223 protein-coding genes, 7 tRNA genes and 1 other RNA gene (1 of these 231 running past the window's edge) are annotated in these 227,572 nt (G+C 64.1%); 94 read left to right on the top strand and 137 right to left on the bottom strand.

From position 1 onward, the window contains the following. Positions 1-343: 343 nt before the first annotated feature. The 5 genes from QQM37_RS02890 to QQM37_RS02910 form a co-directional block, all read right to left on the bottom strand. The gene (locus QQM37_RS02890; RefSeq protein ID WP_285724839.1) at positions 344-820 is read right to left on the bottom strand and encodes a hypothetical protein; all 477 of its coding nucleotides are present in this window, start codon (positions 818-820) and stop codon (positions 344-346) included. Positions 821-886: 66 nt separating this feature from the next. Next, a complete protein-coding gene (locus QQM37_RS02895; RefSeq protein ID WP_285724841.1) occupies positions 887-1,135 on the bottom strand; it encodes a hypothetical protein in 249 nt (82 codons plus the stop codon). A gap of 46 nt (positions 1,136-1,181) precedes the next feature. Further along, complete coding sequence (locus tag QQM37_RS02900; RefSeq protein WP_285724843.1) at positions 1,182-1,997, bottom strand: TrmH family RNA methyltransferase; 816 nt, start codon at positions 1,995-1,997, stop codon at positions 1,182-1,184. 28 nt (positions 1,998-2,025) lie between these two features. Next, positions 2,026-2,814, bottom strand: a complete 789-nt coding sequence (locus tag QQM37_RS02905) for a sulfite exporter TauE/SafE family protein (protein ID WP_285724844.1) — start codon at positions 2,812-2,814, stop codon at positions 2,026-2,028. A gap of 28 nt (positions 2,815-2,842) precedes the next feature. Continuing rightward, a complete protein-coding gene (locus tag QQM37_RS02910; protein ID WP_285724846.1) occupies positions 2,843-3,628 on the bottom strand; it encodes an ABC transporter ATP-binding protein in 786 nt (261 codons plus the stop codon). Between the two features lie 66 nt (positions 3,629-3,694). On the opposite strand from QQM37_RS02910, the gene serB reads away from it, so the two are divergent. Next, a complete protein-coding gene (gene serB, locus QQM37_RS02915) occupies positions 3,695-4,597 on the top strand; it encodes a phosphoserine phosphatase SerB (RefSeq protein ID WP_285724847.1) in 903 nt (300 codons plus the stop codon). Between the two features lie 22 nt (positions 4,598-4,619). Here the strand turns inward: serB and QQM37_RS02920 are convergent, their stop codons facing one another. After that, entirely contained in the window at positions 4,620-5,399 is a 780-nt protein-coding gene (locus tag QQM37_RS02920; RefSeq protein WP_285724849.1) for an SDR family oxidoreductase, read from the bottom strand. 83 nt (positions 5,400-5,482) lie between these two features. After that, positions 5,483-6,205, bottom strand: a complete 723-nt coding sequence (locus QQM37_RS02925) for a beta-ketoacyl-ACP reductase (protein ID WP_285724851.1) — start codon at positions 6,203-6,205, stop codon at positions 5,483-5,485. A 307-nt stretch (positions 6,206-6,512) separates the two neighbouring features. Between QQM37_RS02925 and QQM37_RS02930 the strand changes: the two genes are divergently transcribed. The 3 genes from QQM37_RS02930 to QQM37_RS02940 are packed head-to-tail and all read left to right on the top strand — an operon-like array spanning position 6,513 to position 8,133. Continuing rightward, complete coding sequence (locus QQM37_RS02930; protein ID WP_285724853.1) at positions 6,513-6,941, top strand: DUF3099 domain-containing protein; 429 nt, start codon at positions 6,513-6,515, stop codon at positions 6,939-6,941. Continuing rightward, positions 6,938-7,222, top strand: a complete 285-nt coding sequence (locus QQM37_RS02935) for a hypothetical protein (protein WP_285724855.1) — start codon at positions 6,938-6,940, stop codon at positions 7,220-7,222. Before QQM37_RS02930 ends, QQM37_RS02935 begins: the two co-directional genes overlap by 4 nt. After that, positions 7,219-8,133, top strand: coding sequence for an SURF1 family cytochrome oxidase biogenesis protein (locus tag QQM37_RS02940; RefSeq protein WP_285724856.1), 915 nt, complete (start codon positions 7,219-7,221; stop codon positions 8,131-8,133). Before QQM37_RS02935 ends, QQM37_RS02940 begins: the two co-directional genes overlap by 4 nt. Here QQM37_RS02940 and QQM37_RS02945 read toward each other — a convergent pair. Further along, positions 8,106-9,707: an ABC-F family ATP-binding cassette domain-containing protein gene (locus tag QQM37_RS02945; protein WP_285724858.1), complete on the bottom strand. Its 1,602-nt coding sequence runs from the start codon at positions 9,705-9,707 to the stop codon at positions 8,106-8,108. The two genes, QQM37_RS02940 and QQM37_RS02945, sit on opposite strands and share 28 nt — an antisense overlap. Positions 9,708-9,947: 240 nt before the next feature. On the opposite strand from QQM37_RS02945, the gene QQM37_RS02950 reads away from it, so the two are divergent. Genes QQM37_RS02950 through QQM37_RS02960 form a run of 3 tightly spaced genes read left to right on the top strand, consistent with a single transcriptional unit; the run spans position 9,948 to position 12,056 of the window. Beyond that, complete coding sequence (locus QQM37_RS02950; RefSeq protein WP_285724861.1) at positions 9,948-10,604, top strand: biotin transporter BioY; 657 nt, start codon at positions 9,948-9,950, stop codon at positions 10,602-10,604. A gap of 16 nt (positions 10,605-10,620) precedes the next feature. After that, complete coding sequence (locus tag QQM37_RS02955; RefSeq protein ID WP_420030113.1) at positions 10,621-11,391, top strand: energy-coupling factor ABC transporter ATP-binding protein; 771 nt, start codon at positions 10,621-10,623, stop codon at positions 11,389-11,391. After that, positions 11,391-12,056 carry an energy-coupling factor transporter transmembrane component T family protein gene (locus QQM37_RS02960; RefSeq protein ID WP_285724863.1) on the top strand — a complete coding sequence of 222 codons (666 nt, stop codon included), beginning with the start codon at positions 11,391-11,393 and terminating at the stop codon, positions 12,054-12,056. The genes QQM37_RS02955 and QQM37_RS02960 overlap by 1 nt, the downstream gene beginning before the upstream one ends. Positions 12,057-12,088: 32 nt before the next feature. On the opposite strand, the gene QQM37_RS02965 is transcribed toward QQM37_RS02960, so the two are convergent. Together QQM37_RS02965 and QQM37_RS02970 are read right to left on the bottom strand one after the other, a co-directional pair. Continuing rightward, positions 12,089-13,255, bottom strand: a complete 1,167-nt coding sequence (locus QQM37_RS02965; RefSeq protein WP_285724865.1) for a thiolase family protein — start codon at positions 13,253-13,255, stop codon at positions 12,089-12,091. Continuing rightward, complete coding sequence (locus tag QQM37_RS02970) at positions 13,230-14,690, bottom strand: AMP-binding protein (protein WP_285724867.1); 1,461 nt, start codon at positions 14,688-14,690, stop codon at positions 13,230-13,232. Before QQM37_RS02970 ends, QQM37_RS02965 begins: the two co-directional genes overlap by 26 nt. 74 nt (positions 14,691-14,764) lie before the next feature. Here QQM37_RS02970 and ypfJ point away from each other — a divergent pair, with 74 nt between their 5' ends. The 5 genes from ypfJ to QQM37_RS02995 all read left to right on the top strand — a co-directional run bounded on the left by ypfJ (position 14,765) and on the right by QQM37_RS02995 (position 17,653). After that, positions 14,765-15,682, top strand: coding sequence for a KPN_02809 family neutral zinc metallopeptidase (gene ypfJ / locus QQM37_RS02975; RefSeq protein WP_285724869.1), 918 nt, complete (start codon positions 14,765-14,767; stop codon positions 15,680-15,682). A gap of 670 nt (positions 15,683-16,352) precedes the next feature. Continuing rightward, positions 16,353-16,685 (top strand): ArsR/SmtB family transcription factor, encoded by a 333-nt coding sequence (locus QQM37_RS02980; RefSeq protein WP_285724871.1) that lies wholly within the window; start codon positions 16,353-16,355, stop codon positions 16,683-16,685. After that, positions 16,685-17,140 (top strand): SRPBCC family protein, encoded by a 456-nt coding sequence (locus QQM37_RS02985; protein ID WP_285724873.1) that lies wholly within the window; start codon positions 16,685-16,687, stop codon positions 17,138-17,140. Before QQM37_RS02980 ends, QQM37_RS02985 begins: the two co-directional genes overlap by 1 nt. Positions 17,141-17,142: 2 nt before the next feature. Next, on the top strand, positions 17,143-17,499 hold the full coding sequence (locus QQM37_RS02990) for a VOC family protein (RefSeq protein ID WP_285724875.1): 357 nt from the start codon (positions 17,143-17,145) through the stop codon (positions 17,497-17,499). A 31-nt stretch (positions 17,500-17,530) separates the two neighbouring features. Next, complete coding sequence (locus QQM37_RS02995; protein ID WP_285724876.1) at positions 17,531-17,653, top strand: hypothetical protein; 123 nt, start codon at positions 17,531-17,533, stop codon at positions 17,651-17,653. Between the two features lie 39 nt (positions 17,654-17,692). On the opposite strand, the gene QQM37_RS14495 is transcribed toward QQM37_RS02995, so the two are convergent. After that, positions 17,693-18,214 (bottom strand): DUF5946 family protein, encoded by a 522-nt coding sequence (locus QQM37_RS14495; RefSeq protein ID WP_420030114.1) that lies wholly within the window; start codon positions 18,212-18,214, stop codon positions 17,693-17,695. An 11-nt stretch (positions 18,215-18,225) separates the two neighbouring features. Here QQM37_RS14495 and QQM37_RS03000 point away from each other — a divergent pair, with 11 nt between their 5' ends. Beyond that, complete coding sequence (locus tag QQM37_RS03000; protein ID WP_285724878.1) at positions 18,226-18,723, top strand: 2'-5' RNA ligase family protein; 498 nt, start codon at positions 18,226-18,228, stop codon at positions 18,721-18,723. 54 nt (positions 18,724-18,777) lie between these two features. On the opposite strand, the gene QQM37_RS03005 is transcribed toward QQM37_RS03000, so the two are convergent. The 3 genes from QQM37_RS03005 to QQM37_RS03015 are packed head-to-tail and all read right to left on the bottom strand — an operon-like array spanning position 18,778 to position 21,433. Continuing rightward, a complete protein-coding gene (locus QQM37_RS03005) occupies positions 18,778-18,915 on the bottom strand; it encodes a hypothetical protein (protein ID WP_285724880.1) in 138 nt (45 codons plus the stop codon). Then, positions 18,912-19,784 carry an SDR family NAD(P)-dependent oxidoreductase gene (locus QQM37_RS03010; protein ID WP_285724882.1) on the bottom strand — a complete coding sequence of 291 codons (873 nt, stop codon included), beginning with the start codon at positions 19,782-19,784 and terminating at the stop codon, positions 18,912-18,914. The genes QQM37_RS03005 and QQM37_RS03010 overlap by 4 nt, the downstream gene beginning before the upstream one ends. Positions 19,785-19,807: 23 nt before the next feature. Next, positions 19,808-21,433, bottom strand: a complete 1,626-nt coding sequence (locus QQM37_RS03015; protein ID WP_285724883.1) for an MFS transporter — start codon at positions 21,431-21,433, stop codon at positions 19,808-19,810. A gap of 21 nt (positions 21,434-21,454) precedes the next feature. Here QQM37_RS03015 and QQM37_RS03020 point away from each other — a divergent pair, with 21 nt between their 5' ends. Further along, positions 21,455-21,916 carry a MarR family winged helix-turn-helix transcriptional regulator gene (locus tag QQM37_RS03020; protein ID WP_285724884.1) on the top strand — a complete coding sequence of 154 codons (462 nt, stop codon included), beginning with the start codon at positions 21,455-21,457 and terminating at the stop codon, positions 21,914-21,916. Here the strand turns inward: QQM37_RS03020 and QQM37_RS03025 are convergent. The 5 genes from QQM37_RS03025 to QQM37_RS03045 all read right to left on the bottom strand — a co-directional run bounded on the left by QQM37_RS03025 (position 21,899) and on the right by QQM37_RS03045 (position 25,353). Next, positions 21,899-23,209, bottom strand: coding sequence for an RNA polymerase sigma factor (locus QQM37_RS03025; protein WP_285724886.1), 1,311 nt, complete (start codon positions 23,207-23,209; stop codon positions 21,899-21,901). The two genes, QQM37_RS03020 and QQM37_RS03025, sit on opposite strands and share 18 nt — an antisense overlap. Continuing rightward, the gene (locus QQM37_RS03030; RefSeq protein WP_285724887.1) at positions 23,146-23,517 is read right to left on the bottom strand and encodes a YciI family protein; all 372 of its coding nucleotides are present in this window, start codon (positions 23,515-23,517) and stop codon (positions 23,146-23,148) included. Before QQM37_RS03030 ends, QQM37_RS03025 begins: the two co-directional genes overlap by 64 nt. A gap of 40 nt (positions 23,518-23,557) precedes the next feature. Next, the gene (locus QQM37_RS03035; RefSeq protein ID WP_285724888.1) at positions 23,558-24,139 is read right to left on the bottom strand and encodes a dihydrofolate reductase family protein; all 582 of its coding nucleotides are present in this window, start codon (positions 24,137-24,139) and stop codon (positions 23,558-23,560) included. A 99-nt stretch (positions 24,140-24,238) separates the two neighbouring features. Beyond that, positions 24,239-24,640, bottom strand: a complete 402-nt coding sequence (locus QQM37_RS03040) for an SDR family NAD(P)-dependent oxidoreductase (protein ID WP_337250236.1) — start codon at positions 24,638-24,640, stop codon at positions 24,239-24,241. Positions 24,641-24,762: 122 nt separating this feature from the next. After that, positions 24,763-25,353: a MarR family winged helix-turn-helix transcriptional regulator gene (locus QQM37_RS03045; protein WP_285724890.1), complete on the bottom strand. Its 591-nt coding sequence runs from the start codon at positions 25,351-25,353 to the stop codon at positions 24,763-24,765. Between the two features lie 215 nt (positions 25,354-25,568). Here QQM37_RS03045 and QQM37_RS03050 point away from each other — a divergent pair, with 215 nt between their 5' ends. After that, entirely contained in the window at positions 25,569-25,850 is a 282-nt protein-coding gene (locus tag QQM37_RS03050) for a DoxX family protein (protein WP_285725407.1), read from the top strand. A gap of 117 nt (positions 25,851-25,967) precedes the next feature. On the opposite strand, the gene QQM37_RS03055 is transcribed toward QQM37_RS03050, so the two are convergent. From QQM37_RS03055 to QQM37_RS03080, 6 genes are all read right to left on the bottom strand, one after another. Beyond that, positions 25,968-26,285 (bottom strand): metal-sulfur cluster assembly factor, encoded by a 318-nt coding sequence (locus QQM37_RS03055; protein WP_285724892.1) that lies wholly within the window; start codon positions 26,283-26,285, stop codon positions 25,968-25,970. An 18-nt stretch (positions 26,286-26,303) separates the two neighbouring features. Further along, positions 26,304-27,080 carry a Fe-S cluster assembly ATPase SufC gene (gene sufC / locus QQM37_RS03060; protein WP_285724894.1) on the bottom strand — a complete coding sequence of 259 codons (777 nt, stop codon included), beginning with the start codon at positions 27,078-27,080 and terminating at the stop codon, positions 26,304-26,306. Positions 27,081-27,154: 74 nt separating this feature from the next. Beyond that, the gene (locus tag QQM37_RS03065; protein WP_285724896.1) at positions 27,155-27,493 is read right to left on the bottom strand and encodes a non-heme iron oxygenase ferredoxin subunit; all 339 of its coding nucleotides are present in this window, start codon (positions 27,491-27,493) and stop codon (positions 27,155-27,157) included. Next, positions 27,494-28,699 carry a Fe-S cluster assembly protein SufD gene (gene sufD / locus QQM37_RS03070; protein ID WP_285725408.1) on the bottom strand — a complete coding sequence of 402 codons (1,206 nt, stop codon included), beginning with the start codon at positions 28,697-28,699 and terminating at the stop codon, positions 27,494-27,496. It lies immediately after the preceding gene. 60 nt (positions 28,700-28,759) lie between these two features. Further along, a complete protein-coding gene (gene sufB, locus QQM37_RS03075; protein WP_285724898.1) occupies positions 28,760-30,223 on the bottom strand; it encodes a Fe-S cluster assembly protein SufB in 1,464 nt (487 codons plus the stop codon). Next, entirely contained in the window at positions 30,220-30,906 is a 687-nt protein-coding gene (locus tag QQM37_RS03080) for a helix-turn-helix transcriptional regulator (protein ID WP_337250234.1), read from the bottom strand. Before QQM37_RS03080 ends, sufB begins: the two co-directional genes overlap by 4 nt. A gap of 6 nt (positions 30,907-30,912) precedes the next feature. On the opposite strand from QQM37_RS03080, the gene QQM37_RS03085 reads away from it, so the two are divergent. Further along, positions 30,913-31,092: a hypothetical protein gene (locus tag QQM37_RS03085; RefSeq protein ID WP_285725423.1), complete on the top strand. Its 180-nt coding sequence runs from the start codon at positions 30,913-30,915 to the stop codon at positions 31,090-31,092. Positions 31,093-31,151: 59 nt separating this feature from the next. Here QQM37_RS03085 and QQM37_RS03090 read toward each other — a convergent pair whose 3' ends face one another. Beyond that, positions 31,152-33,179, bottom strand: a complete 2,028-nt coding sequence (locus QQM37_RS03090; protein WP_285724900.1) for a penicillin-binding transpeptidase domain-containing protein — start codon at positions 33,177-33,179, stop codon at positions 31,152-31,154. Between the two features lie 61 nt (positions 33,180-33,240). Here QQM37_RS03090 and QQM37_RS03095 point away from each other — a divergent pair, with 61 nt between their 5' ends. From QQM37_RS03095 to QQM37_RS03105, 3 genes are read left to right on the top strand one after another with little or no spacing between them, the layout of a single operon-like run. Further along, positions 33,241-34,257, top strand: coding sequence for an ABC transporter ATP-binding protein (locus QQM37_RS03095; protein ID WP_285724902.1), 1,017 nt, complete (start codon positions 33,241-33,243; stop codon positions 34,255-34,257). Further along, a complete protein-coding gene (locus tag QQM37_RS03100) occupies positions 34,257-35,033 on the top strand; it encodes an ABC transporter permease (protein WP_285725409.1) in 777 nt (258 codons plus the stop codon). The genes QQM37_RS03095 and QQM37_RS03100 overlap by 1 nt, the downstream gene beginning before the upstream one ends. A 13-nt stretch (positions 35,034-35,046) precedes the next feature. Further along, positions 35,047-35,994: a COX15/CtaA family protein gene (locus QQM37_RS03105; RefSeq protein ID WP_285724904.1), complete on the top strand. Its 948-nt coding sequence runs from the start codon at positions 35,047-35,049 to the stop codon at positions 35,992-35,994. A 169-nt stretch (positions 35,995-36,163) separates the two neighbouring features. Here the strand turns inward: QQM37_RS03105 and QQM37_RS03110 are convergent, their stop codons facing one another. Then, positions 36,164-37,075 carry a heme o synthase gene (locus QQM37_RS03110; protein ID WP_285725410.1) on the bottom strand — a complete coding sequence of 304 codons (912 nt, stop codon included), beginning with the start codon at positions 37,073-37,075 and terminating at the stop codon, positions 36,164-36,166. 571 nt (positions 37,076-37,646) lie between these two features. Here QQM37_RS03110 and QQM37_RS03115 point away from each other — a divergent pair. Then, a complete protein-coding gene (locus QQM37_RS03115; protein WP_285724906.1) occupies positions 37,647-38,648 on the top strand; it encodes a hypothetical protein in 1,002 nt (333 codons plus the stop codon). Between the two features lie 444 nt (positions 38,649-39,092). Here the strand turns inward: QQM37_RS03115 and QQM37_RS03120 are convergent, their stop codons facing one another. Next, the gene (locus QQM37_RS03120) at positions 39,093-40,109 is read right to left on the bottom strand and encodes a phosphotransferase (RefSeq protein ID WP_285724908.1); all 1,017 of its coding nucleotides are present in this window, start codon (positions 40,107-40,109) and stop codon (positions 39,093-39,095) included. A gap of 144 nt (positions 40,110-40,253) precedes the next feature. Between QQM37_RS03120 and tkt the strand changes: the two genes are divergently transcribed. From tkt to pgl, 6 genes are all read left to right on the top strand, one after another. After that, positions 40,254-42,371, top strand: coding sequence for a transketolase (gene tkt, locus QQM37_RS03125; RefSeq protein ID WP_285724910.1), 2,118 nt, complete (start codon positions 40,254-40,256; stop codon positions 42,369-42,371). A 75-nt stretch (positions 42,372-42,446) separates the two neighbouring features. Next, on the top strand, positions 42,447-43,571 hold the full coding sequence (tal, locus tag QQM37_RS03130; protein ID WP_285724911.1) for a transaldolase: 1,125 nt from the start codon (positions 42,447-42,449) through the stop codon (positions 43,569-43,571). 5 nt (positions 43,572-43,576) lie between these two features. Beyond that, positions 43,577-45,208 carry a glucose-6-phosphate isomerase gene (locus tag QQM37_RS03135; protein WP_285724913.1) on the top strand — a complete coding sequence of 544 codons (1,632 nt, stop codon included), beginning with the start codon at positions 43,577-43,579 and terminating at the stop codon, positions 45,206-45,208. 4 nt (positions 45,209-45,212) lie between these two features. Further along, positions 45,213-46,763, top strand: a complete 1,551-nt coding sequence (zwf, locus tag QQM37_RS03140; RefSeq protein WP_285724915.1) for a glucose-6-phosphate dehydrogenase — start codon at positions 45,213-45,215, stop codon at positions 46,761-46,763. Then, positions 46,760-47,725, top strand: coding sequence for a glucose-6-phosphate dehydrogenase assembly protein OpcA (locus QQM37_RS03145; RefSeq protein ID WP_285724917.1), 966 nt, complete (start codon positions 46,760-46,762; stop codon positions 47,723-47,725). Before zwf ends, QQM37_RS03145 begins: the two co-directional genes overlap by 4 nt. 3 nt (positions 47,726-47,728) lie before the next feature. Continuing rightward, a complete protein-coding gene (pgl, locus tag QQM37_RS03150; protein ID WP_285724919.1) occupies positions 47,729-48,547 on the top strand; it encodes a 6-phosphogluconolactonase in 819 nt (272 codons plus the stop codon). A 106-nt stretch (positions 48,548-48,653) separates the two neighbouring features. On the opposite strand, the gene secG is transcribed toward pgl, so the two are convergent. The 15 genes from secG to QQM37_RS03225 form a co-directional block, all read right to left on the bottom strand. Further along, complete coding sequence (gene secG / locus QQM37_RS03155) at positions 48,654-48,905, bottom strand: preprotein translocase subunit SecG (protein ID WP_285724921.1); 252 nt, start codon at positions 48,903-48,905, stop codon at positions 48,654-48,656. 69 nt (positions 48,906-48,974) lie between these two features. Further along, a complete protein-coding gene (tpiA, locus tag QQM37_RS03160) occupies positions 48,975-49,790 on the bottom strand; it encodes a triose-phosphate isomerase (protein WP_285724923.1) in 816 nt (271 codons plus the stop codon). A 158-nt stretch (positions 49,791-49,948) separates the two neighbouring features. After that, on the bottom strand, positions 49,949-51,187 hold the full coding sequence (locus QQM37_RS03165; protein ID WP_285724925.1) for a phosphoglycerate kinase: 1,239 nt from the start codon (positions 51,185-51,187) through the stop codon (positions 49,949-49,951). 8 nt (positions 51,188-51,195) lie between these two features. Continuing rightward, the gene (gene gap / locus QQM37_RS03170; RefSeq protein ID WP_285724927.1) at positions 51,196-52,206 is read right to left on the bottom strand and encodes a type I glyceraldehyde-3-phosphate dehydrogenase; all 1,011 of its coding nucleotides are present in this window, start codon (positions 52,204-52,206) and stop codon (positions 51,196-51,198) included. Positions 52,207-52,520: 314 nt separating this feature from the next. Beyond that, a complete protein-coding gene (locus QQM37_RS03175) occupies positions 52,521-53,150 on the bottom strand; it encodes a superoxide dismutase (protein ID WP_285724929.1) in 630 nt (209 codons plus the stop codon). 161 nt (positions 53,151-53,311) lie between these two features. Continuing rightward, positions 53,312-54,292 (bottom strand): DNA-binding protein WhiA, encoded by a 981-nt coding sequence (whiA, locus tag QQM37_RS03180; protein ID WP_285724931.1) that lies wholly within the window; start codon positions 54,290-54,292, stop codon positions 53,312-53,314. Positions 54,293-54,451: 159 nt separating this feature from the next. Further along, positions 54,452-55,456 carry a gluconeogenesis factor YvcK family protein gene (locus QQM37_RS03185; protein WP_285724933.1) on the bottom strand — a complete coding sequence of 335 codons (1,005 nt, stop codon included), beginning with the start codon at positions 55,454-55,456 and terminating at the stop codon, positions 54,452-54,454. Continuing rightward, a complete protein-coding gene (rapZ, locus tag QQM37_RS03190; protein ID WP_285724935.1) occupies positions 55,457-56,377 on the bottom strand; it encodes an RNase adapter RapZ in 921 nt (306 codons plus the stop codon). A 45-nt stretch (positions 56,378-56,422) separates the two neighbouring features. Further along, positions 56,423-58,396: an excinuclease ABC subunit UvrC gene (gene uvrC, locus QQM37_RS03195; RefSeq protein WP_285724937.1), complete on the bottom strand. Its 1,974-nt coding sequence runs from the start codon at positions 58,394-58,396 to the stop codon at positions 56,423-56,425. 71 nt (positions 58,397-58,467) lie between these two features. After that, complete coding sequence (locus tag QQM37_RS03200; protein ID WP_285724940.1) at positions 58,468-59,130, bottom strand: lysophospholipid acyltransferase family protein; 663 nt, start codon at positions 59,128-59,130, stop codon at positions 58,468-58,470. Further along, positions 59,120-59,857 carry an HAD hydrolase-like protein gene (locus QQM37_RS03205; RefSeq protein ID WP_285725412.1) on the bottom strand — a complete coding sequence of 246 codons (738 nt, stop codon included), beginning with the start codon at positions 59,855-59,857 and terminating at the stop codon, positions 59,120-59,122. The genes QQM37_RS03200 and QQM37_RS03205 overlap by 11 nt, the downstream gene beginning before the upstream one ends. A gap of 73 nt (positions 59,858-59,930) precedes the next feature. Beyond that, complete coding sequence (gene uvrA, locus QQM37_RS03210; RefSeq protein WP_285724942.1) at positions 59,931-62,804, bottom strand: excinuclease ABC subunit UvrA; 2,874 nt, start codon at positions 62,802-62,804, stop codon at positions 59,931-59,933. A 165-nt stretch (positions 62,805-62,969) separates the two neighbouring features. Then, a complete protein-coding gene (locus QQM37_RS03215) occupies positions 62,970-63,356 on the bottom strand; it encodes a GntR family transcriptional regulator (RefSeq protein WP_285724944.1) in 387 nt (128 codons plus the stop codon). Further along, positions 63,353-63,832: a MarR family winged helix-turn-helix transcriptional regulator gene (locus tag QQM37_RS03220; RefSeq protein ID WP_285724946.1), complete on the bottom strand. Its 480-nt coding sequence runs from the start codon at positions 63,830-63,832 to the stop codon at positions 63,353-63,355. Before QQM37_RS03220 ends, QQM37_RS03215 begins: the two co-directional genes overlap by 4 nt. A gap of 75 nt (positions 63,833-63,907) precedes the next feature. Then, entirely contained in the window at positions 63,908-64,720 is an 813-nt protein-coding gene (locus QQM37_RS03225; RefSeq protein ID WP_285724947.1) for a trans-aconitate 2-methyltransferase, read from the bottom strand. A 133-nt stretch (positions 64,721-64,853) separates the two neighbouring features. On the opposite strand from QQM37_RS03225, the gene QQM37_RS03230 reads away from it, so the two are divergent. Further along, positions 64,854-67,475 carry a DEAD/DEAH box helicase gene (locus tag QQM37_RS03230; RefSeq protein ID WP_285724949.1) on the top strand — a complete coding sequence of 874 codons (2,622 nt, stop codon included), beginning with the start codon at positions 64,854-64,856 and terminating at the stop codon, positions 67,473-67,475. A 100-nt stretch (positions 67,476-67,575) separates the two neighbouring features. Beyond that, a complete protein-coding gene (locus QQM37_RS03235; RefSeq protein WP_285724951.1) occupies positions 67,576-68,052 on the top strand; it encodes a GNAT family N-acetyltransferase in 477 nt (158 codons plus the stop codon). Between the two features lie 6 nt (positions 68,053-68,058). Here QQM37_RS03235 and QQM37_RS03240 read toward each other — a convergent pair whose 3' ends face one another. After that, positions 68,059-69,114, bottom strand: a complete 1,056-nt coding sequence (locus tag QQM37_RS03240; RefSeq protein ID WP_285724952.1) for a TerC family protein — start codon at positions 69,112-69,114, stop codon at positions 68,059-68,061. A 183-nt stretch (positions 69,115-69,297) separates the two neighbouring features. After that, positions 69,298-71,385: an excinuclease ABC subunit UvrB gene (uvrB, locus tag QQM37_RS03245; protein WP_285724953.1), complete on the bottom strand. Its 2,088-nt coding sequence runs from the start codon at positions 71,383-71,385 to the stop codon at positions 69,298-69,300. Positions 71,386-71,562: 177 nt separating this feature from the next. On the opposite strand from uvrB, the gene QQM37_RS03250 reads away from it, so the two are divergent. Continuing rightward, complete coding sequence (locus QQM37_RS03250) at positions 71,563-71,922, top strand: ECF transporter S component family protein (RefSeq protein ID WP_285724954.1); 360 nt, start codon at positions 71,563-71,565, stop codon at positions 71,920-71,922. A gap of 24 nt (positions 71,923-71,946) precedes the next feature. On the opposite strand, the gene coaE is transcribed toward QQM37_RS03250, so the two are convergent. Beyond that, complete coding sequence (coaE, locus tag QQM37_RS03255) at positions 71,947-73,155, bottom strand: dephospho-CoA kinase (RefSeq protein ID WP_285724956.1); 1,209 nt, start codon at positions 73,153-73,155, stop codon at positions 71,947-71,949. A 22-nt stretch (positions 73,156-73,177) separates the two neighbouring features. On the opposite strand from coaE, the gene QQM37_RS03260 reads away from it, so the two are divergent. Beyond that, the gene (locus QQM37_RS03260; protein ID WP_285724958.1) at positions 73,178-73,891 is read left to right on the top strand and encodes an IMPACT family protein; all 714 of its coding nucleotides are present in this window, start codon (positions 73,178-73,180) and stop codon (positions 73,889-73,891) included. Between the two features lie 9 nt (positions 73,892-73,900). On the opposite strand, the gene QQM37_RS03265 is transcribed toward QQM37_RS03260, so the two are convergent. The 4 genes from QQM37_RS03265 to QQM37_RS03280 form a co-directional block, all read right to left on the bottom strand. Further along, positions 73,901-74,296: a hypothetical protein gene (locus QQM37_RS03265; protein WP_285724960.1), complete on the bottom strand. Its 396-nt coding sequence runs from the start codon at positions 74,294-74,296 to the stop codon at positions 73,901-73,903. Positions 74,297-74,389: 93 nt separating this feature from the next. Beyond that, positions 74,390-75,856 (bottom strand): 30S ribosomal protein S1, encoded by a 1,467-nt coding sequence (gene rpsA, locus QQM37_RS03270; RefSeq protein ID WP_285724961.1) that lies wholly within the window; start codon positions 75,854-75,856, stop codon positions 74,390-74,392. A gap of 275 nt (positions 75,857-76,131) precedes the next feature. Next, positions 76,132-79,590, bottom strand: a complete 3,459-nt coding sequence (locus tag QQM37_RS03275; protein ID WP_285724963.1) for a DEAD/DEAH box helicase — start codon at positions 79,588-79,590, stop codon at positions 76,132-76,134. 72 nt (positions 79,591-79,662) lie between these two features. Then, positions 79,663-80,967 carry a GNAT family N-acetyltransferase gene (locus QQM37_RS03280; RefSeq protein ID WP_285724965.1) on the bottom strand — a complete coding sequence of 435 codons (1,305 nt, stop codon included), beginning with the start codon at positions 80,965-80,967 and terminating at the stop codon, positions 79,663-79,665. Between the two features lie 98 nt (positions 80,968-81,065). Between QQM37_RS03280 and QQM37_RS03285 the strand changes: the two genes are divergently transcribed. After that, positions 81,066-81,872, top strand: coding sequence for an ABC transporter permease (locus QQM37_RS03285; protein ID WP_285724968.1), 807 nt, complete (start codon positions 81,066-81,068; stop codon positions 81,870-81,872). On the opposite strand, the gene polA is transcribed toward QQM37_RS03285, so the two are convergent. Continuing rightward, entirely contained in the window at positions 81,811-84,519 is a 2,709-nt protein-coding gene (polA, locus tag QQM37_RS03290; protein WP_285724970.1) for a DNA polymerase I, read from the bottom strand. The two genes, QQM37_RS03285 and polA, sit on opposite strands and share 62 nt — an antisense overlap. Positions 84,520-84,709: 190 nt before the next feature. On the opposite strand from polA, the gene QQM37_RS03295 reads away from it, so the two are divergent. The 3 genes from QQM37_RS03295 (at position 84,710) to QQM37_RS03305 (ending at position 86,858) form a co-directional block, all read left to right on the top strand. Beyond that, positions 84,710-85,114: a hotdog fold thioesterase gene (locus tag QQM37_RS03295; protein WP_285725413.1), complete on the top strand. Its 405-nt coding sequence runs from the start codon at positions 84,710-84,712 to the stop codon at positions 85,112-85,114. After that, positions 85,111-85,719 carry a P-loop NTPase family protein gene (locus tag QQM37_RS03300; RefSeq protein WP_285724971.1) on the top strand — a complete coding sequence of 203 codons (609 nt, stop codon included), beginning with the start codon at positions 85,111-85,113 and terminating at the stop codon, positions 85,717-85,719. Before QQM37_RS03295 ends, QQM37_RS03300 begins: the two co-directional genes overlap by 4 nt. 71 nt (positions 85,720-85,790) lie before the next feature. Next, entirely contained in the window at positions 85,791-86,858 is a 1,068-nt protein-coding gene (locus QQM37_RS03305) for a hypothetical protein (RefSeq protein WP_285724973.1), read from the top strand. A gap of 28 nt (positions 86,859-86,886) precedes the next feature. Here QQM37_RS03305 and QQM37_RS03310 read toward each other — a convergent pair whose 3' ends face one another. The 4 genes from QQM37_RS03310 to mptB (QQM37_RS03325) form a co-directional block, all read right to left on the bottom strand. Beyond that, positions 86,887-87,465 (bottom strand): YbhB/YbcL family Raf kinase inhibitor-like protein, encoded by a 579-nt coding sequence (locus QQM37_RS03310; RefSeq protein WP_285724975.1) that lies wholly within the window; start codon positions 87,463-87,465, stop codon positions 86,887-86,889. 61 nt (positions 87,466-87,526) lie between these two features. Further along, positions 87,527-87,985, bottom strand: a complete 459-nt coding sequence (locus QQM37_RS03315) for a phage tail protein (protein ID WP_285724977.1) — start codon at positions 87,983-87,985, stop codon at positions 87,527-87,529. Between the two features lie 157 nt (positions 87,986-88,142). Continuing rightward, positions 88,143-88,215: transfer RNA gene (locus tag QQM37_RS03320), tRNA-Arg, on the bottom strand. Between the two features lie 36 nt (positions 88,216-88,251). Next, on the bottom strand, positions 88,252-89,862 hold the full coding sequence (gene mptB / locus QQM37_RS03325) for a polyprenol phosphomannose-dependent alpha 1,6 mannosyltransferase MptB (protein ID WP_285724979.1): 1,611 nt from the start codon (positions 89,860-89,862) through the stop codon (positions 88,252-88,254). Positions 89,863-90,105: 243 nt separating this feature from the next. Here mptB (QQM37_RS03325) and QQM37_RS03330 point away from each other — a divergent pair, with 243 nt between their 5' ends. Further along, positions 90,106-91,407: a glycosyltransferase family 87 protein gene (locus QQM37_RS03330; protein WP_285724981.1), complete on the top strand. Its 1,302-nt coding sequence runs from the start codon at positions 90,106-90,108 to the stop codon at positions 91,405-91,407. Between the two features lie 80 nt (positions 91,408-91,487). Next, positions 91,488-91,868, top strand: a complete 381-nt coding sequence (locus QQM37_RS03335) for a VOC family protein (RefSeq protein ID WP_285724983.1) — start codon at positions 91,488-91,490, stop codon at positions 91,866-91,868. 19 nt (positions 91,869-91,887) lie between these two features. Here the strand turns inward: QQM37_RS03335 and mptB (QQM37_RS03340) are convergent, their stop codons facing one another. Next, positions 91,888-93,465, bottom strand: coding sequence for a polyprenol phosphomannose-dependent alpha 1,6 mannosyltransferase MptB (mptB, locus tag QQM37_RS03340; RefSeq protein ID WP_285724985.1), 1,578 nt, complete (start codon positions 93,463-93,465; stop codon positions 91,888-91,890). A 201-nt stretch (positions 93,466-93,666) separates the two neighbouring features. Between mptB (QQM37_RS03340) and orn the strand changes: the two genes are divergently transcribed. The 6 genes from orn (at position 93,667) to QQM37_RS03370 (ending at position 98,713) form a co-directional block, all read left to right on the top strand. Next, positions 93,667-94,311 (top strand): oligoribonuclease, encoded by a 645-nt coding sequence (gene orn, locus QQM37_RS03345; RefSeq protein ID WP_285724987.1) that lies wholly within the window; start codon positions 93,667-93,669, stop codon positions 94,309-94,311. A gap of 108 nt (positions 94,312-94,419) precedes the next feature. Next, positions 94,420-94,495 (top strand) — tRNA-His (locus QQM37_RS03350). 763 nt (positions 94,496-95,258) lie between these two features. Beyond that, complete coding sequence (locus QQM37_RS03355) at positions 95,259-95,993, top strand: NYN domain-containing protein (RefSeq protein ID WP_285724989.1); 735 nt, start codon at positions 95,259-95,261, stop codon at positions 95,991-95,993. Positions 95,994-96,041: 48 nt separating this feature from the next. Next, on the top strand, positions 96,042-97,286 hold the full coding sequence (locus QQM37_RS03360) for an IS256 family transposase (protein ID WP_285724991.1): 1,245 nt from the start codon (positions 96,042-96,044) through the stop codon (positions 97,284-97,286). A gap of 201 nt (positions 97,287-97,487) precedes the next feature. Then, entirely contained in the window at positions 97,488-98,126 is a 639-nt protein-coding gene (locus QQM37_RS03365) for a DUF5343 domain-containing protein (RefSeq protein ID WP_285724993.1), read from the top strand. Then, positions 98,126-98,713 carry a Swt1 family HEPN domain-containing protein gene (locus QQM37_RS03370; protein ID WP_285724995.1) on the top strand — a complete coding sequence of 196 codons (588 nt, stop codon included), beginning with the start codon at positions 98,126-98,128 and terminating at the stop codon, positions 98,711-98,713. The genes QQM37_RS03365 and QQM37_RS03370 overlap by 1 nt, the downstream gene beginning before the upstream one ends. Positions 98,714-98,740: 27 nt before the next feature. Here QQM37_RS03370 and QQM37_RS03375 read toward each other — a convergent pair whose 3' ends face one another. Next, on the bottom strand, positions 98,741-99,055 hold the full coding sequence (locus QQM37_RS03375; protein ID WP_285724997.1) for a helix-turn-helix domain-containing protein: 315 nt from the start codon (positions 99,053-99,055) through the stop codon (positions 98,741-98,743). 268 nt (positions 99,056-99,323) lie between these two features. Between QQM37_RS03375 and QQM37_RS03380 the strand changes: the two genes are divergently transcribed. Genes QQM37_RS03380 through QQM37_RS03390 form a run of 3 tightly spaced genes read left to right on the top strand, consistent with a single transcriptional unit; the run spans position 99,324 to position 101,958 of the window. Further along, positions 99,324-100,520 (top strand): acyl-CoA dehydrogenase family protein, encoded by a 1,197-nt coding sequence (locus tag QQM37_RS03380; protein WP_285724999.1) that lies wholly within the window; start codon positions 99,324-99,326, stop codon positions 100,518-100,520. Next, complete coding sequence (gene def / locus QQM37_RS03385; protein ID WP_285725001.1) at positions 100,520-101,092, top strand: peptide deformylase; 573 nt, start codon at positions 100,520-100,522, stop codon at positions 101,090-101,092. The genes QQM37_RS03380 and def overlap by 1 nt, the downstream gene beginning before the upstream one ends. 2 nt (positions 101,093-101,094) lie before the next feature. Then, positions 101,095-101,958, top strand: a complete 864-nt coding sequence (locus tag QQM37_RS03390; protein WP_285725003.1) for an acyltransferase domain-containing protein — start codon at positions 101,095-101,097, stop codon at positions 101,956-101,958. A 23-nt stretch (positions 101,959-101,981) separates the two neighbouring features. Here the strand turns inward: QQM37_RS03390 and QQM37_RS03395 are convergent, their stop codons facing one another. After that, positions 101,982-102,803: an HNH endonuclease family protein gene (locus QQM37_RS03395; protein ID WP_285725005.1), complete on the bottom strand. Its 822-nt coding sequence runs from the start codon at positions 102,801-102,803 to the stop codon at positions 101,982-101,984. 107 nt (positions 102,804-102,910) lie between these two features. After that, positions 102,911-103,286: RNase P RNA component class A (gene rnpB, locus QQM37_RS03400), an RNA gene on the bottom strand. 52 nt (positions 103,287-103,338) lie between these two features. Between rnpB and QQM37_RS03405 the strand changes: the two genes are divergently transcribed. Continuing rightward, positions 103,339-104,112, top strand: a complete 774-nt coding sequence (locus tag QQM37_RS03405; RefSeq protein ID WP_285725008.1) for a YaaA family protein — start codon at positions 103,339-103,341, stop codon at positions 104,110-104,112. Positions 104,113-104,124: 12 nt separating this feature from the next. Here QQM37_RS03405 and QQM37_RS03410 read toward each other — a convergent pair whose 3' ends face one another. The 3 genes from QQM37_RS03410 to QQM37_RS03420 form a co-directional block, all read right to left on the bottom strand. Further along, the gene (locus tag QQM37_RS03410) at positions 104,125-104,544 is read right to left on the bottom strand and encodes a VOC family protein (protein WP_285725010.1); all 420 of its coding nucleotides are present in this window, start codon (positions 104,542-104,544) and stop codon (positions 104,125-104,127) included. Continuing rightward, on the bottom strand, positions 104,535-105,269 hold the full coding sequence (locus QQM37_RS03415) for a zinc ribbon domain-containing protein (protein ID WP_285725012.1): 735 nt from the start codon (positions 105,267-105,269) through the stop codon (positions 104,535-104,537). Before QQM37_RS03415 ends, QQM37_RS03410 begins: the two co-directional genes overlap by 10 nt. 100 nt (positions 105,270-105,369) lie before the next feature. Next, positions 105,370-106,290: a Nif3-like dinuclear metal center hexameric protein gene (locus QQM37_RS03420; RefSeq protein WP_285725014.1), complete on the bottom strand. Its 921-nt coding sequence runs from the start codon at positions 106,288-106,290 to the stop codon at positions 105,370-105,372. Positions 106,291-106,411: 121 nt separating this feature from the next. Between QQM37_RS03420 and msrA the strand changes: the two genes are divergently transcribed. The 4 genes from msrA (at position 106,412) to QQM37_RS03440 (ending at position 110,312) form a co-directional block, all read left to right on the top strand. Then, positions 106,412-106,936 carry a peptide-methionine (S)-S-oxide reductase MsrA gene (gene msrA, locus QQM37_RS03425; protein WP_285725016.1) on the top strand — a complete coding sequence of 175 codons (525 nt, stop codon included), beginning with the start codon at positions 106,412-106,414 and terminating at the stop codon, positions 106,934-106,936. A gap of 100 nt (positions 106,937-107,036) precedes the next feature. Then, positions 107,037-107,972: a cysteine synthase A gene (gene cysK, locus QQM37_RS03430; RefSeq protein ID WP_285725018.1), complete on the top strand. Its 936-nt coding sequence runs from the start codon at positions 107,037-107,039 to the stop codon at positions 107,970-107,972. Positions 107,973-108,004: 32 nt separating this feature from the next. Then, positions 108,005-108,592 carry a serine O-acetyltransferase EpsC gene (epsC, locus tag QQM37_RS03435; RefSeq protein WP_285725020.1) on the top strand — a complete coding sequence of 196 codons (588 nt, stop codon included), beginning with the start codon at positions 108,005-108,007 and terminating at the stop codon, positions 108,590-108,592. Positions 108,593-108,707: 115 nt separating this feature from the next. Further along, positions 108,708-110,312, top strand: a complete 1,605-nt coding sequence (locus QQM37_RS03440; protein ID WP_285725022.1) for a purple acid phosphatase family protein — start codon at positions 108,708-108,710, stop codon at positions 110,310-110,312. A 79-nt stretch (positions 110,313-110,391) separates the two neighbouring features. Here QQM37_RS03440 and gndA read toward each other — a convergent pair whose 3' ends face one another. The 8 genes from gndA to QQM37_RS03480 all read right to left on the bottom strand — a co-directional run bounded on the left by gndA (position 110,392) and on the right by QQM37_RS03480 (position 116,315). Continuing rightward, the gene (gene gndA / locus QQM37_RS03445; protein WP_285725025.1) at positions 110,392-111,828 is read right to left on the bottom strand and encodes an NADP-dependent phosphogluconate dehydrogenase; all 1,437 of its coding nucleotides are present in this window, start codon (positions 111,826-111,828) and stop codon (positions 110,392-110,394) included. Positions 111,829-112,116: 288 nt separating this feature from the next. After that, entirely contained in the window at positions 112,117-112,428 is a 312-nt protein-coding gene (locus QQM37_RS03450) for a hypothetical protein (protein WP_285725027.1), read from the bottom strand. A 107-nt stretch (positions 112,429-112,535) separates the two neighbouring features. Further along, positions 112,536-113,132: a DinB family protein gene (locus QQM37_RS03455; RefSeq protein WP_285725029.1), complete on the bottom strand. Its 597-nt coding sequence runs from the start codon at positions 113,130-113,132 to the stop codon at positions 112,536-112,538. 21 nt (positions 113,133-113,153) lie between these two features. Further along, entirely contained in the window at positions 113,154-114,155 is a 1,002-nt protein-coding gene (locus tag QQM37_RS03460; protein WP_285725031.1) for an alpha/beta hydrolase, read from the bottom strand. 451 nt (positions 114,156-114,606) lie between these two features. Beyond that, positions 114,607-114,792 carry a hypothetical protein gene (locus tag QQM37_RS03465; RefSeq protein ID WP_285725033.1) on the bottom strand — a complete coding sequence of 62 codons (186 nt, stop codon included), beginning with the start codon at positions 114,790-114,792 and terminating at the stop codon, positions 114,607-114,609. A gap of 512 nt (positions 114,793-115,304) precedes the next feature. After that, positions 115,305-115,377: transfer RNA gene (locus QQM37_RS03470), tRNA-Val, on the bottom strand. A gap of 75 nt (positions 115,378-115,452) precedes the next feature. Beyond that, positions 115,453-115,908 (bottom strand): redoxin domain-containing protein, encoded by a 456-nt coding sequence (locus tag QQM37_RS03475; RefSeq protein WP_285725034.1) that lies wholly within the window; start codon positions 115,906-115,908, stop codon positions 115,453-115,455. Further along, positions 115,905-116,315 (bottom strand): DUF3052 domain-containing protein, encoded by a 411-nt coding sequence (locus tag QQM37_RS03480; protein ID WP_285725035.1) that lies wholly within the window; start codon positions 116,313-116,315, stop codon positions 115,905-115,907. Before QQM37_RS03480 ends, QQM37_RS03475 begins: the two co-directional genes overlap by 4 nt. A gap of 336 nt (positions 116,316-116,651) precedes the next feature. On the opposite strand from QQM37_RS03480, the gene aceE reads away from it, so the two are divergent. From aceE to QQM37_RS03510, 6 genes are all read left to right on the top strand, one after another. Then, a complete protein-coding gene (gene aceE / locus QQM37_RS03485; RefSeq protein WP_285725037.1) occupies positions 116,652-119,405 on the top strand; it encodes a pyruvate dehydrogenase (acetyl-transferring), homodimeric type in 2,754 nt (917 codons plus the stop codon). Positions 119,406-119,654: 249 nt separating this feature from the next. Next, positions 119,655-120,902: a PucR family transcriptional regulator gene (locus QQM37_RS03490; protein ID WP_285725039.1), complete on the top strand. Its 1,248-nt coding sequence runs from the start codon at positions 119,655-119,657 to the stop codon at positions 120,900-120,902. Positions 120,903-121,004: 102 nt separating this feature from the next. Then, positions 121,005-121,955: an ACP S-malonyltransferase gene (locus tag QQM37_RS03495; RefSeq protein ID WP_285725041.1), complete on the top strand. Its 951-nt coding sequence runs from the start codon at positions 121,005-121,007 to the stop codon at positions 121,953-121,955. Further along, positions 121,952-123,010: a beta-ketoacyl-ACP synthase III gene (locus QQM37_RS03500; protein WP_285725043.1), complete on the top strand. Its 1,059-nt coding sequence runs from the start codon at positions 121,952-121,954 to the stop codon at positions 123,008-123,010. Before QQM37_RS03495 ends, QQM37_RS03500 begins: the two co-directional genes overlap by 4 nt. A 151-nt stretch (positions 123,011-123,161) precedes the next feature. After that, the gene (locus QQM37_RS03505; RefSeq protein ID WP_285725044.1) at positions 123,162-123,407 is read left to right on the top strand and encodes an acyl carrier protein; all 246 of its coding nucleotides are present in this window, start codon (positions 123,162-123,164) and stop codon (positions 123,405-123,407) included. 96 nt (positions 123,408-123,503) lie between these two features. Then, entirely contained in the window at positions 123,504-124,739 is a 1,236-nt protein-coding gene (locus QQM37_RS03510; protein ID WP_285725046.1) for a beta-ketoacyl-[acyl-carrier-protein] synthase family protein, read from the top strand. Positions 124,740-124,837: 98 nt separating this feature from the next. On the opposite strand, the gene QQM37_RS03515 is transcribed toward QQM37_RS03510, so the two are convergent. The 17 genes from QQM37_RS03515 to ffh form a co-directional block, all read right to left on the bottom strand. Continuing rightward, complete coding sequence (locus tag QQM37_RS03515) at positions 124,838-125,341, bottom strand: DUF3145 domain-containing protein (RefSeq protein ID WP_285725048.1); 504 nt, start codon at positions 125,339-125,341, stop codon at positions 124,838-124,840. A gap of 196 nt (positions 125,342-125,537) precedes the next feature. Next, positions 125,538-126,533: a tyrosine recombinase XerC gene (locus QQM37_RS03520; protein WP_285725050.1), complete on the bottom strand. Its 996-nt coding sequence runs from the start codon at positions 126,531-126,533 to the stop codon at positions 125,538-125,540. Between the two features lie 123 nt (positions 126,534-126,656). After that, entirely contained in the window at positions 126,657-128,039 is a 1,383-nt protein-coding gene (locus QQM37_RS03525) for a DNA-processing protein DprA (RefSeq protein ID WP_285725052.1), read from the bottom strand. Continuing rightward, on the bottom strand, positions 128,036-129,571 hold the full coding sequence (locus QQM37_RS03530) for a YifB family Mg chelatase-like AAA ATPase (protein WP_285725055.1): 1,536 nt from the start codon (positions 129,569-129,571) through the stop codon (positions 128,036-128,038). The genes QQM37_RS03525 and QQM37_RS03530 overlap by 4 nt, the downstream gene beginning before the upstream one ends. After that, on the bottom strand, positions 129,568-129,927 hold the full coding sequence (locus tag QQM37_RS03535) for a YraN family protein (protein WP_285725056.1): 360 nt from the start codon (positions 129,925-129,927) through the stop codon (positions 129,568-129,570). Before QQM37_RS03535 ends, QQM37_RS03530 begins: the two co-directional genes overlap by 4 nt. 135 nt (positions 129,928-130,062) lie before the next feature. Next, positions 130,063-130,389: a DUF2469 domain-containing protein gene (locus tag QQM37_RS03540; RefSeq protein WP_285725058.1), complete on the bottom strand. Its 327-nt coding sequence runs from the start codon at positions 130,387-130,389 to the stop codon at positions 130,063-130,065. 74 nt (positions 130,390-130,463) lie between these two features. Beyond that, complete coding sequence (locus QQM37_RS03545; RefSeq protein WP_285725060.1) at positions 130,464-131,195, bottom strand: ribonuclease HII; 732 nt, start codon at positions 131,193-131,195, stop codon at positions 130,464-130,466. Continuing rightward, the gene (gene lepB / locus QQM37_RS03550; protein WP_285725062.1) at positions 131,195-131,884 is read right to left on the bottom strand and encodes a signal peptidase I; all 690 of its coding nucleotides are present in this window, start codon (positions 131,882-131,884) and stop codon (positions 131,195-131,197) included. The genes QQM37_RS03545 and lepB overlap by 1 nt, the downstream gene beginning before the upstream one ends. A 23-nt stretch (positions 131,885-131,907) precedes the next feature. After that, the gene (gene rplS / locus QQM37_RS03555) at positions 131,908-132,282 is read right to left on the bottom strand and encodes a 50S ribosomal protein L19 (protein WP_285725064.1); all 375 of its coding nucleotides are present in this window, start codon (positions 132,280-132,282) and stop codon (positions 131,908-131,910) included. Between the two features lie 200 nt (positions 132,283-132,482). Continuing rightward, the gene (gene trmD, locus QQM37_RS03560) at positions 132,483-133,286 is read right to left on the bottom strand and encodes a tRNA (guanosine(37)-N1)-methyltransferase TrmD (RefSeq protein ID WP_285725066.1); all 804 of its coding nucleotides are present in this window, start codon (positions 133,284-133,286) and stop codon (positions 132,483-132,485) included. Between the two features lie 3 nt (positions 133,287-133,289). Further along, the gene (gene rimM, locus QQM37_RS03565; protein ID WP_285725068.1) at positions 133,290-133,871 is read right to left on the bottom strand and encodes a ribosome maturation factor RimM; all 582 of its coding nucleotides are present in this window, start codon (positions 133,869-133,871) and stop codon (positions 133,290-133,292) included. A gap of 106 nt (positions 133,872-133,977) precedes the next feature. Next, positions 133,978-134,220 (bottom strand): RNA-binding protein, encoded by a 243-nt coding sequence (locus QQM37_RS03570; protein WP_285725070.1) that lies wholly within the window; start codon positions 134,218-134,220, stop codon positions 133,978-133,980. Between the two features lies 1 nt (position 134,221). Next, positions 134,222-134,647, bottom strand: coding sequence for a 30S ribosomal protein S16 (gene rpsP / locus QQM37_RS03575; RefSeq protein WP_285725414.1), 426 nt, complete (start codon positions 134,645-134,647; stop codon positions 134,222-134,224). 158 nt (positions 134,648-134,805) lie between these two features. Continuing rightward, positions 134,806-135,234 carry a hypothetical protein gene (locus QQM37_RS03580; RefSeq protein ID WP_285725072.1) on the bottom strand — a complete coding sequence of 143 codons (429 nt, stop codon included), beginning with the start codon at positions 135,232-135,234 and terminating at the stop codon, positions 134,806-134,808. 76 nt (positions 135,235-135,310) lie between these two features. Next, entirely contained in the window at positions 135,311-135,811 is a 501-nt protein-coding gene (locus tag QQM37_RS03585) for a GNAT family N-acetyltransferase (RefSeq protein ID WP_285725073.1), read from the bottom strand. Positions 135,812-135,882: 71 nt separating this feature from the next. Continuing rightward, positions 135,883-136,611, bottom strand: coding sequence for an alpha/beta fold hydrolase (locus tag QQM37_RS03590; RefSeq protein ID WP_285725075.1), 729 nt, complete (start codon positions 136,609-136,611; stop codon positions 135,883-135,885). A 4-nt stretch (positions 136,612-136,615) separates the two neighbouring features. Then, positions 136,616-138,208, bottom strand: coding sequence for a signal recognition particle protein (ffh, locus tag QQM37_RS03595; protein WP_285725077.1), 1,593 nt, complete (start codon positions 138,206-138,208; stop codon positions 136,616-136,618). A gap of 107 nt (positions 138,209-138,315) precedes the next feature. Here ffh and QQM37_RS03600 point away from each other — a divergent pair, with 107 nt between their 5' ends. Next, the gene (locus QQM37_RS03600; RefSeq protein WP_285725079.1) at positions 138,316-139,731 is read left to right on the top strand and encodes a glucose-6-phosphate dehydrogenase; all 1,416 of its coding nucleotides are present in this window, start codon (positions 138,316-138,318) and stop codon (positions 139,729-139,731) included. A 119-nt stretch (positions 139,732-139,850) separates the two neighbouring features. On the opposite strand, the gene QQM37_RS03605 is transcribed toward QQM37_RS03600, so the two are convergent. The 5 genes from QQM37_RS03605 to QQM37_RS03625 all read right to left on the bottom strand — a co-directional run bounded on the left by QQM37_RS03605 (position 139,851) and on the right by QQM37_RS03625 (position 147,213). Beyond that, the gene (locus QQM37_RS03605) at positions 139,851-140,189 is read right to left on the bottom strand and encodes a P-II family nitrogen regulator (RefSeq protein WP_285725081.1); all 339 of its coding nucleotides are present in this window, start codon (positions 140,187-140,189) and stop codon (positions 139,851-139,853) included. Continuing rightward, positions 140,186-141,565, bottom strand: a complete 1,380-nt coding sequence (locus QQM37_RS03610; protein ID WP_285725083.1) for an ammonium transporter — start codon at positions 141,563-141,565, stop codon at positions 140,186-140,188. Before QQM37_RS03610 ends, QQM37_RS03605 begins: the two co-directional genes overlap by 4 nt. A gap of 254 nt (positions 141,566-141,819) precedes the next feature. Beyond that, positions 141,820-143,031 (bottom strand): signal recognition particle-docking protein FtsY, encoded by a 1,212-nt coding sequence (ftsY, locus tag QQM37_RS03615; RefSeq protein WP_285725085.1) that lies wholly within the window; start codon positions 143,029-143,031, stop codon positions 141,820-141,822. A gap of 54 nt (positions 143,032-143,085) precedes the next feature. Continuing rightward, the gene (gene smc / locus QQM37_RS03620; protein WP_285725088.1) at positions 143,086-146,808 is read right to left on the bottom strand and encodes a chromosome segregation protein SMC; all 3,723 of its coding nucleotides are present in this window, start codon (positions 146,806-146,808) and stop codon (positions 143,086-143,088) included. A gap of 93 nt (positions 146,809-146,901) precedes the next feature. Then, positions 146,902-147,213, bottom strand: coding sequence for a hypothetical protein (locus QQM37_RS03625; RefSeq protein ID WP_285725090.1), 312 nt, complete (start codon positions 147,211-147,213; stop codon positions 146,902-146,904). Between the two features lie 47 nt (positions 147,214-147,260). Between QQM37_RS03625 and QQM37_RS03630 the strand changes: the two genes are divergently transcribed. Next, positions 147,261-147,557, top strand: a complete 297-nt coding sequence (locus QQM37_RS03630; protein WP_285725092.1) for a hypothetical protein — start codon at positions 147,261-147,263, stop codon at positions 147,555-147,557. A gap of 54 nt (positions 147,558-147,611) precedes the next feature. On the opposite strand, the gene QQM37_RS03635 is transcribed toward QQM37_RS03630, so the two are convergent. Next, positions 147,612-147,971, bottom strand: coding sequence for a DoxX family protein (locus tag QQM37_RS03635; protein WP_285725094.1), 360 nt, complete (start codon positions 147,969-147,971; stop codon positions 147,612-147,614). Positions 147,972-147,987: 16 nt separating this feature from the next. Beyond that, positions 147,988-148,584, bottom strand: coding sequence for a TetR/AcrR family transcriptional regulator (locus QQM37_RS03640; protein ID WP_285725096.1), 597 nt, complete (start codon positions 148,582-148,584; stop codon positions 147,988-147,990). A gap of 181 nt (positions 148,585-148,765) precedes the next feature. Between QQM37_RS03640 and QQM37_RS03645 the strand changes: the two genes are divergently transcribed. Next, a complete protein-coding gene (locus tag QQM37_RS03645; RefSeq protein WP_285725098.1) occupies positions 148,766-149,431 on the top strand; it encodes an aspartate/glutamate racemase family protein in 666 nt (221 codons plus the stop codon). Positions 149,432-149,496: 65 nt separating this feature from the next. Here QQM37_RS03645 and QQM37_RS03650 read toward each other — a convergent pair whose 3' ends face one another. Beyond that, a complete protein-coding gene (locus QQM37_RS03650) occupies positions 149,497-150,297 on the bottom strand; it encodes a hypothetical protein (RefSeq protein WP_285725100.1) in 801 nt (266 codons plus the stop codon). Positions 150,298-150,434: 137 nt separating this feature from the next. Here QQM37_RS03650 and QQM37_RS03655 point away from each other — a divergent pair, with 137 nt between their 5' ends. Continuing rightward, positions 150,435-151,571, top strand: coding sequence for a hypothetical protein (locus QQM37_RS03655; RefSeq protein ID WP_285725102.1), 1,137 nt, complete (start codon positions 150,435-150,437; stop codon positions 151,569-151,571). 533 nt (positions 151,572-152,104) lie between these two features. On the opposite strand, the gene QQM37_RS03660 is transcribed toward QQM37_RS03655, so the two are convergent. The 6 genes from QQM37_RS03660 to QQM37_RS03685 all read right to left on the bottom strand — a co-directional run bounded on the left by QQM37_RS03660 (position 152,105) and on the right by QQM37_RS03685 (position 157,247). Then, the gene (locus tag QQM37_RS03660) at positions 152,105-153,565 is read right to left on the bottom strand and encodes a hypothetical protein (RefSeq protein WP_285725104.1); all 1,461 of its coding nucleotides are present in this window, start codon (positions 153,563-153,565) and stop codon (positions 152,105-152,107) included. Then, positions 153,558-154,553 (bottom strand): hypothetical protein, encoded by a 996-nt coding sequence (locus tag QQM37_RS03665; RefSeq protein ID WP_285725105.1) that lies wholly within the window; start codon positions 154,551-154,553, stop codon positions 153,558-153,560. The genes QQM37_RS03660 and QQM37_RS03665 overlap by 8 nt, the downstream gene beginning before the upstream one ends. A gap of 174 nt (positions 154,554-154,727) precedes the next feature. Continuing rightward, a complete protein-coding gene (locus tag QQM37_RS03670; RefSeq protein ID WP_285725107.1) occupies positions 154,728-155,540 on the bottom strand; it encodes a GIY-YIG nuclease family protein in 813 nt (270 codons plus the stop codon). Between the two features lie 111 nt (positions 155,541-155,651). Beyond that, positions 155,652-156,488, bottom strand: coding sequence for a restriction system modified-DNA reader domain-containing protein (locus tag QQM37_RS03675; protein WP_285725109.1), 837 nt, complete (start codon positions 156,486-156,488; stop codon positions 155,652-155,654). Between the two features lie 243 nt (positions 156,489-156,731). Continuing rightward, on the bottom strand, positions 156,732-156,986 hold the full coding sequence (locus tag QQM37_RS03680; protein ID WP_285725111.1) for a Txe/YoeB family addiction module toxin: 255 nt from the start codon (positions 156,984-156,986) through the stop codon (positions 156,732-156,734). Further along, positions 156,987-157,247 carry a type II toxin-antitoxin system Phd/YefM family antitoxin gene (locus QQM37_RS03685; protein ID WP_285725113.1) on the bottom strand — a complete coding sequence of 87 codons (261 nt, stop codon included), beginning with the start codon at positions 157,245-157,247 and terminating at the stop codon, positions 156,987-156,989. Between the two features lie 138 nt (positions 157,248-157,385). On the opposite strand from QQM37_RS03685, the gene QQM37_RS03690 reads away from it, so the two are divergent. Continuing rightward, positions 157,386-157,868: a hypothetical protein gene (locus tag QQM37_RS03690; protein WP_285725115.1), complete on the top strand. Its 483-nt coding sequence runs from the start codon at positions 157,386-157,388 to the stop codon at positions 157,866-157,868. Here the strand turns inward: QQM37_RS03690 and mutM are convergent. The 5 genes from mutM to coaD all read right to left on the bottom strand — a co-directional run bounded on the left by mutM (position 157,858) and on the right by coaD (position 161,065). Next, entirely contained in the window at positions 157,858-158,895 is a 1,038-nt protein-coding gene (gene mutM, locus QQM37_RS03695) for a bifunctional DNA-formamidopyrimidine glycosylase/DNA-(apurinic or apyrimidinic site) lyase (protein WP_285725116.1), read from the bottom strand. The two genes, QQM37_RS03690 and mutM, sit on opposite strands and share 11 nt — an antisense overlap. A 21-nt stretch (positions 158,896-158,916) precedes the next feature. After that, positions 158,917-159,651 (bottom strand): ribonuclease III, encoded by a 735-nt coding sequence (rnc, locus tag QQM37_RS03700; RefSeq protein ID WP_285725118.1) that lies wholly within the window; start codon positions 159,649-159,651, stop codon positions 158,917-158,919. A gap of 12 nt (positions 159,652-159,663) precedes the next feature. Then, positions 159,664-159,867 (bottom strand): 50S ribosomal protein L32, encoded by a 204-nt coding sequence (gene rpmF, locus QQM37_RS03705; RefSeq protein WP_285725120.1) that lies wholly within the window; start codon positions 159,865-159,867, stop codon positions 159,664-159,666. A gap of 64 nt (positions 159,868-159,931) precedes the next feature. Beyond that, positions 159,932-160,438, bottom strand: coding sequence for a YceD family protein (locus QQM37_RS03710; protein WP_285725122.1), 507 nt, complete (start codon positions 160,436-160,438; stop codon positions 159,932-159,934). 156 nt (positions 160,439-160,594) lie between these two features. Next, on the bottom strand, positions 160,595-161,065 hold the full coding sequence (gene coaD, locus QQM37_RS03715) for a pantetheine-phosphate adenylyltransferase (protein ID WP_285725124.1): 471 nt from the start codon (positions 161,063-161,065) through the stop codon (positions 160,595-160,597). A gap of 75 nt (positions 161,066-161,140) precedes the next feature. Between coaD and QQM37_RS03720 the strand changes: the two genes are divergently transcribed. Together QQM37_RS03720 and QQM37_RS03725 are read left to right on the top strand one after the other, a co-directional pair. After that, a complete protein-coding gene (locus QQM37_RS03720; protein WP_285725127.1) occupies positions 161,141-162,466 on the top strand; it encodes an aminotransferase class I/II-fold pyridoxal phosphate-dependent enzyme in 1,326 nt (441 codons plus the stop codon). After that, a complete protein-coding gene (locus tag QQM37_RS03725; protein WP_285725128.1) occupies positions 162,463-163,332 on the top strand; it encodes a spermidine synthase in 870 nt (289 codons plus the stop codon). The genes QQM37_RS03720 and QQM37_RS03725 overlap by 4 nt, the downstream gene beginning before the upstream one ends. Positions 163,333-163,369: 37 nt before the next feature. Here the strand turns inward: QQM37_RS03725 and rsmD are convergent, their stop codons facing one another. The 4 genes from rsmD to thiL are packed head-to-tail and all read right to left on the bottom strand — an operon-like array spanning position 163,370 to position 168,282. Beyond that, positions 163,370-163,954: a 16S rRNA (guanine(966)-N(2))-methyltransferase RsmD gene (rsmD, locus tag QQM37_RS03730; protein WP_285725130.1), complete on the bottom strand. Its 585-nt coding sequence runs from the start codon at positions 163,952-163,954 to the stop codon at positions 163,370-163,372. 30 nt (positions 163,955-163,984) lie between these two features. Further along, complete coding sequence (locus tag QQM37_RS03735; RefSeq protein WP_285725132.1) at positions 163,985-166,234, bottom strand: ATP-dependent DNA helicase RecG; 2,250 nt, start codon at positions 166,232-166,234, stop codon at positions 163,985-163,987. Then, complete coding sequence (locus QQM37_RS03740) at positions 166,215-167,222, bottom strand: DAK2 domain-containing protein (RefSeq protein WP_285725134.1); 1,008 nt, start codon at positions 167,220-167,222, stop codon at positions 166,215-166,217. Before QQM37_RS03740 ends, QQM37_RS03735 begins: the two co-directional genes overlap by 20 nt. Beyond that, entirely contained in the window at positions 167,212-168,282 is a 1,071-nt protein-coding gene (gene thiL, locus QQM37_RS03745) for a thiamine-phosphate kinase (RefSeq protein WP_285725136.1), read from the bottom strand. The genes QQM37_RS03740 and thiL overlap by 11 nt, the downstream gene beginning before the upstream one ends. Before the next feature lie 100 nt (positions 168,283-168,382). On the opposite strand from thiL, the gene QQM37_RS03750 reads away from it, so the two are divergent. After that, positions 168,383-168,892: a DUF3515 family protein gene (locus QQM37_RS03750; protein WP_285725138.1), complete on the top strand. Its 510-nt coding sequence runs from the start codon at positions 168,383-168,385 to the stop codon at positions 168,890-168,892. A 46-nt stretch (positions 168,893-168,938) separates the two neighbouring features. Here the strand turns inward: QQM37_RS03750 and QQM37_RS03755 are convergent, their stop codons facing one another. The 5 genes from QQM37_RS03755 to leuC all read right to left on the bottom strand — a co-directional run bounded on the left by QQM37_RS03755 (position 168,939) and on the right by leuC (position 174,160). Next, complete coding sequence (locus tag QQM37_RS03755; RefSeq protein ID WP_420030115.1) at positions 168,939-170,108, bottom strand: D-alanine--D-alanine ligase family protein; 1,170 nt, start codon at positions 170,106-170,108, stop codon at positions 168,939-168,941. Then, the gene (locus tag QQM37_RS03760) at positions 170,105-171,133 is read right to left on the bottom strand and encodes an NAD(P)H-dependent glycerol-3-phosphate dehydrogenase (RefSeq protein ID WP_285725140.1); all 1,029 of its coding nucleotides are present in this window, start codon (positions 171,131-171,133) and stop codon (positions 170,105-170,107) included. Before QQM37_RS03760 ends, QQM37_RS03755 begins: the two co-directional genes overlap by 4 nt. Beyond that, entirely contained in the window at positions 171,130-171,960 is an 831-nt protein-coding gene (locus QQM37_RS03765; RefSeq protein ID WP_285725141.1) for a lysophospholipid acyltransferase family protein, read from the bottom strand. The genes QQM37_RS03760 and QQM37_RS03765 overlap by 4 nt, the downstream gene beginning before the upstream one ends. A gap of 149 nt (positions 171,961-172,109) precedes the next feature. Beyond that, positions 172,110-172,709: a 3-isopropylmalate dehydratase small subunit gene (gene leuD, locus QQM37_RS03770; protein ID WP_285725143.1), complete on the bottom strand. Its 600-nt coding sequence runs from the start codon at positions 172,707-172,709 to the stop codon at positions 172,110-172,112. 14 nt (positions 172,710-172,723) lie between these two features. Beyond that, the gene (gene leuC / locus QQM37_RS03775) at positions 172,724-174,160 is read right to left on the bottom strand and encodes a 3-isopropylmalate dehydratase large subunit (protein ID WP_285725144.1); all 1,437 of its coding nucleotides are present in this window, start codon (positions 174,158-174,160) and stop codon (positions 172,724-172,726) included. A gap of 133 nt (positions 174,161-174,293) precedes the next feature. Here leuC and QQM37_RS03780 point away from each other — a divergent pair, with 133 nt between their 5' ends. Further along, a complete protein-coding gene (locus tag QQM37_RS03780) occupies positions 174,294-175,013 on the top strand; it encodes an IclR family transcriptional regulator (protein WP_285725145.1) in 720 nt (239 codons plus the stop codon). A gap of 98 nt (positions 175,014-175,111) precedes the next feature. Here QQM37_RS03780 and QQM37_RS03785 read toward each other — a convergent pair whose 3' ends face one another. Continuing rightward, positions 175,112-175,759, bottom strand: a complete 648-nt coding sequence (locus QQM37_RS03785) for a dihydrofolate reductase family protein (RefSeq protein ID WP_285725147.1) — start codon at positions 175,757-175,759, stop codon at positions 175,112-175,114. A gap of 45 nt (positions 175,760-175,804) precedes the next feature. On the opposite strand from QQM37_RS03785, the gene QQM37_RS03790 reads away from it, so the two are divergent. Beyond that, positions 175,805-176,347, top strand: coding sequence for a DUF1697 domain-containing protein (locus QQM37_RS03790; protein ID WP_285725149.1), 543 nt, complete (start codon positions 175,805-175,807; stop codon positions 176,345-176,347). Between the two features lie 214 nt (positions 176,348-176,561). Here QQM37_RS03790 and QQM37_RS03795 read toward each other — a convergent pair. The 7 genes from QQM37_RS03795 to QQM37_RS03825 all read right to left on the bottom strand — a co-directional run bounded on the left by QQM37_RS03795 (position 176,562) and on the right by QQM37_RS03825 (position 182,487). After that, a tRNA-Glu gene (locus QQM37_RS03795) sits at positions 176,562-176,634 on the bottom strand. A gap of 84 nt (positions 176,635-176,718) precedes the next feature. Further along, a tRNA-Gln gene (locus QQM37_RS03800) sits at positions 176,719-176,790 on the bottom strand. A gap of 97 nt (positions 176,791-176,887) precedes the next feature. Next, complete coding sequence (locus tag QQM37_RS03805) at positions 176,888-177,649, bottom strand: HAD family hydrolase (RefSeq protein WP_285725151.1); 762 nt, start codon at positions 177,647-177,649, stop codon at positions 176,888-176,890. Next, positions 177,646-179,193, bottom strand: a complete 1,548-nt coding sequence (gene gltX / locus QQM37_RS03810; RefSeq protein WP_285725153.1) for a glutamate--tRNA ligase — start codon at positions 179,191-179,193, stop codon at positions 177,646-177,648. Before gltX ends, QQM37_RS03805 begins: the two co-directional genes overlap by 4 nt. Before the next feature lie 62 nt (positions 179,194-179,255). After that, positions 179,256-180,026, bottom strand: coding sequence for a fumarylacetoacetate hydrolase family protein (locus tag QQM37_RS03815; protein WP_285725155.1), 771 nt, complete (start codon positions 180,024-180,026; stop codon positions 179,256-179,258). 54 nt (positions 180,027-180,080) lie between these two features. Further along, complete coding sequence (locus tag QQM37_RS03820) at positions 180,081-181,181, bottom strand: branched-chain amino acid aminotransferase (protein WP_285725158.1); 1,101 nt, start codon at positions 181,179-181,181, stop codon at positions 180,081-180,083. Between the two features lie 250 nt (positions 181,182-181,431). Further along, positions 181,432-182,487: a 3-isopropylmalate dehydrogenase gene (locus tag QQM37_RS03825; protein ID WP_285725160.1), complete on the bottom strand. Its 1,056-nt coding sequence runs from the start codon at positions 182,485-182,487 to the stop codon at positions 181,432-181,434. Positions 182,488-182,644: 157 nt separating this feature from the next. On the opposite strand from QQM37_RS03825, the gene QQM37_RS03830 reads away from it, so the two are divergent. From QQM37_RS03830 to QQM37_RS03845, 4 genes are all read left to right on the top strand, one after another. Continuing rightward, entirely contained in the window at positions 182,645-183,841 is a 1,197-nt protein-coding gene (locus tag QQM37_RS03830) for a sensor histidine kinase (RefSeq protein ID WP_285725416.1), read from the top strand. A gap of 2 nt (positions 183,842-183,843) precedes the next feature. Further along, on the top strand, positions 183,844-184,590 hold the full coding sequence (locus QQM37_RS03835) for a response regulator (protein WP_285725162.1): 747 nt from the start codon (positions 183,844-183,846) through the stop codon (positions 184,588-184,590). A 112-nt stretch (positions 184,591-184,702) separates the two neighbouring features. Then, on the top strand, positions 184,703-185,512 hold the full coding sequence (locus tag QQM37_RS03840; RefSeq protein ID WP_285725164.1) for an ABC transporter ATP-binding protein: 810 nt from the start codon (positions 184,703-184,705) through the stop codon (positions 185,510-185,512). Next, positions 185,505-187,943 (top strand): FtsX-like permease family protein, encoded by a 2,439-nt coding sequence (locus QQM37_RS03845; RefSeq protein WP_285725166.1) that lies wholly within the window; start codon positions 185,505-185,507, stop codon positions 187,941-187,943. The genes QQM37_RS03840 and QQM37_RS03845 overlap by 8 nt, the downstream gene beginning before the upstream one ends. A 93-nt stretch (positions 187,944-188,036) precedes the next feature. On the opposite strand, the gene metG is transcribed toward QQM37_RS03845, so the two are convergent. The 7 genes from metG to ilvD form a co-directional block, all read right to left on the bottom strand. Then, positions 188,037-189,581 carry a methionine--tRNA ligase gene (gene metG / locus QQM37_RS03850; RefSeq protein ID WP_285725168.1) on the bottom strand — a complete coding sequence of 515 codons (1,545 nt, stop codon included), beginning with the start codon at positions 189,579-189,581 and terminating at the stop codon, positions 188,037-188,039. A gap of 10 nt (positions 189,582-189,591) precedes the next feature. Further along, entirely contained in the window at positions 189,592-191,193 is a 1,602-nt protein-coding gene (serA, locus tag QQM37_RS03855) for a phosphoglycerate dehydrogenase (RefSeq protein ID WP_285725170.1), read from the bottom strand. Between the two features lie 315 nt (positions 191,194-191,508). Further along, positions 191,509-192,534 (bottom strand): ketol-acid reductoisomerase, encoded by a 1,026-nt coding sequence (gene ilvC, locus QQM37_RS03860; protein WP_285725172.1) that lies wholly within the window; start codon positions 192,532-192,534, stop codon positions 191,509-191,511. A 46-nt stretch (positions 192,535-192,580) separates the two neighbouring features. Further along, on the bottom strand, positions 192,581-193,093 hold the full coding sequence (ilvN, locus tag QQM37_RS03865; RefSeq protein ID WP_285725174.1) for an acetolactate synthase small subunit: 513 nt from the start codon (positions 193,091-193,093) through the stop codon (positions 192,581-192,583). Between the two features lie 2 nt (positions 193,094-193,095). Beyond that, positions 193,096-195,045, bottom strand: a complete 1,950-nt coding sequence (locus QQM37_RS03870; RefSeq protein WP_285725176.1) for an acetolactate synthase large subunit — start codon at positions 195,043-195,045, stop codon at positions 193,096-193,098. A gap of 400 nt (positions 195,046-195,445) precedes the next feature. Next, positions 195,446-196,420, bottom strand: a complete 975-nt coding sequence (locus tag QQM37_RS03875) for a phosphotransferase (RefSeq protein WP_285725177.1) — start codon at positions 196,418-196,420, stop codon at positions 195,446-195,448. A 23-nt stretch (positions 196,421-196,443) separates the two neighbouring features. Continuing rightward, entirely contained in the window at positions 196,444-198,177 is a 1,734-nt protein-coding gene (gene ilvD, locus QQM37_RS03880) for a dihydroxy-acid dehydratase (protein ID WP_285725179.1), read from the bottom strand. Between the two features lie 203 nt (positions 198,178-198,380). On the opposite strand from ilvD, the gene QQM37_RS03885 reads away from it, so the two are divergent. The 8 genes from QQM37_RS03885 to QQM37_RS03920 all read left to right on the top strand — a co-directional run bounded on the left by QQM37_RS03885 (position 198,381) and on the right by QQM37_RS03920 (position 204,319). Then, positions 198,381-198,453, top strand: a tRNA-Lys gene (locus QQM37_RS03885). A gap of 139 nt (positions 198,454-198,592) precedes the next feature. Further along, entirely contained in the window at positions 198,593-199,384 is a 792-nt protein-coding gene (locus QQM37_RS03890) for a potassium channel family protein (RefSeq protein ID WP_285725182.1), read from the top strand. A 169-nt stretch (positions 199,385-199,553) separates the two neighbouring features. Further along, the gene (locus tag QQM37_RS03895) at positions 199,554-200,147 is read left to right on the top strand and encodes a hypothetical protein (protein WP_285725183.1); all 594 of its coding nucleotides are present in this window, start codon (positions 199,554-199,556) and stop codon (positions 200,145-200,147) included. Positions 200,148-200,180: 33 nt separating this feature from the next. Next, entirely contained in the window at positions 200,181-201,857 is a 1,677-nt protein-coding gene (locus QQM37_RS03900; protein ID WP_285725185.1) for an FAD-binding dehydrogenase, read from the top strand. A gap of 176 nt (positions 201,858-202,033) precedes the next feature. Next, positions 202,034-202,390: a PadR family transcriptional regulator gene (locus QQM37_RS03905; protein ID WP_285725186.1), complete on the top strand. Its 357-nt coding sequence runs from the start codon at positions 202,034-202,036 to the stop codon at positions 202,388-202,390. Continuing rightward, a complete protein-coding gene (locus tag QQM37_RS03910; RefSeq protein ID WP_285725187.1) occupies positions 202,387-202,770 on the top strand; it encodes a DUF1048 domain-containing protein in 384 nt (127 codons plus the stop codon). Before QQM37_RS03905 ends, QQM37_RS03910 begins: the two co-directional genes overlap by 4 nt. After that, entirely contained in the window at positions 202,767-203,549 is a 783-nt protein-coding gene (locus tag QQM37_RS03915; RefSeq protein WP_285725188.1) for an ABC transporter ATP-binding protein, read from the top strand. The genes QQM37_RS03910 and QQM37_RS03915 overlap by 4 nt, the downstream gene beginning before the upstream one ends. Further along, complete coding sequence (locus tag QQM37_RS03920; protein ID WP_285725190.1) at positions 203,546-204,319, top strand: ABC transporter permease; 774 nt, start codon at positions 203,546-203,548, stop codon at positions 204,317-204,319. The genes QQM37_RS03915 and QQM37_RS03920 overlap by 4 nt, the downstream gene beginning before the upstream one ends. A gap of 1 nt (position 204,320) precedes the next feature. Here QQM37_RS03920 and QQM37_RS03925 read toward each other — a convergent pair whose 3' ends face one another. From QQM37_RS03925 to QQM37_RS03935, 3 genes are all read right to left on the bottom strand, one after another. Beyond that, on the bottom strand, positions 204,321-205,661 hold the full coding sequence (locus tag QQM37_RS03925; RefSeq protein WP_285725191.1) for a Dyp-type peroxidase: 1,341 nt from the start codon (positions 205,659-205,661) through the stop codon (positions 204,321-204,323). Positions 205,662-205,697: 36 nt separating this feature from the next. Further along, the gene (locus tag QQM37_RS03930; protein ID WP_285725193.1) at positions 205,698-206,486 is read right to left on the bottom strand and encodes an EfeM/EfeO family lipoprotein; all 789 of its coding nucleotides are present in this window, start codon (positions 206,484-206,486) and stop codon (positions 205,698-205,700) included. A 133-nt stretch (positions 206,487-206,619) separates the two neighbouring features. Further along, a complete protein-coding gene (locus QQM37_RS03935; protein ID WP_285725194.1) occupies positions 206,620-207,984 on the bottom strand; it encodes an LCP family protein in 1,365 nt (454 codons plus the stop codon). A 266-nt stretch (positions 207,985-208,250) separates the two neighbouring features. Here QQM37_RS03935 and bcp point away from each other — a divergent pair, with 266 nt between their 5' ends. The 5 genes from bcp (at position 208,251) to QQM37_RS03960 (ending at position 211,320) form a co-directional block, all read left to right on the top strand. Then, entirely contained in the window at positions 208,251-208,724 is a 474-nt protein-coding gene (bcp, locus tag QQM37_RS03940; RefSeq protein ID WP_285725195.1) for a thioredoxin-dependent thiol peroxidase, read from the top strand. Between the two features lie 23 nt (positions 208,725-208,747). Beyond that, positions 208,748-208,829: transfer RNA gene (locus tag QQM37_RS03945), tRNA-Leu, on the top strand. 263 nt (positions 208,830-209,092) lie between these two features. Next, a complete protein-coding gene (locus tag QQM37_RS03950; protein ID WP_285725196.1) occupies positions 209,093-209,467 on the top strand; it encodes an ArsR/SmtB family transcription factor in 375 nt (124 codons plus the stop codon). Continuing rightward, positions 209,442-210,413 carry an SRPBCC family protein gene (locus QQM37_RS03955; RefSeq protein ID WP_285725197.1) on the top strand — a complete coding sequence of 324 codons (972 nt, stop codon included), beginning with the start codon at positions 209,442-209,444 and terminating at the stop codon, positions 210,411-210,413. Before QQM37_RS03950 ends, QQM37_RS03955 begins: the two co-directional genes overlap by 26 nt. A 49-nt stretch (positions 210,414-210,462) precedes the next feature. Continuing rightward, positions 210,463-211,320, top strand: coding sequence for an alpha/beta fold hydrolase (locus QQM37_RS03960; RefSeq protein WP_285725198.1), 858 nt, complete (start codon positions 210,463-210,465; stop codon positions 211,318-211,320). A gap of 22 nt (positions 211,321-211,342) precedes the next feature. Here the strand turns inward: QQM37_RS03960 and QQM37_RS03965 are convergent, their stop codons facing one another. Continuing rightward, entirely contained in the window at positions 211,343-212,209 is an 867-nt protein-coding gene (locus QQM37_RS03965) for an SGNH/GDSL hydrolase family protein (RefSeq protein WP_285725199.1), read from the bottom strand. A 200-nt stretch (positions 212,210-212,409) separates the two neighbouring features. Here QQM37_RS03965 and QQM37_RS03970 point away from each other — a divergent pair, with 200 nt between their 5' ends. From QQM37_RS03970 to QQM37_RS03980, 3 genes are all read left to right on the top strand, one after another. Continuing rightward, entirely contained in the window at positions 212,410-214,050 is a 1,641-nt protein-coding gene (locus QQM37_RS03970) for an ABC transporter substrate-binding protein (RefSeq protein ID WP_285725201.1), read from the top strand. A gap of 141 nt (positions 214,051-214,191) precedes the next feature. Beyond that, positions 214,192-215,679: a malate:quinone oxidoreductase gene (locus tag QQM37_RS03975; RefSeq protein WP_285725203.1), complete on the top strand. Its 1,488-nt coding sequence runs from the start codon at positions 214,192-214,194 to the stop codon at positions 215,677-215,679. A 124-nt stretch (positions 215,680-215,803) separates the two neighbouring features. Then, positions 215,804-219,025, top strand: coding sequence for an efflux RND transporter permease subunit (locus QQM37_RS03980; protein WP_285725204.1), 3,222 nt, complete (start codon positions 215,804-215,806; stop codon positions 219,023-219,025). Here QQM37_RS03980 and QQM37_RS03985 read toward each other — a convergent pair. Further along, on the bottom strand, positions 218,985-220,466 hold the full coding sequence (locus tag QQM37_RS03985) for an MFS transporter (protein ID WP_285725206.1): 1,482 nt from the start codon (positions 220,464-220,466) through the stop codon (positions 218,985-218,987). The two genes, QQM37_RS03980 and QQM37_RS03985, sit on opposite strands and share 41 nt — an antisense overlap. Between QQM37_RS03985 and QQM37_RS03990 the strand changes: the two genes are divergently transcribed. Further along, positions 220,450-220,602 carry a hypothetical protein gene (locus QQM37_RS03990; RefSeq protein WP_285725207.1) on the top strand — a complete coding sequence of 51 codons (153 nt, stop codon included), beginning with the start codon at positions 220,450-220,452 and terminating at the stop codon, positions 220,600-220,602. The genes QQM37_RS03985 and QQM37_RS03990 overlap by 17 nt on opposite strands. 68 nt (positions 220,603-220,670) lie before the next feature. Beyond that, positions 220,671-221,189, top strand: a complete 519-nt coding sequence (locus tag QQM37_RS03995; RefSeq protein WP_285725209.1) for a MarR family winged helix-turn-helix transcriptional regulator — start codon at positions 220,671-220,673, stop codon at positions 221,187-221,189. A gap of 38 nt (positions 221,190-221,227) precedes the next feature. Here QQM37_RS03995 and QQM37_RS04000 read toward each other — a convergent pair whose 3' ends face one another. Continuing rightward, a complete protein-coding gene (locus tag QQM37_RS04000) occupies positions 221,228-222,031 on the bottom strand; it encodes a transglutaminase-like domain-containing protein (protein WP_285725211.1) in 804 nt (267 codons plus the stop codon). Between the two features lie 83 nt (positions 222,032-222,114). Beyond that, the gene (locus QQM37_RS04005; protein ID WP_285725213.1) at positions 222,115-222,924 is read right to left on the bottom strand and encodes a hypothetical protein; all 810 of its coding nucleotides are present in this window, start codon (positions 222,922-222,924) and stop codon (positions 222,115-222,117) included. 159 nt (positions 222,925-223,083) lie between these two features. Between QQM37_RS04005 and QQM37_RS04010 the strand changes: the two genes are divergently transcribed. The 6 genes from QQM37_RS04010 to QQM37_RS04035 all read left to right on the top strand — a co-directional run. Next, entirely contained in the window at positions 223,084-223,812 is a 729-nt protein-coding gene (locus tag QQM37_RS04010) for an HAD family hydrolase (RefSeq protein ID WP_285725215.1), read from the top strand. Between the two features lie 61 nt (positions 223,813-223,873). Further along, complete coding sequence (gene phnD, locus QQM37_RS04015) at positions 223,874-224,884, top strand: phosphate/phosphite/phosphonate ABC transporter substrate-binding protein (protein WP_285725217.1); 1,011 nt, start codon at positions 223,874-223,876, stop codon at positions 224,882-224,884. Further along, positions 224,884-225,702, top strand: a complete 819-nt coding sequence (gene phnC / locus QQM37_RS04020) for a phosphonate ABC transporter ATP-binding protein (RefSeq protein ID WP_285725219.1) — start codon at positions 224,884-224,886, stop codon at positions 225,700-225,702. Before phnD ends, phnC begins: the two co-directional genes overlap by 1 nt. Positions 225,703-225,755: 53 nt before the next feature. Further along, positions 225,756-226,520: a phosphonate ABC transporter, permease protein PhnE gene (gene phnE, locus QQM37_RS04025; RefSeq protein ID WP_285725221.1), complete on the top strand. Its 765-nt coding sequence runs from the start codon at positions 225,756-225,758 to the stop codon at positions 226,518-226,520. Continuing rightward, on the top strand, positions 226,520-227,395 hold the full coding sequence (gene phnE, locus QQM37_RS04030; RefSeq protein WP_285725223.1) for a phosphonate ABC transporter, permease protein PhnE: 876 nt from the start codon (positions 226,520-226,522) through the stop codon (positions 227,393-227,395). Before phnE (QQM37_RS04025) ends, phnE (QQM37_RS04030) begins: the two co-directional genes overlap by 1 nt. 35 nt (positions 227,396-227,430) lie before the next feature. Continuing rightward, positions 227,431-227,572 carry the 5' end (the start) of a metallophosphoesterase gene (locus QQM37_RS04035; protein WP_285725225.1) on the top strand. It continues 794 nt past the right edge of the window, so the window shows 142 of its 936 coding nt (coding positions 1-142); the start codon lies at positions 227,431-227,433; its stop codon lies off the right edge, out of view.

Here is a 227,572-nt window from a genome sequence, read left to right on the forward strand (position 1 = left end):
GCCGGCGAGCAACGATGTTGCCGACCATGACGGGTTGCAACGTTGATGGATCGATTCACCAACATCGTTTAAAAAATGTCAGTTCTTGGTTTCATTTTGCCGAATCGATTCACCAACTGACTCTAATAATGAGACCACGTGACTGTCGTCACGTCAAGTGTTGTCGCATAGTTCCCCGCCGAAGCTCACTCGCAGGACCGCCATCATCCGGGTCTCACGATCCTCTGACAGCCGCAGACCCGTCCTGCTCGGCGCGCTCGCGAAGCACCCGCGTAAGATCCAGAAGCCACCTCCACATGTCCGGATCATGCAAGGGGAGCATCTTGTGGTGCGCCGGGAGCACTCAAGCCCGGCCCTCCTCCACCCTCAGCACCACAGCTCGCTTCTCGAGGAGATCAATCAATTCAGTGGTGACGAAGTCCCGGGCACGTTCGGTATTGTTCGAGTGACTGGTCAGCGTCGCGAGAGTGAAGGCGGTCCCGGAGCTGGACTCGCGAACCTGCGACTCGGGCAGCCCAGACGGGGCCGACGATGACGGTTGAACCTCCTTCGAGGGATTCCCACCTGCACGGATCCTGAAGGTAGGAGCCCGGTCCGGGAGAGAAATCAGCGCATACCCATAGTCCGACCCGACAGTCACGCCCTTCGTGTAGCGGCCAGCCCAGGCGCTGCATCCCACCTCCAGCCCGTCCTCGGGCCAGCGGAGGACGGTCTTCAGGACGCGGTCCGAGGCGTTAGGTCCCTCAACCGCCGTGATATTTTCCTGGTCCTTGTCGATCAACAGGTAGCTCAGACCGTTCGCCTCGGCGAAGCGCGCCACCCGGTAACGCTGCGCGGACGCCGTGACGCACGACTCTCACACAGAGCGGCAAGGCACCGATCAGGATCAGCCCGCCGACAAGCGGCCCCCCCACACGGACGGGTTGGCGAGCGTTCCCACGCCGAACGCCGCCCCGAACAACAGGCCACAGGTAAGAATCATCAGCACCAAGCAGCCAATGTTGAGCCCCGGCATCGGCCGCCCAAGACCGAACTCGCAGGCGAGCTGCCGATCGTGCTCGCGCGCGAGCCTTGGATCGACGGGCTCGGTCAGTGGGCGGTAGTCGATCTCACGGCTGGGGGCGGCATCGGGCATTTCTCAAGCATAGGATGACGGACCAGCCGGACCCGGCCTGCGTCCCTTAGCGCGTCGCGTAGAACGCCACCGCGGACGCGGCTGCGACATTGAGCGAGTCGACTCCCCCGCTCATCGGAATCAGCACGTGATGATCGACGGCGGCCAGCGTCTCCGCGCTCAACCCGGCACCCTCGGTACCCAGGATCAGCGCCAGCCGCTCCGGCTTCTGCGCAGCGAACTCCTCCAGGGACACAGCCTGCGGACTCAGCGCCATCGCCGTCGTGACAAAGCCCTGCTCACGCAAGGTCGCCACGCCCTCAGGCCAGGCATCGATCCTCGCCCACGGCACCTGAAAAACCGTCCCCATCGACACCCGGATACTCCGCCGGTACAAGGGGTCTGCACATCTCGGGGTGACCAGCACGGCATCGACGTCCAGTGCCGCCGCGCTGCGGAAAATCGCCCCGAGATTAGTGTGGTCCACTATGTCCTCCAGAACCGCCACACGCCGGGCGTTCTGCAGCAGCGATTCCCAGTCCGTCGCCTCGGGGCGCTGCATCGCTGCAATGGCCCCCCGGTGCAGGTGGAAGCCGGTCACGCCCTCCAGCACCTCATCGGGACCGGTGTACACCGGCACCTCGGGAAAGCGGGCAAACACCTCCGCAAAACCCGCCAGCCACTTCTCCGCCATGAAGAAGGACCGCGGCTGGTGACCGGCATCGAGCGCACGGTTCAGCACCAGCGAGCTTTCCGCCAGGTAGAGACCGCGCTCCACGTCCAGGCTGCGCCGCAATTGGGTATCGGTCAGCCGGGTGTAGTCCAGCAGTCGCTGATCGGCCCGGGCTTCCTCAACACTGCCGAGGCGGATGATCTGGGTCATGGGTGATTTTCCTCAGGAGGCCGGGGGGTCAGGAGGCCACGAGCTTGGCGACCATGAAATACAGCGCCATCAGGCCCAGAACAACGATGACGGTGCGCAGCACGGCGGGGTGTAGGCGGCGGCCAACTTTGGAGCCGAACCAGCCGCCCACCAGCGATGACACCGCAATCACCAGTACGACGGACCAGTTGATCCGGTCAAAGGCAAACAGCAGATAGGACAGTGCCGCCACCAGATTGACACCCAGCACCAGCACGTTCTTCATGGCATTGGCCACCTGCATGCTGCCGCCAAGCAGCACACCGAAGACACCGACCAGCAGAATCCCCTGAGCCGCCACAAAATAGCCGCCATAGATGCCGATCAGGAACACCAGAACGGTCAGTACCACCGTGTGCCGGGTGCTGCTGCCATCGCTGCCGGCAGCAGCCCGCCGGGCGGCGATCCAACGCTGCAGCCTGGGCTGGAAGATCACCAGCAGCAGCGCCAGCACAATCAGAATCGGCGCCACGACACCGAAGACGCTGGCCGGAAGGTGCAGCAATAGCCAGGCGCCTACGATGCCGCCCAGGATCGAGGCGGGCAGCAACCGCAGGACTTGGCGGCCCTGGCCCTTGAGCTCGGCCCGGTAACCCCAGGCACCGGAGGCGTTCCCCGCAATCAGACCGGTGGCGTTGGAAATCGAGGAGGTGATCGGAGCGTATCCCAGGGCAACCAGCACGGGAAAAGTGATCAGCGTCCCGGAGCCGACCACCGAGTTGATCGTCCCGGCCCAGAGACCGGCGAGGCCGATCACGATGACGTGTAAAAAATCCATATCCTGCGTGCGGCGCGAGCCTCAGCGATCAGGCGCGCGCCATGGCGCTGAACCGCTCATTGGTCCGGGTGACCGTCAGCGGCAGGCCAAAGGTATCGGAGAGATGCTCTTCGGTCAGCACCTCGTCGAGCGGGCCCTGGGCCACCACGCCACCGTCGCGCAACAGCAGCGCATGGGTGAAGCCCGGCGGCACTTCCTCCAGATGGTGGGTGACCAGCACGATGGCGGGCGCCGTCTCGTCGCGGGCGAGCGCGCTCAATCGCGACACCAGATCCTCGCGTCCACCCAGATCCAGGCCTGCAGCCGGCTCGTCCAGCAGCAGCAACTCCGGATCCGTCATCAGCGCACGGGCGATCTGCACTCGTTTGCGTTCGCCATCGCTCAGCGAGGCAAAGGGGCGGTTCAGGAAGGTTGACATGCCCCAGTCCGCGAGCAGCCGGAAGGCTCTGCGCTCGTCATCGCGCTCATAGGCTTCCCGCCAGCGGCCGGTCACCCCATAGGCGGCTGTAACCACGACGTTGAGCACGTTCTCATCTTCCGGGATGTTCCGGGCCACCGACGCCGAGGCGAGGCCGATGCGCGGGCGCAGCTCGAACACATCCACCGCACCCATCACCTCATCCAGGATGCCCACCACTCCGGACGAGGGGTGCATCTGGGCGCCGGCCAGCTGCAGCAGCGTGGTCTTTCCTGCGCCATTGGGGCCAAGAACCACCCAGCGTTCGCCTTCTTTGACCTGCCATGACACCTCGTCCAGCAGCGTCGTCGTGCCGCGCTTGACGCGCACGGAGGAAAGCTCAAGAACATCACCCATAATGTCGTACTTTATGTCACCGGCTTGGCGATGTGCGAACCGGGAACCTGCCGCTAGGCTGGCTCTGTGATCCCCACCGTCTCAGTCTTCCGTTATGCCCCCGATCTCCGCGATGAGGACCGGGCTGCCCTCCGCCAGACCGTGCTCAGCACTGGTGTCACGCTTGCCGAAGAGTTCGCTGAGACTCTGGGCGGCCTCGAGTTCTGTGGTCTGCGTGTTGAGGTTCCTGAGACCAACGATTCCGCAGCACTGCTGACGGCGCTTGCGGCGGCCTTTCCGGTCGAGGACCCGCGGCGGGGCCTCTGGGCTGTGGTGCCGGAGAGTCTGCGGGCAGCAGAGCGCACACTGGTAGTGCTCGATGTCGACTCCACCCTGATCCAGCAGGAGGTCATTGAGCTGCTCGCCGCGTATGCCGGGCGGGAAGCAGAAGTGCGTGAGGTCACCGAGGCTGCGATGCGTGGAGAGCTCGACTTCGCCCAGAGCCTGCACGCCCGGGTGGCCACCCTGGCGGGCCTTCCCGCCTCGGTCCTCGAGGAGGTACGCCGCGCCCTGGTACTCTCCCCCGGCGCCCGGGAACTCATTGACGGTGTGCACCGCAGCGGTGGGCTGGTGGCAGCCGTCTCGGGTGGTTTCTCGCAGATCCTGGATCCGCTTGCCGACGAGCTGGGGCTGGATCATGCGCAGGCCAATGACCTGGAGATCGTGGATGGCAGGCTGACCGGCCGCGTGCTGGGCGCGGTCGTGGACCGCGCGGCCAAGGCTGCTGCGCTGCAGCGCTGGGCAGCGCACGATCACATCCCGCTCGTGGCAACGGTCGCCATCGGCGATGGTGCCAATGATCTGGATATGATGGCGGCGGCCGGGCTCAGCGTCGCCTTCAACGCCAAGCCGGCCGTGCGCCGGGTTGCTGCGGCCCGGGTGGACCGCCTGGATTCCGTGCTGGTGCTCGCCGGGATGACCCAGCGCTGACCCTCCGGAGCGCCAGGAATTTTCAGGGGTTGAGGAACGACTCCGCGCCACCGACCAGCTCGGTGTGACCCGTGGGTACCTCGGCGGTGACCATGGCGGATACCTCGGCCGCGAATTCCGCCACGGAGTACAGTTTGCCGGCCTCCGCGCGACGCGCCTCGATGGCACCCGGCTGTGCCCGGTCCAGCAGGGTGGCGGTGATGGTTCCTTCAATCATGTCCCCGGAGACCACGACGAAACTGATGCCCTTGGCCTCCAGCTCGGGGATGAATTCGCGCAGGGCGTCTTCACCGGCCCGCTTGCTGCGGGCAACCGGCTCATAGGCATCCATGGTGGCCACCTGGTTGATGAAGTGTGCCTGGTGGCTCGTGACGAAGACCACTCGGGAACCCGCGGGCATCACCGCGGTGGCCGTTTTGAGCATCGAGACCTGGGCGTCACGGTTCAGTCGGAGTGCGTAGTCCTCCCCCATGGAGGACTCCATTCCACCGGAGGCGTTGAGTACCAGAATGTCCAGGCCACCGAAGTTCGACACTGCAGCATCGACCAGGGCCTGAACGTCCGCTTCCTGGGTCAGATCTCCGGCAACAGCGGCAGCGCGGCCACCGGCGGCCTCGATCTCGGAGACGACCTTATTGGCCCGCGGCGCCTTCTGCCGGTAGTTCACCACAACAGCGGCGCCCTCGGCGGCGAGGTTCTTGGCGACATCGGCGCCGATTCCGCGGGATGATCCGGTGACGAGGGCGGTTTTTCCGGCCAGTACTTTTCCTGCCGGTACGCCGGCGGTGTTGTGATCAGTCATGATGTCCTGTGCTTCTTCTCGAATCGACTGTGAATTTCAAACGGCAATGCAGTCGGGACTACACTCCCAGTGCTGCGCTGGTGTCAGTGGCCCATGCCCAGGCCGCCATCGACCGGGATCACGGCCCCGGAGATGTAGGCAGCTTCATCGCTAGCCAGCCAGCGAACCACGTTGGCCACCTCGGAGGCCTCGGCAAAGCGCCCAGCCGGCACGTTGGCCAGGTATTGCTTCTGGGTTTCCTCCGGCAGCTCGGCCGTCATATCGGTGCTGATGAAGCCGGGAGCCACCACATTGGCGGTGATATTGCGGGAGCCGAGCTCGCGGGTCAGCGAGCGGGCGATGCCAACCATGCCGGCCTTCGAAGCGGCGTAGTTGATCTGCCCCGGGGATCCGTACAGACCGACCACCGAGGAAATCAGGATGACGCGGCCCTTGCGCAGCCGGATCATGCCCTTCGCGGCCCGCTTGATCACGCGGAAGGCACCGGTCAGATTGGTGTCCAGGACCGAGGTGAAATCGTCCTCGCTCATCCGCAGCAGCAGAGTGTCCTTGGTCACGCCGGCATTGGCCACCAGCACCTCCACCGGACCATGGGCAGCTTCAACGTCGGTGAACGCCGCGTCGATGCTCGCCTGGTCACGGACGTCCGCCTGCACGCCCAGAATCCCCTCGGGCAACTCGGTGGGGCTGCGGTAGGTCACCGCCACTTTGTCGCCATTGGCCAGAAAGGCCCGGGCGATGGCCAGGCCGATTCCTCGATTCCCTCCGGTGATCAGAACACTGCGACCCGTGACGGAATCTGCCATGATGAGGACTCGTTTCTCCCGATGTCTGCTGACTGGTGGTGCCGTGTACTTGGCGCTCGTCTTGCATCTTATCCGGCTCCGGTTTGCTCTCCTACTTGAGCCTTCAGATGACCGACCCACCGGGCACGACCCACGGTGTTTGTGGGCACCGGGAGGCGGTGGGAGAATGAATAGGGCCAACTTCTACAGAGTTGAGAATTTTCGCCGGTCAGCCTTGACGCACACCATCGGCCAGATTCAGCCCCTTGCACCTGCACGCGCCAGTGCCTGCACTGAACCATGCACCGTCCATCAGAACCCAGGAAACGTGAGCAGAGACGACCGGCGCCGCGAGGCCGTTCAGAACATAACGAACGCTCCTACCGCGCATAGCGATGAGATGCGCTCACGCATGATCAAATACGGCCTGGCCATGTTCATCCGTCTGGTCTGCTTCGCCCTGCTCTTCGTGGTGGACGGCTGGTGGAAGCTGGTTCCCATTCTGGGAGCCGTCCTGCTGCCGTGGTTCGCCGTCGTGATCGCCAATGGTGGTGGCGACACGGAGCGCCCGGCGGAGAACGCGCTGATTGACCACGTACCCCAGGCTGAGCTGGGCCAAGGCAGCACCACAGCGCACGATGGCGATGCGCAGGATGCTGCCGGGCCGGTGGTGATGCGCGGTGAGGTCGTGGACGATGCCGAATCCGAGGCCGGCCCAGGCACGAGCAGCCCAGCCGCGGACGGCGGCGCAGCATGAGTTTCCTCGACTCTCTTTCACAGTCGGACCCTCTGGGGCACCCGCACCGTGCCATCGTGCCGGAGAACCGGTGCTCCCGCAAGGGCTGCCGGGAACTGGCGCACTGGCAGGTCCGCTGGAACAACCCGAAGGTTCACACACCGGAACGCCTCAAGGTCTGGTTGGCCTGTGAGGAACACCGCGCCTGGCTGGAGGATTATCTTCACCTGCGCGATTTCTGGCGCGACACTGTTCCGCTGGACGCCTCTACCCCCGCCCACTCCGAGGAGGATCAGGGATGAACTTCCGTTTCCTGCTCACCAGCCGGTGGCTCGGCTATCTGGCGCTGACCGCCTTCTTTGCAGCAGTCTGCGCTGGCCTGGGCGTCTGGCAGCTGGGACGCCATGACGAGGTGGTGCGCAGCATCGCCCGGGTGAACGCCAACTACACGGCCACCCCGGTCGATTTCGCGACGGCAAAACCCTGGCTGTCCAGATTCGACCCGGCCAGGGAATGGACGCCGATCACCCTCACCGGGCACTATCTGACGGACGGGCAGCGAGTGGTCCGCAACCGGCCAAATAACGGCCAGCCGGGCTACGAAGTGGTGGTTCCGTTCCGGCTCACTACCGGGGAGACCGTCATCGTGGATCGGGGCTGGCTGCCGATCGGAGACCGCGAGGCCGGTCACCCGGATACTGTGCCGCAGCCCGCCTCAGGAGAACTGACGGTCGTCGGCCGGCTCAAAGCTGGCGAACCCACCGTGGCACGGGGCGCACCTGCAGGTCAGATCGCCTCGATCAACCTCCCCGACTACTCCCAGGAGTTGGGTTACCCGCTGATGAGCGGCTCGTATCTGCAGATCGCTTCCGAGTCCCCGGCGGCTGCGCAAATGCCCGTCGGATTCACTGCGCCGAGCATCGATGAGGGCACCAACCTCTCCTACGCCATGCAGTGGTTCGCCTTCGGCGTCCTGTTCTTCATCGGCTACGGCTATGTCGCCTACCAGCAGGCCAAGATCGAGCGCGACGAAGCAGACGACGAGGCGGAAGCAGCCCTGGAATCGGGCTCAGTCTTCGGCGCCGCGATCGCACAGACGAAGGCCCGACGCGCGCGCACCGTAGAGGTCGAGGACGAGCTCCTGGATGCCCAGGGGTTCCAGGGTGGAACCGTCCCGATGACCGATCAGGCCAAAGTGATGAGGTCCAGGTAGTCGGCGCTCCAGTGATCCTCGACGCCGTCCGGTAGCAGCACGACGCGCTCCGGGTTGAGCGCCTCCACAGCCCCCTCGTCGTGACTGACCATCACCACGGCACCCGAGTAGTTGCGCAGCGCGCCCAGGATTTCCTTGCGGCTGGCCGGGTCAAGGTTGTTGGTCGGTTCATCCAGGAGCAACACGTTGGCGCTCGAGGCGACGATGGTGGCCAGTGCCAGGCGGGTCTTCTCCCCACCGGAGAGCACACCGGCCGGCTTGTTGACGTCATCTCCCACAAAGAGGAACGAGCCCAGAATGCCACGGACATCCGCATCGCCCAGGTGATCCGGGGCAGCGGAACGCATGTTCTCCAGCACGGTCCGTGAGACATCCAGCGTGTCGTGTTCCTGGGCGTAGTAGCCGACCTTGAGGCCGTGGCCCGGGAGCACCGTTCCGGTATCCGGCTTGTCGACGCCCGCCAGCATGCGCAGCAGCGTGGTCTTGCCGGCACCGTTGAGACCCAGGATTACCACCCTGGAACCGCGGTCGATCGCCAGGTCAACGTCGGTGAAGATTTCCAGCGAACCGTAGGATTTGCTCAGCCCCTCGGCGGTCAGCGGAGTCTTGCCGCAGGGTGCCGGATCCGGGAATCGCAGCGCTGCCACCCGGTCCGCCGTGCGCTCCTCGGCCAGACCTGCCAACATGCGCTCCGCGCGTCGCGCCATGTTCTGGGCGGCCACTGCCTTGGTCGCCTTGGCGCGCATCTTATTGGCCTGATCCAGCAGGACCCCGGCCTTCTTCTCCACGTTGGCGCGCTCACGCTTACGGGCGCGCTCATCGGTTTCACGTTGCGTCAGGTACTTCTTCCAGCCCAGGTTGTACTGGTCGATCGTCGCCCGGTTCGCGTCCAGGTGATACACCTTGTTGACGGTCGCCTCGAGCAGCTCCACATCGTGGCTGATCACCATCAGACCGCCCTGGTGAGCCTTGAGGAAGTCGCGCAGCCAGGTGATGGAATCGGCATCGAGGTGGTTGGTGGGCTCGTCCAGCAGCATGGTCTGCGCGCCGGAAAAGAGGATCCGGGCCAGCTCCACACGACGGCGCTGACCGCCCGAGAGCGTCTTCAACGGCTGGTTCAGAATGCGGTCCGGCAGCGCAAGGTTGGAGGAGATCGATGCCGCTTCCGACTCAGCGGCATAGCCACCGCCAGCCAGAAATTCCTGTTCCAGGCGGTCATAGCGCGCCATGGCCTTGTCCCGGATTTTCGTGTCCTCGGAGGCCATCTCCACTTCGGTGGCGCGCAGGCGGGAAATCACCACATCCAGGCTCCGGGCGGACAGAATCCGGTCCCGCGCCAACTGATCCATATCCGGTGTACGCGGATCCTGCGGCAGGTAGCCGATCTCACCCGAGCGGGTCACCGTGCCACCGGCGGGCAGCCCGTCCCCGGCAAGAACGCGGGTCAGCGTGGTCTTGCCAGCGCCATTGCGACCCACCAGGCCGATCTTGTCGCCCTTATCGATGCGAAAGCTCACCTCGTCCATGAGCAGGCGCGCACCAGCACGCAGTTCAAGGTTCTGGACGGTAATCACGAGGGAGGCCTTTCAGCGGACAGACAGGGGACGGTCGTCACAGCGGACGATGGCGAGTGGGGCATTCCGGAACCGCCAACAAACCCGGCGTACGGCACCCAAACCCATCCAGTCTACGCCGTCTGCGCAACACAGGCTCTTCAGCCAGGGGAGACGGTAAAGTCGTGAACTGAGTCGAACCCCGACGAACCCTCTCACCGACCGCCTGCTCATCAGCCAAACCCGCATAGGAGCATACCGATGGCCTCCAACCCTCCCGGCCTCAGCCCGGTCAGCGCCGCTCGGGCCACCGACCGAACGGCCTCCACTGCCGTCACAGCCACCTCCCGCCGGCGCCGCTGGGGAGCGCAGGATCTGTCGCTGATCGCCGTGTTTGCCGCCCTGATGGTTGTCTCCGCTGTCGTCCCGCCGATTCAGATCGGCAACCTGCTGGGCGTGCCGCTGACGCTCCAGACCTTCGTGGTCACCCTCGCGGGCCTGCTACTTGGCCCGGCCCGGGGCTTCGCCGCGGTGGGCCTCTACACCGTCATCGGCCTGCTGGGTCTGCCGATTTTCAGTGGATTCCGGGGCGGGCTCGCCATTCTGGTCAGCCCCAGTGCCGGCTATCTGCTCGCCTTCCCCTTCGTGGCCCTGATCATCGGCTGGCTGGCCGTGCTGGCGGTCCGTTCGCGCCGCTGGATGCAGCCAACCCTGCTGATCGCCGCCGGGCTGGTGGGGCTCGTCGTCGATCATGCCGCCGGAATCCTGGGAATGATCATCAATGGCAAGCTGGCCGCGGGCGCCGCACTCGGCGCGGATCTGGTCTTTGTTCCCGGAGATGTCCTCAAGGTGGTGCTCACCGCGCTGGTGGCGCTGAGCCTGCACCGCGCCTTCCCTGCGCTGCTGCGCCGACGCTGAGGCCCGGGCTCCCCCGGTGACCATTGATTTCCGTGCTGCCTCGGTGGAGATCCCCCGCGAGGACTCCCCCAACCATCACCAGAAGCCTGCCCAGCCAATCCTGCAACCACTCACGCTGAGTCTGCGGGAACACCGAGTCGCGGTGGTGGGAGCCAACGGTTCCGGCAAGTCCACCCTGCTCCGGCTGATCAATGGTCTGGTGCCGCCCAGCGGCGGGACGGTGACCGTGAATGGTCTGGACACGGTGGTCAACGGCCGCGAGGTGCGTCAGCTGGTCGGGTTCATGTTCACCGATCCGCTCTCCCAGCTGGTGATGCCCACGCCGCTGGAAGACGTGGAGCTGTCGCTGCGCCGCACCGGGCTGAGCCGATCGGCCCGCCGTGCCAGGGCTCTGGACTGGCTGGACCGGTTTGGGCTTGCTGCGTTGGCAGACAACAGTGTGTTCTCGCTCTCCGGCGGCGAGCGGCAGCTGGTGGCCCTGGCCAGTGTTCTGGCGGTGGAACCACGCATCCTGGTCCTCGACGAGCCCTCTACCCTGCTGGATCTGGCGAACACCGAACGGCTGCGTCAATTGCTGGCGGAGCTGCCGCTGGATATGGTGCTGGCCACCCATGACCTTGACTGGGCGGCGAGCGCGGACCGGCTGCTGCTGGTGGATCAGGGGGCCATTGCGTACGATGGCGAACCCCACCGTGGCATTGCCCAGTACCGGAGGCTGGTGGCTGGGCGGTCCGCGGCGAATGTCCGCGGCAGGTTCCCGGGTCTGTCCACCGAGGGGCAGTCCTGATGCGTGGACACGCGTTCCTGATCGGCCAGTATCTGCCCGGTACATCCTGGCTGCACCGCACCCCGTATCTGCTGAAGCTGCTGGCGGTGGCGGTGGTCGGCATTCTGTGCACCCTGATTCCGCTCTGGCTGCCAGCGGGCTGGCTGCGCCTCGCCGTTCAGCTGGCTCTGGTGCTGGCCGTCATCGTGGCCTACCCCTCGACGGGGCTGCCGCGGCTGGCTCTGTGGGGACCGATCAGGCTGCTCTGGCCTGCGGTGGTTCTGGTGACCGTCTACCAACTGCTCACCGCCGCGCTGGGCGGCGGATCGCTCAGTGACGCCGGTTTCACCGCGGCCAGCTTCACCCTGATCCTGTTCAGCTGCGTCTACACCGCCGCCCTGCTGAGCCTGACCACTCCTGTCCAGGAGGTGCTCGACGGTCTTGGCCTGTTATGCCGGCCGCTGCGCGTTCTGGGTGCCGATCCGGAGCGGTTTGCCCTGACGGTCAGCCTGATGTTCCGGAGCATTCCCTATCTGCTCGGTGCCTATGCGGATGTGCACGATGCCGCCAGGGCCCGCGGCCTGGAGCGGTCCTTCCGCGCCCACGCGCTGCCCACGGCGATGGCGACCGTTGCCCTGGCCACGGCGACCGGGGAGGCGCTGGCCGCCCGCGGTCTGGGAGACTGAGATTTCTCATTGCTGGCGCCGTCCGACAGGCCTCAGACCGCGACCCACTCGAAGCGGGCTGCCACGCCCAGACCACCGGCGATGCTCGCCCCGGCAACCGCCCCCATGGCAGGGCCTTCCTCCGCACACTGGCTGAAAAGCCGTAGGACCGACATCGCGCCCGAGGCACCGTAAGGGTGACCCCAGGCGAGTGCGCCGCCCTGCCGGTTGAACATCGCGGCGTCCCGGCCCAGATCATCAGCGCAGGCCAGTACCTGTGCAGCAAAGGCCTCGACGATCTCCACCCGCTCACCGCTGAAGTCAGGTGACAGTCCGCCGAGCTTCCGGATCGCGGCGGCTGCCCCCAGACCGGGCTGGCGGGGATGGACGCCCGCGGAGGCGCCCGCGACAAAGCGCAGACCACCGCGATACCCGGCACGCTGCGCGGCTGCCTCGCTGAGCACCAGAACGGCAGCGGCACCATCGGCGTCCTGGCAGGAATTTCCCGCTGTCACGGTTCCGTGTTCACTGAAGACGGGAACGAAGCGCGCCAGTAATGAGGCATTGATCCGGGGGCGCAGGCCTTCATCGCTGCCAGCGGCGGTAGTGGGTTCATCCACCCGCTCGGCGCGGAACTGCCCATCGTGGTCAGCGGCGAGGGCCCGTTGATGACTGAGCAGCGCGTATGCGTCCTGCCGGGCACGCGAAATTCCGAGGTGTTCCGCCAGCTGATCAGCCGCCGGTCCCAGATCGGGGTCGCCCAGAACGTCCGGCGCAAACCGGGCCCTGGCGTAGAACTCCAGTTCGCCGGTATCGCCACGGAAGGCGCGGGCCGGGGCGGTGCTGATGCTCTCCACCCCACCTGCCAGATACGCGCTGCCCGCCCCAGCCTGCACCAGACGGCAGGCCTGGATCACCGCTTCCAACCCGGAACCGCATTGCCGGTCCACGCTGACTCCCGGCACTTCCACCGGGAGTCCGGCCTCCAGCAGCGCCAGCCTCGCGACATTCCCGCCGCCGCCCACCGCATTGCCCAGGATGACGTCATCGGGCGGTGTCAGGCCACGATCCGCCAGCTGGGCGGCAAGATGCCGCAGTACGCCCGCGGCGAGGTGCTCAGCTCGAAGTCCCCGGTGCAGGCCGTTGACCCGGCCAAAGGCCGTGCGACCCACGGCCACGATCAGCGGCGTGCGTTCAGCCGATGCGTCGGACACGGTCATCCCCCTCGGTCACCCAGCGTAGGAACAGGCCTCGCTGAGGTTTACCCCCGGTGCCCCAGGGCATCTCCGAAAGCTCAAAGAGCAGCACCGGGATTTTGTACCCGGCCAGGGTTCTGGCGAGGCCCTGTTTGAGGTCACGACTGGTCAGCGTCTGGGCAGCAAAGCGGTCACGCGGCAAGACTCCGGCCACCAGTTTGTCGCCGCGTACGGCATCCGGGATCCCCGCGACCACGGCATCGGCGATTCCGGACAGCGCGCAGAGGGCCCGCTCCACCTCGTGGGGATAGACATTGTGCCCGCCGCTGAGCAACATGTCGTTCTGCCGACCCAGAATATGCAGCACGCCCTGATCCGTAAGATAGCCCAGATCCCCGACCGTCATCCAGCCATCCTGGCGGCGGAACCCTTCGTCATCGTGCCCCCAGAGGTAGCCTTCGCTACCCAGTTCGCTGCGCACATGCACGACGCCGGGAATCCAGGCGGGTAGCGACTCGACGGAACTGGCTGGATCCCTGATGGCCAGCTCCACCCCCGGGAAAGCGGTGCCTACCGCGGTACCGTCCTGATCCATCCCAGCGCTGGCCAGACCCGCAGCAAGGAATCCGAGTTCGGAGGCTCCGTAGTATTCGTACACTGTGGCCTGGGGCAGCCACCTGCGGACAGCCGCCATCGTGGCCGGGCTCAACTTCGCGCCGGAGGAGACGACCGTGCGCACGGAGTCGTTACGGGGTGAGTGCTGCCGCTCCGCCACCAGAGCTCTGCCTGCGCACAATGAGAGCATGGTCGGCACCAGAATGATCCGCTCGACCGGCTGGCCCGCCGTCAGCCCCCGATCCAGCGCCGCGAAAATCTCTGCCACCGAGAACTCGCTGAGCAGCTCAATCGTGGCACCCGCATACAGGCCCTCAGCCAACGAATACAGGTTGAGGCTGGCGCTCAGCGGCCCGGGAATGAGCATCCGCTCCCCCTCGCGCAGGTCGAAATAGTCGATGGCGGCTTCAAAAGAGCGCCGCCAGGACCCGCGATTGCGGGCGAAGCCCTTGGGGGTTCCGGAAGTGCCGGAGGTCAGCCCGATCAGGAAAATCGAGTCTTCTGGACCGTCAGATAGTTCGTCAGTCGGCGCGGCTTCGCTGATCCGCTCTGCTCGGTCATCCCACCAGGAGCGCAGTTCCACCCAGACCCGTTGCGTCAGGTCCTCAGGCCAGCCGGGATCCAGGACGCAGATCTTCCGGGTACCTGCCAGGCCCGCCACCAGTCGCACCACCAGGTCGAGTGAGGTTGGCTCCTGGAAAACGCTCAACGGCAGGGCGTCCGGCAGGGCTGCGACCACCGCGGCCCGCAGCTGGGCGTAGCTCAGCGAGGCCTCGCCCAGGCGGAGGGCGGTGCGCTGCGGGTCAACATCCGCCCAGTGATTCACACGGTCAAGAAACGGCATCCTCCCCATCCTAGAAGGCCTCCGCTACTGGAGGGCCCTCGCCGCCGTTGGCGCCCCTTGGCTATGGTTGAACTATGAGTTTTAATGAAGGCGCTGGCCTCGATCCCTCACAGGTAGAAGACCGTCGCGGGTCCGGGATGGGCACCGGCGGCAAAGTAGGCATCGGCCTCGGCGGAGTCCTGGTACTGCTGATCGGAGGACTGCTGGGAGTCAATCCAGATATTCTCAACAGTGTGGCCGGGATGGTGGGTGGTGGATCCTCGCAACAACAGCCTGCTCTGCCGCCTGGCACCGGCGCGGTCTCCGAATGCAAAACCGGGGCGGACGCCAATAGCCGCCTGGACTGCCGCATCCTGGCCACCGCCAACAGCCTCAACGCCTTCTGGCCCGGATACCTCAAACAGCACGGCGGAGCGACGTACACGCCCATCACGACCGTTCTGTTCAGTAACGGCACCTCCACCGCCTGTGGGCCAGCCAGCACGGCGGTTGGGCCCTTCTACTGCCCTGCCGACAAGAAGGCGTATTTCGACCCCGGATTCTTCCAGGAACTCGTGGACAAATTCGGTTCCTCCGGCGGCCCGCTGGCCCAGGAGTACGTCGTGGCCCACGAATTCGGTCACCATATTCAGGACATCCTCGGCACCATCAGCAAAGCCCAGAGTGACCCGCAGGGGGCCAGTTCAGGTTCCGTCCGGGTAGAGCTCCAGGCCGATTGCTACGCAGGCATCTGGATGCGGTATGCCTCCACCACCAAAGACCCCACCACGGGCCAGCCATTCCTGAAGCAACTCACCCAGAAGGACCTGACCGACGCGCTTTCGGCGGCATCCTCCGTGGGTGATGACCGGATTCAGAAGGCTGCAACGGGGCGAACCAACCAGGAGTCCTGGACGCACGGATCCAGCGCCCAGCGGCAGAAGTGGCTCACCACCGGCTACCAGAGTGGTGACCTCAAGGCCTGCGACACCTTCGCGGTGGCGACCCCCTGAGTGGCTGCTGACCCACCCCGTGCGGTCACCAGATCCCGCGTCACTCCCCCACGAACCGGGATCTGCTAGCAGGTCCCGGTTCACAAGCCCACCAGGCGGTACTGGATGACCGAGCGTACGATCCTTGACACACCTCAAGCAGCTTCTCCAAAGGAAAAGCGAATCCGAGCTCGCGGCCGAGTCCGGTGACGTTGAATCCAGGATCGAGACAGTTCGCGGTGATGCCGGTGCCTTCAATGCGGCGGGCGAGCTCGAGGGTGAACATGATGTCCAGCAGCTTGCTCTTCCCGTGCCGCAGCGAGGATCCGCGTGCGGTGAACGGGCTGGCGTCAGTGAGGTCGTCGGGAAGGACGAGGGTGCCGTGGCGACGCGATGCTTCGGATTGTCTGCGCAGGCACACCCGCGACGCGCCTCGATGACCAGGGTGAGGAACCAGGAAAATGGATCCTCCGGGAGGCGATCCCCGTGGCGAAGCCCCGGAGCCGATGCTGCTACAGAGAGCAGGCTTCGGGCACTAGTCGAGCAGGCCGCCGTCTGACACGAAACATTCCCCCGGGGAGCATTCGACAAACGGGCAGGAGCTCCAGATCGATTGCAGGCTCGGACTAGGCTCTGTCGTTAGTTAAGAAGGCACTTGACTTTTGCGGTCTGAGCGAGAACAGTTAAGGAAATGCTTCACCAATCTGAGTCCGATGTCCTCGGTCGCGTCTTTCAAGCGCTGGCCGATGACACCCGCCGGTTGATCATCGAACGGCTGGTTCGTGGTCCGGCGGCGGTGTCGACTTTGGCCGAGCCGTTGGCGATGTCTTTGTCGGCTGTGATGCAGCACCTTCAGGTGTTGGAGAAGGCGGGTCTCATCGTCACCGAGAAGGTCGGCCGGGTGCGCAACTGCCGGATCGAACCGGAGACGCTGCGCCAGGCGGAGCGCTGGCTAAGCGTTCAACGCACCGACTGGGAACTGCGGCTTGACCAACTCGATAACTATCTGAAAGGAAGCAACTGATGGGTGTAATGCATTCGACCTTCACGCTAGAGCGGCACTATCCGGCAACGGTGGAGCGGGTGTTCGACGCCTGGGCGAACCCCGATGCACGCAAACGCTGGATGGCTCAAGGAGCGGAGCATTCTCAAGACTTCGTTCTTGGCGGTGTTGAGACGGTGAGGGGGGTCGATGGAGAGGGGCGCATTCTGATTTATGAGGCACGCTATGTCGAGATCGTGCCAGGCGAACGCATCCTCACGACTTCGACCCTGCATACCGAAGATCGACTGTCGACCGTCTCGGTCACCAGCGTCGAGTTCCAAGCAGAGGGTTCCGGCACCCGCGTTGTGCTGACCGAGCACGGAATCTATCTTCCCGGGCAGGAGCAACCATTGTGGCGTGAACAAGGAACGGCACAGCAATTGGACACCTTGGCTGCGGAATTCCACGCAGCCACCGAGGAACAGGAGATCTGATCATGGCGCATGTGGAGCACGTGCTTTCCGTCCTCGCCGTCAGTGACATCAAGACGGCCAACAGCTGGTACAGCAAACTGTTCGGCCGGGCGCCCGACAACAACCCGATGCCGAACCTGATCGAATGGCACGTCACTGACAACGGATGGGTACAGGTGACCGAGGATCGGCATCGCGCCGGCCGCAGCATGCTCAACCTGGCCGTCTCCGACATCCAGGAGGGAGCGCGGGAACTCCGAGAAATGGGCCTTGAGCCGGGAGAAATCATCGAGGCCAACAAGGGTGTGCGCCTCTGTCCGCTCAGCGACCCTGACGGAAACGCCATCCAGATCGTCGGCAACTTCCGTGTGAAATACTAACCAGCCGCCCGGCGCTTTGTTTCGCGGCAAGATGTCTGCAGATCTGTCGATGTTCGGGGGAATGAGGGACCTGCAGCCGCTCTGGGGGCATCCCGCGGCCGCCGTCCTGCGCCTGGGGCTGGCCGGAGACCGCGTCGCGATGGCTCTGACATGAACGATGCCTGCACCCGATCTCCTAGCGGGCTCACGATGTCTACTCAATCCGCTGCATTCTCTCTTCTGCAATCGAGGATGCCCATTCGAACATTCGGCGCTCGTACCCGGACGCTGGAAAGGAGCCATCGACTGAGACATCCTCGATCGTGACAGAAGGTACCGAGGTGCGCGGAGGAGGCGACCCCACCACGAGCGGGGGCTTACGACCGCGCCGGTTCGAACGCACACGATCGGATTCGAGTTGATTTACCGCGTCTAGGCCACCGGCCAGGAACGTTGTGACCATCTGCCACAGGCCGTCCGATGCGCCGGCAGGCGCTTGTGATGGATGCTGAAGAAGAAAGCACGCGACATTGAGTCCATGGAACCGGCCCCACGGCTGCAAGCGTTGGTGATCCAGAGCCAGGAGGGCGTGGAAGAGGTCACCACAATTGCCAAGGCGTCCGCTGGCACCGCACTCAATACAGGATGCTGCTTCGTCCCCCATAGTCTCAAAGGATACGGGTTGACGCCACGGCGCCCGCAAGCCGATCCGCGTTCGGGACGCTTCGCTTGCCATAGCGTCGGCTCATGAGGAGCTATGCCGTTGTCGCACTGTTCGATCCGCTCGAGATCGACACGACGATCAGTCGCCGGGCATGGCCGATGCACCTCACCCTCGCCTCGAACTTCACTACTGCCGCGACCGCTGACCGGATCATCGAGGTCTTCGCCAGCGCAGCGCCGCCGCCCGAACCGCTGAGCGTCCTCGTCGGCGAACAGGCGCTGTTCGGACCAAACCACGATGTGCGAGTCCGGTTCGTGGATTCGGAACAGGCGGTCAGCGTGCACAATACGCCATACGGATCAGCTCGAATCCCTCTCCGGTTCGTCGCTGAAGAACCGGCGTACTGGCGCGATGGGTACCGCCCGTCCCTGACTCTTGGCGCATCGGTGACTGCAACTGAGGGTGCCAGCAGAACTGCGAACTCCGTAGCGGTCGTAGATCCTCGACAGCGACGCCAAGGTCGTCGCCCTTCTGCACCCGCGAGGCGCACGCTAACCGATAGTCTTCCGCGCGGACAATGAGAATGACGCAGTCGACATCGCGAACGGAGCGAACTTCGGCCTAGGCTCGTGCCTCTACAGTACCGACGCCGCGCAGGCGGAGCGGGTGGCGGACCACGTCGCGACCGGGCGCTCGTTATCGCCGATGCCGTCACGGCGCAAATGCAGGGGAGCGTCGGCAGCACCACGCAGTCCGAGGGATACCTCCGTCACTCGCCTGACCTGGCTTGCAGGAGCTCCTCGGTGTGCTCCCAGAGTCGCCGCTGGGTGTCGGCGTCGGATCCGGGATGCACGGGGGTGAGGCGCGCGGTGTTCTTGACGGTGTAATAGCCGCCGCTCTGGCCCTCGAAGTAGGGGTCGGTGGCGAGGCGGACGATGAGCCCGGAGCCGTGGGTGGGGTCGCCGATGTGCAGTCGGGTGAGGAGCTTCTCCAAAGGGGCAGCGAATCCGAGTTCGCGACCGAGTCCGGTGACGTTGAATCCGGGGTCGAGGCAGTTGGCGGTGATGCCGGTGCCTTCGATGCGGCGGGCGAGTTCGAGGGTGAACATGATGTCCAGCAGTTTGCTCTTCCCGTACCGCAGCGAGGATCCGCGGGTGGTGAACGGGCTGGTGTCGGTGAGGTCGTCGGGAAGGACGAGCGTGCCGTGCCTGCGGGATGCCTCGGAGGCCACGTTCACGACCCGGGCGTGGTCGGCTCGTCCGAGGGCGGGGAGGAGCGCCTGCGTCAGGATCCACGGGGCGAGGTAGTTGACGGCGATCATCTCGGGTAGTCCGTCCGGGGTGATTCTCTGTTCGAAGCCGTGGAGTCCGGCGTTATTGATCAGCACGTCGACACGGTCGTAGCGTGCGGCGATCTCGGCCCCGACGCGGCGGACGTCTCCGAGTCGGGTGAAGTCGGCGAGGAACACGTCAACCTCGGCGTCAGGTGACGCCGTCTGGATTTCGGCGACGATAGATGCAGCGCGCTCGGTACTGCGAGCGGTGAGCGCGAGGCGTGCACCCTGTTTGGCGAGGTCGATGGCGGCGAGCCGGCCGAGGCCGCTGGTAGCGCCGGTGATGACGATCGTGGGATGGGAGGGCATAGGTAGTCCTTCGGTCTGGGGAATCAGTCGGTGATGAACGGGTGCTCGGCCTCGACGAGCTCAGCATCCTCCTCGTGGACGGCGCGCGGGCGGACGATGAGGCCGACGAGCGCGCCGACGACGCAGATGCCCGCGGCGATCAGCATCGTCGTGCTCATCCCGGCGAGGAACGCAGCATGCGTCATGTTCGTGAGCAGGTCCGCGACGGCAGGGGACGATCCGGGCGGGATGGGGGCGACTCCGCCGGCGACGGCGGTGCTGCCGAGCTTCTTCAGCGGGGCGGTCAGCGCATCGGGCAACCCGGATGCGTCGAGCTTCGCGCCGAACGCAGCCGCGGTGCTGGCGGCCATGATGCCGCCCAGGACGGCGACGCCGAGGGCTGCGCCGAATCGGCTGGCGGTCTGCTGCACGCCGGCGGCGGGGCCGGCGAGTTCGACGGGCGCGTTGCCGACGGTGGCGTTGACGGTCGCGGTGACGAGGAGTCCGAGGCCGAGGCCGACCAGCGCGAGACCGGCGGCGACTTGGAGGTATCCGCCTTCGACGCGCGCGAATGACATGCAGGCGAGCCCGGCGGCGAGCAGCAGAGAGCCGATCACGAGCGCCCAGCGGTCTCCGATGCGTCCGATGACACGGCCCGACAGGATGGCGGAGACGAGCATCGCGACTCCGAGCGGCAGCAGCCAGACGCCGACGGTGGTCGCGGGGACGTGCTGGATCTGCAGCCAGAACAGGGAGACCAGGAACAGTCCGCCGTTAAGGGCGTAGAACGCCAGGATGCTCAGCACTGACCCGGCCGCGAACGAGCGATCCCGGAACAGTGCCAGTGGGACGAGCGGATCGGCCGCGTGCCGCTCGACGAGGAGGAACCCCACGAACGACACCACCGCGACCACGAACAGGACGAGGGTGCTGGGCGCGCCCCATCCGCTCGTCGGAGCGTCGATGAGTGCGTACACGAGGGCGGTCAGGGCCACGATCAGCAAGACCGTGCCGGCGTAGTCGAATCGCCCGGTCGTCGGGATCGTGACCTCGCGCAGCAGGACGAGCCCGAGGATGAGGCAGACGACGGCGATGGGCACGTTCACGAACATCGTCCACCGCCATCCGAGGTACTGCACGATCAGCCCGCCGAGGATGGGGCCGGCGGCAATCGACAGGCCCTGCACCGAGTTGAAGATGCCGATCGCGGTGGGCAGCCGCCGTTCGGGGACATTGGCGCGCAGCAGCGACAGGGCGTTGGTGGTGAGGAGGCCGCCGAAGACACCCTGCACCGCGCGGAGCACGACGATGAGCACGACGGGAGTCGAGAAGCCGATCAGGAGGGAGGTGAGGCCGAACCCGACGATCCCGATCAGAAAAATCCGGCGGCGGCCGAACCGGTCTCCGAGCTTGCCTGCGAGCACCAGGGAACCGGTAAGGCCGAGCAAGTAGGCGCTGGTGATCCATTGCAGGTCGCCGAGCCCGATCTTGAGGTCGGTCGCGATCGCGCCGTTCGCGACCGCGAGGATCGTGGTGGCAAGACCGGGCATCAGCGAGCCAAGCGTCACCGCGATCAGCGACAGCCATCCGGCGCGAGCGGACAGCACCGGTTGCGGTGCTGGAGTGAGAGTGACACGGATCTCCTCCGAGATATAGTTGGTATTTACCAACTATATGAATGTGATGGGTAAATGTCCACTACTTCACCCGATGATGCGCGCCGAGATCTCGAGCTGGCGCTCGGCGTCGAGCTCAACGCGCTACTCAGCGCCTCCCGGGCATTGACGGAGCGGACCGCGGCCGCGTTCCACCCCGACCTGCAGCCCGCCGCGTTCCACCTCGCGCGCTGGCTCTACGCCTACGGTCCTGCGAATCCCAGCATGCTCTCGAAAGCGGTGGCCATGGACCGCAGCTCCACCAGCCACCTCATCGGCAAGATGAAGCGCCTCGACCTCGTCATCAGCACCCCCGACCCGGCGGATCGGCGAGGAATCATCGCCACCCTCACACCCGCCGGGCGGGCACGTGTCGAAGACGCACTGAACGTGCGCGGCACCACCTACTTCGCCCGAACCGACTCCTGGTCCGACACCGAGCTCGAGAGCCTGACAGCGCTGCTGCACAAGTTCAACACGTCAGTTCTGGCCGATTGAGGCCCTCGATCGTTGCCGCAGGTACTCAGCCGCGGCCGGGTCTGACTCGAGTTCAGCGGCACGGCTGAACTCGGCCCCCGCCTCGCGGCCGTCCCCAGCACGAGTGAGGAGATCCGCACGCGTCGCATGGAAAGCGGCAAGGCGTGCTCCCTCTGCAGGGATCTGGTCCAGGAGCATGAGCCCCGCGGCCGGACCATCGCAGCGTCCGATGATCGCGGCCAGCGCGATCCGAGCACCCACGGTCGGGGCGACGACCACCAGAGCCTTCGAAAGCGTCTTCAGCGCCGCCCAGTCTGGATCGACGCCATATATCCGGACCGCGTGGACAGCCTGCATAGCGGCTTCCAGGCGGAACCGCCCCGGAACTCCGCCAAGCTGGCCTCCCCGGCGGAGGTAGCTCTCCCCTTCCACGATAAGTCTCCTGTCCCATGTACCCGGGTCCTGCTCATCGAGCGGGACGAACCCGCCCGCTCTGGCTTCGGCGCGCGACAGTGAGAGCGCGATGAGCGCCGCCAGCGCCCAGGCCTCCGGCTCCGTCGCCAACAGCGCGGCCAGGGTCACGGCGAGGTGCAGCGCCTCCCCCGCCATCGAGTCCGGTGCACGAGGTGACCGCCCGTCGACATCGTGCCAGGAGATCGAGTAGCAACCGTAAACCGCCTCCAACACAGCGGAAAGCCGGGCCGGCATGGCTGTGCGACCGGGGATCATCAGCGGTATGCCCGTGTCACGGATGCGGCGTTTTGCCCGCACAAGTCTCTTCGCGAACGCCGCCGACGGCACACCGTACGCCCCGGCGATCTGATCGGCGGTGAACCCGAGGACGGTCTGCAGCATGAGCGGAGTTCGCACCGCAGGGTCGATCGCCGGGTGCGCGCAGGCGAACATCAACTCGAGTCGACGGTCGCCGATCGCATCGGGATCGACCTCATCCAATGACATGGTCAGGCGTGGGTCGTCGGGGTCGAACTCCACACCGGTGCGGCGCGCGGCGGACTTCCAGATGTCGCGTTGTCGGTTCCGGGCCACGGTGAGCAGCCATCCTTCCGGATTGTCGGGCACGCCGGTCCTGGGCCAGGAAACGAGTGCCTGCTCAAGCGCCGTAGCGACGGCATCCTCGGCCTCGGCGATGTCGCCCGTCCGGGAGGCAAGCAGCGCGACGATCCGGCCGAACGAGGCCCGGGCCGCGCGCGCCGCAACGCGGTAGGAGGCGTCGTCGAGACCGGTGCGTGTCACGTGGCCCAGATCCCGGCGACCGTGTGCGTGGCGACCGGACGGATCTCGACTGCACCCCATCGGATGGGCGGAGCCTGCTGCGCCCAGTCGAGCGCCGCATCCAGATCCGCGACCTCGATCAGGAACACGCCACCGAGCTGCTCTTTCGTGTCCGCGAATGGGCCGTCCTGGATCCGCAGCCCACCATCGATGAGCGACACCGTGGTCGAGCTCTCCGACCCATGGAGCACCTCCGCGGCGATCAGCGCCCCGGCCGCCTCAAGGGCCGCCGCGTAGGAGGCGAACGCCACCTTGGCAGCGGCGATCGCCTCCTCGCTGACGTTTTGCCCTTCGCGCTCGGAATAATGCATCAGCAGCATGTATCGCATGACATCAATTCTCCCGCTCCAGGTCGCACGTGGCGAGAGCTCAGTGATTGACGGTGTACTCGGCGATGAGCACGCCCACGGTCGTCGGGATGCTCCGCTCCAGCGTCAGATCAACCCGAGCCCCGTCGCCGAAGAGCCGAGCCCCGGCGCCGAGCACGATCGGATAGACCTGCAGCGCGTACCGGTCCACGAGCCCGGCAGCATGAAGCGAACGCACCAGCTCACCGCTGCCCATGATCAGCAGATCCCGCGCATAGCGCTCCTTTAGTGCAGCGACGGTGTGGACCGCGTCTCCGACGAGCAGCTCGCTGTTCGGGTACTCCAGCACCGTGTCCGCCGAGCGCGACACCACGAACTTGTCCGATCCGAGAAGCGAATCCACGAACGGATTCGGGCCGATCGACGACCAGTAGCCAAGCACGTCGGCATAGGTGCGATGGCCGAACAGCAGCCCTGGACCCTGATTCATCCCTTCGCCGGCGTACTTCATCAGCACCTCGTCCTGGTTGCCATTGAACCAACCGCCCCGAGTGAACCCGCCGCGGATGTCCTCGTCTGCCCGGCCCGGGCCTTGCATGACGCCGTCGACAGTGACACTCTCGAATGCCGTGATCGTGGACATTGATCTCTCCTCTCTGCGACCCGCACAGTGCGGGTTCGAAGAGATGACGATCGAGCAGCATGCCGATGGACACCTTCGTGCTCTTTCCGAATTACACGATTACACGCCCACGAGCGCAGCTGAACGCCGGACCATCTCCGCGGTGACAACGGGATCCAGGCCAATGGGCACCTGCACGCCGAAGTTCCCCGGCTTGGGCCAGTAAACGGCACCGGACCAACCTGCGTCCGTCTCCGCGGTGACAACATTGCTTGCGGATTCTTCGACGCTGTTCAGCACCAGCCGTCCGAGCAGCTTCGTCGCGGCCGAGCGAACGCCCCCGTGGGTCGACAGGTCTGCTTGCACGAACCGGGCTCGACCGGGGCCTGCGGACAACTCGTCGAGCGCACGTTCACCCTTCTCACCGCTCCGGCCGAGGATGGTCACGTCGTCCCCGAGCGCGACGAGGCCGCGCGCGGCTTGGAGTCCGATCCCGCTGTTCCGCCTGCAATGAGGACGGATTGAGGTTGCACGGGTGCGGTCATGTCAGATCCCGTCCGAGTGGCTGGTGCCGAGAGCTTCGAGGGAAAGGCCGAGACCGGGCCCGGCCCCGACGATGGCAGAGGACGGACTGGTTGGGCTCGTCAATCCGAGAGCGGCAGAGCGAGCGAGGTCGGCAACCGACCCTGCGCGCACCCACCGGTGGGGTCGATCGCCGACAGCATCCGGCGTGCGATGTGCGCTGCGGAGCGCTGCTGCGCCTTCGTCAGTGGGGTGAACATCACCCGGCGCACCTCGTCGTTGTAGACCGCCATGCTGGAACGGACCACCGAGGCCCCTTCATCGGTCAGCGTCGCGAGCGTGTATCGCCCATCGGACGGATCCTGCCGGCGCCGTAGCCACCCCCTGGCTTCCATCCGACCGGCGACGTTGGACAGCCGCGGCAGGCTGCTGGCGATCAGGTCGGCAAGCACGCTCATGCGAAGCGTGCGGTCCTCCTCCCCGAACAGCGTGAAAAGCACCAGGAACTCGTAGTGTGTGATCCCGGCATCGGCCTGCATGCGCGCGTCGAGCGTGCCGGGCAGCCGCATCATCAGACAGGCGAACGAGTACCAGACCTGCTGCTCTTCGGGATCGAGCCAGTCCGCGGGCTTGTCATTCACATCGTTCATCATACCGACGCACATGACCAACGGATCGGCATCGATCCTTGGCGAAGGCGCTGAGAGGCTCATCCGTCATCGCTATCCTCGCTCGAGGCCAGGCGGCAAGATCACTGGATCGTCGGCCTGCTTGACTTCATGCATGAAGTACAACACTACAGGATCGATGGTACAGTTCACTTCATCCGTGAACTACTGACGGGACGATGAGGGCCCGTCACGGCACGAAGCGCATACTCGATATCGGAGGTCCCGCTATGGAGATCGTCACCTGAATCGCAACCAGCCTGCTGGCCCTGGTCTTCCTACCCGCCGGAATCATGAAACTGATCCGGACCACAGCTCAGCTGGCCGCATCAGGGCTCGGCTGGGTTCAGGACTTCCCACCGACAGCGGTCAAGCTGATTGGCACTGCCGAGGTCATCGGGGCGGCCGGCGTCGAGATCGGCGGGCTCATCCCGGCGCTCGCTTGGGCAGCACCCACCGCCGGGGTCGGACTCTCGCTGCTCATGGTCGGCGCAGCGGTCACCAGATCCCGCGTCACTCCCCCACGAACCGGGATCTGCTAGCAGGTCCCGGTTCACAAGCCCACCAGGCGGGACCTGCTGACAGCACCAGCCCTCACCGCAGACAGTTGTGCCCCCGCTCAATCCTGAACGGGGGCACAACTGTTTGATGAAAATGACTCAGATGTTGAAGCCGAGGGCTCGCATCTGATCGCGGCCGTCTTCGGTGATCCGCTCGGGACCCCACGGCGGCATCCAGACCCAGTTGATCCGCCACTCATCCACCAGGGTGCCCAGCGCGCGCGCCACCTGTTCCTCGATGTCATCCTGCAACGGGCAGGCCGCAGTGGTCAGCGTCATGTCCAGGAGCAGAGCGCCGTCCTCGGCATAGCCCAGGCCGTACAACAGGCCCAGGTCCACCACATTGACACCCAGCTCAGGGTCGATGACGTCCTTGAGCGCTTCCTCCAGCACGGGCAGTTCAGTCACGGTGCTCATACGATTCCTCCAGGGATCCTAGACTTCGATCGTAGCCGCCGGAGCAGCAGCCAGGAAGCGGTCGTAGCCTTCTTCTTCCAGGCGATCGGCCAGCTCCGGGCCACCTTCTTCAGCAACCTTGCCGTCCACAAAAACGTGAACGAATTCAGGCTTGATGTAGCGCAGGATGCGCGTGTAGTGCGTGATCAGAAGGGTACCCATGTTCCCTTCCTCCTGCGCCCGGTTGACGCCCTCGGAGACAATCTTCAGGGCGTCCACATCGAGGCCCGAATCGGTCTCGTCGAGGATCGCGAACTTCGGCGCAAAGAGCTCCAGCTGCAGGATCTCGTGGCGCTTCTTCTCGCCACCGGAGAAACCCTCGTTGACATTGCGCTGGGCAAAATCCGGGTCGATGCGCAGCTGAGCCATGGCCGCCTTGACGTCCTTGGTCCAGGTACGCAGCGCGGGAGCTTCGCCGTCGATGGCGGTCTTGGCGGTCCGCAGGAAGTTACTCATGGTCACGCCCGGGATCTCCACCGGGTACTGCATGGCCAGGAACAGGCCGGCGCGGGCACGCTCGTCCACACTCATCGCCAGCACATCGGCGCCATCGAGCGTGATTGAGCCGGAATCCACGATGTACCGGGGGTGCCCAGCAATGGTGGAGGCCAGGGTGGACTTGCCGGAGCCGTTGGGGCCCATGATGGCGTGCGTCTCACCCGTTTTGATGGTCAGGCTCACGCCTTTGAGAATTTCCTTGGTGCCCTGCTCCGTCTCAATGCTGACGTGCAGATCCTTGATTTCCAGAGTCGACATATCTTGTTCTCTCGTTTCTTCTTTCGCATTCACATCGTTCACCGTGTGCCGCCCTCACGCGGACTGCGGCTGAATTATTCGGGCTCCACGCCATTGAGGACGATTGAGGTATCCACATAGACCTTGTCGTCCTGGACGCTCAATGCGAAGACTGGAACGGGTTCATAGGCTGGCAGAGTCAGTGGTTCACCGGTCACCAGATCGAAGGTGGAGCCGTGTGCCCAGCATTCGATGGTGCAGCCCTCCACCTCCCCTTCGCTCAATGAGATGTCCGCGTGGGAGCAGGTGTCCCCGATCGCATGCAGAGCACCTTCGGAGTCCCGGACGATGGCGACGGGGATATCCCCCAGTTCCACCCGGATGGCGCTCTTGAGCGCCACCTCGTCGGGACGGCAGACAAACTCCGCTGCCATCTAGAGTGCCTCTGAAGCGTTGAGCTCTTCCTCGAGAGCCTCAGCGAGTTCTTCTTCGAGAGCCGGCACCTGCATCTTCTGCAGAATCTCGTGGAGGTACCCACGCACCACCAGGCGACGTGCCACATCCTCCGGGATGCCGCGGGCCTGCAGATAGAACAGGTGCTCATCATCAAAACGCCCGGTGGAACTGGCGTGCCCGGCGCCCTCAATCAGGCCGGTCTCGATCTCCAGATTAGGGACCGAATCGGCACGCGCGCCGTCGGTGAGAATCAGGTTCTGGTTCTTCTCGTAGCTGTCGGTGCCCAGCGCCTGCTTCTGGATCAGCACATCGCCCACCCAGACGGTGTGTGCACCGGCACCCTGCAGAGCACCCTTGTAGAGCACGTTGGACTTGGCGTTGGCCACGTTGTGGTCCACGAAGGTCCGGTGCTCCAGGTGCTGGCCGGCATCGGCGTAGTACAGCCCGAACAGCTCGACCTCACCTCCGATATCGGCGTACCGGGCATTCACGTTCAGGCGCACCAGAGCACCGCCAAGGGTGACCGCGACGTGCTTGAAATTCGCGTCCTTACCCACCAGAACATCGTGCTGACCGGCGTGCACTGCGTCATTCGCCCAGCGCTGAGTCGAGACAAAGGTCACCTCGGAACCGGCACCGGCGTTGATGGAGAGCAGCTCCGAATACTCGGCGGAACCCTGATGATCGACGACGATGACGGCCTTCGCGTTCTCACCGATGGTGAACACCACGTGGCCGAAGGCTGGTGCGCCGCCAGCACCCCGCAGCGTGATCTTGACCGGCTCGGTCAGCTCCAGATTCGCAGGAATCGTCACCGTGACGGCGCCCTGGGAGTTCACCAGTGCGGCCGCGGCAGCCCGGTCGGCCGGCGCTGCCGAGACAAGCTCCCGCGCTCCGTCGGCATCGACCGAATCGATCACCACGCCTTCGGGAACCGACGTCTCCCAGCTCAGCTGCTCGGACGTTCCCGTTTCCGGGCTCGTCAGGGCAAACAGCCGCGCCAGCTTCTTCACCGGGGTGAAACGCCATTCCTCTTCCAGACCGGTCGGCAGAGCGAAATCGTCGATCGAGAAGCTGGTCAGCCGCTCGGCCCGGGACGCCATGACAGTGGTGTCCCCCGTCGAACCGTGGCTGTGGTGTTTGTCCACCTTCGAAGCGAGCAGGGTCTCCCCCTCCTCGCTCATTCCGGCGATGGCCACACGAGCCCCACCCTGTACCGCCTGGTCATTCACTAGCTCGCTCACTTAGCCCACAGAGCCTTCCATTTGCAGTTCGATGAGCCGGTTGAGCTCGAGTGCGTATTCCATCGGCAGTTCGCGTGCGATCGGTTCAATGAAGCCGCGCACGATCATCGCCATCGCCTCGTCCTCCCGCATGCCCCGGCTCATCAGGTAGAACAGCTGCTCTTCGCTGACACGGGAGACCGTCGCCTCGTGCCCCATCGACACATCGTCTTCGCGGATGTCCACGTAAGGGTAGGTGTCGGAGCGGGAGATGGTGTCCACCAGCAGGGCATCGCAGCGCACCGTATTGGCCGCGTGATGCGCGCCTTCCCGGATCTGCACCAGACCACGGTAGGCGGCCCGTCCGCCACCGCGGGCGACAGACTTGGAGATGATCGAGGACTTGGTGTTCGGCGCAATGTGCACCATCTTCGATCCGGTGTCCTGATGCTGACCTTCACCGGCAAAGGCGATCGAGAGCGTCTCGCCCTTGGCGTGCTCGCCGACCAGGTACACCGCGGGGTACTTCATGGTCACCTTGGAACCGATGTTGCCATCGATCCACTCCATGGTGGCGCCCTCGTGTGCGATGGCGCGCTTGGTCACCAGGTTGTAGACGTTGTTGGACCAGTTCTGGATGGTGGTGTAGCGAACGCGGGCGTTCTTCTTCACCACGATCTCCACTACCGCCGAATGCAGCGAATCCGAGGTGTAGATCGGGGCCGTGCAGCCTTCGATGTAATGCACATAGGAGCCCTCATCGGCGATGATCAGCGTGCGCTCAAACTGACCCATGTTCTCGGTATTGATCCGGAAATAGGCCTGCAGGGGGATCTCAACGTGCACGCCCGGAGGCACATAGACGAAGGATCCGCCAGACCAGACGGCGGTGTTCAGTGAGGCAAATTTGTTGTCCCCCACCGGGATGATGGTGCCGAAGTACTCCTGGAAGATCTCCGGGTGCTCCTTGAGCGCCGTGTCCGTGTCCAGGAAGATCACACCCTGCTGTTCCAGGTCTTCGCGGATCTGGTGGTACACCACCTCAGATTCATACTGCGCAGCGACGCCGGCCACCAGACGGTTGCGCTCGGCTTCCGGAATACCCAGCTTCTCGTAGGTATTGCGGATGTCATCCGGCAGTTCCTCCCAGGAACCGGCCTGCTTCTCGGTGGAGCGGACAAAGTACTTGATGTTATCGAAGTCGATGCCGGAGAGGTCGGCACCCCAGTTCGGCATCGGCTTGCGGTCGAAGTACTTCAGGCCCTTCAGACGCAGATCCAGCATCCATTCGGGCTCGCCCTTTTTGGCGGAGATATCGCGGACGACCTCTTCGCTCAGCCCACGCCGTGCGTTGGCACCGACGTCGTTCTTATCCGACCAGCCGAAAGCATAGTTGCCGATGCCCTCAAGCTCTGGATTCCTCTCAAGAATGTCCGTGATGACTGTGTCACCACCATCAACACCATTGGTCAGTTGATCCGTCATGAGTTCCCTGCCTCCTTCGCGGTTGTCCGCAGCTCGTTGGATGTCGTGTGGTCCGACCCGGGCATGACGCCCAGCCTGCCGGTGGGAATATGGGTGGTGCAGACGTGGCCTCCGCTGGCCAGTGTGGACAACCGCCTCACGTCCACGCCCAGCATGCGCGTGAAAGCTGCGGTCTCCGCCTCGCAGAACTCGGGGTGCTCCGCGGCCAGCGCCAGCACCGGGCAATGCCCCTGGCAGAGCTGAACAGCCCGCATGGGCCCCTGTGCGACGGGTCGTTGGCGTGAATCGGGGGCACTGGAGGAGGCAATATAGCCGTCCTCACTCAATGCCTCAGAAAGCACTCGCGCACGCTGGGCAATATCGGTGCCCGCCTGGGCGAACCGCGGCGCGTAGCGCTCCTCCATCGCCGCAAAACGGCGGGTGGCGAAGTCTTTCATCGCTTCCTCGCCCTCCCGGGCGACGAGCTCCCGCAAGGCCAGCTGGGCCACTTCCAGATAGTCGTTACCCAGCACGGACTGGCCCTGAGTGGAGAGAACGTAGCGTCTCGCCGGGCGGCCAGCACCCTGCCCGGAACCACGGACCAGTTTGACTTCCACCACTCCAGCCTTTTCCAGATAGTCCAGATGGCGGCGGATGGCAGCGGGAGTAAGTCCCAGGAGGGTCCCGAGCTGTGCTGCGCTCACCGGTCCATGTTCGACGACGGCAGAGCGCACCCGATCGCGAGTGCGGTCTTCACCCTCGGCTGGTATCTCAGCGTGGTGGGCATCAACAGGCCGCAACTCGGATTCACGGACCTCGCCGGAGTGCCGGACAGCAACAAGCGCCGACGCTGCTCCGGCGCCTTGCTCTACCGACTTATCCGACACTGAATACACAACACAATCATGTCTTAATACATTCCGTCTGACTAGTAAGGGCAGCCTCTGTGCTAGCCCTGTGCGGCCACGCCGTTGAGGAATTTTGTCAGGATCGGACCGCTGGTCAGCGCACCATACCCACCGTCCTCCACAAAAACCGCCACCGCCAGGTCCCCCTGAGCGGCGATCAGCCAGGCGTGAGTCTTAGGCGGGACCTCATTCCCATACTCGGCCGTACCGGTTTTGGCGATCACCGCGCCGCCAGGAAGATTCTTCAGAAAGGGTGCGCCGCCGTCGTTGACCACCGCACCCATCAAGTCCTTCAGAGAGGCGGCCTCAGCAGCCGTCAGCGGAGCAGGCGGGCTCTGCTGCGCGGTGGCACTCGAGCTGGAAGAAGCGCTGGCCGCCGCTCCGGACGGCGTGGCGCTGCTGCTGGTACTGGGGCCTGCACTCGAGCTGGACGTGCCACTGGCAGCAGCGGCCTGGCCGGGCTTCGGCGTGGACTTATCCACCAGCCAAGGCGCCACCAGTGAACCGTGCGAAACGGTGGCAGCTACATTCGCCATCCCGAGTGGTGACACCAGAACTTTGCCCTGGCCGATCATCGAGGCCGCATGCTCGGCATCGGTCACCGTGGTGGGGACGCTGCCGTCAAAACTGTCGGTGCCGATATCCTGGGCAACGCCGATGCCCAGACTGGCCGCAGCCGCGGTGATGTCATTCTGGCTCAGAGTTCCGGCGCTGGCCACAAAGGCGGTATTGCAGGAGTGAGCAAAAGCGAGCCGCAGCGGGATCTGCCCTTCATTGCTGGCCGAATACTCGGGAGCGTTCTTGAACACCGTGCCGCCCGCGGTCACCGAGGCGGTGCATGCCACCGTGCTGTCCGGCGTCAAGCCCTTGCGCAGCAATCCCAGGGAGGTGGCAGTCTTGAAGGTTGAGCCTGGAGCATACTGACCAAGAAAAGCCGTGTTGTAGCCCTTGCTCGCCGGGCCGGAAGCGGCCGCCACAATGGCCCCGGTCGATGGGCGCAACGCCACGATCGCCGAGGGCGAAGTGGTGCTCTGGAGCAGTGATTCCGCCAGAGTCTGCATATTGATATTCAGCGTGGTCTTGAGATTGCCGCCGGTTTTCGGGTCGGTGGTGAACAGCGTGCGCGGTGCCTGACCGGCCGGAGCTGCTGGGTCCTTCTCCACCAGCACCACCCCGTTAGTACCACTGAGCAGGTCGTTGTACTGGGCCTGCAGACCCGCCAGTCCAGTGAGCTCGCCCTGTTTGAGCTTGCCGCCGGACTTCTGGATCTGCTCCGCGCTGGGCTCCCCCACCGAACCCAGAATGGGTCGGGCAAAATCCCGGCTGGGAGCCAGCGGCAGTGTGTCCTTGATGGCGACGGCACCGGTTACGGCGGCAATCTGCGCGTCATTAGGGGTGCGTGCGGCATCGTCGCGAAGCGTCACCGCCTCCACGAAGGCCTGCGGACCCGAGGCGGCGACCTGTTTGGCGTAGGCATCCGGGTCCAGCTGAGCCAGAGCCGCCAACGCTCGCGCCGAGGCATCCTGGGCGGCCGCATCGACCCTGGTCTTGTCGATGCCCACATGGACCACCGGCCGGTCCTGCACGATGGCCTGACCGCCATCGCCGAGGATCTGGCCTCTGGGTGCCTGCCGGGTGGTCAGCGCCAGGACGTCCCCGTCCTTGAAACCGGGCAACAACAACTGCAGCGACCAGGGCGTCGACCAGACGCCGTTGCTCCTGCTCAGGGCTGCGGTGGTGGGGTAGGTCCACGGAACCCCGGCCAGATCCCAGGTGACATTCAGTTGTGCCGTGGCGGAGTCCTTGGAGTCAGAGGAGACCTTGACATCGCCGACTGCGACGGCCGGTCTGATGCCATTGAGTGGCTTCAGCAGTGCCGTCAGGGCGGTATTCGCCTGAGCCGGGGTGCCACCGCTGAGCGAGACCGCACTGAGGTCGGCCGAGCTCAGGCCATCGGCCAGTTTCACGGCGGCATCGTGCGCGCTGTTGTCCGGCGCCTGGCAGGCAGAAACGCCCAGCGCGGTCAGAGTGGTCACCAGCAGAATCGGCAGTATTCGCGAAAGGCGCATGAGCCTCAGTATGTCAGCAGGCTCCGACAGTCAGTCGTACTACATGTCGTAGAATAGCTGGGTGCCCACCGCCCCCGCCCTGCAAGTTGTTGGCCTGGTCAAAGACGTTGGACCGGTCCCCGCGCTCGATGGGCGGATGAAACGGGTGGTCAGCGATGTCTCCCTGACCGCGAATTTTGGCGAAGTCACGGTGTTGCTCGGCTCCAACGGGGCGGGCAAGACCACCACTCTGGAATGCGTCCAGGGCCTCACCTCACGCCAGGGTGGAACGGTCACTCTGCTGGGCCAGGACCCTGAACACGCCGATGCCGAACTCAGAGCCCGCGTGGGCGTCATGCTTCAGGACGGCGGCCTGCCCCCTGCCATGCGCCCGCTGGCACTGCTGCATCATGTGGCCGGTATGTACCGCAATCCCTGGCCGGTGGAGGATCTGGCGCAGCTCCTCCAGCTGAACGATTTTGACCGGACCACGATTCGCCGACTCTCCGGCGGGCAGCGCCAGCGTGTCGCACTGGCCGCCGCACTGCTGGGCCGGCCAGAGATCGTCTTCCTCGATGAGCCCAGCGCGGGCCTCGACCCCCAGTCCCGTCAATTGGTCCTGGATCTGATCCGACGGCTGCGCGATGAAGGAATGGCCATCGTCCTGACCACTCACCTGCTCGATGACGCCCAGCGGCTGGCGGATCAGGTGTACATCATCGATCAGGGACGCACCGTCGCCCAGGGCACGGTGCCTGATCTGCTGGCCGCAGCCGCCCGCTCCGAGGAAACCAGGACCCTCTCCTTCGATCTGCCCTCCACTCCGAACGAAACAGCGGCCGTGCTGGCGGCGATGCGGCGCTCCGGCCTCCGGCTCGAGGAACCACAGCCTGGCCATTTCACTCTCCAGGGAAAGATCGGCCCTCACGACCTGGCCGAGTTGACCTCCTGGTGGCTCGCTGAAGGGCTCATGCCCACCTCGCTCGCACTGTCGGAGCCCACGCTGGAAGAGGTGTTCCTGCAGATCGCCACCCATCGTTCACCCGAGGGGCCGGGATCAGATCCGAATGCCTCGATGGACCCTCAAGGAGCTTCATGATGACCCCGTCAGCTCCCGCAGAGACCGGCTCCACTCTCCGTGCGGCCTCGCTGGCCACCCGGATTGCCCGCCAGGCGCGCTTTGAGAGTCTGACCATGCTGCGCAACGGCGAGCAGTTGGTCCTGGCCATCGTCTTGCCTCTTCTGGGTCTGGTGGCACTGGTAGTCACTCCCCTGCTGGACGGCCTCGGCGGCAGCCGGATCAACGTGGCAACCCCGGGTATCCTGGCGCTCTGCGCCCTGTCCACGGCCTTCACCGGACAAGGCATCGCGACCGGCTTCGACCGCCGCTACGGGGTGCTGAGATTCCTTTCAACCACACCGCTGGGCAAGACCGGCCTCATCGCGGGCAAGGTCATCGCCGTCCTCGTGGTGCTGGCGCTACAGGTTGTGGTGATCAGCGTGGTGGCCGGTTTCCTGGGATGGCAGCCTCAGCCCGGCGGCGTCCTCCTCGGCCTTCCGCTGCTCATCCTGGGGGCGTTAAGTTTCGCCTCACTCGGCCTGCTGGTTGCCGGGACGCTTCGCCCCGAAGCCACCCTGGCGGTGACCAACCTATTGTGGATTCTGTTCGGTGCGCTCGGCGGCATCGCACTCCCCTCCAGTCAGGCGCCAGGGCTGATGCGCGATGTTGTGCACTTCCTACCCTCGGGCGCGCTCGGCGATGCTCTCCGGGCTGCCTTCGTGGAAGGAAGGTTCGATCTGTGGGGTTTTGTGGTGCTGCTGGTCTGGGCGGTTCTGGCCACGCTGGGCGCGATTAAATGGTTCCGCTGGAGTTGAGGAAGAGTTTGCGATGAGTTCCACCGAAAAATCCGGTTTTGCAGGCCGGTTCAGGTCGCTGGTCACCGAGCTGGCAGCCAAACTGCCTACCAGCATCACCCCCACGATTCGCCGGCTGGCCGTCGCCTCGCTGATTGGCCAGAGTGTGCTGATCGGCACCGGGGGTGCCGTTCGGCTCACGGCCTCTGGCCTGGGCTGCCCCACCTGGCCCAAATGCACTGCAGGTTCGCTGGTCAACACCCCCGAGATGGGCATTCACGGCATCATCGAGTTCGGCAACCGGACACTGACCTTCGTGTTAGCCGTGGTCGCGGCCCTCATGCTGGTGTGCCTGTGGAATCTGCGCAAGGAACGCAAGGACATGTTCTGGCTCGCCTTCGGCCTGCTCGCCAGCATCCCGGCCCAGGCCGTCATCGGCGGCATCACCGTGCTGAGCAACCTCAACCCCTGGGTGGTGGGCCTTCACTTCCTGGTCTCCGCAGCTCTGGTGGTCTTTTCGATGCTGCTGGTCAACCGCGCCTATGACCGGCCGTTCGCGGGCCAGCCGGCGGTGCGCCCGCTGTTGAAGCAGCTCAGCCTGGTGGCCGCCATCCTGGTCGGTCTGGCCGTGATGCTGGGAGTGAGCGTCACCGGTGCGGGCCCGCATGCCGGCGATGCGCAGGCTCCGCGTAATGGCCTTGACCCGGATCTGATCACCCGGATCCACGTGCTTCCGGTCTATCTGCTCGTGGCCGTCACCGTTCTTCTGGTGGCGCTGTGCTGGCGTCGGGGCCGGGCGGACCAACTGCGCGCTGCCACGCTGTGGCTGCTGGCCGCCGTCGTGGTGCAGGCCGTCATCGGCTACACCCAGCACTTCACCGGCCTTCCGCCGCTTCTGGTGGGGATGCATATGGTAGGGGCTGCCGCCTTGCTGGCCGCCGGGACGAACATCGCAGACGTCGCCCTGCGCGGACGCCGCTGAGCTCGCCGTTAGATCAGGCCTTTGATGCTGTGGAACCTTGTCAAGGTTCTAAGCATTTAGCTGCCCCCTGAGCCAGGAATTCGCTGAATTCGCGGGGGGCTGTCCATGCGATCTACTCAGTAAGTGCTTAAAACCTCGACGCTGCCGAGGCCGAACCGGTAGCGCGGGATCAGCCCATCAACGGCAGCCCGATGAATGGATCCACCGCAAGCGCCAGGAACAGCAGGGTCAGGTAACTGATGGAGCCGTGGAAGACCTTCATGGCGCCCTTATTGGTCACCGTGTTGTGCTGCGCCGTGGAGTGCAGCTGGTGGGCCTGTACCAGGAACCACACCCCGGCACCCACGGCAACGGCCGTGTAGACGATGCCGGCGTGGCCAAGCGGGATCATCAGCAACGAGCACACCACCATGGCCCAGGCGTAGAGCACCACCTGCACAGAGACGATTCGCGCTCCCGCCACAGCACCGAGCATCGGCACCTTGGCGGCAGTGTAATCCTCGCTGTATCGCATGGACAGCGGCCAGTAGTGCGGCGGCGTCCAGAGGAAGATCACCATGAAGAGGATGACGGCGGGCCACTGCACGGTGTTCGTCACCGCAGCCCAGGCAATCAGCACGGGCATGCACCCAGCGGCGCCGCCCCAGACGATGTTCTGGGCTGTACGGCGCTTGAGCACCAGCGTGTAGATGACCACGTAGAAAAAAATCGCCAGGGCGCCCAGCAGTCCCGCCAGCGGGTTGGCGCCGAACCACAGAATCGCGATAGCGATGATTCCCAGGGTCCAGGAAAACACCAGCGCCTCGCGCGGGCTCACCGCTCCGGTGACCAGCGGCCGGTTGGAGGTACGGTGCATCACCTTGTCAATGTCACGGTCGATATAACAGTTGAAGGCACCCGCCGAGCCCGCAGCAAAGGCTCCACCGATCATGGTGGCCAGAATCAGCCAGATGTCAGGGAATGACCGGCCAGCAAAGATCATGGTGGGCAGCGTGGTGACCAGCAGAAGTTCGATGACGCGCGGCTTGGTCAGCGCAAAGTAGGCCTTAGCTTTGGCTCGGAAGCCCAGGGGTACGCGCACAGAAGCGAGGTTCTGGACCTGGTCCCCGCTGTGCTGTGGATCCAGCAGCTCCGAAGTGGTCCCCTGCTCAGGTGTGGCTACCTGCTTTGGCGTTGTACGCACCGTTACCTTTTTCCCTGACTGTTATCGCGCCCCTGCCGGGCGCCCCCCTGAGAACTCACTTCTGACACGATCGGTCATCGGTTCGGCCCAGTGACATTCCTGCCCTATTCTACCCAACTGAATTCTACGCAGCTGAAAATTCAGTCGGGTAGACCTCCTCGACCGAGGATCCACTGAGTGTCTCGGTAAGACAAGGTGTCTCAGTCGATCGTGGCCAGCGACCTGTGTTCGCTGGCCACGGCGTTATTGTCCATCCACTCGGGCATCTGCGCCCTACCTGACAGCCCCGCTGGCATTCCCTTAACAGTTGTCCAGACGAGGTGGAGGCAGGCCTTGTAGCGTTGAAACCCAGACACCATTTTTCACTTGGCAGTTCATCCGATGCACGTTCCGGGATCTCCAGAAATGAGGTTCAGCTAGAGCACCACCAGATTCCGCTCTCCTCTCCGCCACCAGGAAGGTCCCAATCATGATGGTTTCCAGACCGATCATCATCCTGTCCTCAGTAGCAGCAATTGCCCTCGCTGCTGGATTCGCTCAGCCCGCGAATGCCGCCGAGAATCGACCAGCAGCCTCCGTTCAGCAATCCCTTGGCTTGCAGGCCAAGGAAGCAGATCCCCTCTCGATCGTCATGCAGGCTGCACATCTGACTGGCAACGACTCACTGTATCCAATGCGGTTGGCAAGCCGCACAGCTGCTGCCGACGGCTCTTCCGACTCGTCATCTACGTCGTTGGATGCCACAACTGGCACGGTCGCCCTCCAGTCTTCCTCGGGGCGGAAACTTACCCTAAGGTCCTCCACACCAGGCGTCTCTTATCACGGCATAAACTCAAACGGAGTGGTCGGACTTTCAGGCAAAGCGAACAGCGGATTCGATGTGGTGCTTGCCCACTCCTCGAATACGCATGCCGCTGGCTACGTGGTGATTGGCTCGGATTCGGCGCCAACGGAATACGAATTCTCAATAGAAGTTGACGGGACCCCGGCAGGGCTGAAAATCCTCAACGATGGAAAGGTTGAGGTCACCGACCTCTCCGGAAACATGGTGAATATCGTCAATCCGGCGTGGGCGCTAGACGCCAAGGGACACGCGGTACCCTCCCTCTATACACTCCGCGACGGCCACCTCGTGCAAGTGGTTCAGCATTCTTCGACAAACTCATACCCCGTGACAGCAGACCCGGAACTTGCCTGCGATTGGCTGTTCTGCACGATGGAATGGAACCGAGACGAGACCGCTTACATCAAAAATGGCGGCTTCAACACCATACTGACTGCGGTCACCGGCGGATGCGCGGCATTCAACTGGGCAGTCGGATTTGCCTGCGGACTCGATCTCGCAATCGCTCTGAGTGTGGCTACGGACGCTTACAATCGCGGCGAATGTTTTGGGATTCGAAGAAATATTCCCGGAGGAATTCTCGGCGCAACTTTCCCCGTAAGCTACTCAGGTGGAAACTGTCATTAACCGGACAATGGTTTTCTACGATATTTGGAGCGCGCCATGAGGTTACAGATCGCACCGGTCGCTGTTATTTCCGTCTTCATAGCTGTCGCTACTTTAGTTGTTCCCTTGAGTTTCATCGAGGAACAGCCCTGGTGGAGCCCTGTCTTCTTTGTCGGAGCGGTGATAGTCATTGTCGCGACTAGCGCATGGCAACACAGGTTGAGGAAGGAAGGTACCCCCGGCCAACCAACAGCACAGGAGAACAGGACCAGTGCGGCCGCAGGAACGTGCCTGGCCTTGGTGATAGGACTAGCGCTTGCCGCCTTCTTCTTTGCGGCTTCTCCGGACGTGCGCTGGCTTTGTCTAGCGCTGGGCTCACTCCAGCTGTGTGCGGTAGGAGCACTTCTCATTTATGGCTTCACCCTGCGTCATCGATCGACGTAGCCCGGCGGTTGACCAGCGGAACTACCAGTCGGTCCGTTCACGCAGCCAGGCCAGAATCGCTTCGCCCTGACGCTGTTGGAAGGATCGCAGGGTGGGCAGACCTTCCGGGGCTGGCAGCCGGGCCGCGTCAACAAGGTAGGCGGCCAGACCCGCCAGTACGGCACTGACGCCATCGTCCGTGGCCGGAGCAAAGACCGGGTGCGAAGCCAGCACCTCCTCCACGTCAAAGGCGGGATCAAAGACGCGCACATTCACCAGCAAGGTCAGTGCATCCATCCAGGACACACCGTGGCAAGCCCACGGCCAGTCGACCAGAACCGCACGGTCCGCCTGCTGCACCCCTCCTGCGGAGCCAGCAGCATCAGCGTCTGCAATCAGCAGAATATTGTCGGCCCGCACATCGGTGTGCACCAGCGATTCCCCTGGCAGGTAGCTCAGTCCACGAGCTGCGAGTTCTTCCAGCCGGTCCAGATGCCGGGCCGCCCACGGGTCAGAGACCGGGAAGGACGCTTCCTTGAGCCGGGTCCACCCCGCGAAGGACTCCCGGAGTTCCTCCTCCAGGCGAGGCAGCTGGGTAAGTCCCCGCTGGAAAACCGACCCGACCGGGACGGGTGCTTCGGCAATCTCCAGAAGTGCCTCAAGGACCAGCTGCAGCTCGGCGCTCTGCCATGGAGTCTGCGGGGAGCGACCCTCGATGTCCTCGAGCACCAACGCCACCCACTCGCCGTCATCGAACATCCCGATCCAGTGCGCCACCGGGAGGCTGAGCGGCAGCTGGGCAGTCACGGCCGCTTCCTTCCGGTGAATCTCCGGAGAGCTGGAGTTCAGGGCGGCGCTGACCGCTTTGACAAAGGCACGTCGCCCCGTGGCGGTCCGTACCCGGTCTGCCGTTCCCGGAGAAAATCCGCCCTGCTGACCCGTAGCCTCCACCACCGACGCGCCCAGAATCTGCTCGACGCCGGAGCGGACCTGCTCCGGTAGATCGGACCAGCCGATGCGGGCGCTCCAGGGTGTCAGCTCGGTCGTTGGCATAGGCATATCTCTCATTATTTCTCCTCATGTCCGGTAGCGGATACTTCTGTGACGCGCATCGCGGTGGCCGGTTCGATAGCACCATGGGTGAAGGCACTAAGCTGATTGCGGGCCAGGACTCTACGATCACTACAGAGAGGGCGCTCTACCGTGCCGCAAGAACAAGAATTTACGTGGACCGCTGAAGACCGACGCGCTGTCGACACCGTGCGCGTGCTGGCTGCTGACGCAGTGCAGAAGGTTGGAAACGGTCACCCGGGAACCGCTATCAGCCTGGCACCAGCTGCCTACCTGATCTTCCAGAAGTTGCTCCGCCACGATCCCACGGATCCGCTGTGGGCCGGTCGTGACCGCTTCATCCTCTCCCCCGGACACAGCTCGCTGACGCTGTACATCCAGCTCTTCCTCTCTGGTTACGGTCTGGAATTGAGCGACCTCGAGGGCCTGCGCACCTGGGGGTCGCTGACTCCCGGTCACCCCGAGTACAAGCACACCAGGGGTGTGGAGATCACCACCGGTCCGCTCGGCCAGGGTCTCGCCTCCTCCGTGGGCTTCGCCTACTCGCAGCGCCGGATGCGCGGAATGTTCGACGCCGACGCACCCGCCGGCACGAGCCCCTTCGACCACAACATCTGGGTCATCGCCTCCGATGGCGACCTCCAGGAAGGCGTGACGAGCGAGGCCTCCTCGCTCGCCGGGCACCAGCAGTTGGGCAACCTGGTCGTGCTGTACGACCAGAACCACATCTCGATCGAAGACGATACCGATATCGCCTACTCCGAGGACGTCCTTAAGCGCTACGAGGCGTACGGCTGGCACGTGCAGCGCGTGGACTGGACCGCCACCGGTGAATACGTCGAAGACGTGGCAGCCCTGTACAACGCCCTGATCGCGGCGAAGGCAGAGACCAGCAAGCCTTCCATCATCGCCCTGCGCACCATCATCGGCTGGCCTTCGCCGACCAAGCAGAATACCGGCAAGATCCATGGCTCCGCTCTGGGTGCCGAGGAACTCGCGGCCCTCAAGACGGTCCTGGGTTTTGACCCGGAGAAGTCCTTCGACGTCGATGACGCCGTGCTGGCTCACGCCCGCCAGGTCGTCGAGCGCGGGGTGGAGGAACACGCCGCCTGGAATGTCCAGCTGGACGCCTGGAAGGCCGCTCACCCCGACCGCGCCGAGCTTCTGGCGCGCCTGGACGCCGGTACCCTGCCGGAGGACTGGACCGCCAGCCTGCCCGAGTTCGAGGCAGGCAAGGCCGTCTCCACCCGCGCGGCTTCCGGCAAGGTCATCAACGCCGTCGCGCCGGTGCTGCCGGAACTCTGGGGTGGCTCCTGCGACCTCGCCGAGTCGAACAACACCACGATTGAAGGCGCTCCGTCCTTCATTCCCGCAGAGCGCCAGACCAGCTCCTGGAGCGGAAACCCCTATGGGCGCGTGCTGCACTTCGGCATCCGAGAGCATGCTGCGGCCGCCATCGTCAACGGCATCCACCTGGACGGGCCGACCCGCGCTTTCTCCGGCACCTTCCTGATCTTCTCCGACTACCAGCGCCCGGCGATCCGGCTCAGCGCGCTGATGGGCGTGCCCAGCATCTACGTCTGGACGCACGACTCCATCGGCCTGGGTGAGGACGGCCCGACGCACCAGCCGGTGGAGCAACTGGCCAGCCTGCGCGCCATCCCGGGGCTCGACGTCGTGCGCCCCGGTGATGCCAATGAGGTCGCTCAGGCCTGGCGTGGCATTCTGGAGAACCGTCAGAACCCGGCCGGCATCGTGCTGACCCGTCAGAACATCCCCACCTACGCCCGCGGCGCCGGTGGGGCCACCGCCACTGAGTTCGGCTCTGCCGAGGGTGTGCTGCGTGGCGGCTACGTTCTGGCTGAGGCCGTTCGCGATGGCGAGGTGGTCACCGCTGATGTGCTGCTGATCGCCACCGGTTCCGAGGTTCAGCTGGCTGTCGAGGCCCGCGAAGCCCTCGCTGAACAGGGCATCGCCGCCCGCGTGATCTCGATGCCCTCGGTCGAGTGGTTCCACCGCCAGGACGCCGAGTACCGTGAGTCGGTTCTGCCGGCAGCCATCAAGGCGCGCGTCTCGGTCGAAGCCGGTATCGCCATGCCCTGGCGGGAATTCCTCGGTGACGCAGGCCGTTCCATTTCACTGGAACACTTCGGCGCATCCGCCGACTACCTGCGCCTTTACCGCGAGTTCGGCATCACCGCGGAGGCCGTGGCCGACGCAGCCCAGGAATCCATCAACGCAGCATCCTGAACCAGGCACAAGGACCCGCACTGTTCTGACAGGCGGGTCCTTGTCACTGGTTCATCCATCGAAGGAGAGCAAGCAATGACCACCCCCACCCAGGCCCTCTCGGACGCCGGAGTTTCCATCTGGCTCGATGACCTTTCCCGTGACCGCCTCACCAGTGGCAATCTGGTGGAGCTCATCGAGACCAAGAACGTCGTTGGTGTGACCACCAACCCCTCCATTTTCCAGGCCGCCATCACCAAGGGCTCCGCCTACAACGAGCAGATCGCCGCGCTGGCCGCCGAGGGCGCCGATGTCGAAGAGGCTGTCTTCGCCATCACCACCCAGGACGTCGCCAACGCCTGTGACGTCTTCGCCCCTATCGCCGCGGCGACGAACGGTGTTGACGGCCGGGTCTCCATCGAGGTCGACCCCCGTAAGGCCTGGGACACGGCCGGCACCATCGCCGAGGCCGCTCGCCTCTACGCTGCCGTGGACAAATCCAATGTGCACATCAAGATCCCCGCGACCATCGAGGGCCTCGAAGCCATCACCGAGACCCTGGCGGCCGGCATCAGCGTCAACGTCACCCTGATCTTCTCGTTGGAGCGCTACCGCGCCGTGATCAATGCCTTCCTGCTGGGTCTGGAGAAGGCGAAGGCCAACGGCCACGATCTGTCCACCATTCACTCGGTGGCCTCCTTCTTCGTCTCCCGTGTGGACACCGAGATCGACAAACGGCTCGACGCGATCGGCACCGAGGAGGCCAAGGCACTCAAGGGCAAGGCTGGCGTCGCCAATGCCCGCCTGGCCTACCAGGTGTTCGAGGAGCAGTTCTCCACCGAGCGCTGGGCCCTGCTGGCCGAGGCCGGCGCCCTGCCGCAGCGTCCGCTCTGGGCCTCCACGGGCGTCAAGGATCCGGCCTACCCGGACACCCTGTACGTCACCGAGCTGGTGGCCCCGCAAGAGGTGAACACTATGCCGGAGAAGACGCTCGATGCCGTCTTCGACCACGGCGTGATCACCGGGAACACGATCGACGGCACCTATGAGGAGTCGAACGCCGTGCTGGATGCGCTCGACGCCATCGGCATTTCCTACAACGACGTGGTCGCGGTTCTGGAAACCGAAGGTCTGGACAAGTTCGTCAGCAGCTGGAAAGAACTGCTGGCTGACCTGCAGGCCGCTCTGGACAACGCCCGCACCGCAGCAGAAGGAGCCTGATACCCATGACCAGCCTGTCCTATCTGGCCACCGGTGCCGCTGAGGCTGCTGCCGCTGCTCATGTCCCGGCCCTGGTCGCGGATCAGATTGCCTCGAGGATCTTCGCCAAGGACGCCACCCTGTGGGGCCTCGCGGCCGAGTCCGAGTCGGCAATCCGCCTCGGCTGGGTCGAGGCCGCCGAGGTCTCGGCGCCTCTGGTCCCCCAGATCGCGGCCCTGCGCGAGGCCTTTCTGGCCGAGGGCGTGAACCACATTGTGCTCGCCGGCATGGGTGGTTCCTCTCTGGCTCCCGAGGTCATCACCGCAACCGCCGGGGTTGAGCTCACGGTCCTGGACTCGACCGACCCCGATCAGGTACGTGCCGCCATCGCAGACCGACTCGCTGAGTCCGCATTGGTGGTCTCCTCAAAATCGGGCTCCACGCTGGAAACGGATTCTCAGCGTCGGATCTTTGAGCAGGAGTTCACTGCTGCCGGCATCGATGCGAAGAGCCGCATCGTGGTGGTGACCGATCCCGGTTCGCCGCTCGACGCCTTCGCCCGTGAGGCCGGCTACCGTGCGGTGTTCAACGCCGACCCGAATGTGGGCGGCCGTTACTCTGCGCTGACCGCTTTCGGCCTGGTGCCTTCGGGCCTCGCGGGTGTGGACATCCAGGCGCTCCTCGATGCTGCCGATGAGGCTGCTGAGGTGCTTCGCGATGATGCCGAGGACAATATCGGCCTCGAGCTCGGCAGTGCCCTGGGTGGCACCTCCCCGCTGCGGAACAAGATCGTGATCGTCGACGAGGGCTCCGGCATCGTGGGCTTTGCGGACTGGGCCGAGCAGCTCATTGCTGAGTCGACGGGCAAGGACAGCACCGGCCTTCTGCCGGTCGTGGCCGATCCCGGCTCCCCCGAGGTGATCAACCAGCCCGATGACGTCCTCGTCGTCCGGCTGGTGGCCTCTGATGCCGAGGTGGAGGCTGGCCCAAACCAGGTCGTCCTCTCCGGCGATCTGGGCTCGCAGCTCATGCTCTGGGAGTTCGCCACGGCGGTGGCAGGTCGTCTGCTGGGCATCAACCCCTTCGACCAGCCCGATGTCGAAGCTGCGAAGGTCGCTGCACGCGGCTTGTTGGACGCCCGCCCCGAGCCAGTGTCCGCGGCCTTCACCGATGGCGTGATCGAGGTCCGTGCTCTGCCCGAAGGTTCCGACTGGCTGGGTTCAGCCAGCACGGTCCCTGAGGCGCTGGAGGCGCTCTTCGCCCAGTTGGGCGCCGACGGCTACCTGAGCGTTCAAGCATACTTCGACCGGATCGGGTACGCCTCCTTTGCCGAGATCCGCGACAGCCTGGCCGCTGAGACCGGTCGGCCGGTCACCTTCGGCTGGGGACCGCGGTTCCTGCACTCGACCGGACAGTTCCACAAGGGCGGCCCCGGCATCGGCGTTTATCTGCAGATCACCGCCGCACCGGCAGAGGACCTGCAGATCCCCGATCGCCCGTTCAGCTTCGGGCAGCTCATTGAAGCCCAGGCCGCAGGCGATGCCCAGGTGCTGGCCGCTCATGGCCGTCCGGTGCTGCGTCTGCACCTGACCGACCGGGCGGCGGGCGTCGCCGCACTCGAATCGGTGATCGTCTCACTGCCGAAAGCAGGGAACTGAATTCATGCCTGACACTCTGAAGTCTTCTGTGCGACACGCAAACCCCTTGCGTGACCCACGGGATCGCAGACTATCCCGTGTCGCCGGGCCTTCGTCGTTGGTCATCTTCGGTGTCACCGGCGATCTCGCGCGAAAAAAACTCATGCCAGCCGTCTACGATCTGGCTAACCGGGGTCTGCTCCCGCCGAGTTTCGCGCTCGTCGGTTTCGCCCGGCGCCAGTGGGAGAACGAGGACTTCGCGCAGGAGGTCAAGGAGTCCGTCCAGGCGTATTCCCGGACCCCTTTCGACGAAACGGTCTGGAACCAGCTGGCCGAGGGCATCCGTTTTGTCCAGGGCGAATTTGACGACGATGCCGCGTTCGAGGAGCTCAAGCGCACCCTGGAGGCCCTGGATGCCGAGCGCGGCACGCGGGGGAACCATGCGTTCTACCTCTCGATCCCACCGAAGGCCTTCGAACTCGTCTGCCGCCAGCTCTCGGCGCACGGACTGGCACAGTCCACGCCGGGAGCTTGGCGACGGGTGGTCATCGAGAAGCCTTTCGGGCATGATCTGGAATCCGCCCGTGAGCTCAATAATGTGGTCGAATCCGTCTTTCCGCCCGATTCGGTGTTCCGGATCGATCACTATCTGGGCAAGGAAACGGTGCAGAACCTGTTGGCGCTGCGCTTTGCCAATCAGCTCTTTGAACCGATCTGGAACGCCAATTATGTTGATCACGTGCAGATCACCATGGCGGAGGACATCGGCACCGGTGGCCGTGCAGGCTACTACGACGGCGTGGGTGCTGCCCGCGACGTGATCCAGAATCACCTGCTCCAGTTGCTGGCGCTCACCGCGATGGAGGAGCCCATCTCCTTCAATGCAGAAGATCTGCGTGCCGAAAAGGAGAAGGTTCTGGCGGCTGTCAAGCTGCCGAAGGACCTGTCGCAACACTCGGCCCGCGGGCAGTTCACCGGTGGTTGGCAAGGTGGCGAGGAGGTTCTCGGCTACCTGGATGAGGACGGTATTCCGGCCGATTCCAACACCGAGACCTACGCAGCAATCCGGCTCGACATCAACACCCGGCGCTGGGCTGGCGTGCCGTTCTATCTGCGCACCGGCAAACGTCTGGGGCGTCGCGTCACGGAGATCGCCGTCGTCTTCAAAAAGGCACCCAATCTCCTCTTCACCGACTACAGCGGCGATGAGTTCGGCCAGAACGCCGTGGTGATCCGGGTACAGCCTGACGAGGGCGTGACCATCCGTTTCGGCTCCAAGGTCCCTGGCACCCAGATGGAGGTGCGGGATGTGACGATGGACTTCGGCTACGGCCACGCCTTCACCGAGAGCAGCCCTGAAGCCTATGAGCGACTGATTCTCGACGTCCTGCTGGGTGAGCCCCCGTTGTTTCCCCGGCATCAGGAAGTGGAGCTGTCGTGGAAGATTTTGGATCCCTTCGAGGAGTTCTGGGCCACTGAGGATGCCCGGCCGGAGCCATATGCCCCGGGCAGTTGGGGCCCAGCCTCGGCCGATGAACTCCTGGCACGGGATGGACGAAGCTGGAGAAGGCCATGATTGTCGAGCTACCGAATACCACCACCTCCAAGGTCTCCAAGGAGATCCAGGCCATGCGGGAGCAGGGCGGCGTCGTCGCCCTGGGCCGCGTACTGACCCTGGTGGTCCTGACCAAAAAGGGCTACGAGGAGGAGGCCATCGAGGCCGCCAACCTGGCCAGCCGCGAACACCCCTGCCGGATCATTGTGCTGGCTGAGGGTGAGGAGGACGAGCAGACTCATCTGGACGCCCAGATCCGGGTGGGCGGGGATGCCGGAGCCTCGGAGGTCGTGGTGCTCTACGGCTATGGTGAGCTCTCCCGGCAGAGCGAGTCCCTCGTCTCCGCCCTGTTGCTGCCCGACGCCCCGGTGGTGGCCTGGTGGCCTCATGGTGTGCCGGAGGATGCAGCACAGACCTCGATCGGGCGCATCGCTCACCGCAGGATCACGGACTCAGCCAATGAGGCCAACCCCCGGGCCGCGCTGGAACATCTCGGCCAGACCTATTCCGCCGGTGACACCGACCTGGCCTGGACGCGCCTGACCAACTGGCGTATTCAGCTGGCAGCGGCGTTCGATCAGTTGGACAATGAGCCGGTGACCGGGCTGTTTGTCGAAGGTGCGAGCGACTCCCCGTCCACCCTGCTTCTGGCGGCCTGGCTGCAGCGCGCCCTGCAGGTACCCACCACGGTGCTCGAAGATCCCGCGGGGACCGGCATCCGCCGTGTGATTCTGGAGCGGGCCAGCGGCTCGGTGGAGCTGTACCGCCCGGGTGTTCTGGAGGCGACTCTGACGCAACCGGGGCAGCCCGTGCAACACATTTCTCTCCCCCGTCGTTCGCTGCAAGACTGTCTCTCGGAGGAGTTGCGACGACTGGATCCTGATGAGGTCTTCGGCGAGGTGATCACCGAAGGTCTGCCGGAGCTGCTGGCCACCGCGACCCACGGCGAACTAGCAAGCGTGTCCGTCCGGGAAGGGGACTGAATTATGAGCGTGCGGATCAACATCCATCCCAGCTTTGAGGTACTGGCTGCCACGACGGCGGCCCGCCTGATCACCAAGCTGCTGGACACCCAGAATGAGCGTGGTGAGGCGACGGTCGTCCTGACCGGGGGCACCGTCGGCATCGCCACCCTCAAGGCTGTGGTGAATTCCCCGGCCTGTGCTGCGGTGGACTGGTCAAAGGTGAACTTCTGGTGGGGAGATGAGCGGTTTGTCCCCAGCGACAGCCCTGACTCAAACGCCGTCCAGGCCCGCGAGGCACTGCTTTCCCACATCGGAGTTGATCCGGAACGCGTCCATGTGATGGGCGGCTCGGATCTCTTCCCGGACGCTGCCGCATCGGCCGAGGCCTACTCCCGCGAGTTGGCAGGGGCGGCTGCACGTGAGCACTCCATGGACGACGACGGCGAGGATCTGGACACCACGGCGTTGGTCTGGCGGGCCCTCCCCCGGTTTGACGTGCTGCTGCTGGGTATCGGACCGGATGCGCATATCGCCTCGCTGTTTCCGGAGATGGCGGGAATCCGGGTTCGCGACAAGCTCGTGGTGGGCGTGGAGAACTCTCCGAAGCCGCCGAGCGGCCGGATTTCACTGACGCTTCCCGCGATCAACTCGGCCCAGGAGGTCTGGATGGTCGTGGCGGGCAGCGATAAGGCCGGAGCCGTCGGCCTGGCGTTGGCTGGTGCCAACCCCGTTCAGGTTCCGGCTGCCGGCCCGGCAGGACAGGTCAAGACGCTGTGGCTGATCGATCAGGATGCCGCGGCCAAGGTTCCTGAGAAGCTGATGCTTAACGGATCCCGCTGAGGGTACCTCCACTGCACAAAACCACTGCATCAAAGGGCGGGGCCTCCACCAGATGGTGGAGGCCCCGCCCGTTGGGTTTAAAGTCAGTCGTTCAGCGCGGACCGGGTCAGGAGGCTGAGGAGAACTTGATCACCAGGCCGAGGGCCACGATCACCACGCCCCAGGTCAGGCCCAGCACCACGGTGAACCGGTTGAGGTTCTTCTCTGCCACACCGGAGGAACCCAGCGAAGAGGACATGCCGCCACCGAACATATCGGAAAGACCGCCACCCCGGCCTTTGTGCAGCAGGATGAGCAGCGTCAACAGCAGGGACGTAATGCCCAACAGGATCTGCAGGACGATAGTCAAAACTTGCACGGGAACCCTTCCGCGGGTGACCACAGGTCAGTGGCCGATCAGTGGGTGAAACCAGAAACACTCAACGAGTCAGTCGGTGACCAGATGCGACTCGAACCTGACAATATTAGCAAATTCTGCCGCATCCAGGCTGGCGCCACCAACCAGAACGCCATCCACATCGCGTTCCCGCAGAATGGACGCCACATTGTTGGCCTTGACCGAACCGCCGTAGAGCAGCCGAACCCGCGCGGCTACGGACCCTCCGAAGAGCTCTTGAAGTTCCGCACGAATCGCGGCACACATTTCCTGAGCATCCTCGGGACCCGCTACCTCGCCGGTGCCAATGGCCCAGACCGGCTCGTAGGCGATGACCAGTTCCGCAGCCTGCTCCTCGCTGAGACCGGCGACATCCGCCCGGACCTGCGCCAAGGTGTGCTCCACATGGGTGCCTGCCTGACGGATCTCCAGCCCCTCACCCACGCACAGCATCGGGGTCAGACCATGACGGTAGGCGGCCAGAAGCTTCCGATTGAGCAGTTCATCGCTCTCGCCGTGAATCGTGCGACGCTCACTGTGGCCCACCAGCACATAGCGGCAGCCCAGCTTGGCCAGGAAGGCCCCGGAGATGTCACCGGTGTAGGCGCCGGAATCCTGATCGGAGAGATCCTGTGCGCCATAGAGCACTTTGAGCTGGTCGCCCTGGACCAGGGTCTGGACGCCGCGCAGATCGGTGAAGGGCGGGAACACCACCACCTCGACGCGCTGGAAGTCATGCTTTGCATCAGAAAGCGTCCAGGCCAGCTTCTGCAGAAGGGTGATGCCCTGGACGTGGTCCATGTTCATCTTCCAATTGCCGGCAATGAGCGGGGTGCGGTCGAAGGTACCGTTTGTCGATGTCGTCACCGTTTCATCTTAGTGGCTCGCTCCTCACGGACCGAAGATGACTTGCCTCTCTCCGCCCGGCATCCTTCGTTCATGGTGCAGCGCAGCAGTCATAGCAACGGCAGAGGCCGCCCATCACCTTTCTGGGATGATGGGCGGCCTCTGACGCCGAAGGGTACTTAGCGGTCCAGTGCCACCAGTCCGGGGAGTTCCTTGCCTTCCAGGAACTCCAGGCTGGCGCCACCACCGGTGGAGATATGCCCGAAGGAATCCTCAGCAAAGCCCAGACTGCGCACGGCGGCAGCAGAATCGCCACCGCCGACGACGGTCAGGGCACCAGCCGCGCTGGCCTCAGCCAGTGCCTGGGCCACCGCCCGGGTACCAGCGGAGAAGGCCTCGAATTCGAAGACTCCCATCGGGCCGTTCCAGAACACCGTCCGAGCGGCGGTGATGCGGTCCGCGAAGGCTGCAGCGGTGGCCGGTCCGATATCCAGGCCGATGCCAGCAGAACCGAAGGAGCTGCCTTCGATCGCCTCGGCGCTGACCAGCTCGTGGGCGGCATCCGGTGCAAACCGCTCGGCCACCACGACGTCAGTGGGCAGCACGAATTCGGTGCCAGCGGCTGAGGCACGGGCCAGGTAGTCCTTGACGGTGTCAATCTGATCCGCCTCCAGCAGGCTGGACCCCACTGCGTAGCCCTGAGCAGCCAGGAAGGTGAACAGCATGCCGCCACCGACCAAAATGGTGTCCGCCTTGCCGATCAGGTTCTCGATCACGGCAAGCTTGTCCGAGACCTTGGAGCCACCGAGCACCACCACATAGGGGCGCTCAGTATCCGTGGTCAGCTTCTCCAGCACCGTGAGCTCCGCACGCACCAGATCGCCCTGGTAGGAAGGCAGAATCCGCGCGATGTCGTAGACACTGGCGTGCTTGCGGTGCACGGCACCAAAGGCATCATCCACATAAGCACCATGCTCGCCGGTGAGGGCGGCGAGCTCCGCCGCGAACTGCTGGCGTTCGGCATCGTCCTTGCTGGTCTCCCGGGCGTCAAAACGCACGTTCTCCAGAACCAGGACGGAACCGTCGGCAAGCGCAGCCGCAGCAGCCTGCGCTCCCGGGCCGGTGGTGTCCGGCGCCAGGCTGATGGTCAGCGCCGGGGCCAGCTCTGCCATCCGGGTCACTGCCGGGGCCAGAGAGTACTTCTCCTCCGGAGCGCCCTGGGGACGGCCCAGGTGAGCACTCACCAGAACCCGTGCACCGGCCTCAGCCAGCGCTGCGATGACAGGCAGAGAAGCCCGGATACGCCCATCATCGGTGACTAGAGAGCCGTCGAGCGGCACGTTCAGGTCACTTCGAACCAGAACGTACCGCCCGCGGACACCTTCATCGATGAGCTCGTTGAGGGTGTGAAGAGTCATGCCGTGGCCTAGAGCTTCGAGGCGACGAGCTCGGTGAGGTCAACGAGGCGGTTGGAGTAGCCCCACTCGTTGTCGTACCAGCTGGAGACCTTGACCAGGTTGCCACTGACATTGGTCAGAGTCGAGTCAAAGATCGAGGAGTGCGGGTTATGCACGATGTCGCTTGAGACGATCTGGTCCGCGTTGTACTGGAGGTAGCCAGCCAGGCGCCCCTCGGCAGCTGCCTTCTTGTACGCCTCGTTGACCTCTTCAACCGTGAGGTCGTCGCGGTCGGAGATCAGCGTCAGGTCGACAATCGAGCCCGTGGGTACCGGAACCCGGTACGACGAGCCGGAAAGCTTGCCCTGGAGCTCCGGGAGCACCTCACCGATCGCCTTGGCGGCACCGGTCGAAGCCGGAGTGATGTTGATCGCCGCAGCGCGGGCGCGACGCAGGTCGCCGTGCGGGCCGTCCTGCAGGTTCTGGTCTGCAGTGTAGGCGTGCGCCGTCATCATGAAACCGCGCTCGATGCCGAACGCGTCGTTGAACACCTGAGCCAGCGGTGCGAGGCAGTTGGTCGTGCAGGAGGCGTTGGAGATGATGTGGTCCGTCTCCGGGTTGTACGTGTCCTCGTTCACGCCCATGACGAAGGTGCCGTCAACGCCGGTGCCAGGTGCAGAGATAAGAACCTTCTTCGCGCCGGCCTCGAGGTGCTTCTTGGCAAGGTCAGCCTTGGTGAAGAAGCCCGTGGACTCGATGACGATGTCCACGCCGAGCTCGCCCCAGGGAAGGTTTGCGGGATCCCGCTCAGCGAAAGCCTTGATTTTCTTGCCGTTGACCGTGATGCTGTCGTCGTCGTAGCTGATATCGGCATCCAGAACTCCACCAACGGAGTCGTACTTCAGCAGGTGGGCAAGGGTCTTGTTATCCGTGAGGTCATTGACCGCCACGATCTCCAGGTCGGCGCCCTGCGCGAGAGCGGCGCGGAAGTAGTTGCGGCCGATGCGGCCGAAGCCGTTGATGCCGATCTTTGTGGTCACGGTGGTATCTCCTTGGTGCTCTTGACATCGAGCCCGAACGGGCACGATCCAGGTCAACGGTTGGTAGGACTGTTGAGATAACGGTTCTCGCACGACTTTGGGCAGAACGACTTGCCGGGTGGAGTCGGCTCAGGGCGCCGAGCGCCCGGAAGACTCCGTGATCCATCTTACGGTTAACGACGTTTGCCCCCGCAAATGCGGGAGCAAACGTCTCGCACTTCGAACGGTTTTGTGACATCCCTTACAGGCATGTCCGCCATTCTCAGTGCTGGGGTGAACCGTCAGGCTTGCGCCGGAGGACAGAAGATCCGGGATCAGAGAATGATCAGCCCGTGAGCACCCTGATGTGCAGCCTCAAAGCGCTTGGCGACGTCAGCCCAGTTCACAATGTTCCAGAAGGCCTTGACGTAGTCGGCCTTCACATTGACGTAGTCCAGGTAGAAGGCGTGCTCCCACATGTCGAGCATGAGCAGCGGAGTGGTGCCCACCGCAATGTTCCCCTGCTGATCGTAGAGCTGCTCGATGACCAGATTGCCGCCGATGGGCTCGTAGGCCAGGAAGGCCCAGCCGGAGCCCTGCAGGCCCATGGCAGCGGCAGTGAACTGAGCGCGGAAGGTGTCAAAGGAACCGAAAGCGTCATCGATGGCGGCAGCCAGCTCACCCTCGGGCTTGTCGCCACCGTCCGGGGAGAGGTTGTTCCAGAACACCGAGTGGTTGGCGTGACCGCCCGTGTGGAAGGCCAGGTTCTTCGAGAGCTGGTTGATGGTCGCGAAGTCGTTCTTTTCGCGGGCCTCTTCCAGCTGAGCCAGCGCCTGGTTGGCACCGGCCACATAAGCCGCATGGTGCTTGTCGTGATGCAACTCCATAATCCGGGCGGAGATGTACGGCTCCAGAGCCGCATAGTCGTAGGGAAGCTCCGGAAGGGTGTACTGCGTGTAGGTCACGATTCCTCCTTGTGATGACGTGCTGATGACTTGTTCAGACGGTGGCGGAGACCAGTAGTTCAGGGCCCCCTCGCAATAACGCTATATTTTTATGATCTATTTCCGCATATCGCGATCATCATAAGCGGCGATGATGAACCACGCTCGCCGCTTCTCTCAGGCTATTCCTCAAGCATCTCGAGTGTCACATTTGCCTCGGTACTGGGAATGCCCAACTCCTGGGCGCGTTTGTCAGCCATGGCGAGCAGTCTGCGGATCCTGCCGGCAATGGCGTCCTTGGTCATCGGCGGCTCAGCCAGCCGGCCCAGCTCATCCAGGCTGGCCTGCTTATGGGCCACCCGCAGTTCTCCGGCATATTTCAGGTGGTCCGGGACGTCATCGCCCAGGATCTCCAGGGCACGGTCCACCCGTGCCCCCGCGGCAACGGCGGCCTGAGCGGAGCGCCGCAGGTTGGCGTCGTCGAAGTTCGCCAGGCGGTTGGCCGTGGCACGGACCTCCTTGCGCATGCGTCGTTCTTCCCAGACCAGCAGGGTCTCGTGTGCGCCCATCCGAGTCAGCAGCGCCGCAATCGTGTCGCCATCGCGAATCACCACTCGATCGATGCCGCGCACCTCACGCGCCTTGGCGGTGATGCCCAGTCGACGTGCCGCCCCGACCAGGGCTAGGGCTGCCTCTGCACCGGGGCAGGTCACCTCCAGCGCCGAGGATCGCCCGGGTTCGGTGAGCGAACCGTGCGCCAGAAACGCGCCGCGCCAGACGGCCTCGGCCTCGGCAGCGGAGCCGTTGACCACCACCGAAGGCAGCCCGCGCACGGGGCGCCCCCGGCTGTCCAGCAGCCCGGTCTGCCGGGCCAGTGCCTCACCCTCGCGCACCACGCGCACCACATAGCGGTTGCCCCGGCGAAGCCCGCCGCCGGAGACCACGATGATTTCGCTCTGGTGCCCGAAGAGCTCGCCGATAGCCTGACGAAGGCGGCGGGCTGTCGCGGCCAGATCCACCTCAGCTTCAATCACGATGCGGCCCGAGATGATATGCAGACCGCCGGCAAAGCGCAGCATGGCGGACACTTCCGCCTTCCGGACAGAGGACTTCTTCGCGTCCAGTCGCGAGAGCTCCTCCTTGACTGCTGCCGTCAATGCCATCTACGTACTCGCTTCCTGTGGTTCCCCAGAACCTAGATTCACCGCAGGCATACCCGGCAGCCGGACTGTTCTCCGACCGCCGACCCCGCGTCCACCACGGACTCGCCACTGACCGGATGCGGTGCTTGCCTTTCGGCCGTGGCGATATCCAAATGTTATCTAGGCAAAGATATCGTGAAATGCTGCGGCCAGCCTGAGAGGGTCATGCACCGCCTGCCGATTGTTGACCCGCACCCGGCTCAGCACGACCTCGGCACCCAGGGCTGCCGCAGCCTGGCTGAATTCCTCCAGATCCCCGACGCTCGTGGGATCGGCAAGCACCACGTCCACCCCGAACTCCGGGGCGTACCGGGCAATCACCCGCAGATGATCAGCGGCGCTCATGCCTTCGGCTTCTTTGTCATTGACGTCCAGATTCATGGCCAGGCACCGTTTGGCAGCCGTGGTGCACAACGCCTGGCGAAGTTCCGGCAACAATAAGTGCGGCAGGACCGAGGTGTACCAGGAACCCGGGCCAAGAACCACCCAGTCAGCCAGCTCGATGGCGTCGAGGGCCTCGGTGCAAGCGGGCGCGTTTTCGGGGATAAGCGTGACGTCCTCCACCACGCCGGCGGTCGCCAGAGCCGCCTGCCCGGTGATGACCTGCAGGGTGGATGAGCCATCCTCAGCCTGGATCCTGCCCCGGCCCCGAATGGTCAGTGGAACGCTGGACATCGGCAGCACCTGACCACGTGCACCCAGCAACGCGCCAGCCCAGCGCAAGCCAGCGACGGTGTCGCCCAACAGTTCCCAGAGGGTCACAATGAGCAGATTGCCGAGGGCGTGATTTTCCAGGGTGGTGCTCTTACCCGGCTTGGCATGAAAGCGATGCTGCATGACGTCACGCCAGGTGCGTCCCCAGTCGGTGTCGTCACAGAGCGCGGACAACGCCATCCGGAGGTCCCCGGGCGGCAGGACACCCAGCTCTCCGCGCAACCGCCCCGAGGAACCGCCATCATCGGCGACCGTCACGATCGCCGTGAGCTCCTTCGTTACCAGTCGGAGGGCTGCCAGCGAGGCGGAGAGGCCATGCCCGCCTCCAAGCGCGACCACCCGTAGGTCCTCCCCCCCAGCATGCGGTGTGGAGGCCGGGATCAGCGGTAGCGGCCCGGTCAGCACTCCCACTTATTCACGACCCAGGTCACGATGCCGGGTGCTCACGCTCACCCGCGGAAGCTGGGCCAGCCGCTTGGCCAGCTCCACCGCAACCGCCACGGAGCGGTGTTTTCCGCCCGTGCAGCCGACGGCCAGCGTCGCATAGTGTTTGTTCTCCCGCCGGTACCCTTCGAGCACGGGCTCAAGGGCGTGGACGTACCGCCGGACAAACTCGTTGGCTCCGTTATCGATGAGCACGAAATCGCTGACATCCCGATCCAGACCGGTATGCGGGCGCAACTGCGGCACCCAGTGCGGATTGGGCAGGAACCGGACATCTGCCACATAGTTCGCATCCGCAGGCAACCCGTATTTGAAACCGAAGCTCATCACCGTCAGCCGGAGCACCACGGGGCCGGATTCAGAGAACAGCTCGTTGACCTGCGTGGCCAGTTCATGGACATTGAGGTGTGAGGAATCGAGCACCATGTCCGCCGAATCGCGCAGTGGCGCCACCAACTCCCGCTCCGCGGCGATGCCGTCCAGAATGCGTCCGTCGCCCTGGAGCGGATGGGGACGTCGCCCCTGTTCGAACCGACGGACCAGCGCTTCATCGCTGGCATCCAGGAACAGAACCCGGTAGGCCACTCCGGAAGCGGCGAGCGTGTTCAGCGAATCACGGATGTCGCTGAAGAAGGCCTTGCCCCGGACGTCGACGACGACCGCCAGTTTAGGGAGCGCCTGAGGCGTGCGCGCCACCAGGTCGGCCAGGGTCCCGAGCATCTGCGGCGGAAGGTTCTCCACCACGTACCAGCCGTGGTCTTCCAGGGCATTCGCGGCAGTGCTCCGGCCCGCACCGGACATGCCAGTGATCACCAGGAGTTCCGATTCCTGCGGTTTGAGCGGAGTCAGCTCGCCTTCAGCCCCGTCAACGGGGGTTGAATCCGTCATGGCACCCTGCCCATCTGTGTTCGTTTGTTGTCAGTAGAACGGTTCTCAGCCTAACGAAGATTCAATGATTTCGCCCGTGCTCAGATTGACCGCTGGTTCCGGCGCCTGCTCCAACAGCGTGCGGTGGATCGCTTCGGCAAGGACGGGCCCCACTCCCCTGACGCTGGCCAGCTCCTCGGGTGAGGCAGCGCGGAGTTTTTTGACCGAGCCGAAGTGCGCCAGAAGCGCGGTTCGTTTGGCCTCCCCCAGGCCCGGAACGTCATCGAGCAACGATGCGAGCATCGATTTGCCCCGCTTACTCCGGTGAAAAGTGATGGCAAAGCGGTGTGCTTCATCGCGGATCCTCTGGAGCAGGTAAAGCCCCTGAGAGGTTCTCGGCAGAATGACGGGAAATTCGTCGTCCGGAAGCCAGACCTCTTCGAGCCGCTTGGCCAGGCCGACTACCTGAACGTCGGTGATTCCCAGGTCCTGCAGAGCCCGCACCGCCGCCGCCACCTGGGGCGGACCGCCATCGACCACCAGCAGATTCGGTGGGTAGGCGAATTTGGAGCGAACCGGTTCTTCCCCGGGCTGCACGGTGAAATCCGGAGCGGCCAGCGCCCGCTGTTTCGCCTCGGCCTGTTCCGCCAGGAAGTGCCGGAAGCGTCGACTGATCACGTCGTACATTGAGGCGGTATCGTCCTGCGCAGCGGCACCGGTGATGGAAAATCGGCGATATTCGCTCTTTTTGGTCAGCCCGTCCTCCACCACCACCATGGAGGCCACGACGTTCGTCCCCTGAACGTGCGAGATGTCATAACACTCGATGCGCAGCAGTGGCAGGGGAAGGCCCAACGCTTCCTGCAGTTCCCGCAGAGCCAGCGAACGTTGGGTGATGTCCCCTGCGCGACGCGATTTATGAAGCGTCAGCGCCTGCTCCGCGTTGGAGGCCACTGTCTCCAGGAGCGCCGCTTTATCCCCACGCTGTGGAACCTTGACCTCCACCCTGGCCCCGCGCATGCCGCTGAGCCAGGTGGCCAGCTGTTCGCTGTTGCTGGGAAGCAGCGGCACCAGAACCTGCCGGGGAATCCGGTCATCACCGGTCTCCTCGCCGCCATAGACCTGCTGCAAAAGGTGTTCAAGAAGATCGGCTGGCTCAGAATCTTCCACCTTCTCCACCACCCAGCCGCGCTGGCCCCGGATCCGTCCGGAGCGGACATAGAACACCTGAATGGCGGCTTCCAGCTCATCCTCATGCATCGCGAAGACGTCCGCACTGGTGTCCTCAGAGAGCACCACGGCGTTGCGTTCAAAGACCTTCCGCAGCGCGACCACATCATCGCGCAGGCGCGCTGCGCGCTCATAGTCCTGTGCGGCGGCTGCTTCCGCCATCTGGCTCTGCAAATCGGAGATGAACCTGCCCGCCTCCCCGCCCATGAAGGCGCAGAACTCCTCGGCCAGCTGTCGATGTTCCTCCAGCGAGACCCGGCCGACGCAGGGTGCCGCACATTTATCGATATAGCCCAGCAGACAGGGCCGCCCGCTCTGCTGGGCACGCTTGAGCACGCCGGCGCTGCAGGTCCGCACCGGGAAAACCCGCAAGAGAGTGTCCACGGTCTCCCGAATCGCGCCCGCGGTATAGGGGCCGAAATATCGGGTGCCTTTCCGGCGCTCCCCGCGCATCACCTGGACCCGAGGGATGTCCTCGCCGAGAGTGACCGCCAGGTAGGGGTAGCTCTTGTCGTCCCGGAAGGCCAGGTTGTACCGCGGCGTGAATTCCTTGATCCAGGTGTATTCAAGCTGAAGCGCCTCCAGCTCGCTGCCCACAATGGTCCACTGGACACTCGCGGCGGCGTGCACCATCGCGTAGGTTTTCGGCAGCAGATTGGCGGGGTTGGCGAAGTACGAATTCAGCCGGGAGCGCAGATTCTTGGCCTTGCCGACATAGATCACCCGGCCGAATTCATCACGGAACCGGTAAACCCCCGGATCGGTGGGAATCTCTCCGGGCTGGGGCCGGTAACTCGCTGGATCTGCCACACACACATCCTAGCTGCGGGCACCGACAGCCTCAGGGGTGCCGACGACCAGCGCCCCTGTGCTCGCTCGGGTTATACCGATTTGCTCTGGTTGTACCGTTCAACGCGTTCCTGCCCGGTGATCGCGGCGATGGCATCCATGATCTGATCCGTGGCAGCACGACGCGCCGGCAGTGAATGATCCGGCCCCGTTTTCTCGAAGTACAGAGGCTTGCCCACCGTCAGCGAAAAGTGCTGCGGTTTGATCGCATTGCGACCCGCGGGCTGCAATTTGTCCGTATCCCTGAGCCCAACCGGCAGCACCGGGGCCCCCGTGGTCAGCGCCAGCCAGCCCACACCGGTTCGGCCGCGGTAGAGCTTCCCATCCCTGGACCGAGTGCCCTCCGGGTAGATCCCCACTCCGTCACCGGCCGCTAGCAGGTCCAGCAGCGACTTCAGCGCCGCGACGCTGGCAGCTTGCTCACCTCGCTCCACCGGGATAGACCCCACCGCGGTGAAAAACGACTTCATGAAGCGGCCCTTGATGCCTTTAGTGGTGAAATATTCGGCTTTGGCGAAGAAAGCGACCTTGCGCGGCAGGATTGTCTGGATCAGCACGCTGTCCAGGAAGGACAGATGGTTGGGTGCCACGATAAATGGACCGTCCTGAGGCACGTTCTCCAGACCCACGATGGTCGGATGACACGTTGCAGAAATCAGGCCGCGCGTGGCACTGCGCGCAGACTCATAGAACACGTGAACCCACCGTCCTGGCAGAGCCTGCCTGTACTGGAACTCCCGAGGTCATCAGTATCTCCACCAGTTGATCGGCGTCATCGACCACCATGACGGCGCCTGCATCCTGAAGCTCCCCCTGGGCCGCAAAGCCCCAGCTGACCCCAATGGTGGGCAACCCGTTGGCTGCTGCACCCAGAACGTCATGTTCGCGATCTCCCACCATGACGGCGGGTCCGGAAGCACCCAGTGCCTGTTGAGCTGCGGCCACAATGTGCGCTTTCGCAGGCTGACCATCCGATGGCGCCAGGAGGGCCTCATGGTCATCAGAGCCGCAGATCGCGCTGAAATAGCCGGAGAGACCATGGTGGTCGAGCACGACCCGAGCCAGTCCCTGCGGCTTCTGCGTGGCAACCGCCAACCCAAAACCGGCCCGACGAAGCTCCTGCAGAGCAGTCTCGATACCGGGGTACGGTCTGCTCATCGGTATGGCTCGATCCCTGTACCACTGCCGGTACAACTCAATTGTGGGCTCCAGCAGATCCGGGGTCACCTCGGTATAGAGGAGCAGGGATTCCGCCAGCTTGGGCCCGACCATCCGGCGAAGGACCTCGTCCTCAGGCACCGGCAGGCCCATGCCCTCCAACGCATATGCGATACCCCCGGTGATACCGCCAGCCGGGTCAATCAGGGTCCCGTCGAGGTCAAAGAGGACGTTCGCGGTCCACTGCTCGTCCGAGCCTGTCATATTCACCGCCCTAGTTTCTCACGTGTTCCGCCCTGCCCCATGCATGCATACCTGAATCGGCATATCTTCGCGGCTACAACACCTCACGCAAGAATACGGCGGTGTGGCTTTCCGTGGAACGCGCCACCTGCTCCGGCGTACCAGTGGCAATAATCTGTCCACCGCCGGAACCGCCGTCCGGACCCAGATCGATAATCCAGTCCGCACTCTTGATCACATCAAGGTTGTGCTCGATCGTGATGACCGTGTTCCCCTTGTCCACCAGGCCCTGAAGCACCAGCAACAGCTTGCGGATGTCTTCAAAGTGCAGACCGGTGGTGGGTTCATCGAGCACGTAGACGCTGCGCCCATTGGATCGCTTCTGCAGTTCTGCGGCGAGCTTGACCCGCTGGGCTTCTCCACCGGAGAGCGTCGTGGCGGGCTGGCCCAGCCGGACATAGCCCAGGCCCACATCCACCAGGGTCTGCAAATGCCGGGCGATGGGCGTGAAGGCGGCAAAGAACTCTGCGCCCTCGTCGATGGGCATGTTGAGCACGTCAGCAATGGTCTTGCCCTTGTAATGTACCTCCAGAGTTTCCCGGTTGTACCTGGCCCCGTGACAGACCTCGCAGGGCACATAGACATCCGGCAGGAAGTTCATCTCAATCTTCAGCGTGCCGTCACCGGAGCAGGCCTCGCACCGGCCACCCTTGACGTTGAAGGAGAATCGACCTGGCTGATAACCACGCACCTTGGCCTCGGTCGTCTCCGCAAAAAGCTTGCGAATGTTGTCGAAGACGCCGGTATAGGTGGCGGGGTTGGATCGTGGCGTCCGCCCGATCGGACTCTGGTCAACGTGCACGACCTTGTCCAGATGTTCCAGACCGTCCACTCGCGTGTGCCGGCCGGCGACCTGTTTGGCACCATTGAGCTTATTGGCCAGCACCTTGTACAGGATCTCGTTGACCAGCGTCGACTTCCCGGAGCCGGAGACACCCGTAACCGCCGTCAGCACTCCCAGGGGGAACGAGGCATCAACATTCCTGAGGTTGTTTTCCCGGGCACCGACCACCGCGAGCATGCGCTTCTTGTCGATCTTTCGCCGCTGGGCGGGCACGGCAATGCTGCGCCGTCCGGAGAGGTAGTCCCCCGTAAGAGACTCCGTGTTCTTCAGCAAATCCGCCAAGGGTCCGGAATGTACCACCCGACCGCCGTGTTCCCCGGCCCCCGGACCGACATCCACCACCCAGTCGGCTTCGTGAATGGTGTCCTCGTCGTGCTCCACCACGATCAGTGTGTTCCCCAGATCCCGCAACCGGGTCAGTGTCTCGATCAGTCGACGGTTGTCCCGCTGATGAAGACCAATGGAGGGCTCATCAAGGACGTAAAGCACACCCACCAGCCCGGAACCGATCTGGGTGGCCAGACGGATGCGCTGAGCCTCTCCACCGGACAGCGTCGCCGAGGCCCGCTCCAGATTGAGGTATTCCAGGCCCACGTCCAACAGGAAGGTCAGGCGCGCCTGAATCTCCTTGAGCACCTGGGCTGCGATCTGGGCATCCCGACTGCTTAGCTCCAGCGAGGAGAAAAATTCAAAGCAGTCCCGCATCGGCAGCGCGGTAATCGAGGAAATGGAATGTCCCGCCACCAGCACCGACAGCGATGCCGGATTCAGGCGCGCTCCCCCGCACTCCGGGCACGGGATCTGCCGCATGTACTCCTCGTACCGGTCCCGAGCGTGATCGGATTCCGTTTCGAGATGTTTACGGTGGATGTACTGCACCACGCCCTCAAACCCGGTGCTGTATTTGCGTTCACGGCCAAAGCGGTTGCGGTATTGCACCGTGACTTTATGATCTTTCCCGTGAAGGACGGCCTTCTGCGCAGCCGCACCCAGATCCTTCCACGGAGTATCCAGATCGAAGCCTACGTCCCGGCCAAGGCCCTCCAGGAGCCGGTTCCAGTATTCAGTGGTGGCCGTACCCAGCGACCAGGGCGCAATGGCGCCCTCGGCCAGAGTGAGGGCAGGATTAGGCACCAGCAGCTCCTCATCCACTTCCAGCTTGGTACCGATACCGGTGCAGGCAGGGCAGGCGCCAAAGGGGTTGTTGAAGGAGAATGAGCGCGGTTCGATTTCGTCGAGAGCCAGCGGATGCTCGTTCGGACAGGCCAGGTTTTCACTGAAGGAACGGATGCTTCCGGGTTCACCCTCCGGAACATCCACCAACTCAGCCAGAACCCGCCCTTCAGCCAACAGCAGTGCGGTCTCCACCGAATCTGTCAGCCGCTGATTGATGCCCTCACGGACCACCAGCCGGTCCACCACCACCTCAATGGTGTGCTTGAACTGCTTCTTCAGGGTGGGCGGGTCGGAGAGCTGGATCAACTCGTCATCGACCTTGGCGCGCGCGTAGCCCTTGGCAGCCAGTTCCTTGAACAGCTCCACGAATTCGCCCTTGCGCCCGCGGACCACGGGAGCCAACACCTGGAACCGGGTACCCTCGGGCAGATCCAGCAGCTGGTCCACAATCTGCTGCGGAGTCTGCCGGGTCACCGGTTCGTGGCAGATGGGGCAGTGCGGCTGACCGATGCGCGCCCACAGCAAACGCATGTAGTCATAAATTTCAGTGATTGTGCCCACCGTCGAGCGCGGATTTTTGGAGGTCGACTTCTGATCGATCGAGACGGCGGGCGAGAGGCCCTCGATGAAATCAACATCCGGTTTGTCGACCTGGCCCAGGAACTGGCGGGCGTAAGCGGACAGCGATTCGACGTAGCGCCGCTGCCCCTCGGCAAAGATCGTGTCAAAGGCCAACGATGACTTACCAGAACCAGAGAGCCCGGTGAAGACGATCATGGAATCCCGGGGAAGATCCAGGTCAACGTTGCGCAGATTGTGCTCCCGCGCGCCCTTGACCACCAGCCGAGAGAGGTCTGGCGGGGTGGGGGCGGGCGACCTGCGGCTCACGGCGCGAGACGACAGGGAGGTCTTGGTATCTCCAGTAGCTTTTGGCACAACTGTATCCTAGTCGAAAGTGTGTTCGAATTGGTTTCGTTCCGTAGCCAGCATAATTGTCGGCACCGACAATTCAGGCCCATCCCTCGCGGGCTCCACCCTCGGGGCGCTGGGGACCTAGCTCTTCAGGGCAGCCTCGACCATCAGGAGCGCTTCTGCTTCCGAAATCCCCTGGCTGTGGGCGATGGCGGCGAACTCCCGGGCCGCGTCCGCGACGGCATCGCGCCGTTGCTCCGCTGCACCGCTGACCAGGGTCCCGTTGCGGCCAGCGGTGCGCAACAGGCCGCTTTCCTCGAGCTCACGGATCGCTCGCGCCACGGTGTTGACGGCAAGCCCGCTGGTGCCAGCCAGGGCGCGCACTGACGGCAGTTTGGTGCCCGCAGGCAGAACATGATCGTCAATCAGTTGGCTCAGATACTGTTTGAGCTGCTCATAGGGCGGCACCGTGCTCTCCGCCCTGGGACGCCACTCATTGAGCCGGGCCAGGGACTGATTCAGATTCATGAAGCCACCCTGTTGATCTGCGTAACGGAGGGAAGCGCACCCGCCGGATTCCGCAATGCATCCGCCATTCTGCTCAAGGCATTCAGCGCCTGCTGCGCCTCCTCCTCGTCCCAGCCGCTGAGCCGTTCGCGCATCCGGCCCGCTCGCTGAGCCAGAACCTCGCCAAGAACCCTGGAGCCGTCATCAGAGAGCGCAATCAGGCTAGCCCGACCATCATCCGGATCAGGGCGGCGTCGAACCAGACCCTGCTCATCCATATCAGCCAGCTGCCTGCTGAGCGCGCTCGGGCCTACACCGATCCGTTCGGCAAGCTCCGTGGCCCGGCATTCTCCCAGCTGACCCAGAAGCCCCAGAATGCCGATATGCGCCAGGCGAGGGCTCTCGGCCTGAGGCTCATGGGAGATCGATTTCAGCGTCCGGAACAGCCGGAACACCTCGTTCACCAGATCCACCAGGGTTTGGTCCTGGACCGACATGGCCCCTCCATCGTGACAATTAGTTGACCAATTCAACTACAGACCGGTTCAACTATAGACCGACGGAGAGCCAGCCTATTTCTTCTGACCTTTCTTCTGGCCGACCACGAAGATCCGCCGGAAGGGGAAGACCGTTCCATGATCTGTCACGGGGTACGCCTCGTCGAGCAGCCGGGTATAGTCGTCCTCAAAGGCCTCGGCCTGCTCCGGTGAGAGTGTGTTGAGTACGGGGCGAAGGGCGGTGCCCCGTACCCATTCCACCACGGCCCGCTCGCCTGGAAGCACCTGTTGGTACGTCGTCTCCCAGGCGTCAGCCTGCATCCCCGCATCAAGAAAGAGCGCCAGGTAGTCCTCCGGCTCGGACACCGCGTCCGTGTGACGCAGGATGCCGCCCGTCACCGATCGCCAGGCCTCCGACTCGGCGAGTTCACGCATCAACACGTGCGATGGCGCCCCGAAATTGCCCGGAATCTGCAGGGCGAACCAGGCGCCCGGCTGGAGGCGGGGAAGCCAGTCCTTCAACAGCTCACGATGACTGGGCACCCACTGCAGGGCAGCATTGCTGACCACCACGTCGGTCTGCTCGCCAGGCGCCCACTCCTCGATGGATCGCTCGGTGAACCGCAGGTTTGCCGCAGGGTGATCCCGGCGTGCGGAAGCGATCATCGAGGCCGAGGAATCGACCCCCTCCACCTCGGCCTCGGGCCAGCGTGTGGCAAGCGTCGCGGTCAGATTGCCCGGGCCACAGCCCAGATCGACCACGTCGCGCGGATTCTGCGCCAGAATCCGCGCCGTGAGATCAAAGAAGGGACGGTTCCGAAAGTCACCGAACTGCACATATTTCTGGGGGTCCCAAGCAAACTTCTGGGGGTCGGCGTCAAAACTCATCGGTTCTCCTCGGTTCAGGAGGCGGCTCCACGGCTCTCCGCCTTCGCCCAACGCATTCCTGCTATGCAACCGTGGCGCATACCTCTCACCGTACAGCGAATCCTTCTCCCTCGCGGCACCTAAGATGGAGTCAATGACACTGCTGGACCATCTCCCTGGCGCAGACAACGCACCCGACGATCCCGATGCGCTCTATGAGGGCTTTGTGGACTGGAATCAGTCCCGAGGCGTCCAGCTGTATCCGGCCCAGGATGAGGCTTCGCTGGAGCTGTTCACCGGCTCCCATGTCATCCTTGCTACCCCCACAGGCTCGGGGAAGTCCCTGGTGGCGGTTGCCCTGCACTTTGCCGCGCTGGCCACCTGGCATGCACACCCTGCCGGTGAACCCGGCTCCGGAAGCACTCGTCGTCGCAGTTACTACACTGCCCCGATCAAGGCACTGGTCTCCGAAAAGTTCTTCGCCCTCGCCGAGATCTTCGGGGCCCACAACGTCGGTCTGATCACGGGTGACTCCTCGATCAACCCCGAGGCACCGATCATCTGCTGCACCGCGGAGATCCTGGCCAACGTCGCACTCCGCGAGGGGGCACAGGCCGCCATCCACAGCGTGGTGATGGACGAGTTCCACTACATCGCCGACCCTCAGCGTGGCTGGGCCTGGCAGGTTCCACTGCTGGAGCTACCGCAAGCCCAATTCCTGCTGATGAGCGCCACGCTGGGCGACACCACCGCTCTCAGCGCCGAGCTGGAACGGCGGACCGGGCGAGGCACCGCCACGATCACGCACACTGACCGCCCCATCCCCCTGCATTACTACTATGTCCAGACGCCGGTGCACGAGAGCCTGGAGGAGCTGCTCAGCACGCATCAGGCGCCGGTGTATCTGGTGCATTTCAGCCAGGCGGAGGCCATCGAACGGGCCCAGAGCCTGATGAGCGTCACGGTCGCCAGCCGGGCGGAGCGCGATCAGATCGCCAAGCATCTGGCACGCTTCCGCTTCTCCCCCGGCTTCGGTGCGACGCTTAGCAGGCTGATCCGGCACGGCATCGGCGTTCACCATGCGGGCATGCTGCCCAAGTACCGTCGCCTCGTCGAGCAGCTGGCTCAGGAGGGCTTGTTGAAGGTTATCTGTGGTACCGACACCCTGGGCGTGGGTATCAATGTGCCGATCCGGACCGTTCTACTGACTGCGCTGAGTAAGTACGACGGCGTCAAAACCCGCCTGCTGCACGCCAGGGAATTCCACCAGCTCGCCGGGCGCGCCGGCCGGGCTGGCTTCGATACGGCCGGAACCGTCATCGTGCAGGCCCCGGAGCATGTGGTGGAGAATGTGCGGGCCATGGCCAAGGCACAGAAGAAGTTCGGCGACGATCAGCGCAAGCTACGCCAGGTGGTGCGGCGTAAACCGCCGGAGGGCTTTGTCTCCTGGGGTGAACCCACCTTTGAACGGCTGGTCCATGCCGAACCGGAAACACTCACCCCCACCTTCACCGTCAGCCATTCCATGCTGCTGAATCTGATGGAGCGCCCGGGTGATCCCGTGCAGGCTGCCCGACGACTGCTCACCGAAAACCGCGAGAGTCCGAGCCGTCAGGCCTCGATGATGCGCACGGCGCTGGGGATTCTCCGGGAACTGCTCGCGGCTGGCGTGGTGGTGCGCATCCCGGAGTCAGAGCGCGGCCCCGATGGCCGCGGACTGCGTCTCACGGTGGATGTCCAGGCGGATTTCGCACTGAATCAGCCGCTCTCCCCCTTTGCACTGGCTGCCCTGGAACTCCTGGACCCGGAGAGCCCCGACTACGCTCTTGACCTGCTCTCCGTCATTGAATCCACGCTGGAGAATCCCCGTCAGGTTCTGGCGGCCCAGCGCAATTACGCCCGGAGCGAGGCAGTGGCCCAGATGAAGGCGGAGGGGATGGAGTATGAGCAGCGGATGACCGCACTGGAAGCCATCGACTACCCGCAGCCGCTGGGTGAGCTGCTTCACCAGGCCTTTGAGACCTATCGGGCCGGCGCACCGTGGCTGGGTGACTTTCAGGTACAGCCGAAGTCGGTGCTGCGGGATCTGCTGGAACGGGCCATGAATTTCGGTGAATTCGTCCGCTTCTATTCGCTGGCCCGTAGCGAGGGAATTCTGTTGCGTTACCTGGCCGATGCGCTCCGGGCTCTGCGTCAGACCGTGCCGCCGAGTGCACGAACACCCGAGGTCGAGGACACCATCGAATGGCTCGGTGAGATCGTGCGGCAGACCGACTCCTCCCTGCTGGATGAATGGGAGGCCATGATGGGCCTGGACATCAGCTCTCTGGGCAGCGGGCAACTGGACAGTGCTGCGCTCAGCGAAGCTGCCCACCACGCGACACAGAACACTCCTCAGCCGCTGACCGGGAATGAACGGGCGTTCCGGGTCATGGTGCGCAATGAGATGTTCCGGCGCGTGACGCTGGCCTCACGCGATGACTTCCGTGCCCTTGGTGAGCTCGATGCCGATGCCGGCTGGCCGGCCTCCCGCTGGGAGGACGCGCTGGGCGAGTACTGGGACGAGCATGACGAGCTCGATGCCGGACCGCAGGCTCGCGGCCCCGCGCTTTTCGACCTCACAGTGCAACCGGGTGGCAGGCGATGGAAGGCCCGACAGATCATCGCGGACCCGGCCGGTCATCACGACTGGTCGATGAGTGCCGAGGTGGATCTTGACGCCTCGGACGAGGCGGGGTACGCCGTGCTCAGGTTCCTGGACATGAGCCGCAACTAGTCCCCATGTCCTCCCACCGCTCGTATCTCACGGCAGGCCCCTCGGACACGTGGGCCCCGCCGAAAGGCCCCTGGCACGTGGGTCCGGATAAAGTTGGTGCATGACTCTTCGTGCTGCCGTGCCCTCTGACGTTCCGGTCCTGTTGGAACTGATCCATGATCTGGCGATCTACGAAAAGGAGCCGGATGCCGTTAAGACGACAGCGGAGATGCTTCACGCAGCGCTTTTTGCCCCGAATCCTCAGGTATACGCCACGATGGCCGAGGATGAGCACGGCGTCCAGGGCTGCGCCATCTGGTTCCTGAGCTTCTCCACCTGGGAAGGTGTGCACGGAATCTATCTGGAGGACCTTTACGTCCGCCCGGAAGCCCGCGGCCGCGGTCACGGCAAGGCGTTGCTGCTTCATCTGGCTCAGCTGGCCCTGCAGCGCGGTTATGCGCGAGTGGAGTGGAGCGTTCTGAAGTGGAACACGCCCTCCATCGGCTTCTATCGTTCGCTGGGCGCACACTCCCAGGACGAGTGGACGACGTTCCGGCTCGACGGCCCGGCGCTGGCAGAAGCCGCAGCCAATTCCTGATAGTTTCTAGCGGTCCGTGCCGAGGCCGGCTGAGTCCTGGGCCTCCGGAGTCTGAGACTCCACACCCGCAGAGTCCGTAGCGGCGCCCACCTTCGTCTTACGGGAGACCAACAGGCTGGCTACCGTGGCAACCAGGATCGTCGCCACAATGACCACCAGCGACAGCCAGGTCGGGATTTCCGGCGCCCACTCGATGGAGTGTCCGCCGTTGATGAAGGGAAGTTCATTGGCGTGCATCGCGTGGAAGACCAGCTTCAGGCCGATAAAGGCCAGAATTACCGAGAGCGCGTGCTTCAGAAAAACCAGTCGAGTCAACAGGCCACCCAGCAGGAAATAGAGCTGGCGTAGCCCCATCAACGCAAAGATGTTGGCCGTGAAGACAATGAATGGCTCATTGGTGAGCCCGAAGATCGCCGGGATGGAGTCGACGGCAAAGAGCAGATCCGTCAGTCCCAGGGCGATGAAGACCAGGAACATCGGTGTCCACATCTTCTTGCCGTCGACCACCGTACGCGCCTTGGCCCCATCAAAGTCCGCGGAGATCGGCAGGATTCGTCGGAGTCCCCGAATCAGGGCATTGTCCCCCGCCCCTTCTTCATCCTCATCAGAGCCGCGCGCCTGCTGCCAGGCTGTGTACAGCAGGAAGAACCCGAAGAGGTAAAACACCCAGCTGAAGTTCTCGATCACTGCGGCACCGAGCAGAATAAAGATACCGCGGAGCACCAGGGCAACGATGATGCCGACCATCAGGGCTTCCTGCTGGTATTTTCTGGGAACGCCGAACCGCGCAAGCACGATGATGAAGACAAAGAGATTGTCGATGCTCAGGGTGTATTCAGTCACCCACCCGGCGATGAACTGCGAACCTAATTCGGCTCCGGTGAAGAGGAACATCAGGGCCGCGAAGACCAGCGCCAGGCCGATGTAGAAGGTGATCCACCAGCCGGCTTCACGCATGGACGGCTCGTGGGGGCGTTTGAGCACCAGCAGCAGATCGCAGAGCAGGACCAGACCCAGAACCACAAAGGTTCCGATCTCAAAAATCAAGGGGAGCTGGGTCATCAGAGACCTTTCGGGGATGGGCGGAATCGCCGCAAGTCTCTCCGCCGCTGAACGGCCGCTACGCCCGGTCAGGCAACTGTGCCCAACGTGTTGACGTTCGTAGCGCTGAAGGATACTCCCCTACGTTGCTTCTATTCTATCAGTCAGCTGGCCTCTGAATCGGACGGAGTCCATCGGCGCCCCTCAGGCATGCCCCGCCGACTGCATCTGGCGCAACTCCTTCTTCAGATCTCCCACTTCGTCTCTCAGCCGGGCAGCTAGTTCAAACTGCAGTTCAGCGGCTGCCGCATGCATCTGAGCGGTGAGTTGTTCGATCAGGTCCACCAGATCTTCCGCGGGCACCGCCGCCAGCCCATCCCGGCGCACCGTGGTGCCGGACTTGCCCTTTCCTTTGCCGCGGCCCTTACCATTGGCCTCCAGCAGGCTCTGGGTATCGGCATCCTCCCGCGCCAGCGAATCGGTGATATCGGCGATCTTCTTACGGAGGGGCTGCGGGTCGATGCCGTGTTCCAGGTTGTAGGCGGTCTGGACAGCGCGGCGCCGGTTGGTCTCATCGATGGCGACCGCCATCGAGTCGGTAATCTTGTCCGCGTACATGTGGACCTCACCGGAGACATTACGAGCCGCACGGCCAATGGTCTGAATCAGCGAGGTGGCCGAGCGCAGGAAGCCTTCCTTATCGGCATCGAGGATACTCACCAGGGAGACCTCAGGGAGGTCCAGGCCTTCACGGAGCAGGTTGATGCCCACCAGGACGTCGAAGGTGCCCAGGCGAAGTTCACGCAGCAACTCCACGCGACGCAGGGTGTCGACATCGGAGTGCAGGTACTGCACCTTCACCCCGTGGCCGAGCAGATACTCCGTCAGATCCTCCGCCATACGTTTGGTCAGCGTGGTGACCAGAACCCGTTCGTCCTTCTCCACCCGGGTCCGAATCTCACCCAGGAGATCGTCAATCTGCCCCTTGGTCGGCTTGATCACAATCTCAGGGTCAACCAGGCCGGTGGGCCGGATGATCTGCTGCACCACGCCGTCGGCCTTACCGAGCTCGTATTTGCCGGGTGTTGCGGAGAGATAGACGGTCTGGCCGACTCGCTCCAGGAACTCGTCCCATTTGAGTGGCCGGTTATCCATCGCAGAAGGCAGCCGGAAGCCGTGCTCCACCAGGGTGCGTTTACGTGACATGTCCCCTTCGTACATGGCACCGATCTGTGGCACGGTGACGTGGGACTCGTCGATCACCAGCAGGAAGTCGTCCGGAAAGTAGTCGATCAGGCAATGCGGAGCGCTGCCCGCCTCCCGGCCGTCAATGTGCCGCGAGTAGTTTTCGATGCCGTTGCAGAAGCCCATCTGCTGCATCATTTCAAGGTCGTAGGTGGTTCGCATCCGCAACCGCTGCGCTTCCAACAGCTTGTTCTGACTCTCCAGAACCGCGAGCCGGGCGGCAAGCTCGTCCTCGATCCGGGTGATCGCCTTGGCCATCCGCTCGGGGCCAGCCACATAGTGCGAGGCAGGGAAGATATACATCTCCGTCTCCTCCCGGATCACCTCACCGGTCAACGGGTGCAGAGTGTAGATTCGCTCCACTTCATCGCCGAAGAACTCGATACGCAGAGCCTGTTCCTCATACATGGGAATGATCTCCACGGTATCCCCGCGCACCCGGAAGGTTCCGCGATGAAAATCGGTGTCATTGCGGGTGTACTGCATGTTGACGAACTGGCGCAGCATGGCATCCCGGTTCAGTTCCTGCCCGCGTCGCACCGTGACCATCCCGGCGACGTATTCTTCGGGAGTACCCAGGCCATAGATACAGGAGACAGTGGCCACCACGATCACATCCCGGCGAGTCAGCAGGGAGTTCGTTGCAGAGTGACGCAGCCGTTCCACCTCCTCATTCACCGAGGAGTCCTTCTCAATGAAGGTGTCGGTCTGCGGAACGTAGGCCTCCGGCTGGTAGTAGTCGTAGTAAGAGACGAAGTACTCCACCGCGTTATTCGGCAGGAGCTCCCGGAATTCATTCGCCAGCTGCGCTGCCAGGGTCTTGTTCTGCACCATGACCAGCGTGGGCCGTTGCACCTGCTCGATCAGCCAGGCCGTCGTTGCCGATTTACCGGTTCCCGTAGCGCCCAGCAGGACGACGTCCTTCTCCCCTGCGTTGATCCGTTCGGCAAGCTCAGCAATGGCTGCCGGCTGATCCCCGGCTGGCTGATAGTCGCTGATCACTTCGAAGGGAGCGACGACCCGTTCGATCTGCTGTGCGAGACTCATAGCACTACGCTACGTCGGGGCACCGACAGTTTGCGATCCAGTCAGAGAACCACGGCAATCCCTTCCCTGGATAAACGCGAAATGCGGTAAAAAGTCGTCTACGCTGCTCAGTAAGACTGCGAAACTTCGCATCGTACCCGCAAGAGATCTGCACCACTACACCTTCAGGAGACATCCATGTCGGACAACCAAACCAGCAACTACCCGCCGGCGAGCCCTGCCGGTTCCTACGCTGCACCTGCCGAGGATCCCGGCAAGACCATGGGCATCATCGCGATCGTCCTGCCTTTTGTGGGCTTCGGACTCATCGGCATGATCCTGGGCTTCGTCGCCCGGTCGAAGTCCAAGAAAGCCGGATTCAAGAACACCCCGGCCCTCGTCGCCATCATCCTCGGCCTGATCTCCGTGGTCGTGACGACCATCCTGCTGATCATCGGCATTGTCGCTGCGGTCACCCTCGGCCAGACCTGCGCTCAGCTTGGCCCCGGTGTGCACAACCAGGGTGGCGTCCAGATCACCTGTGGCAGCAACTACTGACAGACACTGCGTTTCACCACTGGCTCAGGCCCGTGGCGGCATCCAGCCGCTGCGGGCCTTCCACGTTTCCAGAGCCGGGTCGGCCACCTCAGTGAACCAAGGCTCCTTGGCCTGCGCGTAACCGCCCGCAGACTGATCCGCAGCATGCTCTGTAGCGAGCCGGACTTTCAGCGCCTCATAGTCCCGACGTGCCCGCTCGTCGGAGCGTAGCCAGTCGCGAAATGCCAGGGCATACTGCGCGCCGGTAGAACCATCGATCCGGACATGAAGATTAACCGCCCGCCCCGGGTCTGAGTTGGCATGGAGCCTCTTCTGCCAGTGTGCAGGGTCCGGATCACTGACTTTGGGTGTGTCCGCCCACTCACCGGGCACCCGTGGGAGCCCGATCCCGGCGAGAGCATCGTCCAATGCGTCCGCCTGCTGCCACGACTGCACCCGCAGTTGAAGGTCGATGACGTCCTTGGCGGCCAACGCGGGTACCGCCGTGGAACCGATGTGATCCACGGCGACGCCGTCGGTTCCGGTCACCGCCAGAATACGCTGACGCAATCGCTCCGCCGTTGCGGGCCACTGCGGATCTGCCGGAACGATTCTGGCCGGTCCCGTCCGGGGCGCCTGCTCATGCCGGGACAGATGCCCGGCAAAGGGCAGCAGCCGCTGCTTCCACAGGGCCGTGGCCTGCAGGATGAGCTCGTCTGCCGTGCCCGTGTTCTCCAGCAGAACATCCGCCACTGCCCGCCGCTCCTCGTCGCTCGCCTGAGCCCGGATGCGTGCCCAGGCCTGGTCTGCGCTCATCCCCCGGTCACGGAGCAGCCGTTCGGCCCGCAGGTTCTCCGGCGCATCGACCACCAACACCAGATGGAATCGCTGCACCTGCCCGGTCTCGATCAGCAGCGGGATATCCTCCACCACCACGGCGTCCGACGGGGCTGCTTCCCGGAGGGCTGTGCTGCGTTCGCGGACCAGCGGATGGACGACGCCGTTGAGCTTCTGCCGTTGCGCCTCGTCGCCGAAGACCAGGCCCGCAAGCCGTGCGCGGTGCAGCGAGCCGTCCGGGCTCAACACCCCGGTGCCAAAGGCCTCGGCAAGACGGACCAGCCCTTCAGTCCCCGGCTCCACGACCTCCCGGGCCAGCCGATCGGCATCGATCATCACGGCACCCATGGATTGCAAAGTTGCTGCCACCACTGATTTGCCCGCTGCAATACCGCCTGTGAGCCCAATCGAAAGCATGACCCCAGATTATGCTGAATCGGTGCATTACAGCGTTTTACGCCCCGGAACGGAGAGCCGCCAGGAAATCGAGGTCCAGCGATCCCGGTTCATTGCCGTGCTCCGCAGAGTCGAGTCGGAAGAGGACGCCAGGTCCATGATCGCCGGGCTCCGCCAGCAGTATCGCGATGCCCGGCATCACTGCTCGGCCTTTGTTCTGGGGCCAGACCGACAGCAACGGCGCAGCAATGACGATGGCGAGCCGGCCGGCACCGCTGGACCGCCCATGCTCGAGGCACTCACCGGGCATACACCCACCAACGGCGTGGCAGATCTCTCCGATGTCTGCGCCGTCGTGATCCGCTATTTTGGCGGCACCCTACTGGGCACCGGCGGGCTGACCCGCGCGTATTCCTCGGCCGTGGCGTCGGCACTCGACGGAGCGAGCTTTCTCACCCGATCCAGGATGCGGATGGCTGCCTTGATCATTCCCACTGCCGACATGGGTCGGTATCTCCACGCCTTCCGCCGGGCCGGGTACCCCGTGCTCGGTGAGAGCTACTCAGAATCCGGCAGCAACGTCAGAGTGCGCCTAGGTATCGCTGATGACGCCGGTGCCCTCGCGGAGGCTGCGGAGCTGACGGCACGCCTCGGCCTCGGAGCCCACCCGCTGGAACTGGGCGATCCCCTCTGGATCGACGCCCCGGCATCGCCTGATGAGCATCAGCACGGGACGCAGGTTCGCCCTGGAACCTAGTTCGGCAGCCTAGTTAGGCACTGCCTGGAGGAAACGCGGACCGGAGCCCGGCGTGCCTGGCTGCAGGCGCCCACTCAGATCCGGAATCTCCAGGATGAACTCGGTGCCCATCGGCTGGTGGTAGTGATAGTCATCGCTCACCACTATGACCTGACGGGAACTGATCTCCCGGTTCACCACATCAATCGGAGCCTCAGCATCGGGAACCTGCAGAGTCCATCGCCAGACCAGATATCCCAGACCAGCGTCGAGCAGCAGGTTTTCCGCCACGTCGTAGTCCAGTAGCTCCGCAACCGGGTGGCCCAGCAAATCGTGTGGCCGGAAACCCCCGCCCTGCAGCTCGAGGTAGCCCACGATTTCGCGGTCTCCCGGACGGATCACGGTGATCCAGTCCTCAGAAATCATGATGCTCCTCCCGAGCGAACCGAGTTTGAGTGATGAGGGTTAAACGGCCGATGGGCCGCTGCGCAGTGCGCAACGGCCCATCGGTTGACGGAATCAGTTTCCGGTGAGCTTCTCGCGCAGAGCGGCAAGAGCCTCATCCGACGCCAGCGTGCCGGCGTCGACAGCCGGAGCCTCAGAGGAGTAGCTGGTCGCGTTGGACTCGCCACCCTCGTTGACTGCGGCGGCATCGTCAGCTGCGTGCTGCACAACCTGCTTCTTGTGAGCTTCCCAACGAGCCTGGGCGTCAGCGTACTGCTGCTCCCATGCGGCACGCTGAGTCTCGAAGCCCTCGAGCCACTCGTTGGACTCCGGGTCGAAGCCCTCGGGGTACTTGTAGTTGCCCTCTTCGTCGTACTCGGCAGCCATACCGTACAGAGCCGGATCGAACTCAGTGCTGTCGGCGTCCACGCCCTCGTTGGCCTGCTTGAGGGACAGGGAGATCCGACGACGCTCCAGGTCGATGTCGATGACCTTGACGAACAGCTCGTCGCCCACGGAGACAACCTGCTCGGCCAGATCCACGTGGCGGACAGCCAGCTCGGAGATGTGCACCAGGCCTTCGATGCCGTCTTCAACGCGAACGAACGCACCGAACGGAACCAGCTTGGTGACCTTACCGGGAACAACCTGGCCCAGCGCGTGCGTGCGGGCGAAGGTCTGCCACGGATCTTCCTGCGTAGCCTTGAGCGAGAGCGAAACCCGCTCGCGGTCCAGATCCACTTCGAGCACCTCGACGGTGACTTCCTGGCCAACTTCGACAACCTCGGAGGGGTGGTCGATGTGCTTCCAGGACAGTTCGGAAACGTGAACCAGACCGTCCACGCCGCCCAGGTCCACGAAGGCACCGAAGTTGACGATGGAGGACACGACGCCGGGACGAACCTGACCCTTTTCCAGCTTGTTGAGGAAGGTGGAACGAACCTCGGACTGGGTCTGCTCGAGCCAGGCACGGCGAGACAGGACCACGTTGTTGCGGTTCTTGTCCAGCTCGATGATCTTGGCTTCGATCTGCTGACCGATGTACGGAGCCAGGTCACGGACACGACGCATCTCGACGAGCGATGCGGGCAGGAAGCCACGCAGGCCGATGTCGAGGATCAGGCCGCCCTTGACAACCTCGATGACGGTACCAGTAACGACACCATCCTCTTCCTTGACCTTCTCGATGTCGCCCCAGGCGCGCTCGTACTGTGCGCGCTTCTTGGACAGAATCAGGCGGCCTTCTTTGTCTTCCTTGGTGAGGACCAGGGCCTCGACCTCATCGCCCACGGAAACGACCTCGGAGGGGTCGACGTCGTGCTTGATGGAAAGTTCACGGGAAGGGATAACGCCTTCGGTCTTGTAACCGATGTCGAGCAGAACTTCGTCGCGGTCAACCTTGACGACAATTCCTTCGACGAGATCGCCGTCGTTGAAGTACTTGATAGTGGCATCAATAGCGGCGAGGAAGTCCTCAGCTGTACCAATGTCGTTCACTGCGACAACAGGGGTACCGGTCTTCTCGGGGGTCGTGATGGTCATGTAGTAGGGGCTCCGATGTGGATAGTTGATTGGTCGGCAGGCCCCAGGATCGAAGCCATTCGAATGGTTGGTTTGAACAGATCAGCGCAACGAGCATCATCGGCGTCTGAACTTCCCACTGATTTCCGGAGAAACCCAGGAGGCAACACACACGACGCACCGCGCGCCCATTTAGTTTACTCAGTCTGGCCCAGCAAAGCAAAGCCGTCGCGGAGGCCGCGGTCGTCGTTGCCCTGCTCCGGGGAACCACGGCCTTTGATCCCCACCAGTACGGATCACTCACCGAACAGCGCTGCCAGGTCCTCCGCACTCAGGTGGGTGGCCGCCAGCGCCTCATCCCCCGCTACCGCATCGAACAGTTTCGATTTCTTGGCTTTGAGTGCCATGACCTTCTCCTCAAGAGTGTCTTTAGCAACCAGCCGGTACACCATCACCTGCTTGTCCTGACCGATCCGGTGGGCCCGGTCCACGGCCTGCGCCTCGCTGGCCGGGTTCCACCACGGATCCAGCAGGAACACATAGTCTGCCTCGGTCAGGTTGATACCGAAACCACCGGCCTTGAGGCTGATCAGGAACAGCGGCGCATCTCCCTCCTTGAAGGAGCGGATGACCTCGGCCCGCTTCCGGGTGGCTCCGTCCAGATAGGCGTACTGCACCCCCTCGGCATCCAGACGCTCCCGGACCTTGCCCAGGAATCCCGTGAACTGGCTGAAAATCAGCGCCCGGTGCCCCTCCGCCAGCACATCCTCAAGTTGTTCGAACAACACATCCAGCTTGCTGGAACGGATGCCGGTGAGCCCCGGGTCCACTAAGGACACGTCCAGCGCCATCTGCCGCAACAGGGTCAGTGACTGGAAGATGGTGAAGCGATGCTTGTTCGTGTCTTCCAGGAGCCCCAGAACCTTCTGACGCTCCCGCTGAAGGTGCGTCTGATATGCCTTGGCATGACGTGGGTTCAGCTCCACTGTGAGCACCTGCTCCAGCTTGGCGGGCAATTCGGTGGCCACCTGCTCTTTGGTCCGGCGCAGCATGAGCGGCCGAATGCGCTGCCTCAGCTGGGTCAGCAATTTCGGATGGCCCTGCACTTCAATGGGTCTGCGATAGTGCTGGGCAAATTTGCCGGGGCTCGGGAACAGCCCCGGAGCCACAATCGAGAACAGTGCCCAGAGTTCCATCAGATTGTTCTCCAGTGGAGTGCCCGTGATGGCGAGTTTGAACGGTGCCGACAGCTTCCGAGCGGCCTGGTAGGCCTTGGACTGATGGTTCTTCACGAACTGTGCCTCATCCAGCACCAGCGCATCCCAGTCCTGCTTCTGGTACTGCTCCAGTTCCAGCCGGAACAAGGCGTACGAGGTGATGACCAGATCTGCTCCGGTAAATTCTTCGAGCGGGTCCAGGCCACTGCGTTTGAAGGTCTCCGTGATTGCCACAGTCTTCAGCCCCGGGGCGAAACGGGCTGCCTCCATGGCCCAGTTGGACACGACGCTGCTCGGTGCCACCACCAGGAACGGGGCACGCGACGTTGGGCCAGCTGCGCCGTCCGACCCTGCGCCGTCCGACCCTGCGCCGTCCGACCCTGCGCCGTCCGGTCCGGCATCGTCCGCTATCACCCCGGCGGGATCCTCTCGTAGCGAGCACAACAGCGCCAGGGTCTGGACGGTCTTACCGAGGCCCATATCGTCGGCCAGAACGCCGCCCAGTCGATGATCGTGCAGGAAGCGCAGCCAGCGGAAGCCCTCCAGCTGGTAAGGCCGTAGTTCGGCCCGCAGCCCCCTCGGTGCCGCCAACTCGCGCATCGAGTCGTTCACGCTCAGCAGGCCGCTGACGCTGCGGCGCCATTCTTTCGCCTGGCTTTCCACCACGCCCAGCGCCGCAAACTGCTCCCATAGACCCGCCTGGAATCGGCTGATCTGCAGTTCCTCACCTGGCTGGTCGGAGAGCGCCCGGGCTTCGTCAATCAGCTCCCGCAGTTGCTGAAGTTCAGGGCTGTCCAGGGCAAAGTGCTTTCCGCTGGGCAGAATCAATCGGCTATGCCCAGCCGCCAGGGCGGAGAAAATCTGCCCGAAGGCCACGTGTTCACCCTCCAGAGTGATCACGATCTCGAGTCCGAACCAGTCCCGGTTGTCTTTCTCCACCGTGGACAGGTGCACCACAGGCGCCTCCACCGCCTCCTGGAACTCCGGCACCACCCCGTTGACGTCCACCTCCACCTCCGGCAGAGCCCGCAACTGTGGCAGGATCTCCTCGGTAAATACCACGGTATCCATGCCAAACAAGGTGGCAGCAGCGGCGAGCCCGGGGCTGGTCCACAGACCGTCCTGGCCGATCATCGGTTCGGCCGCCAGTGCGGGCACCAGCTCCCAGGGGCTGCCGACGGAACGCAGGATACGTCGTTCCTCCTCCGCATCACGGCTGCCACCAGGCAGTTCCTCCGGCTGCAGCGGCTGGGCCACCTGTTTGCCCCGGTTCGAGTAGTGCCACTCCCAGTGAAGGTCCAGCCGATGATCGAGATGGTAGGAGGCCAGCAGAGACAGCACCGGCTTGCCAACGGTGGGAAGCTGCACTTCCTCGGAAGCCGCCACCACCTGTGCACGCTTGCGAAGACGCGGGTAGAACTCCTGGAAGAAGCGCTCCTCATCGGCGGCAGGGACGTGTACCGGTTCCACGACGCGCGCGAAAGCCACCAGCTCCGAGTGCACCGGAGTGAGCGCGGTCAGAATCAACGTCCCATCAGGGTCTCCGTGTGGCGTGGAGGCGCCGGTCCGGAAGATCAGACATGCCGGATCCCCGGCGAAATTCACCTCGGAAAGATCAAGCTCCTGTCCGGCGGATTCCAGCCTCGATACGACGGTCAACCCACCCTCGGCGGACCGATCGATCATCAGTTCCAGGGTGGCAGGCTCCCGTTCCAACCGGACACCGGGATCACCCTGCCGGGCTGACTGAACCAGCGGAATCCCCTGCTCGGTCAGGCCGAGGAGTTCATCGAAGAGGTGCCTACCGTGATATCCGCTCAGATCGAGCCACTGATCGGCGCTGCCATGCTGAGATCCCGAGCTGCGTGTCAGTTCCAGAAATTGGGAGAGAGCATCGGTTTGCTCGCGCCTGAACTTGCGTCGGTACCCTAGGTAATTGAGGTTGTTCCACGCCACATCACTTTTGATCCACGTCCCCCGGGCACCCATCGAGACGGGGCGCACCCTCAACGTTGCGGGCTGCGCGGGCGTGTAGAACCGACCGCTGCGCGTGATTTCCGGGCGCGGCTGGGTTGCCTCAAAGAACAGCGCCAACCGTGCCGCGTTCGATGACGATGCTGCCGCAGCCTGCGGAATGAGCGGAGCCAGAGCCTGCTCCCAGGCTGCCGTGGCAGTGGCAAGAGGCCGATCGTCTCTGACCCGTCCTCTCAGTGCCTCCGGGCCCGACTCCAGAAGTCCACGCTCTAATGCCGTGTACAGCAGGGCCACGACATGCTTGCAGTCGGTCCGGACTGGACAGTCGCACAGAGCGGTCTGGCAGGTCCAGGCGCCATGCTGGCGAGTGAGCTTGGCGACCGAGCGGTAGAGGTTATTGCCTTCAACCTTGCCGGTCAGCAAGCCGGTGGCCGGCTCGAACTGTAGCGTGACCACCCGCTGCAGCCGGGCATAGGCACGTCCGCGCTCCACACTCGCCGCATCGAAAAGGTCAAACAGCCCGCGGGATGAGTCCTCGCGCGCCTTCAGCTCTGTCATAACCATCCAGAAGAGTGTAGTGACCTCGATTGCCGCGGTCGTGTCGTGCTGTGCACCATGTCGTGAACCGGCCGGGGTCTAGAAATGAGTGAAACAGTGGACGGAACCCTCTGCCGCCAGAAGGCGCTGTGCAAGGTTCACCGATCCAGGAACGCTCTCCTCCAGCCGGCCCGCAGCCTGCAGCGCAGTCGGTGGTACCGAGCCCAGATACAACGAGGCAAGATCCGCCACATCGAGCCTGAGCATTGGGGCGTCATCAGTCGGCCTCACGGTGGCATGACCGTTCCGGATGTCAACAGCGACGATGCCGCCGGTCAGCCCCATCGGATCGACCACCTCCAGCACCAGACGCCCATCCTCCGGGTAGGGCCGGGATTCCAGCGCCGTTTTGACGTCCAGAATGCGCAACCACAGCATGTCCTGCATCCCCGTGGTCCGCATGGTCCTTCGGTCTGCAAGCGCCCACTCAACGCCTTCAAGCTGCGACGCCTCGGACCACCGGATTTCCTCGACCAAGTCTGCGGAGGCCAGGTACTGCCAGAGGTCCAGCCTGGCACTGCCGAGGGCAATGAAATCGATCACGTCGAGCCGCAGTGGTGAGGCGTCCCAACCCGCGTGCTGATAGCTGACATAGCCGTCCGCGGCGCCATCGGCATCGTAGTGAACTGCGGCCAGCACCTTGTCGTTCGTGTCCTGACCGCGGTCGAGGCCCACCGAGCGTAGCCGGTACGCCTCCTGGCGGTCTACCGAGCCGGTCTGCTGCTGATGAACCCGGGCAAAGATATCTGCCGTGAACTCGGGCAACAGATCCACCGGAACTGCCCGCACCGTGCCCTGAGCCCGATGATCCAGGGAGAAGGAACGGCCGGTTTTTTGGGTGACAGAGCGTTCAAAGGTGGCCACGCCAAAGCCGAAGCGCCGGTAGATGCTCGCTTCCGAAGCGGTCAGCGCCGCCATCGCCAGTCCTGCCTCCTTGGCCTGGCGGAGCCTCCGGCGCATCATCTGGCTGAGCAGTCCTCGACGGCGATGATCGGTTCTCACGGTGACCGCAGTGATCAGCAGGGTAGGGAGCATCCGCCCCTGACCGACGTTGAGATCCTTGACCAGCGTGCCAAAAGTGGCCACTGGCTGTTCCGGACGCACCATAGCCGGGGCATTGAGCTCATAAATGCCGGTCAGCAGTCGCTGATCCACCGCAGCGCGGTGAAGGGTTCCGGCGATCTGTTCTTCGGTCCTGCGGGCGTCATAGAAGCCCTGGCCCACCGCGCGAATCCAGGATACACAGCGTTCATAGCCGGGGTGTCCCTGTTCTTCTGCCGGGAAACTGCGTAGTTGGTAACGCGCATCCAGATCGACCGACTCGTCGACCGCGACCTCAGCCACGCTGAACTGGCTGGTGTGAGAGGCGGACTGTTCACTTCGCTCTGTACCGGAAAGATTCACTGTCCGAGCATACTAACCCGCGGTGACAAGATGGGGTGATGCAGACCTCCACCCTTCTGGAACTGGGTCCCGCCACCTGGATCCTGCTCGCTGTTCTGACCGTCGTCTCTGCGGTTCTCTGGCGTTGGGGTTTCGGCCGGCCTGGCCGGGACATGATCATTGCCGCTGTCCGGGCCCTGGTGCAGCTCGCCGTGGTGGCACTACTCATCGCTCTGCTGAGCCAGCATGTTGGATTGTCCTGGATTCTGATCCTGGTGATGTTCCTACTGGCCACCTGGACGGCCGGGCGCCGGATTACTCCCCAGGGCCGATGGTGGTTCGCTGGGGTAGCTATCGCGGTGGGTGTGGTGCCAGTCGGAGGTGTCATGCTGCTCACCGGCGTCCTGCCCTGGAATCCGCTGGCGCTGATCGCCCTCTTTGGCCAGCAGATCGGCGGTGCCATGGCGGCCACCACGGTGGCGGCCCGTCGGATCGAGCAGGAGCTTTCGGTACGACGCGGAGAGGTGGAGGCGGCCGCAGCACTGGGCTTCACGTGGCCCCAGGCACGGATTCTCATTGCCCGCCCGGTGGCCAGCGAGGCGGTCATTCCTACTCTCGATCAAACCCGGACAGCCGGTCTGGTCGTGCTGCCAGGAGCCTTTGTAGGCCTGATTCTGGGCGGCGCGAGCCCGCTGGCTGCCGGTGCGGTCCAACTCGTAGTGCTGGTCTCGCTACTCCTGGTGGCGACTCTTGCCTCCGGGGTATGCCTCATTCTTTCCAGCCGTGGGGCCTGGCACCCGCCCGCTAGTGACCAGCGTCGAACCAGCTTCGGCCGACGCCAATCTGCACATCCAGCGGAAGGCTGAGTTCCCCGGCCTGAGCCATCTGCTCTTTGACGATGGCGCTGACTCGCTCCAGCTCACCTGCGGCAACCTCCACCACCAGTTCGTCGTGAACCTGCAGCAGCATCCTCGAGGCGAGCCCCTCGGCGTCAAAGGCCTTGGCCACCCCGATCATGGCGCGCTTCAACAGATCCGCCGCGGACCCCTGAATTGGTGAGTTGAGGGCCACACGCTCGGCAATCTCGCGCAGATGCCGCTGGTCGCTGAGTAGATCGGGCAGATAGCGACGTCGCCCTTCAATGGTCTGGGTATAGCCATCAACCCTGGCCTGCTCGACGACGCCCCGGAGGTAGTCCCGCACGGCACCGAAGCGCTCAAAATAGTCCTTCATCAGGGTGCGGGCTTCGTCCACCGAAATGTTGAGCTGCTTGGACAGTCCATAGGAACTCAGACCGTAGGCCAGACCATAGGACATCGCCTTCACCTTGGAGCGCATGGCCGAGGTGACCTCTTCCGGAGCCACATTGAAGATGTGGGAGCCCACAAAGCGGTGCAGATCCTCCCCGTCGCGGAAGGCCTGGATCAGCGCCTCATCCCCGGAGAGATGCGCCATGATACGCATTTCAATCTGCGAATAGTCCGCCGTCAGTAACGTCTCGTAGTCCTTGCCCCGCACGTCCGTGCCGGCCACGAAGACCTCACGGATCCTCCGGCCTTCCTCACTGCGAATGGGGATGTTCTGCAGGTTCGGGTTGTTGGAGGACAGACGCCCGGTTGCCGCAATATTCTGCGCATAGGTGGTGTGCACCCGGCCATCAGCACCGATCGACTTGAGCAGTCCTTCCACGGTCTGGCGCAGCTTGGTCGCGTCCCGGTAGGCCAGCAGATGCACCAGGAAAGGATGCGGCTGCTTCTGAGCGAGATCAGCGAGCGCCTCGGCATCGGTGGAGTAGCCTGTTTTGATTTTCTTGGTTTTCGGCATGCCCAACTCTTCGAAAAGCACCACCTGAAGCTGTTTGGGCGAGCCAAGATTCACCTCATGCCCGATCGCCTCGAAAGCCGCCTGCTGAGCGGCATCAATCGTGGCGGTGAAGTCCGCCATCAGGGTCTTCAATGCAGGCTCGGACACCGCAACCCCGGCAAGCTCCATCTCGGACAGCACCCGGGCCAGAGGGAGTTCTATGTCGGTGAGCAGATGGCTGGCCTCCCGCTCCACCAGCATCGGGGCGAACATCGCGCTGAGCTGTTCGGTGATGAAGGCGCGGAAAACTGCTTCCGCCGCACCGCCATCGCCTGCCATATCGACATCGAGCTGCCCGGCCTGCGCGGGGTTACTCTCGCCAAAATGAAGCTTCAGGTAGGACGCAGACAGGTCCGGGAGGTCGTAGTTCCGCCGCTCGGGCTGGATCAGATAGGCCGAAATGGAGGTATCGTCCACCACCCCGCCGAGCTCCAGACCGCGGCCGGAGAGCGCTTTATAGGCAGCTTTCACATCGTGAACAGCTTTAGGATGGTCACCGGCGAGCCAGCTCGCCAGAACCCGCTCCGCCTCGGCATCGAGCTCGGTGAGTGGTACAAAGGCCGCCGTATCTGCGGTACTGAACGCCAGGCCCTGGACATCGAGACCCAACGGATCCACGATCGGCAGCGCCTCGCCGGTCAGCGCCAGCCCCACCGGGGTCTCCCCCACCTGGCTGAACCAGTCATTCAGATCGGTTCCGCTGGTCAGCCGACGATGCTCCGGCGCCTCCTGATGGACGTCCTGATCATCAGCTTCCTCACCGAAAAGCTCAAAGAGCCGGGTCCGTAACGTCTTGAACTGCAATTCGTCGAAAAGTTCGTTGATCTGCTCCCGGTCCGGGTGCTGGAGAGCAGTCTCCTCCAGCGTCACCGGCAGATCGAGGTCCCGGAGCAGGTGGTTGAGCCGACGGTTGCGGCGCACGCTCTCCACATGTTCACGCAGGGAATCACCCACCTTGCCGCCGATCGCGTCGAGGTTGTCCAGAATGCCGGTCAGGCCGCCGTACTGGTTGATCCACTTGGCTGCGGTCTTGGGGCCGACGCCGGGCACCCCGGGAAGATTGTCCGCACTCTCCCCCACCAGTGCGGCAAGATCTGGGTACTGTGCCGGGGTGACGAAGTATTTTTCTTCGATCGCTGCGGCATCCATCGGCGGAATGTCGGAAATGCCCTTTTTCGGGTACAGCACGGAGGTGGTCTCGGTGATCAGCTGGAAAGCATCCCGGTCCCCGGAGACGACCAGTGCCTGCCACCCCGCAGCCTCAGCCTTGGCGGCAAAGGTGGCGATGATGTCGTCCGCCTCGAAACCGTCCAGACTCACCGTGGGGATCCGCATGGCCTGCATGACCCTGATGATCAGCCCGATCTGCCCGTGAAACTCCTCCGGGGTCTTATTGCGACCAGCCTTGTATTCGCCATACTCCTCGGACCGGAAGGTCGGCGTGTCCAGGTCGAAGGCGACAGCGACGTGGCTGGGCTTCTGCTGGCGGATCATGGTCAGCAACATCGAGGTGAAGCCGTGCACAGCGTTGGTGTACTGACCAGAGTCCGTCAGGAAGGTCTCTGCCGGCAGCGCATAAAAAGCGCGGAAGGCCATGGAATGACCGTCGATGACGAGGAGTTTGGGCGTCTGGTCCGCTGCTGTGCTCACCCCACAAGACTAGTTGGCGGGCACGACAGTTTGAACCCGGGAGATTGAAACTGTCGGCGCGCTGTGCCAGCCTGAGGTCATGACGCTCCCCTCCGGCAATACCACCGAAGCTCCACCCGCTACTGAGAACTCCCTCTCCGCAGAGAACTCCTACGAGCAGGAATTGCTCGATGCCGGTGTCCCCCCGTTTATGCACGCCATGCTGAGCAAGCACGGCGTGGGTGCACTCGTGGTCAAAATGGGCATCATCTTCCAGGAGCTCAGCCCCGAGCGGATCGTCGCGACCATGCCGGTGGAAGGCAATACCCAGGTGGCCGGCATTCTGCATGGCGGGGCACACCTCGTCCTAGCAGAAACCCTGGGCTCCTTTGCCGCCGGAATGCACGCCGGGGCGGACGGACAGGCCCTGGGCATCGAGATAGGTGCCACCCATCACCGTTCGGTCGCCAGCGGCCTGGTTACCGGTACCTGCACGGCGATTCACCTGGGTCGTACCCTGACCACGCACGAAGTCGTGATGACCGATGAGCAGGGCCGACGCCTCTCGACCGCCAGAATCACCAACCTGATCCGGCGCGCTCCCACCGAATCGTGAGTGACAGCAGCTCAGGAGCTGTCCAGCTGCCGGAAGACGCACAGCGCGTGCTGATCTACGGCGTGACGGGATCGGGAAAGTCTTCCTTCGCCAACACTCTGGGGCTGCTGACCGGGATCCCCGTACATCTGGTGGATGAAGAATTCGGTTGGTTGCCGGACTGGACCAAACGCGCGGAGGAGGAAATGGTCCGGATGGCGGAATCCGCTCTGGCCGAGCCCGCCTGGATCTTTGACTCGGCCTATCAGGAGTATCGATCGCAGGCCACGGACCGTGCACAGCTGGTGATCTGCCTGGACTACAGTCGCACCCGGACGCTCTGGCGACTGGTCAGGCGGACCCTACGCCGGGTCCGGACGGCAGAATCCATCTGCAACGGCAACCGGGAGACCTGGCGAAAAGTCCTCAGCATGGACTCGATCATCATCTGGCATTTCAGGAGCTTCACCGCCAAGCGTCGCCAGATGCGGACCCTTGCCACTACGCCTGGAACGCTGTGTTTCCGCAATCCCCGCCAGTGTCAGCGATGGCTCGATTCCCTGGTGCCCGTTGCGCCCACACCGTTTTCTCCAGGGTCTGCTTCGCCAGGACGAACTTCTCTATGACGACGCTGCTTTCTTGCTGATGCGGCTCCGAGACTAGGATTTTCACGGAAGTTCACAGCACAAGGAGAACCATGTCAGCCCCTTCAACCCCGGACGTTCGCGGTGCCCACCTGGTGGGAAGCATCAATCTGCCCGATGCCCAGGCGGTCATGAGCACCGTTGCGACGCATCTGGGTGAGCGGCTGCACCGGATTCCGGACGGAGAGGTCGGCGAGCGGTACTACTGGATTCAGTTCCAGCGCGACCGTCTGGCAGCCACGCCCGGTATTCACCGGGTGGGTGATCCGATGCCTGCTCTCCGCGGGCAGTTCGACCCCAGGATGCTCGCCCTGGACGAAGGCGTCCAGGCGGAGAACCTGGCCTTTCCGCCGCTGGGCTATGCGGAAGCGGCCAAGGAGTCGTACGCAACTTTCCGCCAGCTTCGCGAGAGTGGCGTCATCGCCCCGGGCACCCGCTTCCAGGTCTCGCTGCCGACGCCCGCCTCCGTGATCGCCTCCTTCGTCAGTCCGGAGAGCCGCGAAGCGCTCGAACCGGCCTACGCGAAGGCGTTGTTCGGCGAGTTGGAGGAGATTCTGAGTGCCCTCCCGCATGAGGATCTGGCCATTCAGTGGGACACGGCGGCTGAGTTCGGCCTGCTGGAGAGCTCCCGGCTGCCCGCCTGGTACCCGCTGCAGCCCTGGTTCGCGAACACGCTCGATGGCGTCATCGACCGCGCGGTGCAGCAGGCCGCGGCCGTTCCTGAGGACGTGGAGGTGGGCTACCACCTCTGCTACGGCGACTACGAAGAGGCCCACTTCATCCAGCCCGAGGACGCCCGGTATCTGGCTGCCGTCATGGCCGGGGTGCTGGAACGCTCTCCGCGACCTATCACTTGGTTCCATCTGCCGGTACCGATTGAGCGCGATGACGAAGCGTATTTCGCGCCGCTGGCTCAGGTGCAGGTTCCCGAGGAAACCGAACTGTATCTGGGCCTGCTCCATCACGAGGACGGCGTGGCGGGCGCCCAGCGGCGCATCACGGCGGCGGCCACCGCCCAGCCTCGCTTCGGTGTGGCCACCGAATGCGGTTTTGGTCGAGGCCCCAGTGAGCGCACCGCTCCCCTGCTGGAGCTGCACGGGGCGGTCAGCGCCGCCTGGTAATGCAACGCTCAGGCACGTCAGGCCAGCCTCAGTACCGTTCCATCACCCCGGCGAGGTGACCGGCGGCCAGGAGGTGCCCACTGGTCTGCCTCAGCACGTCGGCCATGCCGCGCAGCTTGGCCGTGGCCGGAATCGCCGTACTCAGGGCGTACAGGTGAAAACCGTAGCGGTGTTCACCGTGTCCGGACAGGGGGCGCGGCCCCTGGTAGCCCGCAATGCCCGGGATCACCGGCACCAGCCGGACGCCTGTCACCTCCGCGGCCAGCTCGTTCTCCGGCAGAAACGGCTGAGGCGGAGTCCCGATGGCGGGGTCCAGCAGCGCGATCGTGTGCAGGATGGGACGGGGCAGCGGCACATCGGTGTCCTCGATCACCAGCAGGAGTTGTTGGGTTCCTTCGGGCAGGCCTGACCATTCAAGGGCAGGGCTGCGGTTCTGGCCCACGCCGCGTCCGGCATGCACCACGGGAATGGTGCCGCCGTTCGCGAAAGCCGGGCTGCTGAGCGTCATCTCCGATGGCGGCACAGCCAACGCCGGGTGGTGCGCAATACTCCGGGAATCCCCGGCACGCACCCGCCGAAGCAGGCGGCCGGGCGATAGTGGCGGCATCGTACCTTCCCTTCCTGGTCCTGCGAATTCCCGGCTGACCAGGCGTGCATAGTCCGCAGACTCAGTATTCGCCCTTGATGACGAAGTAGGAGCCGCGGATCACACCAGCCAGTTTCGACTTCTGACGGGCGAACTTGAACCGTGAAGCCAGTTCCTCCGGCACGTCCATGCCCTCAGCGAGTTTGAAACCCACGGCGCGCTTCTGCCCATCATCGATGGTGTACATCACGTTGATCGAGAGTCCGGACTCGTAGAACACGTAGGCCATCCGGATGCCCTCGACTTCAAAGCCGGTGACTTCGAGCGGACGCGATTCGATCACGATGTCGCGCTCATCGTGGAGGATCCGGCTCACCCAGTCGAGGACCTCGGGCGCTTCGCTGGCAGGACTGACGGTGAAAACGTGATCGTACTTGTTTTTGAAATGGCGGGCCTCGTTGGCACGCAGCCCGGCGAGCGCCTCCGCCACCGGAGATGATTCGAGCCCCGCAGTGGAGACCTTCTCGAAGTCGACGATCATATGCCCTCCCGATCAGCAGTGTCGCTGCCCATGATAGTGCGCGAAGACGGGCGGGGGCATGACCGTGTGAAAGGTTCCCGTAAACGTCCCCCGTACGGTTTCCGGAGGAAGCGAACTCTCCCGACCTGGCGTCTCCGCAGGTCGGGAGTCTATCGAGTGCCCCAGGCGGGAATCGAACCCGCGACCAAGAGATTAGAAGGCTCCTGCTCTATCCGCTGAGCTACCGAGGCATGACGCAGGCTGAACCTGAGCGGTTCACTGCGCCGTTAATACTGTAGCGAACCTCTGCGCCTCCACGGCAACGGCCAGTTGAACAGAACCTTGGTTTTGCGGTCCCAGAACATGATGTAGGCGGAGAAGGCCACGCTCAGGACGATGGCGGCGATCCGCACCACCAACACCGGCACGCTGTACTGGGACACATTGAGCTGGTCCGTCAGCGCAATCACGGTGAAGAACACGGTCAGCAGGTAGAAGACCTTGACGTGCCAGTCCTCATCCACTCCGGCCAGAACAAAGAACACCATCAGCCAGATCACGTACCAGGGCTGGATCATCGGCGCCGTCATCACCACCGCGGTAAAAGCCAGGGCCATCCGCATCAGGATTCGGTCCGGGCGCCCGCGCAGAATCAGCCAGAGTGCAATGAGCACACCCAGCACTTTGCCGATGGTTTGCACCACCGTGGTGGCCACGGTGCCCTGCCCACCGAAGAGGTCCACCGCGAATCCGACTGTCGCAGCCAGCAGCCCAAAGGGCGCATACCAGATCCAGACCGCGCCCGGCGTCGACAGCGCACCCACCCAGCCGAACCACAGCCCGTTGACCCAGCCGGCCAGGGCAAGAAGCGCCATCGAGCCACCGCCGACGACGATCCAGCAGTAAATCCTCCTGCCCCACCCGGCGCTCGGGCCGGCCCACAGCAGGGCCACGAACGGCAGTGCGATCAGGGTGATCGGTTTGACCGCGACGGAGGCGGTCACCAGCAGAATCGCCAGGATCGGCCGCTTGGTCAGCACCGCATAGATACCAGCCACCACGAAGCCCAGCATCAGCCCGTCATTGTGCACACTGGCCACAAAATTGATCACAAAGAGCGGATTCGCCACCACGAGCCACAGGGTGCGCGATGGGTCGAATCCCAGTCGATCGGCAAGTTTAGCCAGGTAGAAAGCGCACAGCACCACCCCCGCAGCCGCGACCACGCGGAACAGGAACACCGCGATGTCCAGGCTGCCGCCGCTGACCCACACCACGGCCTGTTCAATCCAGAGAAACAATGGCCCATAGGGGGTGGGCGCTTCAGCCCAGAGCTGGTCCGGCCCCTGATCGAACCAGTTGCTCAGGCTGGAGATCCCGTCCGTGTACGGATCCAGTCCTGCCACCATCAGGCGTCCCTGGCCAATATAGGAATAGACGTCCCGACTGAAGAGCGGCATGGTGAACATCAACGGCACAGACCACAGGGCGATCACCTTATAGAGCAGCCGCCGGTGCACCAGTTCCCAATGTCCCACCCTTTGGCCGAACCTCAACCAGGCCCTGACCAGGAGCAGCCCGCCCAGGGCGAGCGCCACGGTGCACAACACCGCCAGGACCGGGTTGGTACGGAGCTCGGCAAAAAGCGGCAAGCGGAGCAGAGGTGAGCGTGGCGCCATCCAGCCCACACCGAGGCCGCCGAGCATCATCAACACGGAGCCAGCGAAACCCTGCCAGATCGCGACGGAGGCCTGCCCCGGCGCATCCCGGAACCGGCGGGCGGGTTCAGCAGAGGTAGCCACGCGCACGGGATGCCGAGGCGCCGCCGCGGCGCTTCCCGAGGCAGAACCGCCAAAGCCGGGGCGCAAGGCCAGACGCATAGCGGGCCAACGCGCCATGGTGGGGCCTCCTCTGCGGGTCAGGGCCGCCAGGAACCATTGCAGACGTAGACAACACAGTCCACCGATCCTGGGCAGCACCGACCAAGGGACGATGAAGTAGGCACGATTTTATCATCGGAGCTGCCGGGCACGCAGGCCGTGACCGGCTAGACTGAGGTGCTCGCGTCCCCCGGCGTCATCGTGCCCGGGGACGCGTCCACTGTTCCACTCCCGGACCCCCTGCCCTAGGAGCGATTCACCGTGACGGAGAGACTCTTCAGCCTCGCCACTCGCGTCCGCGATGCGATCTTCACCCCCCGCGGAAGCGCCTGGCTGCTCTCCTCCCGGGGGCTTCTGACCGGGTATCTGGTGGTCCATCTGGGTTATCTGGCCTTCATGATGATTTTCGTCTTCCAGGGTCAGGCCTTCAGCGACACCAATATCTACCGCGACTGGGCGGCCGCTGGCTTCCCGGACACCCTTCAGCCCTCGCCGTGGGTCTACCCCATCGCTGGGCTGCTGCCGATCTGGATCTCCGGCCTGCTCGGCCCGGGCCCCTTCCTGGCCGTCTGGGTGATCCTGACTTCGCTGTTGAACGGAGCGGCGCTCGGCGTGCTCAGCCGGTGGGGTAAGAGCCTGCCGGGCATCCGGGCCGGCTGGTGGTGGCTGGGCTTCCTGGCGATCATGGGCTGCCTCGGCTTTGCCCGGGTCGATGGCGTGAGCGCACCGATCGTTCTGATCGGCCTGAGCATGGGCGTGGCCAGCCCGCTGATCGCATCGGTGATCCTGGCCTTCGCCACCTGGATGAAAATCTGGCCCGCTGCGGTGCTGCTGCCGCTCTTCGCCGTCGTCAAGGATCGCTGGAAGGTCATCGTCGGCACGGTGGCTGTCTGCGCCGGCGTGCTCGTGGTGGCACTGGCGATGGGCGTCGCGCCCCGGCTGCTGAACTTTCTGACCACTCAGGGCTCCCGTGGCATGCAGCTGGAGGCGACTTTCACCACACCCTGGCTGTGGATGTCTGTTCTGCATCTGGGCGATGCCCGCATGTACATGAACACGGAGATCAACTCGATGCAGGTCGACGGACCGGGCAGCTCCACTGCGGCCGCGCTCATGCAGCCGCTCTTCGTGGTGGTCGCCGTCGTCGTCGCGCTCCTGATTTTCTGGGCCCTGCATCAGGCGAAGAAGCGCCATGGCGAGGTGGACCGCGCCGAGCTGTTGCTGGCGGGTTCGCTGACCATGGTGGCGGCGTTCATCGTCTTCAACAAAGTCGGTTCGCCGCAGTTCATGGTCTGGCTGGGCCCGGTGGTGGCGCTGGGACTGGCGCAGAATTGGAAGGCCTGGCGCTTCCCGGCTCTGCTGGTGCTCGGCGTCGCAGTGGCCACCTTCCTGGTGTACCCCATGTTCTATGACGCGCTGAGCCACAACGACCCGACGATGGCGCTGGTGCTGACCATCCGGAACGTGCTGCTGGTGGTGCTCTTCGTCTGGGCGGTGAAGCGACTGGTCATGTTGGGCCGCCCGCAGAACGCCCAGCCTGCGCTGGAGAACCGCCAGGCTTAGCCTCCTGCCGGGAGTCACCTCCGGCGTTCCGCCCGTGTCCATGACCGAAAGCCCGTCGATCACCGAAAGCGAGTGCGTTCATGGCATGCCGTCTCAGTGAACTCGTTCTTGGCTGCCGGGATCCTGAGCTGCTGGCCCGCTTCTGGTGTGAAGTACTGGACTACGTCGTGCTGGATCGCGAAGGCGACGAGTGCGTGGAAATCGGTCCCCGAGAAGGCTTCGGCGGGCCGCAACCGACCATCATTCTCAGCCGCAGGGACGAGCCGGAACCCGGGAAGTCCCGCCTGCATATCGATCTGAATGCCACGGACCGTGACCAGGAGGCCGAACTTGAACGGCTTCTGGTGCTCGGCGCCCGCCCGGCCGACATCGGGCAGAACGGGCAGGAGCAGTGGCATGTTCTCGCCGATCCCGAGGGCAATGAGTTCTGCCTGCTCAGGCAACGTCTCAACCCGCTCTGACGCTCTCGCAGGAGAGTGATTACCGGGTACGGTGAGGCAACAGGCTGACCCGCTTGCGCTCGGCGGCAGGGGTCTGGAAATGGATCAGGAGACGTCTGGTCTTCGGGTCGATCACCAGCAGGTAGGCCAGGAAGGCCAGCGTCACCACCGCCGCCATCGTGGCTGGCTGGATGGGCGTGTCCACGAACTGGGCGACAAAGAGCTGGTCCTGGGCTCCGAAGATCACAAAGAAGACCACGACGACGTACCAGAGCTTGGTCTGCCAGTCATTGCGGATGCCGGTCGCCGCCAGGAACGGAATGAACCACAGCACGTACCACGGTTGGATGATCGGCCCCAGCAACACGACAGCAGCGAAGGCGAGAGCGAGCCGCCGGATCACCTTGCGGTCATCGCCACGGACCATCAGATAGGCCGCGATCGCTACCCCGATCCACTTGAGGACCTTGCGGAACAGCTCTGCGATACTCCCACCGTCCAGGCCGACAGCCGAGGTCACCGAGGCGATGATATTGCTGACAAAACCCGACGGCGTGTACGCGATGAACCCCGGAGTGGGATCCAGGATGGCATTCATCCAGCCCATCCCCAGGTGATAGGGCAGGCCGCTGATCAACAACAACGCCAGCGAGCCCAGACCGGTGACGGCCCAACAGAAGATTTTCCGCCACCAGCTGGCATGCGGGCCTGCCCACAGCAGACCGATGAAGGGCAGCACCAGAACGGTGATGGGCTTGATGCCGATCGAGATGGTGACCAGGATGATGCCAGCGAGCCAGCCGCCTCGCGCCGCGTAGTACACCCCCGCCAACGCGAAGCCGATCATCAACGAGTCGTTATGGGCGCTCGCCACAAAGCTGATGATGGCCAGTGGATTGGCCACCGCCAGCCAGACGGTGCGGGCGCCGTCCACATGGTGCAGTCCAGCCAGGCGGTACGCGTAATAGGCGCACATGGCCAGACCGGCCAGTGAAAGCACACGGAAGAGCAGAACCGAGGCATCCGGCTGTGCCCCCGTGAGCTCCACGACCCATTTCTCCAGCCAGAGAAAGTACGGCCCGTAGGGTGTCCGGGTAGTCGCCCAAGTGGGGTCCACGCCCATACTCAGCCAGTTGGTCAGTGTGGAAATACCATCCTGATAGGGGTTGAGCCCCTCATTGACCAGCCTGCCCTGGCCGTTATAGGCGTACACGTCCCGTGAATAGATCGGGACGGTGAAGAACAGCGGGGCGCTCCAGGCAGCCAGCGCGATGACGACTGGCTTGATGGTGCCGCGTCCCCAGTACCTCAGGCGCTGCCCCAGTCGCAGCCAGGACCGGATCAGCAGCATGGCACCGAAGGCGAGCAGCAGAGTGGACACAGTGACCCCCCAGCCTTCGGCGCGCAGCGCAATGAACAGTGGGTTCCTCTGCAGTGGCGAGGAGGGGGCAAGCCAGCCTGTCCCCCAGGATCCGACCATCATCATCAGCGAGCCGACAAAGCCCTGCCAGATCGCCCAGTGTGGCGTGGAGTTGATGCCGTCTGGCGGAGGGACGGTCCAGAGCGATTTGAGCCATGCAGCGGGGCCACCCAGCGGTGTGGCGGTGCTGTTGCTCATGGACTGTCCTTCAGGGTAGTTCTCAATGATTCTCAGCGCAGCACAGTCAGGAGTCCGCACGCAGCGCAACCCGTTTATTTTACCGTGGTCGGGCCTCTGTAGCTCGGGAGACCGTGCGTTGCAGACCCGCATCGATACCCAATCGAAATGCACCGAGGGGTTGACGTGGTCTGGACCACTGCGCCGGGATAAGTTGGACCGGTGAGTATTTCAACTGAGCGCATCGTCTGGATCGACTGCGAAATGACCGGCCTGGACCTGACCGCGGACGCCTTGATCGAGGTAGCCGTGCTGATCACCGATGGCGAGCTGAACATCCTTGATCCCGGCCTGGACCTGGTGATCAAGCCGTCTGAGGAGGCACTGGCGCAGATGAACGATTTTGTGCGCACGATGCACACCACCTCCAAGCTGCTGGACGAGTTGCCGGCTGGCCTGGAGATGGCCGATGCCGAACAGCAGGTCCTCGACTACCTGAGCCGTTATGTGCCGGAGGCTGGCAAGGCGCTGCTGGGCGGCAACTCGATCGGCACCGACAAGACCTTCCTGGCCCGGGACATGCCGCGCGTCATCGACCATTTGCATTACCGCGTCATCGACGTCTCCACGGTGAAGGAGCTGGCCCGCCGTTGGTATCCCCGCGCTTATTTTCAGGCGCCCGCAAAACATGGCGGCCACCGGGCGCTCGGTGATATCCGGGACTCCATCAACGAGCTGCGCTACTACCGTGAAGCGGTGTTCGTCCCCGCCCCGGGCCCGGATTCGGAACGCTCCCGGGCCATCGCCCAGCAGATTGACGGCGCCTCCGCCAGTCATGGACGGCCAGCCGAGAATCAGTCGGTCTGAGGGGCGTGCAACCCACCGCGTTGAACGGTGAAACACACCGTCAACGCCACCGTGTGCGCAACACCCCTCGCGACACGGTATAGTGGTGGACGCTGCAAAACGCACTTGGTGGGATTAGCTCAGTTGGCAGAGCGCCTGGTTGTGGTCCAGGAGGTCGCGGGTTCGACCCCCGTATCTCACCCCAAGTCACCTGTGAGGCCGTACCGGAGAGATCCGGTACGGCCTCACAGGTGTATTACGGTGGTGTTGGCTGCCTGGTGACACCCGGCTGCTCTGACTCATCCGTTGCCGAACCGGGGCTGGAGAGGTCCGTGATCGCGTCTGCGTGGTGCGCAATGGTGATTCTGATACGTCGTCACAACGTGCCATTGACCGGATGACCGTCGTATGCGCAACCCCAAGCTCGCGAGCGATCTCTCGGAAGCTGGCTCCCTCGCCTTTGGCTGCGCGAACTGCCCGTAGGTCCTCGTCGGCCAACACGCGAAGGCGGGCGCGGGTGTCGATACCGGCCTCGATGAGTCGCCTTCGAACGGTCTGAACGTGGAGTCCGTACTTCTTCGCGATCTGCACTTGAGTCAGACTGTTTGCGTAGTCGGCCACCAGCGGCGGAAGCGAACGCATCGGACGCGCACCTCGCAGATCGTCACTCCGGACGGGCCGCGCCGGCCCCTCATCGCCAACTCGTTGCTTGCTTCCACCCGCGCGATGGCGCTCATGCTCCCCCAGGATCAAGAGGTCCCCGGACTCCGGATCGTGTTGCGAAAGCTCGACCATCTGCACAAGGGCGGGTGAAGGATGAGCGAGGTCCTGCAGCGGCTTTCTGACTCTTGCGAGATCAACCGCTGCCGTTGGATCATCCGCTCCATCGTTCATCACCCCATTCTTCCAGCGCACTGCCTGCCCCTCGAGCCCAGTGAATGTCAGACCCTCTAGCTAGCATTTGAGCCATGAGAGTCGGCGTCTACATCGACGGGTACAACCTGTACTACGGCGGTCGCGGCCTGTGCGGCCGATCGACCCCGGGGTGGCGTTGGCTCGATCTGAAGGCGCTTGCATCTGACCTGATCGCCGCACACTCCCGCTGGCAAGACCCGATCATCGAGACGATCACTTACTGCACCGCGCGGGTAAGCGGAGCCAGCAACCCCGTCGGCCAGCGCGAACAGGATGTATACCTCCGCGCGCTGGAACGCTCCGGCTCCGTCACTCAGATCAGCTACGGCAACTACGTCGCCAGGGTGGCCACGGCGCCGCTCGCGACCGCTGGCCGGAACGGCAAACCGGTCATCAGCCGTCCTCAGTGGCCGCTGATGGTCCAGGACGGAGCCGAGCAAGACGTTCCCGATGCTCGGTTCATGGCCTCCATTGCTCGCCGGGAGGAGAAGGGCTCCGACGTCAACGTCGCCTCACACCTGCTCATCGATGTGCTTACCGAAGCCGTAGACGCTGCCGTGGTGATCTCCAACGACAGCGACCTGGCCTACCCCATCGCCTTCGCGAGAGGCCGTGTGCCAATCGGCCTCGTCAATCCCACCAAGGGCTACCGCGCAGGCAAGCTCGCCGGCGAGCACACCGACGGCGTGGGCAACCACTGGTGGTACCAGCTGCAGCCCTCCGACTGGTACGCACACCAACTTCCGCCGACCATCGGCCCACGCGTCATCAAGCCACAAGAGTGGTGACTGGAGCCGTCATGCTGAGTAGCGCCCCGTAACGTGGTGTAGCCCACGATGACCGCACTTCATATTGTCGACCCTGCGAGCGTGCTCGCTGAAGCCCTGACCGACGCGTCGCCGGATCTGATGCGTAGCCTGCTGCAGACCACGATCAACGCGCTGCTGTCCGCCGACGCGAACGCGGTGGTCGGCGCAGAATGGGGCAAGCCCAGCCCCGACCGCACCTCACAGCTCAACGGCTACCGGCACCGCGAGCTCGATACGCGGGTCGAGACAATCGACGTCGCGATCCCGAAGCTCCGGCAGGGCACCTACTTCCCGGAGTGGTTGCTGGAGCGCCGCAAACGCGCCGAGACCGCCTTGATCACGGTCGTCGCGGACTGCTACCTCGCCGGGGTGGGCACCCGTCGGATGGACAAGCTGGTCAAGACCCTCGATATCCACTCCCTGTCGAAGTCGCAGGTGTCGCGGATGGCCGCGGACCTCGACGAGCACGTCGACCAATTCCGGCACCGCCCGCTGGGCGAGGCTGGCCCGTTCACGTTCGTCGCCGCCGACGCGCTGACCATGAAGGTCCGCGAGGGCGGCCGCGTCATCAACGCCGTCGTGCTCGTCGCGACCGGCGTCAACGCCGACGGGCACCGCGAAGTCCTCGGCCTCCGCGTGGCGACCAGCGAGACCGGGGCGGCGTGGAACAGCTTCTTCGCCGACCTCGTCGCCCGCGGCCTGGGTGGGGTCCGCCTGGTCACCAGCGACGCGCACGCCGGGCTCGTGGAAGCGATCGCCGCGAACCTGCCCGGCACGGTCTGGCAAAGATGCAGAACCCACTACGCCGCGAACCTAATGTCCGTCACCCCAAAGGCAATGTGGCCGACGGTGAAAGCGATGCTGCACTCCGTCTACGACCAGCCCGACAAGGCCGCCCTGAACGCCCAATTCGACCGGCTCCTGGACTACGTCGACGGAAAACTCCCCGACGCGCACGAGCACCTCGACACCGCACGGGCGGACATCCTCGCGTTCACCGGGTTCCCTGACGGGCTCTGGCAGCAGATCTGGTCAAACAATCCGAACGAGCGCCTCAACCGCGAGATCCGCCGCCGCACCGACTCCGTGGGCATCTTCCCGAACCGGGATGCGATCATCCGACTCGTCGGCGCGGTCCTGGCCGAGCAGACAGACGAATGGGTCGAAGGCCGCCGCTACCTCGGCCTCGAGATCCTCGCCAAGTCCCGCCTCACCCTCGTCGCCGACACCGGGAGCGAGGCGAACACCGACATCCTCGAACTCAGCGCCTAACCGAAACCAAAAGCAGAAGGATCACCAACGGCTACACCACGTTCTGGGGCTTGACCTCATGCTGCTACACTTGAGTCATACCACCCGGCCCCTCTGGGGCCGGGTTTTTTCGTGGCCACCGGGCGCAAACTCGTGGCGGGCGGCGACACCTTCTGACAGCATATAATCATCCCACGCATGCAAGCAGAAAGAGGATCGACGATGGCCGACGATGCGAGCAGTAAGGTCCCCTACCTTCAGGCCTACGGCAACCTCAAGAAGGCGCTCGACAAGATCACGCAGGCCGCGGTGCCTCCCAGGTTCACGCAAGATTTCCTGGCGACCACGCTTGACATGCCCGGGGGCGGGGCGCGGCCGGTCATCCCGTACCTGAAGCGAGCCGGCTTCCTCACGTCGGATGGCACCCCGACCGAGCTCTACAAGCGGTTCCGGAACTCGTCGCTTCGGGGCGCTGCAGCGGCGCAGGGCCTCCGCAACGCCTACTCGGACCTCTATGTCGCCAATGAGTACGTCCACGACGCAAGCGACAAGGATCTCAAGGGCCTCATTGTGCAGGTCACCGGACTTGAAGAGGGGTCCAAGCTGATCCCAGCTATGGTTGGCTCCTTCAAGACACTGAAGGCGTTTGCCGACTTTAGCGCCGAGCCGAATGCCGACCTTGATCAGGAGAGTGGCGATGAGGGGGAGGACCTAAGTGGGAAGGGCGGAAACGGCAACATCGGGAACGAGCAGGGCAACAACATTCGCCTCGGATACACGATTCATCTCAACCTTCCGGCAACGACGGACATCGCAGTCTTCAACGCGATCTTCAAGAGCCTTAAAGAGCATCTGCTCTGATGGCCACGGACGACGGGCTGAAGGTCTTCTTCATGACAGCGCAACTCATGGAGGAAGACCTTGATGCGATCGAGCAAGACCTAACGCTCGACCTCGGCCGGCGGCGGAACACGAGCACAGGCGAGGCTGCAGACTACTACCCTCAGATCGAGCATGTCTTTCGCGCCGAGGCGAAGGCGATGGCACCGCACTACGAGGTGTTCTACTCGCTGGAGCGGACGATCCGGACTCTCGTCGCCGACTCGCTGGAGGCCGCCGACGGAACAGGTTGGTGGAACGACCCCAACCGGGTCCCACCAAGGATCAAGGAGGATTGTGAGAACCGTCTGAAAAAGGAAGAAGACACCGGAGTCACACTTCGTTCGGAAGACCCGCTCGACTTCTCCACCTTCGGCGAACTGGGGCAGATCATCACGAACAACTGGGACGTCTTCGGCGCGCTCTTCAAGAGCGAGAAGGCGGTCACTCGGATCATGGCCAATCTGAACACGCTTCGCGGTCCGATCGCGCACTGCACGCTGCTGGCGGAGGACGAAGTGGTCCGCCTGCGTCTCTCGGTGCGCGACTGGTTCCGGCAGATGGAGTAAGTGCTCCGTGCGCAGGCAGTATGCGCCCTACTCAGAGATCGCCGACGCCTCGACCAAGGCTCGCCGAACGATCTTGCGATCCACACCCATGCTTTGCGCGATCGCCCGCATCGAGACACCGCCGAGGTGGAGACGCACGGCCTCGGCCGCTTCGTCTACTCCGAGGCCCGGGCGACGACGCCCGACGCGGCGCCGCGTGAGGTGTGCCGACACGGTGGCGCGATGCACGCCGTACCTTTCTGCCAGCTCGCTGACTGTCGCGCCGTCGAGGTAGTCGTCAACGAGGCGGTCGACCTCAGCGGCGGTGAGAAAGGTCTGAAGATGTTCAATCCTCCGCACCACAGTGCCCCGAGAGTCCTCCATCGAGGCGGTTTCCGGGCGCTGAGACACCCTGTAGACACCCCGCTTCCAGCGTGTGACCAGGGTCTTCGTGCGCGGGGTAAGGTTTGCGAACGTACTACGCAGGGACCCCAAGTCACCTGTGAGGCCGTACCGGAGAGATCCGGTGCGGCCTCACAGGTGTATTACGGTGGTGTTGGCTGCCTGGTGACACCCGGCTGCTCTGACTCACCCGTTGCCCTTTGCATCTGACCCTGGAGACCACGCATTCATGAAGCGCTCATTCTTCGACGAGGACCACGATCTGTTCCGCGAGGTGGTCCAGGAGTTCGATGCTCGTGAAGTAGCCCCCCACTACGCCCAGTGGGACGCCGATCACCTGATGGACCGCACGCTCTGGACGGCGGCGGGCGAGCAGGGTCTCCTGGGTCTGACGGTTCCCGAAGAGTTTGGCGGCGCGGGCATGGCCGATTACCGCTTCCGCACCGTCATGGACGAAGAGTTTGCCGCCCGGAACCATCTGGGTGTGGCCCTGGCCTTCCATCTGCACGACGATATGGTGCTGCCCCATCTACTGGCATACGCTTCCGAAGACCTCAAGGCGCGGGTTCTTCCCGGCATGGTCAGCGGAGAGCTGATCACCTCCATCGCGATGACCGAGCCCGGGGCCGGTTCAGACCTGCGCGGCATCCGGACCAAGGCCATCCGGGACGGTGACGACTGGCTGATCTCCGGGCAGAAGACGTTCATCGGCAATGGTCTCAGCGGCGATGCCGCCCTGGTGCTGGCGCGCACCGACGGCGGAACCGGCCGCGGCAAGCACGACTCCTTCTCGCTGTTTTTCGTCGAAAAGACCAGCGGCTACTCGGTCGGCCGCCAGCTCGACAAAATGGGCCTGCGCGCCTCTGACACCGTGGAACTGTTCTTCGACCAGGTCCGCGTCCCCAGTGCGCAGCTGGTCGGTGAAGTGGGGCGTGGGCTGGAATACTGCGCCGCTCAGCTTCCGCAGGGTCGGCTGGCAATCGCGGTGGCGAGTTCCGCCGTCGCCCGCGCCACCTATACCCACACGTTGCGCTATGTGGGAGAACGCAATGCCTTCGGTGAGCGCGTCGTCGATTTCCAGAACACCCAGTTTGTTCTGGCGGATCTGCTGACCGAGATCGAAGCCACCGAAGCCTATGTCGATCAGGCTGTTCATGCCTTCAACCGTGGCGAACTGGACGCCCAGGATGCGGCCAAGGTCAAACTCTTCGCCAGCGAGCGGGTCAAGACCGTGACCGATCGTTGCCTGCAGCTCCACGGCGGCTATGGCTACATTCTTGAATATCCGGTGGCCCAGGCATTCCTGGGCGCCCGGCTGCTGAGCATCTTCGGCGGCACGAGCGAGATCATGCGCTCCGTCATCGGCAGTGAACTCAGCCGCATCGCGGGCGGCACCGGCCGCAGCAACCGGGGAGGGCGCGCCTGATGACCATTCACCCGATCGTGATTCTCGGCGAGCCCGTGCTGCACCGGCGTGCCGCTGAAGTCACCGCCTTTGACGATGACCTGCGCACCCTGGTGGCCGATATGGAGGAGACCAACCGCGCCGCGAACGGCGCCGGTCTGGCCGCACCGCAGATCGGTGTGGGCCTGCGGGTCTTTGTCTATGCCATGGAAAACGACGATGACGTCCCCGACCACGGCGTGCTGGTCAACCCCACGCTGACCCTCGGCAAGGTCTCCGGCAAGATGCCGGATCCGGACGACGAGGCTGAGGGCTGCCTCTCGGTTCCCAGCGAGCACTTTCCGCTCAAGCGCGCCGAATGGGTGCGGGTCAGTGGCTTTGACCAGTACGGCGCACCGGTGCAGTTTGAGGCCACCGGCTGGTTTGCCCGGTGCATGCAGCATGAGTATGACCATCTGGATGGGAAGCTCTACGTGGATCGCCTGGTGGAGCGATACGCCCGTAAGGCACGCCGTGTCGCCAAGGACCGTGGCTGGGGTGTTCCCGGGCTGAGCTGGCTTCCCGGAACCGATCCCGATCCCTTCGGTTTCTGAACATGAACGAGCCTTCCGCCGGCCTCAACCCCGCCGATGTTGACCTGCTGCTTACCGTAGCCGGAATCCAGCCCAAGGACCGGACGGAGGTCGCTGCCCTGCTTCTGGGCGAGCCCTCCGCCGAGGCCAGGCGCGCCCTGGCGGAACTTCAGTCCCGGCTGGGCGTCGTGGGTGCACCGGTGTTGCCCGAGGGCGTGGCGAGCGATCACCAATGGCTCTGGGCCCTGATGGCCTTCATTCCGGAACAACTCCAGTGGTATGCCTCCCAAGGCATCCCCGAACAGGTGGCGCACGAGAGCCTCGCCGACATCGGGCGTCAGCTGGCGGTCTCCCGTGTGGTGAAGGGCGAGTTCTCGCTGGAGACCTGGAAGTGGCTGGGCCATCAGGCCACCGGAACGCTGCTTCAACTTGGCCGACTGCAATTCCAGATCTGCCCCGGGCCGGAGGATCTGCCCGGGATCCGGCCCGGCGAAGCGGTGCTGGAAACTCACATCCCGGAATCCGGGCCGCTCAGCGTGGAGGCTGTGGCCGATTCTTTCCGGCAGGCAGGCACGTTCTTCGCAGAGCATTTTCCCGCGTTGCCGGTGCGCTTCGCCACCTGCACCTCCTGGCTACTGGACCCGTACCTTGCCGATCGGCTGGGCGAACGGTCCAACATCACGCGTTTTGCCCGGCTGTTCACGCTCTGGGGCGGGCTGGAGGACACCCCGGGCGATGCCGTGTACTTCACTTTCCGCACGCGCGATGCCGCCGATCTGGCCCTGGCGCCCCGGGAGACGTCCCTGCAGCGGACGGTTCTGGAGCGGATCGAGGCCGGTGGCCAGTGGCAGGTCGGTCGCGGATATCTGGAGCTGGATCGCTTCTAGCGCCTGGATGATGGTCTCACGGCTCACAACCCCGAGCTGAGCGAGCTCTGCCCCGGGCAGGAGCGCAGGATGGAGGCCATGGCATCATGTTCGGCCGTCGTGATCCAGAGTCCGTAGGCCGCTTTGACCGAAATCTGACGCGCCACATACGCACAGCGGAAGGAATGCTCGGGCGGCAGCCAGGTTGCGGCGTCGCCGTCGGACTTCTTCTGATTGCTCGGCCCGTCTACGGCCATCAGATTCAGTGGGTCGTTGGCCAGGGCCAGGCGCTGGTCCAGGCTCAGTTGCTGGGCGCCCTTCTGCCAGGCATCGCCCAGCGCGACCACATGATCGATCTGTACGGCGGCCGAGGAGTTTGCGCCGCGCTGAAAGTCGATGCTGTTACCGGTATACGGATCGTCCAGCGTTCCGGCGGCGACCAGACAGAGCGATCCTGTCACGAGTGTCACGTTCTTCAGGTCCCGCCGCAGAACGTCATTGCGGGTGTCACAGCCGTTGCCATCCACATCGGTCCAGGCCAGGCCGAAGGCCTCCCGCGCGTACCCGGTTTTCGGTGCCCTGCCCTTGATGGGAAGGGTGGCCAGGAGAGCCACCGCCGTCGTGGGTTCAATCCGGTACACCGGGCCGGGTCGCGCTCCCGAAGCGGGGCTGCGAGTCACGGGTGCGCTGGCGGCATCGTGCCAGGCAGCTGCCTGAGGAGCGGTGACCGCCCAGCCGATCACCAGGCCCAGCACTACAGCCAGGGCGCTCACGGTCACCGCAGTGCGCCTGCGGCCTCGCACCAGGGCCTGAAGCCTCAGTGCCGACAGTCCAATCGCCGAGCGTCGGAGCCAGGAAATCGCCATTGCTTCAGCCTAGGGGTCGGGACCGACGAAAAACGGTCGATGCCGCCCCGCAGCGGGCGGATGTGGATAACTCACCGCAGTTTCCGGGTGGGTCTCCGGCGGGTCGAGGGATGGGACAGTCGATACGCCGGGTTCTGTGCCGCGCCTTGTTGCCTCAACGCGGTGGCGACCATCCATCTACGAACGCCGTTGCCGACGCCCTCCAGCGGCCTACCCGGGCACTCGGGCGAGCAGCCCTCAATCATGCCCTGTCTGGCCTTGCTCCAGGTGGGGTTTACCATGCCTTTCCGGTCACCCGGAAAGCGGTGGTCTCTTACACCGCCTTTTCACCCTTACCCCGGCACGCATACGAACCGAGGCGGTCTGTTTTCTGTGGCACTGGCCTGCGGGTCACCCCGAGTGGGCGTTACCCACCACCCTGCTGTGCGGAGCCCGGACGTTCCTCGAGCCACTTCCGTGACGCGCGGTCGCCTGACTGTCCCATCCAATCGTCCATCCTACCGGCCAGTCGCGGTGACCCGGCTACACTCGATGGGTGCTGATTCTCCTCCCTCCATCGGAAGGCAAGGCCGCGCCTGCACAGGGTGAAGCCCTCGATCTGGCGGCGCTCTCCTTCCCGGAATTGTCCGCAGACCGCCATCGGGTGCTCGAAGCTCTCAGCACAGCATCCGCGCATCCCGAAGCGCTCAGCGTTCTGGGCGTCGGACCTTCCCTGGGGCATGAGGTTGCCCGCAATCTGCGGCTGTTGGAGGACGCAAGCGCTCCCGCCCATCAGATCTACAATGGCGTACTCTATGACGCCTTGGGGTACTCCACGCTGACTCCAGTACAGCGGGCCCGTGCGGCAGCATCCATTCTGGTGATCTCCGGCCTCTGGGGCGCGGTCGCTCTGAACGACCGCATTCCGGCCTATCGCCTGTCGATGTCCACCGCGCTTCCGGGTCTGGGTCGACTGTCCAGCTTCTGGAAGCCACGGCTCGCCGCTCCCCTGGCCCAGCGCGCCGCTGACGAGCTGGTCATCGATTGCCGTTCCAGCGCCTATTCAGCCGCCTGGCACTCCCGTCCGGAACGCACCGTGGAGATCAAGGTCTTTCAGGAGTCTGCCGGGAAGCGCACCGTGGTCTCGCATTTCGCCAAGCACACCCGCGGGGAGTTCGTCCGGCATCTGCTCAGCCGCCGGGGGAAGGCACCGGCCACAGCCGCAGATCTGCTCCGGATTGCCGGGGAACGCTGGCAGGCTGAGCTGGTGGAAGGCACCGCCCGTCACCCGCAGGCACTCCATCTGGTGCTGGAGGCACCCGGCGCATAGACCGAGCGGTGCTTAGCCGTTCCGGGCTACCAGCTCGACTTCAAAGCCGTCTGCGTTTTCCAGGTAGGCCGCATAATGATCCGGACCACCTGCATGAGGATGGCTTTCGGTGAACATCAGCATCCAGCCGTGATCCGGTGCCTGCCGGGCCAGCCGGTCGACCTCGGCGGTCCCGGCCACGGAGAATGCCAGATGATTCAGCCCCGCGCGCAGGCGATCATGCCCGCCGGTGACTGTTGGGCTGGCCTCCAGTACAAGGTAGAACTCAGGATGGCGCCAGATCACCCCACGCGGTGGATCACCCCAGGGCGTCTCCGGGATAAAACCCAGTTCGCCCAACAACCAGCCCCAGCTCAGAGCAGCACGGTCCAGATCCTCCACCCAGATCTCGAGGTGGTGAAGAATGCCGGCGTCCGCCGGGCTCAGGACCATTCCGCCGATCGGACCAGAATGCAGCCCGAATCCGGGCAGAACACGATGTCGTCCTCAGCGGCCTTGGTGATATCCGCCAGGTCCCCGGCGCTGAGGCGCATACCGGAACCTTCGGAGGTGCCGTGGAACAGCCGTGCCGCACCGACGCCACGCCGTTCCAGGGTCTTCTCGTAGATCGAGAGCAGCTCGGCGGGCAGCGTGGCTGCAAAGGCGATCCGTTGCGCCTGGCTCTGTTCGGCCTGTTCCCGGAGAGCCTGGAGCTCAGCTTCCACCAAGCCCCGGCGAGCTCGATACACTGTTACCGCATCTGCAAAGGCTCCCTCCGCCCGGGCCAGCACTCCCTGGGCCTCCTCGAGCGCCTCCATGGCTTCCAGTTCCCGGTCTTCGACGCCGCTACGCCGCGCAGAGAGGGAAGCCACCTCCGCCTGCAGGGCCATCAGATCCTTGGAGAGCCCACCCGCAGCGAGTCTGCCCTCATCCCGATCGATTTTCGCGCTGATCTGGGCCACCTCCGCCTCAGCGGTCTGCACGGCCCTCTGCGCCTGTTCTTCTCCGGCCTTGGCGGCATCGCGCTCTGCTTTGGCGGCATCGGCCACTGCCCGGAGCTGAGCAAGCTCAGCATCGGCCCGCCAGCGGGCTGCCTCCGTGGAGGTGTGTTTGAGCGCACTGTCAAAAGCCTGCAGCTCCAATAACCTGAGCTGATCTGCGGGTGCCGCCTTGGCCATCGTGCCTCCTACATCGGGGTCGCTGCGGTGGCTGACTCGCATCCTGCAGCCACCGTAGGGAACAGCCTATGCCCTGCACCGCTGCTACGAGTGACTGCGCCTATTCCTGGTCGAAGCCCGGGGTCAGGATGAAGTCCCACGGGTCGGTATTGACCTGACTCACCCGTAGCTCCACCTCAAAGCCCTGATCCTGAAGCACATTGCCCAGGGCTTTGGCCGCAGCCGGCAACCACAGCCATTCCGAGGCGAAGTGGGAAAGGTCCATCAGATAGGGACGCCCATCCACGGAGCCGTCGCGGGCCTCCGAGGCGGGGTGATGCCGCAGATCCGCGGTAATGTACACATCCGCTCCCTGAGCCCGGACGGCGCTGAACAGCGAATCCCCGGCCCCGCCGCACACTGCTATCCGGCGCACCAGCGCCTGCCGGTCGCCCGCCACCCGCAATCCTCCAGCCACCGCGGGCAGCACGCCGAACAGTGCCGCCGCCAGATCGCCCAGAGTCATCGCCGAGGGCAGCAGACCCACCCGGCCCACGCCCTCCTCGGGCAGGCCGTGACGGGCCGCCTGCAGTGGTACCACCTCTTCGAGGCCCAGCACATCCGCCAGCACGTCGGACACTCCACCCACCGCGCTGTCGCCGTTCGTGTGCACCGTCATCAGGGCACAGCCGTTCTCAATCAGCTCGTGCACCACTTTTCCCTTGGCTGTTGTGGCTGCAACGGAGTTCACCCCGTGCAGCAGCAGGGGGTGGTGCGCGATGATCAGATCCGCACCCCAGTCCAGGCCCTCCGCGACGACATCGGCGGTGGGGTCCACGGCGAAGAGAATTTTGGAGACCTCCGCGCGGGGGCGTCCCACCACGAGCCCCACAGCGTCCCAGTCCTCAGCGAGCGATGCCGGCCAGAGCTCCTCCACGGCCAGCATCACCTCGGCCAGCACGGGGGTGGCGGACTTCGGCACAAGGACCTCATCGGCACCGGTCTCCGTGCCGTCCTGGATCTCGGCGTCGGTATTCTCCATTCCTCCATCCTATGCAGTCGCTTCCTGAGCGTAGGCGACGTGCCGGGCTTCGCCGGGCCAACACAGCTGACCGACAGGCACGTGCGGGAATCTCCGGGCACTGGAAATGCTTGACTGAACTGTGATGACTTTTGTGCTGGCCGGAGGCTGCTTCTGGTGTTTGGACGCCATCTACCGTAAAACCCGCGGAGTACACCGGGTGGTGAGCGGCTACACCGGTGGACACACCGAGCATCCTGATTACGAATCGGTATGCGGCGGGTTCACCGGACATGCCGAGGCAGTGCTGGTGGAATTCGACGAGCAGGTCATTCCGGCAGAGGTCATCCTGGATCTCTTCTTCGCCTCCCACGATCCCACCACGCTGAACCGCCAGGGCTATGACGTCGGTACGCAATACCGTTCCGCGATGTTCTTCCGTGGTGCAGCCCAGCGGGCTCTGTTTGAGGACGCGCTGGTACGCGCCCAGGAATGGTGGCCTCAACCGATCGTCACCGAGATCGCGCCGCTGGGCGTCTTCCATGAGGCAGAAGACTTCCACCAGGACTTCTATACAAAGCACCCGGAGCAGGGCTACTGCCAGGTGATCATCAATCCCAAGCTCGCCAAAGTGCGTAAATATTACTCCTCATGGCTCGTGGCTTAAGGGGCTGGGATGCTGACCATTAGGCTGGGGTGGAATTTGCCGACCGCCCGTTCGGCCTGGTCCAGGACCACGCCGATGTTGCACCAGGAACAGGAACACCATGGCACCGATCTATAACGACGTCACCGAGCTCATCGGCCGCACTCCCCTGGTCAGGCTCAACCGCCTGACAGAGGGTCTTGATGCCACGGTCGCCGTGAAGCTGGAGTTCTACAACCCGGCGAACAGCGTCAAGGACCGCATCGGACGGGCTATCATTGACGCCGCCGAGGCCTCCGGCGCACTGACCCCTGGCGGGACGATCGTCGAGGGCACCTCCGGAAACACCGGCATCGCCCTGGCGATGGTCGGTGCGGCCCGTGGCTATAAGGTCATTCTCACCATGCCGGAGACGATGTCCACCGAGCGCCGCGTCATGCTGCGCGCCTACGGTGCCGAGATCGTGCTGACCCCCGGATCCGAGGGCATGCGCGGTGCGGTGGAGAAGGCACAGGAGATTGTGGCCAACACCGAGAACGCGATCTGGGCGCAGCAGTTTGCCAACGCGGCTAACCCGGCCATCCACCGTGCCACCACGGGCGAGGAGATCTGGGAAGACACCGAGGGCCAGATCGACATCTTTGTTGCCGGTGTGGGTACGGGCGGAACGATCACCGGTGCCGGCCAGCTACTCAAGGAGCGCAAGCCCGGTTTGCAGGTGGTTGCTGTGGAGCCCAAGGATTCTGCGATCCTCAATGGCGGTGCACCCGGTCCGCACAAGATCCAGGGGCTGGGGGCCAACTTCATCCCTGAGGTTCTGGACCGCGAAGTCTACGACGAGGTTTTGGACGCCACCATCGAGGATTCGGTAGCCACCTCCCGAGCTCTGGGTGTGCAGGAAGGCATTCTGGGCGGCATCTCCGCTGGCGCAGCCGTCTGGGGTGCCCTGGAACTCGCCAAGCGACCTGAGAACGCCGGGAAGCTGATCGTGGCCATCGTCCCCGATTTTGGTGAGCGCTACATCTCCACCGTTCTGTACGACGATATCCGCGGCTGATTCCGTACCACCATTCCTATCGAAAGAGGTCCATGGCCTTCCTCGCCAGGCTCCAGGAAGATCTCCGAGCGGCCGGATCACACGATCCGGCCGCTCGCGGCACTGCGGAAAATTTCTTCATCTACTCGGGGCTGCACGCCATCTGGGTGCATCGACTCACGCATCGCATGTGGCAGAACCCCTCGCTCCGCTTTCCGGCGCGGGCGCTGTCGCAGCTGACCCGGTGGCTGACCGGCATCGAGATTCATCCCGGTGCCACCATCGGCCGTCGGTTCTTCATCGATCACGGTATGGGTGTGGTGATCGGGGAAACTGCGGAGATCGGCGATGACGTGATGCTCTATCAGGGCGTGACCCTGGGCGGCCGCTCGCTGGCCAAGGTCAAACGGCACCCCACCCTGGGCGACCGGGTCACCGTCGGTGCCGGTGCGAAGGTCCTGGGCCCGATCACCATCGGCGCGGACAGCGCCGTAGGTGCCAATGCCGTGGTGGTCAAGGACGCTCCCCGGGAATCGATCATCACCGGCATCCCGGCTACCTGGCGGCATCGTGATGCTGCCAGGGAAAGCGCACCGGCGGTCGATCCGGCGGAATACGTCGATCCCGCCATGTGGATCTGAGACAGAACCGCCCTCATCGCGCAGCGGTGATTTGTCACCGATTGTTTTTCGGAGGAAAACCTGCGGTTCACGCCGTGGTCGCCCTCCGTCGGCGCGGCTTTGTCACGCTGACGGCGTGACTGTGAACACCTCCCCCGAAAATTCCCCTGTTACCCGCCGCCTCCTCCTCCTCGGAGCCGGGCTAGCCGCCGTCGTCGGCTCTACTGCCCTGGCCACCCCGGCCGTGGCTGCGCCGAACACCCAAGGATCCGGTAAGGACCTTCCTGGCTCGCTCCCCGCCACGAATCCGCTCTCCATTCCCACGGTGGACGGCCTGCATCTGCAGTTCGGCCAGGATGCCTCCAGCGAGATGGTTGTCTCCTGGCATACCCTGCAGCCCGTCTCGGATGCCCGCGTCCTGCTGGGCGATGGCCACGGCAACTTCACCGGCGCCGTACCTGCCACCACCAAGAGCTATGTGGACGCCAAGAGCGGCCGCACGGTCTACACCCATCACGCCACCCTCGGCGGGCTCCACCCGGAAACCGGGTACCTGTACGCCGCGGTCCACTCCGGCGCCACTCCGGAATTTGGCACTTTCACCACCGGCCCGCGCGGCCGTGCCCGCGTCACCTTCACCAGCTTCGGCGACCAAGGCACCCCCACCCTCGGCAAGAAGCAGGCTGGTGGCGCCTGGACCAACGACAATCTCGGTTCCCCCTCGGCCGGCGACACCACGGGCGGCGTGGAGCGCGTCCAGCCCATGTTCCACCTCTTCAACGGCGACCTCTGTTACGCGAACATCGCCACGGACCGCATCCGCACCTGGTGGGACTTCTGGACCAACAACTCCCGTTCAGCCCGCAACCGCCCCTGGATGCCATCCGCCGGGAACCATGAGAACGAGCTCGGCAATGGTCCCATCGGATACCGGGCCTACCAGACGTACTTCCAGGTGCCCGGGGCCGCCGGCCAGAACGAGGTCACGCACGGGCTCTGGTACAGCTTCACCATCGGCGCCGTGCGCGTCATCTCCCTGGCGAACGACGACGTCGCGTACCAGGACGGCGGCAACAGCTACGTGCACGGCTATTCCCAGGGAGCACAGAAGGCGTGGCTGGAGACTGAGCTGAAGCAGGCGCGTTCAGACTCCGGGATCGACTGGATCGTGGTGTGCATGCATCAGGTGGCCATCAGCACTGCCAACAACTTCAACGGGGCGGACCTGGGCATCCGCCAGGAATGGCTGCCGCTCTTCGACAAGTACGGCGTCGATCTTGTGGTCTGCGGCCACGAGCACCACTACGAGCGCTCCCACCCGATCCGCGGCCAGGAGAAGAACCAGGTCCTGACCCCGATCCCGGCAGCCAAGGACATCCGTGAGATCGACACCACCCAGGGCACGGTGCACATGATCCTGGGCGGTGGCGGCACCTCGGCGCCATCCAATCAGCTGCTCTTCACACCGCCGGAGTGCCGCGTGATCGTCTCCGTGGCCAGCCAGCCTGACCCGAGCACGGGGCACCGGCCGCCCGTGTACGTCCATGAGCCAGCGGCCTGGTCCGCGGTCCGGGATGCCGCGAACTCCTACGGCTTCGGCTCCTTCGAGGTCGATCCGGGGGTGAAGGGCGGGGACACCACCCTGAAGGTCACCTACTACAACGTGACCGGCCTCGGCGGTGGTCTGGACGAGTTTGAGAGCTTCACGCTCAAGCGCCCCCGCTCGGATCACCAGCGCTGACCCACCCTGGGCGGAACACGACGATGGCGCCACCCCGACCGGGGTGGCGCCATCGTCGTTCAGTAGATGAAACGGGCCGTCAGTGGCTGTCCGTTGCCTCGATCTCGCTGCGGTCCTCGCCCCAGAGAGTGTGGAAGGTCCCCGGGCGGTCAACACGCTGGTAGGTGTGCGCTCCGAAGAGGTCCCTCAGGCCCTGGATCAGCGCAGCCGGCAGGCGGTCGCGACGCAGACCGTCGTAGTAGGCCAGCGAGGAGGAGAACACCGGCACCGGGATGCCTAGCTGCACTGCAGTGGCCACGACCCGACGCCAGGCCGGCAGCGCCTCAGCGATCGCTTCGACGAAGGCCGGCGCGAAGAGCAGGTTGGCGGGTTTGTCCTCCGCGGAGTACGCCGCAGTGATGTCCTTGAGCAACTCTGCACGGATGATGCAGCCACCCCGCCAGAGCCCGGCGATCTCGTCCAGCTTCAGATCCCAGCCGTACTCCTTGGCAGCGCTGGTCAGCATGTCCAGACCTTGCGCGTAGCTGACCAGCTTGGAGGCAAAGAGCGCCTTGCGGACGTCCTCCACGAAGTTCTCGCCGAGCACCACTTCGCTGGTGCCTGCGGCCAGGAGGCTCTGGGCTTCTTTGCGCTGCTCAGCCTGGGATGAGATGCCGCGGGCAAAGACGGATTCGGCGATGCCGGAGACCGGGGAGCCGAGATCCAGAGCCGACTGTACGGTCCAGCGGCCGGTGCCCTTCTGTGCGGCGGCATCCACCACGACATCGACGAAGGGCTTGCCGGTGGCGGCATCGACCTGGGCCAGTACTTCTGCGGTGATCTCGATCAGGAAGGAGGAGAGCTGGCCCTTGTTCCATTCGGTGAAGATCTCGGCCTGCTCGGCCGGTTCGATGCCGGCGCCGTTGCGCAGCAGGTCGTAAGCCTCACCGATGACCTGCATATCCGCGTATTCGATGCCGTTGTGCACCATTTTGACGAAGTGACCCGCACCATCGGTACCGATCCAGGCGCAGCAGGGCTCGCCGTCGACGTGGGCGGAGATCTTCTCCAACATCGGGCCGAGGGAGTCGTAGGATTCCCTGGACCCACCAGGCATAATCGAGGGGCCGTTGAGCGCGCCTTCCTCGCCGCCGGAGACGCCGATGCCGACGAAGTGGAGCCCCTTCTCGGCGAGGGCTGCTTCCCGGCGACGAGTGTCCTCGTAGTGCGAGTTACCGGCGTCGATGACGATATCGCCCTCGTCGAGCAACGGAACCAGCTGGTCCACCACGGAGTCGACCGGTGCGCCGGCCTTGACCATGATCAGGACGCGGCGCGGCTTCTCCAGGGAGTCTACGAGTTCCTGGAGGGTTTCCGTCCGGATGAAGTCGCCCTCGGATCCGTGCTTGGCGAGCAGTTCATCAGTGCGGGCCGCGGAACGATTGTGCAGGGCCACCGTGTACCCGTTGCGGGCCAAGTTGCGGGCCAAGTTGGCTCCCATGACGGCCAGGCCGGTGACACCGATCTGTGCGGGCATTCTTCCTCCATAAGGTGGGTGATTCGGATAGCAAAAGCTGACTCTGAGCCTAGTACGATCCGCTCCTGATGCCTCAGATGTGACAGCCTGATTCCGCAGTACGGACACAACTGCACCAGCTTCGCTCGCTGCCCGGATGCCGGACACCCGGCTTCCCCGGACTCCCATTTTGCAGAGTATGCGTGGGGCTGTATATTGGTTTTCGGCTTCCCACTCTGGCGTCCCCCAATAGCCAGAGTGGGAAGCCTTTCCAATGCCCGGGTGTTTTCGCCCCCTGAGGGCTCGCGGTTAGCGGTAGCGGTCGGGCCCTGTGGATGAGCCCATTGCGGGAAAGTAGCCGTACCGCTCCCGATAGGCGTACTTCCACCGGAGGCGCGCTGTGCCGATCCAGAGCAGGACGCCACCCAGACCCACAAAGAGCAGTCCAATCAGTGAGGGAATCACCATCGACATGCCACGCGCGGCCACGAACGGAAGGCCAGCGCCGGCGGCGATCAGAAATGCACCGAAGACAAACGCCACCCAGGGAAAAGCAAAGTAGCTGCCTCTTCCCTGTCGGATGTAGGCGAAAGGCTCTCTCAACGGCTTCTCTCCGGGCATCTTTGTCCTTCCATTGCGAACTGTGGAATCCGTTCAGTGAATCAGCAACACCAGCAACCTCACCAGGGCACCGCCACCACGCGCCTCCTTCACCGGGCGTCGCTCCTTCATCCTATCCCTGCCGCTTGGGCCGTATCGTGAGCGGCCCGCTCCACACCATCGCGATACTTGGACCAATGCTCCTCGTCAAAGTCCGGCAGATTGGGATTCCTAGGCGAGTACCCGACGCTGCCGTCAATCAGCTCGCGGATAATGTCCGCGTGCCCAGCGTGGTGAGCGGTCTCCATCGTCATGTGGAGCAGGAGTTGCTGCAAAGTGACGCTACGAGTCTCGGATCGCCACCAGGGAACCACGCCGGGCGCATCCAAAGGTAGCGCCTCAATGGTGGCATCGCTGTGGGCGGCGGATGCCTCGTGGAGGTCCAGCACACTCTGTACCGATTCACCCTCCGACAACCACAGGTCCGCGTTGTCTTCCGCACCCGGCTCTGCCCAGGGCATCGGGTAGCCGAAAATCCGCCCGAAGTACTCCGCCTCAGTCGTGGCCACGTGCTTCACTGGCCCTAAGAGATTGGTCCCGGTCCGCGTCACGGGACGGCTCAGGTCGTACTCGCCCAACCCCTGCAACCTGGCCAGCAGTGCCGCCATATTCGCCTTCACGTAGCGGTGCAGGGTGGCCTTGTGATTCTCAACGGGATGAGTCATGCACCGGGCCTATGCCAGAGCTCAGACCGGCCCAGGGGCGGGCGGCATCGTGAATATCACTTCCAGCCAGCCGAGGATTATGCTCAGGCTCTCGGCATCGAGATGAGTGTCAGGATCGTTGTACCCGTTGCCCGGGGAAGCGGCTACTTCAGCCGGAGTGCGTCCATCCTCCTTGAACACGTGATTCGCGTGGGGCGGGAAGACGAACGTCACCTGGGGCATTCCCTCTGCGGCGCGCTGGAGCGGATCGCCATCGGCGTGCTGATCAATCTGTACGTCGTGGCCGCCGATCAGCACCAGCACGGGAATCCGGACGCCCGCCAACGAATCACCGGCGGATTCAACCCAGAGTTCCCGGGCCAGCGGCAAATTTGCCGGAGTCTCGAAACTAGCCAGCACCATCCGCACGCTTTCCGGAATGGCTGGATCTGGATTCATCGGCTGGCCTGCAGCGTACCGGGCGGCAGCCTCCTCAACTTTCGGTATCAGCTGATCCCCACCCGGAATCTGGGAGGCTTGAAGCGTCAGCTGGGACAACAGCACCTCCTGGACCGGACGGCCTGGCGGTGCTGCAAGCACGATGCCGACGAATGGCCACGGCTGATCGCTGGTGGCATAGTGCAGAACGTGCAGGGTGCCTTCGCTGTTACCGAGCCCAACGATTCTTGACGCATCCACAAAGTCCTGTGCCGCGAGGGCTTGAACGGCCGCCGCCAGTTCATCCAGATGCGACTGCATGCTCAGGTTCCCCACCAGCTTGGGCAGGTTTTCCATCACGTGCGGGCCCGAGGCCCGTTTGTCGTATCGGATCGAAGCGATACCAACCTCGGCGAAGGCCTCCGCAAAAAGTCGCCCACTCCCGTTGCTTCCGGGCAGCATAGGCGAACACCAGTCGCGGTCCGTTGGCCCGCTCCCGGCAACCAGAACCACCGCGGGAAAGGGGCCAGCCCCAACAGGGCGGACCATCGTCCCGTTCATGGTGATGCCGTCCAGCTGCCAGGAGATATCGATCGAATTCGCCATTCCTTATCTTGGCATCTTGGCACGCTCAAAGCACGGTGTGAGGTGGCGGAATCGTTTAGACGCTACAGAAAACCCCGGGACTGATGGCAGGGGCTAATGGTGGGGGCTTCGTGGCGCCGTGGTCCACGTTGACGGGTGTCTGCGATTGACGCATCTGAACCAGATTTCCCGGTTCAGATGCGTCAAAGTCTTAAGCACTTACCATCCGATCCAGCCAGAAGATCGTTGAATTCTGGGGATCTTTATGTACACGGCGCCCAGTAAGTGCGCAAAACCTTGACGCCTTACCCAACCATCAGCCGTCAGATAACTGACACCACGCGACATTGGCTCATCGATGCAAAGAGAGTCAGACGGAGCACGCCAGCGGCTCGCTCACAGTTGCGGCGGCAAACTTGAAGAGCCGACCAACTATCAGGGCAAAGTTGATGGTTGGGCGGCCCTGTTGTTGTTAGCGGCGTCCGTCGCGGATTTGGTAGATGCGGGGACGGCTGAGCCCGGTCGCTTCGACACGGTCGACTACTTTTGTCCCGGCAGCGATTTGAGCACGGATCAGGTCATCTCGCTCCTTCTCCAGCTCGGAGAGTGCCGCAAGTCTGGCAACGATAGTGCGCAGGGGCTCAAGATCCGTGGTCATGATGGCTCCTTGTCGGGGCGATGATGGTGGTGACCGCCAAGATGATCAGCAAGGTGATGCTTCCAGTCTTCATGAGCGTCTTCATGAGCGTGCATGTGGCGGATAGTCCAGGCGTCTCAACATGTCTACCTCACATTTATCTGCAATAGATGTGAGGTAGACAAAGAAAATCTCAAGCGCGAGACCCGCCAGCTGAGCGCATGTATCACGCACTGGCTGAATCAGCGCGGCATCGTCCAGACCGTCCATCCCCTTGGCGGAGAGGAGCGTGCGGACACGGTCAACGTACTGGTAATCGAAATTCGCAGTGTGACGAGCAGGGCTGCAGGCTTCTTCAGGTGTGGCTCTCTGGATCGATTTTTGGGGTAAAAGCCAGGGAGGTTTTGAAGTTGCAGAGAGTCGTAAAGTGTTGCAAATTCAGGGTTTTCCCCACCCGGGCAGAACTGACCAGCCAACGCAAAAACCCCGCCGTTTCAGGCCTACAAGCCTTGAAACGACGGGTTTTCGGTGGGTGGGCCCTACCGGGATCGAACCGATGACATCCACGGTGTAAACGTGGCGCTCTACCAGCTGAGCTAAAGGCCCTCGCAGAGCTACGGGAGCTTCTGCGATCCCCCACTCTACCCGATCATGTGGGAAACCCAGGAACCAGAAACAGAGCTACAGCGCATCCAGTAAACCTCGGTACTCTTCCCAGGACCGAGGCTGCGATGCCGCCGCCCCGAATTGCGCGGCCACCACGCCTCGCTCATCAATCAGGACGGTGTGCCGCTCGGGCACGCCGCGGCGTTCATCGAGAGCCTGGAATTGCCTCGCCACGTCACCATGCGGCCAGAAATCGCTGAGCAGGTCAAAACTGAGGCCTTGTTGCTCTGCATAAGATTTCAAGACATAGCGCGAATCCGCAGAGATGGCGAGCAATCTGGCCGCCACGAACTCCTCGAGGTGCTCCTGAAGCACGGCGAGTTCCTCGCCGCACACCGGAGAAAAGGCAAAGGGAAAAAACACCAGGAAGACAGGTGTTCCTCGAAGCGCCGAAAGCGAAACTGTCTCGCCATACTGATTACTCAGCGAAAAGTCGGGCGCAGTCCGGCCAAAAAGGGCCTCCGCCGTCATTTCTTGCGGCGAGGCACCAGTCGCGTGGCGGACCAGTCCTCGCTCACCCCTGCCGAACTGGTCACATGCAAGCCTGCTGTGGGTGCGGCTTCCAGGACTTCCGCGGGCGAGACATAACCGGGGCGCCCGGATTTGGGACTCAACACCCAGACCACACCGTTTTCGTCCAGACCGGTCAGAACATCCATCAGGGCATCCACCAGATCGCCATCGTCATCCCGGTGCCATAAGAGCACTGCATCGGCGACATCGTGCTCATCTTCCTCAAGCAACGGCCCACCGATCAGATCTTCGATGTCCTCCCGCAGGCCAAAGTCGACATCGTCGTCGTACCCGAATTCCTGAACGACGTCACCGTCACGGAATCCCAGCCGCTGTGCCCCGGTCGTTGTCGCGGCCTCGCTCACTGTTGCCTCCTGGTCTTCTGGCTGCACTGCCCCCGTCCGCGATCCGGTCGGCGCATGCAGATGCCTACCACAAGAAAACACCCTATTTGCTTTCGCTTCAAGCGTGCAGCGCGTGGATACACCAGTATCCGGCCTTCAACACCTCACAGATGGCCGCCACAGCAGTGCCACGGTCATAGTCCAGGCGCGGCTACGCATCCCGCGTTCTGCCGGTCTAGAGTGGTGCGTGGATTAGCGCGTCCACCTGACGCGATCCGACGATGTTGGCGTCAAGGCGCGGCATCACCCGTGCCCGGCAAGAACGCCCGGCAGGAAGCTTCACAAGAGAGGTTGGACGTGGCTGCTGGAGAAGAGAATTCTCACATTTTGAGCGTGCTGACGAATCAATTGCCTGACCGTGATCCGGAAGAGACGGCTGAGTGGATCGAATCGCTGGACGCACTCATCCAGGAACAGGGCACTGAACGAGCACAGTTCATTATGCGGTCCCTGCTTCAGCGCGCTGGTGCGCAGAGCGTTGGTGTGCCGATGGTGACCACCACCGACTACGTCAACACCATCCCCGCAGACCAGGAGCCCGAGTTCCCGGGCGACGAAGAGATTGAACGCAAGTACCGTGCCTGGCTGCGCTGGAATGCCGCCATCATGGTCCATCGCGCGCAGCGCCCCGGAATCGGCGTCGGCGGCCATATCTCCACCTATGCCGGTGCTGCCACACTCTACGAGGTGGGCTACAACCACTTCTTCCGCGGCAAGGACCACCCGGGCGGCGGTGACCAGGTCTTCTTCCAGGGCCACGCCTCCCCTGGTATGTACTCGCGCGCCTTCATGGAGGGTCGACTCACCGAGGAAGATCTGGACGGATTCCGTCAGGAGAAGTCGCGGGCGCCGCACGGGCTCTCCTCCTATCCGCACCCCCGTCTGATGCCGGACTTCTGGGAATTCCCCACAGTCTCCATGGGCATCGGCCCGATGAACGCGATCTACCAGGCCCAGTCCAACCGCTACCTGCACAACCGCGGCATCAAGGACACCAGTGAGCAGCACGTCTGGGCGTTCCTGGGCGACGGCGAAATGGACGAGCCGGAATCGCGTGGCCTGCTCCAGCTCGCTGCCAACGACAAGCTAGACAACCTGACCTTCGTGGTCAACTGCAATCTGCAGCGTCTGGACGGCCCGGTTCGCGGCAACGGCAAGATCATGCAGGAACTCGAAGCCTTCTTCCGCGGCGCCGGCTGGAACGTCATCAAGGTCGTCTGGGGGCGCGAGTGGGACTCGCTGCTGGCTCAGGACACCGATGGCGCACTGGTGGACATCATGAACACCACGGTCGATGGCGATTACCAGACCTTCAAGGCCGAGTCCGGCGGGTTTGTGCGTGAGCACTTCTTCGGGAAGTCCCCGCAGACCAAGGAAATGGTCGCGGATATGACCGACGAGCAGATCTGGAACCTCAAGCGCGGCGGCCACGACTACCGCAAGGTCTACGCGGCCTACAAAGCAGCTACCGAGTTCAAGGGCAAGCCGACCGTCATCCTGGCGCACACCGTCAAGGGCTACGGGCTGGGTACTCATTTCGAGGGCCGCAACGCGACCCACCAGATGAAGAAGCTCACGCTGGCGGATCTGAAAGCCTTCCGCGATCTGCTGCGCATCCCGATCACGGACGCCCAGCTTGAGGCCGATCCCTACCAGCCCCCGTACTACCACCCCGGGATGGAGTCTCCGGAGATCAAGTACATGATGGAGCGCCGTGCTGCATTAGGCGGCTTTGTTCCGGAGCGCCGGCACAAGTACGCGGAACTGACTCTTCCCAGCGACAAGGCCTACGAGGTGGCCAACCGTGGCTCCGGCAAGCAGCAGGCCGCCACCACGATGGCCTTTGTACGCCTGCTCAAGGACCTCATGCGGGACAAGGAATTCGGCAAGCGTTTTGTGCCGATCATCCCCGACGAGTCCCGGACCTTCGGCATGGATGCGTTCTTCCCCACGGCCAAGATCTACAACCCCAAGGGGCAGAACTACCTTTCCGTGGACCGCGAACTGGTGCTGGCCTACAAGGAATCTCCGCTGGGCCAGCTGATCCATCCCGGCATCAATGAAGCGGGCGCGGTCGCAGCCTTCACCGCCGCGGGAACCTCCTATGCCACGCACGGCGAGCCGCTGATTCCGATCTACGTCTTCTACTCGATGTTCGGTTTCCAGCGCACCGGCGACAGCTTCTGGGCAGCAGCGGACCAGATGGCCCGTGGCTTTGTCATCGGGGCCACAGCTGGACGCACCACGCTGACCGGCGAAGGCCTCCAGCACGCTGACGGGCATTCGCATCTTCTGGCCGCGACGAACCCTGCCGTGGTGTCCTACGATCCGGCCTACGGCTACGAGATCGGCCACATCATGCGTTCCGGCCTCGAGCGGATGTACGGCACGGATGAGACCCTCACCGACAAACAACGCAACGTCATGTACTACCTCACGGTGTACAACGAGCCGATCGTCCAGCCGGCGGCTCCGGAGGACCTGGATGTAGAGGGCGTCATTCGCGGCATCTATCTGTTGGCACCGGCCAAGATTGACGGCCCGCGCACTCAGCTTCTGGCCAGTGGCGTCGCTGTTCCGTGGGCTCTTGAAGCTCAGCAGATCCTGGCCGATGACTGGGGCGTCTCCGCGGATGTCTGGTCCGTGACCTCTTGGACCGAGCTGCGCCGCGACGGCCTGGAAGCCGAGGAAGAGCACTTCCTGAACCCGGGTTCCGAGGAGCGGACGCCGTTTGTTGCCTCTCAGCTCGCCGGAGCAACCGGCCCGGTGGTGGCTGTTTCGGACCACATGAAGGCCGTACCGGATCAGATCCGCCAGTTTGTGCCCAACGAGTTCGCCACCCTGGGTGCGGACGATTTCGGCTTCTCCGATACCCGTGCGGCTGCCCGTCGGTACTTCAAGATCGACTCGCACTCCATTGTGGTACGGGCCCTGGAGATGCTGGCCCGCCGCGGCGAGGTGGACTGGCGCGCTCCCGGCGAGGCGATCGCCAAGTACCGGCTCGATGACGTCAACGCGGGGACCAGCGGGAACGCCGGCGGCGACAGCTAGAGCCGAGGGGCCCCGTCCGAGCCTGTGAGGATGGGGTAGGCGCGACGCGCTAGAGCCGAGGGGCCCCGTCCGAGCCTGTGAGGATGGGGTAGGCGCGACGCGCTAGAGCGCTGACGATGGCTGACTGAAGGCCGGTTCTTGGAGACACTCTCCAAAGAACCGGCCTTTTGTCTCTGCCGGAACAGCCTCCTGGGCTGATTTCTTGTTGAATCTCCACAAAATATCGGGAATCTGACCTAAGCTCGGCTCATGCCCTCGAGTCGTAAGAGCACGCCGGGAATCCTGACGCCTCGCCCCTATCATCCACAGACCCTCGCCAATCTGCGAGCCAAGCTGGGTGAACTTTCCACCGCCACCACCCAACAGCTCGATGCCTCTCTGCCCTGGTATCGCAGGCTCGGCGCCGAAGAACGCAGTGCCCTCGGGCTCCTGGCCCAGAACGGCATCAGTTCTTTCGTCAGCTACTACCACAAGCCGTCCTCGGCGGGCTGGGTGTTCACCGACGTCTTCGGCAATGCCCCCACCGAGCTGGCCAGTTCCATCAGCCTGCAGCGCGCACTCCAGCTCATCCGGATTGTCGTGCAGATGGTGGAGGACCGGGTTCCCGAGCTGGCGGCTCCCGGCGACGAGGCAGCCCTGCGCGAGGCAGTGCTCCGCTACGCACGCGAGGTGGCTTTTGCCGCTGCCGACGTCTATGCGCGAGCCGCCGAGTCGCGCGGCGCCTGGGACACCCGCCTTGAGTCACTCATCGTCGATGCCATCCTGCGCGGTGAAAGCACCGACTCGCTCCGCTCCCGGATCGCTGCCCTGGGTTGGAAATCGACCGGGCGTTTCACCGTGATGGTCGGCACCACGCCGGCGGCGACCGGACCCGCACTGGTCAATGAACTGCGCCGTGCGGCCAGCACTCATGCCGAAGACGCCCTGGTTGGCATCCAGAGTGATCGCCTCATTCTGGTTCTGGGAGGGCTCTCGGAGCAGGAGTCGGCCCTGCTGCGACTCAGCGAACTCTTCGGCAAGGGCCCCGTGGTCTTCGGCCCGGAGGCTGCCTCGCTGGCCGAAGCCAGCGAATCCGCCCGTGCTGCCTTCGCCGGGCTGGCCGCCGTGCAGGCCTGGCCACAGGCTCCACGGCCGGTCGCTGCCAATGATCTCTGGCCCGAACGTGTTTTCAACGGCGACGACGACGCCCGCCGCGCCTTGATCAGGCAGGTCTACCGGCCCCTGGTGGCGGCATCGAACGGGTTGGTGGAAACCCTGAGCGCGTATGTCGATCTGGGTCATTCCCTGGAAGCCACGTCCCGGGAACTCTTCGTGCACGCCAACACCGTGCGTTATCGCCTGCGCCGGGTCGCGGAGATCACCGGCTGGGATCCGCTCATACCGCGCGAGGCCTTCGTCCTGCACAGTGCTCTGCTGGTGGGACGTCTGCTGCAGGGGTCAGCATCACGGGCCAGCACACACCATGAGCGGGTTCCCCCAAAAAAGTCCTCAAATTAGCTGTCTCTTACTGAATATTTTGTGGAAACCCTACAAACGACTCGAATCAGCTTGGTATCAAGAAATACCGTTGTCAGCGCCAATCTTTGAAAGGCTTAGTGCGTGATTGCAATCGTGTGCCCCGGCCAGGGAGCTCAGACCCCTGGTTTCCTCCAACCCTGGCTGGAGCTTCCCGGCGTTGAAGAGCATCTTGCCGAGTTGGGAGAGCTTGCCGGACTGGATCTGGTACGGCACGGCACCACCTCCGATGCGGAAACCATCAAGGACACCGCGGTAGCTCAGCCGCTCATCGTCGCTGCCGGGCTGATCAGCGCGGCCGCGCTCTTCGGCAGCGCGAAACTTCCCGCCGCCGTCGGCGTCGTCGCCGGGCACTCCGTGGGTGAAATCACCGCGGCTGCTCTCACCGGGGTTCTCAGTGAAGAGGAAGCCATGCGGTTCGTCCGCGAGCGGGCCAACGGCATGGCAGCCGCCGCAGCATTGACCCCGACCGGTATGAGCGCCGTCGTCGGCGGCGATCCGGACGAAGTTCTCGCAGCGATCTCCGCCACCGGACTGACTCCGGCCAATCTGAACAGCCCCGGGCAGACCGTCGCTGCCGGAACCCTCGACCAGCTGGCCGCCCTGGCCGCGAATCCACCGGCCAAGGCTCGCGTCATCGCCCTCCAGGTTGCCGGAGCCTTCCACACCCTGCACATGCAACCGGCCGTCGGCGCCCTGGAGATCCTCGCCCCGGCGCTCCACCCCCACGAACCAGCTGCGACCCTGCTGTCCAACTACGATGGCGCCGCAGTCGCATCGGGCGAAGCGGCCCTGCAGAGCCTGGTGGCTCAGGTTTCCCGCCCCGTCCGCTGGGACGCCTGCATGCGCACCATGACGGGTCTGGGCGTCACCACCCTGATTGAACTCAGCCCCGCCGGCACCCTCACCGGACTGGCCAAGCGCGCGATGCCGGGCGTCACCACCCTCGCCGTGAAGACCCCGGCAGACCTCGATGCGGCACGGACACTGCTGGAGCCCGGCACCGCCCCGGCCGACGGGCAGGCATCCGAATGACTGCGACGTTGAAGCAGCCCGCGCCCCGGGCACACTCGCGCATCCTGGGCCTGGGTTCCTACCGCTCCGAGGTCGTCGTCACGAATGAGGACATCTGCCAGTGGATTGATTCCTCCGATGAGTGGATCCGCCAGCGGACCGGCATCGTGACCCGGCTGCGGGCCCCGCGGGAAGTCAGCGTCATCGATATGTCCGAGGCGGCTGCCCGGCAGGCCCTGGCGGCTGCCGGTATTGAAGCCAGCCAGCTCGGTGCCGTCATCGTCTCCACCGTGACTCACCAGTACGCCACGCCGTCGGCCGCAGCGCTGCTGGCCGACCGACTGGGTGCTACCCCGGCGCCTGCTTACGACATATCCGCCGCCTGCGCCGGATACTGCTATGGAATCGCCCAGGCAGATGCCCTGGTCCGCTCCGGTGCAGCCAACTATGTGCTCGTGGTCGGCAGCGAAAAGCTTTCCGATGTGATCGACAATCACGAACGGACCATCTCGTTCCTGCTCGGCGATGGCGCCGGTGCCGCTGTCGTCGGCCCTTCCGAGGTGCCCGGTATCGGTCCGAGCGTCTGGGGCTCCGATGGCGGCAAATGGGATGCCATCGGCATGACGCATTCGCTGCTGGAGGTGCGTGACCACGCCGAAGCGGCCAAGCTCGCCACCGGCCCTGACGACCTGGCCCTGATCTCCGGTGCCGTCGGTCTGTGGCCGACCCTGCGCCAGGACGGTCAGACCGTCTTCCGCTGGGCAGTCTGGGAAATGGCCAAGGTGGCCAAGCAGGCACTCGAAGCTGCTGGTGTGGAAGCATCCGATCTTGCCGCATTCGTGCCGCACCAGGCCAATATGCGCATCATTGACTCGCTGGCCAAAGAACTGCGACTGCCGGAGCATGTTCTGGTGGCCAGGGACATCGAGGACACCGGGAACACCTCGGCCGCTTCGATCCCACTCGCGACTGCCCGGCTGCTGACCGAGCATCCCGAGCTCAGTGGCGGGCTGTCCCTGCAGATCGGCTTCGGGGCTGGCCTGGTGTTCGGCGCGCAAGTGGTGGTTTTGCCGTAATTGTGCGGCGTTCAACTCACAATTTCATAGTTTTCGGCAGCTCCAGGGACGCAACACCCCGTGGGGCTCGCCGCTCAGGCCGCAATCGTGGTTTGATCGACACTGCCTGCTCATGAGGTTGAGCGGCACTACCGAGGAAAAGGAGCCGTCAATGGCTAGCAACGAAGAGATCCTGGCCGGACTGGCCGAAATCGTCAATGAAGAGACCGGACTGGCCCCGGAGGCTGTTGAGCTGGATAAGTCCTTCACCGAGGACCTGGACATCGACTCCATCTCCATGATGACCATCGTGGTCAACGCTGAAGAGAAGTTTGGCGTGCGCATCCCCGACGAAGAGGTCAAGAACCTCAAGACCGTAGGCGACGCCGTCAACTACATCGCCAGCGCGCAGGCCTGATTCGTCGCAGCTGAGATCGTTTGGTCGGCTTGCGGCTCGTCGTTCCCGTCGGCCGCAAGCCGAACCTGTTTTATACCGCATCAAGAGAGTGAAACCATGACCCGCAAAGTAGTCATCACAGGCCTGGGAGCCACCACCCCCATCGGTGGGGATGCGCCCACCACCTGGCAGAACGCCCTTAAGGGTGTTTCTGGAGCACATACGCTGACCGATGATTGGGTCGCCGAATTCCAGCTGCCGGTGACCTTCGCAGCGAAGGCCAGCACTCCGGCCAGCGAAGTACTCACTCGCGTCGAGGCGAAGCGGCTGGATCCCTCCAGCCAGTTCGCCATCATCGCCGCCCGTGAAGCCTGGGCCGATGCCGGCAGCCCCGAGGTCGATGGCAGCCGGTTCGCAGTCTGCTTCGCGACCGGCATCGGCGGTGTCTGGACACTGCTGGATGCCTGGGACACTCTCCGTGACCGCGGTGCACGCCGCGTCCTGCCGATGACCGTGCCCATGCTGATGCCCAACGGCGCAGCAGCGGCGGTCAGCCTGGACCTCGGCGCTCAGGCTGGTGCGCATACGCCGGTATCAGCCTGTGCCTCCGGAACGGAAGCCCTCCACCAGGCAGTGGAACTCATCCGCTCCGGCAAGGTGGACATCGTGATGGCCGGTGGTACCGAAGCCGCCATCCACCCGATCACTCTGGCAGCGTTCTCCTCCATGCAGGCCCTGTCCAAGCGCAATGACGATCCGGAGCACGCCTCCCGTCCTTATGATCGCGATCGCGATGGCTTCGTCATGGGTGAAGGTGCGGGTGCGCTCGTCCTGGAGGCCGAGGAGCATGCTCTGGCCCGTGGCGCCAAGATTTACGGCGAATTGGCTGGCACCTCGGTGACTGCTGACGCCTATCACATCACTGCCCCTGACCCGGAGGGCCTGGGTGCTACCCGTGCACTCAAGGCGGCGTTGTTCGATGCGCGGGCCCAGGCGGAGGACGTCGTTCATGTCAACGCCCATGCGACCTCAACCCCGGTCGGTGACAAGCCGGAGTACACGGCACTGCACGCCGCACTGGGCAAGCACGTAGACAATGTGGCGGTCTCCGCCACCAAGTCCCAGATGGGCCACCTGCTGGGCGCCTCCGGCGCTGTGGAGGCGGTCCTCACCGTGCTGGCCGTGCACGAGCGCAAAGCACCGCTGACCATCAACCTGGATCATCAGGACCCTGAAATCCCGCTCGATGTGGTGACCAGTGCCCGCGATCTCCCTCAGGGCGATATCGTGGCGCTGAGCAACTCCTTCGGTTTCGGCGGACACAACGCCGTCGTGGTGGTCCGCAACTACTAAAGAGTGCATCAACGTTGCAGGGCCGGTTCAACTGCTGAACCGGCCCTGCAACGTTGTCTAAAGGTTGAGCCGATCGATGCCCCTTTCTGGGGTGCCGATCAGCCCACCCGGTGCAGCCAGCGGACGGGTGCACCTTCGGCCGCATGCCGGAAGGCCTCAAGTTCTTCGTCCCAAGCCTCTCCCAGGGCCAGCGAGAGCTCATGGTAGACCCGTGTCGGGTCACCCTGAGCGGCCTCGTAGGCATAGCGGATGCGGTCCTCAGAGACCATGATGTTGCCCTGGGCGTCGGTGGTGGCGTGGAAGATGCCCAATTCCGGAGTATGTGACCAGCGCCCACCGTCGACGCCGGTGCTGGCCTCTTCGGTGACTTCGTAGCGCAGATGCGCCCAGCCGCGGAGCGCGGAAGCTAGGAGTGCGCCAGTGCCCTGCGGCCCGTTCCAGGCCAGTTCAGCGCGATACATTCCGGGCGCGGCAGGCTGCGCCGTCCACTCAAGGTCGGTCCGACGATCCAGCACGGAGCCGATCGCCCACTCCACGTGAGGGCACAGCGCAGTAGGGGCTGAGTGCACAAAAAGCACCCCACGCGTCATCACAACAGACATCCCATCCTCCAGACAGTAGGTGCGTCTTCCCCAACGACCTGCTCCAGGAGCGGTATCCGCGTGCACGTGCGCCGCACAGCAGCGTCCCATGTAGTTCTTCGATCATTGTGCCGTACCCGAAAGGATTTGACCAGCGGGGCAGGCGCGGTGCGTGGTCATCGAACGCCAGGTGAACCGATGCGGATCCGCTTCGCCCTCAGGCGCGTGGGTGCGCCTGCTGATAGCTGGAGCGCAGTCGCTCCACCGAGACATGGGTGTAAATCTGGGTGGTTGCCAATGATGCGTGACCCAGCATCTCCTGCACCGCCCGCAAGTCAGCCCCCCCATCCAGGAGGTGGGTGGCCATCGTGTGCCGTAGTGCATGAGGTCCGCTCGCCCGGGTGTCCCCCAGACCGGCCAGAGCGCGTTCGACGACGCTGCGTACCTGACGTTGATCGATTCGTCCGCCGCGCGCGCCCAGGAAGACGGCCGCGCCCGACGCCGGAGTGAGCAGAGCTGCCCGGCCAGTCTGCAACCAGATGGTCAGTGCCTGCGCCGCTGGGAGGCCGAAAGGGACTGTTCGTTCCTTGTTGCCCTTGCCCAGAACACGCACTGTGCGCCGATCAAAATCACAGTCGTCGATGTCCAGGGCAGTCAGCTCACCGACACGCAATCCTGAACCATAGAGCAGTTCCAGCATCGCCCGGTCGCGTTGTTCCACCGGGGATGGTGGTGCAGTCTCGTCCGCACGGGTGAGGGTGCCTGGCGCTGCTGTTCGCGGCGATGACCCGGTTGCCGCAGTACCGGCAACATCCAGCAAGCGATGAACCTGATCCTGGTGCAGCACTCCCGGCAAGGTCTTCTGCCGTTTTGGCGCTGCGAGGCGGAGCGCGGGGTTGGCCTGGATCAGTTCCTCCCGGATGGCCCAGGCGAAGAAGGTGCGCGCGGCAGCAACCCGTCGGGCCATGGTGGAACGTGCCAGGCCGCGCGCGTTCTGCTCCGCGAGCCACCATCGCAGTTCCTTCAGACCGATCTGCTGAAGACCGGCACACCCCTGGCTCTGGGCAAAGGCCAGGAGTGAAAGAATATCCGCCTCGTAGGCGCGTACCGTATGTGGAGATCGTGCCTTCTCGGCAGCGACAAAGTTCAGGAACGCCTCCAGAACAGCCCTGAGCGCGGGCTCAAGGCGCGGGGGCTGTTCCTGAGAGGGCATGCCTCCACTCTGCGCGGTCGATGAGGTGAGATCAAGTTGCAGCACCGGGTCGTGAGGGCTTCTTCTGCCGGCCCGGTCAATTGCATGTCCAGATCAACGTGCCGGTTGCGTGGTGATCTGTCGTTATCCATCCGCCGATGGCGACGGCGCGGCGACTTTGATCCAGCCTCGCTCGATCCGTCGGGCCAGGCCCATCAGTTCGAGCCGCCCCAGACCCGCTCTGACCGCGCTGAGGCCCAACCCGGCCACGGACCCGAGCTGTTCCACCGAGGTGGCCCTCCGGACAGGTAGGGCATCCCATAGCCGCAGATCCTCCCCCGGAAGTCCGTCGTAAACCCGGCGCAGCCCGCGCTGCTCGGCTGCCTCGTGGTGGCTCCTCTGTTGGCCGATTCCGACCTGGCCTCCGCGATCGGCGTCACTCGGGTAGGCATCGACCTCCGGCTGCACAGTCTCGGCCGCTCCCAGCGGCTCGATCAGTTCCAGTGCCTCCTCGGTGTCCGTGACACAGATAGCCCCCTCGCGCAGCAGGCGGTGACATCCGGCCGAATTCGCTGACATGACCGAGCCCGGGACCGCGGCCACCGGCCGACCGATCTGTGCCGCATGATGCGCCGTGCTCAGGGCTCCGCTGCGCCATCGTGCCTCCACCACGATCGTGGCACCCGCCAGCGCTGCGATCAGTCTGTTCCGCTGGAGAAACCTGAACCGGGTGGGATTTGAGCCAGGCGGCACCTCTGCGACCAGCAGACCACGGGCAGCGACCGAACGTAGCAGTTCCTCGTTGCCTGCCGGATAGAAGCGGTCAAGGCCGCCTGCCATCACCGCCACCGTGGGAAGCTCCGCAGCCTCCGCAGCAAGTGCAGCACGGTGAGCTGCGGCGTCGATCCCGTAGGCTCCTCCGGAGAGAACGGTAACCCCGCGCTGTGCCAGTTGGTAAGCCAGATCCGCCGTCACTGCGGCACCGTAGGAGGTGGAGTCTCTCGAACCCACCAGCGCCAGGGTGCGGCCTCGACCGAGCTGAGTGATGCGCTGTTCCGCCAGCTGGCGTTGGTCCTGCAGCGCGGTGATGCCGCCCGCCCGGGGTGCCGCCGCGATTCGGTACCAGAGTGCCAGCGGTTCCATCAGTTCGAGGTCACGCAAGCTGCTCGGCCACAGATCGTCTTCGGGGCAGAGCAGTCCCCCGCCCAGGCGCTCCATGGTCAGCAGATCCCGGTCCGGGTCCAGACCGGAGAGCCTGGCTTTCCAACGCTCTTGCGCCGCGCTCAATCCGCTCCAGGGATGTTCGTCCTGATCACCGAGTAGTTGGTTGACCTGAATCAGGTCCTCCTCAGCTGCCCGCCGATGTCCGGAAATCAACCTCATGGTTTCCCAGGGGCCGAGCACGTTCACCACGGCGTAGCCAGCGGTATCTGAAGGTTCCATGATCCTGCTCAGTGCGGCCCGCGCCCGCTGCACATCGCTGTATCTGCGTGGACTGGCATGCAGCTGCTCAGCTTCTGTACTCATCGTGCCGCCCCTTGCTGTCGAAGGCTGAGTGCCAACCCAATCTGTTCAGCCCCGGGCTGTTCCAGCCCGGCCAGATCCGCCAGCGTCCAGGAGATCCGCAGCACCCGGTCATAGCCGCGGGCGCTGAGCAGGCCGCGCTCTAGCGCGGTATTCAGGATCTGTGTGCTCCCGCCCGGCAGTCGCAGGGCACCGCGGAGCAGTGGCCCGGGAACCTCGGCATTGAACCCGAGCGAATATTCGGCCAGCCGTCTTCGCGAGCGCTGCTGAGCAGCCGAGACCCGGGCCGCCACCGTGGAGGAGGGTTCACCCTGGCTACGCTGGGCCAGCTGCGCCACCGAGAGGCGAGGTACTGCGAGTTGAATGTCCACCCGGTCCAGAAGTGGGCCGGACAGTTTACCAAAATACCGGCGACGTACCTGCGGGGTGCAGCTGCAGTCCTTGCCTTTCCCGCTGGCCTGGCCGCAGGGGCAGGGATTGGCCGCCAGAACCAGCTGGAAGCGTGCCGGGTAGCTGGCGACCCCAGCCGCCCGCTGAAGGACCAGCTCCCCGCATTCAAGGGGTTGCCGAAGACCATCCAGAACCCTGCGATCGTATTCCGGAGCCTCATCAAGAAACAGAACCCCTCGATGCGCCCGCGAGGCGGCACCCGGGCGGGGCATCCCGGACCCCCCACCGATCACCGCAGCAACGCTGGCGGAATGGTGCGGCTGTTCGAAAGGCGGACGCCGGTCCAGGACGCTCACTCCTCCGGTCAGTCTGCTGAGGGAGTGGATAGCGGCAACCTCCATGGCTTCCTCGTCCGTGAGGTCGGGCAGTATGCCCGGAAGCCGCTCTGCGAGCATGGTTTTGCCCGAGCCAGGGGGTCCTGTCAGCAGAAGATGATGTCCACCAGCTGCCGCCACTTCGAGGGCCAACCGAGCTTCGTCCTGGCCTGCCACCTCGCTGAGGTCCGCTACCAGTTGCTGACGGCGTGGTTCTGCGTGCGCCGTGACGATGGGTTCCAGGTCGAGCACCAGATGCTGAGGATCAGCGCCAAAAGCACAGGCCACCTGACCTAGCGAGGCGAAGCCTGAGACCCGTGCACCGGGCACCAGTTGCGCCTCCGCAGCATTGGCCTCTGCCACCACGATGTCCCGATGCCCTGCTTTCACGGCAGCCAGCACGGCAGGCATCACCCCGCGAACCGGCCGTAGCCGCCCGTCGAGACCCAGCTCCGCCAGGAAAACCGTCAGACCACTGTCCCGGACGTCCCGGGCGGCCTGGAGTGCTGCCATCACGATGGCAAGATCGAAGGCGCTTCCCCGTTTGGGCAAGGGTGCGGGCAGCAAATTTACTGTGATTCGCCGCTGGCTCAAGGGGATACCGGAGTTCAGCGCTGCGGCCCGGATGCGCTCCCGCGCTTCCTGCAAGGAGGCATCGGGCAGACCGAGAATCTGAAAGCTTGGCAGGCTCTGCCCGATATCCGCCTCCACCTCCACCAGATGGCCACGCAGGCCCATCAATGACACGGCAAACGTACGTCCCAAGCTCATCGGAACACTCCCCGGAGATGCTCAATCACTGGCTCTTCCCGACCAGCGGAGAGCACCGCCACGGCATCGATGCGCAAGGGCGAACTGTAAAAGCCATGATGACGGGCCCAGAGCACGGCCAGCGCTCGAAGCCGATGCATCTTCGCATCGGTGATCGATTCAAAGGGATGCCCATACCGCAGTGAGCGGCGGGTTTTCACCTCGACCACCACCAGGATCTCCGCATCGAAGGCAACCAGATCAATCTCACCCTGTGGACAGCGCCAATTGCTGTCCACCACCCGCATACCGCGCCGTTCGAGGTAGTCTGCCGCCAGGTTCTCGCCCAGCCTCCCCAGTTCACGTTTGCTGCTCATCACCTCAGTGTTGAGGATGTGCCCGCCCGAGCGGATCGAAATGGGGTGTCTGGGCCGGTTATGTGGATAAACTCAAGGATTTCCGTGCCTGTGGAGGAGGAGCCAGCGGCGGTGATACCAGCTCAGAGCGCCGGGCTAGTTGCCCAACGACTCCGGCTTCGGTAGCTCAAGATCGTCCGATTTGGCCAGTTCCTCAACATTGACGTCCTTGAAGGTGACCACACGGACACTTTTGACGAAGCGCGCAGAACGGTAGACGTCCCAGACCCAGGCATCCTGAAGGGTCACATCGAAGTAGACCTCGCCATCAGCGGACCGGGCCTGGACTTCCACATGGTTCGCCAGATAAAAACGCCGCTCCGTCTCCACCACATAGTTGAAAAGACCGACGACATCTCGATACTCCCGGTACAGCTGGAGCTCAACATCGGCTTCGTAATTCTCGAGGTCCTCTGCGCTCATATCCCCTATCCTTCCACGAACCGTCCGCGACGCGGCATCGCCCGGGTTCTCCGTCGGCATCGCCCCCACAGCACTCAGGAACTGGTCAGCCGCCAGCTCTGCCGGTGCCATTCGCTGACCCCATGGCTGGCGATGGCCGCTCGATGCGCGGCTGTGGCGTATCCCTTGTTGACCTTCCAGCCGTAGGCGGGATATTGCTGGTCCAGCCCAGCCAGCAGCTCGTCACGTTCGACTTTGGCCAGAACGCTGGCGGCAGCGATGCTCAGACAACTCAGATCGCCCTTCACCACCGTAGTCACCGGGACCTCCACCGCCGCGACCGGCCGTTCCTCCGGGCCGCCATCGTCCGGTACCAGGGCAGCAAAAAGATCGTCCTCAGGAGGGGAAAGCCAGTTGTGCGAGCCATCCAGCAGCACAGCATCCACCAGTAGTCCGGCCTGGCTCACTTGCTGCCAGGCGCGACCTCCCGCCATCCGCAGTGCAGCGGTCAATCCGTGGCGGTCGATGTCCGCAGCACTGGCATGCCCCACGGCGTATCCGACGGCCCAGCGCTGAATCAGCGGAACCAACTCCTGACGCTCCTTCGCGGAGAGCAGCTTGGAATCCCTCACGCCGACAAGGGGCTGCTGGTGCGAAGCGTCGATCACCACCAGTCCGACGCTCACCGGACCGGCCAGAGCGCCACGGCCCACTTCATCGACCCCGGCGATATACCTGGCTCCCTGCGCCATCAGGGACCGCTCCCTGGCCAGTGTGGGGGCACTCTTCGGATCAAGGGTGGCCCTCTGAGCCCGAGCAGCCGCCATCACAGTTGACCTGCCGAGGCGCCAGGATCGGTGCCAAGCTGAATCCGCCCCACACCGGTGAACCGGCCCAGCGGCCAGACAATCTGAATCGGCCGCCCGATCACCCGGTCCCGTGCAACGAATCCGCCGCCCGGAGCACCCAGGAGGGACCGTGAGTCGACAGAGACCGAGCGGTGGTCCCCCATCACCCAGAGCCGGCCTGCGGGCACCACCACGTCGAAGTGGGTCTCGCTCGGAGCATCCCCCGGGTACAGATAAGGCTCATCGAGCGGAGCCCCGTTCACAGAGAGCTTCCCGGCGGCCGTGCAACAGACCACGTGGTCCCCGGGCAGCCCGATGACGCGCTTCACATAGACCGTGTCGCTGCCCACCACACCCAGGAACTGGCCCAGTCCGGCCAAGGCATCCAGCGTGGCGCCCCGGCCGGAATTCAGCGGGTCAAAGGACCCACGACCGTCAAAAACCAGCACATCTCCACGGTGCAGTGCGCCGAAGGTGTAGTCCGTCCGGGAGACGGCGACCCGGTCTCCGGGCAGGAACAGCGGCTCCATGGACCCGGAGGGGATGGCATAGGTCTCGATCCAGAGCGCCCGGATCAGGCTGCTGAGCAGCACAACGACCAGTATCATGACCAAAACAGAACGCCAGCCCAGTTTCCTGGACCGGCGTTCTGTTGAGGATGTCGACATCAAAAATCAGTCAGGACGGCCGACTACTTAGTCTTGGCGTCCTTGACCGGAGCGTTGTCACGCTTTTCCTTGATCTTGGCAGCCTTACCACGCAGCTCGCGCATGTAGTAGAGCTTGGCCCGGCGAACGTCGCCACGGGTGACGACCTCGATCTTCTCGATGATCGGGGAGTGCACCGGGAAGGTACGCTCCACACCAACACCGAAGGAGACCTTGCGAACCGTGAAGGTTTCGCGAACGCCATCGCCCTGACGGCCGACCACGAAGCCCTGGAAAACCTGGACGCGGGACCGGTTGCCTTCAATGATGTTCACGTGCACCTTGAGGGTGTCGCCAGCACGGAAAGCGGGGATGTCGCTGCGCAGGCTGGCTGCGTCAACGGAATCGAGGATGTGCATAATGCATCTCCAGTGAACGCCACAGGTCATCCACCTTGGTCTGACGGCCGCTGGTCAACAAGACCAGGCCGAAGAATGAGAGAACCGGTTCATGCCAGAGAGGCGAACCGGTGTATCCGCTGACCAGGTCTGACTCCCCCTGTGGCAGGAACAGACCAGCAGACACAACGATCCATTCTGCCACATGGGCGGAGCTGGGGCTAATTTTCTCCCGGGTCGGAGGCTACAGACCGCACGGCACCATTCTGGACGGCAAATCCTTCGATATGCAGGATCTCCAGGTCATTTCGGTCCAGCTGAGCCGGATCCAGCCTGGCGATCAGGTCCGGACGGCGCGCAGCCGTACGACGGAGTTGTTCATCGCGACGGAACCGCGCGATCTTCGCGTGGTTGCCAGAAAGCAGAACCTCCGGAACGTCCGCCTCTCGCCACCGGGAGGGCTTGGTGTACACCGGGTACTCCAGCAGGCCGTCCTGATGCGATTCCTCGACCAGCGAGAGAGGGTTGCCGACGACGCCGGGAATCAGCCGGACAATCGCCTCCACCATGGCCAGCACGGCCACTTCTCCACCGTTGAGGACGTAGTCCCCCAGACTCATTGGTCGGACGACGAAATGCCCGGCTGCCCATTCCAGCACCCGCTCATCGATGCCCTCATAGCGTCCGCAGGCGAAGACCAGATGGTCCTCGGTGGCCAGCTCCTCGGCCCGGGCCTGAGTGAACACCTCTCCCGCCGGGGAGGGAACAATCAGCGTGGGACGCTGCACCTCCGACCCTGCAGGAATCACCGATTCGAGAGCACGTGCCCAGGGCTCAGCCGCCATCACCATGCCAGCACCGCCGCCGTAGGGCGTGTCATCGACACTGCGATGACGATCGGTGGTGAAGTCACGCAGGTCGTGAACCGACAGGTCAACCAGGCCCTCGGCCTGGGCCTTGCCCATCAGGCTGAGATTCAGTGGGCTCAGATAGTCCGGAAAGATGCTGAAGACATCACAGCGCATTGCTCAGCCTTCGTCACCGTCGGGTGCCTGAGAAGCTGGCGAATCGCTGCCCTGCTCATCATCTGGCTGCTCATCGTCGCTGTTCAGATCGAACAGACCGCCGGGCGGGTTGAGCACGATGTACCCACCGGTCACGCTGACCTCCGGGACGATTTCCTCGACAAAGGGCACCAGAACCTCGGCACCCGAGGTCGTCTTCACCACCAGCAGGTCCTGGGCCGGCATCGTCTGCAATGCCGCAACCGTGCCGACCACCCGGTCCCCCACCCGGACGCTCAGGCCCTGAAGCTCGCGCTCGTACCAGCCCTCTTCATCATCGCCCTCTTCATCAGCTGTCTCGAGTAACAGCCGCGCCCCACGCAGCGCCTCGGCGGCGCTGCGGTCAACGATTTCCTCGAACTCCAGGAGCAGGATGGCCTTGTTCCACCGGGCCGAGGCGACAGTCAGCGTGCCGTGGCTGGCCGGATCCGTGGCGAAGACTGCGCCGGGAACGAAGCGCTCTTCCGGGTTGTCGGTGAGAACTTCCACGGTGACTGCTCCACGGATGCCGTGCGGTTTACCGATCCTGGCTACATGGACCTGCATGGATACTCCTGAGGGGTGAATGGGCGGGCTGAAAAAGTAATGGCTCCAGCACCCAGGGTGCCGGAGCCATTACGAGGTTCTCTGCAAAAATGCACGAGGCCAGAGACTAGCGCTGTCGGTCGGTATCCACCACGTCAACCCGGACCTGGCTGCCACCCGGAAGGGCAGCGACCACGGTGCGGAGTGCCCGGGCAGTGCGACCCTGACGGCCGATGACGCGCCCCAGGTCATCCGGGTGAACCCGGACTTCCAGAGTCTCGCCGCGACGGTTGTTACGCAAGCTCACGCTCACGTCGTCAGGGTTGTCGACAATACCTCGGACAAGGTGTTCCAGAGCCTCACTGAGCAAGTTACTCAGCCTCGGTGGTTTCCGTGCTGGCCTCGGCGTCCGCTGAAGTCTCGACCTCTTCGGCCTTCTTCTTGGGCGTGATGGCTTCCTTGATGATCACGGAGCTCTTCTCCGGAGCAACGAAAACATCCTTGGCAACCTTGGTCTTCAGGCGACCTTCAGAGCCTGTGAGGCCCTTGAATTTCTGCCAGTCACCGGTGATCTTGAAGATCTGGGCAACCTGCTCAGTGGGCTGAGCACCCACGGACAGCCAGTACTGGGCCCGCTCGGAGTTGACCTCGATGAAGGAGGGGTTCTCAATCGGGTGGTACTTGCCGATTTCTTCGATGGCACGGCCATCGCGCTTGGTGCGCGAATCAGCCACGACGATGCGGTAGTACGGGGCGCGCATCTTGCCGAAGCGCTTAAGGCGAATCTTAACGGCCACTTTTGTGGTCACTCCTGGTTCAGTATGAGTCGAACCCTTGTCACGCTCCCGTGGGGCGGGCCGATCAGGGGGTTCTGAGGACACGTCACGCGCGGAGAGAGGGTCCACGCGGATCGAGTACCTGTCCATTATGCCAGATGGTTCCGCACCAGGCGAACTTACTGCACGAAGTACAGGGCCACCCGTGCCGATTCGTCGGCGGCGATCACCTGGCTGGCCAGACGGGAGATCTGTCGCAGCCAGCCCTCGGCGAGCTCGGTGGTAGTGTCCAGCTCCTCGGTGGCAGCCCAGCGGGCCGCCAACTCGGTGAAGTCCTCAGGATCTTCCAGAACACCCAGCTCGGCCCAGATCTCGGTCACCGCGTCGGGGACCACCAGCAGGTTGTCGAGGTCGATGTCGACCAGACCCAGCTCTGTCTCCACGCCCTGAGCGTGAACCGTCTGGGCGGCGAGCGTGCCCAGAATCTCCAGATCCAGATCGCTGACCTCACCCAACTCCGCCCGGTGTTCAGGGGCAGCGCCTTTGCCGCGTGCGTAGTCGCTGGCCTGACGATGAGTGGCTAGAAACAATTCCGACGATGCTGACACGAATGACGCTCCTTAGATCGAAAGCACTGGAAGCACTCAGAACCATTGTTGCGGCACCGCGCCGCTCGACTCCACCCTAACGTTCCCCACGGTCGATGACGGCACACCGCATCACGACCCGGGCGCCCAGGGCGTCGAGTCCGAGGGCCGCCTCCCGTGCGCGAAGAGCAATCAGCCCCGGCGACTGCGGTATTTCCGCCACAAAACCACACCGGGCATAGAACGGCGCATTGAAAGGCACCTCGCTGAAGGTGCACAGCGTCATCGTTCGGTATCCCTGCTGCTGCGCCCAGTGCTGCGCTGCCGACACCAGGCTCCGGCCGATCCCCCGACGGCCATGTTCCGGAGGCACCGACAACTGTTCAAGGTGCGACTGGTCGTCCACCTCATCAAGTCTCGCAAAGCCACAGATCTTGCCCGATTCCTCAGCCACCAGCACCATGATGGCCTCACGGTAATCCTGCACCGAGGAGGCGGTGGGAAGCCCGGGCATGTTCAGCACCGCATCCGCGGCAGTCTCAATCTCCGGCAACAGCGCATAGTCCTGCGGTGTGGCGGGGCGAATCCTGAGCTCCATCCAGGCAGCCTATCCGGTGGTATGCGGCAGCTGCGGGCGCATCACGCCGGACCCGCCATCAACCAGAAACGTCAGCGGGAGAGAAACTCACGAATCGCCGTCTGCCCGGCCGCGGTGTCCTGCGGCCGGTGTCCGCCACCCACCACCCTATGCTCCGCTCCGGTGCTGACCAGATAGTCCGCCACTTCCTCGTACATCGGCTCCCAGCCACCGGTGAGCACCAGAGTGGGCACACCCGGCACAATCGACAGCGGGGCTTCCCAGGGTGGACTCTGCAACCGCAGCCGGTGCGCGGATCGCAGCTCCTCCGCAGACGAGGAATCCAGCGGGCGCGCGTCACGACCGTAGACCAGGCGGCCGAATTCCCGGTGGAACTGTTCATCGCTGAGATCCGCACGGCGATCAAACACCGGCTGCAGAAGCTGAATATGAGCGGCTGTGGCTGGCAGATCCTGCGTGAGCGAGAGGCAGGCAGGCTCACACAGAATGAGCGACTGCACCAGATCCGGACGCTGCAAAGCGGCCATCATGGCGGCAACGGCGCCTTGTGAATGGGCTACCACCTGCCCACCTGCAAAGCCGCCGGCCTGCAGATGGTCGATCACCATCCGCGCATCGGCCTCAAAGTCAGTGGCAACCGGCTCCGCCACCGGGTCAAAGCCTGTGCGGCGCAGGAAGAGCGTATCGAAGCGACCCGCGAGCGTGTGCTGCGCGGGCCAGGCCGCAGCACCGAAGGCACCGGAACCATGGACCAGAACGACGCGTCGACGCTCGGCAGTACCGTGAGAGCGTAACGGCAAGGATTTACTTCCCGAGGAACTTGTCAAAACCCTTGGGGAGGTTGAACGCCGAGGGATCAAGATCCCCCTCCGGCATACCGAACGAGTTCCCCGCTGCGGCGTTGGCCGACTGGGTGCTGGCCCGGTTGGCGGCGCGCTCCTGTGCCTCGCGCAATTCCTGGGCTGCTTTGGCCGGATTGCCGGAGCGCGCCTTCTTCTTCGGCGCATTCTTGGCATTTCTGCGAGCGCCACCGAAGCCGCCCGGACCCGGCATTCCCGGCATCCCGGGAATCCCGCCACCAGCGGCCATCTTTTTCATCATCTTCTGGGCCTGACCAAAACGCTCCAGCAGGCCGTTCACTTCAGAGACGTGCACGCCGGAACCACGGGCGATGCGCGCCCGGCGCGAACCGTTGATGATCTTCGGTGCGACCCGCTCGTGAGGAGTCATCGAGCGGACGATCGCCTCCACCCGGTCAATCTCCCGTTCGTCGAACTGCTCCAGCTGCTGGCGGATGTTCTGGGCACCCGGCATCATCATGAGCATCTTCTTCATCGAGCCCATTTTGCGGATCTGCTGCATCTGGGAGAGGAAGTCCTCCAGCGTGAAGTCCTCCTGATCGGCGAACTTCTTCGCCATCCGGGCGGCTTCATCCTTATCCCAGTTGCGCTCGGCCTGCTCAATCAGGCTGAGCACATCACCCATGTCCAGGATGCGCGAGGCCATCCGGTCCGGGTGGAAGATTTCGAAATCGTCCAGCGACTCGCCCGTAGACGCGAACATCACCGGTTTGCCAGTGACCGTCGCCACGGAGAGCGCGGCACCACCGCGCGCATCGCCATCGAGCTTGGAGAGCACGATGCCGGTGAAGTTGACTCCCTCGTCGAAGGCCTGCGCGGTGGCCACGGCGTCCTGGCCGATCATCGCATCAATGACGAAAAGGACCTCGTCCGGGTTGATGGCAGCGCGGATATCCGCAGCCTGCTGCATCAGCTCCGCATCAACACCCAGACGGCCGGCCGTATCAACGATGACGACGTCATGGAGTTTGGCCCGAGCCTCGGCAACACCGGCGCGGGCTACGGCTACCGGATCCCCGGTGGCAACTTCAAATTCCGAGGAGACGCCAGGATGCGGCGCGAAGACCGGCACTCCGGCCCGCTCGCCGTTGACCTGGAGCTGAGTGACGGCGTTGGGCCGCTGCAAATCGGCCGCGACCAGCAGCGGTGAGTGGCCTTGGCCCCTCAACCATTTGGACAACTTGCCAGCCAGAGTAGTCTTACCGGCGCCCTGCAGGCCAGCGAGCATGATGACGGTCGGCGGGTTTTTCGCCAGGCGGATCCGGCGGGTCTGGCCGCCCAGGATCTCCACCAGCTCTTCATTGACGATCTTGACGATCTGCTGAGCGGGATTCAGCGCGGCGTTGACCTCGGCACCCAGTGCCCGCTCCCGCACTTTCGCGGTGAACTCGCGGACCACCGGCACGGCGACATCGGCGTCCAGCAGTGCGCGACGAATCTCCCGCACTGTGGCATCGACATCGGCTTCGGAAAGCCTGCCCTTGCCGCGCAGATTCTTGAAGGTTGCAGCAAGCCGGTCTGAAAGGGAGTTGAACACCAGAAGTTATCTTTCGCACGAGGTCTAGAACAGGGGTGTTGGATCGACTTTCAAGGATACCAAGCCTGCTCCTGCACAGAAGCCGCTCCATCTGAGATGCTGAACCAGTGAGCACCTCAATTTCCCGGGCCCATGATGCCCGGTCCATTCGAACCCTTCTGATTCTCGGCGCCTCCGGTGACCTCACCGGGCGGCTGCTCCTGCCCGGCGTGGCCCGCCTGGTGGCCTCGGGCCGGGCCGGCGATCTGACGCTGGTCGGCGCGGGAAGCGATGCCTGGACGGCCGAACAGTGGCTTCAGCGTGTCGATGAGTGTTTCAACCCGGCGCACGATGGCGCAACAAACGGTGGCGCCGAAGCGCTCGATGCCGTCCGCGCCAGCACCAGCTACCACCAGGTGGACGTCACGGCGCCCGGTGAGCTGGCAGCCCTGCTGGCCACCCTCCCCGCTCCGATTGCCGTCTATTTCGCCTTGCCTCCCGCGGTCAGCCAGGCGGCGTGCGCAGCGCTTCAGGCCTCCGACCTGCCGGAGGGAACCCGACTGGTGATGGAGAAGCCCTTCGGGTCCTCCGAGGAGTCCGCACGGGAACTTAATCGGTTGCTCGCTCAGTTGGTCCCCGAGGATCACATCCACCGGGTGGATCACTTCCTGGGCAAGTCCACGGTGTTCAATATTCTGGGTCTGCGGTTCGCCAACCGACTCTTTGAGCCGCTATGGAACTCGGAGAACGTTGAAAGCGTCGAGATCATCTTTGACGAGGATCTCGCCCTGGAGAACCGCGCACGTTACTACGACCATGCGGGCGCCCTGCGCGATATGATCCAGAGCCACCTGCTGCAGATCATGGCACTGGTGGCCATGGAGCCTCCGGCGACGCTGGGCGAACAGGATGTCCGCGACGGCATCGCCACCGCCTTGCGCGCAGCGTCCATCAATCCTGCCCGTACCCGCAGGGCGCGGTACACCGCGGGGAGCATCAACGGCAGGGAGGTCGCCGACTACACGGCGGAGCAGGGCGTTGACCCGGCCCTGGACACCGAGACGCTCGCCGAGGTGGAGGTATCCATCAACAACTGGCGCTGGGCCTCGGTACCGTTCATTCTGCGCTCCGGCAAGGCACTGGGCCGGGCGCGCAAGGAAGCCATTGTGACCTTCAAACCGGTACCTCATCTGCCCACCGGCTTCCACGGCACGGACTCACCGACGCGCCTGCACATCGGATTTGGCCCCGATACCCTCCAGTTGGACCTCGACGTCAACGGTCCCGGAGACCTCTTCACTCTCAACAAGGCCCACCTGCTTGCCAATCTCTCCGGCGACCCACTGTTACCCTACGGCGAAGTTCTGGACGGCGTCCTCAACGCTGATCCTCTGCTCTCAGTCCGTGGGGACACCGCGGAATTGTGCTGGAAACTGGTCGACCCCACGCTGGCGGCCTGGGCCAGGAACGAGGTGCCGCTGGAAAGTTACCCGGCAGGAAGCACGGGCCCGGCCGACTGGCCGAGTAGCTCCGAAAAAGACTGACGACCTCGAGCCCAGCTTTATACATCAGCAAAAAACACTGAAGGGACTGTCCGAATGGACAGTCCCTTCAGTGCGTTGCAGCCTCCCCCAGGAATTCAGCCCCTGGAGATCAGGGTAGGTCAGACGGCCGCAGTGCCCCGCTCGCCGGTGCGAACCCGCACGGCCTCGTAAACATCCACGGTCCAGACCTTGCCGTCGCCTGCGCGGCCGGTGTTGGAGCTGGAGATGATCACGTCGACGATATCGTCGACCTGCTCATCGGTGGCCAGTACCTCAATGCGAATCTTGGGCAGCAGGTCCACCACGTACTCGGCTCCCCGGTAGACCTCGGTATGTCCGCGTTGGCGGCCGTACCCATTTGCCGCGCTGACGGTCAGCCCCTGGACGCCGTAGCTCTCCAGGGCGCCGCGAACGTCATCAAGCTTTTCTGGTCGGATGATGGCAGTGATCAGTTTCATGCTTGAACCTTAGTCTCGTCGCTGATCGGTTGGGTTTCATCTGATGAGGGCACGCGGAGGATTTCTGCGTGCGGGTGGAAAGCACTGCCCACCCGGCCACCGAATTCGTAGGCCGTCTCCGCATGGATGGAGATGTCGATGCCGTTGACCTCGTGTTCCTCGGAAATCCGGAAGCCCATGGTCTTGTTGATGATCCATCCCAGGATGAACGCCACCACGAAGGAGTAGAGCAGGACGGCGAAGGAACCGATGGCCTGCTTACCCAGCAGCTCCAGGCCGCCACCGTAGAACAGGCCGGTGCCTGCGGACGGCGATCCCGGGTCCGCTGCCAGACCGATGAAGAGCGTGCCCAACAGACCACCTACCAGGTGAACGCCCACCACATCGAGTGAATCGTCGTAACCCAGCTTGTACTTCAGGCCAACAGCCAGAGCACAGACTGCGCCGGCGAGCAGGCCCAGCACGATTCCCCAGCCAGGGGTGACAGCGGCAGCTGCCGGGGTGATGGCGACCAGACCGGCAACGGCACCGGAAGCAGCACCCAGGCTGGTTGCGTGGCCATCGCGGATCTTCTCCACGAGGAGCCAGCTCAGCGTGGCTGCAGCCGGGGCACCCAGGGTGTTGATCCAGGCGTATCCGGCGGTCGCGTTGGCGGCCAGGGCGGAGCCTGCGTTGAAGCCGAACCAGCCGAACCAGAGCAGGCCGGCACCGAGCATCACGAAGGGCAGGTTGTGAGGCCGGTGGCTCGGATCCTTGCCGAAGCCCTTGCGTCGGCCCAGAACCAGGGCCAGGGCCAGGGCAGCAGCACCGGCGTTGATGTGCACGGCGGTACCGCCAGCAAAGTCGATGACGCCCAGCCCCTGACCGATCCAACCACCGATCGGGTTGCCATTGGCGTCCTTGTTGAAGTCGAAGACCCAGTGCGCCACCGGGAAGTACACCAGGGTGACCCAGACGCCCGCGAAGACCATCCACGCACCGAACTTTGCGCGATCAGCAATCGAGCCGGAGATCAGGGCGACCGTGATGACGGCGAACACCGCCTGGAAACCCACAAAAGCGATTTCCGGAATCGTTCCGGCCAGAGGAATCCCGTCACCGGAGGTGGTCAGGACGCCGTTCAGGCCGAGCTTCTCAAAAGGATTACCCAGAATACCGCTGCCGATGTCGGTGCCAAAGGCCATCGAGTACCCGAACAGGATCCAGATGACCGAGACCAGGGCGATGGCCCCGAAACTCATCATCATCATGTTCAGCACACCCTTGGCGCGGGTCATGCCGCCGTAGAAAAACGCCAGACCGGGTGTCATCAGCAACACGAGTGCGGCCGAAACCAGTACCCACGCAGTGTCCCCTGCATTCAATGCTGGACTCATGAATACGCCCCTCCTCTATTTCATCTCAGTGGTACGTCGGTGATTGCGATTGCACGACGCGTTTAACGTTGTCGAGACGATCCTCCCGGGTCCGTGTTTCCGAAGAATCGGGGTGAGGTTGCGCGCATGTTACGGGCTGGAGCCCTGAGTAAATTGCCAGTGACGGAAATGTTTCAGACAGGTTTCGTGGAACGCCAGAACCCGTCCCGATGCATCATCGGGACGGGTTCTGGGGCCCTTGATGGGGGTGCGGATTAGTTCAGAATCGCATCCACAAACTGTTCGGCGTCGAAGGGGGCCAGATCATCCGGGCCCTCGCCCAGACCGATCAGTTTGACCGGAACACCCAGCGTCTTCTGGATCGCGACCACGATGCCGCCCTTGGCCGTTCCGTCCAGCTTGGTCAGGACGATGCCGGTCAGGTTGACCACCTCGGCGAAGACTTTGGCCTGGTTGAGCCCGTTCTGGCCCGTCGTCGCGTCGAGCACCAGCAGGGCCTCGGTGACGGGAGCCTGTTTCTCGATCACGCGCTTGACCTTGCCCAGCTCGTCCATCAGACCCACTTTGTTCTGCAGACGCCCGGCGGTGTCCACCAGCACCACATCGCATTCCTGGTCAATGCCAGCCTTGACGGCCTCAAAGGCGACCGAGGCGGGGTCTGCCCCGTCGACATCGCTCTTCACCGTGGGAACACCCACCCTGGCACCCCAGGTGGCCAGTTGCTCGGCTGCCGCGGCCCGGAAGGTGTCCGCTGCACCCAGGATGACGTCTTTATCCTCCGCGACCAGCACACGAGCCAGCTTGCCCACCGTGGTGGTCTTGCCGACACCGTTGACGCCCACGACCAGGACGATCGCCGGCAGATCGGCGATTCGGTTCACGGCCAGCGAGCGGTCCATCGTCGGATCGACCAGCGCCACCAGCTCCTCGCGCAGCATGGCCTGAACCTCTTGCGGATTTCTGCTGCCCATGACCTTGACGCGTTCGCGCAGGGACTCGAGAAGTTCCAGGGTCGGCTCGGTGCCGATATCCGCCAGCAACAGGGTTTCTTCGATCTCGTCCCAGACCGCCTCATCGATGCGATCACGGGACAGCAGCGCCAGCAATCCCTTACCGAGGGCGTTGTTGGACTTCGCCAGGCGGGCGCGCAGACGCTGCAGGCGACCAGCCGGTGCCTCCGGACGCTCCAGCTGAGCGAGATCGGCTGCCGTCGGCAGTTCTTCGACAACGTCGGTCTCCACCGGCCGCGGCAGCAGATCAACGCCGGACCGTATGCCGCCATCGGCACCGTTACCATCATCGGCGCCACCGGCACTCTGCGGCGCCCCCGGCGCCGGGTCGTTGGCGTCCCGGGTTCCGGTGTAGTGGGTGCGGTTGCGGGAGGTTTTGACCAGCACGGTGGCCAGGCCACCCAGCACAGCGAGCCCGACGATGATATAGACGATGAAAAGCCACGGTTCGTTCACGTGTCCCAGCTTCTCATGGATGCGCTACCGCATCGAGGTCGCTACGCCCTCAGCTCAGGATCCTGGCTCCCCCGCGCCCACCAGTCGCTGACTGATCACCGTGGACACACCATCGCCGCGCATGGTGACCCCGTAGAGAGCATCGGCAATCTCCATGGTCCGCTTCTGGTGGGTGATCACAATCAGTTGGCTGGAGGCACGCAGTTCCTCAAAGATGGTCAGCAGACGGCCCAGGTTCGTGTCATCAAGCGCCGCCTCCACCTCGTCCATCACATAGAAGGGCGAGGGCCGTGCCTTGAAAATCGCCACCAGCAGGGCCACCGCCGTCAGCGAGCGCTCACCACCGGAGAGCAGCGAGAGACGTTTGATTTTCTTCCCGGCAGGCCGGGCCTCCACCTCCACCCCGGTGGCGAGCATATCCTCCGGATGGGTCAGGACCAGCCGTCCCTGACCACCCGGGAACAACACCTCGAAAACCCGCTCAAACTGCACCGCAGTATCCGCGTAGGCCTCACTGAATACCTTTTCCACCGTCGCATCGACGTCCCGGATGATGTCCAGCAGGTCCTTACGACTTGCTTTGAGGTCTTCCAGTTGTGTGGACAGGAACTGGTGCCGTTCCTCCAACGCCGCAAATTCCTCCAGAGCCAGCGGGTTCACCTTGCCCAGCGCGGCAAGGTCCCGTTCTGCCCTGCGTAGCCGCTTCTCCTGTTCCTGGCGAACAAAAGGAACACCCTCAACAATCTCTGTGCCGTTCTCATCAACCGGCGCGCGCAGGGCTGCCCATTTGTCGGCGTTCGCCCCGCCCTCCCCCGGGCCGGCAGGCACCAGGGTATGCGGGCCGTATTCGGCCATCAGATGATCCGGGGTGAGGCCCAGCTCTTCAATGGCGCGTCCTTCCAGCGTCTCGATCTTCAGCTGCTGGGCGGCTCGGGCCAGCTCGTCGCGGTGCACCGAATCGGTGAGCGCCTTCAGCTCATCACCCAGCACGTTTCCCCGAGTGCGGACCGCCCCCAGCTCCGCCTCGTATCTGGCCCGTTCAGCTTCTGCGGTGTCACGGTGACGCTCGGCCCGCTCCTGCGAGACGACGGCATAGGCCATGGCCTGCTCGGCAGCCTGGGCCACCGCAGCGGCTTTGGCCGTCTGAAATTTGCGGACCCGGGCCAGCTCTGCGGCCTTCGCCCGGGCCAGACGTTCCGCGGCGGCCGCTTTGCGCAGCGAGGCAGCCCGGTTGATCAGCGCGGTGTGCTGGTCCTCGGCACTGCGTAAGGCCAGCCGGGCGTCCACCTCTTCGGAGCGGGCATCGGTGGCAGCCTGTGCCAGAGCATCGCGCCGTTTCGTGTCTGGTTCAGCATCCTTCAGGTCCTCGCCCGGCTGCGACGCATCCTGGGCGGCCTGGAGCCTCCCACTGATTTCATTGAGCGCCTCATGTTCACGGACAATCTGCTCCTGAGCCACCGCAATCGCCGCCGCACTTCGCTCCCCCTCGGCCACCGCCGAGCGCAGTGCCCCACCCAGGGTCCCCAGCCGCTCCGCGACGGCCGCCATCCGGGCATCAGATTCGTGAAGTCGCTCGAGCGCAGCCTCAGCACGCTCCGCAGCCTCGGCTCGCTCCGTCTCTGCGCGGGCAAGAGCAAAGGCCTTCCGCTCCAGTTCGGCGCTGAGCCCGGCCAGGCGCTGCTCGGCGTCTTCCACTGCGGCCAGAACTTCCAGTGACGACGGTGCGGCCATGGACCCACCCCGCGCCCGATGCCGCCCCAGCACGTCTCCTTCGCGGGTCACCACGAGCAGCGGTTCACTGGCGAGTCCGGCGGCACCCGGGCCAGTGGCAGATAGACCAGTGCTGCCGCGCTCCAGCACCGACTGGGCGACGTCCAGATCAGGAACCAGAATTACCGGTGCCAGGAAGGATCGCACCATGGCCCACAGATCGGGCTCGCCCTCCCGGGCTTCCACCTCCTCGATCGCGTCGAGTGCGATCTGTGACCCAGGAACGGTGTCCGCCAGCTCGCGGTGATGGGCCAGCAGCGCGGTCGTCGGTGCATCGACCGCCACCGGGTCCAGATCCGTTCCGGCGATAACCAGCTCCAGCTGGCCGGCATCGTCCGCCTTCGCCCAGTCGAGCGCCTCTGCCGCGGTCCGCGCATCGTCCACCAGGATCGCCTCCGCGAGCGGCCCGAGGGCAGCGGCGATTGCGCGCTCATGCCCTGCCCGGATGCTGAGCCGGCCCAGTAGCTTCCCCCGGACACCGGCGCGACCGGCAGAGAGCAGCCCTTCACTGCCGTCGCGACTCTCCAGCGTCAGGCGGAGTGCATCCCGACGGGCCTGCAGTGACTCCCGGGCCCTTTCGACCTCGCCTCGTTCCTGCTGAAGAGCCTCTAGCCGTTCCTCCGCTGCCACCAGGAGCAGATGCGCCTCTTCGTAGTCAGCATCGAGAGACTCTTCGCCCTCTTCGACATCGGCAATCTGGCCTTCCAGGGCGTCATATTCCTGTTGGGCGTGCAGCCTGCGACTGGCCGCTGCACTCTCCCGTTCCCGCAGGCGCCCGAGCTCTGCCTCCGCGGCCTCGGCCCGGGAGCGCGCCGCGGCGACCTTTCCGGCAAGCCGGGCCAACCCTTCCCGCCGGTCGGCCATGGCGCGCAGTAGTGCGGTCAACCGCTGCTCCTCTGCACGGGCCGCCCCTTCAGCCTCGGCCCGATGCGCCGAGGCAGCCTCCAGACTGAGCCGACAGGCCCCAACCTCGGTCTCCTGGGCCTGGGCCTCAGCCTCCACGGCCTCGGCTTGCCGGCTCAGCTGTTCGGGATCACGATCCTGCGGTGCTGCACTCACTGACCCGAGCAGACGACGACGTTCTGCGGCCAGGGCTGCCAGCGAGCGGAACTTCTCCCGCTGTGTGGAGAGTTGATACCAGGTTTCCCTGGCCTGTGACAGCACCGGGTTGAGCGCATCTGCGGCCTGTTCCAGCTGCGCCTGGCGCTCCCGCACGGCATCCAGCTCGCGTTCGACCTCGGCGCGACGGGCCTTGAGAGCGGCCTCATCTGCCACATCCTGGGCTGCACCCTCTTGCAGTGTCAGCAGGTCGTCGGCCAGAAGCCGGGCCCGCGCATCGCGCACGGCGAACTGGACGCTCTGCGCGCGCCGGGCCACTTCCGCCTGGCGCCCCAGAGGGGTGAGCTGACGGCGAATCTCCGCGGTGAGATCACTCAGCCGGGTCAGATTGCCCTGCATCGCCTCGAGCTTGCGCAGGGTCTTTTCTTTCCTGCGGCGATGCTTGAGGATCCCGGCGGCCTCCTCGATGAAACCCCGGCGGTCCTCGGCCGTGGCGTGGAGCACCCGGTCCAGCTGCCCCTGGCCGACGATGACGTGCATTTCGCGGCCCAGGCCGGAGTCGGAGAGCAGCTCCTGGATGTCCAGCAGGCGGCAGGCGTCGCCATTGATGGCGTATTCGCTGCCACCGGTGCGGAACAGGGTGCGCGAGATGGTGACCTCTGAGTAGTCAATCGGCAGGGCGCCATCGGCATTGTCAATGGTCAGGGTGACCTGAGCACGGCCCAGCGGCGGCCGATCCGCGGTCCCGGCGAAAATGACGTCTTCCATTTTGCCGCCGCGCAGAGTTTTGGCGCCCTGTTCTCCCATCACCCAGGCGAGCGCGTCCACCACATTGGACTTTCCGGAACCATTAGGCCCAACGACGGCGGTGACGCCGGGTTCGAAGTCGAAGGTCGTCGCCGAGGCAAAGGACTTGAAGCCCCGCACGGTGAGACTCTTCAGATGCACTGGCTGCTACTTTCCTGGGATTTTCCGCGGGAACGGGTGATCTACCCAATTTACTGCCAGTGCGCGTGAATGACAGGAGGCGGGCCGCCGCCCCTATTCAGAGGCCTGTTCAGACGCCGTCGGCGCCCGGGGACTGCGCCACCAGCTGACCGTCGACGAAGGCATAGACCGGTTGCGGTCGGAAGCCCGCGAACAGAACAGCCGGTGCTTCTCGATCCGCACCCGATGACGTTCAACGTGGCCAACGTCGAACTCCCAGGCCTTGACCGTGCTCAAGGAGAACATCCGGACGGTGTCGACCACGCTTTGCCCATCGATCGTAATGGTGAGCCGCCCCCAGAACTGATCCCAGGAGAAGGACACGAGATGCTGTTCCTGGGCGCCGACGGGGAAAGTGAGAATCATGGAGATATTGTAGGTGACTTCGGGAAGATACCCCACAGGAGGACCAAATGCCGAAAAAAGAGATGCGCAGGGGCATGAAGGTTGCGCTGTGGTGCCTGTTGGGAAGTTGGGCCGGGTGGATCACCTGTTCGATCGTCGCGCTCGAGGGAGCTGCGGGTGGATGGCCGCCGTATGCGGGAGCCTTCGATGTCGTCCTGATGGCGATCACCGGCGACAGCACCATCACCTGGGCGCTGTGGGGGTGCCGGGTCCTCGGACTCGCCATGATCGGCATCGTCCTTGGGCTAGTCATCTGGTACGTATTCATCCGTAGGCCGGAGGAAGCCGCCGCAACGCCATCCTGAAGCGGAAGGGGACAGACTGCACGGCGCGGATCCCGTCCGCCTGCTCCCTTCAATTCAATCCACGAACGAGAGAACAAGCACCGCGACCGACAGCGCCAGCATTCCACAGCAGTTGAGCCAGAACGCGCGCCCTGTGAAGCGGGCACGGATGTGTGCGGCGGCAGCAGCCAGAAAGTAGACGATCACACCGGTAGTGGTGGCCAGGGCGATTCCGGGAATCCAGATGCCGACAATGAGGCCGACCACCGCAAGGGTTTTGATGACGATGAGGCTCCACCACCACTCACGGGGAAAGCCGACGCCATCGAGGCACTCACGGATGAACTTCGGTGGGCGCACAGACGTAGTCGCGTCGATGAACAGGACGAGCGCGAGACTCACTGATGGCCACCACAGATCAGGGGTCAGAGGCACACTAATCACTCCTTGGTCACTCCTTGCAGGTGCAGATCGCTGTAAAGGTGGTGCGGAGGCTGGCAGTGAGTTCGGACGGATCCGCCGGGCCACGCGCCGACCAGGTGAAGAGTGTGCCGACATACGCGAAATACAAAGCGCTCGCTGTGGCTGGCGCGTCACCCTCCGAGGTACATCCGTGCAGGGTCACCGCCGCACGAAACTCCTCGACGAGCTGGGCCGCGAGATCGGCGAACAACAACGACGTGTGAGTCCCGGATACGAGGATTGAGGCGTAGGACCGGGCCAGCTCGGGACTCTCCGTGAACAGCGCGACGAATGGTTGCGTCAGACTGGTCAGACGGTCAACGCAGGTGTGTCCGTCAACCGCTGTTGATGAGACCTTGGTACCGCGGCGCTGGGCGTGCTCCGCCGCAATCATGGTGTCAAAAACCCGGATCAGCAGGGTGTTCTTGTCCCCAACCGCCATCACGCTACCGGTGCTGACGTTGCTGGCCTCAGCGATGTCCCGCACCGTTGTCTCGGCGAAGCCGCGTTGGTCAAACAGCTGGCCCGCGGCGGCGATGACCCGCTGCTGGGTCGCGTGTTTGAGTTGCTCGCGGGCCGTAACCATCGCCTTCTCCTCGCCGTGGAAATCGATTCACTGAACGGGTTCACTGAACATGTTCAGACTAACACGGGAGGACGGATCGTGCGCCGGAATGATTCGGACCCGGTCTCGCGCACAGCGAGCGCCCGCCCCTCTCATCTCACACCTCGGCCCGCAGGGCTCAACGGGCAGGGATAATGAACCGATGACCCGCCTTGGCTTTCTGCATACCTCGCCCGTTCACGTCGCCACTTTTGATGCCCTGCTTGCCACCGCGCATCCTGATTCACCAGCACTGCACCTAATCGATGAGAGCCTGCTCGCAGACGCGCAGACCAGCGGTCCGGAGGCCGTGGCCGGAAGGGTCGCCGAACAGCTGAAATCCCTCCACCAGCAAGGTGCGGATCTAGTGTGTTGCACCTGCTCCACGATCGGCGATGTCGCCGAGCGGGCTGACCTCAACTTCCCCGTGATCCGCGTGGACCGACCCATGGCCGTCGCCGCCGTGGCGGTGTCTATCAGTCCGCGCATCGGCGTCGTCGCAGCCCTGAACTCCACCCTGGAGCCAACGCGTGCATTGCTGGCCGAGGTCGCCGCAGAGGCGAAGCGCGATGTCGAGATCAGCCTCGTGACGGCCAGTGGCGCCTGGGCGCAGTTCGAGAGTGGCGATCTGAACGGCTACCACGCCAGCATCGAGCATGCGGCACGGACCCTGGCCGACTCGGTGGACGTCATCGTCCTCGCCCAGGCGAGCATGGCTGGTGCCGAACGACGACTGACCGACCTCACCATTCCGGTGCTGAGTTCACCGCGCGTGGCGATCGATTTCCTCACCCGATCCCTCCACCAATCCCTCCAGTCGGAGGCGTGATTTCGACTGGAGGGATTGAGAGGCCGCGCTGGCAACAAGTCTGATGAGTGCCGGGGAATTCAGGCTCAGAGCGGGCCGCAGATATCCAGAAATGGCTGGATGACCGTCGAGTAGGCGTCGATATCCGCGATGCGCCGGAGGTCATCCAGCTGAGCGCTCCCGATCACCGACCGCTGAGCAATGCTCATCCCCATCGAGAACAGTGGCTCGGTGTCGATCTGCGGAGAGGTTGAGGCCAGCTCCCCCAGGTGACTCAGACAGGAATGGATCTGCTGCCCGAGTTTCAGCGCCATTGGGGTAGCAGCCGCCACCCGAGCATCGGCAAGCCCCCAGGCTTCACCCTCCGCGCGCACGCGGTCGAGGATCTGTGCCGCCTCCTCAGCGGTGAGCAGGGAGAGTCGCCAACGCACTGCGGCGTCGGTCGGATCGGCAGCAACACCCTGAAATCTCTTCACGAGATCTGCGAGCGGCGGAACAGGGTACCGGTGACGCAGCTCCCTGCTCCGGCGGTCACGCTCCACCCAGAGGGCTGCCGTCGCGGGGTCCGGGATCGGGATTCGGTAGCCGTAGGGCGGCTCCACCAAGTAAGGCGTCGTTGGATCATCCAGATCGATCAATCCCGGCACCGGGGAGCCCGCTACGAGACCCAGGAAACGGGATAGAGGTCTTGCCCTGCTGCGAATCCAGGTGGGCTGCCGCGGGCCACCGATCATCTCCACCTCGACCTGCCAGCGGGACTGCGCCAGTCTGAGGCCGTCCGAGAGAAACTCAGGTTGCAGCGGGTGAATCAGCACATGTTCCGGGTGCGCCAGCTCAGGGATGCCCTGGTCGCTGCTGAGTCTCGGCGCCCTGTTCCACAGCCTCATTGCTCCGCCCCTTCCTGGTCATATCTGGCAGTGCAGCGATTATCGCTTTCTCGTCAACACTTTATCCGCGGAGGCATCGGCACGGATCGGTGCCGCCAAATGGAATGAGGAAAACCGTCTATGCGTAAAGTGGAGCAATGTCTGCCTCTGAACGGTCCCGGCGAGGCACCTCGCCCCGGACATCGAAGAAACCCTATAGCGGCGGCGGTTATTGGACGGTGCAGATCGGTTTCTCCGCGCTAATCGCCCTGGCGTGCCTCACTGGCGGCATCTACATCTTGGTCGAGGCCTCCCGTCCGGGAACCACCACCTCGGCCAGCATCGGGGACGGCGCCATGATGCTCGTCATCGGCGTCGCGTTCCTCTTGTTGCTGGTGTGGCTGCTGGTGACCCTGGCCTCATCATCGCACGAGCAGCGCGCTGTCTATGCCTGGGCGATCATGCAGGACTACGCCAGTCGCCACCCCGGTGTGCGGGTCATGCGACCAACCCTCACGGTGTCCGACGACGTGGCCTCCCTGCAGGTTGCGGAACAGGCCCGGTCCGGGTCACTGAGCCTGGAGGATGTGCTCCGGTTGCAGGCGCTGCGGCCCGAGGTTCCTTACCCTGGCAATCTCGCGGCTCTTCGGCAAAGGAACGCCGAGCAGGAAGCTGCGCTACTTAGTGCCGAAAAGCGCGAGCAACGTCGCCTGTGGTGGACCGCCGACGATAACCAGGCCACGGCGCTGCTGCATTCGGTGGGGCTTGACGGTCCGGGGCCGGAACGGGTTGTCCGGCGGATCGGCACGGCGACCGGGTGGGCAGCTGTTGCCTGCTTTCTCCTGTGGGTGGCAACGCGGCAGGACGTGTTCGGCATCGGGACGATGCTGGCACTCGGCGGCCTTTGGTGCCTCCTTCGCCTGATCAGCGGCATCCTGCGGGACGCCAGGACACGCACGGGCAGGTCACTGATCAGTCAATGGAGCGCCGATGCCGGCCGGGTACAGCGAGGGCTCCCGGCTCCGTTCAACAACCTGGTGCGTACTCCGTTGGGCGGCTGGTGGATGAGGTTGCTGACGCCGGCAACCGTGATCGGGCTCTTCTTCCTGATCGGCGCAGCTGCGAATATCGGCGCGGCGGACTCCTCGGACCAGCGGGACTTCTTCATCGGGTTCGCCGCGATGGCCGCCGTGCTTCTGTTTGCCGCCATCGCACTGCGGTTCGTCGCTTCCCGCAGGAGCGCCCGGGCGCATGAGCTGCTCGTTAAGTACCAAGGGCCGCGGGCTGGGTCATAGCGAGGCAGCGTTACCGACCTGGCGAGCACGAACGCTCGGCGCACCAAGCCAGACTCGGCCAAGGGGCGCAAACTCGCGCAGGCGCTCGAGGTATAGGCCACGAGCCCCTTGCATTGATCGACAGGACAGGTCTACGGCGACTATGGAGAGCACGCAGCGGGAGGCGCGCGAACCTCGGGTCTGCTTTCCTGGTGTCATGACCGGAGCCCACGTCTCCGCCGTAACCCGACGGCTCTCACCTCGTGTTTCGTCACCAGCACGCGAGTGGGCACGTCACCTGCGGGCGGAAGCTTACCGAGATCGCAACCTTGCGGAACGTCAGAATGTAGGCGATCTCCTGCCGATCAGATATTAACTCGTTCCTGGCTTCGGCACCGCGTAATCTCAGCAACCGGACGTCGCGCATGCCTTTACGGCCTACGGGCGACACCGAGGTAGCCTCCGCTGACGTGGGGAGAATGAGCCTCCATTTCTGAGGGCCGCATATGGGTCAAGACAAGCAACAGTGCCTGATGTCGATAGGGCGCATCTATCTAATGGGCGAAGTACTCGATGATCTCCTCTTCGGAATCCAGGATCTCGTTGGGCGCCACGCCAAGTTCGTTTGCCAGCTCGGTCGAGCTGGCAAACGCCACTTGAACGTCCGGAGAGAATGCTAGCTCGAGCAGTCCGAGGTAGCCAGCCATCGCTTCGTCGAGTTGGTCGATGAGCTCTTGATACTCTGCAGAGAGTTCTGCGTCGAGTTCTCGCTGCTCGCGGAGATACTGCTCGAGCAGCGCGGCTTCGCGTTTCGAAAGCGATGAAGCGGCGGCTCGGTACATCACCATCCCCACGGTGTTGCCAATGACAGCCCCGAGCACCGGGATCGGAATGAACGCCTGCCCGACGAATGAAGAGAGCGCACTGACCGCGACCTCGAGCGCGACCAGCTCGGAGTTCTCGATGAACTCCACCTCATCGATCTCGCCGCGTCGGAGCCTGTTGGCTTGCTCAGCAATACCGAAGGCAGCCGTCACGACAGCGCTGGCAGCGGCTGCGGAGGTCACGGTGAAATTCGTCAATGCGTAGATCGTTACGCCTCGCACCCCGCCCTTAACGACCCCGAACCCGGCGTCCCCCGCGATGTCGATCCAGTCCTCGCCGGTGAAGTCCTTGAGTTTCTTGCCTTCTCGTCGCTTGGCGACCACGGCGAGGACGAATGTGGTGCCGCCCTCGATGGCCGCGGCCGCCAGAGTGGCCTGAGCTCCCTCGCGAAGTGTCGGGCGGCTCACCTGGTAGGCGCCGTCCTTAGCGGACTGGCCGGTCGACCGAAGCGAGTCCTTCTCGGCCTCCAGTCTCGCTTCGTAGGCGCCGCGCTGCACGTCGCGGTACTCGAAGTGGGAGGGTTCAACCGACTCGATGTCCACCGGGCCGGTGTCGAAGAACGCTTGCACTCGTTGCCAATCCGTGAACGACGGGCCGTCACCACTGCGGGAAAGGTGTTTGCCCGCCTCTTCCAGTGGCATCGCACGCAGCTTCTGGATTATCTCGAAATGATCGCGCGGGATCTGGTAACGCCCACCGTTCTCGAGGAAGTCTGGGTATCGCTGGAGGTGCTCCAGGACGGCGTCGAGCCCAAAACTGCCCTGAGCAGCGTAGAACTTCTGCTGGATGGCCACTCCGTCACGCAGGAGGTCCTCGGCCCGGTTGTTGTTGACCCACTGGTACCCGGTTTCCTCCCCGAGGATCAGTCGGCGCGCATTGCCAACGCCTACTTCCGCGACCTCGGCAATGAACCCGTGCATCCCCCGTAGGTGCCCCCGGTTCCTGTCGACGATGTCCACCTTGATCGTCCGGAGCGCATCGTCGACAGCGGCGAGCGCGTCGCGGAGGTTCACGTCCTGGAGGCGCAGCGCGTAGAGCAGACCATCCAACCGGAGTTGATTGAGGTAGTTCACCCACGCGGCGACCGCCTGCTCCTGATTGCTCTTGATGAGCCGCTCTGCATCACTCATTGTCGCTGCCCTGCTCGACACGCTGCGCGAGCATGGCGGCGCAGGCTTTGGTGTTGTTCACGAGCGCACCAAGCTGCGACCGCTGGGAATCGGACAACGCGAGGAAATCAGCCCCGTAGAAAGCGAGCGCTTCGCCGTAACTGATTCGGAGCCGCTCGCGCAGCGACGCAGTGCGCTCGAGGAGATCAGCGATCTCCGCGTCCATCCGGATGATGTACGAGGTGTTCTGCTTCACCGCAGTGGTGGCCTCCTGCTTCGCCTCACGGTTCTCGAACTTCTTCTTGGCGAATAGCGCAATCGATACGAGCAGCGTCGCGCCCGCGACGCCCCAACCGATGGGGCCGGCGAGCGCGAGGAGCGCACCTCCCGCAGCCGTTCCACCTCCCCCGGCAGCGAGCGCACCACCTCCCAGCCACGCCAGAGCGGCGTTGGCCGCCGCGGCGCCGGACAACGTCGAGATCGCCGTTCCCGTCGACGCCACACCGTAAGTGGTGGCGACCCAGAGCGCCGCCGTCGGTGCCATGCTCGCTACCGCCGCGCCTGCTGCGAACCCGGCCCCCGCGCCGGCCGCCGAACCGCGAGCAGCGGCGAGATCCCTCCTCGCGAATTCCTCGGCCGCAAGGAAGTCGCCCTTGTGCGTGTCGATGTCATCGAAGTCGGTCTCGAAGGACTTCGGCGTGTTCGCGATGCTGTTCACGAGCACGGCGATGAGCTCGATCAGGTCCGTCGATCGCTCCCGCTGGCGCAGAAGGGAGAGGCCCTTGTCATTCATCTCAGTGAACGCGGCATTGTACGCGACAATCGCATCCTCGTAGGGGTCCGACTTCTTCGCCGTCAGCTGCTCAACAGTGTCCGCGGCTGCGTCCTTGAGCTCTTCGGCGTGCTCCACGACTTGCGACGAAACATTCCGCGCGAACTTGCCCAGCCCGTCGACAGCCTTACCAATACCGTCTTTCGCGTTCTTCACATCGAATGATGCACCTGCCATGATCTCCGCATTCCCTCCCCGTTCAACGTCCGGCCAGCATATCCGCAGCCACCGACATTTATGCGGAGGCCAGTTCCTCTCTCGCGTCAGAACGCATAGGCAGCCATTGCACCGGAATCGCCCAGCAGTTCCAGACAGCTCGCACCAGACCAACACCTGAAAATTCGCCAGGATTCAGTTGCGGTTTAGCCCGTGCTTCCGAGTATCGAGCGCTTCCTTGAAGTGGCTCTCGGCTGCGTCAATATCCCGAGTGGGAGTCGCAGGGTCGAACACTCGTAGCAGCGAGAAGCGGAAGTTCGCTGGATCCAGGCCACGCAACTCGACGTTATTGCCATGGCCATTGGTCGCGTAGGCGCTCCACCGTTGCCGAATATTCTCCCCTCCATCGGCTTTACCGACGTACTGTCGCCCATCGCTCGTATCGGTGATGAGGTACACGCCCATCACCGAAGCGAGCGCGGTTCGCCACGAGGCATAACGAGGCTCTCGCATCACTGCTTGAAGTTTCGCATGGTTGATGACCAGGCGATCGAACCCGGGAAAAGGCACCGGCTTGGCGTCAGCAATCTCCTTGACCACATAGTTCGCCGCCGTCCTTCCGTTCACCTTCCAGCTGCGGGGTGCCGTCCACCCAATGACGAGACGATCCCGAAGGTCAGCAAGCTGTTCCGAGACGACGAGGTCGAACATGCGCAGAATTCCGGCACTTGGGAGCTCACCGCGGTTCTCTACGACGGACCAGAGGCGTGCACGGTCGCCACCTTCTTTGACGAAGACAACCCAGACCTTCGGTGGTGAGGCGGGGAAGATACCAGGCCTGACAGACTGCTTGCTGGTGTAGAGCAGGATCTCGTCATTGGTCGAATCGGCGTGAATGCCCGGCAGGCCGGTGTCCTCATGCTCACGAACGTAAGCGTGGCGAATGACGAGCACCTCTGCGGGGTCTATACCGGCGCTTTGGAGGATCGGTCGGAGCGTCAGCATCATCTATCGGTCTTTCCCTACCCACAGGTGTTCCGCGGTTGACACCTCGAAGCCGCCGGTCGCCTCGCGTTGGTCAACGATCCGCGTGAAGTCAGCCTCGGGATGCACGACTCATCAACTGCCATCGCTTTCGGGCTCCGAGAGCTGCGTGCGAAGAGCATCGAGCGTCGGTCCCGCCAGCGAACCGACATGCCATGTGGTCCAGCCATTGGACGACTGCAGGCCGAGCGCCACTGCCGAGGCCTTGCTCGGCGACGCGTACGCGACGCCGGCAATGATGATCTCACCCGATGTGCTGACCCGCCCGGTCGCCTCGCGTCCACCTTGTGCGAGATGCACAGACACGCCAGCTCGAAGAAGTCCCGCACTCATGAGGTCTGGAACTGATCCCGTCTTCAATGCACGAGAGATCCGCTTCGAGGTCAACGGCGCGTCTGAAGACTCGGGTAGGTCCGCTTCCTTGTGCGTGTCGACCCCAGCGAGGCGCAGCGCCGCGAGCACGCTGCTGAGCAGATCGTCCAACGACAGGAGCATGTGCGGCGGTAGCGTCGTGTCCTGATCACGTTTGCCCTCAACGACGGTTATCCCGGGGATCGCCGCGACCTCCGCAGCGACGCGACCTTCCAGGTAGCCGATCTCAGCGGAGTTGAACCCGTGCGATGTGTCGCGCTTAATCGCGACCGCTCGCTTCCATGGCAGCTTCTCCTTGTTGCGGTGCTGCAGCAGGCGCTGACGCAGTGCGACTGCCTGACCGACGTAGACCCGTTGACTGCCGTCGTCAGTCAGCAGGATGTAGATGCCGGGTACTGCCCACTCGTCGGCGGCGAGCCGCTCCAAATCGCGGCGATTCACCAACGCAACGCGGAGCGCGTGCACAACGAAGTCGGCAACGACCGGGGCGGTCGCCGAGGCCGGAATCTGGACGTTGACAGGAATGACCTGAGTGCTCATACCGACTAGCATTCCAGATACACGTCATCGACGTTCAGCTGACATTTCGAGTGATCGCTCATCTGCGAACTGTCGCATGAGTCCCGCGCTCAGGTCCCATCGCACTGCGGTTCGTCGCTTCCCGCCTGAGCGCCCGGGCGCACGAGCTGCTCGTTACGTACCAGTGCCCACGGGCCGCGTCATGCTAGGGAACCCCGGCCCGAGCAGCCGCCGATGCGCAGCCTCTCCTGACACGCGGCCGGCTCAATAGTGATAGCGCGTTTGGAGAATGGTCAGATCACCGTCGTTGGCAAGATACACCAGGCGGTGCTCGTCGGTGATCCGACGAGACCAGCACCCCGCTGCCCCATACTTCAGCTGTTCAGGCTTGCCGATACCCGTGAAGGGATCACGCAGACAGGCATCGATGAGCGTGTTGATCCGTTTCAGGACCCGCCGGTCGGCCGTTTGCCAGTACACGTAGTCCTCCCAGGCGAGCGGATCCCAGACCAAGCGCATTCAGCTGCCCTCATCCGACCGATCAAGCTCGTGAATCTCAGCTCCCCCAGCGCGGGCGCGCTCATAGGCGTCAAGCAGCCGGCGAGCATTGGTAGGGGAACGGAACAGGTACGCAGTCTCCTGCCAGGCCGCATACTCATCGGCAGCCATCAGGACGGCGTTCCCCTTGCGAGAAACGATCTCGACGGCGTCACGGTCCTCGTTCACACGTTCAATGAGCGGGAACAGCGTTTTGCGCGCCTCACTTGCACTGATGGACATCACGGACCCCTTCCGCCGGGACTACTGGTACATGTTAACGGTACCACTCACGCTCAACGAGCGCCGTCGTTGGCATCGCCGTCCAGACGAAAGCGATGGGACACGATTTACCCCCGCCCCCCTGATACTCTGTGCCGCATGTCTCAACCTTTAGATCTTCAGGTCGACGAAGACGGTTTCGTTTGCGTCGTCTCACCTGACTTCTACTCGGGCTTCGTTGACGAGGACTGGTCTCTAGATCAACTTCTCGCGCACTTCGTACAGCAGAGCAATCTGGGCAGCCTATTCGTCGCCTACCCGGGCCCCGACCACGCAGACGCTCCCCTGACCTTCGATGAGGTCGCAGAGTCGGGCGAACCGTATCGGAGAGCTACCGGCGTTGTGAAGGTCGGCCCACAAGGCCTCTGGCTCACGGACTACACACAACTCACCATGGCGGCTCAGTTCCAGGATTCAGCACCGATCGACCGAGGTGCGGTTCGCCTCCCCGTTCGTGAAGGCACGTATCTGCTCACGCTGATCCACATGTCTGGTGAAGGCGCCGAGTTCCACCTGTCATCGGCACCCGGAACTCCAACGATGACATCCCGAATTTCCTCGGTGCCCTGGTTCAGCTATTGAGTCTGGGCTTCGGCTGGCACTTCGGGCAGAAATGGCTCGAGCGGTTCATGAAGGACTCCCGCTTGATCGGCGTCCCGCACCTGCTACACGGCTCATCTTCGCGCCCATATGCCTCCAGTGACCGCTCAAAATACCCGGACGACCCGTTGACGTTGACGTAAAGCGAGTCGAAGCTGGTCCCGCCGGCCGCTAGCGCGGAGCGCATCACCGCCCGGGCCGCCTCCAGCAGGGCCTCAATTTGCCGAGAACTGAGCTTCTCGGTGGGCAACTCGTAGTGCAGGGAGCTAGCCCAGAGCGCCTCGTCGGCATAGATATTGCCGATGCCGGACACCAGCCCCTGGTCAAGCAGGGCGCGTTTGAGTCCGGTGCGGCGGCGGCGCAGGGCGGTGCTGAATTCCTGCATGGAGAAGTTCTCGTCCAGAGGATCCCTGGCGATATGTGCCACGTCGGCAGGAATGAGGGGCTCCGCCAGCTGAGCGCCGGCAAAACCACCTGGCAGACCGTCCCGGGTCGGCACCAGTTCGCTGAGGAACATTCCGCCAAAAATCCGCTGGTCCACAAAATCAAGCCGGTAGCCGGGCTGGGAAGAGTCGGCAGGAAAGTCGTACCGGATTTTCAGATGCCTTGGCACAGCAAGCTGCCCGACCGGTGGCCCAGCCGCCGGGCCCAGCAAGCCCGGATCCAGCGAGCCGGAATCAGCTGCGGCATCGTGCTCCAGCTCATGCACCAGGAGCTGCCCGCTCATGCCGAGATGAGCCACCAGGGCCGTATCTTCAGCCGCCCTGTCAGAAGCTGCGTCAGCCGCACCGGGATTGTCATTGAATCGGAGCGGCATCCAGAGGAATTTTCCGCGCCGCACCACCTGAGAGATCTGCGCGCCCTGCAGCCGGTGTTGAAAGTCTTCAGCTCCGGGAAGATGCCGCCTCACCGAGCGGGGATCCAGCACGGTGACCTCGTGGATGCGGCGGCCCTGCAACCATCGTTCCAGGCCGGAACGAACCACCTCTACCTCGGGCAGTTCAGGCACAACCAACAGCCGTCGCTGTTATCACGAAGCGGACAACGGCGCCGACTCAGCAGGCGAGATCGTCATCCAGCTGATCGCCGCTGCATCCTGCTCGGCTTCCTTCTTGGAATGTCCGGTGCCCTGGGCATACCGGGTTTCGCCGATCATCAGGGTCGCCGAATACACCCGCGCGTGATCAGGCCCTTGGCCCACCACCTCGTAGTGCACGGGGCCCAGCTGATGAGCTGCGGCATACTCCTGCACACTGGTCTTCCAGTCCGTGGCGGCACCGAGCGTCCGCTCATCCGCCAGCAGACCGCCCACCAGCCGCATCACCAGCTGGCGCGCCACCTCAATGCCGTGGCACAGGTAGCTGGCGCCAATGAGGGCTTCCATGGTGTCCGCCAGAATGGAGGACTTATCTTTGCCATTGGTGAGCTTCTCTCCCTGACCCAGACGGATGAACTCGCCCACTCCGAGGCCGCGCGCGATGGCGGCCAGGGCACGGGTGCTGACCACTGCGGAGCGGCGCTTGGCCAGGTCTCCTTCGGCGAGGTCAGGGTTATCCCGGTACAGCGCATCAGTGACCGCAAAGCCCAGCACCGAATCGCCCAGAAACTCCAGGCGCTCGTTGGTAGGGATGCCACCGTGCTCATAAGCGTACGAGCGATGCGTCAGGGCAAGACGAAGCGTCTCGGCATCGATATCGACACCGAGACGCTCCAATAACTCACGAGGATCCGGGCCATGAGAGGCCGGATCAAATGTTGATCCCACGAGCCGTGAGGATCAGACGTCGGCGACCTTGCGGCCCTTGTACTCCAGGAACAGCTCGGTCCCGGCAGAGTCCGTGACGACCTTGGCCTGGTGGGGCAGCGAGTAGGTCACGCGACCGTTTTCGACGGTCTTGACCAGGTTGGGCGCAGTGGCCTTCCACTGGGCCCGGCGTGCGCGGGTATTGGCGCGGGACATCTTCCGCTTGGGAACAGCCACGGCTGTCTCTTTTCTCTCGTCGTCTCCATGCCACCGCGACTTGACTCACGGCAACAACTACTTGCTACTGGTCTGTTTCCTGCGTCAGGGCGCTCAGCGCTGCCCATCGCGGGTCAAGGACCTCATGGTGGTGTCCCGGATGGTCGGCCAGCCGCACTCCACATTCGGAGCACAAGCCTGCACAATCCTCCCGGCAAACCGGTTGAAACGGTAACGCAGTCACTACCGCATCGCGGAGCACCGGTTCGAGATCGACAGTGTCGTTCTCGACCAGACGCACCTCATCATCCTGATCTTCCGTGCCATCCCCCTGTTCGGGAGAGGCAAAGAAGAACATCTGCATCAGGTCCACCTCTTGGTCATACGCAAGGGGATCCAGGCATCGGCTGCACTCGCCCACCAAGTGGACCTGCGCAGTACCCGAGACAAAGATTCCTTCGTGTACGGCCTCCAGGCTCACCTCAAGATCGACGGGCGATCCTTCGGGAACCCCGATCAGCGGGATGCCAAGCTCCTGGGGAGCGGGGACGGTTTCCTGCAGAAATCTGGTACTCCCCGCAGCGCGGACCAAATCCTTGACCGCGATAACGAGTGCTGAATCCGGAGATTTCCGGTGATTCGTGCTGATGTGAACTCCTGCAGAAACTACTGACCGACGCACCATCCTAGCCTGAAATGGTGCATTGTCCCAAACTCTGCCCGGGCGTGGCGGGTGCCGGGTCCTTGGTTAGTCCTTGACCAGCCGCTTCAGGACCGCCCGCGGCACTGCTTCCGAGACATCCCCGCCCAGCCCCGCCACTTCTTTGATCATGGAGGAGGAGAGATGAATGTAGCGCGCCTCCGCAGGAATGAAAATGGTCTCCACCCCGGTCAGCTGTCGGTTCATGGTCGCCATCGCGCTCTCATACTCAAAGTCCGCTGCGGAACGGAGGCCTTTGACAATGGCGCCCGCCCCACGCTGGCGGCAATACTCTGCCAGCAGCCCCTGACCCATCGGCTCGACCACGATGCCGCCCAGGAAGGCAAAGGTCTCCCGGACCATGGCCAGGCGCTCCTCCAGGGGGAAGTGGTACTTCTTGGAGTAGTTGGTCGACACCGCGACGATGACCTCGTCAAAAAGCCCGGCGGCACGGGCAATGACCTCACAGTGACCGTTGTGGAGGGGATCGAAGGAACCCGGGCAGACCGCGCGACGCATGCTCCCAATCTACCGGGCCGGGTCGGACTCCCGCACTACCACGCAGCGCGCGCCCCAACCTCTACGCTTAGCCGTATGGAACACGGCAGCTCACCATCCCTCATCTCGCCCGGCGCTCCCGCAGAACCGCAGAGGACCGCTCCCTGGCTCCGCGCTGCGGCCGGTGCGAACTTGCGCAATGAGCACGGCGGCCTCGAGGCGACGATCTTCGAAGAGATCACGAGCCTGGCCCAGGCGACCGGGGCGATCAATCTGGGCCAGGGATTCCCGGACACCGATGGGCCTGATTCACTCAAGGAAGCGGCGGTTGCCCAGATTCGCGGCGACGCCAACCAGTATGCTCCCGGCAAGGGCCTTCTGGGGCTCCGTGAAGCCATTGCGAGCCATCAGCAGCGGTTTTACGGCATCGAACTGAACCCGGATCGGGAAGTGGTCGTCACCACCGGTGCCACCGAAGCGATTGCTGCCACCATTCTCGCCTTCTGCGGCCCCGGCGACGAGGTGGTCACGTTCGAGCCCTTCTATGACTCCTATGGCGCCATGATCGCCCTGTCCGGAGCGCGGCATCGGACGATTCCGATCCCTCAGGCCGCACCCGGATCGTTGCCTTTCCTCCAGCCTGCCCCCGAGGCGATCGCTGCGGCGTTCAGTCCCGCCACCCGTCTGGTGATCCTGAACAACCCGCACAACCCCACCGGCCTGGTCTTTGACCGCCCCACCCTGGAGGCCGTCGTCGCCCAGGCTCGGCTGCACGGTGCGCTGATTCTCTCCGATGAGGTCTACGAGCACCTGGTGTTCGATGCTCCGCACCTGCCGGTGGCCAGTCTTCCGGGCGCCTGGGAACGGACCATCACGGTGTCTTCGGCCGGCAAGACCTTCTCGGTCACCGGGTGGAAGGTCGGCTGGGCCAGTGGGTCGGCGGATCTGATGGATGCGCTCCGGACCGTGAAGCAGTTCCTCAGCTACTCCTCCGGTGGCCCCTTCCAGCTGCCCGTCGCGGAGGCCCTGGCAGCACCCGAGGAGTATTTTCTGGGCATCGCCGCCGCGCTCCGGGAACGGGGCACTCTGCTGAGCACGGCCCTGGAGGCGATCGGCCTGCCGGTCTCCTCCCCTCAGGCGGGCTACTTTGTGGTGGCCGATGCCGCCCCGCTCGGCATCGGCGGTACGCCCGGCGAGGATGCCCGCAACCTGGCGCGGGACCTGCCGGGGCTGATTGGGGTGGCTGCCATTCCCGTCTCGGTGTTCTGCCACGAAGAAGGCGCTCAGCGCACCCGCAGCCTTTTGCGGTTCGCCTTCTGCAAGAAGACCGAGGTGCTTGAGAAGGCGGCTCGTCGCCTCGCCGCACTGCCAGCCCTGTTGGCGGACCGGACTGACCCGGTGAACCCACAGGCCAAGGCGTGACCGCGGCCAGCCGGCTCGACGGCATCCAGCGTTCGCTCTCGGTCTCCGGTGTGCAGGCCAGAATTGTTCAGGACCCCTTCAGTTCCCGCCAACCGGGTCAGCAGGGTGCCTATCTGCTGGAGATCGGTGGAGCCGAGCAGTCCCATGTGGACCTGGATCATCCGGAGCGGATCTTCTACGAGTACCTGAACCGGATCGGCACCCTACTCGATGCCATCCGCCCTGCCGGAGAGGCTGTATCGGTCCTGCACCTCGGTGCTGGCGCGCTCACTCTGGCCCGGTATTGCGCGGTGACCCGCCCCGGATCGGTGCAGGTGGCCGTTGAGCTGGAGCGTGAACTCCTGGACCTGGTGCTGACCCAGCTTCCGCTGCCAGCGGGTGCCACGGTGCATCCGCTGATCGGAGATGTGCGTGAATCCCTGCCGGAGGCTGCAGCGTGGGAGCCTTATGAGCTGATCGTGCTGGACATCTTCTCCGGGCCGGAGGCCCCTGCCCATGTGGCCTGCCCGGAGTTCTATGCCGAGGCTGCCACCCTGCTGGCGCCCGGAGGGGTACTTGCCGTCAATATCGGCGATGACCCGCCGCTGACCTTGGTGCGAAGTCAGACCCGTGCCCTGAGCAGCATTCTGCCCGCAGCGGCGTTGACCGGACCCACTGCCATGTTCAGTGCCCGGTACCCGGGAAATCTCGTCCTGGCCGCAGTGGCCCTTGAATCGGCCGCCGTTGGATCGAGGGCCCCTGTGCCGGGGACTTCGTCAGAAACGGAACGCTGGCCGCAGGAGTGGACCGAGGCCTGGCTCCAGCGGGGGCCGCACCCCTGTACGGTGCTCAGCGGCGTGGAGCTGGAGGATTTCGCCCGGGCCTGACGGTCACCGCCATGATCTTGCCTTGCTGCTCATCCATCTATTCTGCGGGTTCGGCAAACCAGAGGGTGGTCTCACCGTATTTCTTCTCCGAGAATCGACGCAGTCCAGGGCCCCAGCCCGGCTCGGGACTCCGGGTGGAGCGTTCCACCACGACCACCGCACCCACAGAAAGAGAAGGGACGAGCGCCACGAGCACCTCGGTGAGATCAGCCTCGCTGAGCGGATACGGAGGGTCCAGGAAGACCAGATCCCACTGACCGGTTTCCCGTTGCAGAAACCTTTGCGCGGTGGTGCGCTCCACCGACACCGTTACCGGTCCCCGGGGAGATTTTCCCCTGAGCATTTTGTCCGTGAGCAGGGCGGCATTGCGCTGACAGACGGCCGCCGCGCGGTGATCCGATTCCACCAGGGCCACCTGGACCGCTCCCCGGCTGGCGCTTTCCAGCCCCAGGGCACCGGAGCCGGCAAAGAGATCCAGCACCCGGGCACCCTCCAGTGCGTCGAGGGTCTCCAGGCGGGAGAACAGCGCCTCTTTGACCCGGTCTGTCGTCGGGCGGGTACCGGTACCGGGCACCGTGGACAGGCTCAGGCCGCCCAGTGTCCCGGCGATGATCCGGCTCATCGCCCGCTCCGGACTGACTGAGCATCGGTGCTAACCACGTTCAAGGAAGGCCTCCCGTTCCGGATTGAGTCGGCGCTGAAGCGCCTCGGCCAGGGCCGGGTGCCCCTCCAAGGAGGGATCGGACTCGATGAGTTCTGCCGCGTCCGCGCGGGCGCGTTCAATGACAGCGGCATCGTCGATCACGCGCAGCAGGCGCAGGCCGGAGCGCCCGCCGGACTGGCTGGCGCCCAGAATGTCGCCTTCCCGGCGCATCGCCAGATCTTCCTGGGCCAGCACAAAGCCGTCCGTGGTTGCTGCGACCGCCTGGAGCCGACGTCGGCTCGGGTGCCCGGGTTCCAGGGACGTCACCAGCAAGGCCGTTCCGGGCAGCCCCCCGCGGCCCACCCGGCCTCGCAGCTGGTGCAGCTGGGACATGCCGAAGCGATCGGCATCGAGAATCACCATCAGCGTGGCGTTCGGCACGTCCACGCCCACCTCAATCACCGTGGTGGAGACCAGAACGTGGACCTCCCCACGGGCAAAATCCGCCATGATCTGGCTCTTCCGCGCGGGGTCCAGCTGACCGTGCAGGGCTTCAATCCGCAGGCCCGCCAGTTCCGGCGTCCGGCGGAGCAGCTCCAGAACATCGGTCACGGCATAGGTTGTCCCTTCTGCGGCCTCCGGTGCATCAGATGATGGCGCAGCAGCCTCCGGTTCGGCAGCCACCAGGGTCGGTTCGCCGTCATCCTCGGCCGCGAGCCCATCGCCGATCCGCGAACAGACCACGTACACCTGATGCCCGGCCTGCACCTCCTCCCGGCTGCGCGCCCAGAGCCGGTTCCACCAGCCGGGATTCTCGGCCAGACCCACTTCGAAGGTGGAAATGGGGGCACGCCCGGCGGGCAGCTCCCGCAGAATGGACGTCTCCAGGTCCCCGAACACCGTCATGGCCACGGTGCGTGGGATCGGGGTGGCCGTCATGACCAGCAGATGCGGTGGCGTGTCCGCCTTGAATCGCAGGGCATCGCGCTGTTCCACGCCAAAGCGGTGCTGTTCATCGACCACCACCAGCCCCAGATCGAAGAACTGGACCTGATCCGCCAGCAACGCATGGGTGCCGATCACGATGCCGGCCTCCCCCGACACGATGTCCAGCAAGGCCTGCTTACGCGCGGCAGCAGGCATGGCCCCGGTCAGCAGCACGACCCGGGTGGCATGAGCCAGACCGCTGAGCAGCGGCCCCAGCCCCAGATCACCCAGTGCCCTGGTGATGGATTCCACATGCTGAGTGGCCAGGACCTCCGTGGGGGCCAGAAGCGCCGCCTGCCCGCCGGAATCGATGACCTGCAACATGGCGCGCAAAGCCACCAAGGTTTTGCCCGAACCCACCTCGCCCTGAAGCAGCCTCTGCATGGGATGCACGGCACTCAGCTCAGCGGCCAGTTCCCGGCCCACCTGCTGCTGGCCGTCGGTCAGGGTGAAAGGCAGGGCCGCATCAAAGTCACGGAGCAGCCCATCGGGCCTGCCGGGGCGGGCCCGCGTGTGTTGCGCGGCGGCATCGGCCCGGCGTCTGGCCAGTGCCGTCTGCAGCAGAAGCGCCTCCTGGTACCGGAACCGTCGCTGCGCGTCCTTCCAGTCCTGCTGCTCGGTGGGACGGTGAATCATGCCATACGCCTGTGCCAGTCCCGGTAGCCGATGAGCGGCCAGCAGTTCCTCCGGCAACGGATCCGCCCAATCGGTCAGGTCGATGGCGTCGAGCATGGCAGAGACCGCCTTGGCGCTCTTCCAGCTGGGAAGTTTGGCGGTTGCAGGATAGACCGGAATGGGTTGCCGGGCCAGCGCTTCCGCATCCAGCGAACCGTTGGCGGCATCGTCTTCCAGCAGGGTGTAGTCAGGATTGGTCAGAGTCAGCGCCCGGTTGAAGAAACCGACCTTCCCGGAGAACATGGCCAGGGTGCCCGGCCGGAGTTCCCGCTCCGCACGCCAACCGTTGAAGAAGCTGATCTTCAACGAACCACTACCCGCCAGTTCGTCGGAAACCACTACATCGGTGATGCTGCCACGGCGCTGACGCATCTGCCGGGTCGCCACCGAGACCACCCGGGCGATCAAGGTCGCTTCCTCATCCAGGGGCAATTCCCGGATCGGGGTGAGTTCGCCACGGTTGAGATACCTGCGCGGAAAGAAATCCAGCAGATCCGCCACCGTGCTCAGCGCAAATTCACGCCCCAGCGCTGTGGCCGTCGGCTTACCCAGCAGCCGGTCCAGGGGCAGCTCCGCCTCAGAAGTCCGGCTCGTCATGCGTGGCAATTCGCAGGGGCGTGACAGAGACATGATCCGGCACACCGAGTGCTTCGATGGCCGCCAGGGCAGGCTCCGCCGCCGGTGCATGGACATGCACCCGCCAGCGGTAGGTCTCCTGCTGCTCGGAAGACCTTGACTGTTCCGGCTCTTGGGGTTGACCCATCGGGCTCATGATCACCGAGTCGCCCAGCTCATCCAGACGCATCCGCAGCGTTGCCGCGTCCAGCGGGCTGAGTGAAATGGTGCACATCAGCTCGAAGCCGTCCACCACTTCCAGGGTGGCGTGCATATTGCCGACCTCGTTGCCGTAGCCGGCCAGCCCTTCCACCAGCTCGGAATTTGTCTCCTGATGCACGATGACGGAGCGCAGGCAGTCGAGCACCAGCAGCAGGCCGACGCCGCCGGCATCGACCACATGCGCGTGCCGCAACTGGTCCAGCTGATCCTCGGTGCGGATCACCGCTTCCCGGGCAGCTTCCACCACGGCGTCGAGCGTCACCGACAGGGCATAGTTGCTGTCATCACCGCCAAGGGCTGAATCCGCCGTCGCAGCACCCTCCGCGCTGGCTTCCAGCACGGAGAGCATGGTTCCACGTAGGGGATCGCTCAGCGCAGACCAGGCGCGGATCTGGGCCCTGCTCAGCGCCGAAGCGAGCAGTTGCGGGCTCAGCCGCTGTGCACCGCGTAGCGGCTCGGCCATGGAGCAAAGCAGGACGGCAATCAGCGTGCCGGAATTACCCCGCGCGTTCTCCAGCGCGGACTGGCCCGCCTCGGCCAGCAGCTCGCCCAGATCGGTTGCCTGGTTTCCTGCCACCGCCTGGTGAGCGGCGCGTACCGTCAGGTAGAGGTTAGTGCCGGTATCGCCATCGGCCACCGGAAAGATATTGATCGCATTGAGCCGGTCGCTGTGGTTGCCCAGGGTCTCTTCGCAACGGGCCAGCCAGCGCCGCAATGCCGCAGCGTTGGCGGCAATTTTAGTCGGCAAAATGATCCCATCCCATGGCAACTCGTGGTTGGCCGTCCAGTGTCACTCGACCCGCTTCTTCGTCATCAGAGCCTACCGAACCGATGACTCGGAAGCCATCAGGCAAGGCTCCACCGGCGGGGAAAGTAGCCAGCAGACCGTAGTCCTCTCCCCCACCAAGAATCCTTTCCAGCCCGTTGAATTCCGGAAGCGAGGCAATCTCTTCCAGGGGCGTTGCAAGCTCCGCCAGCGCCTCCCGGAATAGCTCGAGGGAGACGCCGCTGGCGCGGGCCAGTCGCTGAGCGTCACGAAGCAGGCCATCTGAGACATCGAGCATGGCGGTGGCCCCGGCTGCGGCTGCGGCTGGCCCGGCACTCAGCGGTGGTACAGGCCGCGCAAAGAGGTCCACAAGACTGCGCTGGCCCTCAGTCCAGGACCGGAAATTCAGAGGATGCTCCACCAGAGCCCATCCGGCGCTGGCCCGGCCAAGATTCCCGCAATGCGCCAGTACATCACCCGCCCGTGAGCCGCTGCGCAGTACCGGTGCACGACCGCCCAGATCACCCAGCACCGTGATGGTCAGCGAAAGTTCGGAAGCGGCGGAAAGGTCCCCACCCACCACCGAACACCGCTGGGCCCCCAGCCGCTCGATGCCGGCCACCAGCCCATCGGCCACGCCCTCCACCCAGCTCACCGGGATGGTTCCGGGCAGGGAAAGGCTGACCACCAGGGCCGTTGCTTCCGCACCCATGGCATTCATATCGCTCAGATTCTGGGCAGCGGCCTTCCAGCCCACATCGAACCCGGTGGAACGGAACCCGCTGTTCCAGAGGAGTCGGAAGTCCTGGTTCTGCACCAGGGTGTCCGTGGATATCAGGACCCGTCCATCCGGAGCCGCCACCAGGGCGGCGTCATCGCCCGGTCCGAGCAGTACAGCACTCCGCTCGGCAGAATTGGCCAGCCGCGGAAAAATCCGCGCAAGCAATTCCCCCTCGCTCAGCTCCGAGACCAGCAGCCCGGTGTCCGCCTGCTCCGCAGGGATCGGTTCTGCGCCGGGTGGGGCCGGGTCTGGGCTACTCATCACGCCCTCCACGGTAGTACCTGGGCCTGACAGTGTTCTGCAAAGACCTGCACATGACCAGCATTGGGGGTGCCGGATGCCAGGCGATAGGCTGAATGACGTGTTTCTTTCCCCGCGTTGGTCCCGGTCCGTCATCCTGATGATCGGCGCACTGTCCGTGACCGGAACGCTGGCGGCCTGCGCGCCGGCGGTCGACGTCGCTCCCGCACCAGCATCTGCCAATGCTGCCTGTGCCCCGGAAATGATCGCCCTGCCCGATTCCCTCGGTGGTTTTCCGTTGCGTGAAACCGCCTCGCAGGGAACCGCCGCCTGGGGGGACCCGACCGCCGTGGTGCTGCGCTGTGGGGTGGCATCACCGCCTCCGACGACGTCCGATTGCGCCACGGTCAACGGCATCGACTGGGTGATCACGCCGAGCAAGCAGGATCCGCATATCTTCACCCTCACCACCTACGGGCGGACCCCCGCCACCGAGATTGTGCTCGATGACCGGGTGGTTGCCTCCAGCACGGTATTGCCACAGCTGGCCGGTGCCGCAGCCAAGATCCCACAGGGCGATCATCGATGCCTGGGCGTCCCTGATCTGGCGACGGCCTCACCGACCGGCTGAGCAGAGTCTCCCGCTGGCTTCCAGCGGGAGATCCACCGGCTGAGACTCAGCGCAGGCCGACCGGTCGCTCCAGGGCAAGAGTCAACAGTTCCTCCACCAGCGAAGGGTAGTCCAGACCGCTGGCCGCCCACATCCTCGGGTACATCGAGGAGGGCGTGAACCCGGGCATGGTGTTGATCTCGTTGATCACCACATCACCGGACCCGGTATAGAAAAAGTCCACCCGGGACAGGCCCTCGGCACCCACTGCATCAAAAGCCTGCGCGGCCTGCTGGCGGATGCGTTCAATCGCCTCGGCCGGAAGGTCCGCGGGGCAGCTGAGCACCGCGCCGTCGGCATCCAGGTACTTGGCCTCGAAGTCGTAGAGGGCATGGCTGTCCGAGGTCACGATCTCCCCCGGAAGCGAGGTTCGCGGGGCTGCACCGTCACGGCCCTGCAGCACGGCGCATTCGATCTCCCGACCGACGATGGCCGCCTCCACAATCACCTTGGGATCCTCTGCCCGGGCGAATTCGATGGCGGCGGCAAGATCCGCGGCCTCGGTAACCCGGCTGATGCCAACGGAGGAGCCGGCCCGCGCAGGTTTGACGAACAGCGGCCAGCCGAGCGCCGCGCATCGGGCCAGGGATTCTTCGCGGTGGAAGCGCCAGTCGCGGTCCGTCACCACTTCGAAATCACCCACGCTCAGGCCCGCAGAACGGAAAATGAGCTTCATAAAGGCCTTGTCCATGCCGACGGCGGAGGCCAGAACACCGGCGCCGACATACCGCACGTCCGCCAGTTCCAGCAGTCCCTGGATCGTGCCGTCCTCGCCGAAGGGACCGTGGAACAGCGGGAAAACGACATCCACCTCGCCCAGCACGCGCGGGACTTCACCGGGCTCCGTGCTCAGCAGCTCGCTGTGGCCGGAACCGCTGTGCAACACGACGGCGGCTGAGTCGGCCACCACCTCCGGCAGCCGGGATTCTCCCCGCGCCAGCTGAGCAGACTGCGGATCCGCGAGCACCCAGCGGCCCTCCCGACTCACTCCGATCGGCAGCACGTCGAACTTTTCAGGATCGATGACGGAGAGCACGCTCGCGGCTGTCAGGCAGCTGATGGCATGTTCACTGGAGCGTCCGCCAAACAGCAGCGCTACCCGTGGGCGAGCCGGGACTCCGGAGGTCCCTGCCCCAGATTCAGGTGCAGATTCAGTGGGAGAAATGGAGGAGCTCACGCGCTGTATTCGCCTTCCGCTTTAAGTTCTCTGGACAGGAGCAGCGGACCAAGCCGGTCCACCAGCAAGGTGCCGTCCAGGACGGCCTTGACCGCTGTGGTGATGGGCATGTCCACGCCAAGTTGCTCCGCAAGGTTCTGCACCGCAGCGCACGATTTGATGCCCTCAGCGGTCTGGGTCATTTCACGGGCCACTTCCTCAACACTGAGTCCGCGTGCCAGAAGCCGTCCCGCCGTGTGATTGCGGCTCAGCGGCGAGGAACACGTCGCGACCAGGTCACCGAGCCCGGCGAGCCCCGCCATGGTTTCCGCCTCACCGCCCAGGGCCAGCGCCAGCCGAGTGGTCTCTGCCAGGCCGCGGGTGATGACGGAGGCCTTGGTGTTGTCCCCCAGCTCACGGCCCTCGCAGATGCCCACGGCGAGCGCGATGATGTTCTTGACGATGCCGCCGATCTCCACCCCGACCACATCGGTGTTGGTATAGGGACGGAAGTAATGCGGGGTACACAGGCCCGCCACCCAGCTGGCGACCTCCGGAGCTGAGCTGGCCACCACCGAGGCGGTGGGTTCCTCGCGGGCGATCTCCATCGCCAGATTAGGACCTGAGATCACCGCGATCCGATCCGGTCCCAAGCCCCATTCTTCAGCGATGACCTGGCTCATCCGGGCATCAGTGCCCAGTTCCAGACCCTTCATCAGTGAGACCACTACAGCCTCGGAGTCCAGGAAAGGCCGCCATTCGTGCAGTTGGGCACGCAGGCTTTGTGCCGGGATCGCCAGGACCACCAGGCGAGCTCCGTCCAGCACCCGCTTGATATCCGCGTCAGCCACAATGCTCTCCGGCAGGTCAATCCCCGGAACATAGGCCTCGTTGCGGTGGCTGCTGTTGATCCGCGCAGCAATCTCCGGTCGTCTGGCCCACAGGCGCACGGTCAGGCCGGGAGTTCCGTCAGCGAGGATTTTGGCGAAGGTGGTCCCCCAGCTACCGGCCCCCAGGACGGCGACGACGCTCGGTTGCGGCCTCATCTGGCTCCTCCCGGGGTGTGCCCCGTGTCTGGTTGTTCCGGCTCTGGTTGTTCCGGCTCTGCCGCCGCTGCCTCAGACTCTGGCACGCCGAGATCCCGGCCGGTGACGGCCTGGCCGTGTTCTGCAGGCACCCAGCGGGTGGCTGGCGGCTCTTCGCCGCGCAGGTGCGCCACCATTGCCGTCAACGCCGCCATGATGCGCTCGGTGGCTTCCTCATACAGTTCTTTGTCCCGCTCACGGTCCAGGAAATCTGAGAGGTCCACCGGGTCACCCACCTGAACGGTGACCCGTTTGCGGGGAAAGAGATGCACCATCCGGGCGTAGCGGGGCAGCGCCTCCTGTGCTCCCCAGTGCGCCACTGGAATGATCGGCGCACCGGTGGCGAGTGCAAGACGGGCGGCGCCGGTGTGCCCGTGCATGGGCCACAGATCCGGATCCCTGGTGAGCGTGCCTTCCGGATAGATCACGATGGCGCCTCCGTCATCGAGCACTTTGCGTCCCACTTCCAGTGAGCCCCTGGCCAGCGGTCCGTTACGATCGACCGGAATCTGTTCCGAGCCGGAGAGCATTTTGCCGAAAAGCGGGACTTTGAACAGTGAGGCCTTGGCCAGGAAGTGCGGTGGGAAGCCCTTGTTGTAGAGCATGTGTCCCACAATGACCGGGTCGATCTCGGTGTAGTGGTTGGCGCAGACGATAAAACCGCTCTCGCGTGGCAGCTTGTCCGTGTCCAGCCAGGTCTTCGCGAGCACCAGATTGATCAGTGGTCGTAGGGTGTCCGCCAGCAACATGAACATGACCTTGACGGTCCTGGTTTGTTGCCTGTTCATAACACCCGTTCTGTTTTTGGTGGCTCCAGTCAGCCCTCAACGATCGAGCCAGCCACAGCCAAGCATAGTTTCCCCACCGTGCCACGAGCCACCGGGCTGGTGCAACCGGTGGCTCGTGGCCGGACTCGTGGCCGGAAGGAGGTGAGATCTCAGAAGCGCGCTGGCAGCGTCGTCGGCTTGTAGGAGGGCCGCTTCCGCTCATACTCGGTGATCTGGTCCTCGTACTGCAGGGTCAGCGCAATGTCATCCAGGCCTTCGAGCAGCCGCCACCGGATGTAGTCGTCGACGTCAAAGGGTGCCACCACACTGCCGCAGGTGACCATCTTGGCCTCCAGATCGACGGTGATCTCGGTCCCGGGTGCATTCTCCAGGACCTTCCAGATGAGTTCGATGTCGTCCTGGGCCAGCTGAGCGGTCAGCAGGCCCTGCTTGCCGGAGTTGCCGCGGAAAATGTCCCCGAAGCGGGCCGAGAGCACTGCCTTGAACCCGTAGTCGCGCAATGCCCAGACCGCGTGCTCACGGGAGGAGCCTGTGCCGAAGTCGGGGCCGGCGACCAGGACGCTGCCCTGGCTGAAGGGCTCCTGGTTGAGGATGAAGTCGGGGTTCTTGCGCCAGGAGGCGAAGAGTGCGTCCTCGAACCCCGTCTTGCTGATGCGCTTGAGGTAGACCGCCGGGATGATCTGGTCCGTGTCCACGTCCGACTGGCGCAGCGGAACGCCGATTCCGGTGTGCGTGCTGAACTTCTCCATGCTGGTTCCTTCGGTTATGCAGGCTGCGCGACGGGCGCATTCAGGTCTGAGGGCGAGCTGAGGGTGCCGCGCACAGCGGTGGCGGCCGCGACGACGGGCGAGACCAGGTGGGTACGCCCGCCTTTGCCCTGACGGCCCTCAAAGTTGCGGTTGGAGGTGGAGGCGCAACGTTCGCCCGGCTGGAGCTGGTCCGGGTTCATGCCCAGACACATGGAGCAGCCTGCGAAGCGCCACTCGGCACCGAAGTCCTTGAAGATCTGGTCGAGACCCTCCGCCTCGGCTTCCAGACGCACTCGCGCAGAGCCCGGAACCACCAGCATGCGGACGTTCGGGTCTTTCTCGCGTCCCTTGATGACCTCGGCAGCGGCACGGAGATCCTCAATACGGGAGTTGGTGCAGGAGCCCAGGAAGACCGTGTCCACCCGGATGTCCTTCATCGGAGTCCCTGCGGTCAGCCCCATGTACTCCAGCGCGCGTTCGCAGGCGGCCTTGGCGTTCTCATCGGCAAAGTCTTCCGGTGAGGGCACCGAGTCGTTCAGGGAAACCCCCTGCCCGGGGTTAGTCCCCCACGTGACGAAAGGCTCCAGCGTGTCCGCATCGAGGAAGACCTCCGCATCGAAGACGGCATCGTCCTCGGTGGGCAGGCTGGACCAGTACTCCACGGCCGCATCCCAGTCCGCACCCTGAGGTGCGTGGGCACGACCCTTAAGGTATTCGAACGTCACCTCGTCCGGGGCGATCATGCCGGCGCGGGCACCTGCCTCGATGGACATATTGCAGATGGTCATCCGGGCGTCCATGGACAGGGCCCGGATGGCTGACCCGCGATATTCGAGCACGTAGCCCTGGCCGCCGCCCGTGCCGATTTTGGCGATGACGGCCAGAATGATGTCCTTGGAGCTGACGCCGGGGCGCAGCGTGCCTTCCACGGTGATCGCCATGGTCTTGAAGGGCTTGAGCGGCAGTGTCTGGGTGGCCATGACATGCTCCACCTCGGAGGTGCCGATGCCGAAGGCGAGCGCACCCACGGCACCGTGGGTTGAGGTGTGGGAATCGCCGCAGACCACGGTCATGCCGGGCTGAGTCAGGCCCAGCTGCGGACCCACGATGTGCACGATGCCCTGTTCTGCATCGCCGAGGGAGTGCAGGCGAATGCCGAATTCGGCGCAGTTCTTACGCAGGGTCTCAATCTGAATCCGGCTGGTCGGATCGGCAATCGGCTTGTCGATGTCGAGAGTCGGCGTGTTGTGATCCTCGGTGGCGATGGTCAGATCGGGCCGGTGCACCGGACGATCTGCCAGTCTTAGGCCCTCGAAGGCCTGGGGCGAGGTGACCTCATGGATCAGGTGCAGGTCAATGAACAGGAGGTCCGGCTCATTGCCCTCGCCCTGGCGCACCACATGGTCGCGCCACACTTTTTCGGCCAAGGTCTTAGGTGTTGGGGTACTCACGCTCTGTGTCCTTCATCGACGGCCCGATGCACGGCAGGTGTCGCCGCGTCGTAGATCAACTGTCCCAGCGTGGTGGGAGTGCTGGCTAGCGAGCGAGTGTGCTTCTCGCATTGTGAGACGGTAGTATCACCCTATGGACAAAACGAGCGGCGTTGGCGTCATCGACAAGGCGGCCCAGGTTCTTGATGCACTCGAGGCCGGGCCGACCACTCTGGCCCAGCTGGTGGCAGCCACCGGGCTGGCCCGACCCACCGTCCACCGGCTGGCGCAGGCGCTGAGTCATCACCGGCTGGTCAGCCGGGACATCCACGGCCGCTTCATCCTGGGCAGTCGGCTCGTTGAGCTGGCGTCAGCCGCGGGCGAGGATCGACTGATCCAGGCGGCAGGGCCGGTTCTGGTCTCTCTGCGAGACAGCACCGGGGAATCTGCGCAGATCTTCCGGCGTCAGGGCGAGTGGCGCGTGTGCGTCGCCTCGGCAGAACGCCCGATCGGCCTGCGGGACACCATCCCGGTGGGCACCAAACTGTCCATGAAGGCGGGATCCGCGGCCCAGGTCCTGCTGGCCTGGGAGGATCACGAACGTCTCGTGGAAGGCCTGCAGGGCGCACGATTCACGCCCACCGTGCTGGCCGGCGTCCGGCGTCGCGGCTGGGGGCAGTCCCTGGGCGAGCGCGAAATGGGCGTTGCCTCCGTTTCTGCCCCGGTACGCGGCCCGTCCGGTCGGGTGATCGCCGCAGTGTCGATCTCCGGCCCCATCGAACGACTGACCAGGCAGCCCGGCCGTCTGCACGCCGAAGTGGTCTGCAACGCCGCCCGCACCCTCACCGAGGCGCTGCGCAAGAGCGGCGACTAATCCCCCGGCAACTCCCCCCTCGCCCTCACTGCACCTCTGCCCAACTGCGTAGCAGCAGTTGGGCAGAGGTGCAGCCATGGTGTGTGAGCGACCTCAGGTCAGCGCACAGGGCGGTAGGCCACGTGCGTGACCAGTTCATTGGTCTCGGACGCAAGAGGCTCCAACTGCAATGACTCCATCCCGGTGAAAATGCTCTCCCCTGCACCCAGCACGACTGGTGCAACATGCAGGCGCAAGGTGTCAATGGCGCCCAGGGCCAGATACTGGCGGACGGTCTCTGCACCGCCGGCCACGGAGATGCTGCGGCCGCCAGCTGCCTCACGCGCCAAAGCCAGCGCAGCCTCGGGCCCGTCCGTCACGAAGTAGAACGTCGTTCCGCCTTCCATCACCAGCGGTTCCCGCGGATAGTGGCTGAGCACAAAGACCGGACCATGATAGGGCGGGTTATCGCCCCACCAGCCGCGCCATTCCTCGCTGCTGTCCCAGTCTCCCCTCACCGGACCAAACATGTTCCTGCCCATCACAAAGGCTCCATGATCGGTGATTGCCGTCATCGAACGCTCGTTGGCTTCAGGTTGTTCAAACATCCAGCGGTGCAGTACCTCGGCGGCTCGTTCACCCATGGGGTTCTCCAACGACTGATGTGGACCGGCCAGATAGCCGTCCAGGGAGACCCCGACGTCGGTGATGACCGAGCCGGGAGCATTCGTATACAGTGCGTTCGTTGATGGTGTTGAGTCAGACATACGCTCAGCCTATTCCTCCTTCCGGCCGTCGCCTATGCTGTGGCGATGAACTGGTTTGCGGTACTTCTGCGCGGAGTCAATGTCAACGGAATTACGGTCAAGTCAGCGGATCTGAGGGACTGCCTCTCCGCTCTGCCCGTGAGGTCGGTGAAGACCCTGCTGGCCAGCGGCAACGTGGTTCTTCAGACCCAGCTGAGCGCGGCAGAACTTAAGAAGCAGGTGGAGACTGCCCTGCGCGAGCGCTTCAACTACGACGCCTGGGTAGTGGTGCTCTCGGGTGCGCGGGTGGCCGAGCTGGTGGCGGCCTGCCCTTTTCCGGCGGATTCGGCGGAACTGCACTGCTATCTCACGCTGTCCTCCGACCCGCATGCGCTGGAGCAACTGGTGGCTCAGGCCCAGGCGCAGGGTGAATCCACGATGACGCAGCTGGGCCCGGAGGCGGTGGCCTGGACGGTCGCGGTGGGTCAGACGCTAGAGGCACCGGCCAGCAAGCTGACGGCCAAAGCGGCGTTCAAGGCAAGCACGACCACGCGCAATCTTCGGACCATGATCAAAATCCGCGATGCCGCCCCAGCCCAACGGTTGTGACGTCCCAACGGTTGTGACGCTCCCGTAGTGTCGACTCCGTCGCCACGACGGGACCCTCGCGTCACAACGGTCGTGATGCTCCCGTAGTGTCGACTCCGTCGCCACGACGGGGCCCTCGCGTCACAACCTGAGTCGCAGTAGTTGGGAGAGAGGTGTGAGAGGGGAAAAGGAAAAGCCTCCTGATCTACGTTTCCGTCGATCAGGAGGCACTCGGTGACCCCAGCGGGATTCGAACCCGCGTTACCGCCGTGAGAGGGCGGCGTACTAGGCCGCTATACGATGGGGCCGAGTGTGCTGATTGTCAGTCGCGTTTGCTTTCGCAAAACCAGCTCAATGACAATATCACGTCCAGAATGTCTAGACGAACAGCGCTGGGATACCAGGACTCGAACCTAGAATGACGGTACCAGAAACCGTAGTGTTGCCAATTACACCATATCCCATAGCGAACCCAGGCCGGTGCGGTTTCCCGCGTTCCTGCCTCAGCGCCGGGATCTAACTTTACCGGAGAACCGGGCATGTTCCAAATGGAAGCGCCGCTCAGTCTCCCGGGGTTCCCAAGCCGCCGTCCAGAAGGCGCAGAATCCCGGTGAGCGAGCTGATGGTGAGCCCCTGCCACGCCCCGGTTTCAGGATTCACCCCCGCCCGGTTGAGCCAGACGGCGGGCAGCCCCGCCGAACTGGCACCGACGGCATCGATCATCAGATTGTCCCCCACATAGAGCACCTGATCCGCTTCCGGGCCCAGCTGCCGAGCGCCTTCGTGAAAGATCGCTGCCTCCGGTTTGGGCACACCGACGGTATCCGTGCCGATCAGCACGGAGATCCCGGCCAGGCCAGCGATGTCCAGCTTTCGACGCTGGTAGGCCTCCACGTTGTTACTGACCGCACCATAGCTGATTCCAGCCTGATCCAGTACCGCCAGGGTGGGTGCGACATCATCGAAAGGGCGCCAGTGCCGCTGCGCAGCGGACTCATAACTGGCATTCCAGTCCAGAAGGCGATCTTCCGGGAGCTTGCCGCCCACCACGGCGAAGGCCTGGCGGGCCCGGGCCAGGCGCTGCTGAACGAAGTCCAGTTCCCCCGCCAGAAAGGCGTCGTAATACCCGCCTGGGTCGGTGTGAAAATTCAGCTGGATCTGCTCCCAGCCCTCCTCGGAGAGCGCCGGAAGGTACTCCTCACTGGCCAGACGGACCGCCAGATTCATCGCCGAGCGCAAATCCACCAGGGTGTCATCGATATCGAAAAGCACACCCCGAATCGACCGCTGCCCTGATGCCACCATGGCCGGGCTGGCGCTCATCGATCCCGGAAAGCCCGCAGCCGGGCCACCGAGGACGCCTTACCCAGAATCACCATGGATTCAAAGAGCGGCGGCGAGACGCGTCGGCCGGAAATCGCGGTGCGGACCGGGCCGAACGCCAGTCGGGGCTTGACTCCCAGGCCGTCAACCAGGGCGGTGCGCAGGGCATCCTGCAGCGCCTCAGCATTCCAGGTATCACCCTCCGGAATCTGCTCCACGGCGGCCAGCGCTGCGTCGAGCACCTCCACCAGGTTCTCCGGCAGGCCTTTGAGCGCATCCTCTGCCGGAGCGACGTCATCGTCCGCGACGAAAAGGAACCGCAGCATCTCCGGGGCCTCACCCAGCAACTGCACCCGCTCCTGGATCAGCGGAGCTGCTTCGGTGAGCACTTCGTGCTGCCGCTCGGTCAGCGTCTCCCCCACCAGACCGGCGGTCTGCAGGTAGGGGATCAACCGCTCCCGGAAGACCTCCGGGGGCAGCAGCCGCACGTGCGTACCGTTGATCGCTTCTGCCTTCTTCAGATCAAAGCGGGCCGGGTTGCCCAGTACATCGTGGACGTCGAAGGCCTGAACCAACTGCTCCACGGTGAAGATGTCCTCGTCCGCAGAGAGGCTCCACCCCAACAGCGCCAGGTAGTTCAGCAGGCCTTCCTTGATGAAGCCCCAGTCGCGCAGCCGGAAAAGGCTGGACTCCGGGTCCCGCTTGGAGAGCTTCTTATTGCCCTGGCCCATCACGTAGGGTAAGTGCCCGAAGGCGGGCAGGTACTGCGCGACTCCCACGGCGTAGAGCGCCCGGTACAGTGCGATCTGGCGCGGTGTGGAAGAGAGCAGGTCCTCGCCGCGGAGCACATGGGTGATCCCCATCAAGGCATCGTCCACCGGATTGACCAGAGTGTAGAGCGGGGCGCCATTGGGGCGCACGACGGCGAAGTCCGGCACGGTGCCCGCCTTGAAGGTGATCTCGCCACGGACCAGGTCCGTAAAGGTCAGATCCTCGTCAGGCATCCGCAAGCGAAGCGCGGGCAGACGACCTTCAGCCTTGAACGCGGCAATCTGCTCTTCGCTGAGATCCCGGTCAAAACCGTCATACCCCAGCTTGGGATCCCGGCCTGCGGCCCGGTGGCGCGCCTCGATCTCCTCCGGGGTCGAGTAAGACTCGTAGACGAACCCGCCCTCACGCAAACGGGCAATGACATCCTGATAGATCTCCGAACGCTGCGACTGCCGGTAGGGCTCATGCGGTCCGCCCTGCTCCACGCCCTCATCCCAGTCGATACCCAGCCAGCGCAGGGCATCCAGAAGCTGCTGATAGCTTTCTTCACTGTCCCGGGCGGCATCGGTGTCCTCGATGCGGAACACCAGTTTGCCGCCCGTGTGCCGGGCATAGGCCCAGTTGAACAGAGCGGTGCGAATCAGCCCGACGTGAGGGGTGCCGGTCGGCGAGGGGCAGAACCGCACCCGCACCGGGGTATCGGCGTCCACCGCCGGAATGGAAATGGGGTGCGGGCGGACGGCAAGGTCGGGAATGTCAGAAGAAGTAGTCATGATGCTTTCGGTCTGCGAGGTCTGCGGTGAATCTGGGAGCCAGAGGCTGAGATGGCGCGGGTTTAGCGGCGCACGATCGGGTTGGAGAGCGTGCCGATCCCTTCGATCTGCACCTCGAAGCGGTCACCCTCCTGAACCAGCCCCACTCCGGCGGGAGTACCCGTCATGATGACATCGCCGGGCAGCAGGGTGAAGGCCTGGGAGACATAGGAGACCAGCGTCCGGACGCCGAAAATCATGTCACTGGTACGCCCGTCCTGGACCACCGTGCCGTTGAGTCTGCCCTGCACCGACAGATCGTCGACGTCGAGCTCGGTCTCGATCCACGGCCCCAGCGGTGCCGAACCGTCGAATCCCTTGGCCCGCGCCCACTGCCCGTCCGTCCGCTGGGCATCCCGCGCGGTCAGATCGTTGCCGCAGGTGTAGCCGAAGACGACCTCCGGAACCCGCTCTTCGGGAACGTCCTTGCAAATCCGCCCGATCACGACGCACAGCTCGGCCTCGTAGGAGACCTCCTCGGAGAACTCCGGCAGGGAAATGGGATCTCCCGGCCCAATCACCGAAGTGTTCGGCTTGAGGAACATCAAGGGGCTGGTAGGCACCTCGTTGCCCAGCTCACGGGCGTGATCAGCGTAGTTGCGGCCAATGCCTACGATCTTCGACCGGGGAATGATCGGAGCCAGCAACCGCACGTCCTCCAGGGCGTGCCGCTGCCCGGTGCCCTCTATCCCGTTGAAGAAGGGGTCACCCTTGATGACCTCCACCGACTCCTGAGCCTGATCGACCACACCGTAAAGGGGGTCGCCGTCCGTGACAAATCGAGCAATACGCATACGTCAACTATTCCACGACTTGCCACGGAGGACGGACTCCCCCAGTGCCGACACCTAGGCCAGGCGGTGCAACCATCCGTGACGGTCCTCGACCGTGCCGGTCTGGATCCCGAGCAGCTCCTCGCGCAGGCTGACCGACACCTCACCGGCGGGCGCCGTCGGGTCACCGATCGACTCCTGCTCGTCCTTGATCTCACCGATCGGGGTGATCACTGCGGCGGTACCGCAGGCAAAAACCTCAGTGATCTCACCGGAGGCGATGCCCTCACGCCACTCGTCGAGAGTGATTTTCCGCTCAACGACGTTCATCCCCCGGTCGCGTCCGAGCTGCAGCACCGAGGAGCGGGTCACGCCCTCCAGGATGCTGCCGGAGAGCTCCGGGGTGACGAGCGTGCCGTCCTTGAAGACGAAGAAGACGTTCATGCCGCCCAGTTCTTCCACGGCATTGTCATTGGTGGGATCCAGGAAAAGCACCTGCTTGCAACCGTTGGCTTCGGCCTCCAGCTGCGGCAACAGAGACGCCGCATAATTGCCACCGCATTTGGCGGCACCGGTGCCGCCGCGACCAGCGCGAGCGTAGTTGCGGGAGATCCAGATGGAGATCGGCTTGAGTTCCCCGCCGAAATAGTTCCCAGCAGGTGAGGCGATCACCCGGAAGGACACGGCATGCGCTGCACGCACGCCCAGAAAAGCCTCCGTGGCAATCATGAAGGGACGCAGGTAGAGGCTCTCGCCGTCCTGGTCGGGCACCCAGCGCTGATCTGCCTGAACCAGGGCCTCCACCGCACCGATGAACGCCGATTCGGGCAGTTCCGGCAGAGCAAGCCGTTGAGCCGAACGGTTGAGCCGGGCAGCATTGGCCTCCGGGCGGAAGGTCCAGACCGAGCCATCGGCATGCCGATACGCCTTGAGTCCTTCGAAGATCTCCTGGCCGTAGTGCAGCACGCTCGCAGCAGGATCCAGCGCAATAGGCCCATAGGGCTCTACGCGAGCGTTCTGCCAACCGCCATCCTTCGTCCAGTCAATGACCGCGGTGTAGTCGGTGAAATGATCACCAAAGCCGGGGTTGGCCAGAATCACGGCCAGCTCGGCCTCAGACACGAGGTTCTGAGACGGGAGCGTGGTGAAGGCGAGCTCTGTGGTCGACTGCGTCATGATTCCTCCGGGAACTGCTGGTAATGCTGCCCTGTCACGACTCACAAGCCCTCGCATCACTGCGCGGCCGGGCTGACGGGCACATGGTGGCTGTACTTGGAACTGTACTCCGAAAGAGGGTGTGGGAGCAGACCTGACAGAGTGCCACAGCGGTACGTGTGGCCTGCCAGTGAAGGGACGACCGGGAGGGCCGCCGGATGGGCGCCCCACCCGAAGGGTTGACGGGCAAAGGGAAGAGCAAAGGCTGGGTTCAGCGGGCTTCGCGGAGCCGTTCCACAATGGCGTCACCCACGGCAGCGGTGGCCCGGGGCTCGCCACCGGCGCGAGCGGCGACATCGGCAATCACCGCAGCCTCGATCTGCTGCGCGAGGTCCTGGTGACCCACGTGGTCCAGCAGCATGGCTGCAGACAGGATGGCCGCCGTCGGATCTGCCTTCTGCTGGCCCGCAATATCAGGCGCGGAGCCGTGCACCGGCTCAAACATGCTCGGGGCCGTTCCGTCGATGTTCAGATTGCCCGAGGCTGCCAGCCCGATGCCGCCCGTGATCGCCGCGGCAAGGTCGGTGAGAATGTCACCAAAGAGGTTATCGGTGACGATGACGTCAAAACGCGCGGGATCAGTGACCAGGAAGATGGTGGCAGCGTCGACATGCAGGTAGTCCAGCGCGACCTCGGGGTATTCACGGGCCACGGACTCGACGATCCGCTTCCACAGATGCCCGGCATGGACCAGCACATTGTGTTTGTGCACGTAGGTGAGCTTGCGGCGTCGGCCCTGCGCCCGTTCAAAGGCATCCCGCACCACCCGTTCCACGCCGAAGGCGGTGTTGACGGAGAGCTCATTGGCGACTTCCTGATCGGTGCCCCTGCGCAGAGTTCCGCCATTGCCCACATAGGGGCCTTCAGTGCCTTCGCGCACGATGACGAACTCCACTGCACCGGGCTCGGCCAGCGGACTCGGCACCCCCGGGTAGATCCGGGAGGGACGCAGGTTCACGGCGTGATCCAGGCTGAACCGCAGTTTGAGCAGCAGCTCCCGTTCGATCAGTCCGGAGGGAATCCGGGTATCCCCCGGCGCAGCGCCCACCGCGCCGAACAGAATCACCTGATGTGCGCGCAGCTGCTCCAGAGTCTCGTCGCTGAGCGTCTCGCCGGTCTCCAGCCAGTGCTGCGCCCCCAGGCTGTATTCGGTGAGCTGCAGGTCCACACCGGCCGTTGCGGTAACTTCCTGCAGGACCTTGAGAGCCTCGGCCACCACTTCGCGTCCAATGCCATCCCCGGGAATTACTGCGCAATCGATACTCATGGATTAAAAGCCTAGATGGACCATCCACATATTGGGCAAGCTGTCTCAAAAAATGAGACGGCCGCAGAACTGGTCCTTCAGCCGGGACCTCACCCCAGAGATCAGACCTGAGCAGGATGCGGCGAGGATGAGGGGCCGTAAAGTTGAACAAATGGTCATGCATCGCCTCTACGAATGGTTCCGGACGCACCGGTTCCTGGTGGACAGCGCCGGTGCCATCCTCCTGTGGCTCCTGCTGGGCCTGAGCAGCGGCGTGACCAGCGGCCTGGACCACCTCCTGATAGCCAGCCTGCTGATTCTGCCGCTGGCCCTGCGCCGGATTCGGCCGGTCCTGGCGGGCAGCGTGATCGCCATCGCCGCCATCGCTCAATGGGCGCTAGGCATCACCCCGGTGCCAGCGGATGCAGCGGTGATTCTGACGGTCTACGCGCTGGCCGCCTATGCACCACGTTGGGCCAGCCTCTCCGGCCTCGGGCTCGCCCTGATCGGCGCGGTCATGGCGGTGAGCCGCTATTACTTCCAGCCCGGCGGCATCCTGAGCAGCCTGACCTTCAGCAAGCTCTCCTACGCCGCCGTCGTGCTGATCATGCTCTGCTTTCTGGTGCTTTTCGTCTGGACTCTGGGCGATCTGGTGCGCACCCGGCGGTTGCGGGAGCAGGCACTCGAAGACCGTGCCCGGCGACTCGAAATCGAACAGCTTCAGGAACGCGCTCTGGCGGCCAACGATGAACGGGCCCATATCGCGCGCGAAATGCATGACATTGTGGCGCACTCACTCTCGGTCATCATCACTCAGGCAGACGGTGCCCGGTATGCCGCCGCCCAGGATCCCTCGCTTGCCCCGGAGGCTCTGGTAACCATTGCGGAAACCGGACGATCCTCGCTGCGGGAGATGCGCCGCCTGCTAGGTGTCTTGCGCGGTGGCGAGGAAGCCTCCACCCGGCCGCTGCCCAGCCTTGCCGACCTGCCGGAACTCTATCTCAGCTTCCGCTCCGCCGGGATGGATCTGGAAGCCCCGGAAACGACCGAAGGGCGGGGCGCCCACCGGACGTTGCCTGCGGGAGCCGAACTCACGGCCTATCGCGTGGTCCAGGAAGGGCTGACCAATGTGCTCAAACATGGCGGACCCAAGGCGCACAGCACCGTGCAGTTGAGCTGGCAGCCGCGGGGGCTGAGCATCGTGATCGCCGATGACGGCCGGGGCGCCGCCGCGGACCCGCCCGCCCCCGGCGGTGGCAATGGGCTGCGCGGCATGAGCGAACGCGTCCACCTTTACGATGGGATGCTGGAGGCCGGCCCCCGGCCCGGGGGCGGATTCCAGATCACGGCACTGATCCCCTACACGGAGGCCTGAGCATGAACAATCACCCGACGATCGAGGCTGCGCAGAAGGAGACTCCGGACCAGGGAACCATCACCGTTGCCCTGGTCGATGACCAGCATCTGGTCCGCTCCGGCTTCACCATGCTGATCAATTCCCAACCGGATCTGGAGGTCGTGGTGCAGGCCGGGGACGGCCACGCCGCGCTGGCCCAACTGAGCGCCACGGTGGCCGATGTGGTGCTGATGGACATTCGGATGCCGGGGATGGATGGCCTGGAAGCCACCCGGCGGCTGATGGAACGGGTGCGGGCAGCCGCGCCGGGATCGCGACTCTCCCAGCTGAAAATCGTGGTCCTCACCACCTTTGATCTGGATGAATACGCCCTGTCTGCCATCCAGGCCGGAGCCAGCGGTTTTCTGCTCAAGGATGCGCCACCCGAGGAGCTGCTGGAGGCGATCCGGACCGTCTACCGGGGGGACGCCGTCATAGCCCCCTCCACGACCCGGCGACTGCTGGACCACGTAGCTCCCCTGTTGAGCGCGCCCAGTCCGGGCCGCGATGAACACCACACGGCCGTCCAGAGCCTCACGGCACGCGAACACGAGGTGTTCCTGCTGATCGCCCAGGGACTGTCCAACCCGGAGATCGCCGGCACACTCTTTCTCTCCGAAGCCACCGTGAAAACCCACGTTGGGCACATTCTGAGCAAACTCAGCGCCCGGGACCGGGTGCAGATCGTCGTCATCGCGTACGAGACCGGCGCGGTGACGCCCACCTGAGTGTTGTGCTGAACCGGCCTCATACCCTGGTCTGAGCCCGACCCTGCAGAGCCCCGTCGGTTTCCACCCCTGGCCCGATCCATCGATGCTGCGGGATTTTTAGGCTGGAACCATGACAACCACTTTGCCCCTGCACACTACCGCCGCCGCGGTCTCTGCCCGCGGACTGAACAAGAGCTACGGACGCGGAGAAACCGCCGTGACTGCGCTGCGCGGAGTCGATCTTGACTTCGAGGCGGGCCGCTTCACTGCCATCATGGGCCCTTCAGGGAGTGGAAAATCCACCCTCATGCACTGCCTGGCTGGCCTGGACACCGTTGATTCGGGCAGTATCCGCATCGGCTCGACCGACATCACCACGCTCAATGACCGCCAGCTCACCGCGCTGCGCCGCGATCGCATCGGTTTTGTTTTCCAGGCCTTCAACCTGGTCCCCACGCTGACTGCGGAACAGAACATCACGCTGCCGGTGGCACTGGCCAATGGAAGCGTGGACAGGCCCTGGCTGGACTTCATCACCAGCGCCCTGGGCCTGACCGACCGGCTAAGCCACCGGCCCCACGAACTCTCCGGTGGCCAGCAGCAACGGGTTGCCGTGGCCCGGGCGCTGCTGACCCGCCCGGAAGTGGTTTTCGCCGATGAGCCCACCGGCAATCTCGACTCGCGGGTGGGTGCCGAGGTCCTGGCCATGCTGCGCCGTTCCTCTCAGGAGATGGGACAGAGCATCATCATGGTCACCCATGATCCCGTGGCGGCCTCCTATGCGGACCGGGTGGTCCTGCTCAGCGACGGGGTCCTGGTGGGCGAGATCCAGTCCCCCACACCGGAATCGGTACTGGCCTCACTGAGCCGACTGGCCGAAGGTCCGCTGACTCACGGCTCGTTGGCCGAAACCACAGGAACGGGTCCCGCACATGTTTAGCGTCGCCTGGGGGCAGTTCCGCCTCCATTCCCGCCGGTTCATCGCCGTCGCCCTCGCGGTGCTGCTGGCGGTGGCCTTCCTGGTCGCGACACTGCTGGTCAACAGCTCCACCCAGGCGACGCTCAAGGCCAGCGTGGGCCAGTCCTTCGCTGCAGCGGATGCCATTGCTGAACCTGCGGGCGGCGAGACTTTCAGCCAGGAAGCGGTCGATGCCGTCGCTCACCTGCCAGGGGTGACCACCAGCTTTCCGCTCCAACAACTAGCGGCCACGGCCACGGCGAACGGGCATCAGTTCAGTGCCCGGGTCACCACTCTGGCGCCCACTCCCGCGCTAAATTCTGCCGTGCTGGTGACCGGGTCCCTGCCAGGCAACGCGCAACAGATTGCCCTGGACGAGAGGACTGCCGGCAAATACGCACTACAGCCCGGAACTCGACTGGAGCTGTCCAGCTCGCACGGTGTCAGCGCCCCGGTCACAGTCTCCGGCATCGTGCAGAACAGCAATGAGCCGGGCGCCGCAGGGACGTCCCAGCTGGTGGCTCCCGCCGCCCTGATGGCGTCGCTGGGGGGATCCCCTGCCCACTACTCCTCCATCCAGTTCACGGTTCCCGGTGGGCTCAGTCCGGCCGTGCGCCAATCGATCTCCGAGGCGCTGGCCGGGGCAGGAGCGCAACAGTTCACGGTACGGACGGCGGATGAACAGACCACCGCAGTGATCACCCGATACACCGGCGGCGCGGACGCGCTGTCCCTGGTGCTACTCGCCTTTGCGACCATCGCTCTGGTGGTGGCAGTGCTCGTGGTCGCCAACACCTTCTCGGTACTGGTGGCCCAGCGGACCCGGGAACTGGCCCTGCTGCGCTGTGTCGGTGCGGGAAAGCGGCAGATCGGCGCCTCGGTGGTGCTGGAGGCCGCCATCGTCGGTGCGACCGCCTCGCTGCTGGGCATCGTTGTGGCGATCGGAGGCATGTGGGGGCTGCTCACGGTGCTGCGCACCCTGCCGGACACCCGGTATGCGACGCTGGCCGTGCCCTGGCAGGCGCCTCTGGCCGGTCTGGTCGTCGGGGTGCTGATGACGGTGCTCGCGGCACTGGTACCCGCCCGTGCCGCCACATCGGTCGCCCCGTTGGCCGCGCTGCGCCCGGCGAAAGAGGCCACCGTGCACACCCGAGGTGGCCGGGTACGGCTGATTCTGGGGTTCGTCCTGCTGCTCGGCGGTGCACTGTTGTTGGGAGTCGGCGCGCTCAGGTCCCTGTTGTTACTCGCGCTGCCCGGCGGCGCGCTGACCTTCCTGGGTGTACTCCTGTGCTCCTCCATCGTCATCCCGCCGCTGATCAGCTGGGTGGGCAGGCTTGCGGCCCCGGCCGGGGTCCCCGGCAAGCTCGCCGCGCTCAATGCAGTGCGCAACCCCGGGCGGACGACGGCGACGGCCTCAGCCCTGCTGATCGGCGTGACCCTCGTGTCGATGATGCTGACCGGTGCCTCAACGGCGCGCACAGCGTTCGACAGCACCCTCGACCAACGCTACCCGGTCGATATCTCCGTGGCACCGGGCACCTACTCCGCGGCCCAGCTTGCCGCCGCCCGGTCTGTGCAGGGAGTGAGCGCAGCGGCGCAACTGCCGGTGGTCGGGACAGCGGAGGAAAGCGGCGTGCAGACACCGGTCTATGGCATCGGCACGTCCGATGCCGCCGCGATGCTCCATAACGCGGCGAACCACGTCACTCCGGGCAGCATTCTGATGCCCAGGGGGTTCAAGGGCTCCGCAACCGAGGTGACCACCGCCGAGGGTCACCGCCAATTCCCGGTGAAAGTTGCGGCCAGTCCCGACGTGGTGCCGCTGGTCAGTCTGGACGATGTCCCGGCACCCTCCGGGGCGCAGGCCCTGCTGTGGTTCTCCGTGGATCCGAAACTCTCCGGCGGTCAGATCATGGATCTGCGGAGCTCGCTGGCTCAGGCGCTGGGAGTTCAGGAGGCGATGATCAGCGGCGGGGCGGTGGGGAAGGCCAGCTTCCATCAGGTGATCGACCTGTTGTTGCTGGTCGTCGTCGGGCTTCTGGCCATCGCAATCCTGATCGCGCTGATCGGGGTGGCCAATACCCTCTCGCTGTCCATTCTGGAAAGGACCCGCGAAAACGCCCTACTGCGGGCTCTGGGCCTGAGCCGTGGAAGCCTGCGCGGGATGCTCGCCCTGGAGGCGGTGCTGATCGCCGGAGTGGCGGCCCTGCTCGGGGTGGTTCTGGGCCTGCTCTATGGCTGGCTCGGAGCGCAGTCCGCCCTCGGCGCCTTTGCCACCGTGGCACCGACTGTGCCTTGGCTCGAGCTACTCGCCGTGGTGGCGGTCGCGACGGTCGCAGGCCTGCGGGCTTCCGTCATTCCGGCCAGAAAAGCCGCACGACTCTCCCCGGTCGCCGGGCTGGCCAGCGATTAAGTGTCCAGCCCTGAGGTGAGTGTCGAGATCATGCTGGAATAGTCGATTATTCCAGCATGATCTCGACACTCACCGAAGCCTACTCAGCCCCCACTACGCTTCAACACGCTCTTCGTAGCGCGGGAAGATCGGCTCCGGCGCGGGCAGCTCGGTCCCGGGCCGCAGGGCCTCGCCGATCGCACTGAAGTTCCGCTCGTTCTCCGGGACTCCCAGCACGTCCAGCAGCTTCGCCGCGGAGCCGGGAACCACCGGCTGGATGAGGAGGCCGACGATCCGCAGCACCTCCAGGGTCACATAGAGTACCGTGGCCATCCGCTCCGGATCGGTCTTCCGCAATACCCAGGGCTCCTGATCGGCAAAATAAGCATTGGTATCACCGAGCACCGTCCAGATCGCCTCCAACGCGCGATGGAATTCCTGCGCGTCGTAGGCGGCCCGGTTGATCTCCAACAGGGCCCCGGCCTGGCCCAGAATCGCCTCATCGGCAGCGGTCAGGGCGCCGGGTGTCGGAACGACTCCCCCGCAGTTCTTGGCCACCATGGACAGTGAGCGCTGCGCCAGATTGCCCAGGTTATTAGCCAGATCCGAGTTCTTGCGGCTGACAATCGCCTCATGGCTGTAGCTGCCGTCCTGACCGTAGGAGACCTCGCGCAGCAGGAAGAAGCGCACGGCATCGAGCCCGTACTCCTCCACCCAGTCCGCCGGAGCCACCACATTGCCCAGAGACTTGGACATCTTGACGCCATTGTTGAACAGGAAGCCATGAATCATCACCCGGCGCGGAAGTTCGATGCCGGCGCTCATCAGGAACGCGGGCCAGAAGATCGCGTGGAACCGAGAGATGTCCTTGCCGATGATGTGAACATCCGCGGGCCAGTACTTCCACTGCGTGGATTCCGGATCCGGGAAGCCGGCACCCGTGAGGTAGTTGGTCAGCGCATCCACCCAGACGTACATGACGTGCTTGTCATTGCCGGGCACCGGAACGCCCCAGCTGAACGAGGTCCGGGAGATGGACAGGTCCTTCAGCCCCGCCTTGACGAAGCTGATGACCTCATTGAACCGGTACTGAGGAGCACCGAAAGCAGCCTGTGTCTCGTAGAGGTCCAGCAGCCGGTCCTGGTATGCGGAGAGCCGGAAGAAATACGATTCCTCCTCGGTCCACACGACCTCGGTATCGGTCTCCTTCGAGTGACGGGTCCCGTCCTCGCGGAGTTCGGTCTCCTCCTCGGTGTAGAAGGCCTCATCCCGCACGGAATACCAGCCGGCATAACGGTCCAGGTAGATATCCCCGTTGGCCTCCATCCGCCGCCAGATCTCCTGGGCAGCGGCATAGTGGTCGGCATCGGTGGTGCGGATGAACCGGTCATAAGAACTGTCGACCAGATCGTGCACCGCCCGGAACGCCGCCGAGTTGCGATCCACCAGCTCCTTGGGCGTCACGCCCTCCTTTTCCGCGGTCTGCTGCACCTTGAGTCCATGCTCATCGGTCCCTGACATGTAGAACACGTCAAAGCCGTCCAGGCGCTTGAAGCGGGCCAGAGCGTCGGCGGAAATGTACTCATAGGCATGGCCGATATGCGGTGCTCCATTGGGATAGGAGATCGCCGTGGTCACATAAAACGGGGTTTTGCTCATACCGGCAGTATTAGCCTTCCAGGTCGACTTCACGTGCGGTGGTGGCCTCGATGGCCTCGCGCACCTGATCGAGAACGGTTTGCGGTACCGAACTGTCCACGGTCAGCAGACAGAGAGCCTGGCCGCCGTCGGCCAGCCGGGAGACCTGCATGCCTGCAATATTGATGCCATTCTGACCCAGGATGCCGCCCAGCGTGCCGACGACGCCCGGCCGGTCCTGGTAGACCAGCACCACCAGGTGGTTGCTGATCGGGATCTCGATGTCGTAGCCGTTGACGCTGACCAGCTTTTCGATCTGCTTCGGGCCGGTCAGCGTACCCGCAACGGAGATCTGGCTGCCGTCGGAGAGCGCGCCATGCAGTGAGAGTACATTGCGGTAGTCGGTGGCTTCTTCGGTGGTGATCAGGCGCACGTTGATGCCACGTTGTTCGGCCAGCACCGGCGCATTGACGTAGGAGACCTGCTCCGAGACGATATCGGTGAATACGCCCTTGAGAGCGGCCAGCTCCAGAGCCTTGACGTCCTTGACCGCGATTTCGCCGGCCACCTCCACATCAATCTGCGTCACCGAGGCGGTGGTCAGTGCGGTGAAGATCCGTCCCAGTTTCTCGATCAACGGGATGCCGGGACGCACATCGCTGTCGATCACGCCGCCGGCGACGTTGACGGCATCGGGCACCAGCTCTCCGGCCAACGCCAGGCGCACCGATTTGGCCACCGAGATACCGGCTTTCTCCTGCGCTTCATCGGTGGAGGCGCCCAGGTGCGGAGTCACCACCACATTGTCCAGGGCGAAGAACGGCAGATCGGTGCTCGGTTCTTTGACAAAGACGTCGATGCCTGCGCCAGCGATCTCGCCCGCAACGAGCGCCTCGTAGAGGGCCGCTTCATCGATCAGACCGCCGCGGGCCACGTTGACCACGTAGGCACTGTTCTTCATGGTCTTGAACGCCTCAGCGCCGATCATGCCGATCGTCTCCGGAGTTTTCGGCATGTGGATCGTGATGAAATCGCTCTGCGCCAGAAGGTCATCCAGGCTGACCAGCTGCACGCCCAGCTGGGCGGCGCGGGCGCTGGTGACGTACGGGTCGTAGGCCAGGATCTGAGTGCCGAAGGCCTGCAGCCGGGCCGCGATCAGGGCACCGATGCGGCCCAGACCGATGATGCCGATCTTCTTTTCGAACAGTTCGGTCCCGGTGTACTTGGAACGCTTCCACTCCCCCGCCTTGAGGGCGGATCCGGCGGCCGGAATGTGCCGGGCCAGGCTGAGCATATGACCGATGGTCAGCTCAGCTGCAGAGATGATGTTGGAGGTGGGCGCGTTGACCACCATGACGCCGGCCTGGGTGGCCGCCTTGATGTCCACATTGTCCAGGCCCACCCCAGCGCGGGCAATCACCTTGAGCTTGCCCGCCGCTGCGATGGCCTCGGCATCGACCTGGGTGGCTGAGCGGATCAGGATGGCATCGACATCGGCGATGGCGGCCAGTAGCTGGGAGCGATCGGAACCGTCGATCTGCCTGATCTCAAAGTCCGGACCGAGGGCCTCGATCGTGGCGGGTGAAAGTTCTTCGGCAAGCAGGACGACGGGCTTGATGGCGCTATCGGTCACGATGTTTCCTCGGGTTTTCAGGCGTTTCAGGCACTTCAGACGTTGGGCCTGATGAACGTAGACTCGGGCAGCACTGTCCCGTCATGGGACACAATGCCCTCCCAGTCTAGTGAAACACCCCAGACAACGCCGAAGCCGTACTCACACTGTTACTTGTGAGTACGGCTTCGGGCTGAGAGCGGGGCGCCCAACCAGGGTGGGGCAGGAGGGCCCCGTCGTGGCGACGGAGTCGACACCACGGGTGTGCCCCAACTAGGGTGGGGCAGGAGGGCCCCGTCGTGGCGACGGAGTCGACACCACGGGTGTGCCCCAACCTCAGCGGGCGGCGGAACCGTCGACGTAGTCGGTGTCCTGCTGCTTCCAGGAGAACAGGGAGCGCAACTCGCGGCCCACAGCCTCGATCGGGTGCTGCTCTGCCTTGGCGCGCAGTTCCTTGAACTCGACGGCGCCGTTGTCTTGGTCGTCGATGAAGCGCTTGGCGAAGGCACCGGACTGAATGTCGGCCAGAACGGCCTTCATGTTCTCCTTGACGCGCGGGTCGATGACGCGCGGGCCGGAGACGTAGTCGCCGTATTCGGCGGTGTCCGAAACACTCCAGCGCTGCTTGGCGATGCCACCCTCCCACATGAGATCCACAATGAGCTTGAGCTCGTGAAGCACCTCGAAGTAGGCGATCTGCGGCTGGTAACCGGCTTCAGTCAGGGTTTCGAACCCGTATTCGACCAGCTGAGACACGCCGCCACAGAGCACACTCTGCTCACCGAAGAGATCGGTTTCGGTTTCCTCGGTGAAGGTGGTCTTGATGACGCCGGCGCGGGTACCGCCAATGGCCTTGGCGTAGGACTTGGCAGTCTCCCAGGCGGTCCCGGTGGCATCCTGCTCGACGGCGATGATGTCCGGGATGCCACGGCCGGCGACGTATTCGCGACGCACCGTGTGGCCAGGCGCTTTCGGCGCGACCAGGATGACATCGACGCCTTCGGGCACCTCGATGTAGCCAAAACGGATGTTGAAGCCGTGGGCAAAGGCCAGGGTCTTGCCCGGGGTCAGCTTGTCCTTGATCGAATCGGCGTAGATGGAGCGCTGGTGCTGATCCGGAGCCAGGATCATGATGAGATCGGCCCAGTCGGCGGCGTCAGCGACGCTCTTGACCTCGAAGCCCTCATCCTCGGCCTTGGCGATGGACTTGGAGCCTTCTTTGAGGGCGATGACGACCTGCACACCGGAATCGCGCAGGTTCTGCGCGTGGGCGTGACCCTGGGAACCGTAGCCAACGATGGCGACCCTCTTGCCCTGGATGATCGAGAGGTCAGCGTCGTCGTCGTAAATCAGTTCGGTCATGAAAATTCTCCTTGGTTTATATGTAGAACAGTGTCTCGTGAGAGCGTCACGCGGTGCGCAGTGCCCGGTCGCTCATGGAGCGGGAGCCACGACCAATGGCCAGGGTTCCCGACTGGACGAGTTCGCGGACGCCGAAGGGCTCCAGCACATTGAGCAGTGCGGCGAGCTTCTCCGGGTGGCCCGTGGCCTCAATGACGAGCGCATCCGGGGATACGTCCACCACTGAGGCGCGGAACAGATCTGCAGCTTGGGTGACTTGCAGCCTCGTACTTGCATCGGCGCGCACCTTGATCAGGATGTGATCACGCTGCACGGACGATTCCGAGACCAGTTCAACGATTTTGATGACGTTGACCAGTTTGTTGAGTTGTTTGGTGACCTGTTCAATCAGGTCACCTTCGGCATCGACCACCACCGTCATCCGGGAAACCCCCGGGACTTCGGTGGGGCCGACGGCCAGAGAGTTGATGTTGAAGGCCCGGCGGGCGAAGAGGCTTGCCACCCGGGTGAGCACACCCGGTTTGTCCTCCACGAGAACCGAAAGCGTATGACGTGCCATGGTCAGTCCTCCTCGTCCCACTGGGGGGTCAGGTTGCGGGCCACTTGAATCTGGTCATTGCTGACTCCGGAGGGAACCATCGGCCAGACCATGGAGTTGGGGCTCACCACGAAGTCGATGACGACGGGGCGGTCATTGATCTCCAGGGCCTTCTGGATGGTGGCGTCGATGTCCTCGTCACGTTCGCAGCGCAGACCCACGCAGTCATAGGCCTCAGCAAGCTTGACGAAATCCGGCACCCGGATGGTGTCGTGACCGGTGTTCAGATCGGTGTTGGAGTAGCGCCCCTCGTAGAAGAGGGTCTGCCACTGGCGCACCATGCCCAGGGAGGAGTTATTGATGATCGCGACCTTAATCGGGATGTTGTTGATCCGGCAGGTCGCCAACTCCTGATTGGTCATCTGGAAGCAGCCGTCGCCATCGATCGCCCAGACCACGCGGTCCGGGTTGCCCACCTTGGCGCCCATCGCAGCCGGGACAGAATAGCCCATGGTTCCGGCACCACCGGAGTTGAGCCAGGCGTGCGGGCGCTCGTACTTGATGAACTGAGCCGCCCACATCTGGTGCTGGCCCACGCCGGCTACGTAGATACCCTCCGGGCCGGTGAGTTCACCGATCCGGCTGATGACCTTCTGTGGTGCGGTCAGCCCGTCCTCGGGTTCCGTCCAGCCCAGCGGGTAGGTGCTGCGCAGGTTATTCAGGAAGTCCCACCAGGCGGTGAGATCCGCGGTGCCCGATTCGGCGACTTCCGCTGCCACCGCGTCCATCAGATCCGGGATGACCTCTTTGACCGAGCCAACGATCGGCACGTCGGCGGTGCGATTCTTGGAGATCTCTGCCGGATCGATGTCGGCGTGAATCACGGTGGCGCCCGGCGCAAAGCTGGAGAGCACACCGGTCACCCGATCATCGAAGCGTGCGCCGAGCGTGATCAGCAGATCCGCCTGCTGCAGGGCAGTCACAGCGGAGACCGAACCATGCATGCCGGGCATGCCAACGTGCTGCGGGTGAGAATCCGGGAATGCCCCGCGGGCCATCAGCGTGGTCACCACAGGAGCCTTGGTCAGCTCAGCCAGCGCCAGCAGCTCTTTCGAAGCGTGGGCCTTGATGATGCCACCACCGGCGTAAATCACCGGCTTCTGCGCCGCAGCGATCAGCCGGGCGGCTTCACGCAACTGCTTGGCGTGTCCCCGCGAGACCGGGCGGTACCCGGGCAGGTCGATGGTGGGCGGCCAGCTGAACGTCATCTGACCGACCTGGGCGTCCTTGGCGACATCGACCAGGACCGGACCGGGACGGCCGGTGGAGGCCAGGTGGAAGGCCTCGGCCAGCACCCGGGGAATTTCTTCAGGGTTCGTGACGAGGAAGGAATGCTTGGTGATGGGCAGCGTGATGCCGACGATGTCCGCCTCCTGGAAGGCGTCCGTCCCGATCACACCGGAGGCGACCTGGCCGGTGATGGCGACCAGTGGCACCGAGTCCATATGGGCGTCCATGATGGCGGTGACCAGGTTGGTGGCGCCCGGGCCGGAGGTCGCGATGCACACGCCCACCTTGCCGGTGACCATGGCATAGCCTTCGGCAGCATGGCCGGCACCCTGTTCGTGACGGACCAGGATGTGATTCATGTCCGAGGACATCAGCGGGTCATAGGTGGGCAGAATCGCGCCGCCGGGCAGACCGAAAATATCGGTCACACCGAGTTCCTCGAGGGAACGGACAATGGCCTGGGAACCGCTCATCTGCTGCGGTGCAATGACGCGGTTGGGGCCCTGGACTGGAACTCTGGCGTGATCGGCCCGGAGGGAATCCTTGCCGGTATCTACGCGCGTGCTGGGGTTGGGATCAGACACTGTGGCATGGGGCTTGGCCGTGGAATGCGGTTTGCCTGCCAACAGCGCCGGGCTGGCGGCACCGGGCCGCGCGGGGCTGGTGGTGGAACCTTTGCTCATCGAACTCTTCCTCTGTACGAGGTCCCCGGAGGGACCGTCTCGTCATTGGCATTGTGTGTGCTGCCTCCGGTAGGAAGCCTCACACACGCCTACGCGTATGCTTCGTTCGGTCGATCACTGGGCCCAACAATGAAAAAACCCCTCAAGCCGGTGGGCTCTGCGAGGGGTTTGCGCGTGCTGTGCAGCTCGGACTGTGACCAGTCGGACGGTGCCCTGTGGGGGCTAGGCCGTCACGCGCCTGGTAAGTACTACAACTTGACCGATCTGCATAACCCCAAGTGTTGCGATCAAGCCACCCTGCTGTCAAATGATCAGATAACCGTCTCATATCGTGGACATTGGAGTCCGATTGGCGGACGCCAGACATCCTGCACCTTTCGTGGAGGACCGGCGAAGAGCCTCACAACCGCTTCTCTGTCAGCAATTCTAGTAGCGTCCTCTCGGCGATCTCCGACATCAGCGGATTACTCCGCCGGTAGTACCAGAGGCAGCCGACCGCCTGGGCAAAGGCCCAGGCCTGACCACGCTCCCACTCGTCATCGGAGACCTCCTGACCATTGACTGCCAGGGCCTCGCGATAAGCGGTCCGCGCGGTGGCACCGAAGAGGTTCCAGGCAGGCATCAGATCCACTGCCGGATCGGCCACGGCCAGAGTGCAGATGTCAATCACTGCGGCGAGCCGTCCCGAGCCCTCCGGATCGAGCAGCAAGTTTCCCGGCATCAGATCACCATGGGTCCAGGCGTCCGATGCCGACGCCGGTCGCCTGGCCTGACGCAGGATCCCCCAGAGCTCCAGCAGTCGAGCGACGTCGATCATCTGCTCCCGGCGCGGCAACGACCAGCCCAGAGCGCTGTAGTGAGCCACGACCTGGTCCTGGCCCTGCAGCACGCCACCGCGACCACTGCCGGCGAAGCTACGTCCCTCGGTGTCCAGAGAACGGAGCTGGGCCACAAATTCCGCCAGCCCGATAGCGCAGGCCACCGAGTCGGCAGCCTCAGAGTTCACGGCGACCCGACCGGGGATCCAGCGATAGACGGACCAGGGAAGAGGATACCCCTCCCCCGGTTCGCCCAGGGCCAGCGGCTCCGGAGTCTGGACTGTTGGCTTGTGAAGCCCGGCGCCGGCCCGCGGCCGGGAAAGGTCCAGGAGCCTGCGAGCTGCCGCAACCTCTGCCTCCAGCTCGACGCGCTTGGCCTCCGGATCTGCCGACTCCAGCGGGAATCGCAGCAACAGCTCCTCGCCCAGCCGGAACAGGCTGCTGACCGTTCCACTGGACGGAAGTGCCCGCACGCTCAGACTGGCCCAGTGCGGGAATTGCCGCATCACCAGGGTGGCCACCTGCTGCTCGCTGAGGGTCAGCTGCCCCTCGTGCATGAGAAGCGGTCCTGTCACCTCACTCAACCGCAGTACGCACCCTCCGACGCCGAATGCACCAGCTTGGCGTACTTGGCCAGCACGCCTTTGCTGAAGGTGGCCGGAAGCGGCTCCCAGCCATCGCGCCGGGCCGCCAGTTCCGCCTCATCGACCAGCAGATCGAAGCTCTTGTTCGGAATGTCCACCCGGATCAGATCGCCGTCCCGGACAAAGGCAATCGGGCCACCGTCCACGGCTTCCGGAGCGACATGCCCGATGCACAGCCCCGTGGTCCCGCCGGAGAACCGACCGTCGGTGAGCAGCAGCACGTCCTTGCCCAGGCCGGCACCCTTGATGGCACCCGTGATCGCCAGCATTTCTCGCATACCGGGGCCGCCCTTAGGCCCTTCATAGCGGATGACGACAACGTCGCCGGCCTGGATCTGCCCCGCCTTGAGCGCTTCCAGGGCGCCCTGTTCACGCTCGAAGACGCGGGCCGGGCCTTCGAAAACCTCGGCATCGAAACCTGCGGTCTTCACGACCGCGCCGCCGGGCGCCAGCGAACCGTGCAACACGCTCAGGCCGCCGGTCTTATGGATCGGATTGTCCATAGCCCGCAGGATCTTGCCGTCCAGATCCGGCGGGTTGATCTCTGCCAGGTTTTCCGCAAGGGTCTTGCCGGTCACCGTGAGAGCATCACCATGCAGCAGACCAGCATCCAGCAGCGCTCGCATGATCACCGGCACGCCGCCGACCCGGTCGACATCGTTCATCACATAGCGGCCGAAAGGCTTCAGATCCCCCAGATGCGGGATGCGGTCACCGATCCGGTTGAAGTCCTTGAGCTGAAGGTCCACCTCCGCCTCGCGGGCAATGGCGAGCAGGTGCAGCACGGCGTTAGTGGAGCCACCGAAGGCCATGGTGACGGCGATGGCGTTCTCGAAGGCCTCCCTGGTCAGAATGTCCCGGGAGCGGATTCCCAGTCGCAGCAGGTTGACCACGGCCTCCCCGGAGCGGTGAGCGAAGGCGTCACGACGCCGGTCAGCGCTGGGCGGGGCAGCCGAGCCCGGAAGTGACATGCCGAGCGCTTCGCCGATGCACGCCATGGTGTTCGCCGTGTACATGCCACCGCAGGCACCTTCGCCGGGGCAGATGGCCCGTTCGATCCGGTCCAGGTCACCACGGGACATCCGGCCGGCTGCGCAGGCGCCGACCGCCTCAAAGGCGTCGATCAGCGTGACATCTTTTTCAGTGCCATCCTCCAGCTTCACCCATCCGGGCATGATCGAGCCCGCATAGAGGAACACACTGGAGACGTTGAGCCGGGCCGCAGCCATGAGCATGCCGGGCAGGGATTTATCACAGCCCGCCAGGAGCACGGCACCGTCGATCCGCTCTGCCTGCATCACGGTCTCGACCGAGTCCGCAATGACCTCGCGGGAGACCAGGGAAAAGTGCATGCCCTCGTGGCCCATCGAGATGCCATCGGAGACCGATATGGTGCCGAACTGCATCGGGAAGCCGCCACCGGCATGTACTCCCTCTTTGACGGCCTGTGCCAGGCGGTCCAGGGACAGATTGCAGGGCGTGATCTCGTTCCAGGAACTGGCCACGCCGATCTGCGGTTTGGCAAAGTCCTCGTCACCGAAGCCCACGGCTCGCAACATCCCGCGCGCTGGAGCTGCCGCGATGCCGTCGGTCACGACCCGGCTGCGGGGTTTGATATCCGGTGTGCTCTCTGACGGGCTGGCGGCTTCGGTGCTGGTCTCCACACTCATGTGCCGAGTCTAGGGCTGTGCCCGGCCTCCGGGAACCCCTGGGCTCAGCTGGATTCCCTCCCGGCCCCCTCCCCTGCCGGCTCCGAGGCATCGTGAGGATCCCGATTTTTCCACTCGGCAAAATCCGTGTAGCATTACTTGTCGTTGCGGATCGCAGATCGTTCAGAAATCACCGTCTGATGCGAGATTCTTTCCACGACAATGCACCTCTAGCTCAACTGGCAGAGCAATTGACTCTTAATCAATGGGTTCCGGGTTCGAGTCCCGGGGGGTGCACAGATCCAACAGCCCTTCACCGTCAGGTGAGGGGCTGTTGTGCTTAACGCCAGCCGCGCGCTTCGGGAGGACTCAAGCGGGGGGTCCATCCCTGTTGGGAGCGGGGCGGGGCGGCTAAAGGTGCGGTTAAAATCGGCAGATGACCTTCGAACGATGGCGACGGCTCACGGAGTGGCCCCTGATCATCACGTCCGCTGTCTTTCTGGCGGCCTATTCGGTGCAGGTGCTGACCGAGGGTGAGATCTCCGCTGCGGCGGACGCTGTCGTCACCGCTACCTGGGTGATGTTCGTCATCGACTATGTGGTGACGCTGATTCTGGTCCCCCAGCGCGGCCGCTGGTTCATCCGACACCTCTATGAGCTCGCCATCGTGGTTCTGCCTGCACTGCGACCGCTGCGGCTGCTCCGACTCATCACACTGATCAGCGTCTTTCACCGCGTGGCAGGAAATGCCCTGCGTGGCAAAGTCGTCGTCTACGTGGTGGCGACCTCGGTGCTGCTGGTCTACGTGGGAGCGCTTGCCATGTACGACGCCGAAAAGGACACCCCGACCGCGACGATCAAGACTTTTGGCGATGCCCTGTGGTGGTCCGTTGTCACCATCACCACCGTGGGATACGGCGATCTGTCCCCCCACACGATCGTGGGACGCCTGATCGCGGTCGGGCTGATGATCGGTGGCATCGCCCTGATCGGTATTGTCACCGCAACCCTGGCGAGCTGGCTGGTGGAGCAGGTGACCACCAAGGATGCCAAAGCCCAGGCAGCGACCATGGAACACGTTGAGATGTTGCTCCAGGAAATCCGGGCCCTGCGCCGGGAGATCGGAGCCCATCCCCCAACAGCCGCCCCGGCGACGCCCGGCTCAGCCGATTCACCGGAGGTGCCCGACCCCAGTGACTCACACGAGCAGCCGAGCCCGGAAGTGTAACGCCCGGAAGTGTAAAGACAGCGACAATTCTTCCTCCCCCTGCGTAGGGAAAGCATCAAGACCGGCGTCAACAGTCTCCTTCCGTGCTTGTCTGGGTTTGTCCGGGTTTGTTGGGTTTGCTGGGGGACCTGGACCAATGGGGGACCTGGACCAATAGGAGATGAGTTCCATGGACGGTGCAGTAGAAGACCTTGTCGTCGTGGACGATCACGGCGACTTCCGGTATTACCCCTCAGCGGCCAGGATGCTCTCCGACCTGGAGTATGTGGACGAGGCAGCCTGCATTCTGGACCGGGCCGGGCTCAACCGCCGTCTGACTCTCAATGACCGTCGGGAACTGGTCTGTGGGCCGCTGCTAGGCACTGTGCAGTTCGACTGGCTGCTGGAAGCCTGGACCCACGCACAGCATCAGAGCCTGCCCACCCACCGTCTGCTACGTCTGCTCCCCCACACTCTGAGCGAGCTGCTGGCTGTGCTCTTTGAAGTGCTCGCGCTGGAAGCCGGGGTGCATGCGGCCGAAGCATGGCTGATCAGCCTCGACGGCGAGCCAGAACAGCTGCCGGCTCTGGCCGAGGTCGATCGGCATCTGCACTCGATCCGCCAGCTGGACCAGGTGAGCGTCACCGATCCTTTCGGCCATGTCTACCGGCCGGTCCGGCATCGTGCGCATCATGGCCTGCCGCGCCACGGCTCCGTCCTCTCTTACGTCGAGCTGGCCTCGATCCGCCCTAGGATGAGCCCTACGGTGAGCCCTGAGCGGTAATCTCATGCTCGAGCGCAGGTGGAAGGCAATCACGTGGATGCAGACGTCATCATTGTGGGCGGTGGTCTCTCCGGGCTGGTGGCCGCCGGGGAACTGATCCGTCGCGGCAAACGCACCATCCTGCTGGAGCAGGAGAATGCTCACAACCTGGGCGGTCAGGCCTACTGGTCGTTCGGCGGGCTCTTCATGGTCGATACCCCGGAACAGCGTCGGCTGAGGATTCGTGATTCCTTCGACCTCGCCTGGCAGGACTGGCAGGGCAGCGCTCAGTGGGACCGGCTGGACGGCGATCGTCCGGACGACCAGTGGGCGGCGCGCTGGGGACGGGCCTACGTTGAATTCGCCGCCGGTGAAAAGCACGCCTGGCTTCGCGAGCAAGGCCTCAGCTTCACCCCGATGGTGGGTTGGGCGGAGCGCGGCGACGGCAATGCAGACGGCCATGGCAACTCGGTTCCCCGCTTCCACGTCGCCTGGGGCACCGGAACCGGGGTGAGCGAGCCCTTTGCTGACCGGGCCCGCGACGCCGCCCGCGGGTCGCGCCAGCAGATCCGGCATCGCCACCGTGTCGACCGGCTGCTGATGGAGGGCGGGCGCGTCGTCGGGGTGCAGGGCAGCGTTCTTGCCCCCGATGACGCCCAGCGCGGCGCGCCCTCCAACCGCACGGTGGTGGGCGATTTCGAGCTGCGAGCGCAGGCCGTCATCGTGACCAGCGGCGGCATTGGCGGCAACCACGAGCTGGTGCGCAAGCACTGGCCCTCGCGGCTGGGCACGCCACCGCGGCAGATGCTCACCGGCGTGCCCGCTTACGTGGATGGGCGAATGCACGGGATTGCCGCCGAGGCCGGGGCGCGGCTGGTCAACGAAGACCGGATGTGGCATTACACCGAGGGAATCGCCAACTGGAACCCGATCTGGCCGGATCATGCCATCCGCATTCTGCCCGGGCCATCCCCGCTGTGGTTTGATGCACTGGGACGCCGTCTGCCTGCGCCGTATCTGCCCGGTTATGACACGCTCGGCACGCTGAAGCATCTGCGCACGGCCCCGGGGCTGGCCGATCACGATCACTCCTGGTTCATCGTCACCGAGCGGATGATTGAAAAGGAGTTCGCGCTCTCGGGCTCGGAGCAAAACCCGGACATCACGAACCGTGACCGCAAACTGCTGCTCACTACCCGCCTGCTGCGTGGCGCGCCCGGGCCAGTGGAGGCCTTCAAACAGAAGGGCGCCGACTTCGTGGTGGCGCGGGATCTGCGCACATTGGTGGATCGGATGAATGCGCTGACCGATATGCCTTTGCTGGATGCGGCACGGATTGAGGAGCAGATCCGGCAGCGGGATGCGGAGATGGCCAATCCGTTCACCAAAGACGTGCAAGTCATGGGCATTCACAATGCCCGCCGCTATCTGGGAGATCGACTCACCCGGGTCGCGGCGCCGCATCGCGTACTGGACCCTGCTGCCGGGCCGCTGATCGGCGTCAAGCTTCACCTGTTGACTCGCAAATCCCTGGGCGGACTGCAGACCGACCTCCAGTCCCGCGTGCTGGCTCACGATGGCGCCCCGATCCCCGGACTGTATGCCGCGGGTGAGGTGGCGGGCTTCGGTGGCGGCGGGATGCACGGCTACAACGCGCTCGAGGGGACCTTTCTGGGTGGCTGCCTGTTCAGCGGGCGTGTCGCGGGCCGCGCCGTCGCGGACGCGTTGTAGACGCCCCTTCCCAGTTCTCCACGCCCCCTGGTTTCGCGAACGAAAACGGAAAAAGCACCCGCGATTGCGGGTGCTTTTTCCGTTTTCGGTCGCGAAATGTGGCCTTGCGCTTTCACTACTTAGCGCTACTATGTACTAGTAGCTAGTATCAATGAGTAGTTGGCCGGAGGGGTCCGATGGGCAAACAGATGACAGAAATGCTCAAGGGAACACTGGAGGGCATTGTTCTGGCTCTCCTCACCGCGAACCCGGCCTACGGGTACGAAATCACGACGCAACTGCGTGCTGAGGGCTTCACCGACATCGCCGAGGGAACGGTCTACGCACTGCTGATCCGGGTCGAACAGCGTGGCCTGGTGGACGTAACCAAGGTTCCCTCAGAGAAGGGGCCTCCCCGCAAGGTCTATTCGCTGAACGCGCAGGGTCGTGCCTATCTCGAGGAGTTCTGGGGGTCCTGGAAATTCCTCGCAGAACGAATCGAACAACTCCACCACCACATCGAACACCCGCAGAAGCAGGGAGAGTCATCATGACAGCACGATGGATCGAGGCCCTCACCGGACCCCTCGAACAGAAGAAGCAGTACAAGCAGGACAAGGCGCGCATCGATTCGCTCCCGGAACCGTACGGCACCGCGGCGAAGGCCATGCACCGGTATTTCATGTACTACGGCGGAATCACCGACGGCGACACCCTGATCACCATGTTCGGCGATCTCGCTGACCTGTGGGAGCGTGCAGCAGCGGACGGGACCCCCATCCGGCAGATTGTCGGCGAAGATCCGGTGGAGTTCGCGGAAACCTTCGCACAGGCCTATAACGGCAAACAGTGGATCGACAAGGAACGGGCCCGTCTGACGAAGGCGATCAACGAGGCCGCTGGGCCACAAGCATCAGGAATAGAACCGTCATGAACACCGACGCCGCCATCCGGGTGCATGGCATTGAGAAGTCCTACCAGGACCTGCACGTCCTGCGGGGAGTGAACTTCGAGGTAGCGCCAGGGAGCATTTTCGCCCTGCTCGGTTCCAATGGGGCGGGCAAGACGACACTGGTGCGGATCCTCTCCACCCTGTTGACAGCCGATGCCGGAACGGCCACGGTGCACGGCTTCGACGTCGCCACGAAGCCCGGCGGCGTCCGGGAGTCGATCAGCCTCACCGGCCAGTTCGCTGCGGTCGATGAGGTGCTCACCGGCCGGGAGAACCTTATGCTGGTCGCCAGGCTGCGCCACCTGAAGAACCCGGGAGTGATCGCCGACGATCTGCTCGCCCGCTTCTCGCTCAGCGAGGCGGGAGCCCGGCGCGCTGGCACCTATTCCGGTGGCATGCGACGTCGGCTCGACATCTCGATGAGCCTGATCGGCTCTCCGCCAGTCATTTTCCTCGATGAGCCGACCACCGGACTCGACCCGCAGGCGCGAATCGAGGTCTGGCAGACCATCAAACAACTCGCCGGTCAGGGCACGACGGTGCTGCTCACCACACAGACCCTCGACGAGGCAGAACATCTTGCGGACCGCATCGCGATCCTGCACCGGGGAACGATCATTCAGAACGGAACCCTCGGCGAACTCAAACAGCTCCTCCCACCCGCCACTGTGGAATACGTCGAGAAGGAGCCCACCCTCGAGGAGGTTTTCCTCGCCCTCGTCGGCGACTCGAGCGGGACCGAAGAAAAGGACGAATCATGACCACGCAGCCCTCACACGCCCTCAGCGATACCGGCGTGCTCACTGGCCGCTCGCTACGCCACATCCTCCGCAGTCCGGACACGATCATCACCACAGCGGTCACTCCGATCGCCCTGATGCTCCTGTTCGTCTACGTACTCGGCGGAGCAATCCACACGGGATCCGATGAGTCGTACGTCAATTACCTGCTCCCCGGCATCCTGCTCATCACCATCGCCTCAGGCATCGCCTACACCGCATACCGGCTGTTCCTCGACCTGCAGGGCGGTATTTTCGAACGCTTCCAGTCCATGCCGATCGCACGGTCGAGCGTGCTCTGGGCGCATGTGCTCACCTCGCTGGTGGCGAACCTGGTCTCGGTCGCGATCGTCATCGGCGTGGCGTTGATCATGGGCTTCCGCACCAGTGCGTCGGTGGGCGCATGGCTTGCGGTCGCCGGGGTTCTAGTCCTGTTCACCGTTGCCCTCACTTGGCTGGCCGTGATCGCCGGGCTCTCCGCGAAGACCGTTGATGGCGCCAGCGCGTTCAGTTACCCCTTGATCTTCCTGCCGTTCATCTCCTCGGCCTTCGTGCCCACCTCCACCATGCCCGGCCCAGTCGCCTGGTTCGCCGAGAACCAGCCGGTGACCTCCATCGTCAACACGATCCGGGACCTGTTCACTGAGCAGCCCGTCGGTGACGGCATCTGGATCGCTCTCGCCTGGCTGGTGGGCATCCTGGTGGTGGCCTACGCCTTCGCGATCACGATCTACCGGCGCAAAATCGCCTGAATCAGGCAAACAGCCCCTGGCCCAGGTATCCCCCACGGTCTTTCTGGTCCGCCGAAACCCCGGGCAGCACAATAAAGTAGCCGCCCCCAAAGGGCTGGATGTAGTCCGTCATCGGCTCGTTGATCAGGCGGGTCTGCACCGCCTCGAACTGTTCCTGGATGTTGCGCTGATAGCAGGCGAAGATCAGTCCGGCCTGCATATTGCCATTGAGATCGATGCCCAGGTCATAGTTGTAGCCCCTGCGGAGGAACCGCGAGCCATCGGTCTCCTGAGTCCTCGGATTGGCCAGACGGATATGAGCATCGAGCGGGATCGCCTCGCCCTGCGGGTCCTTGCTGTAGTCGGGAATATCTGTCTCTTTCTTCATCCCCAGCGGCGCCCCGGAGGCCCGTTCACGGCCGATCATGCCGTCCTGTTCCCCCAGGCCGACCCGGTCCCAGAACTCCACGAGCATCCGGATCAGCCGCACCACCATGAAGGTTCCCCCCACGGCCCAGTCGGGCTGGCCGGAGTTCTTCTCGATCCAGACCAACGGCTCGGCGGGGCCAGGATTGACGATGCCGTCCTTGTAGCCAAAGAGATTGCGCGGCGCACCGGAGGGCCGCGGCGCGGAGTGGAAGCCGTTGATCTTCCACTGCAGTTGCAGGGTTCCGCGGGTTGCTTTCATCACATCGCGCAGGGCGAAGTGGATCATATCGGTGGAGTCGGCGCAGAACTGGAGCAGCAGATCGCCACCCAGCCAGGCCTCATCCGGCGCGTCATTGGGGAAGGTCTTCATCTCCGTCAGGCCCTGGGGTTTCTTCCCGGCCAGCCCGTAAGCAGGGTTGTCGAAGAGACTGGCAGCCAGGGCGACGGTCAGGCTGAAGCTGCAGGGAGGAACGTCTTCGCCGAGCACGCCGGAGTCGTCCGGCGGCCCACCGCTGACCACCGGCATCTCGGTGGACAGAATGGGAGTGTCCGCGCGGTGCCCAGCAGCCAGGCGCGCGCCCTTGGCAGTCAGCGTCTGGAACAGGGATTTGAGTTCCTCGCGGTCCTTGGCCAGCACTCGGAACGCGGCAAAGCAGGAATGCGCCTGCTGATCCGCCGGACGGTAAACCCCCGCCTGAGTGGGGCCGTAAAACTCGACCGCTTCCGGGGCGGATGCCGCCGCCGCGCTGGGGGCACCGTGCGGGGCCAGAGCGGCGATGGCGGTTGCAGCGAGTGCAGCAGTGGCCCCACCGGCACCAGCACCGAGCAGGAAGGAACGGCGGCCCAGGCGGTGCGGTGAACGCTCGGCGGGCTGCGTTGCGTTCTGGCTGGCCTGTGCTGGCTCCGTGGCAGGAGTGAGCTTCTTCTCAGTCATGGTTTCTGGCGTCTTTTCTCGGTGATCTGGGGTGTGTCAGTCGTCAAGGGAGAACATCGGCGGCACATAGGCCAGCGTCTCCAGGGCGCGGCCGATGGCGCCATTCACCGGTTGGCGCTGGGCCAGCGGCAGTTGGCGATAGTCGGGCCAGCGATCCCCGAGCTTCGCGGAGGACAGTGCGGCATCCAGCGCGTCCAGATCCGCAGAAATGAGCGCGGAATAGCCCGCTTTGTGGGCGTCGATCAGGGAACTCAGCAGGGTCAGCACCACCTGGGTCGCTTCAACATCAGCCCAGGTGAGGGCGAGCGCCATTCCCGATCCCTGGTCGTTGTTTCCGCTCAGATTGTCCCGGAGTGAGTCTTCCAGAATCTCGTGGCAGCGAAGTGGCATGGCGGATCCGGCGACCGTCAGCTCCGGCAGTTTCACCAGCAGGTCCGCCAGATTCTTCTGCAGATCCTCGATCACCGGAGCGAGTTCAGCAGCGCTCTGACCGTGGTAGAGCCCGTATTCCACCCGATGCAGGCCGGTGAATCCGGGGTCTGCGACGCCTTTTTCCAGACCGAGTGGCAGGCCATTGATGGCGCCGCCGAGGTCCCCGAAGCTTCCGTAGGCTGCGCCCACCCGTTGCCAGCTCAGCTGCGCTGCAAGCCATTGGTCGCGGGCGGCATCGACGTTCTGCGCCTGAATCGCCGCTGCCAATGTGTTCAGCTGGCTCTGGAGCGTATGCAGCGTGGACTCGACGTAGCCACGATAGGAGTCCAGGGCGGCATCCATCGTGGAGGCCGGGGCCAGGACGGGCGTGGGCGGAGTGTCGCTGAGGGGCATAGGAGTCCTTCGCAAGAGGGCATAAAAGGTAAGGCAAACCTTATCCTAATAACAACATGTCGATCTTGCGTAATTTGACTCACGTCACACTGAATGACGTCCGAAGGGACCGCTCATTCAGGGCAGGTGAAAGCTACTTCACGCAGGGAATCCCGCCACCCTGAAGAGAGCCGCTCCAGTCGCTGTAGCTCGCCGGAGGCGTCGTAGCCGGCGCAGTCGGCGCGGAATTCCCCCCAGCCGCACCACCCCCGGAGGGATAGCCTGGAGAACCAGGATCAGCACTCGCAGGCGCCGCACCGCCCTGACCCGCGCTGCTCGGGGCCGTGGCAGGACCAGAGGCGGTTGCGGGCGTGCTGGCGTGCGCCGGGGACAGGAGATCCTTGACCACCTGCTGCACCTGTTTGACGTCCACAGTGTTGATCGAGGCACCATCCGGGGAGGTGCCGAAACCGGTGATAGGCAAGGTAGTGAAGGAGACGTTGCCGCCGGAGAGTGAGGTTGCCTGCTGGCCGAACTCGATCAGGTTCAGCCCCGAATCCACCACGATGTTCTTGCTCACGGCATCGAGGACGTTCTGCATTTTGGGCAGGTCGGTCAGGGTACCGGCCTGCTTGAGCTGGTGCAGCACCGAGACGATAAAGGCCTGCTGGCGGCGTTCGCGGTCCAGGTCCGTGAAGGCGTAGGAGGGGTTGGTGGTGTCCCGGCGCTGACGGACGAAGGCCATGGCCTGTTTGGCGTCGATCTGCTGCATCCCCTGCTTGAAATCGGCTCCGGAATAGGTGTCCTGAGTGGCCTTGTTCACGCAGACGGTGATCGGTGCGACGGCCTGGGCCACCTGGTAGAACGCAGCCATGGTCACTTCGATGAAGTGATCGATGTGCACACTGCCCAGGAACTGGGTGACGGTCGCAATTTCCGCCTGACGTCCGGCATCGCGCGCGGCCTGGTAGGTCTCATCATTGTCCGGCTTGCCCGCGTTGATCAGCGCGGTTTTCCTGGCGGCAAAACCATAGCCGTACGCCTCCTTGATCTTCGCTTTGAACCCGGCACCATCGAATCCCGCAGTCTGCACATAGTCATCGCGGGGAATCGACAGAGCCGTCGCTCTGGACCCATCTGCAGGAATGTGCATGAGCATGAGCACATTTGAGTTGTACCCACCGGAACTGTCATCCCCGGCATGGAGCGCATCGTAGAGCTCCGGCGGCAACGGCTTGCCCTGTTCGTCCAGCCGCGAGTCCAGGCCCATGATGAGAATATTGGTATCCTGCGTCAGCTTGGGCACCGAGGTCTGGCCCTGCAAGACGTCCGAGCGGTGAAGGTTGTTGTTGAAGTTCAGCGCCGTGACCCCGATATATCCGACGACGCCAAGGATCAGGACCAGCACGGCAGCGATGCCGCCGACGACGACGCGACGCCGGCGGAACATTTTCCGCCGCCGGTCCCGCTCAAGGAGCTGGTCGTACAACGATGGCGTGGAGTTCTCGGGTGCAGTCATGCGTTTCCCCTCGGTGACCAGGCCGGGGCCTGTGGATGCAGGTCTGCCGCTGGTCAGCGACACTCTTCCGAGTGTCCCACGACGACGTGCGCCTGCACAGCTTCCGCCATGGTAGACCTGCTGAGCACTGTGTCTGAGACTCCTGTGTGCGAAGCATGAGTGAACCAGCAGCGGCTGCTGGCCCGGAGGCCAGAGGCAACACACGGCTGATAGGGTGTCATGGTCCGTTTTGCGGCAAAGACCACACTCATCCAGGAGGACCACGCGTGACGCAGCACAGGCTCAGCCCCGGTGATCAGGCTCCGGAATTCTCTCTGCTGGATGCCCGGGGAACCACTGTTTCGCTGCGGGAGTTCCGGGGGCGGAAGGTCATCCTGTACTTCTATCCCGCGGCGTCGACCCCCGCCTGCACCACTCAGGCCTGCAACTTCCGGGACAACCTCGGGGTGTTCTCCGCGGCCGGCTATGCCGTCATCGGGCTCTCACCGGATTCCGCTGAGGATGTTGCGCGCTTTGCCCGGGAGGAAGACCTGACGTTTCCCCTGCTGGCGGATCCGGGCCATCTCACGGCTCTCGCCTATGGCACCTGGGGTGAGAAGAAAAATTACGGGCGCATTTACCAGGGGCTGATCCGGTCGACCTTCGTTCTGGACGAGCAGGGCGTCATCGTGCTGGCTCAGTACAACGTGCGAGCCACGGGGCATGTCGCCAAACTGCGGCGGGATCTCAAGCTAGACTGAGTTCCCGGTCCGGGATCCGGCCAGCGCGAGTGGTGAAATTGGTATACACGCCAGATTTAGGTTCTGGTGTCTTCGGACGTGCGGGTTCAAGTCCCGCCTCGCGCACTCTTTTTCACACGGTTACCGCACACCGTGCTGCAAGGCGAAGGCGTCAGGGTTTTGAGCATTTACCGGGCACCGCGCACACCAAAGCCCCGAAAATTCAACGAACTTCTGACGGCATCGGGCAGTAAGTGCTTAAAACTTTGACGCACCTGAACCGGGGTGCCTGAGTCACTTCATCGATCACCGGCGCGTGAGCGCTCGAAGCACTCTACGATGCAGCAAACTCTTGACACTCGCATTCTGGCGCGATAATCTACAACCAAATGGTTGTAGATCAAGAGCTCAGCGACTCCGAGGTGGACCGGATCTTCCAGGCCCTCGCAGACGCAACACGGCGCGATATCCTGCGCCGCACCATCGAGGCCGAGCAGTCGGTCTCGACCCTTGCTGCGGCGTATGACATGTCTTTCGCCGCCGTACAAAAGCACGTCGCCGTGCTCGAAGCTGCCCGCCTGATCGTCAAGCGGTCCGAGGGAAGGGAGCGACTTGTGCGCACCGATCCCCGCACGATCGCCCGCGCCCAGCACCTACTGGAGCGCTACCAGGAGCTCTGGCGTCACCGCATCGCCACCATCGATGCGCTGTTCGCCGAGCCGGCCGAAGGAGAGAGCCATGCCCATCACCCAGATCACCACTGACCCCGAAGCACTGACGCTCACGGTCGACGCCGAGTTCGAGGCATCCGTCGACCGCGTCTGGAGCGTCTTCACCAACCCGCGCCAGCTCGAGCGCTTCTGGGGCCCTCCCGGCTGGCCCGCGACATTCAGTGCCTTCGACTTTGAGCCGGGCGGCCTCGCCCAGTACTCGATGACCGGCCCCAACGGCTCCTGCCACCACGCCCGCTGGGAGTTCCTGCGCATCGACGCACCGACCTCCTACGAGGTTCTGGACGGATTCGCCGATGAGAACGGCAACCTCGTCACTGGAATGGCACCCATGCGCATGGTCTTCAGCTTCACACCCGAGGGTGCTCGCACACGATTTGCTGCGGTGACCCACTTCGAGTCGCTCGAGTCCTTGGAGCAGCAGGTTGGTATGGGCATGGTCGAAGGGATGCAGATGGCGATGGGCCAGATCGACGCCGTCCTGCAGGAGCTGCGCGTCTACGCGCAGGGCAAGGGCACCCGCGTCGAGGTACTCGACGACCAGCACATCCGCATCACACGGCTCGTGAACGGGCCGCGTGAGCTCGTCTGGCGCGCCCACACCGAGCCGGAGCTCCTGAACCAATGGCTGCTCGGGCCCGACGGCTGGCGGATGACCGTGTGCGACGTCGACCCGGTAGTCGGCGGAAAGTACCGGTACGCCTGGGAGGGGCCAGGCGAATCGTTCGGTTTCGACGGCGAGCATCTCGTGATGGATGCCCCGCGCCGCGCCGTCACGACCGAGCACATGACAGGCACCGACTACCCAGCCACGGTCAACGACCTCCAGTTGTACGAGGAGGACGGTGCAACGCTGCTGACCCTCATCGTCGAGTACGCGGATGCCGCAACCCGCGACCTGGTGCTCGCGACCGGCATGGTGGAGGGCATGGAGACCAGCTACGAACGCCTCGAGCGCGAGGTGCTTGCCGCGGCCTGAAGCGGGATCACCAGCGATGACCCTCGATCAACCACTGAAAGGAACTGACATGACTGAACGAACGATCTCGACCCGCGTCGTCGGCGAGGGCGAGGATGCCATCACTTACGACGTACAGGGCGACCTCGCTGCAGGGGTCCCGCTCTTCCTGTTCGGGGCACCGATGGATGCCTCCGGCTTCCGTCAGCTCGCCGAGCAGTTCACCGACCGGGCCATCGTGACCTACGACCCGCGCGGCGCTGGCCGCAACCCTGCTGGCACAAGCGACATCACTACTGCGCGGCATGCGGAAGACGTGCACCGCGTCATCACGGCGCTGGGCGCCGGCCCGGTGGATGCGTTCGGATCGAGCGGTGGCGCGGTCAATCTGCTCACCCTCGCGGCGCTGTATCCCTCCGATCTGCGGATGATCGTCGCGCACGAGCCACCTTCGGCGCCGCTGCTGCCGGATGCCGGGGAGATTCGCGCGGTCGTCACGGACCTCAAGCGGACGTACGAGGAGCAAGGCGACGGCCCTGCGATGGCCAAGTTCATCGCCTTCGTGATGTTCGACGGCATCGTGCCGGAGTCGTATCTCGACAAGCCCGCGCCCGATCCGGCGATGTTTGGGATGTCCGCAGCGGACGACGGCTCACGGTCGAATCCGTTGTTCCGCAACATGCCGTCGATCATTGTGGACCCGATCAACACCGAGGCGCTGCGGGCTCTTGGCGATCGACTCGTCCTCGCCTACGGAGTCGAATCCGGTCAGACGATGGCGGCGCGGGGCGCGCGGGCGGTGGCGGCTGAGATCGGCATCGTGCCCACCGAGTTCCCAGGGAGCCACGGTTCGTTCCACGATGAGCCAATGTATCCCGGCATCCCGGTCGAGTTCGGCGTGCGGCTGCGCGAGGTCCTGGACCGCTGACCATAGCGGCCGCGTAGTTGGCTTACCCTTCCGGTTTGCGCAGATACGGCAGCAGGATATCTTCAAATTTCTGTGCCAGATACTGATGCCCCAGCACGGTCGGATGATCACCGTCCGGGCCGATCAGTTCCGCCTTCGCTCCCATGATCCACTCCTGGGCAATCGGGTCAATGAAGGTGTCCCCCAAGGCAGCAGCGCCATCGCGGATCTGGTCCCGGATAGTCAGCAGGTCAGGATCCACCTCTGTGGTGTAGGACGCTGGCCCCACAAAGAGCAGCGTGGCCTGCGGCGCCCTCGCCCGGACATAGGAGGCAACCTTCGCCATCTCCCCGGGAATCTGGCTCACGTCCTCGCCAATGTCATTTTCGGTGCCGTAGACCACCACGATCTGAGCCTCCGGCACCACTGCGCGGGCCTGCTCGCTGAAGGTGAGCCCGCCGCTGCCCGGAACCAGATACCCTGCGCCGTTTTCTGCCGCGTTGTACAAGGTGAGGTTCTCACCCAGTCGGGCAAAGTCCTGGACCAGGACGTTGGGCCAGGAGTCCTGAACCGACGTCTGGAATCCGGTGCTGATCGAGTCTCCCAGCACCACCACGGTATTGAGATTGCCGCTGACGTTGGCCGAGCCGACCGCCACGTTGACCGGAGGCGCCGCAGCATCGGTGGAACCGGCATCTGCTTCCGATGGCGATGCGCCGGCGGAAGCCGCGCCTGAAGCCGGCGATTCGCTCACGGTGGGCTTGAGCGTCACCACCAGCGGTCCAGCTCCTCCAGCACAGCCGGTGAGCAGGACCAGAAGGGACAGCAGGATCATCAGACCAGGCACCCGCGGCCGACGGCGTCGCCGTGCCTGCCTGGAGGATGCCCCCCTGCGCGTCAGCCCGGTCATGGCACCAACGCTAACCCACCCCACGGACCTCTGCGTATCAGCCAGGTATCAAAAAAGTGTCAAAATCAGGCCGCAGGTGCTCGGCAGCGTGACCAAAGGCACAGCGCCGGCCGCAGAATCCCTGAAGTCAAGAGAGGCCTCCAGCACCGCAGGCTGACTAGTATTGAGAGACTCATATACCCGGACAGGAAGTGCAGCACGTGCGACGAGGACCGAAACTCCGCGCCGTAGCCGGCTTGGCGTTGACGCTGGCGGTGGCGGGCTGCACCACTGTACCGTCGCCGTCCCCTTCGCACAGCAATCCGGCCGCCACCACGGAGTTCCGCTTCGGCACTGCGGCCGATCCGATGGGGCTGGATCCATCGCTCGTCAGTGACGTGGATTCCACCAGGGTCACCCGTCAGATTTTCGAGGGTCTGGTCACCGTGGACCCGAATACCTCCAAACCTGCGCCGGCCCTGGCCACCTCCTGGAAGCAGATTGACAACGGCTTCGGCTACACCTTCACCCTTCGGGACAAGGTCACGTTCCAGGACGGCACGCCCTTCAACGCCGATGCCGTCTGCTTCAACTTTGAGCGCTGGTTCCACCTGCCCACGGCCAGTGGTGGTGCGGCCATCCCGCAGACGTTCAAGGATGTCTTCCGCACGTTCAGCGATGATCCGCAGAATTCGACCTATAAATCCTGCCGTGCCGACGATGACCACACGGTGACCATCTCCATGAACTCCGCGCCGAGCAATTTCCTCAGCGCCCTGACCCAGCCCGCCTTTGCCATCGCCTCACCCACCGCGCTGAAAAATGAGCATGCCGATGTGATCGATCAGACGCAGGGAGCCCATAAGGTCTCTTCTTTTGCCCTCAACCCGGTGGGCACCGGCCCCTTCACTCTGAGTTCCTGGAAAAACGGCATCGTCGGCCTGAGCCAGAACGCCCAGTACTGGGGCACCAGGGGGCAGGTGAAAACGGTCCAGCTGGTCACCTACGCCCAGCCCCAGGCCAGGCTGCAGGCCCTGATGCGCGGCGACATCGACGGCTATGACTTCGTCACCGCAGATAACCTCAACACCCTGGTCAAGGGCGGTATGCAGGTCATGCAACGGGACCCGTTCTCCGTGCTGTACCTCGGGCTGAATCAGGCCATCCCCGCTCTGTCCGACCTCAAAGTCCGCCAGGCCATCGCCCAGGGCCTGGACAAAGAGAGCATCGTCAAGGCCTTCTTCATCGACGGCTCGGCCAAGACTTCTCAGTTCGTCCCCTCCAAGCTCAGTGGTTTCAACAACCAGGTGGCCGGGCTGCCCTTTGACCGGGCCAAGGCCAAGAAGCTCCTCGCCGAATCCAGCTATAAGGGTGAACCTCTTCCGTTCTACTATCCGCTCAATGTCACCCGGCCTTATCTGCCCACACCGGAGAAGGTCTATGCGGAGATTGCCGCGGAGCTGACCGACATCGGCTTCACCATCAAGCCCGTTCCGGTGGACTGGACCGAGGACTATGTGGGCAAGATCACGGCGGATAAAAACCATGCCTTCTACCTTCTGGGCACCAATGGGACCTATGCCGATCCGGATAGCTTCCTGGGGCCGCTCTTCGGCCAGCCCAATGCCGCCCTGGGGTACAACGATCCGCAGACCATCAGCAAGATCAGCCGGGCACGGACTCTGACCGACGGCCCGGACAGGGTCCAGGCCTATCAGGACATCAACAAAGAGCTGGCCGATTCGCTGCCCGCCGTCCCGATCGCTGTGCCGATCTCCGCGCTCGCGCTCTCACCCAGAGTAGGGAACTACCCGGTGAATCCGATGCTCCAGGAAGTCTTCAACACCATCACCCTGAGCTGATTCTCAGGTGACATCACACACCGCCGGAGACACCGTTTCAATTGGGTGAAGTGCGGGCCTGCGCGATACTCTTCTTAGGCATCCCACGCCTTTTCAGGCCTACGGGGCACGCTTGTCCGCAACGCCGACCGGAGACCAACTGTGACCTTTATTTCGCAGACCAAAGAAGCCGACGTCGTCCTGATTGGCGGCGGCATCATGAGCGCCACCCTGGGCGCCATGATCCGGCAGCTGCAGCCTGACTGGTCCATCGTCCTGATCGAGCGCCTCGACGGGCTCGGCCTGGAGTCCTCCGGCCCGTGGAACAACGCCGGAACCGGGCATTCCGCGCTCTGCGAGCTCAACTACGCCCCCGCAGCGAAAGATGGCTCGGTCAATCCGGCCAAGTCCATTTCGATCAACGAACAGTTCCAGCTCTCCCGCCAGTTCTGGTCCCATATGATCACCGCAGGGCACATCGCCCCGGCGAAGAACTTCATCAACACCGTCCCGCATATGTCTTTCGTGATCGGTGATGATCACGCAAACTACCTGCGGACCCGCTTTGAGGCGCTCAAACCCAACCCGCTTTTCTCCTCCATGGAGTACACCGAGGACCCGGATCAGATCGCCGAATGGGCACCGCTGATCATGAAGGGCCGCACCGGGAGCCAGCGGCTGGCCGCCAACCGGGCAGCGGAAGGCACGGACGTCGATTTCGGCAGGCTCACCCAGGAGCTGGTCGGTTTCCTCTCCGCGCACGATGGCGAAGTGACTTTCGGCACGGAGGTCACCGATGTGACCCGTGGTGCAGACAAGCGGTGGACTCTCTCGCTGCACCACCCGGCCTCCGGCGAACGGAGCGAGATCACGGCACCCTTCGTCTTTGTCGGTGCCGGCGGCGGTGCCCTGCACCTGCTGCAGCGCTCCGGCATCCCTGAAGGCAAGGGCTACGGCGGTTTCCCGGTCTCCGGAAAATTCTTCCGTTGCACCAATGAAGACATCATCGCCAGGCACCACGCCAAGGTCTACGGCCAGGCTTCCGTCGGCGCACCGCCCATGTCGGTCCCACACCTTGACACTCGCTTTGTGGGTGGCAAGAAGGCGCTGATGTTCGGTCCCTATGGCGGCTTCTCCACCAACTTCCTCAAGGCGGGCTCCTGGCTGGATCTGCCCGGCTCCATCCGGCCCGGCAATATTGTGCCGATGCTCGGCGTCGGCGCGCACAATCTGGGCCTGGTGAAGTACCTGATCGGGGAAATCACCAAGAGCCGTGCCGCCAAGGTCAGCGCCATGCAGGAGTATTTCCCGGAGGCCAACGGCGACGACTGGGAACTCATCACGGCAGGCCAGCGCGTCCAGGTGATCAAGAAGGATAAAAAGCAGGGCGGCATCCTGCAGTTCGGCACCGAAGTGATCGCCTCGGAAGATGGCAGCATCTCTGCGCTGCTCGGTGCCTCTCCGGGAGCCTCGACCGCAGTCCCGATCATGCTGGAGCTGCTGCAGCGCTGCTTCCCCCGGAAGTTCAAGCTGGAGTGGCAGGATCAGCTCAAGGCCATGATCCCGACGCTCGGCATCGCACTCAATGATCACCCGGATCTCGCGGCGGAGACTCTGGCCAGGACTGCGGAAACGCTCACGCTAAACTAGCCGGATGACGTCCGGCCGTCCGGTCGGCCCTACGGCCAGCCCCGTCCGGTCGGCACGCCCTTGCATCACCGCGCGGTACAGCCCAGACCATATTGGGCCGTGCAGCCCACGAAGGAGTTGACCGATGTTTCGTCTGGCCACCTTGTCCCTGGGTAACCGGGCGCTGATCGCGCTGGTGACGGTGTTTGTGGCTGTCTTCGGGGTGATCTCGATGGGCTCCCTCAAGCAGGAGCTCATCCCCTCGCTGGAGTTCCCCCAGATCACCGTGGTCACGGCCATGAACGGCGCCTCCCCTGAGGTGATCGATGCGCAGGTCAGCAGGCCTCTCGAGACCGCATTGAACGCCGTCGAAAACCTGGACTCCTCGACGTCCACCTCGCGCAGCGGCATGTCCACCATCAGCCTGTCCTTCACCTACGGCACCAACATGGACCGAGCCCGCAACCAGATCGACCGGGCGATTGCGAATGTCCGTGCCAAGTTGCCCAATGGCACGGATCCGCAGGCGGTGGCGGGCAGCATCTCTGATCTGCCGATCCTCTACCTCGCGGTGTCCTCGGATAAATCGCTCGCGGAGCTTTCCAATGACCTGCAGCGGATCGCGGTGACCAAACTGCTCAAGGTCGATGGCGTCCGCGGAGTGGATGTCACCGGTGCCACCGGCCAGCACCTTCAGATCACCCCTGATCCTGCCAAGCTCGCCGCTGCAGGCGTTTCCGTCTCCGCTATTTCCGACGCCCTGAAGAACAACGGTGGTCTGGTCCCGGCGGGCACCATAACGGATCAGGGCCAGTCGCTGTCGGTGCAGGTTGGCAGCCCGGTGGATTCCGTGGACGCCGTCAAGGCCCTGCCGCTCGGCGGAGCCAAGGGCGGCACGGTGACCACCATCGGTTCGGTGGCTGATGTCTCACTGCAGGACAATCCCACCACGTCGATCACCCGGACCAACGGCCAACCGACGCTGGCCCTCTCGGTGACCAAGAAGCCTGACGCAGACACCGTGACGGTATCTCATGCGGTCAGCGCCCAGCTTCCGGATCTGAGCGCCGAACTGGGTGCGCACGCCACGTTCACCTCCGTGTTCGACCAAGCGCCGTTCATCGAGAAATCGATCAAGGACCTCGGCACAGAAGGCTTGCTGGGCCTTGGTTTTGCCGTGGTCGTCATCCTGGTCTTTCTGCTCTCAGTGCGTTCCACGCTGGTCACCGCCATCTCCATCCCGTTGTCTCTGCTGGTCACGCTGATCGGACTCTGGGGGTTCAGGTACTCACTCAACATCCTCACGCTGGGGGCCCTGACCATTGCGATCGGCCGGGTGGTGGATGACTCGATTGTGGTCATCGAGAACATCAAACGGCATATGACCTACACCCCGGACCGTCTGGTGGCCATCAAGGAAGCGATCCGGGAAGTCGCGGGGGCTGTGACAGCCTCAACTCTGACCACGGTGGCGGTTTTCGCGCCCATCGCCTTCGTCGGCAATGTGGCCGGGGAGCTGTTCCGGCCCTTTGCGATCACCGTGACCATCGCTCTGCTGGCCTCGCTGCTGGTGGCATTGACCATTGTTCCGGTGCTCGCCTACTGGTTCCTGCGGCCCGGCAAGCAGTCGGCTACGTCCGTCACTCCCGCTGAGGCCGCCGCCACCATGGCCGCCGTGGAGGAGAAAGAACGCCGGGGCCTGTTGCAGCGCAGCTATCTACCCATCCTGCACACCACGCAGAAGCACCCCTGGTGGACGGTGTCGGTGGGTCTGGTGATTCTGGTCGGCACCTTCGCCATGCTGCCCCTGCTGCCGCAGAACCTGCTGGGCAACTCCGGGCAGAACTCGCTCTCCATCACGGAGACGATGCCCGCCGGGACCTCGCTGGATGCCACCAGCAAGGCGGCCAGCACGGTGGAGAGTGCCCTGCACGGCGTCGATGGCGTTCAGGATGTGCAGGTCACGATCGGCAATGCGAGCGGCGGCTTTGCCTCCTACTTCTCGGCCGGTGCCACGAGCGCCAAATTCCAGGTGGTCACGGACGCCTCGAAGGATCAGACCAAGATCCAGCAGGGCGTGCAGGCAGCCCTCGATGGCCTCAAAAACGCCGGTACCCTGACCGTGAGTTCTTCAGGTGGAGGCTTTGGCGTCTCCAGCACCGTGGACGTGACGGTCAAGGCCGCCACCAGCGACGATCTGCAGCGCGGCAACGATACGGTGTTGCAGGCGCTCAAGGAAGTGCCCGGGGCGCGCGATGTCTCCAGCAACCTCTCCGCCGCCAACCCGGTGGTACAGGTCAGCATCGACCGTGCCAAAGTGGTGGCGGCAGGCCTGAATGAGCAGCAGGTCGCCGGAATTCTGGCAGCCACGGTCAGCCCGATCCCTGCCGGAACGGTGCGGGTGGGCACCGTGGACTACCAGGTGCAGATCGGTAAGGGAACCACCTTCAGTTCCCTCGATGCACTGGCCAATGCCCCGATCCCCACACCTGCCGGCCCGGTGCCGCTCTCTGCCCTGGCCAGCGTCAAGCAGGTCAATGTGCCCACCAGTATCACTTCCAGCAATGGCCAGCGCAGCGCCAGAATCTCGCTGACCCCCACCGGCAGTGACCTCAGTTCACTCAGCAGTGCGGTGCAGAAGAAGCTCGATTCGCTCAGCCTTCCCGCCGGCGTCAGCACCTCGCTGGGCGGTGCCACCACCCAGCAGCGCGATTCGTTCAGTCAGTTGGGCCTGGCGTTGCTGGCTGCCGTCGCCATCGTGTACGTCATCATGGTGGCGGCCTTCAAATCATTGATCCAGCCGCTGATCCTTCTGGTGTCCATTCCGTTCGCGGCAACGGGAGCCATCGGCCTGCTGCTGATCACCCGGGTGCCACTGGGTCTGCCCTCGTTGATCGGCATGCTGATGCTGGTCGGGATTGTGGTGACCAACGCCATCGTCCTGATCGACCTGATCAACCAGTCCAGGAAATCTGCACCCGGCAGGCCCGCCCTGGCCGTCGCGGCCGCCATCGAACATGGGGCCAGGCACCGTCTGCGACCCATTCTGATGACCGCTCTGGCCACGGTCTTCGCCCTGACCCCGATGGCGCTCGGTGTGACCGGCGGTGGCGGATTCATTTCTCAGCCGCTGGCGATTGTGGTGATCGGCGGCCTCGTCTCCTCCACTGCGCTGACGTTGGTCCTGGTGCCCGTGCTCTACCGCCTGGTGGAGGGGCGCCGCGAACGGCGACAGTTGCTCAAGGACCTGCAGGTGATGCCGACTCCGGCAGCGTCCGAGGGCGGGGCTCACCAGCCCCCGCTCTTCCAGGACTGGACCACGGGCGCTATTCCGAAAGTTCGCGGGCGGCGGTCTGCCGATTCCTGAGCCGGCCGGTCCTGAGCGGGCCGCCAAACGCAGCTTTGGGAACCACCAGAAGCGCTGCGGCCGAGAGCACCGCGGTCAGCGCGCAGATGCTCCACACCGTCAGGTAACCGGCCAGCGGAGCGGCCTGCCCCTCCCCCACCCCCGGCGCAGTGATTCCATGGGCAAGGGCGATACCGAAAATGCAGGAGGCGAAAGAACCGCCCAGCGTTTTGGTGGCATTGGTGGCGCCCGTGGCCATCCCGGTTTGGTGCAGAGGTGCCGCCGCTGCCGCAGCCGCAGGCAGGGCGGCAACCAGCGCTCCGGAGCCCAGACCGGCGATCACCATATTGAGCAACACCTGCACCAGCTGGTCGTGGAACGGCAGGAACAGCCCGTAGCCCAGAGCCACCACAAGCGCCGCGATGATCAGCGTGCGCCGGGGACTGAGCCGCGCCGCCAGCCACGGGAACACCAGGGCGCCGGCCACCATCGCCAGGACGTAGACCCCGATCAGCACCGAGACCAGGCCTGCCCCCACACCCAGCCCGTAGCCCGCCGTGGCAGGATCCGTACGGGCAAAGGTGGACAGCGGAATCTGAGCACCGAGTACCGACACCCCGAAGAGAAAAGCCGTGAGCATCACTGGCCACAGCGTGGGTCTGGCGAGTAGCCGCACATCGATCAGGGGCTCACTCCGGCGCATCTCGTAACGTGCGAACGGAAGCAGTGCGAGCAGGCCGACCGCCACCAGTACCCAGGCCCACCAGGTGCCGGGGCCACTGAGTCGCATCAGGGTGAGCCCACCGGTGATGCCCAGCAGTGACAGGGCTGCCAGCACGAAGCCACCGCCATCGATGCGGCCGCGACTCGCGCCGTTTGCGCTGCGATCGCCAGTCCGGGCATCAGCACCGGTATCCGATGTCGATGGCGCGGGCACGCCCTTCCAGATGGCCACGAAGCAGGCACTCACGCAGAGCGCAGGAAAGGCCAGGACCAGCCAGAGCTGATCTGCCCAGAGGCTACCCAGCACCCCGGAGAGCAGCGCCCCCACGATCACTCCGCCCTCGAGGGCAGCCACCAGGACACCCGTGGCGCGGCGGGTGAGGGCGGCAGGATCCTGGGCCAGCTGGCTCCGGGAGTAGATCAGGGCCACTTCCAGCGGCAGCCAGACCACATAGAACCCCTGCACGGCCCAAGCCATAAGAAAGACCCAGAAAGTGGGCGCAAAGGCCACGCCCCAGCAGGCTACCGCGGTGATGGCAGTGGAGATCAGCAGGATTTTACGGTGCCCGAGCAGATCGCCCCAGGTGGCCAGCAACGGGACCACCAGGGCACTGACCAGCAGCTGGGCTGCCTCAAACCAGTTGACGTCGGCATCGTGAATGCCCAGTCTGCGGGCCACATCGCTCCAGAGGGGAACGTAGTATCCCTGCAGAATCCCGGAGGTGAGCTCGACCAGCACCAGAAACCCCACCACTGCCGCCGCTGGTCCGAAGAGCCGTCCCTTCACCCTCGCTGCCCGCCCTTCGCTGATCGGCAGTGCCCAGGGCTGGCATTGCCGCCGGGAATACCTACTGCCGGTGTGGTCGTTGATCTGAGTACTCGATGCAAACGCATATACTAAGAGGCCAACAGTGCGCCTCCCTGCCGAAAGAAGGACCGACTCATGCAGACCGGCACCCTCACTGTGGGCGACAGTACAACAGAGGCTGCCACTCACACCACCCCTGCACTGAGTCGGGCCACCCACCGTCGGCTCAGCACCTCTGCCTGGGAAGCGCTCTTCCGCGCCCAGGTGGCGGTGAACCGCCGGCTGCAGCGTGATGCCGTGTTCAAAGAACTGAGCATGCACGAGTACGACGTGCTGTACACCCTCTCAAAATGCCCCACCACCCGGTTGCGGCTCAATGAGCTCAATCGCTATGTACTCCTGACGCAGCCCAGCATTTCCCGGCTGGTGGAGCGACTGGAGGCCCGCGGTCTGCTGAGTCGACGGACCGCCGATGACGACCGGCGCGGCGTACTGGTGGGCCTGACCGAGGCCGGGCTGGAGCTGCAGCGCAGCGTGGGCCGCGAGCACGTCAAGGACATTCACGCCGTGATGTCACACGGACTCGATGCCGATGAACTGGCCCAGCTGGAACGGCTGACGCGCAAACTCGCCGCCTCGCTCGAGCGGGACTGAGCCGGACAAGGACTGAGCTGATCAACCGCTGAGTTGACTCAGCCCATCACGACCAGGGCGGAAGGATCTTCCTCGGGCAACTCGCCGTCCACCACGGCGGAAACGCTGAGCTCCTTGAGCGAGGCCGAGCCGCCCACCGTGGACAGAAAAGCGGTATCCGAGCCGTCGCGCCCGGTGGAAATTCTCACCATGGAAGCGCGCGGTGCCAGACCGGTGGCATCGAGGACATACCAACTGCCGTCCACCCAGGCCTCCGCCACCGCATGGAAGTCCATCGGCGCCAGCCCCGGTGCATAGACTGCCGCCAACCGGGCCGGCACGTCCTTGGCCCGCAACATGGAGACCACCAGATGGGCAAAGTCCCGGCAGACGCCCCGCCGTGCCAGCAGCGCTTCGACTGCCCCGTCGGTGCCCCGGGACGAACCACTGATGTACCGCAGTTCCTGCGCTACCCATACCCGGACGGCATCGAGCAGTGCCAGACCGCGCAGGCCGGGGAACTCTGCGTATGCCGTGGGCAGCAGGCGATCCGATTCGCAGTAGCGGCTGGGCCGGACATAGCGGATCAGGTCCTGTTCCGTCGTCTCTTCGTCCGCAGCCTGACCAAGGACCGTGGCGCGGTAATCGACCGTCACTTCCGCAGAATTCGGCAGATCCAGGGCAAAGAGCCTGCCCCCATGAACATCCACGAGCTCGCGGTAGTCGAGCTCGGTCTCACCGGAACGGATGCTCAGCTCCTCCTCCAGGGAGTCATAGCCCAGCTGGGCCACCGCGAGATTGAGCACCACCGCTGTCTGCGGTTGAACGGTGAAAACCAGGCGCGAGGCAACCGAACGCTGCACGGGACTCCTTGACTGTCAGATGACGATCACAGCGCCTGATGACGCTCGATGCCGCGAGTGCGGCCAGTCCATTGTACGAGCGACTAGGGCTTGACCTTAAGGCTCATGATGACCGAGCGCAGGGTCTGGTATTCCGGAGTGCTCTGGAAGGCCTTGGCGGCGTCCAGCGAGTCAAAGGAGTTGTAGGAACCGTTGGCGATCGCGGCTGAATTGATCAGCACACCATCGGCAAAGGTGTAGTACCCCACCGGCGAATAGTGCACCGCATTGTCCAGCACACAGGCATTGTAGTCAGCGCCGGCCATGGTGTCCGTCACGGCAAAAGACCCCTGGAACTGTCCACCGCCCTCAATCACCCGATAGACGAATCGGGGGCTGACCTTGTCCGCTCCGGGATCCGAAGGCAAATCCATCGGAGTGCTCTCCAGGACGGTGTATTTGAGCGGCTGCGTGCCATTGGTGCAGCTGCGATCCTGAGGCGTATCGGTCACCAGGAAGAACAGCTGGCGGGATTTCATCAGATCCGGTGGCGTCAGTACGTAGAGACGGCTCCCCTTGCCGTCCAGGTCCACTCCGGGCTTGGAACTCATGGTCCAGTCCTGTGGCAGGTCGAAGCTGGCCCGACCGTCCGGAGTCGAGAAACTCTTCCATCCTGCAGTGGAGGAAGCCCCGAACGTGGTCACCGGGATCTCCGCCTGCGGATCAGCAGCAGCACTGGTACTGCCCGCGGAGCTCGCCGTCTGTGAGGCGACGGCAGAGGAGCTGGTCGAGCTGGAGGACCCCGATTGAGCGTCACCCTGAACCGGCGTGCAGGCAGTGAGCGCCAGTAGGCTCAGCGCTGCCAGCGCTACCGCGGCTCGGTGACGGGAATCAACGGTGAATCGGGGTGTCATAGTTCTGTTCCTCCAGGCGGGACAGTAGGTGGTCTGGGAATGACGGACTTCATCCACATGAAAGTCTAATCGACGGGCCCGGTAAACACTCGGTGAACAGTTGTTTCATGACATTAATTTTCATGGACACATCGTTCATTGGCGGGCTAGTGTGCTGCTGTGAGTACGCGAACCCCCGACGAACTGCCCGTTCCCGCCCTGTCCCTGCTTCTGGATTTCGACGGCACGGTGGCCCTGGGCGATGGCCCTGTCTATGCCTATGCGGAAGCCGTCGGCCAGTATCTGGAACCGGCTGGACGGGACGCGCTCCACAGCACTCTCCACGCGTTCCTGACGGAGCCGGGCGGGGCCGGACTGCCCTTCATCGATGGCTACGATGCTGTCGCCCAGCTCAGTGGCTCCCAGCTCACCGACGATCAGCGCCAGGCCGCCTACCGTGCCAGTCGGGAGGCCGTCGCCCGTGGAGAAGTCCCGGTGCAGGCGCCCGAGGGACTCAGCGACTTTCTCGCCGCCATCGGCCGCAAAGCTCACCGCATCCTGCTGACCAACGCACCCCTCAACGGTGTGACCGAATCTCTTCAGTCCCTGGGCCTGACCGAGGTCATCGACGAGATCATTCCCGATGCCGGCAAACCAGCCGGGCTGGAACGACTCCTACCGGCGCTACTCGCCGGGCGGGAACCTCAGGCTCTGCTCAGCGTCGGCGATGTCTGGATCAATGACCTCAAATACCCGGGCGCGGCTGGCTGCGCCACGGCATTTATCGACCGCTTTGACCTGCGTAGCGGCCCGACCAATCTGCGCGCTGCCCGGATCGAGGATCTGTACGCCGGCATGCTCGCCTGGGCAGAGAATCCCGCGTCCATCGTTGCCCTGCAGGCCGCCTGACACCACCCATCCCACCCACCGCACCCACCGCACGCACCACCGACACCTGAGAAGGCATTCTATGAAGAAATCTCTCGCCCTCGCAGCCGCCGCGCTGCTGGGCACCATCGCTCTGGCGGGCTGTGGCGTCAGCCAGGATGCCGCCAATTCTTCCAGCGCTGGCGCTTCCGCCGCCCCCTGCACCGGCACCAGTACCGACTCGGCGGCAGCCCCCACGGAGCTCACTCTGGCCCTGGTCCCCTCGGGCGACGCCAAGAAGCTCGTGGAGACGGTCAAGCCTCTCGAAGCCGCGCTCACCCAGCGCCTGGGCATCCCGGTGCACGGCGTGATCACCGCGGACTATCAGGCTGCGGTGGAGGCGATCGGTTCCAATAAGGCACAGATCGGCATGCTGCCTTCGCTTCAGATGAGCCAGGCCTGTGACAAATACGGCGCCAAGCCTGCCCTGCAGACCCAACGCAAGACCAAGAGCAGCTACGCCGCCCAGCTCTTCACCAACAACCCCTCCAAGTATTGCAAGGACACCCCGGCTCCGGGGCCGAACGGCATGCTGTACTGCAATGGGACGGCCAGCGGCAATGGTCCTGCCGGGCTGGATTCCATCTCCAAGATCAAGGGAGCCAAGGTCGCCATGCTTTCCTCCGCCTCCCCCGCAGGGTACATCTTCCCGGTGGCGGCGATGAAGGCACAGGGGCTGTCCATCGATGACGTCACCCCGATCAAGGTGCAGGCCAATGACGCCTCGGTACTGGCCGTGTACAAGGGCGATGCCGAGGTCGGCTTCAGCTACTGGGACGCCCGCGAAGTCGTCAAAAAGGACAACCCGGATGTGGGTCAGAAGGCCGTGGTCTTCGCCCTGACTGACGAGGTGCCCAACGATGGCGTCTCCTTGAGCTCCAAACTCAGCGCAGAGTGGCAGAAGAAGATCTCCGACGCCATGCTGGACTACGCCAAAACCCCGGACGGAGTCGCAGCGCTGACCGCGATCTACCAGATCACCGGCCTGGTTCCGGCCGATGTGGCGAGCCTGAAGAAGACGCAGGACGCCGCGCGTTCCATCGGGCTCGGCTAGTGACGAACAGATCAGCCGACGTGGCCGGGGCGGACATCCGCTTCGACCACGTCGGCGTCAGTTACTCCAATGGGTTCGTCGGCCTCAAGGAGGTGAACCTGAGTATTCCTGCGGGCCAGATGGTGGGCATAGTGGGTCTTTCCGGAGCCGGAAAATCGACCCTGATCCGGACCATCAACGGGCTGGTGCCGGTCACCAGCGGTGAGCTCACCGTGGGTGAGCGCGAGCTCTCCTCGCTCCGCGGCCGGAGCCTGCGGGAACTGCGCTCCGAGGTCGGGATGATCTTCCAGAGTTTCAATCTGGCCCGCCGCACCACGGTGCTCAACAATGTCCTGATGGGACGCCTGCATGCGACCCCGGCCTGGCGTTCGCTCCTGGCCGCCTGGAAGAAGGATGACGTCGAGCTGGCCATGGAGGCTCTGGAGCGGGTGGAAATCGTCTCCAAGGCCTACGAAAAGGCCTCCAGTCTCTCCGGTGGTCAGCAACAACGCGTCGCCATCGCGCGCACTCTGGCACAGAAGCCGCGGGTTATTCTGGCCGATGAGCCGGTCGCCTCGCTGGACCCGCCCACGTCTCATGTCGTGATGCGGGATCTACAAGGAATCAATGCCGAGCTGGGCATCACCGTCGTGGTGAACCTGCACTTCCTGGACCTGGCTCGTCGGTACTGCGATCGCCTGATCGGCCTTCGCGCCGGTGAGGTCGTCTTTGACGGTCCGGGCGCGGAGGCGGATGAGGCGGTGTTTGAGAGTATCTACGGCCGCTCCCTGACCGCCGAGGACGTCCTGGACGCTACCGTGCCCGAGCTGGACTCATGAGTACGCCCGCCGCTGTTTCATCAGGAGGGCCATCCCGGGCACGGGCTCGTCCCGTGAAACCGAAGACCTGGGGCCGCACCGTGGCGATCATCGCCGTGCTGCTGGCGATCACCGTCTGGGCCGGGATCGGCGTGGGTGTTGATCTGCCCGCCATCGTGAGTAATTTCGGCAATGCCTGGGGCAATATCGTCCAGCTGACCCAGCCGGACTACGGCTTCATCCCGAAAACCATCCCTGCCCTGCTCGAGACGCTCTCGATGGCGGTCATCGCCACGGCACTCGGAGCGGCGGTCTCGCTGCCGCTGAGCTTTCTGGCATCCCGGGCCACCAATCCCTACGGGCCGGTGCTGGTGGTGGTTCGTACGGTACTGAACGTCGTCCGGTCCGTCCCGGACATCCTCTATGCGGCCATTCTGGTGGCGATTGTGGGCGTCGGTGCACTCTCCGGCATCATGGCCCTCTTCCTGTTCAATGTCGGCATCATCGTCAAGCTGATCTCTGAAGCTCTCGATGGCGAGGACCTCGGGGCCCAGGAGGCTGCCCTGGCCGCCGGGGCCACCTGGTTCTCCGCCAACCGCGCGGCGATGCTCCCTCAGATACTGCCCGCTTTTGCCTCGCAGGTGCTCTACACCTTCGAAATCAACATCCGCGCCTCGGCCGTGATCGGCCTGGTGGGAGCTGGTGGCCTGGGCGTGCTGATCGATAATGTGCGCAGCTTCTTCCGCTATCACGAACTCTCGATGATCATTGTGGAGATTCTCGTCATGGTGATGGTGCTGGAATCGTTCTCCGCCTGGCTCCGTAAGAGGCTCGTCTGATGGCATCGGCCCTGAATCTGAGCGAATCCTTATCCGCGCCCTCATCTCCGGCGACGGTGCGCCCCCGCAGGCCGCGCCATCCCGTACGCGCTCTTGCCTGGCTGGGCCTTTCACTGGTCATCGTCGCTGCTTTCTGGAGCGCGCGGATCAACTGGGCTTCGCTGGCAGATTTCCCGGCGGAGAGCCTGAAATATCTGGCCGCGCTGTTCGGTCCACCCGACTGGTCAAAGTTCGGCGAGGCATTCACCGCCATGCTGCTCTCGGTTCAGATGGCCTGGATCGGCACGTTGATCGGCGTCATCGTCTCACTGCCACTGAGCTTTCTGGCTACCGCGGGGGTCTCGCCGCGCCTGGTCGCCTGGCCGCTGCGTTTCGTCTTCGCGGTGATCCGCGCCGTTCCGGAGGTGGTGGTCGCGATCCTGATCCTCTCGGTCACCGGCCTCACCCCGTTCACCGGTGCACTGGCGCTGGGCATCGGCTCGATCGGTACCCTGGGCAAATGGGGCTACGAAACCTTCGAAGCGGTGGACCGCGGACCCTCGGAGGCCGTACGTTCCGCCGGAGGTTCGCCGTTCGACGTCATGCGCTGGGGCATCTGGCCGGCGGCATCGGCCGAGGTTCTCTCCCTGTGGCTCTACCGTTTTGAGATCAATGTGCGGGCCTCCGCGATTCTCGGTCTGATCGGCGCCGGTGGCATCGGAAAGATGCTCCAGGACAATGTGCAGTTCCGCAACTGGGACGCGGTGGGCATGCTGTTGATCGTGGTGATAGTGATAACCGTGGGGATCGATCAACTCTCCGGGGCCGTCCGGCAACGGCTGGTCACCGGCCGGTGGGGCCGAAGCCGGCAGACGAGAAGGCCACAGACACGATGACGTGCACTGTCGGTGCCAGCGGAGAGAATGGATCCATGACTCCCACCGCCACGCTGAATATTCTGCACCTCAGCGACACCCATTTGTTAGCCCGGGGACTGCACACCGGCACAGTGGACACGCGGGCAGCTCTGCTCGAGGCGCTCCGTGTGCTGGTGCCGGTTGAGGAACTCGATC

Origin of the sequence: Psychromicrobium xiongbiense, assembly GCF_030271165.1 — a bacterium.
GTDB classification, from domain to species: domain Bacteria; phylum Actinomycetota; class Actinomycetes; order Actinomycetales; family Micrococcaceae; genus Renibacterium; species Renibacterium xiongbiense.

Excerpts from the sequence above, each read along its gene's own strand:
- QQM37_RS02895 (WP_285724841.1), bottom strand. The coding sequence starts at position 1,135 with ATGCCCGATGCCGCCCCCAGCCGTGAGATCGACTACCGCCCACTGACC.
- QQM37_RS02900 (WP_285724843.1), bottom strand. The coding sequence starts at position 1,997 with ATGACCCAGATCATCCGCCTCGGCAGTGTTGAGGAAGCCCGGGCCGAT.
- QQM37_RS02905 (WP_285724844.1), bottom strand. The coding sequence starts at position 2,814 with ATGGATTTTTTACACGTCATCGTGATCGGCCTCGCCGGTCTCTGGGCC.
- QQM37_RS02910 (WP_285724846.1), bottom strand. The coding sequence starts at position 3,628 with ATGGGTGATGTTCTTGAGCTTTCCTCCGTGCGCGTCAAGCGCGGCACG.
- QQM37_RS02920 (WP_285724849.1), bottom strand. The coding sequence starts at position 5,399 with ATGACTGATCACAACACCGCCGGCGTACCGGCAGGAAAAGTACTGGCC.
- QQM37_RS02925 (WP_285724851.1), bottom strand. The coding sequence starts at position 6,205 with ATGGCAGATTCCGTCACGGGTCGCAGTGTTCTGATCACCGGAGGGAAT.
- QQM37_RS02935 (WP_285724855.1), top strand. The coding sequence starts at position 6,938 with ATGAGTTTCCTCGACTCTCTTTCACAGTCGGACCCTCTGGGGCACCCG.
- QQM37_RS02940 (WP_285724856.1), top strand. The coding sequence starts at position 7,219 with ATGAACTTCCGTTTCCTGCTCACCAGCCGGTGGCTCGGCTATCTGGCG.
- QQM37_RS02950 (WP_285724861.1), top strand. The coding sequence starts at position 9,948 with ATGGCCTCCAACCCTCCCGGCCTCAGCCCGGTCAGCGCCGCTCGGGCC.
- QQM37_RS02960 (WP_285724863.1), top strand. The coding sequence starts at position 11,391 with ATGCGTGGACACGCGTTCCTGATCGGCCAGTATCTGCCCGGTACATCC.
- QQM37_RS02965 (WP_285724865.1), bottom strand. The coding sequence starts at position 13,255 with ATGACCGTGTCCGACGCATCGGCTGAACGCACGCCGCTGATCGTGGCC.
- QQM37_RS02970 (WP_285724867.1), bottom strand. The coding sequence starts at position 14,690 with ATGCCGTTTCTTGACCGTGTGAATCACTGGGCGGATGTTGACCCGCAG.
- ypfJ (WP_285724869.1), top strand. The coding sequence starts at position 14,765 with ATGAGTTTTAATGAAGGCGCTGGCCTCGATCCCTCACAGGTAGAAGAC.
- QQM37_RS02980 (WP_285724871.1), top strand. The coding sequence starts at position 16,353 with ATGCTTCACCAATCTGAGTCCGATGTCCTCGGTCGCGTCTTTCAAGCG.
- QQM37_RS02985 (WP_285724873.1), top strand. The coding sequence starts at position 16,685 with ATGGGTGTAATGCATTCGACCTTCACGCTAGAGCGGCACTATCCGGCA.
- QQM37_RS02990 (WP_285724875.1), top strand. The coding sequence starts at position 17,143 with ATGGCGCATGTGGAGCACGTGCTTTCCGTCCTCGCCGTCAGTGACATC.
- QQM37_RS02995 (WP_285724876.1), top strand. The coding sequence starts at position 17,531 with ATGTCTGCAGATCTGTCGATGTTCGGGGGAATGAGGGACCTGCAGCCG.
- QQM37_RS14495 (WP_420030114.1), bottom strand. The coding sequence starts at position 18,214 with ATGGCAAGCGAAGCGTCCCGAACGCGGATCGGCTTGCGGGCGCCGTGG.
- QQM37_RS03000 (WP_285724878.1), top strand. The coding sequence starts at position 18,226 with ATGAGGAGCTATGCCGTTGTCGCACTGTTCGATCCGCTCGAGATCGAC.
- QQM37_RS03010 (WP_285724882.1), bottom strand. The coding sequence starts at position 19,784 with ATGCCCTCCCATCCCACGATCGTCATCACCGGCGCTACCAGCGGCCTC.
- QQM37_RS03020 (WP_285724884.1), top strand. The coding sequence starts at position 21,455 with ATGTCCACTACTTCACCCGATGATGCGCGCCGAGATCTCGAGCTGGCG.
- QQM37_RS03025 (WP_285724886.1), bottom strand. The coding sequence starts at position 23,209 with ATGGGGTGCAGTCGAGATCCGTCCGGTCGCCACGCACACGGTCGCCGG.
- QQM37_RS03030 (WP_285724887.1), bottom strand. The coding sequence starts at position 23,517 with ATGCGATACATGCTGCTGATGCATTATTCCGAGCGCGAAGGGCAAAAC.
- QQM37_RS03035 (WP_285724888.1), bottom strand. The coding sequence starts at position 24,139 with ATGTCCACGATCACGGCATTCGAGAGTGTCACTGTCGACGGCGTCATG.
- QQM37_RS03045 (WP_285724890.1), bottom strand. The coding sequence starts at position 25,353 with ATGAGCCTCTCAGCGCCTTCGCCAAGGATCGATGCCGATCCGTTGGTC.
- QQM37_RS03055 (WP_285724892.1), bottom strand. The coding sequence starts at position 26,285 with ATGAGCACCGTGACTGAACTGCCCGTGCTGGAGGAAGCGCTCAAGGAC.
- sufC (WP_285724894.1), bottom strand. The coding sequence starts at position 27,080 with ATGTCGACTCTGGAAATCAAGGATCTGCACGTCAGCATTGAGACGGAG.
- QQM37_RS03065 (WP_285724896.1), bottom strand. The coding sequence starts at position 27,493 with ATGGCAGCGGAGTTTGTCTGCCGTCCCGACGAGGTGGCGCTCAAGAGC.
- sufD (WP_285725408.1), bottom strand. The coding sequence starts at position 28,699 with ATGAGCGAGGAGGGGGAGACCCTGCTCGCTTCGAAGGTGGACAAACAC.
- sufB (WP_285724898.1), bottom strand. The coding sequence starts at position 30,223 with ATGACGGATCAACTGACCAATGGTGTTGATGGTGGTGACACAGTCATC.
- QQM37_RS03085 (WP_285725423.1), top strand. The coding sequence starts at position 30,913 with ATGTTCGACGACGGCAGAGCGCACCCGATCGCGAGTGCGGTCTTCACC.
- QQM37_RS03090 (WP_285724900.1), bottom strand. The coding sequence starts at position 33,179 with ATGCGCCTTTCGCGAATACTGCCGATTCTGCTGGTGACCACTCTGACC.
- QQM37_RS03100 (WP_285725409.1), top strand. The coding sequence starts at position 34,257 with ATGACCCCGTCAGCTCCCGCAGAGACCGGCTCCACTCTCCGTGCGGCC.
- QQM37_RS03105 (WP_285724904.1), top strand. The coding sequence starts at position 35,047 with ATGAGTTCCACCGAAAAATCCGGTTTTGCAGGCCGGTTCAGGTCGCTG.
- QQM37_RS03115 (WP_285724906.1), top strand. The coding sequence starts at position 37,647 with ATGATGGTTTCCAGACCGATCATCATCCTGTCCTCAGTAGCAGCAATT.
- QQM37_RS03120 (WP_285724908.1), bottom strand. The coding sequence starts at position 40,109 with ATGCCTATGCCAACGACCGAGCTGACACCCTGGAGCGCCCGCATCGGC.
- tal (WP_285724911.1), top strand. The coding sequence starts at position 42,447 with ATGACCACCCCCACCCAGGCCCTCTCGGACGCCGGAGTTTCCATCTGG.
- QQM37_RS03135 (WP_285724913.1), top strand. The coding sequence starts at position 43,577 with ATGACCAGCCTGTCCTATCTGGCCACCGGTGCCGCTGAGGCTGCTGCC.
- zwf (WP_285724915.1), top strand. The coding sequence starts at position 45,213 with ATGCCTGACACTCTGAAGTCTTCTGTGCGACACGCAAACCCCTTGCGT.
- QQM37_RS03145 (WP_285724917.1), top strand. The coding sequence starts at position 46,760 with ATGATTGTCGAGCTACCGAATACCACCACCTCCAAGGTCTCCAAGGAG.
- pgl (WP_285724919.1), top strand. The coding sequence starts at position 47,729 with ATGAGCGTGCGGATCAACATCCATCCCAGCTTTGAGGTACTGGCTGCC.
- QQM37_RS03165 (WP_285724925.1), bottom strand. The coding sequence starts at position 51,187 with ATGACTCTTCACACCCTCAACGAGCTCATCGATGAAGGTGTCCGCGGG.
- whiA (WP_285724931.1), bottom strand. The coding sequence starts at position 54,292 with ATGGCATTGACGGCAGCAGTCAAGGAGGAGCTCTCGCGACTGGACGCG.
- rapZ (WP_285724935.1), bottom strand. The coding sequence starts at position 56,377 with ATGACGGATTCAACCCCCGTTGACGGGGCTGAAGGCGAGCTGACTCCG.
- QQM37_RS03205 (WP_285725412.1), bottom strand. The coding sequence starts at position 59,857 with ATGACAGGCTCGGACGAGCAGTGGACCGCGAACGTCCTCTTTGACCTC.
- QQM37_RS03215 (WP_285724944.1), bottom strand. The coding sequence starts at position 63,356 with ATGAATCTGAATCAGTCCCTGGCCCGGCTCAATGAGTGGCGTCCCAGG.
- QQM37_RS03220 (WP_285724946.1), bottom strand. The coding sequence starts at position 63,832 with ATGTCGGTCCAGGACCAAACCCTGGTGGATCTGGTGAACGAGGTGTTC.
- QQM37_RS03225 (WP_285724947.1), bottom strand. The coding sequence starts at position 64,720 with ATGAGTTTTGACGCCGACCCCCAGAAGTTTGCTTGGGACCCCCAGAAA.
- QQM37_RS03230 (WP_285724949.1), top strand. The coding sequence starts at position 64,854 with ATGACACTGCTGGACCATCTCCCTGGCGCAGACAACGCACCCGACGAT.
- QQM37_RS03235 (WP_285724951.1), top strand. The coding sequence starts at position 67,576 with ATGACTCTTCGTGCTGCCGTGCCCTCTGACGTTCCGGTCCTGTTGGAA.
- QQM37_RS03240 (WP_285724952.1), bottom strand. The coding sequence starts at position 69,114 with ATGACCCAGCTCCCCTTGATTTTTGAGATCGGAACCTTTGTGGTTCTG.
- uvrB (WP_285724953.1), bottom strand. The coding sequence starts at position 71,385 with ATGAGTCTCGCACAGCAGATCGAACGGGTCGTCGCTCCCTTCGAAGTG.
- QQM37_RS03250 (WP_285724954.1), top strand. The coding sequence starts at position 71,563 with ATGTCGGACAACCAAACCAGCAACTACCCGCCGGCGAGCCCTGCCGGT.
- coaE (WP_285724956.1), bottom strand. The coding sequence starts at position 73,155 with ATGCTTTCGATTGGGCTCACAGGCGGTATTGCAGCGGGCAAATCAGTG.
- QQM37_RS03265 (WP_285724960.1), bottom strand. The coding sequence starts at position 74,296 with ATGATTTCTGAGGACTGGATCACCGTGATCCGTCCGGGAGACCGCGAA.
- rpsA (WP_285724961.1), bottom strand. The coding sequence starts at position 75,856 with ATGACCATCACGACCCCCGAGAAGACCGGTACCCCTGTTGTCGCAGTG.
- QQM37_RS03275 (WP_285724963.1), bottom strand. The coding sequence starts at position 79,590 with ATGGTTATGACAGAGCTGAAGGCGCGCGAGGACTCATCCCGCGGGCTG.
- QQM37_RS03285 (WP_285724968.1), top strand. The coding sequence starts at position 81,066 with ATGCAGACCTCCACCCTTCTGGAACTGGGTCCCGCCACCTGGATCCTG.
- QQM37_RS03295 (WP_285725413.1), top strand. The coding sequence starts at position 84,710 with ATGCACGCCATGCTGAGCAAGCACGGCGTGGGTGCACTCGTGGTCAAA.
- QQM37_RS03305 (WP_285724973.1), top strand. The coding sequence starts at position 85,791 with ATGTCAGCCCCTTCAACCCCGGACGTTCGCGGTGCCCACCTGGTGGGA.
- QQM37_RS03310 (WP_285724975.1), bottom strand. The coding sequence starts at position 87,465 with ATGCCGCCACTATCGCCCGGCCGCCTGCTTCGGCGGGTGCGTGCCGGG.
- QQM37_RS03315 (WP_285724977.1), bottom strand. The coding sequence starts at position 87,985 with ATGATCGTCGACTTCGAGAAGGTCTCCACTGCGGGGCTCGAATCATCT.
- mptB (WP_285724979.1), bottom strand. The coding sequence starts at position 89,862 with ATGGCGCGTTGGCCCGCTATGCGTCTGGCCTTGCGCCCCGGCTTTGGC.
- QQM37_RS03335 (WP_285724983.1), top strand. The coding sequence starts at position 91,488 with ATGGCATGCCGTCTCAGTGAACTCGTTCTTGGCTGCCGGGATCCTGAG.
- mptB (WP_285724985.1), bottom strand. The coding sequence starts at position 93,465 with ATGAGCAACAGCACCGCCACACCGCTGGGTGGCCCCGCTGCATGGCTC.
- QQM37_RS03355 (WP_285724989.1), top strand. The coding sequence starts at position 95,259 with ATGAGAGTCGGCGTCTACATCGACGGGTACAACCTGTACTACGGCGGT.
- QQM37_RS03360 (WP_285724991.1), top strand. The coding sequence starts at position 96,042 with ATGACCGCACTTCATATTGTCGACCCTGCGAGCGTGCTCGCTGAAGCC.
- QQM37_RS03365 (WP_285724993.1), top strand. The coding sequence starts at position 97,488 with ATGGCCGACGATGCGAGCAGTAAGGTCCCCTACCTTCAGGCCTACGGC.
- QQM37_RS03370 (WP_285724995.1), top strand. The coding sequence starts at position 98,126 with ATGGCCACGGACGACGGGCTGAAGGTCTTCTTCATGACAGCGCAACTC.
- QQM37_RS03380 (WP_285724999.1), top strand. The coding sequence starts at position 99,324 with ATGAAGCGCTCATTCTTCGACGAGGACCACGATCTGTTCCGCGAGGTG.
- def (WP_285725001.1), top strand. The coding sequence starts at position 100,520 with ATGACCATTCACCCGATCGTGATTCTCGGCGAGCCCGTGCTGCACCGG.
- QQM37_RS03390 (WP_285725003.1), top strand. The coding sequence starts at position 101,095 with ATGAACGAGCCTTCCGCCGGCCTCAACCCCGCCGATGTTGACCTGCTG.
- QQM37_RS03395 (WP_285725005.1), bottom strand. The coding sequence starts at position 102,803 with ATGGCGATTTCCTGGCTCCGACGCTCGGCGATTGGACTGTCGGCACTG.
- QQM37_RS03410 (WP_285725010.1), bottom strand. The coding sequence starts at position 104,544 with ATGGTCCTGAGCCCGGCGGACGCCGGCATTCTTCACCACCTCGAGATC.
- QQM37_RS03415 (WP_285725012.1), bottom strand. The coding sequence starts at position 105,269 with ATGGCCAAGGCGGCACCCGCAGATCAGCTCAGGTTATTGGAGCTGCAG.
- QQM37_RS03420 (WP_285725014.1), bottom strand. The coding sequence starts at position 106,290 with ATGGAGAATACCGACGCCGAGATCCAGGACGGCACGGAGACCGGTGCC.
- cysK (WP_285725018.1), top strand. The coding sequence starts at position 107,037 with ATGGCACCGATCTATAACGACGTCACCGAGCTCATCGGCCGCACTCCC.
- epsC (WP_285725020.1), top strand. The coding sequence starts at position 108,005 with ATGGCCTTCCTCGCCAGGCTCCAGGAAGATCTCCGAGCGGCCGGATCA.
- gndA (WP_285725025.1), bottom strand. The coding sequence starts at position 111,828 with ATGCCCGCACAGATCGGTGTCACCGGCCTGGCCGTCATGGGAGCCAAC.
- QQM37_RS03450 (WP_285725027.1), bottom strand. The coding sequence starts at position 112,428 with ATGCCCGGAGAGAAGCCGTTGAGAGAGCCTTTCGCCTACATCCGACAG.
- QQM37_RS03455 (WP_285725029.1), bottom strand. The coding sequence starts at position 113,132 with ATGACTCATCCCGTTGAGAATCACAAGGCCACCCTGCACCGCTACGTG.
- QQM37_RS03460 (WP_285725031.1), bottom strand. The coding sequence starts at position 114,155 with ATGGCGAATTCGATCGATATCTCCTGGCAGCTGGACGGCATCACCATG.
- QQM37_RS03465 (WP_285725033.1), bottom strand. The coding sequence starts at position 114,792 with ATGACCACGGATCTTGAGCCCCTGCGCACTATCGTTGCCAGACTTGCG.
- QQM37_RS03475 (WP_285725034.1), bottom strand. The coding sequence starts at position 115,908 with ATGACGGCGGAGGCCCTTTTTGGCCGGACTGCGCCCGACTTTTCGCTG.
- QQM37_RS03490 (WP_285725039.1), top strand. The coding sequence starts at position 119,655 with ATGCCCTCGAGTCGTAAGAGCACGCCGGGAATCCTGACGCCTCGCCCC.
- QQM37_RS03500 (WP_285725043.1), top strand. The coding sequence starts at position 121,952 with ATGACTGCGACGTTGAAGCAGCCCGCGCCCCGGGCACACTCGCGCATC.
- QQM37_RS03505 (WP_285725044.1), top strand. The coding sequence starts at position 123,162 with ATGGCTAGCAACGAAGAGATCCTGGCCGGACTGGCCGAAATCGTCAAT.
- QQM37_RS03510 (WP_285725046.1), top strand. The coding sequence starts at position 123,504 with ATGACCCGCAAAGTAGTCATCACAGGCCTGGGAGCCACCACCCCCATC.
- QQM37_RS03515 (WP_285725048.1), bottom strand. The coding sequence starts at position 125,341 with ATGTCTGTTGTGATGACGCGTGGGGTGCTTTTTGTGCACTCAGCCCCT.
- QQM37_RS03520 (WP_285725050.1), bottom strand. The coding sequence starts at position 126,533 with ATGCCCTCTCAGGAACAGCCCCCGCGCCTTGAGCCCGCGCTCAGGGCT.
- QQM37_RS03525 (WP_285725052.1), bottom strand. The coding sequence starts at position 128,039 with ATGAGTACAGAAGCTGAGCAGCTGCATGCCAGTCCACGCAGATACAGC.
- QQM37_RS03530 (WP_285725055.1), bottom strand. The coding sequence starts at position 129,571 with ATGAGCTTGGGACGTACGTTTGCCGTGTCATTGATGGGCCTGCGTGGC.
- QQM37_RS03535 (WP_285725056.1), bottom strand. The coding sequence starts at position 129,927 with ATGAGCAGCAAACGTGAACTGGGGAGGCTGGGCGAGAACCTGGCGGCA.
- QQM37_RS03540 (WP_285725058.1), bottom strand. The coding sequence starts at position 130,389 with ATGAGCGCAGAGGACCTCGAGAATTACGAAGCCGATGTTGAGCTCCAG.
- QQM37_RS03545 (WP_285725060.1), bottom strand. The coding sequence starts at position 131,195 with ATGGCGGCTGCTCGGGCTCAGAGGGCCACCCTTGATCCGAAGAGTGCC.
- lepB (WP_285725062.1), bottom strand. The coding sequence starts at position 131,884 with ATGTCGACATCCTCAACAGAACGCCGGTCCAGGAAACTGGGCTGGCGT.
- rplS (WP_285725064.1), bottom strand. The coding sequence starts at position 132,282 with ATGCACATCCTCGATTCCGTTGACGCAGCCAGCCTGCGCAGCGACATC.
- trmD (WP_285725066.1), bottom strand. The coding sequence starts at position 133,286 with ATGCGCTGTGATGTCTTCAGCATCTTTCCGGACTATCTGAGCCCACTG.
- rimM (WP_285725068.1), bottom strand. The coding sequence starts at position 133,871 with ATGCAGGTCCATGTAGCCAGGATCGGTAAACCGCACGGCATCCGTGGA.
- QQM37_RS03585 (WP_285725073.1), bottom strand. The coding sequence starts at position 135,811 with ATGGAGCTCAGGATTCGCCCCGCCACACCGCAGGACTATGCGCTGTTG.
- QQM37_RS03605 (WP_285725081.1), bottom strand. The coding sequence starts at position 140,189 with ATGAAACTGATCACTGCCATCATCCGACCAGAAAAGCTTGATGACGTT.
- QQM37_RS03610 (WP_285725083.1), bottom strand. The coding sequence starts at position 141,565 with ATGAGTCCAGCATTGAATGCAGGGGACACTGCGTGGGTACTGGTTTCG.
- QQM37_RS03625 (WP_285725090.1), bottom strand. The coding sequence starts at position 147,213 with ATGATTCTCACTTTCCCCGTCGGCGCCCAGGAACAGCATCTCGTGTCC.
- QQM37_RS03630 (WP_285725092.1), top strand. The coding sequence starts at position 147,261 with ATGCCGAAAAAAGAGATGCGCAGGGGCATGAAGGTTGCGCTGTGGTGC.
- QQM37_RS03640 (WP_285725096.1), bottom strand. The coding sequence starts at position 148,584 with ATGGTTACGGCCCGCGAGCAACTCAAACACGCGACCCAGCAGCGGGTC.
- QQM37_RS03645 (WP_285725098.1), top strand. The coding sequence starts at position 148,766 with ATGACCCGCCTTGGCTTTCTGCATACCTCGCCCGTTCACGTCGCCACT.
- QQM37_RS03650 (WP_285725100.1), bottom strand. The coding sequence starts at position 150,297 with ATGAGGCTGTGGAACAGGGCGCCGAGACTCAGCAGCGACCAGGGCATC.
- QQM37_RS03655 (WP_285725102.1), top strand. The coding sequence starts at position 150,435 with ATGTCTGCCTCTGAACGGTCCCGGCGAGGCACCTCGCCCCGGACATCG.
- QQM37_RS03660 (WP_285725104.1), bottom strand. The coding sequence starts at position 153,565 with ATGAGTGATGCAGAGCGGCTCATCAAGAGCAATCAGGAGCAGGCGGTC.
- QQM37_RS03665 (WP_285725105.1), bottom strand. The coding sequence starts at position 154,553 with ATGGCAGGTGCATCATTCGATGTGAAGAACGCGAAAGACGGTATTGGT.
- QQM37_RS03670 (WP_285725107.1), bottom strand. The coding sequence starts at position 155,540 with ATGATGCTGACGCTCCGACCGATCCTCCAAAGCGCCGGTATAGACCCC.
- QQM37_RS03675 (WP_285725109.1), bottom strand. The coding sequence starts at position 156,488 with ATGAGCACTCAGGTCATTCCTGTCAACGTCCAGATTCCGGCCTCGGCG.
- QQM37_RS03680 (WP_285725111.1), bottom strand. The coding sequence starts at position 156,986 with ATGCGCTTGGTCTGGGATCCGCTCGCCTGGGAGGACTACGTGTACTGG.
- QQM37_RS03685 (WP_285725113.1), bottom strand. The coding sequence starts at position 157,247 with ATGTCCATCAGTGCAAGTGAGGCGCGCAAAACGCTGTTCCCGCTCATT.
- QQM37_RS03690 (WP_285725115.1), top strand. The coding sequence starts at position 157,386 with ATGTCTCAACCTTTAGATCTTCAGGTCGACGAAGACGGTTTCGTTTGC.
- coaD (WP_285725124.1), bottom strand. The coding sequence starts at position 161,065 with ATGCGTCGCGCGGTCTGCCCGGGTTCCTTCGATCCCCTCCACAACGGT.
- QQM37_RS03720 (WP_285725127.1), top strand. The coding sequence starts at position 161,141 with ATGGAACACGGCAGCTCACCATCCCTCATCTCGCCCGGCGCTCCCGCA.
- rsmD (WP_285725130.1), bottom strand. The coding sequence starts at position 163,954 with ATGAGCCGGATCATCGCCGGGACACTGGGCGGCCTGAGCCTGTCCACG.
- QQM37_RS03735 (WP_285725132.1), bottom strand. The coding sequence starts at position 166,234 with ATGACGAGCCGGACTTCTGAGGCGGAGCTGCCCCTGGACCGGCTGCTG.
- thiL (WP_285725136.1), bottom strand. The coding sequence starts at position 168,282 with ATGAGTAGCCCAGACCCGGCCCCACCCGGCGCAGAACCGATCCCTGCG.
- QQM37_RS03760 (WP_285725140.1), bottom strand. The coding sequence starts at position 171,133 with ATGAGGCCGCAACCGAGCGTCGTCGCCGTCCTGGGGGCCGGTAGCTGG.
- QQM37_RS03765 (WP_285725141.1), bottom strand. The coding sequence starts at position 171,960 with ATGAACAGGCAACAAACCAGGACCGTCAAGGTCATGTTCATGTTGCTG.
- leuD (WP_285725143.1), bottom strand. The coding sequence starts at position 172,709 with ATGGAGAAGTTCAGCACGCACACCGGAATCGGCGTTCCGCTGCGCCAG.
- QQM37_RS03780 (WP_285725145.1), top strand. The coding sequence starts at position 174,294 with ATGGACAAAACGAGCGGCGTTGGCGTCATCGACAAGGCGGCCCAGGTT.
- QQM37_RS03785 (WP_285725147.1), bottom strand. The coding sequence starts at position 175,759 with ATGTCTGACTCAACACCATCAACGAACGCACTGTATACGAATGCTCCC.
- QQM37_RS03790 (WP_285725149.1), top strand. The coding sequence starts at position 175,805 with ATGAACTGGTTTGCGGTACTTCTGCGCGGAGTCAATGTCAACGGAATT.
- QQM37_RS03805 (WP_285725151.1), bottom strand. The coding sequence starts at position 177,649 with ATGAGCGCCAGCCCGGCCATGGTGGCATCAGGGCAGCGGTCGATTCGG.
- gltX (WP_285725153.1), bottom strand. The coding sequence starts at position 179,193 with ATGACTACTTCTTCTGACATTCCCGACCTTGCCGTCCGCCCGCACCCC.
- QQM37_RS03815 (WP_285725155.1), bottom strand. The coding sequence starts at position 180,026 with ATGCGTATTGCTCGATTTGTCACGGACGGCGACCCCCTTTACGGTGTG.
- QQM37_RS03820 (WP_285725158.1), bottom strand. The coding sequence starts at position 181,181 with ATGACGCAGTCGACCACAGAGCTCGCCTTCACCACGCTCCCGTCTCAG.
- QQM37_RS03825 (WP_285725160.1), bottom strand. The coding sequence starts at position 182,487 with ATGAGTATCGATTGCGCAGTAATTCCCGGGGATGGCATTGGACGCGAA.
- QQM37_RS03830 (WP_285725416.1), top strand. The coding sequence starts at position 182,645 with ATGCATCGCCTCTACGAATGGTTCCGGACGCACCGGTTCCTGGTGGAC.
- QQM37_RS03835 (WP_285725162.1), top strand. The coding sequence starts at position 183,844 with ATGAACAATCACCCGACGATCGAGGCTGCGCAGAAGGAGACTCCGGAC.
- QQM37_RS03840 (WP_285725164.1), top strand. The coding sequence starts at position 184,703 with ATGACAACCACTTTGCCCCTGCACACTACCGCCGCCGCGGTCTCTGCC.
- QQM37_RS03845 (WP_285725166.1), top strand. The coding sequence starts at position 185,505 with ATGTTTAGCGTCGCCTGGGGGCAGTTCCGCCTCCATTCCCGCCGGTTC.
- metG (WP_285725168.1), bottom strand. The coding sequence starts at position 189,581 with ATGAGCAAAACCCCGTTTTATGTGACCACGGCGATCTCCTATCCCAAT.
- ilvC (WP_285725172.1), bottom strand. The coding sequence starts at position 192,534 with ATGACCGAACTGATTTACGACGACGACGCTGACCTCTCGATCATCCAG.
- ilvN (WP_285725174.1), bottom strand. The coding sequence starts at position 193,093 with ATGGCACGTCATACGCTTTCGGTTCTCGTGGAGGACAAACCGGGTGTG.
- QQM37_RS03870 (WP_285725176.1), bottom strand. The coding sequence starts at position 195,045 with ATGAGCAAAGGTTCCACCACCAGCCCCGCGCGGCCCGGTGCCGCCAGC.
- QQM37_RS03875 (WP_285725177.1), bottom strand. The coding sequence starts at position 196,420 with ATGCACGAGGGGCAGCTGACCCTCAGCGAGCAGCAGGTGGCCACCCTG.
- ilvD (WP_285725179.1), bottom strand. The coding sequence starts at position 198,177 with ATGAGTGTGGAGACCAGCACCGAAGCCGCCAGCCCGTCAGAGAGCACA.
- QQM37_RS03890 (WP_285725182.1), top strand. The coding sequence starts at position 198,593 with ATGACCTTCGAACGATGGCGACGGCTCACGGAGTGGCCCCTGATCATC.
- QQM37_RS03895 (WP_285725183.1), top strand. The coding sequence starts at position 199,554 with ATGGACGGTGCAGTAGAAGACCTTGTCGTCGTGGACGATCACGGCGAC.
- QQM37_RS03905 (WP_285725186.1), top strand. The coding sequence starts at position 202,034 with ATGGGCAAACAGATGACAGAAATGCTCAAGGGAACACTGGAGGGCATT.
- QQM37_RS03910 (WP_285725187.1), top strand. The coding sequence starts at position 202,387 with ATGACAGCACGATGGATCGAGGCCCTCACCGGACCCCTCGAACAGAAG.
- QQM37_RS03915 (WP_285725188.1), top strand. The coding sequence starts at position 202,767 with ATGAACACCGACGCCGCCATCCGGGTGCATGGCATTGAGAAGTCCTAC.
- QQM37_RS03920 (WP_285725190.1), top strand. The coding sequence starts at position 203,546 with ATGACCACGCAGCCCTCACACGCCCTCAGCGATACCGGCGTGCTCACT.
- QQM37_RS03925 (WP_285725191.1), bottom strand. The coding sequence starts at position 205,661 with ATGACTGAGAAGAAGCTCACTCCTGCCACGGAGCCAGCACAGGCCAGC.
- QQM37_RS03930 (WP_285725193.1), bottom strand. The coding sequence starts at position 206,486 with ATGCCCCTCAGCGACACTCCGCCCACGCCCGTCCTGGCCCCGGCCTCC.
- QQM37_RS03935 (WP_285725194.1), bottom strand. The coding sequence starts at position 207,984 with ATGACTGCACCCGAGAACTCCACGCCATCGTTGTACGACCAGCTCCTT.
- QQM37_RS03950 (WP_285725196.1), top strand. The coding sequence starts at position 209,093 with ATGGTTGTAGATCAAGAGCTCAGCGACTCCGAGGTGGACCGGATCTTC.
- QQM37_RS03955 (WP_285725197.1), top strand. The coding sequence starts at position 209,442 with ATGCCCATCACCCAGATCACCACTGACCCCGAAGCACTGACGCTCACG.
- QQM37_RS03960 (WP_285725198.1), top strand. The coding sequence starts at position 210,463 with ATGACTGAACGAACGATCTCGACCCGCGTCGTCGGCGAGGGCGAGGAT.
- QQM37_RS03965 (WP_285725199.1), bottom strand. The coding sequence starts at position 212,209 with ATGACCGGGCTGACGCGCAGGGGGGCATCCTCCAGGCAGGCACGGCGA.
- QQM37_RS03980 (WP_285725204.1), top strand. The coding sequence starts at position 215,804 with ATGTTTCGTCTGGCCACCTTGTCCCTGGGTAACCGGGCGCTGATCGCG.
- QQM37_RS03995 (WP_285725209.1), top strand. The coding sequence starts at position 220,671 with ATGCAGACCGGCACCCTCACTGTGGGCGACAGTACAACAGAGGCTGCC.
- QQM37_RS04005 (WP_285725213.1), bottom strand. The coding sequence starts at position 222,924 with ATGACACCCCGATTCACCGTTGATTCCCGTCACCGAGCCGCGGTAGCG.
- phnD (WP_285725217.1), top strand. The coding sequence starts at position 223,874 with ATGAAGAAATCTCTCGCCCTCGCAGCCGCCGCGCTGCTGGGCACCATC.
- phnE (WP_285725223.1), top strand. The coding sequence starts at position 226,520 with ATGGCATCGGCCCTGAATCTGAGCGAATCCTTATCCGCGCCCTCATCT.